184 protein-coding genes, 3 pseudogenes and 1 riboswitch (1 of these 188 cut by a window edge) are annotated in these 230,686 nt (G+C 70.7%); of the genes and pseudogenes, 106 read left to right on the forward strand and 81 right to left on the reverse strand.

The features are described from left to right. Positions 1-130 precede the first annotated feature (130 nt). From ACLJOK_RS06580 to ACLJOK_RS06620, 9 genes are all read left to right on the forward strand, one after another. Positions 131-1,321 carry an MFS transporter gene (locus ACLJOK_RS06580; RefSeq protein WP_410816848.1) on the forward strand — a complete coding sequence of 397 codons (1,191 nt, stop codon included), beginning with the start codon at positions 131-133 and terminating at the stop codon, positions 1,319-1,321. Between the two features lie 64 nt (positions 1,322-1,385). Next, positions 1,386-2,015: a VOC family protein gene (locus ACLJOK_RS06585; protein WP_410816849.1), complete on the forward strand. Its 630-nt coding sequence runs from the start codon at positions 1,386-1,388 to the stop codon at positions 2,013-2,015. A 317-nt stretch (positions 2,016-2,332) separates the two neighbouring features. After that, the gene (locus ACLJOK_RS06590; protein ID WP_410816851.1) at positions 2,333-3,157 is read left to right on the forward strand and encodes an AfsR/SARP family transcriptional regulator; all 825 of its coding nucleotides are present in this window, start codon (positions 2,333-2,335) and stop codon (positions 3,155-3,157) included. Positions 3,158-3,190: 33 nt separating this feature from the next. Continuing rightward, positions 3,191-6,508 (forward strand): type 2 lanthipeptide synthetase LanM family protein, encoded by a 3,318-nt coding sequence (locus ACLJOK_RS06595; protein ID WP_410816853.1) that lies wholly within the window; start codon positions 3,191-3,193, stop codon positions 6,506-6,508. Positions 6,509-6,581: 73 nt separating this feature from the next. Next, positions 6,582-6,833, forward strand: coding sequence for a mersacidin/lichenicidin family type 2 lantibiotic (locus ACLJOK_RS06600; protein ID WP_410816854.1), 252 nt, complete (start codon positions 6,582-6,584; stop codon positions 6,831-6,833). Positions 6,834-6,922: 89 nt separating this feature from the next. Beyond that, a complete protein-coding gene (locus ACLJOK_RS06605; RefSeq protein ID WP_091399738.1) occupies positions 6,923-7,201 on the forward strand; it encodes a mersacidin/lichenicidin family type 2 lantibiotic in 279 nt (92 codons plus the stop codon). A gap of 94 nt (positions 7,202-7,295) precedes the next feature. Further along, positions 7,296-10,622 (forward strand): type 2 lanthipeptide synthetase LanM family protein, encoded by a 3,327-nt coding sequence (locus ACLJOK_RS06610; protein WP_410816855.1) that lies wholly within the window; start codon positions 7,296-7,298, stop codon positions 10,620-10,622. Next, the gene (locus ACLJOK_RS06615; RefSeq protein ID WP_410816857.1) at positions 10,615-11,112 is read left to right on the forward strand and encodes a hypothetical protein; all 498 of its coding nucleotides are present in this window, start codon (positions 10,615-10,617) and stop codon (positions 11,110-11,112) included. The genes ACLJOK_RS06610 and ACLJOK_RS06615 overlap by 8 nt, the downstream gene beginning before the upstream one ends. Next, positions 11,109-13,283 (forward strand): peptidase domain-containing ABC transporter, encoded by a 2,175-nt coding sequence (locus ACLJOK_RS06620; protein ID WP_410816858.1) that lies wholly within the window; start codon positions 11,109-11,111, stop codon positions 13,281-13,283. The genes ACLJOK_RS06615 and ACLJOK_RS06620 overlap by 4 nt, the downstream gene beginning before the upstream one ends. 7 nt (positions 13,284-13,290) lie before the next feature. Here ACLJOK_RS06620 and ACLJOK_RS06625 read toward each other — a convergent pair whose 3' ends face one another. Together ACLJOK_RS06625 and ACLJOK_RS06630 are read right to left on the reverse strand one after the other, a co-directional pair. Then, positions 13,291-16,128, reverse strand: a complete 2,838-nt coding sequence (locus ACLJOK_RS06625; protein ID WP_410816859.1) for an AfsR/SARP family transcriptional regulator — start codon at positions 16,126-16,128, stop codon at positions 13,291-13,293. Positions 16,129-16,288: 160 nt separating this feature from the next. After that, the gene (locus ACLJOK_RS06630) at positions 16,289-16,897 is read right to left on the reverse strand and encodes a TetR/AcrR family transcriptional regulator (protein ID WP_410816861.1); all 609 of its coding nucleotides are present in this window, start codon (positions 16,895-16,897) and stop codon (positions 16,289-16,291) included. Positions 16,898-17,013: 116 nt separating this feature from the next. Here ACLJOK_RS06630 and ACLJOK_RS06635 point away from each other — a divergent pair, with 116 nt between their 5' ends. Then, positions 17,014-18,024 (forward strand): aldo/keto reductase, encoded by a 1,011-nt coding sequence (locus ACLJOK_RS06635; protein ID WP_410816862.1) that lies wholly within the window; start codon positions 17,014-17,016, stop codon positions 18,022-18,024. Positions 18,025-18,039: 15 nt separating this feature from the next. Here the strand turns inward: ACLJOK_RS06635 and ACLJOK_RS06640 are convergent, their stop codons facing one another. Both ACLJOK_RS06640 and ACLJOK_RS06645 read right to left on the reverse strand, forming a co-directional pair. Then, complete coding sequence (locus ACLJOK_RS06640; protein ID WP_410816864.1) at positions 18,040-18,867, reverse strand: GNAT family N-acetyltransferase; 828 nt, start codon at positions 18,865-18,867, stop codon at positions 18,040-18,042. Between the two features lie 7 nt (positions 18,868-18,874). Then, positions 18,875-20,446: a LuxR C-terminal-related transcriptional regulator gene (locus ACLJOK_RS06645; RefSeq protein WP_410816866.1), complete on the reverse strand. Its 1,572-nt coding sequence runs from the start codon at positions 20,444-20,446 to the stop codon at positions 18,875-18,877. A 197-nt stretch (positions 20,447-20,643) separates the two neighbouring features. Between ACLJOK_RS06645 and ACLJOK_RS06650 the strand changes: the two genes are divergently transcribed. Beyond that, a complete protein-coding gene (locus ACLJOK_RS06650) occupies positions 20,644-20,904 on the forward strand; it encodes a hypothetical protein (protein ID WP_410816868.1) in 261 nt (86 codons plus the stop codon). A gap of 13 nt (positions 20,905-20,917) precedes the next feature. Then, positions 20,918-22,051: an oxalate decarboxylase family bicupin gene (locus ACLJOK_RS06655; protein WP_410816870.1), complete on the forward strand. Its 1,134-nt coding sequence runs from the start codon at positions 20,918-20,920 to the stop codon at positions 22,049-22,051. A gap of 48 nt (positions 22,052-22,099) precedes the next feature. Here ACLJOK_RS06655 and ACLJOK_RS06660 read toward each other — a convergent pair whose 3' ends face one another. The 6 genes from ACLJOK_RS06660 to ACLJOK_RS06685 form a co-directional block, all read right to left on the reverse strand. After that, entirely contained in the window at positions 22,100-23,575 is a 1,476-nt protein-coding gene (locus ACLJOK_RS06660; RefSeq protein WP_410816872.1) for a PepSY-associated TM helix domain-containing protein, read from the reverse strand. A gap of 148 nt (positions 23,576-23,723) precedes the next feature. Beyond that, on the reverse strand, positions 23,724-25,847 hold the full coding sequence (locus ACLJOK_RS06665) for a cytochrome c oxidase assembly protein (protein WP_410816874.1): 2,124 nt from the start codon (positions 25,845-25,847) through the stop codon (positions 23,724-23,726). A 58-nt stretch (positions 25,848-25,905) separates the two neighbouring features. Next, positions 25,906-26,490 (reverse strand): copper resistance protein CopC, encoded by a 585-nt coding sequence (locus tag ACLJOK_RS06670; protein WP_410816876.1) that lies wholly within the window; start codon positions 26,488-26,490, stop codon positions 25,906-25,908. Further along, positions 26,487-27,701: a Dyp-type peroxidase gene (locus ACLJOK_RS06675; protein WP_410816878.1), complete on the reverse strand. Its 1,215-nt coding sequence runs from the start codon at positions 27,699-27,701 to the stop codon at positions 26,487-26,489. The genes ACLJOK_RS06670 and ACLJOK_RS06675 overlap by 4 nt, the downstream gene beginning before the upstream one ends. 23 nt (positions 27,702-27,724) lie before the next feature. Continuing rightward, positions 27,725-28,327, reverse strand: coding sequence for a copper chaperone PCu(A)C (locus ACLJOK_RS06680; RefSeq protein ID WP_410816880.1), 603 nt, complete (start codon positions 28,325-28,327; stop codon positions 27,725-27,727). 65 nt (positions 28,328-28,392) lie between these two features. Beyond that, entirely contained in the window at positions 28,393-30,486 is a 2,094-nt protein-coding gene (locus ACLJOK_RS06685) for a copper resistance protein CopC (protein ID WP_410816882.1), read from the reverse strand. Positions 30,487-30,617: 131 nt separating this feature from the next. After that, positions 30,618-30,832, forward strand: a riboswitch (cobalamin riboswitch). Between the two features lie 194 nt (positions 30,833-31,026). Here ACLJOK_RS06685 and ACLJOK_RS06690 point away from each other — a divergent pair. Together ACLJOK_RS06690 and ACLJOK_RS06695 are read left to right on the forward strand one after the other, a co-directional pair. Then, positions 31,027-31,473, forward strand: coding sequence for an acyl-CoA thioesterase (locus tag ACLJOK_RS06690; protein WP_238684380.1), 447 nt, complete (start codon positions 31,027-31,029; stop codon positions 31,471-31,473). 312 nt (positions 31,474-31,785) lie between these two features. Beyond that, entirely contained in the window at positions 31,786-32,184 is a 399-nt protein-coding gene (locus ACLJOK_RS06695) for an NUDIX domain-containing protein (RefSeq protein WP_410816884.1), read from the forward strand. A gap of 142 nt (positions 32,185-32,326) precedes the next feature. On the opposite strand, the pseudogene ACLJOK_RS06700 reads toward ACLJOK_RS06695, so the two are convergent. From ACLJOK_RS06700 to ACLJOK_RS06720, 5 genes and pseudogenes are all read right to left on the reverse strand, one after another. Further along, a pseudogene (locus ACLJOK_RS06700) lies at positions 32,327-33,055 on the reverse strand (IS701 family transposase); the annotation flags it as partial. Positions 33,056-33,207: 152 nt separating this feature from the next. Next, positions 33,208-34,707 (reverse strand): sialidase family protein, encoded by a 1,500-nt coding sequence (locus tag ACLJOK_RS06705; protein ID WP_410816886.1) that lies wholly within the window; start codon positions 34,705-34,707, stop codon positions 33,208-33,210. Beyond that, positions 34,704-35,408, reverse strand: coding sequence for a hypothetical protein (locus ACLJOK_RS06710; RefSeq protein ID WP_410819375.1), 705 nt, complete (start codon positions 35,406-35,408; stop codon positions 34,704-34,706). The genes ACLJOK_RS06705 and ACLJOK_RS06710 overlap by 4 nt, the downstream gene beginning before the upstream one ends. Before the next feature lie 351 nt (positions 35,409-35,759). Continuing rightward, positions 35,760-35,930: pseudogene (locus tag ACLJOK_RS06715) on the reverse strand (IS701 family transposase); the annotation flags it as partial. 72 nt (positions 35,931-36,002) lie between these two features. Then, positions 36,003-36,905, reverse strand: coding sequence for an IS5 family transposase (locus ACLJOK_RS06720; protein ID WP_410816888.1), 903 nt, complete (start codon positions 36,903-36,905; stop codon positions 36,003-36,005). Between the two features lie 307 nt (positions 36,906-37,212). Between ACLJOK_RS06720 and ACLJOK_RS06725 the strand changes: the two genes are divergently transcribed. Next, the gene (locus ACLJOK_RS06725) at positions 37,213-38,106 is read left to right on the forward strand and encodes a sigma-70 family RNA polymerase sigma factor (protein ID WP_410816890.1); all 894 of its coding nucleotides are present in this window, start codon (positions 37,213-37,215) and stop codon (positions 38,104-38,106) included. Positions 38,107-38,166: 60 nt separating this feature from the next. Here ACLJOK_RS06725 and ACLJOK_RS06730 read toward each other — a convergent pair whose 3' ends face one another. Then, positions 38,167-38,526, reverse strand: coding sequence for an ankyrin repeat domain-containing protein (locus ACLJOK_RS06730; RefSeq protein ID WP_410816892.1), 360 nt, complete (start codon positions 38,524-38,526; stop codon positions 38,167-38,169). 206 nt (positions 38,527-38,732) lie between these two features. On the opposite strand from ACLJOK_RS06730, the gene ACLJOK_RS06735 reads away from it, so the two are divergent. Further along, positions 38,733-39,632: an ABC transporter substrate-binding protein gene (locus ACLJOK_RS06735; protein ID WP_410816894.1), complete on the forward strand. Its 900-nt coding sequence runs from the start codon at positions 38,733-38,735 to the stop codon at positions 39,630-39,632. 78 nt (positions 39,633-39,710) lie between these two features. On the opposite strand, the gene ACLJOK_RS06740 is transcribed toward ACLJOK_RS06735, so the two are convergent. Beyond that, positions 39,711-40,049: a hypothetical protein gene (locus ACLJOK_RS06740; RefSeq protein WP_410816896.1), complete on the reverse strand. Its 339-nt coding sequence runs from the start codon at positions 40,047-40,049 to the stop codon at positions 39,711-39,713. 185 nt (positions 40,050-40,234) lie between these two features. On the opposite strand from ACLJOK_RS06740, the gene ACLJOK_RS06745 reads away from it, so the two are divergent. Then, a complete protein-coding gene (locus tag ACLJOK_RS06745) occupies positions 40,235-40,429 on the forward strand; it encodes a hypothetical protein (protein WP_410816897.1) in 195 nt (64 codons plus the stop codon). A gap of 163 nt (positions 40,430-40,592) precedes the next feature. Next, complete coding sequence (locus ACLJOK_RS06750) at positions 40,593-43,142, forward strand: tetratricopeptide repeat protein (RefSeq protein WP_410816899.1); 2,550 nt, start codon at positions 40,593-40,595, stop codon at positions 43,140-43,142. Positions 43,143-43,522: 380 nt separating this feature from the next. Here the strand turns inward: ACLJOK_RS06750 and ACLJOK_RS06755 are convergent. Next, positions 43,523-43,951 (reverse strand): annotated as a pseudogene (locus tag ACLJOK_RS06755) (DedA family protein); the annotation flags it as partial. A 115-nt stretch (positions 43,952-44,066) separates the two neighbouring features. Here ACLJOK_RS06755 and ACLJOK_RS06760 point away from each other — a divergent pair. Further along, entirely contained in the window at positions 44,067-44,576 is a 510-nt protein-coding gene (locus ACLJOK_RS06760; protein ID WP_410816901.1) for a signal peptidase II, read from the forward strand. Here the strand turns inward: ACLJOK_RS06760 and ACLJOK_RS06765 are convergent. The 4 genes from ACLJOK_RS06765 to ACLJOK_RS06780 are packed head-to-tail and all read right to left on the reverse strand — an operon-like array spanning position 44,565 to position 48,064. Beyond that, positions 44,565-45,167 carry a LutC/YkgG family protein gene (locus ACLJOK_RS06765; protein WP_410816902.1) on the reverse strand — a complete coding sequence of 201 codons (603 nt, stop codon included), beginning with the start codon at positions 45,165-45,167 and terminating at the stop codon, positions 44,565-44,567. The two genes, ACLJOK_RS06760 and ACLJOK_RS06765, sit on opposite strands and share 12 nt — an antisense overlap. After that, a complete protein-coding gene (locus ACLJOK_RS06770) occupies positions 45,164-46,609 on the reverse strand; it encodes a LutB/LldF family L-lactate oxidation iron-sulfur protein (protein WP_410816903.1) in 1,446 nt (481 codons plus the stop codon). Before ACLJOK_RS06770 ends, ACLJOK_RS06765 begins: the two co-directional genes overlap by 4 nt. Next, on the reverse strand, positions 46,606-47,316 hold the full coding sequence (locus tag ACLJOK_RS06775; protein WP_410816905.1) for a (Fe-S)-binding protein: 711 nt from the start codon (positions 47,314-47,316) through the stop codon (positions 46,606-46,608). The genes ACLJOK_RS06770 and ACLJOK_RS06775 overlap by 4 nt, the downstream gene beginning before the upstream one ends. A gap of 28 nt (positions 47,317-47,344) precedes the next feature. After that, complete coding sequence (locus tag ACLJOK_RS06780) at positions 47,345-48,064, reverse strand: GntR family transcriptional regulator (RefSeq protein ID WP_410816907.1); 720 nt, start codon at positions 48,062-48,064, stop codon at positions 47,345-47,347. Between the two features lie 124 nt (positions 48,065-48,188). Between ACLJOK_RS06780 and ACLJOK_RS06785 the strand changes: the two genes are divergently transcribed. From ACLJOK_RS06785 to ACLJOK_RS06835, 11 genes are all read left to right on the forward strand, one after another. After that, positions 48,189-49,238: a sugar ABC transporter substrate-binding protein gene (locus ACLJOK_RS06785; RefSeq protein WP_410816908.1), complete on the forward strand. Its 1,050-nt coding sequence runs from the start codon at positions 48,189-48,191 to the stop codon at positions 49,236-49,238. Further along, complete coding sequence (locus tag ACLJOK_RS06790) at positions 49,238-50,326, forward strand: mandelate racemase/muconate lactonizing enzyme family protein (protein ID WP_410816909.1); 1,089 nt, start codon at positions 49,238-49,240, stop codon at positions 50,324-50,326. The genes ACLJOK_RS06785 and ACLJOK_RS06790 overlap by 1 nt, the downstream gene beginning before the upstream one ends. Continuing rightward, positions 50,323-51,396: an ABC transporter permease gene (locus ACLJOK_RS06795; protein WP_410816910.1), complete on the forward strand. Its 1,074-nt coding sequence runs from the start codon at positions 50,323-50,325 to the stop codon at positions 51,394-51,396. The genes ACLJOK_RS06790 and ACLJOK_RS06795 overlap by 4 nt, the downstream gene beginning before the upstream one ends. A gap of 5 nt (positions 51,397-51,401) precedes the next feature. Continuing rightward, the gene (locus ACLJOK_RS06800; protein ID WP_410816911.1) at positions 51,402-52,343 is read left to right on the forward strand and encodes an ABC transporter permease; all 942 of its coding nucleotides are present in this window, start codon (positions 51,402-51,404) and stop codon (positions 52,341-52,343) included. Continuing rightward, positions 52,340-53,872, forward strand: a complete 1,533-nt coding sequence (locus ACLJOK_RS06805; RefSeq protein WP_410816913.1) for a sugar ABC transporter ATP-binding protein — start codon at positions 52,340-52,342, stop codon at positions 53,870-53,872. Before ACLJOK_RS06800 ends, ACLJOK_RS06805 begins: the two co-directional genes overlap by 4 nt. Next, positions 53,869-54,846: an aldo/keto reductase gene (locus ACLJOK_RS06810; RefSeq protein WP_410816914.1), complete on the forward strand. Its 978-nt coding sequence runs from the start codon at positions 53,869-53,871 to the stop codon at positions 54,844-54,846. Before ACLJOK_RS06805 ends, ACLJOK_RS06810 begins: the two co-directional genes overlap by 4 nt. Before the next feature lie 64 nt (positions 54,847-54,910). Then, positions 54,911-55,750 (forward strand): fumarylacetoacetate hydrolase family protein, encoded by an 840-nt coding sequence (locus tag ACLJOK_RS06815; RefSeq protein ID WP_410816915.1) that lies wholly within the window; start codon positions 54,911-54,913, stop codon positions 55,748-55,750. Further along, positions 55,750-57,054, forward strand: a complete 1,305-nt coding sequence (locus tag ACLJOK_RS06820; RefSeq protein WP_410816917.1) for an enolase C-terminal domain-like protein — start codon at positions 55,750-55,752, stop codon at positions 57,052-57,054. Before ACLJOK_RS06815 ends, ACLJOK_RS06820 begins: the two co-directional genes overlap by 1 nt. A 45-nt stretch (positions 57,055-57,099) precedes the next feature. Further along, the gene (locus ACLJOK_RS06825; RefSeq protein WP_410816918.1) at positions 57,100-57,888 is read left to right on the forward strand and encodes an SDR family NAD(P)-dependent oxidoreductase; all 789 of its coding nucleotides are present in this window, start codon (positions 57,100-57,102) and stop codon (positions 57,886-57,888) included. A gap of 12 nt (positions 57,889-57,900) precedes the next feature. After that, positions 57,901-58,812 (forward strand): hypothetical protein, encoded by a 912-nt coding sequence (locus ACLJOK_RS06830; protein WP_410816919.1) that lies wholly within the window; start codon positions 57,901-57,903, stop codon positions 58,810-58,812. A 177-nt stretch (positions 58,813-58,989) separates the two neighbouring features. Then, positions 58,990-60,321, forward strand: coding sequence for a carbohydrate-binding domain-containing protein (locus ACLJOK_RS06835; protein ID WP_410816920.1), 1,332 nt, complete (start codon positions 58,990-58,992; stop codon positions 60,319-60,321). 41 nt (positions 60,322-60,362) lie between these two features. Here the strand turns inward: ACLJOK_RS06835 and ACLJOK_RS06840 are convergent, their stop codons facing one another. Then, the gene (locus ACLJOK_RS06840) at positions 60,363-60,638 is read right to left on the reverse strand and encodes a DUF6959 family protein (protein WP_410816922.1); all 276 of its coding nucleotides are present in this window, start codon (positions 60,636-60,638) and stop codon (positions 60,363-60,365) included. Between the two features lie 112 nt (positions 60,639-60,750). Here ACLJOK_RS06840 and ACLJOK_RS06845 point away from each other — a divergent pair, with 112 nt between their 5' ends. Together ACLJOK_RS06845 and ACLJOK_RS06850 are read left to right on the forward strand one after the other, a co-directional pair. Beyond that, positions 60,751-61,749 carry an RNA polymerase subunit sigma-70 gene (locus ACLJOK_RS06845; RefSeq protein ID WP_410816924.1) on the forward strand — a complete coding sequence of 333 codons (999 nt, stop codon included), beginning with the start codon at positions 60,751-60,753 and terminating at the stop codon, positions 61,747-61,749. 5 nt (positions 61,750-61,754) lie between these two features. Beyond that, positions 61,755-62,495 carry a DUF6069 family protein gene (locus ACLJOK_RS06850; protein WP_410816925.1) on the forward strand — a complete coding sequence of 247 codons (741 nt, stop codon included), beginning with the start codon at positions 61,755-61,757 and terminating at the stop codon, positions 62,493-62,495. 76 nt (positions 62,496-62,571) lie between these two features. Here ACLJOK_RS06850 and ACLJOK_RS06855 read toward each other — a convergent pair whose 3' ends face one another. Both ACLJOK_RS06855 and ACLJOK_RS06860 read right to left on the reverse strand, forming a co-directional pair. After that, entirely contained in the window at positions 62,572-65,829 is a 3,258-nt protein-coding gene (locus tag ACLJOK_RS06855; RefSeq protein WP_410816926.1) for a glycoside hydrolase family 97 catalytic domain-containing protein, read from the reverse strand. A gap of 98 nt (positions 65,830-65,927) precedes the next feature. Further along, on the reverse strand, positions 65,928-66,716 hold the full coding sequence (locus tag ACLJOK_RS06860) for a FadR/GntR family transcriptional regulator (protein WP_410816928.1): 789 nt from the start codon (positions 66,714-66,716) through the stop codon (positions 65,928-65,930). Between the two features lie 135 nt (positions 66,717-66,851). Here ACLJOK_RS06860 and ACLJOK_RS06865 point away from each other — a divergent pair, with 135 nt between their 5' ends. From ACLJOK_RS06865 to ACLJOK_RS06920, 12 genes are all read left to right on the forward strand, one after another. After that, entirely contained in the window at positions 66,852-68,138 is a 1,287-nt protein-coding gene (locus ACLJOK_RS06865) for an ABC transporter substrate-binding protein (RefSeq protein ID WP_410816930.1), read from the forward strand. Positions 68,139-68,213: 75 nt separating this feature from the next. Beyond that, positions 68,214-69,167, forward strand: coding sequence for a carbohydrate ABC transporter permease (locus ACLJOK_RS06870; RefSeq protein WP_410816932.1), 954 nt, complete (start codon positions 68,214-68,216; stop codon positions 69,165-69,167). Beyond that, the gene (locus ACLJOK_RS06875; protein WP_238683956.1) at positions 69,164-69,979 is read left to right on the forward strand and encodes a carbohydrate ABC transporter permease; all 816 of its coding nucleotides are present in this window, start codon (positions 69,164-69,166) and stop codon (positions 69,977-69,979) included. Before ACLJOK_RS06870 ends, ACLJOK_RS06875 begins: the two co-directional genes overlap by 4 nt. A gap of 6 nt (positions 69,980-69,985) precedes the next feature. After that, the gene (gene dgoD / locus ACLJOK_RS06880; RefSeq protein WP_410816933.1) at positions 69,986-71,134 is read left to right on the forward strand and encodes a galactonate dehydratase; all 1,149 of its coding nucleotides are present in this window, start codon (positions 69,986-69,988) and stop codon (positions 71,132-71,134) included. Positions 71,135-71,165: 31 nt separating this feature from the next. Further along, a complete protein-coding gene (gene manD / locus ACLJOK_RS06885) occupies positions 71,166-72,395 on the forward strand; it encodes a D-mannonate dehydratase ManD (protein WP_410816934.1) in 1,230 nt (409 codons plus the stop codon). Further along, positions 72,385-72,975 (forward strand): gluconokinase, encoded by a 591-nt coding sequence (locus ACLJOK_RS06890; protein ID WP_410816936.1) that lies wholly within the window; start codon positions 72,385-72,387, stop codon positions 72,973-72,975. The genes manD and ACLJOK_RS06890 overlap by 11 nt, the downstream gene beginning before the upstream one ends. Before the next feature lie 56 nt (positions 72,976-73,031). Continuing rightward, the gene (locus ACLJOK_RS06895) at positions 73,032-74,738 is read left to right on the forward strand and encodes an ABC transporter transmembrane domain-containing protein (protein ID WP_410816937.1); all 1,707 of its coding nucleotides are present in this window, start codon (positions 73,032-73,034) and stop codon (positions 74,736-74,738) included. Beyond that, entirely contained in the window at positions 74,735-76,561 is a 1,827-nt protein-coding gene (locus ACLJOK_RS06900; protein WP_410816938.1) for an ABC transporter ATP-binding protein, read from the forward strand. The genes ACLJOK_RS06895 and ACLJOK_RS06900 overlap by 4 nt, the downstream gene beginning before the upstream one ends. 171 nt (positions 76,562-76,732) lie before the next feature. Next, positions 76,733-77,311 carry a sigma-70 family RNA polymerase sigma factor gene (locus ACLJOK_RS06905; protein WP_410816940.1) on the forward strand — a complete coding sequence of 193 codons (579 nt, stop codon included), beginning with the start codon at positions 76,733-76,735 and terminating at the stop codon, positions 77,309-77,311. A gap of 105 nt (positions 77,312-77,416) precedes the next feature. Continuing rightward, entirely contained in the window at positions 77,417-78,304 is an 888-nt protein-coding gene (locus tag ACLJOK_RS06910; RefSeq protein ID WP_410816942.1) for a peptidoglycan DD-metalloendopeptidase family protein, read from the forward strand. Positions 78,305-78,394: 90 nt separating this feature from the next. Then, complete coding sequence (locus ACLJOK_RS06915; protein ID WP_410816943.1) at positions 78,395-79,453, forward strand: threonine aldolase family protein; 1,059 nt, start codon at positions 78,395-78,397, stop codon at positions 79,451-79,453. 76 nt (positions 79,454-79,529) lie between these two features. Further along, the gene (locus tag ACLJOK_RS06920) at positions 79,530-79,991 is read left to right on the forward strand and encodes a hypothetical protein (RefSeq protein WP_410816944.1); all 462 of its coding nucleotides are present in this window, start codon (positions 79,530-79,532) and stop codon (positions 79,989-79,991) included. Positions 79,992-80,074: 83 nt separating this feature from the next. Here the strand turns inward: ACLJOK_RS06920 and ACLJOK_RS06925 are convergent, their stop codons facing one another. After that, positions 80,075-85,594 carry a carboxyl transferase domain-containing protein gene (locus ACLJOK_RS06925; protein ID WP_410816945.1) on the reverse strand — a complete coding sequence of 1,840 codons (5,520 nt, stop codon included), beginning with the start codon at positions 85,592-85,594 and terminating at the stop codon, positions 80,075-80,077. 359 nt (positions 85,595-85,953) lie between these two features. Here ACLJOK_RS06925 and ACLJOK_RS06930 point away from each other — a divergent pair, with 359 nt between their 5' ends. Together ACLJOK_RS06930 and ACLJOK_RS06935 are read left to right on the forward strand one after the other, a co-directional pair. Then, positions 85,954-87,210, forward strand: a complete 1,257-nt coding sequence (locus ACLJOK_RS06930) for a phosphodiester glycosidase family protein (protein ID WP_410816947.1) — start codon at positions 85,954-85,956, stop codon at positions 87,208-87,210. Between the two features lie 126 nt (positions 87,211-87,336). Continuing rightward, a complete protein-coding gene (locus tag ACLJOK_RS06935) occupies positions 87,337-88,434 on the forward strand; it encodes a winged helix DNA-binding domain-containing protein (protein WP_410816949.1) in 1,098 nt (365 codons plus the stop codon). A gap of 37 nt (positions 88,435-88,471) precedes the next feature. Here the strand turns inward: ACLJOK_RS06935 and ACLJOK_RS06940 are convergent, their stop codons facing one another. Continuing rightward, entirely contained in the window at positions 88,472-89,545 is a 1,074-nt protein-coding gene (locus tag ACLJOK_RS06940; protein ID WP_410816951.1) for a hypothetical protein, read from the reverse strand. A gap of 317 nt (positions 89,546-89,862) precedes the next feature. Between ACLJOK_RS06940 and ACLJOK_RS06945 the strand changes: the two genes are divergently transcribed. Then, positions 89,863-90,582 carry a cellulose binding domain-containing protein gene (locus ACLJOK_RS06945; protein WP_410816953.1) on the forward strand — a complete coding sequence of 240 codons (720 nt, stop codon included), beginning with the start codon at positions 89,863-89,865 and terminating at the stop codon, positions 90,580-90,582. A gap of 55 nt (positions 90,583-90,637) precedes the next feature. Here the strand turns inward: ACLJOK_RS06945 and ACLJOK_RS06950 are convergent, their stop codons facing one another. After that, positions 90,638-91,435, reverse strand: a complete 798-nt coding sequence (locus ACLJOK_RS06950; protein WP_410816955.1) for an SAM-dependent methyltransferase — start codon at positions 91,433-91,435, stop codon at positions 90,638-90,640. Between the two features lie 365 nt (positions 91,436-91,800). Between ACLJOK_RS06950 and ACLJOK_RS06955 the strand changes: the two genes are divergently transcribed. Together ACLJOK_RS06955 and ACLJOK_RS06960 are read left to right on the forward strand one after the other, a co-directional pair. After that, a complete protein-coding gene (locus ACLJOK_RS06955) occupies positions 91,801-92,658 on the forward strand; it encodes a DUF1684 domain-containing protein (RefSeq protein WP_410816957.1) in 858 nt (285 codons plus the stop codon). Between the two features lie 32 nt (positions 92,659-92,690). Then, positions 92,691-93,224, forward strand: coding sequence for a flavin reductase family protein (locus tag ACLJOK_RS06960; RefSeq protein WP_410816959.1), 534 nt, complete (start codon positions 92,691-92,693; stop codon positions 93,222-93,224). A 126-nt stretch (positions 93,225-93,350) separates the two neighbouring features. Here ACLJOK_RS06960 and ACLJOK_RS06965 read toward each other — a convergent pair whose 3' ends face one another. Continuing rightward, positions 93,351-93,851 carry a hypothetical protein gene (locus ACLJOK_RS06965; protein WP_410816961.1) on the reverse strand — a complete coding sequence of 167 codons (501 nt, stop codon included), beginning with the start codon at positions 93,849-93,851 and terminating at the stop codon, positions 93,351-93,353. Between the two features lie 453 nt (positions 93,852-94,304). On the opposite strand from ACLJOK_RS06965, the gene ACLJOK_RS06970 reads away from it, so the two are divergent. After that, on the forward strand, positions 94,305-94,466 hold the full coding sequence (locus ACLJOK_RS06970) for a hypothetical protein (protein WP_410816963.1): 162 nt from the start codon (positions 94,305-94,307) through the stop codon (positions 94,464-94,466). A gap of 24 nt (positions 94,467-94,490) precedes the next feature. On the opposite strand, the gene ACLJOK_RS06975 is transcribed toward ACLJOK_RS06970, so the two are convergent. From ACLJOK_RS06975 to ACLJOK_RS06990, 4 genes are all read right to left on the reverse strand, one after another. Beyond that, positions 94,491-95,609: a sulfite oxidase gene (locus ACLJOK_RS06975; protein ID WP_410816965.1), complete on the reverse strand. Its 1,119-nt coding sequence runs from the start codon at positions 95,607-95,609 to the stop codon at positions 94,491-94,493. A 111-nt stretch (positions 95,610-95,720) separates the two neighbouring features. Beyond that, complete coding sequence (locus ACLJOK_RS06980) at positions 95,721-96,377, reverse strand: response regulator (protein ID WP_091399607.1); 657 nt, start codon at positions 96,375-96,377, stop codon at positions 95,721-95,723. Beyond that, positions 96,374-97,669: a sensor histidine kinase gene (locus ACLJOK_RS06985; RefSeq protein ID WP_410816967.1), complete on the reverse strand. Its 1,296-nt coding sequence runs from the start codon at positions 97,667-97,669 to the stop codon at positions 96,374-96,376. Before ACLJOK_RS06985 ends, ACLJOK_RS06980 begins: the two co-directional genes overlap by 4 nt. Before the next feature lie 42 nt (positions 97,670-97,711). Further along, a complete protein-coding gene (locus ACLJOK_RS06990) occupies positions 97,712-99,673 on the reverse strand; it encodes a serine hydrolase domain-containing protein (protein ID WP_410816969.1) in 1,962 nt (653 codons plus the stop codon). A 350-nt stretch (positions 99,674-100,023) separates the two neighbouring features. Between ACLJOK_RS06990 and ACLJOK_RS06995 the strand changes: the two genes are divergently transcribed. Continuing rightward, the gene (locus ACLJOK_RS06995; RefSeq protein WP_410816970.1) at positions 100,024-102,105 is read left to right on the forward strand and encodes a PQQ-dependent sugar dehydrogenase; all 2,082 of its coding nucleotides are present in this window, start codon (positions 100,024-100,026) and stop codon (positions 102,103-102,105) included. A 69-nt stretch (positions 102,106-102,174) separates the two neighbouring features. Here the strand turns inward: ACLJOK_RS06995 and ACLJOK_RS07000 are convergent, their stop codons facing one another. The 7 genes from ACLJOK_RS07000 to ACLJOK_RS07030 all read right to left on the reverse strand — a co-directional run bounded on the left by ACLJOK_RS07000 (position 102,175) and on the right by ACLJOK_RS07030 (position 110,148). Next, positions 102,175-102,579 (reverse strand): hypothetical protein, encoded by a 405-nt coding sequence (locus tag ACLJOK_RS07000; RefSeq protein WP_410816971.1) that lies wholly within the window; start codon positions 102,577-102,579, stop codon positions 102,175-102,177. 118 nt (positions 102,580-102,697) lie between these two features. After that, positions 102,698-105,493: an AfsR/SARP family transcriptional regulator gene (locus ACLJOK_RS07005; RefSeq protein WP_410816973.1), complete on the reverse strand. Its 2,796-nt coding sequence runs from the start codon at positions 105,491-105,493 to the stop codon at positions 102,698-102,700. A gap of 241 nt (positions 105,494-105,734) precedes the next feature. Continuing rightward, on the reverse strand, positions 105,735-106,172 hold the full coding sequence (locus tag ACLJOK_RS07010; protein WP_410816974.1) for a hypothetical protein: 438 nt from the start codon (positions 106,170-106,172) through the stop codon (positions 105,735-105,737). 316 nt (positions 106,173-106,488) lie between these two features. Continuing rightward, a complete protein-coding gene (helR, locus tag ACLJOK_RS07015; RefSeq protein ID WP_410816975.1) occupies positions 106,489-108,624 on the reverse strand; it encodes an RNA polymerase recycling motor ATPase HelR in 2,136 nt (711 codons plus the stop codon). Between the two features lie 154 nt (positions 108,625-108,778). Further along, complete coding sequence (locus ACLJOK_RS07020; protein ID WP_410816976.1) at positions 108,779-109,159, reverse strand: YccF domain-containing protein; 381 nt, start codon at positions 109,157-109,159, stop codon at positions 108,779-108,781. Positions 109,160-109,207: 48 nt separating this feature from the next. Continuing rightward, a complete protein-coding gene (locus tag ACLJOK_RS07025) occupies positions 109,208-109,822 on the reverse strand; it encodes an STAS domain-containing protein (RefSeq protein WP_410816977.1) in 615 nt (204 codons plus the stop codon). Beyond that, positions 109,819-110,148, reverse strand: coding sequence for an STAS domain-containing protein (locus ACLJOK_RS07030; protein ID WP_410816979.1), 330 nt, complete (start codon positions 110,146-110,148; stop codon positions 109,819-109,821). Before ACLJOK_RS07030 ends, ACLJOK_RS07025 begins: the two co-directional genes overlap by 4 nt. Positions 110,149-110,298: 150 nt before the next feature. Here ACLJOK_RS07030 and ACLJOK_RS07035 point away from each other — a divergent pair, with 150 nt between their 5' ends. The 6 genes from ACLJOK_RS07035 to ACLJOK_RS07060 all read left to right on the forward strand — a co-directional run bounded on the left by ACLJOK_RS07035 (position 110,299) and on the right by ACLJOK_RS07060 (position 115,092). Continuing rightward, entirely contained in the window at positions 110,299-110,988 is a 690-nt protein-coding gene (locus ACLJOK_RS07035) for a response regulator transcription factor (RefSeq protein WP_410816981.1), read from the forward strand. Further along, the gene (locus tag ACLJOK_RS07040) at positions 110,985-112,340 is read left to right on the forward strand and encodes a sensor histidine kinase (protein WP_410816983.1); all 1,356 of its coding nucleotides are present in this window, start codon (positions 110,985-110,987) and stop codon (positions 112,338-112,340) included. Before ACLJOK_RS07035 ends, ACLJOK_RS07040 begins: the two co-directional genes overlap by 4 nt. Continuing rightward, positions 112,337-112,900, forward strand: a complete 564-nt coding sequence (locus ACLJOK_RS07045; RefSeq protein ID WP_410816984.1) for a GerMN domain-containing protein — start codon at positions 112,337-112,339, stop codon at positions 112,898-112,900. The genes ACLJOK_RS07040 and ACLJOK_RS07045 overlap by 4 nt, the downstream gene beginning before the upstream one ends. A 150-nt stretch (positions 112,901-113,050) precedes the next feature. Next, positions 113,051-113,818: a glycerophosphodiester phosphodiesterase family protein gene (locus ACLJOK_RS07050; RefSeq protein ID WP_410816985.1), complete on the forward strand. Its 768-nt coding sequence runs from the start codon at positions 113,051-113,053 to the stop codon at positions 113,816-113,818. 1 nt (position 113,819) lies between these two features. Beyond that, complete coding sequence (locus ACLJOK_RS07055; protein ID WP_410816987.1) at positions 113,820-114,368, forward strand: SLATT domain-containing protein; 549 nt, start codon at positions 113,820-113,822, stop codon at positions 114,366-114,368. A 127-nt stretch (positions 114,369-114,495) separates the two neighbouring features. Beyond that, positions 114,496-115,092: a hypothetical protein gene (locus tag ACLJOK_RS07060; RefSeq protein WP_410816988.1), complete on the forward strand. Its 597-nt coding sequence runs from the start codon at positions 114,496-114,498 to the stop codon at positions 115,090-115,092. A 48-nt stretch (positions 115,093-115,140) separates the two neighbouring features. On the opposite strand, the gene ACLJOK_RS07065 is transcribed toward ACLJOK_RS07060, so the two are convergent. From ACLJOK_RS07065 to ACLJOK_RS07095, 7 genes are all read right to left on the reverse strand, one after another. Continuing rightward, positions 115,141-117,057 (reverse strand): glycerophosphodiester phosphodiesterase family protein, encoded by a 1,917-nt coding sequence (locus ACLJOK_RS07065; RefSeq protein WP_410816989.1) that lies wholly within the window; start codon positions 117,055-117,057, stop codon positions 115,141-115,143. Between the two features lie 101 nt (positions 117,058-117,158). Beyond that, positions 117,159-117,896 (reverse strand): cellulose binding domain-containing protein, encoded by a 738-nt coding sequence (locus tag ACLJOK_RS07070; protein WP_410816990.1) that lies wholly within the window; start codon positions 117,894-117,896, stop codon positions 117,159-117,161. A 74-nt stretch (positions 117,897-117,970) separates the two neighbouring features. Further along, a complete protein-coding gene (locus tag ACLJOK_RS07075; protein WP_410816992.1) occupies positions 117,971-118,351 on the reverse strand; it encodes a DUF742 domain-containing protein in 381 nt (126 codons plus the stop codon). Then, positions 118,329-118,778: a roadblock/LC7 domain-containing protein gene (locus tag ACLJOK_RS07080; RefSeq protein ID WP_238676806.1), complete on the reverse strand. Its 450-nt coding sequence runs from the start codon at positions 118,776-118,778 to the stop codon at positions 118,329-118,331. Before ACLJOK_RS07080 ends, ACLJOK_RS07075 begins: the two co-directional genes overlap by 23 nt. Beyond that, positions 118,775-120,727, reverse strand: a complete 1,953-nt coding sequence (locus tag ACLJOK_RS07085) for a nitrate- and nitrite sensing domain-containing protein (RefSeq protein ID WP_410816994.1) — start codon at positions 120,725-120,727, stop codon at positions 118,775-118,777. Before ACLJOK_RS07085 ends, ACLJOK_RS07080 begins: the two co-directional genes overlap by 4 nt. Next, positions 120,724-123,285, reverse strand: coding sequence for a LuxR C-terminal-related transcriptional regulator (locus ACLJOK_RS07090; protein ID WP_410816996.1), 2,562 nt, complete (start codon positions 123,283-123,285; stop codon positions 120,724-120,726). The genes ACLJOK_RS07085 and ACLJOK_RS07090 overlap by 4 nt, the downstream gene beginning before the upstream one ends. Before the next feature lie 5 nt (positions 123,286-123,290). Beyond that, positions 123,291-124,550, reverse strand: coding sequence for an Hsp70 family protein (locus ACLJOK_RS07095; protein ID WP_410816998.1), 1,260 nt, complete (start codon positions 124,548-124,550; stop codon positions 123,291-123,293). Between the two features lie 301 nt (positions 124,551-124,851). Between ACLJOK_RS07095 and ACLJOK_RS07100 the strand changes: the two genes are divergently transcribed. From ACLJOK_RS07100 to ACLJOK_RS07130, 7 genes are all read left to right on the forward strand, one after another. After that, the gene (locus ACLJOK_RS07100) at positions 124,852-125,739 is read left to right on the forward strand and encodes an IniB N-terminal domain-containing protein (protein ID WP_410817000.1); all 888 of its coding nucleotides are present in this window, start codon (positions 124,852-124,854) and stop codon (positions 125,737-125,739) included. A 115-nt stretch (positions 125,740-125,854) separates the two neighbouring features. Continuing rightward, positions 125,855-127,705: a dynamin family protein gene (locus tag ACLJOK_RS07105; RefSeq protein ID WP_410817002.1), complete on the forward strand. Its 1,851-nt coding sequence runs from the start codon at positions 125,855-125,857 to the stop codon at positions 127,703-127,705. Next, positions 127,702-129,162, forward strand: a complete 1,461-nt coding sequence (locus ACLJOK_RS07110) for a hypothetical protein (protein ID WP_410817004.1) — start codon at positions 127,702-127,704, stop codon at positions 129,160-129,162. The genes ACLJOK_RS07105 and ACLJOK_RS07110 overlap by 4 nt, the downstream gene beginning before the upstream one ends. 137 nt (positions 129,163-129,299) lie before the next feature. Further along, positions 129,300-130,322 (forward strand): ABC transporter substrate-binding protein, encoded by a 1,023-nt coding sequence (locus ACLJOK_RS07115; RefSeq protein ID WP_410817006.1) that lies wholly within the window; start codon positions 129,300-129,302, stop codon positions 130,320-130,322. 31 nt (positions 130,323-130,353) lie between these two features. Next, entirely contained in the window at positions 130,354-131,361 is a 1,008-nt protein-coding gene (locus tag ACLJOK_RS07120) for a FecCD family ABC transporter permease (RefSeq protein WP_410817008.1), read from the forward strand. Between the two features lie 2 nt (positions 131,362-131,363). Then, positions 131,364-132,437 carry a FecCD family ABC transporter permease gene (locus tag ACLJOK_RS07125; protein WP_410817010.1) on the forward strand — a complete coding sequence of 358 codons (1,074 nt, stop codon included), beginning with the start codon at positions 131,364-131,366 and terminating at the stop codon, positions 132,435-132,437. Next, the gene (locus ACLJOK_RS07130) at positions 132,434-133,207 is read left to right on the forward strand and encodes an ABC transporter ATP-binding protein (protein ID WP_354944171.1); all 774 of its coding nucleotides are present in this window, start codon (positions 132,434-132,436) and stop codon (positions 133,205-133,207) included. Before ACLJOK_RS07125 ends, ACLJOK_RS07130 begins: the two co-directional genes overlap by 4 nt. Before the next feature lie 63 nt (positions 133,208-133,270). Here ACLJOK_RS07130 and ACLJOK_RS07135 read toward each other — a convergent pair whose 3' ends face one another. After that, positions 133,271-133,561 (reverse strand): DUF1540 domain-containing protein, encoded by a 291-nt coding sequence (locus tag ACLJOK_RS07135; RefSeq protein ID WP_410817012.1) that lies wholly within the window; start codon positions 133,559-133,561, stop codon positions 133,271-133,273. A 363-nt stretch (positions 133,562-133,924) separates the two neighbouring features. Between ACLJOK_RS07135 and ACLJOK_RS07140 the strand changes: the two genes are divergently transcribed. From ACLJOK_RS07140 to ACLJOK_RS07150, 3 genes are all read left to right on the forward strand, one after another. Next, positions 133,925-137,878 carry a ThuA domain-containing protein gene (locus tag ACLJOK_RS07140; protein ID WP_410817013.1) on the forward strand — a complete coding sequence of 1,318 codons (3,954 nt, stop codon included), beginning with the start codon at positions 133,925-133,927 and terminating at the stop codon, positions 137,876-137,878. A 105-nt stretch (positions 137,879-137,983) separates the two neighbouring features. Next, on the forward strand, positions 137,984-138,331 hold the full coding sequence (locus tag ACLJOK_RS07145; protein ID WP_410817014.1) for a PadR family transcriptional regulator: 348 nt from the start codon (positions 137,984-137,986) through the stop codon (positions 138,329-138,331). After that, entirely contained in the window at positions 138,328-139,404 is a 1,077-nt protein-coding gene (locus ACLJOK_RS07150) for a hypothetical protein (RefSeq protein ID WP_410817016.1), read from the forward strand. The genes ACLJOK_RS07145 and ACLJOK_RS07150 overlap by 4 nt, the downstream gene beginning before the upstream one ends. Positions 139,405-139,417: 13 nt before the next feature. On the opposite strand, the gene ACLJOK_RS07155 is transcribed toward ACLJOK_RS07150, so the two are convergent. Further along, the gene (locus ACLJOK_RS07155) at positions 139,418-139,774 is read right to left on the reverse strand and encodes a hypothetical protein (RefSeq protein ID WP_410817018.1); all 357 of its coding nucleotides are present in this window, start codon (positions 139,772-139,774) and stop codon (positions 139,418-139,420) included. Positions 139,775-139,829: 55 nt separating this feature from the next. Between ACLJOK_RS07155 and ACLJOK_RS07160 the strand changes: the two genes are divergently transcribed. Continuing rightward, on the forward strand, positions 139,830-140,282 hold the full coding sequence (locus ACLJOK_RS07160) for a MarR family winged helix-turn-helix transcriptional regulator (protein ID WP_410817019.1): 453 nt from the start codon (positions 139,830-139,832) through the stop codon (positions 140,280-140,282). A gap of 37 nt (positions 140,283-140,319) precedes the next feature. On the opposite strand, the gene ACLJOK_RS07165 is transcribed toward ACLJOK_RS07160, so the two are convergent. Together ACLJOK_RS07165 and ACLJOK_RS07170 are read right to left on the reverse strand one after the other, a co-directional pair. Continuing rightward, positions 140,320-140,787: a septum formation initiator gene (locus ACLJOK_RS07165; RefSeq protein WP_410817021.1), complete on the reverse strand. Its 468-nt coding sequence runs from the start codon at positions 140,785-140,787 to the stop codon at positions 140,320-140,322. 57 nt (positions 140,788-140,844) lie between these two features. Beyond that, positions 140,845-141,744: a helix-turn-helix transcriptional regulator gene (locus ACLJOK_RS07170; protein WP_410817022.1), complete on the reverse strand. Its 900-nt coding sequence runs from the start codon at positions 141,742-141,744 to the stop codon at positions 140,845-140,847. 104 nt (positions 141,745-141,848) lie between these two features. Between ACLJOK_RS07170 and ACLJOK_RS07175 the strand changes: the two genes are divergently transcribed. The 4 genes from ACLJOK_RS07175 to ACLJOK_RS07190 are packed head-to-tail and all read left to right on the forward strand — an operon-like array spanning position 141,849 to position 145,134. Next, positions 141,849-142,547, forward strand: coding sequence for an SDR family NAD(P)-dependent oxidoreductase (locus tag ACLJOK_RS07175; protein WP_410817023.1), 699 nt, complete (start codon positions 141,849-141,851; stop codon positions 142,545-142,547). Positions 142,548-142,572: 25 nt separating this feature from the next. Further along, a complete protein-coding gene (locus tag ACLJOK_RS07180) occupies positions 142,573-143,268 on the forward strand; it encodes a response regulator transcription factor (RefSeq protein ID WP_410817024.1) in 696 nt (231 codons plus the stop codon). After that, positions 143,265-144,551 (forward strand): ATP-binding protein, encoded by a 1,287-nt coding sequence (locus tag ACLJOK_RS07185; protein WP_410817026.1) that lies wholly within the window; start codon positions 143,265-143,267, stop codon positions 144,549-144,551. The genes ACLJOK_RS07180 and ACLJOK_RS07185 overlap by 4 nt, the downstream gene beginning before the upstream one ends. Before the next feature lie 28 nt (positions 144,552-144,579). Then, the gene (locus tag ACLJOK_RS07190) at positions 144,580-145,134 is read left to right on the forward strand and encodes a DUF5872 domain-containing protein (RefSeq protein WP_410817027.1); all 555 of its coding nucleotides are present in this window, start codon (positions 144,580-144,582) and stop codon (positions 145,132-145,134) included. A gap of 34 nt (positions 145,135-145,168) precedes the next feature. Here ACLJOK_RS07190 and ACLJOK_RS07195 read toward each other — a convergent pair whose 3' ends face one another. Beyond that, on the reverse strand, positions 145,169-146,047 hold the full coding sequence (locus tag ACLJOK_RS07195; protein ID WP_410817029.1) for a LysR substrate-binding domain-containing protein: 879 nt from the start codon (positions 146,045-146,047) through the stop codon (positions 145,169-145,171). Between the two features lie 70 nt (positions 146,048-146,117). Between ACLJOK_RS07195 and ACLJOK_RS07200 the strand changes: the two genes are divergently transcribed. Both ACLJOK_RS07200 and ACLJOK_RS07205 read left to right on the forward strand, forming a co-directional pair. After that, entirely contained in the window at positions 146,118-146,597 is a 480-nt protein-coding gene (locus ACLJOK_RS07200) for a GNAT family N-acetyltransferase (protein WP_410817030.1), read from the forward strand. A gap of 161 nt (positions 146,598-146,758) precedes the next feature. Further along, the gene (locus ACLJOK_RS07205; RefSeq protein WP_410817031.1) at positions 146,759-147,298 is read left to right on the forward strand and encodes a PepSY domain-containing protein; all 540 of its coding nucleotides are present in this window, start codon (positions 146,759-146,761) and stop codon (positions 147,296-147,298) included. 102 nt (positions 147,299-147,400) lie between these two features. On the opposite strand, the gene ACLJOK_RS07210 is transcribed toward ACLJOK_RS07205, so the two are convergent. The 4 genes from ACLJOK_RS07210 to ACLJOK_RS07225 all read right to left on the reverse strand — a co-directional run bounded on the left by ACLJOK_RS07210 (position 147,401) and on the right by ACLJOK_RS07225 (position 153,300). Next, a complete protein-coding gene (locus tag ACLJOK_RS07210) occupies positions 147,401-149,293 on the reverse strand; it encodes an ABC transporter ATP-binding protein (RefSeq protein ID WP_410817033.1) in 1,893 nt (630 codons plus the stop codon). A gap of 582 nt (positions 149,294-149,875) precedes the next feature. Beyond that, the gene (locus ACLJOK_RS07215; protein ID WP_410817035.1) at positions 149,876-151,126 is read right to left on the reverse strand and encodes a DUF222 domain-containing protein; all 1,251 of its coding nucleotides are present in this window, start codon (positions 151,124-151,126) and stop codon (positions 149,876-149,878) included. A 276-nt stretch (positions 151,127-151,402) separates the two neighbouring features. Then, positions 151,403-151,894 carry an HAD domain-containing protein gene (locus ACLJOK_RS07220; RefSeq protein ID WP_410817037.1) on the reverse strand — a complete coding sequence of 164 codons (492 nt, stop codon included), beginning with the start codon at positions 151,892-151,894 and terminating at the stop codon, positions 151,403-151,405. 197 nt (positions 151,895-152,091) lie between these two features. Then, positions 152,092-153,300, reverse strand: coding sequence for a chitosanase (locus ACLJOK_RS07225; protein WP_410817039.1), 1,209 nt, complete (start codon positions 153,298-153,300; stop codon positions 152,092-152,094). Between the two features lie 270 nt (positions 153,301-153,570). On the opposite strand from ACLJOK_RS07225, the gene ACLJOK_RS07230 reads away from it, so the two are divergent. The 3 genes from ACLJOK_RS07230 (at position 153,571) to ACLJOK_RS07240 (ending at position 155,636) form a co-directional block, all read left to right on the forward strand. Then, positions 153,571-154,170: an RNA polymerase sigma factor gene (locus ACLJOK_RS07230; protein ID WP_410817041.1), complete on the forward strand. Its 600-nt coding sequence runs from the start codon at positions 153,571-153,573 to the stop codon at positions 154,168-154,170. Continuing rightward, a complete protein-coding gene (locus ACLJOK_RS07235; protein WP_410817043.1) occupies positions 154,167-154,880 on the forward strand; it encodes a hypothetical protein in 714 nt (237 codons plus the stop codon). The genes ACLJOK_RS07230 and ACLJOK_RS07235 overlap by 4 nt, the downstream gene beginning before the upstream one ends. A gap of 132 nt (positions 154,881-155,012) precedes the next feature. Continuing rightward, the gene (locus ACLJOK_RS07240; protein ID WP_410817045.1) at positions 155,013-155,636 is read left to right on the forward strand and encodes a hypothetical protein; all 624 of its coding nucleotides are present in this window, start codon (positions 155,013-155,015) and stop codon (positions 155,634-155,636) included. A gap of 46 nt (positions 155,637-155,682) precedes the next feature. Here ACLJOK_RS07240 and ACLJOK_RS07245 read toward each other — a convergent pair whose 3' ends face one another. After that, positions 155,683-157,308 (reverse strand): glycoside hydrolase family 43 protein, encoded by a 1,626-nt coding sequence (locus ACLJOK_RS07245; protein ID WP_410817047.1) that lies wholly within the window; start codon positions 157,306-157,308, stop codon positions 155,683-155,685. A gap of 307 nt (positions 157,309-157,615) precedes the next feature. Here ACLJOK_RS07245 and ACLJOK_RS07250 point away from each other — a divergent pair, with 307 nt between their 5' ends. Then, positions 157,616-158,599 carry a LacI family DNA-binding transcriptional regulator gene (locus ACLJOK_RS07250; protein ID WP_410819280.1) on the forward strand — a complete coding sequence of 328 codons (984 nt, stop codon included), beginning with the start codon at positions 157,616-157,618 and terminating at the stop codon, positions 158,597-158,599. 6 nt (positions 158,600-158,605) lie between these two features. Here the strand turns inward: ACLJOK_RS07250 and ACLJOK_RS07255 are convergent, their stop codons facing one another. Both ACLJOK_RS07255 and ACLJOK_RS07260 read right to left on the reverse strand, forming a co-directional pair. Then, the gene (locus tag ACLJOK_RS07255; RefSeq protein ID WP_410817049.1) at positions 158,606-159,313 is read right to left on the reverse strand and encodes a vancomycin high temperature exclusion protein; all 708 of its coding nucleotides are present in this window, start codon (positions 159,311-159,313) and stop codon (positions 158,606-158,608) included. Between the two features lie 543 nt (positions 159,314-159,856). After that, complete coding sequence (locus tag ACLJOK_RS07260; RefSeq protein WP_410817051.1) at positions 159,857-161,191, reverse strand: PHB depolymerase family esterase; 1,335 nt, start codon at positions 161,189-161,191, stop codon at positions 159,857-159,859. Between the two features lie 418 nt (positions 161,192-161,609). Here ACLJOK_RS07260 and ACLJOK_RS07265 point away from each other — a divergent pair, with 418 nt between their 5' ends. After that, positions 161,610-161,765, forward strand: coding sequence for a hypothetical protein (locus tag ACLJOK_RS07265; protein WP_410817053.1), 156 nt, complete (start codon positions 161,610-161,612; stop codon positions 161,763-161,765). 224 nt (positions 161,766-161,989) lie between these two features. Beyond that, a complete protein-coding gene (locus ACLJOK_RS07270; protein WP_410817054.1) occupies positions 161,990-164,050 on the forward strand; it encodes a cellulose binding domain-containing protein in 2,061 nt (686 codons plus the stop codon). A gap of 45 nt (positions 164,051-164,095) precedes the next feature. Here the strand turns inward: ACLJOK_RS07270 and ACLJOK_RS07275 are convergent, their stop codons facing one another. The 5 genes from ACLJOK_RS07275 to ACLJOK_RS07295 form a co-directional block, all read right to left on the reverse strand. Next, on the reverse strand, positions 164,096-166,429 hold the full coding sequence (locus tag ACLJOK_RS07275; protein ID WP_410817055.1) for a VWD domain-containing protein: 2,334 nt from the start codon (positions 166,427-166,429) through the stop codon (positions 164,096-164,098). 17 nt (positions 166,430-166,446) lie between these two features. Next, positions 166,447-167,049 (reverse strand): hypothetical protein, encoded by a 603-nt coding sequence (locus tag ACLJOK_RS07280; RefSeq protein WP_410817057.1) that lies wholly within the window; start codon positions 167,047-167,049, stop codon positions 166,447-166,449. Between the two features lie 213 nt (positions 167,050-167,262). Then, positions 167,263-168,462 (reverse strand): hypothetical protein, encoded by a 1,200-nt coding sequence (locus ACLJOK_RS07285; protein WP_410817059.1) that lies wholly within the window; start codon positions 168,460-168,462, stop codon positions 167,263-167,265. Between the two features lie 9 nt (positions 168,463-168,471). Continuing rightward, the gene (locus tag ACLJOK_RS07290) at positions 168,472-168,768 is read right to left on the reverse strand and encodes a WXG100 family type VII secretion target (protein ID WP_410817060.1); all 297 of its coding nucleotides are present in this window, start codon (positions 168,766-168,768) and stop codon (positions 168,472-168,474) included. Continuing rightward, on the reverse strand, positions 168,761-169,072 hold the full coding sequence (locus ACLJOK_RS07295) for a hypothetical protein (RefSeq protein WP_410817061.1): 312 nt from the start codon (positions 169,070-169,072) through the stop codon (positions 168,761-168,763). The genes ACLJOK_RS07290 and ACLJOK_RS07295 overlap by 8 nt, the downstream gene beginning before the upstream one ends. 170 nt (positions 169,073-169,242) lie before the next feature. Here ACLJOK_RS07295 and ACLJOK_RS07300 point away from each other — a divergent pair, with 170 nt between their 5' ends. The 6 genes from ACLJOK_RS07300 to ACLJOK_RS07325 all read left to right on the forward strand — a co-directional run bounded on the left by ACLJOK_RS07300 (position 169,243) and on the right by ACLJOK_RS07325 (position 178,959). Beyond that, the gene (locus ACLJOK_RS07300; RefSeq protein ID WP_410817063.1) at positions 169,243-171,768 is read left to right on the forward strand and encodes a WD40 repeat domain-containing serine/threonine protein kinase; all 2,526 of its coding nucleotides are present in this window, start codon (positions 169,243-169,245) and stop codon (positions 171,766-171,768) included. Between the two features lie 19 nt (positions 171,769-171,787). Beyond that, positions 171,788-176,089 carry an FtsK/SpoIIIE domain-containing protein gene (locus ACLJOK_RS07305; RefSeq protein WP_410817065.1) on the forward strand — a complete coding sequence of 1,434 codons (4,302 nt, stop codon included), beginning with the start codon at positions 171,788-171,790 and terminating at the stop codon, positions 176,087-176,089. A 75-nt stretch (positions 176,090-176,164) separates the two neighbouring features. Then, positions 176,165-176,845, forward strand: coding sequence for an NAD(P)-dependent oxidoreductase (locus tag ACLJOK_RS07310; RefSeq protein ID WP_410817066.1), 681 nt, complete (start codon positions 176,165-176,167; stop codon positions 176,843-176,845). A gap of 4 nt (positions 176,846-176,849) precedes the next feature. Further along, positions 176,850-177,755, forward strand: coding sequence for a sigma-70 family RNA polymerase sigma factor (locus ACLJOK_RS07315; RefSeq protein ID WP_410817068.1), 906 nt, complete (start codon positions 176,850-176,852; stop codon positions 177,753-177,755). Positions 177,756-177,976: 221 nt separating this feature from the next. After that, a complete protein-coding gene (locus ACLJOK_RS07320; protein WP_410817069.1) occupies positions 177,977-178,777 on the forward strand; it encodes a helix-turn-helix domain-containing protein in 801 nt (266 codons plus the stop codon). Continuing rightward, on the forward strand, positions 178,768-178,959 hold the full coding sequence (locus ACLJOK_RS07325) for a DUF397 domain-containing protein (protein ID WP_410817071.1): 192 nt from the start codon (positions 178,768-178,770) through the stop codon (positions 178,957-178,959). Before ACLJOK_RS07320 ends, ACLJOK_RS07325 begins: the two co-directional genes overlap by 10 nt. 84 nt (positions 178,960-179,043) lie before the next feature. Here the strand turns inward: ACLJOK_RS07325 and ACLJOK_RS07330 are convergent, their stop codons facing one another. Further along, on the reverse strand, positions 179,044-181,836 hold the full coding sequence (locus tag ACLJOK_RS07330; protein WP_410817072.1) for a M14 family zinc carboxypeptidase: 2,793 nt from the start codon (positions 181,834-181,836) through the stop codon (positions 179,044-179,046). A gap of 181 nt (positions 181,837-182,017) precedes the next feature. On the opposite strand from ACLJOK_RS07330, the gene ACLJOK_RS07335 reads away from it, so the two are divergent. Together ACLJOK_RS07335 and ACLJOK_RS07340 are read left to right on the forward strand one after the other, a co-directional pair. Next, entirely contained in the window at positions 182,018-182,434 is a 417-nt protein-coding gene (locus ACLJOK_RS07335; RefSeq protein WP_410817073.1) for an effector-associated constant component EACC1, read from the forward strand. Beyond that, positions 182,431-184,338 carry a caspase domain-containing protein gene (locus ACLJOK_RS07340; protein WP_410817075.1) on the forward strand — a complete coding sequence of 636 codons (1,908 nt, stop codon included), beginning with the start codon at positions 182,431-182,433 and terminating at the stop codon, positions 184,336-184,338. Before ACLJOK_RS07335 ends, ACLJOK_RS07340 begins: the two co-directional genes overlap by 4 nt. A gap of 65 nt (positions 184,339-184,403) precedes the next feature. On the opposite strand, the gene ACLJOK_RS07345 is transcribed toward ACLJOK_RS07340, so the two are convergent. Continuing rightward, positions 184,404-185,747 (reverse strand): glycoside hydrolase family 18 protein, encoded by a 1,344-nt coding sequence (locus ACLJOK_RS07345; RefSeq protein ID WP_410817076.1) that lies wholly within the window; start codon positions 185,745-185,747, stop codon positions 184,404-184,406. A 146-nt stretch (positions 185,748-185,893) separates the two neighbouring features. On the opposite strand from ACLJOK_RS07345, the gene ACLJOK_RS07350 reads away from it, so the two are divergent. Then, positions 185,894-186,778 (forward strand): bile acid:sodium symporter family protein, encoded by an 885-nt coding sequence (locus tag ACLJOK_RS07350; RefSeq protein WP_410817077.1) that lies wholly within the window; start codon positions 185,894-185,896, stop codon positions 186,776-186,778. Positions 186,779-186,869: 91 nt separating this feature from the next. Here ACLJOK_RS07350 and ACLJOK_RS07355 read toward each other — a convergent pair whose 3' ends face one another. Continuing rightward, positions 186,870-187,289, reverse strand: coding sequence for a PPOX class F420-dependent oxidoreductase (locus ACLJOK_RS07355; RefSeq protein ID WP_238676847.1), 420 nt, complete (start codon positions 187,287-187,289; stop codon positions 186,870-186,872). A 217-nt stretch (positions 187,290-187,506) separates the two neighbouring features. Between ACLJOK_RS07355 and ACLJOK_RS07360 the strand changes: the two genes are divergently transcribed. Together ACLJOK_RS07360 and ACLJOK_RS07365 are read left to right on the forward strand one after the other, a co-directional pair. Next, a complete protein-coding gene (locus ACLJOK_RS07360) occupies positions 187,507-189,471 on the forward strand; it encodes a beta-propeller domain-containing protein (protein ID WP_410817079.1) in 1,965 nt (654 codons plus the stop codon). A gap of 100 nt (positions 189,472-189,571) precedes the next feature. Then, positions 189,572-190,465 (forward strand): NAD-dependent epimerase/dehydratase family protein, encoded by an 894-nt coding sequence (locus tag ACLJOK_RS07365; protein ID WP_410817081.1) that lies wholly within the window; start codon positions 189,572-189,574, stop codon positions 190,463-190,465. 1 nt (position 190,466) lies between these two features. Here ACLJOK_RS07365 and ACLJOK_RS07370 read toward each other — a convergent pair whose 3' ends face one another. After that, positions 190,467-191,564, reverse strand: a complete 1,098-nt coding sequence (locus ACLJOK_RS07370; RefSeq protein WP_410817082.1) for a glycoside hydrolase family protein — start codon at positions 191,562-191,564, stop codon at positions 190,467-190,469. 345 nt (positions 191,565-191,909) lie between these two features. Here ACLJOK_RS07370 and ACLJOK_RS07375 point away from each other — a divergent pair, with 345 nt between their 5' ends. Beyond that, the gene (locus ACLJOK_RS07375; protein ID WP_410817083.1) at positions 191,910-195,506 is read left to right on the forward strand and encodes a family 78 glycoside hydrolase catalytic domain; all 3,597 of its coding nucleotides are present in this window, start codon (positions 191,910-191,912) and stop codon (positions 195,504-195,506) included. Between the two features lie 52 nt (positions 195,507-195,558). On the opposite strand, the gene ACLJOK_RS07380 is transcribed toward ACLJOK_RS07375, so the two are convergent. Further along, positions 195,559-196,590 carry a LacI family DNA-binding transcriptional regulator gene (locus ACLJOK_RS07380; RefSeq protein ID WP_410817085.1) on the reverse strand — a complete coding sequence of 344 codons (1,032 nt, stop codon included), beginning with the start codon at positions 196,588-196,590 and terminating at the stop codon, positions 195,559-195,561. 195 nt (positions 196,591-196,785) lie between these two features. Between ACLJOK_RS07380 and ACLJOK_RS07385 the strand changes: the two genes are divergently transcribed. The 7 genes from ACLJOK_RS07385 to ACLJOK_RS07415 all read left to right on the forward strand — a co-directional run bounded on the left by ACLJOK_RS07385 (position 196,786) and on the right by ACLJOK_RS07415 (position 206,290). Continuing rightward, positions 196,786-198,309, forward strand: a complete 1,524-nt coding sequence (locus ACLJOK_RS07385; protein ID WP_410817086.1) for a sugar ABC transporter ATP-binding protein — start codon at positions 196,786-196,788, stop codon at positions 198,307-198,309. Further along, the gene (locus ACLJOK_RS07390; RefSeq protein ID WP_410817088.1) at positions 198,306-199,367 is read left to right on the forward strand and encodes an ABC transporter permease; all 1,062 of its coding nucleotides are present in this window, start codon (positions 198,306-198,308) and stop codon (positions 199,365-199,367) included. Before ACLJOK_RS07385 ends, ACLJOK_RS07390 begins: the two co-directional genes overlap by 4 nt. Next, positions 199,357-200,412, forward strand: a complete 1,056-nt coding sequence (locus tag ACLJOK_RS07395; protein WP_410817090.1) for an ABC transporter permease — start codon at positions 199,357-199,359, stop codon at positions 200,410-200,412. The genes ACLJOK_RS07390 and ACLJOK_RS07395 overlap by 11 nt, the downstream gene beginning before the upstream one ends. Before the next feature lie 37 nt (positions 200,413-200,449). Further along, positions 200,450-201,535, forward strand: coding sequence for a rhamnose ABC transporter substrate-binding protein (gene rhaS, locus ACLJOK_RS07400; RefSeq protein WP_410817092.1), 1,086 nt, complete (start codon positions 200,450-200,452; stop codon positions 201,533-201,535). Positions 201,536-201,599: 64 nt separating this feature from the next. After that, the gene (gene rhaI, locus ACLJOK_RS07405; RefSeq protein WP_410817094.1) at positions 201,600-202,781 is read left to right on the forward strand and encodes an L-rhamnose isomerase; all 1,182 of its coding nucleotides are present in this window, start codon (positions 201,600-201,602) and stop codon (positions 202,779-202,781) included. A gap of 39 nt (positions 202,782-202,820) precedes the next feature. After that, positions 202,821-204,854, forward strand: coding sequence for a bifunctional aldolase/short-chain dehydrogenase (locus ACLJOK_RS07410; protein ID WP_410819282.1), 2,034 nt, complete (start codon positions 202,821-202,823; stop codon positions 204,852-204,854). Continuing rightward, positions 204,854-206,290, forward strand: a complete 1,437-nt coding sequence (locus ACLJOK_RS07415; RefSeq protein WP_410817096.1) for a rhamnulokinase — start codon at positions 204,854-204,856, stop codon at positions 206,288-206,290. The genes ACLJOK_RS07410 and ACLJOK_RS07415 overlap by 1 nt, the downstream gene beginning before the upstream one ends. Before the next feature lie 20 nt (positions 206,291-206,310). Here the strand turns inward: ACLJOK_RS07415 and ACLJOK_RS07420 are convergent, their stop codons facing one another. The 5 genes from ACLJOK_RS07420 to ACLJOK_RS07440 are packed head-to-tail and all read right to left on the reverse strand — an operon-like array spanning position 206,311 to position 212,091. Continuing rightward, positions 206,311-207,153 (reverse strand): carbohydrate ABC transporter permease, encoded by an 843-nt coding sequence (locus ACLJOK_RS07420; RefSeq protein ID WP_410817098.1) that lies wholly within the window; start codon positions 207,151-207,153, stop codon positions 206,311-206,313. After that, positions 207,143-208,108 (reverse strand): carbohydrate ABC transporter permease, encoded by a 966-nt coding sequence (locus ACLJOK_RS07425; protein WP_410817100.1) that lies wholly within the window; start codon positions 208,106-208,108, stop codon positions 207,143-207,145. Before ACLJOK_RS07425 ends, ACLJOK_RS07420 begins: the two co-directional genes overlap by 11 nt. Before the next feature lie 10 nt (positions 208,109-208,118). After that, the gene (locus ACLJOK_RS07430; RefSeq protein WP_410817102.1) at positions 208,119-209,381 is read right to left on the reverse strand and encodes an ABC transporter substrate-binding protein; all 1,263 of its coding nucleotides are present in this window, start codon (positions 209,379-209,381) and stop codon (positions 208,119-208,121) included. 23 nt (positions 209,382-209,404) lie between these two features. Next, the gene (locus ACLJOK_RS07435) at positions 209,405-211,030 is read right to left on the reverse strand and encodes an FAD-dependent oxidoreductase (protein ID WP_410819283.1); all 1,626 of its coding nucleotides are present in this window, start codon (positions 211,028-211,030) and stop codon (positions 209,405-209,407) included. A gap of 20 nt (positions 211,031-211,050) precedes the next feature. Beyond that, positions 211,051-212,091 (reverse strand): LacI family DNA-binding transcriptional regulator, encoded by a 1,041-nt coding sequence (locus ACLJOK_RS07440; RefSeq protein ID WP_410817104.1) that lies wholly within the window; start codon positions 212,089-212,091, stop codon positions 211,051-211,053. 320 nt (positions 212,092-212,411) lie between these two features. Between ACLJOK_RS07440 and ACLJOK_RS07445 the strand changes: the two genes are divergently transcribed. Beyond that, positions 212,412-213,440 carry a hypothetical protein gene (locus ACLJOK_RS07445; protein ID WP_410817105.1) on the forward strand — a complete coding sequence of 343 codons (1,029 nt, stop codon included), beginning with the start codon at positions 212,412-212,414 and terminating at the stop codon, positions 213,438-213,440. Positions 213,441-213,456: 16 nt separating this feature from the next. On the opposite strand, the gene ACLJOK_RS07450 is transcribed toward ACLJOK_RS07445, so the two are convergent. The 3 genes from ACLJOK_RS07450 to ACLJOK_RS07460 form a co-directional block, all read right to left on the reverse strand. After that, a complete protein-coding gene (locus ACLJOK_RS07450; RefSeq protein ID WP_410817106.1) occupies positions 213,457-213,900 on the reverse strand; it encodes a hypothetical protein in 444 nt (147 codons plus the stop codon). 235 nt (positions 213,901-214,135) lie between these two features. Beyond that, entirely contained in the window at positions 214,136-216,652 is a 2,517-nt protein-coding gene (locus ACLJOK_RS07455) for a right-handed parallel beta-helix repeat-containing protein (RefSeq protein ID WP_410817107.1), read from the reverse strand. A 110-nt stretch (positions 216,653-216,762) separates the two neighbouring features. Continuing rightward, positions 216,763-218,379 carry a family 16 glycoside hydrolase gene (locus ACLJOK_RS07460; RefSeq protein WP_410817108.1) on the reverse strand — a complete coding sequence of 539 codons (1,617 nt, stop codon included), beginning with the start codon at positions 218,377-218,379 and terminating at the stop codon, positions 216,763-216,765. A gap of 833 nt (positions 218,380-219,212) precedes the next feature. On the opposite strand from ACLJOK_RS07460, the gene ACLJOK_RS07465 reads away from it, so the two are divergent. Next, positions 219,213-221,195 carry a polysaccharide lyase family 1 protein gene (locus ACLJOK_RS07465; protein WP_410817110.1) on the forward strand — a complete coding sequence of 661 codons (1,983 nt, stop codon included), beginning with the start codon at positions 219,213-219,215 and terminating at the stop codon, positions 221,193-221,195. 69 nt (positions 221,196-221,264) lie between these two features. Here the strand turns inward: ACLJOK_RS07465 and ACLJOK_RS07470 are convergent, their stop codons facing one another. Then, positions 221,265-222,218, reverse strand: coding sequence for an AraC family transcriptional regulator (locus ACLJOK_RS07470; RefSeq protein WP_410817111.1), 954 nt, complete (start codon positions 222,216-222,218; stop codon positions 221,265-221,267). A gap of 224 nt (positions 222,219-222,442) precedes the next feature. Here ACLJOK_RS07470 and ACLJOK_RS07475 point away from each other — a divergent pair, with 224 nt between their 5' ends. The 4 genes from ACLJOK_RS07475 to ACLJOK_RS07490 all read left to right on the forward strand — a co-directional run bounded on the left by ACLJOK_RS07475 (position 222,443) and on the right by ACLJOK_RS07490 (position 227,402). Continuing rightward, positions 222,443-223,984, forward strand: coding sequence for a flavin-containing monooxygenase (locus ACLJOK_RS07475; RefSeq protein ID WP_410817112.1), 1,542 nt, complete (start codon positions 222,443-222,445; stop codon positions 223,982-223,984). A gap of 115 nt (positions 223,985-224,099) precedes the next feature. Further along, positions 224,100-225,299, forward strand: a complete 1,200-nt coding sequence (locus ACLJOK_RS07480) for a low temperature requirement protein A (protein WP_410817114.1) — start codon at positions 224,100-224,102, stop codon at positions 225,297-225,299. 159 nt (positions 225,300-225,458) lie between these two features. Beyond that, positions 225,459-226,355: an acetyltransferase gene (locus ACLJOK_RS07485; RefSeq protein WP_410817116.1), complete on the forward strand. Its 897-nt coding sequence runs from the start codon at positions 225,459-225,461 to the stop codon at positions 226,353-226,355. Between the two features lie 75 nt (positions 226,356-226,430). After that, complete coding sequence (locus ACLJOK_RS07490) at positions 226,431-227,402, forward strand: alpha/beta fold hydrolase (protein ID WP_410817117.1); 972 nt, start codon at positions 226,431-226,433, stop codon at positions 227,400-227,402. Between the two features lie 31 nt (positions 227,403-227,433). On the opposite strand, the gene ACLJOK_RS07495 is transcribed toward ACLJOK_RS07490, so the two are convergent. Next, on the reverse strand, positions 227,434-228,813 hold the full coding sequence (locus ACLJOK_RS07495) for a serine hydrolase domain-containing protein (RefSeq protein WP_410817118.1): 1,380 nt from the start codon (positions 228,811-228,813) through the stop codon (positions 227,434-227,436). A gap of 124 nt (positions 228,814-228,937) precedes the next feature. Continuing rightward, complete coding sequence (locus tag ACLJOK_RS07500) at positions 228,938-229,612, reverse strand: TetR/AcrR family transcriptional regulator C-terminal domain-containing protein (RefSeq protein ID WP_410817120.1); 675 nt, start codon at positions 229,610-229,612, stop codon at positions 228,938-228,940. Positions 229,613-229,734: 122 nt separating this feature from the next. Between ACLJOK_RS07500 and ACLJOK_RS07505 the strand changes: the two genes are divergently transcribed. Further along, positions 229,735-230,253, forward strand: a complete 519-nt coding sequence (locus ACLJOK_RS07505; protein WP_410817121.1) for a hypothetical protein — start codon at positions 229,735-229,737, stop codon at positions 230,251-230,253. Positions 230,254-230,365: 112 nt separating this feature from the next. On the opposite strand, the gene ACLJOK_RS07510 is transcribed toward ACLJOK_RS07505, so the two are convergent. Beyond that, positions 230,366-230,686, reverse strand: the end of a protein-coding gene (locus ACLJOK_RS07510; protein ID WP_410817122.1) for an aldo/keto reductase. It continues 381 nt past the right edge of the window; 321 of the gene's 702 nt are visible here — the last part of the coding sequence; its start codon lies off the right edge, out of view; its stop codon occupies positions 230,366-230,368.

Raw genomic sequence — 230,686 nt, forward strand, 5'->3', positions numbered from 1 at the left:
CGAGCCTCCCGGTCAGGACTCCGAGAGCTGAGCTGGCATGTGCCGGCGCCAACCGGGTACGCCGCCGTGGCCCCGGGGGCCGGCGGAACGCCCAGGCTGACCGCTATTCACGCAGCCGAGGAGCACCGACATGCCTATCGCGGGGCGGGCCCGACTCACACCGACGGTCTCCCTGGTGCTGCTGGCGTCGATCCTGGTGTCGTTCCTGGCCGCGTCGGCGGCCCCGACCCCGCTCTACGGTGTGTACCAGGAACGCTGGCACTTCTCGCCGGTCACCACCACTGTCGTGTTCGCCGTCTACGCCCTCGCGGTGCTGGCGTCGCTGCTCACGTTCGGCAGGCTGTCCGACCACGTCGGTCGGCGGCCGGTGCTGGCCGTCGCGATCGCGGTGCAGATGCTCGCTCTGGTCGTCTTCATCTTCGCCAACGGTGTTGCGGCCCTGCTGGTCGCCCGCCTCGTGCAGGGGCTGGCAGCCGGCGCCGCCACCGGCGCCGTGGGCGCCGCCATGCTCGACATCGACCGGGCCCGGGGCACGCTCGCCAACTCGATCGCCCCCGGCATCGGAACCGGCAGCGGCGCCCTGCTCTCGGCGCTGCTCATCCAGTTCCTACCCGCCCCGACGCGACTGGTGTACGTCGTGCTGCTCGCGATCCTGCTGATCCAGGCCGTCGGGGTCGCGCTGATGCCGGAGACGGTCACCCCGATGGCCGGGGCCCGACGCAGCCTGCGGCCGGACATCACGCTGCCCCGCTCGGTGCGCCAACCGGTCCTGGTCGTCGTCCCGGTGCTCTTCGCGGTCTGGGCGCTGGCCGGGTTCTTCGGCGCGCTCGGCCCGGCACTGATCCGCAGCCTCATGAACACGTCGATCGTGATCGGCGGTCTGGTCCTCTTCGTCTTCGCCGTCTTCGGGTCGATCGCCGTGCTGGTACAGCGCAACACCGCAGCGCGAACCGTGATCCTGACCGGGATCGTCGCTCTCATCCTGGGCATGATCGTCACGTTGGTGGCGGTCATGGCGCAGTCCATCCCGGTCTTCTTCGTCGGCCTCGCGCTCGGGGGCGTCGGCTTCGGCAGCGGCTTCCAGGGCAGCCTCAAGACGGTCATGCCGCTGGTCGAGGCGCACCAACGCGCCAGCGTGCTGTCAGTGCTCTACGTCGTCTGTTACGTCGGCTTCGGTCTCCCCACGGTGATCGCCGGCTTCCTCGTGGTCTACGCCGGCGGCCTGCCGAGGACCGCCGACGAGTACTCCGTCGCCGTCATCCTCCTCGCCCTGGTCGCCCTGTTGGGAGTGCGCCGGGCCACCAGGACGGCGTCGGGCTGATGCCGGAAGCCGGCGCCGAGCACTGACGCAAGCAGTAGCGTGGTGATCAGGAAGGGGGGCGGTGATGAGCCCGAAGGTGGCCCAGGGCGACGCGAGCGCGACGTCGCGCATCGAAAGCCTGGACGTCAAGCTTGAGGTGATCGTCATCCCGGTGTCGGATGTCGACCGGGCGAAGGCGTTCTACGAACGGCTCGGGTGGCGGCTCGACCAGACCCCGCCCGGCATCGTCCAGTTGACGCCGCACGGCTCCGCGTGTTCCGTCCAGTTCGGCCCCGGGCTCACGTCGGCGGCACCCGGCTCGGCCATGGCGTACCTGATCGTGTCCGACATCGAGGCGGCCCACGACACCCTCGTCGCCGCCGGTGTCGAGGTCGGCGACGTCTTCCACGTCAGCCCGGACGGCCCGGTCGACGGGCCGGATCCGCAACGGCGCAGCTACTTCTCGCGCGCCACGCTGCGCGACCCGGACGGCAACACCTGGCTGATGCAGGAGATCACCACCAGGCTTCCCGGACGCATCGAGGGTGGCCTCACGTCGTTCGGCTCCACGAGCGATCTGGCGAGCGCGCTTCGGCGCGCGGCCGCCGCGCACGGTGAGCACGAGAAACGTACGGGCGAGCATGACGACAACTGGCCCGACTGGTACGCGGCGTACATGGTCAGCGAGCAGTCGGGGGCCAAGCCGCCCGAGTGACAGGCGCCGACGCGTAGGACCTACTGATCGACGTGCTGCCGGTGAGTCACCTGATGACTCACCGGCAGCACCTTTTCCGTTTCCGTTTCCGAGAGCGCGTGGCTGACCGCTGCGCGCTGTTCGTACGGGCGATGTACGCGAGTTGTACGCCGAGCGCCCTACCATCCCCAAACGCGATGATCTTCGATCCAAGCGGCACCGCCGGATTCAGAGCTGACTCGGGTGGCGTGCCGTGCCTCGTCGCCTGTGCGCGGTTCCCCGGCCGCCGGTAGGGAGGAGACCTCGATGACGAGTCCTGGTGCGGGCGGTGCGAGGCCGTGACGCGGGTACGGTTCCTCGCCCTCGGCCCGCTGCACGCCGAGGTCGGCAGAGAGTTGCTCGATCTCGGACCCGTCCGGCAACAGGCGGTCTTCGCAATCCTGCTGTTCAACGCGGACCGCGTGGTCACACCGGCGTCGATCCTCCAGGGAGTCTGGGGCGGCCAGACCCCGGCGACCGGCACGAAGCTGATTCCGCCGTACATCTACCGGCTGCGACGCACGCTCCAGGCGGCGTGCGTCGGCCACGACGGCCCCGCGATCGACAGCTCCCGGATCGGCTACCGGCTGCGTCTCGGCACGGCCCGCACCGACGTCGCGGACTTCGACGAGGCGGTTGAGCGGGCGGCTGCCGCCGAGACGGCCGGCGACCTCGCCGGGGCCGCGGCGCTACTGGCCGAGGCCGAGCAGAGCTGGGCGGGCGAACCGTTGGCGGGCCTGACCGGTCCGTACGCGGAGAGCCGTCGGCAACACCTGCTCGAACGCCGCATCGTCTGCCTGGAACACCGGCTGGAACTGCACCTGCGGCTGGGCGACTGTCACCGGGCGATCCCCGCGCTCATCGCGTTGCAGACGGAGTACCCCCTGCGGGAACGGCTGGCGATCATGTTGATGACCGCCCTGTACCGGACCGGCAGGCAGGGCGAGGCGATGGACGTGTTCGGCGCTTTCCGTGCCCGCCTGGCGACCGAGTTGGGCGTCGAGCCGACCCGGGCGCTGCTCGCCGCGTACACCTCGATGTTGCGCGGCGACCTGGGCCCGCCTTCGGTGCCGGGCCGTTTTCCCGAAGGACCCGCCCGGGCACGGGCGGCCACCACCACGTGATGCGCGGCGACGCCGCGCGGTGAGGCGGAACAGATGGACGACGGCCTTGCCCCGGTTGAGCCGGGGGACGCCGGATGGTTTCTGGGTCACTCCCTGCGGGAGCGGCTGACCGGCGCGGTGCCGACCGGCCCCGTCGACGAGGATCTCGGCCGGATCCGGTTGAAGATGTGGCTGGACGAGCCGGTCCACACGAGGCGGCCCGACCTGACCGCGTGGCGGCTGGCCCAGCACGGGCTCGACGAGGCCGGTCTGATCCGGGTCCTGGGCGAGCAGCCCGAGACCGTCCGGACCCGGTTCGACAGGGCACCGGATTACGCCCGTCGGCTGGTCGAGGCCGCGCGGCGACATCCGGCTGCCGCGGCGGTGCCCGGCCACGGCGCGGCGGGACACGATGATGCCGCGGGATTCGCTGTGCTCGTCGCGCCACTGATCGCCGCCGCGCGGCAACGGTTGGGCGCGCGGGTGACGGCGTTGGTCGACGGCCACCCGCGCCTGTCCGCCGAGGCGCTGACCACGCGGTTGGGCCCGGGGCCGGTCGACACCGTCAACATGCTGGTGGCCCGGACGATGGCGCTGGAGCTCAACGTGCTGCGGATCCGGGGCGAGCTGTCCGGAAGCAACCCGCACGAGCGCTTCCACGACTTCCTCCACAGGTTGGAGCAGCCGCAGCACGCGCTGCGCCTGCTCCGCGAATATCCGGTGCTGGCCCGGGATCTGGTGCGGGTCGTCGACAACTGGGAGGCCAGCCGGCTGGAGTTCGCCGAGCGCGTCGTCGCCGACTACGCGGAGCTGGCCGACCGGTGCGGCGGGCCGGACTCGCTCGGGGACCTGGCCGAGGTGAGCTTCGGGGCGGGCGACAACCATCGGGGCGGTCGCTCGGTGGCGGTGGCCCGCTTCGCGACCGGCGCGCGGGTGATGTACAAGCCCCGGCGTCTCCAGGTCGACGGCCACTTCCAACACCTGCTGGCCTGGCTGAACGAGCGCGGTGCGGAGCCCGTGCTGCGCACGTTCTGGGTCGTCGACCGCGAGGTGTACGGGTGGACGGAGTTCGTCGACAGTGGACCCTGCGCCGACCGGGACGCCCTCGGCCGGTTCCATCGGCGGCAGGGCGCGCTGCTGGCCCTGCTACAGGCCCTCGGCGCGACGGACTTCCATCTGGAGAACGTGATCGCCTCCGGTGAGCACCCGATGCTCATCGATCTGGAGGCGATGCTGCACAACTGGCAGTGGGAGCGGCCGGTCGGCGACCAGGCGGGCTACCTGCAGAGCGTCGGCGTCGAGTTGATGAGCAGGTCGGTCGTCACGGTGGGGCTGCTGCCGGCACCAGTGGTCTGGACCGAGGGCAACCAGGTCAACCAGTTCGACATGAGCGGGATGTCCGGGGCCGGCGGGCAGTTGACCGCCCGGCCGGTCACGGTCTGGGACGGGTTCGGCACCGACGAGATGCGCCTGGATCGGCGGCGGGTGCTGCTGCCCGGCTCGGGAAACCTGCCCACCCTGGGCGAGCAGCGCCTGGACGTGACGGAGTTCGCGCCCGAGATCGGCGACGGATACCGCACGCTCTACCGGATCCTGCTGCGACACCGGGACGAGTTGCTGGCGCCGTCCGGCCCGGTGGCCGCGTTCGCGCACGACGAGGTGCGGGTGGTCCTACGCGCCACCGAGTCGTACGTTCGGCTGCTCGCCGAGACGCAGCACCCGGACCTGCTGCGAGACGCGTTGGACCGGGACCGGTACTTCGAGAACCTGTGGACGGGACACGAGCACCGCGAGCACCGCGACGCCCTCATCGCCGCGGAGCTGGCCCAGATGCACGCCGGCGACGTGCCGATCTTCGTGACCACACCGTCGTCGACGGACCTCACCGGTGGCGACGGCACCGTGGTGCCGGGAGCACTGCTCCAGACCGGGCTGGACGCGGTCCGCGACCGACTGGTGGGCATGTCCGAGGACCACCTGGCCCAGCAGAGCTGGATCATCGAAGCTTCACTCACCGCGCTGATCATGGGCGACCCGTCGCGGTGGCGTCCACCGAACCGCCCGGGCGTGGTGGTGCTACCGCCGCCGGTCGTACCCGCGACTGTCGTGCCCTCGACTGTTGCGCCCTCGGCGGTCGCACCTGAGCGCTTCGTCGACGCGGCGCGCGTCATCGGGGATCGGTTGCTGGCGACCGCGCTCGCCGAGGACGACCGGATCTGCTGGCTGGGCCTGAGCCTGATCGCCGACAAGGTGTGGATGCTTGGCCCGAGCGCCATGGACCTCTACAACGGCATCAGCGGCATCGCCCTGTTCCTCGCCCGGCTGGCAGACGTCACCGGCTACGCAACCTACCGACAGGCCGCCGACCGCGCCGCCACGATGATGCTCCGCGAGGCGCGGAGCTGGCTCGCCGGCCCGGCCGGGACCGCGGGCGTCGGCGGCTTCGACCACCTGGGCGGCTCGGTGTACGCCCTGAGCCACCTCACCACAGTCCTGGACCGCGCCGACCTGGTCGACACCGCCGTGGGCCTGGCCGCGTCGATGGTCACGCACGCCACCGAGAGCCGCGAGTACGACATCATCAACGGCAGCGCCGGTGGGCTGCTGGCCCTGCTGTCGCTGCACCGGGTCACGGCGGACCCCAGTCTGCTCGACGGCGCCCGGACGCTGGCCCGGCACGTGCTCACCGGCGCGCAGCCGGTGGGCGACGGAGTCGGTTGGTGCGGCACCCTCTACGCCGAGGCGCCGCTGGCGGGGTTCTCCCACGGCGCTTCCGGTATCGCGACCGCCCTGGCCCGCTGGGACCGGTACTCCGGGACACGCGAGCATCGCGACACTGTGGACGCGGCGCTGCGCTACGAACGCACTGTGTACGACGAGGCGACAGGCAACTGGCGCGACCTCCGCCCGGACACGCCGCAGGGCGACTCCATGGTCGCCTGGTGCCACGGAGCGGCCGGCGTCGCGATGGCAAGGGCCGAACTGCTCGGCTATGCCACCGACGACGCGCTGTTGCGCGACGACCTGCGGCGTGCCCTGTCGGCGACGCTGAGGCCGGGCAACCTGCTGCACAACCACTCGATCTGCCATGGGGACCTCGGCAACGCCGAGGCGGCGCTGGCCGCCGCGCGAGCCCTCGGCGACGACGGGGCGGCCGAGCATGCTGCCGCCATCGCGGCGACCGCCGTCGTGGACATCGAGAACCGCGACTGGCGGTGCGGCGTGCCTCGCGGAGTGGAGACACCGGGACTGATGAGCGGCCTGGCCGGCATCGGCTACGCGCTCCTGCGCTGGGCCGACCCGGCGGGTGTGCCGTCGGTGCTGCTGCTGGAACCGCCGACCGACCATCGCGGTGCCATCGATCTGCCATAGCGCGGACCTACGGTTCCGCCCGTGGAGGCCCATCCAGGTATCGCACTTCACCACCTATAGATCGGAGTTTCAGATGGACTACATCAGGGCGTGGAAGGACCCGGTCTACCGGGCTTCGCTCAGCGACGAGGAGCGTGCCAGCCTGCCGGCGAACCCGGCCGGCTTCATCGAGCTGAACGACCAGGAGCTCGACGGGGCCGACGGCGGCACGTGGACCCCGACTCCCACGATCACCGTGGTCACCGGGGCCGCCGGCTGCTTCTCCTTCAACGGCACCTTCTGCAACGGCACCTGCGCGGCGTTCACCGTCGGCTGCTGCGGCTGATCGATTCACCTCGGCGAGAAGACGCGGCCCGTCCTCCACACCTGTGTTCTCTCGCCAGCGCATCCCGAATCCTTTGAGGAGAGCCCTTAATGAACATTGTGCAAGCCTGGAAGGACCCCGAGTACCGGGCGAGTCTTTCCGCCGAGCAGTTGGCCGCCCTGCCGGAGCACCCCTGCGGCGTGGTCGAGCTCGGTGACGACGTCCTCGCGCACATCGCCGGCGCACGCACCGAGGGCCTCTGGACCCTTGGCTGCTGCGGCGGCTTCACCGCCCGGGAGACCCCGTGCGGTTCCTGTGGCGCGACGTGCGGCGGAACCACCTGTGGCACCTGCCAGACGCAGTCGACCTGCGGACTGTGCACCGCCTGATCCACCCGCTCCACCGGCGGTGCCCGGACGCCTGAGGTGTCCGGGCACCGTCCCCCCGCGAGACCCGACCGCTGCGCGAGAGAGAGCACCCCCGATGACGCAGTCGCACCTGCCCGGTCACGACCCGGTGGACGTTTCGAACCCCTGCTGGTACCTGGCGTACTCCCTGCCGGAGAGGCTCGGCGGTGCGGCGCCGACCGGCTCTGTGGACGAGGACCGGGGGCGGCTCCGGCTCGATCGGTGGAAGAACGAGCCGGTCTTCGCCGGTGACACGGACCTGTTCGAGAGCTGGCTCGACGCCCTCGACCTCGACGAGCCCACGCTGACCCGGGTGCTCGGCGAGACGCCGGAGACGGTCCGCAGCAGGTTCGCCGACATCCCGGAGTACGTGCGCACCGTCGAGCGTGCCTGGCGCAACCACCGGCCGGGCGAAACCGCTGACACCGACCACCACGGGCACGACCATGACCACCACCACGAGCCGCACCCGCACGCCGCGTTCGTCGAGCTGGTGCGCCCGCTGGTGGACGACGGTGTGCGCCGGGTACGCGAGGCGGTGCACGCGGCCTGCGCGGAGACGCCGGGACCACACCTGGACCCCGACCTGCTCGCCGGCCAACTCTGCGAGCCGCCCTACGGGGCGATCAACCTGCTCGTCGGCCGGGTGCTCGTGCTGGAACTCAACGTCCTGCGGTTGCAGGGGCAGTTGGAGGGGGAGACTTCGCAGCAGCGCTTCCAGGACTTCGCCCGGCGGCTGCGCGACCCGAAGTACACGCTCGAGGTCCTGATGGAGTACCCGGTGCTGGCCCGGGACGCGACAATCCTCATCGACAACTGGGTGGACGCCCGGGTCGAGTTCGCCCAGCGCCTCACCGCGGACGCCACCGCACTGACCGCCCGGCTGGGCGACCCGGCGGAGCTGGGCAGTGTCACGGAGGTGTCGTTCGGCGCCGGTGACTCCCACCGCGGTGGCCGCTCGGTGGGGTTCGTCCGCTTCGCCAACGGCGCCCGCGCCGTCTACAAGCCCCGAGGACTGCAGGTCGAGCTGCACTTCCAGCAACTGCTGGACTGGCTCAACGCGCGCGGCGCGCAGCCGTCGCTGCGCACCATGTGGGTCCTCGACCGCGGTGACTACGGCTGGTCGGAGTTCGTCACCGCCGGGCCCTGCGCCGACCACGACGCGCTGCGCCGCTTCTACACCCGGCAGGGCAGCTATCTGGCGTTGCTGCACAGCCTCGCGGCCGTCGACTTCCACCTGGAGAACATCATCGCCGCCGGCGAGCACCCGATGCTTGTCGACCTGGAAGCCCTCTTCCACCCGCAGGGCGAGCAGACGGACCAGCAGATCGGCGTTTCGGCCGAGTCGTTCCGGACGATGCGGGAGTCGGTCCTGGAGGTCGGGCTCCTGCCCCGGCCCATCATCTACCAGGACGACGACGGCGTCGGCGGCGTCGACTTCAGCGGCCTGGCCGGCACCGCCGGGCAGCTCACGCCCACCCCGGTCGCCACCTGGGAGGAGTCCGGCACCGACGAGATGCGTCTGGTCCGCAAACGAATCGAGATGGGCGGCGGGCAGAACCTTCCCAGCCTGAGCGACGCGGCACACCACACCCTCGACTTCAGCGCCGACATCATGGCCGGGTTCGAGCAGACCTACCGGCTGCTGCACCGCCACCGCGACGAACTCCTGGCACCGGACGGCCCGGTGGCCGCGTTCGCCGGTGACGAGGTACGCGTGATCCTGCGCGCCACCCGCACCTACGGCAAGCTGCTCCAGGAGAGCCGCCACCCCGACCTGCTGCGCAACGCGCTGGACCGGGAGCGGTTCTTCAGCTTCCTCTGGTTGCAGGAGGAGTGGCCCGGCGCCGAGGCCCGGATCGCCACGGCCGAGCAGGCACAGCTGAGCCGCGGCGACATCCCCTTCTTCAGCACGACGCCCGCCTCGCACGACTTCGTCGCCGGAGACGGCTCGGTGGTCGCCGGGGTGCTGCCCACCAGCGGTCTGGAGCGGTCGCGGCAGCGCATCGGCGCCCTCTCCGAGACGCACCTGGCCCAGCAGACGTGGATCCTGCGCAGCTCGCTCGCGGCGCTGACGATGGGCGTGGAGAGTCAGGGGCAGTGGTCGGAGTACCAGGTCACCGCCGCCACCGTTCCCGCCGACGTGGACCGGTTCGTCGCCGCCGCGTGCGCTGCCGGCGACCGGCTGCTGCTGTCGGCCGACACCGGCGAGGACTCGATCGCCTGGCTCGGGCACACCCTGGTGGCCGACAAGATCTGGCAGCTGGGCCCGGTCGGGATCGACCTCTACAGCGGGCTGTCCGGAATCGCGCTGTTCCTCGGCTACCTCGGCGAGGTCAGCGGCGAGCAGCGCTTCCGCAACGCGGCCGAGGTCGCCGCCGGCGTGCTGGTACGTCAGATCGACCTGCTCGACGAGACGCCGACGGAGAGCCTGGAGAACTTCACAGTCGGCGCCTTCAACGAGCTGGGCGGGCCGCTGTACGCATTGAGTCACCTGGGCGCCCTGTGGCAGCGCGACGACCTGCTGGACGCCGCCGGACGCATCGTGCCCGTCCTGCTGCACCTCGCGCCGCAGGACGAGGCGTACGACGTGATCAGCGGCGCTGCCGGTGCGATCCTCGCGCTGCTGGCGCTGCACGCGGCACGGCCGTCGGAGCCGGTCCTCGACGCGGCCCGCACGTTCGCCCGGATCCTGGCCGACAAGGCCGAGCCGGCCGGCGACGGGATCGGCTGGGCGGGCGCGGTGAACCCGAGCCGGCCGCTTGCGGGCTTCTCACACGGTGGCTCCGGCATCGCGGTCGCCCTGGCCCGGCTGGACCGGGCCCTCGGCAACCGCGACCACCTGCCCCTGGTCGAGGGGGCGATGCGCTACGAACGCTCGGCCTTCGACCCGGAGCACATGTGCTGGCTCGACCTGCGCGACACCACGCCGGAGCGGTACTCCATGGTCGCCTGGTGCCACGGCGGGCCGGGCATCGCGCTCGCCCGCGCCGACCTGGCCGGCTACGTCGACGACCACGAACTGCTCGACCGCGACCTCTCCGACGCCAGCACCGGCATGCTGCGGTTCGGCCTGACCGGCGAGGTCATCACGGGCACCGGCAACCACAGCATCTGCCACGGCGACCTCGGCAACGTCGAGGCCCTGCTGGCCGCCGCACGAACGCGCGGGGACGAGGATGCCGCCCGGCAGGCCGAGCTGGTGGCCGCCAGCATCCTGGACTACATCGACCGGGACGGCTGGCTGTGCGGGGTTCCACTCGGCGCGGAGACTCCCGGCTTGATGAGCGGCATCGCCGGCATCGGCTACAACCTGCTGCGCCTGGCCCTGCCCGACCGGGTCCCGTCGGTCCTGCTGGTCGAACCTCCCGTTCCTGCGGTGGGCGGTGACCCGCGTGGCTGAGCAACAGGTCTGGCCGTACCGCCCGCAGGCGTTGGCGACCTACCGCGGTGGCGTGCACGACGGGCCCGCACGCAGTCCGATCCGGCCCTCCGGACGGCCGCTGGTCGCGCTCGCCGTGCTGCTGCTGATCGGCCTGGGCTTCGCGGCGGTCATGCGGGTGCCGCGCACTGTCGACGGCGCTGCGATCGGTGCCGACGGGTCGAATCTGGTCTCCATGTTCGCCGGACGCCTCGACCCCGAGCCGGCGCAGGGCACGGAGGTCACACTGGTCCAGGAGGGCGGACGGGCGACCCTGCGGGTTGTGCGGGCCGAGGTCGTCGTCGACGACGCCGCGGCTCGGCGCTGGAACATCCCAGCGGAGGTGGCCCGGCCGGTCACCATCGTCCTGCTCTCCGGCGAGACGAAGCAGACCTTCGGCCGGCTCAGTCTCGTGGTCGCCAACCCCACAGTGCTGGAGCTGGTGCCGGGCGTCGGGAGGGTCCTCCGATGACACTGAGCTGGCTGCGACAGCGCCGCCGGGTGCCGATCATGCTCCAGATGAGCGCCACCGAATGCGGCGCCGCGTGCCTGGCAATGGTCTTCAGCTCCTACCGGCGGTGGACCTCCGTCGCCGAGTGCCGCGAGCAGTTGGGCATCGGCCGCGACGGTGCCACGGCGTTGCAGATGACCCAACTCGCCCGCCGGACGGGCATGCGGGCCCGGGGTGTCAGCGTCGACCTCGACGGACTGCCGCAGCTGCGGCTGCCCGCGATCGTGCACTGGAACTTCCGGCACTATCTGGTGCTGGAGCGGTGGGACCGACGCGGCGCCGTCGTCGTCGACCCGGGGATGGGCCGGCGGCGGATGAGCCGCGAGGAGTTCGGCGAGGGATTCACCGGCATCGCCATCGAACTCAGCCCGGGCGAGGAGTTCGAGCGTCGCCCCAGCCCGGGACGGCTGGCCTCGCTGCGGTTCGCCCGCAGCATGCTGACCTTCTCCCGTCCGCTGCTCGGCCTGGTCCTGGTCGTCTCGCTGCTGCTCCAACTGGCGGTGCTGCTGCCGGCGTTGATCACCAAGTTCGCTGTCGACACGGTGATCGGAAAGGGGCAGGTCGAAGCCCTGACCGTCCTCGGCCTCGGCATGCTCCTGCTGCTGGCCACCCAGGGCGTGGGCACCTACGCTCGAGGTGTCGCTCTCAACGTGCTGCACGCCCGCATGGACGACACCATGATGCGGCGCTTCTTCGACCACCTGCTCGCCCTGCCGTACTCGTACTTCCAACTGCGCAGCAGCGGCGACCTGTTGATGCGGATGTCCAGCAACACAGTCATCCGCGACCTGGTCACCAGCCAGACCATGTCGCTCGTCCTCGACGGACTGTTCGTCGTCGTCTACATCGGCATGCTCCTGGCGTTCACACCGCTCTACGCGTGGCTGGTGCTGGGCCTGGGTCTGCTGCAACTCGGCGCGATCGTGGCGACGTACCGGGCCATGCGGGAACGCACGCATCGCGACATCGCCGCGCAGGCCGAGGAGCAGAACTACGCGGTCGAGGTGCTGGCCGGCGCCGAGACGGTGAAGGCGATGGGCGCCGAGCAGCAGGTCCTCAGCCGCTGGTCCGGGCTGTTCCAGACCCGGCAGTTCGCCTCGCTGCACCGCCGTCAGCTGGAGACCGGGTTGGAGGCGACGCTCGGGGTGTTCCGGATGGGCTCGCCGCTGCTCCTGCTGTGGGTCGGCGCGCACCAGGTCGTCGCCGGCGCGATGTCGCTGGGCACCATGCTGGCGCTCAACGCCCTCGCCGCGGCCGTGCTCACCCCGCTGATGGGCCTGGTCAACACGGCCCGCCAGCTACAGACCGTCGGCACCCACCTGGAACGGATCCGGGACGTGATGGACGAGGCCGCCGAGCAGGACCGGTCCACGTCCCAGCCACCGGGCCGCATCTCGGGGCAGGTGACGCTGAGCGGGGTCGGCATGCGCTACAGCGCCAACGCCGCCTGGGCCGTACGGGGAGTCGACCTCTCCATTCCGGCCGGCGCGAAGGTGGCGCTGGTCGGACGGACCGGTTCGGGTAAGACGACGCTCGCCAAGACGGTCATCGGGCTGTACGTGCCCAGTGAGGGCGAGGTCCGCTTCGACGGGCGTCTGCTCCAGGATCTCGACTTCCGCGAGCTGCGCCGCTGGTGTGGCATGGTCACCCAGGAACCCGCCCTGTTCGCCGGATCCGTCCGCGACAACATCTCCCTCGGGCACCCGACGGCGACCTACGACGAGGTCGTCCTCGCCGCCGAGCGCGCGCAGATTCACGACGAGATCATGGCGATGCCGATGGCGTACGAGACACGACTCACCGAGGGCGGCGGAGGGCTCTCCGGCGGCCAGCGGCAACGGCTGGCCCTCGCCCGCGCCCTCGTGCACAACCCGCCGCTGCTGCTGCTCGACGAGGCGACAAGCCACCTGGACGTGGTCACCGAGCGTCGGGTGGACGAGGTCCTCTCGGCGCTGTCGTGCACCAGGATCGTCATCGCGCACCGGTTGAGCACAGTGCTCAACGCGGACCTGATCGGAGTGATGGAGGAGGGTTCCCTGGTGGAGCAGGGCACACACGACGAGCTCATCGCGCACGGGCGCTACTACGAGGCGCTGATCCGCGACCAGCTCCAGACGGCTCGGCCGCTGTAGCCGGCTCTCACTCAGCCGGGGTCACCGGGCCGGAGTGGCCGGGCGCGACGCGTGCCAGCAGCTGTCGCACCACGTCGGCGGCGGGGTCGCCCAGGTCGTCGTAGATCCGGATGGCCCGCCGCCATGCCTCGGCAGCGGCCGGAGGGTCTGCCATCGCCTCGCGCGCCTCGCCGAGCCGGACGAGGGTGAGCCCTTCGTGATACCGGTTGGCCGACTCCTGGAAGCGTTGGACGGACTGTTCGTAACAGACAGCAGCCCTGGCCGGGTCACCGAGCCTGTGGTACGCGAAGCCCAGACTGTCCAACGTCGCGGCCTGCCCGACGCGATCGTCGATCGCCTCCTGTTGGGCCAGCGCCTCGGCGCAGTCGACGACGGCCTGGTGGTAGTCACCGGTCAGTGCGTGCAGGTAACCCTTGACGTTCAGCGCGCGCGCCTCGGCGTACCGGTTGCCGATGAGCTGCGAGACCCGCAGCGCCTCGGCGCTGTGCTTGAGCGCCTCGTCCAACCGGCCGTACTGGGTGCAGTGCTCGGTGTACTGACGCAGGATCAGCGCCAGGCTGTCCAGGTCCTCAAGCTGCTCGTACAGTTCGAGCGCCCGCTGTACGTGGTGCTCGGCCGCGTGCTGGTCGCCGAGTCGCATGAGCGCGCGGGCGAGCATCCGGCTGGCCTGCGCCTGCGCCCGGACGTCGCCGATCCGCTGCGCCGCCGCGAGCGCCGCCTGCTGGGCCGCGAGCTGCTCCTGGAACATGCCACGGGGCGCGAGGTACGCGGCCAGGGCCCAGGCGAGCTGGCAGGCGTACCGTTCGAAGCCGGTCTCCGCGGCCTGACGCAGCACCCGCAGCAGGACGGGGTGCTCGGCGTGGAACCAGGCCGCCGCGACGACCCGATCGGGCATCGGCACATGCACGTTCGTCGGCATCCGTGGTTCCAGCTCGATGGGCGCCCAGGTGGGTTGGAGCAACACCGCCCCAGGGTGCGCGCTGTGCAGGTAGTGATCGTACATCCGGCGCGCGGCGGCCTGTCGCTCCTCGGCCAGGTCGGAGGCCTGGGCCAGTTCGGCCGCGTACGACCGGAGCAGGTCGTGCAGGGCGTAGCGCTCGGGTAGGTGCTCGGTCAGCAGGTGCAGCCGGGTCAGCTCTTTCAGCAGCGGGGTGACGGCCGCCCGGGGGCGGCCGAGCAGCGCGGCGGCGGCGTCTCCGGTCAGGTCGGGGCCCGGGTGCAGGCCCAGCAGGCGCAGCAGGCGGGCCGCCTCGGTGCTCAGCGCCCGGTACGACCAGGAGAAGATCCGGCGGACGTCCCCGTCGGCCAGCTGCTCCAACCGGGACTCGGACGGGCGTAGTTGGGCCGCGACGGCGTCGATGGGGAAGGTGGACCGGGCGGTCAGCCGGGCCGCCACGATGGACAGGGCGAGCGGGAGGCGACCTGTCGACTCGATCACCTCGCTGGTCGCCGCCGGCTCCGCGGCCACCCGGTCGTCGCCCAGCCGGCTGCGGAGCAGCCTCGTCGACTCGGCGGCCGTCAGCACCTCCAGCGTCAACGGTCGGGCGCCCTCGGCCACGGCGAGGCTGCTGAGCTGGTCGCGGCTTGTCACCAGGACCGCGCACTGGCCCACGCCGGGCAGCAGCGGCCGTACCTGGTCGGCGTCGCGTGAGTTGTCGAGGACGACGAGCATCCGACGCGAGGCCAGCAGGCTGCGGTACAGCCCGGCCCGAGCGCCGACGCTGCTGGGGATGCGACCGACCGGTACGCCGAGCGCCTCGAGGAAGTCGACCAGGGCGTCGGCGGGGGACACCGCGTCCGCGTCGTCGTAGCCTCGGAGGTTGACGTACAACTGGCCGTCGGGAAATCGGTCGGCGGCCCGGTGGGCCCAGTGCAGCGCGAGCGTTGTCTTGCCCACGCCGGCCATTCCGCTGATGGTGACGATGTCCACTGTGGTGGCCCGCTCGGGCCGGGCGCCGAGGGTCGCGTCGAGGAGGTCGAGTTCGGCGTTGCGGCCGACGAAACCGGGCAGGGCCAGTGGCAGTTGCTGAGGGCGGCCCGGTGTCGCGCCGGGCGACGCGTCGTCCGCCGGCCCGGTCGTCGCGGCCTGCTGGCCGAGGCGGTGGTGCAGGATGTCGTCGTGCAACCGGGTCAGCTCGGGGCCGGGGTCCATACCGGTCTCCTCGGCCAGGGTCCGTCTGGCCTGCTGAAACGCTGCCAGCGCCCCGGCGATGTCGCCGATCTGGTAGAGACCGGTCATGAGCTGGGCCCAGGCCCGTTGCCGCAGTGGGTGACGGTCGAGTAGCGCCCGCAGCCGGGGGATCACCTGGGCCGCCTCGCCGAGCGCGAGCCGCGCCGCGGCGTGGTCCTCCTCAGTCAGCAGCCGCCGCTCCGTGATCCGCGCGACCCGGCCGGTGAGGAGCCGGGGCAGCGGCAGCCCGGCGAAGGCCGGCCCCCGCCACATGCCGAGCGCGAGCGCCAGTTCCGGCTGCGCCGCCGCCGGGTCGCCGGCGGCCAGCGCTGCCCGTCCGCGCGTCGCCGCCGCGTCGAACCGGTCCACGTCCCGCTCGTCCGGCTCGACGCGAAGCAGGTAGCCGCCCGGTGTGGTGAGGATCCGGCGGCGCTCGTCCGCGGCGGAGTCGAATGCCTGGCGCAGCCCTCGCAGGTAGGTGCGCAGGTTCGCGGCGGCCGAGGCGGGGGGCTGATCGCCCCACACCATCGTCATCAGCTCGTTGGCGGAGATCGCCTCACCGGGGCGTAGCAGCAGGGCGGCCAGCAGCAGCTGCTGTTTCGTCGATCCGAGGGCGACCGGTCGGCCGTCCCGGGACACTGTCAGCGGCCCGAGCAGGTCGAAGTGGAGAGGCATCCTCACCTCAGCGGGCGGTGCCGGCCGGGCGAAACTGACGATCGTATGGGCATCGATCAATGACGTTAGCATCGATTGAACATGATCTTCATGTTTGGTCGGGTGGCTGCCGGCGGGGCCCGGTCGATCCGTGGCGTGGCACGGCCTGACCCCTGGTCGGTCAGCGCAGTCCGCGGATGAGGTTGTCGACGAGGGTGCGGGCGAAGTCCTCGGTGAGCGGCAGGTCGGCGATGAGAAGCCGGTGGTAGCAGGCGCCCCAGAGTTGGTCGACGACGGATTCGCTGTCGATGTCGGGGCGTAGCTGCCCCCGGGCCATGGCCCGGGTGAGGGTTTCGACGGCGAGGGCCCGACGGGGGCCGGAGTAGCGCTCGCGGTAGGCGGCGGCCAGTTCCGGGTCGGTCTGCGCCTGCCCGATGAGCTGGCTGATGACCCGCCCGGCACTGGTGTCCCGCACCAGGTGGACGAAGGCGACGAGCTGGTTGGTCAGGTCGGCGACGATGTCGGCGGTGTCGGCGAAGGCCAGGGTGGGCGCGACGACTGTGAAGTAGCCGTCCAGGGCGAGCGCGCCCTTGGAGGGCCACCACTTGTAGATGGTCATCCGGCTGGCCCCGGCGTGGGCGGCGACCTTCTCGATGGTGAAGCCGGCCATGCCCTCGGCCAGCAGGAGTTCACCGGCGGCCGTGAGGATCTCCGCGCGTACCTGATCGGCGGGCCGCCGGCCGCGACCACGGCGCACTGGCGTCTGGGCATCCGGCGTGAGCTCGGCCACTGGTCCTCCCGGTTATATGGACACGCTGTCTACTTGCTGGTTATATGGACACAGCGTACACAGCGGTGCCCGGACACCACGACGCACCGCGACGACGACCGAAGGAGACGAGGGACATGACAGGTCTACGACGGCGACGGTTGGGTGCCTCCGGGCCGGAGGTGTCGATCATCGGGCTCGGCGCGATGGGCATGTCCGACCTGTACGGGCCGGCTGACGAGGCGGAGAGCATCGCGACGCTGCACGCGGCGATCGACGCCGGTGTGAACCTGATCGACACCGCGGACTTCTACGGGTCGGGTCACAACGAGCTGCTGATCGGCCGGGTGCTGCGGGAGCGTCGCCGGGACGAGGTGGTGCTCAGCGTGAAGTTCGGCGCGCGCCGGACACCGGACGGCGGCTTCCAGGCGGCACCGTACGACGTGTCGGCGGCGGCGGTGAAGGACCGGCTGGCGTACTCGCTGCGGCGGTTGGGCACCGACCACATCGACATCTACCGGCCGTCGCGACTGAACCCGCAGGTCCCGATCGAGGAGACCGTGGGCGCGCTGCTCGAGATGCAGCAGGCCGGCTACATCCGGCACATCGGGCTCTCCGAGGTCGGCGCGGACAGCATCCGCCGGGCCGCGGCCGTGGCGCCGATCAGCGACGTCCAGATCGAGTACTCGCTGCTCTCCCGCGGCCCGGAGGCCACCATCCTGCCGGCGCTGCGGGAGCTGGGCATCGGCTTGACCGCCTATGGGGTGCTGTCCCGAGGGCTGCTCAGCGGCCACTGGTCGGCGGACCGTGCGCTGACCGGCACGGACTTCCGGGCGAACAGCCCACGGTTCCAGGGCGAGCACCTGGCCGCCAACCTGCGCCTGGTGGAGGCGCTCGGCCGGGTCGCGCAGCGGCTGGGCGCCACCACCAGCCAGGTGGCGATCGCCTGGGTGGCGGCGCAGGGCGAACAGATCGTGCCGTTGGTCGGTGCGCGGCGGCGCGACCGGCTGACCGAGTCGCTGGCCGCTGTCGACGTGGTGCTCGACCAGGACGCGTTGGACGAGATCGAGAGTGCCGTGCCGGCCGGCGCCGCCTCCGGCCAGCGGTACGCGACAGCGATGATGGCGCTGCTCGACAGCGAGAAGTGACAGCGGCGGGCGGGTTCAGGTAGCTGTTCGCCAGACCCAGTTGCGGCGTTCGTAGAGCGGCATCAGCCCGGCCCGCCGCAGGTTGTTCAGCGAGGGGTTCTGCTGACCGGGCGCGGGCTTGCCGGTCTCGGCGAACAGCCACCGGCATCCCGCCTCGGCGGCGGCTCGGGCGCGGGCGGCGATCAGCGCTGACTGCGCCCCGAGGCCGCGGTGGCCGGAGGCCGTCGCGGCGGCGTTGAGCGACGCGGCCTCGCCGTGCACGAACAGGTTGCCGCCCGCGACCAGTTCGCCGTCGTCCCAGGCCGCGTACGGTCGCCACGCCGGCTGGCCGACAGTCGCGGCCAGCATGTCGGTGAGCCCACCGGTCGGCATGCCGAACCCGGCGAGCAGCACGTCGGCCCAGCGCTGCGCCTCGGCGGCCGGCACCGGTGCGACGCGCAGACGGGTCTGCGCGCCGGTGACGTCCTCGGGTCGGGCGGCGAGCTTGATCCAGGTGCTTCCCGGCGCAAGCCCGCGCGCGGCGGCGTCCTCGTCGAAGCCAGCGGGCAGCACCGACGGAACGAGCTGAAGCACTGCCTGGTCGACGCCCTGCTCCCGGTAGAAGTCGAGGACGCGATCCAGGATCTGCACGGTGAACGGCTCGGTGGTGCCGAAGCCGAGGGCCTTGCTCCAGTACCCGCCGGAGGGATCGTTGCGCATGGCGAGGGCGACACCGCCGCCGACGCGGGTGGTAGCGATCCCGAGATCGGTGTACGTGGGCCCGGGCGCCTGCGACTCGTAGGAGTGCATGAATTCGCACTCCACGGCCTCGGCGAGCGCTGTCAGGTCGGCTGGCGTGGTCATCGGCTGATTATCGTCCGGTGCGTTCCCAGGCCCGCGCCAACTGCATCCGATTGTGAATGCCCAGCTTGTGGTATATGGAGCGGAGTTGGGTGTCCACGGTGTGAAAAGAGACGAAGAGGCTCCTGGCCGCCTCCTTCTTCGTGGCGCCGGAGGCGAGCATCTCGGCCACCCGCTCCTCGGCGGGGGTGAGCGCTTCGATGCCCTGGCTCGGCGGCTCGTCGATCGACGGCCGGCGGTGTGGGCGGGCGGCGAGGTCGGCGCAGCGCCGGTCCGCGATCGCCTGGTCGCCGGGGGCGCCGATCCGGGAGTAGAGGGCAGCCGCCTCGTGCGCGGCATCGCGCGCCTCCCCGGATCGCGCCCGGGGGTTGTTCGCTAGGTCGAGCAACGCGTCGGCCAGCGCCGGCCGGGCGGCGGTGGTGCGCAGCTGGTCCACCGCCGACCGGAGGGCATCCGGGTCGCCGTCGCGCAACCCTCGGCTCTGGTCGGCCAGCGCGTGCCACAGCGGCACCGGAGTACGGGTGGAGACCAGCTCGACCAGTTCGGTGACCCGGCGGGCGGCCCGGGTGTCGTCGGCCGCCACCGCCGCGCGTACCAGTCGGGGGCCGAAGTGCGGAACGGGCAGGAGTGACCGGACCGACCGGTGCAGGTCGGCGACGATCCTGGTGAGCAGGCCGGCCGGCGCACTGAGGGCCGGGTCGCGCACCGCCACACAGAACGCAAACGTCCACATCGTACGGTCGGGCCATCGGTCTTCGGCGAGGCAGGCGCGGAGGATGGCGCGGGCGTCGTCGTGTTCGCCACGGCGGTAGCGGACCTCGCCGATCACCGCGACCAACAGGGCACGGACCTCCCTGCTGAGGTCCGCCGAGCCGGAGCTGAGCGTCGTGACTGCCAGCGCGGCCGCCTCGGACAGCTCTCCCACCGCCACCATGCGCAGGCAGTCCAGCGCGGTCAGCCCGGTGAATGAGACATCGGGCGTCTGGCGGGTCGCGGCCCGCGCGTCCTGGTGCTGGCCCAGGCCGAGCTGCACGAGGATCCGTTCCGCCCGGATGGACGGGGCGTCGGCGCGTGCCGCCCAGGAGTCCGGCTCCAGGGCCGCCAGCACGGCCTGGGCGCCCGGCAGATCACCGTGCGCGAGCGAGCGGGCGGCCCGGCCGAGGGCGAGGTGGCGAGCGGACGCCGGGTCACCCGACGCGGCGTGGGCGGTGCCCGCACCGCGCAGCAGGGCATCGGTGTCCGGATGTCCCGTGCGGGCCGCGATCGTGGCCACCAGGGCGAGCAGGGTGCTACGGCTGCCGGCGTCCAGTCGGAGGTTCAGCGCCTCCCGGAGACCGGCGAGGGCGATCGTCGGCTGCTCCAGTGCCACGACCTGCGCCAAGCGACCGAGCAGGTGTGCACGGTGGCGTTCGCCGCTGGGACTCGTGGCGATCTCCGCGGCCAGGACGTGCAGCGCTTCCATCCCGCGTCCGGCCAGCCGGAGCTGGTCCGCCGTGGCGAACAGCCGGTGCCGTCGTTGCTCGGCGTCGGCGGCGATGTCGTCGGCCGGGAGCGTTCCGGCGTTGAAGGGTGATTCGGACAATGGCGTTCTCCCCGGTTGTTACCAGGCGCGTCGAAAGGCCGTCCTGCGACCGAGCCTAGCCATGCCGCCAGGCACGGGCGACCAGATCGACGAACCGGCGGGATTGCGCCGAATGGCCCCGCCGTCCGGGATTTGACCTGCGGTTATGGCGCGATCACGTGATGCGACGGGCGGCGTTCGGCGCCGATCATCGAATCATGGCCCAGCTCATTGAACTTCCCGGTCTGCATCGGCTCCGGGTCGTACTGCTGATGTTCGTCCTCTATGCCGGCACCGGGGCGGGCGGTCACGCTCCGGCGTGGACCCGTCTGGTGCTGATGGCGACCGCGACGGCGATTCCGGTGGCGATCGCGGTCCAGTACGGCTGGCCCGGAGTGCGTGCCCTGCTGGGGATCTCGTCCCGGCTCCGGCTGCGGGGCGGATCCGTCCCCGCGCCCGGTCCGATCCAATCCGAGTGAGGAGACAACGATCATGGCGAACAGTGATCCTCAGCCGCGGCGCGGCGACCAGGGCGCCCCGCCCTTCGCGGGCCGCAACGTCGAGCTCGAGCGGCAGAACCCGGACCTCCTGGTTCCACCGACGACCGACAGCCGGCTGGTTCCCAACCTCAAGTTCTCGTTCTCGCAGGCGCACACCCGGGTGGAGAAGGGCGGCTGGACCCGCGAGGTCACCAACCGAGACCTCCCGATCGCCAGTCAGTTGTCCGGCGTCCAGTTCGGTCTCGAGCCGGGCGCGTACCGGGAGATCCACTGGCACCAGCAGTCGGAGTGGGCGTACATGCTCAGCGGCAGCTGCCGGATCAGCGCCGTCGACCACGAGGGCCGCAACTTCATCGAGGACGTGAAGGCCGGCGATCTGTGGTTCTTTCCGCAGGGCGTGCCGCACAACATCCAGGCGTTGGAAAACGGCGCGCAGTTCCTGTTGGTCTTCGACGACGGCGCGTTCTCGGAGAACAACACGTTCCTGCTCAGCGACTTCTTCGCACACACCCCTCGACACGTCCTGGCCAAGAACTTCGGCTGGACGCCGGAACAGATGGAGAACCTGCCCGAGCGGGAGAAGTACATCTTCCAGGGCGACGTCCCACCACCCCTGCAACAGGACCGGGTGGTCAGCCCGACCGGCGACATCCCACGAAGCTTCAAGCACCGGATGCTCGCGCAGACCCCGCAGCGTTTCCGCGGCGGAACGGTCCGGATCACCGACTCGACCAACTTCGCCGCCTCCGTGACCACCGCCGCGGCCCTGGTGGAGGTCGAGCCGGGAGGGATGCGCGAGTTGCACTGGCATCCCACCACCGACGAGTGGCAGTACTACATCTCCGGCACCGGGCGGATGGGCGTCTTCGCCTCCCAGGCCGCAGCCCGGACGTTCGACTTCCAGGCCGGCGACGTGGGCTACGTCCCCTTCGCGTACGGCCACTACATCGAGAACACCGGCGACGAGCCACTGGTGTTCCTGGAGATGTTCCGTCATCCCCGGTTCGAGGACATCTCGGTGATGCAGTGGATGGCCAACACGCCCCACGAGGTCATCGCCGACACGATCAACGTGCAGAAGTCGATAGTCGACAGCCTGCCGAACACCAAACAGGTAGTGATCTGAGCGAGGCGTCCGGCCGTCCGTCGGAGGACGGACGGCCGGACCGTTGGATCAGCTCCCCGCAGGCGCCGGGGAGGTGGGAGCCGCGGCAGGTCGTCGGCGTCGAGACACCGCACCCACCACCACGTCGATGACGAGGAAGGCGAGCACTGTGAGCCCGAACAGGGGCAGCATCCAGCCGATCGCCACGGTCACCGGTACGCCGATCAGCAGCGCCCACAGTGGCAGGCCGCGTACGCCGCCGCGGGCCGGCGGGGTGCCGGCGATCGCCCGGCGGTCGGCGCGGGTGGGTCGGCGTTGCCACCACATGCGGTAGCCCCAGAAGATGACGCAGAGCAGGCCGAGGGCGAGCGCGGCGAGCAGGAGCTGGTTGACCAGGCCGAAGAGGATCCCCATGTGGGCCTGGATGCCGAGGCCGCTCAGTTTGGCCAGCAGGGGCCAGTCGGCGAAGTCGCTGCGGGCGGTGACAGTGTCCGAGGTCGGGTCGACGGCGATGCGGTCCTTCTTGACCGGCCAGGTGTTGTCGACCTGCGTGACGGTCCAGGCGGAGCCCGGCTCCGGCGCGGGGCTGATCTCGACCGGGCCGGAGAGGCCCGCGCCACGAGCGACAGCCAGGACCCGATCGAAGGCCGCCGACTCGACGACCCCGCCCGCCCCGGCGGCACCGTGCTCGTGGCCCCCGCCGGTCTCGGCGGGGGCTGGGGGACCGGTGGTGAGGCTGGTGGAGATCTCCGGAGTGCGGGCGCTCAGCGCGTCGAGGCCGGCGGCGAAGTTCGCGCCGGCGTAGCGGGACCAGGTCAGACCGGTGACCGAGAGGAACAGGAGTCCGACGGTGAGCCAGATGCCGGTGGTGGCGTGCCATCCTCGGGTACGGCGGACACCCTTACCGGTGGACAGGTCCGGCACGAGCAGGTGTCGGACGGCGGCCTTGGCGGCGCCGCGTCGACGCCACCAGAGGATGACCCCGCCGAGCGCCATCACCCACAGCCAGCTCGCGGCCAGCTCGGAGTAGTGCTCGCCCACAGTGCCCAGGTGCAGGTGGCGGTGCAGGTCGTCCAGCCAGGTGGTGGCCGGCGTGGACCCGAACCAGGTGGTGAGCTGCCCCTGGGACTCGCCGGTGTACGGGTTGATGTAGACGGTGTGCTGATTCTCGCCGAGCTCGGGCAGGGAGAACACCACAGTCGTGGTCCGGTCGCCGTCGCCGGGTTGCACTGTGGTGATGCTGCCGTCGGGGTGTGCGTTGCGCGCGGCCCCGATCTGCTCGGCCAGCGGGAGCTGACGGTCACCCACCTGGGCGACAGTCAGTTGGTCGCCGTAGAGGATGGTGTCGAGTTGCGGGGTGGTGGTGTAGGCCAGGCCGGTCAGTGCGGCGACCACCAGGAACGGGGCGACGAGGATGCCGGCGTAGAAGTGCAGCCGCAGCAGCAGCGCGCCGAACGGCGACGTGCGCCGGGCCGGCCGGCCCGGTTTCTCGGCGGTCGTGGAGGGTTCCGGCGTCGACGTGCCGGACAGTTCGGTGAGAGACATGGTGATCCGATCGGAAGAGTCGGGAAGCACGAAGGTGTTTCCCGAACTGGTCTGGTCGCCCGTTGAGGTGTCGCGTCGGCCCTGACTGGTAGTCGGGGGAGAGACGGCGGTGGTTCCCCGGGCAGTGGAAGATCGGGTCCTCGATGTCTCAGGGCTGGTCCGGCCGGGCCGTGCGGGGCAGGTCGCCGCCGGTCCGTCCGGCTGCGGCGAGAAACGCGTTGTAGCGGGCGAGGTCGTCCTCGGCGCCGGTGGCGTCGGCGCGGTCGGCGGCCCGGTCGAGGCGGCCCTGTTCACGCTGGTCGGCGCGCATCCACTGGCGGATCAGGACGATCATGACGACGACGGCGGGCAACTCGCCGAACGCCCAGGCGATGCCGGCGCCGAGCTTCTGATCGGACAGCAGCGACGACGCCCAGGCGGGATGCACGGCGAGGTACCAGTCGGGGGCGATGACCGTGGTCGTCTGCATGAGGACCAGGCCGAAGAAGCCGTGCGCCATCATCGACGCCAGGTGGATGATCACCAGCAGGGGATGGGGGAGGCGTCGGCGGCCCGGGTCGACACCGATGAGCACCCAGAACAGCAGACAGCCCGCAACCACGAAGTGGGTGAGCATCGCGAGGTGACCGAGGTGGGAGCGCATCAGCACGCCGAGCAGGTCGCTGAAGTACAGGCCGAACAGGCTGGCGCTGTAGATGCCCAGCGCGACGAGCGGATGGGTGAGCAGTTTCGTGAGCGGGCTGTGCACAGCGATCAGCAGCCACTCCCGGGCACCGCGTACCCCCGGATCGGTTGGTCGACGCAGGGTGCGCAGGGCGAGGGTGACCGGTGCGCCGCCGACCAGCAGGATCGGCACCAGCATCGACAACACCATGTGCTGGGCCATGTGCGCGCTGAACAGCACGTACGCGTAGCGGGCGACACCGAGGTTGGTGATCGCGGCGAGCAGCAGCAGCCCGCCCACCCAACTTGCCGTCCGTGCGACCGGCCAGCGGTGTCCGCCGACGTGCATCCGTCGCACGCCGGCCAGGTAACCGCCGATGCCGAGAACGCAGAGGGTCAGGAAGAACATGTCCGGTAGCGGCTGGCCGAGCAGGTTGCCCGCAGTGGGTGCGGTGGGCATCGGGAAGCCGAGCAGCTCGGTGATCGGGTCGGCGTCGGTGCCGGCTTCGGCGACCGGAGTGGGGCTGCGGGACAGCGCCACCGCCAGCCCCACGGTGGCGGCGAACACGATCAGTTCACCGGCGGCCAGGCGGCCGAACGCCCATCGCCTTCCGGCGCGCAACGCCGGCAGGGTGCGGGAGCGGTGTATCGCCCCGAGCGTGGCGAGGACCAGCAATGCGGCGAGCTTGCCGAGCACCAACCAGCCGTAGCGGGAGTGCCAGAGCTGGTCGACCGACCCGAGGCGGACGGTGGCGTTGGCCGCCCCGCTGACCGACACGGCGACGAAGCAGCCCAGGGCGAGGCGACTGTACCGAGCGGCGGCGTCGGCCAGCAGCCGACTGCGTCGTACCACCAGCAGGGCGATGAGGGCGCCGATCCACACCGCGGCGGCGAGGATGTGCAGGGCCAGGCTGGTGACGGCGATCTGGTGGTTACCGGCCCCGGCGGAGTGCCCGGTGAAGGCCGGAGGAAGTACCGCCACCAGGGCCAGGACCGCGACTGTCGCGGCGAGCCCACGGGACACCCCGAATCTGGCCAGCAGTGCCACGGTCAGGGCCAGTGCGGCCTGCAGTGTGAGCGACTGGCCTTGCGAGATGGTGGTGGCGAAACTGACGACGGTCGCGGGCCCGAGCGTCGCCAGTGGTTGGCCGAGCAGGTCCGAGGCGGTCAGCGCGATCAGGGCCAGCGCCGTCGCCGACCAACCGAGCGCGGCGACAGCTGCCCGCCGCAGCAGCAGGTAGCCGTGCGGCGAGACGCTGCGTCCGTCGCCGGGCAGCAGGAACGCGGCGGTCACCAGCATGCCGACGGTGACGGTGGCGAGACAGTCGGACAGCAGCCGGAACACGGGTAGCGCCGGGGTCGTGAGCGGTCCCGCGTCGGGGAGGCCCGGAATCGCGGCAGTGAGCGCACCCCCGACCCGCAGACCGAGCACCAACAGGGCGACCCCCGACGCGACGGCGACGACAGTGATCAACCAGCCGGATCCCGTGGAACCCATGTCTCGGGCGGCGGACGGGGCTGGACCGGTCGGGATTACCGGGGCAATGGCGACGGTGCGGGCACGGCTCGGATCGTCGGTGGCGAAGTGCTGTGGATCTGTGTCGGACACGTGTTGACCTTGCTTGGTGAGGTGATGGGGCGAGCCGACCGCACGGGGGCCTGTCGGATCAGCGCCGGGCCGCCCGCCGCCTGAGCAGCCCAGCCGCCACCAGGACGAGGAGGGCCAGCGCGGCACCCGCGACGAGGACACCGGCGCTCGGGCCGTCGCCGGACTCCACTGCCGCGGCGGCGGGCGCTGACGCGCTGACGTTGGCGACCGGCGCGGCGCTGGACGTCGGATCGGCCACAGTGAACGGATAGGACCCCTGCACCGGGTGCCCGTCGACGGAGACGACCCGGTAGGCGACCGTGTATGTCCCGTTCGGCAGGGTGTCGGTCACCTGGACCGTGCTCTTCGCTCCGGTGACCACCGGTGCGCCGGTGGGAAGCTTCCGCTTGGCGGCATCGGTGAGCACGATAGTGGTGAACGCGGGGTCGAGTCGCTGCATGAATTCGAGCGTGACCTCGGCCGGTGCGCTCGACAGCGTCGCGTCCCGAGCGGGCGTGGCCGTCTTGAGCGAGTTGTGCGCCCAGGCCGGGCTGGCCGGGATGAGGACCGCCACGAGGACGGCGAGCACCGCCGCGCCGAGCCGGACGGCAGTGGGCCGGGACGACGGTACGGTCATGACGAAACTCCGGGTCGGCGTGGTCATCCGAGCACCTGCTCGCCGATCCAACCGCCCGATGGACATCCGGGCGGGATGGCGAAGACGGCGGACCCGATCGGCGTGGTCCACTCGTTGAGCAGGTCCCGGTCGGCCAGCCGGCGCTGGATCGGCAGGTACTGCCGGGCGATGTCGGCCTGGTAGGACGTGAAGATCAAGCCGGTGTCGGCGTGACCCTCAGCTGTCGGCACCCCGTCGTAGTTGTAGGGCCGGCGCAGGATCTTCAGCCGGTCGTCGGTGACGTGGGCGCGGGTCATGTGCGAGAAGTCGGGGATGACGGTGAGGCCGTCCGGGTCGGTGGCGGCGAAGTCGGGCTCGTCGTGTTCGGCGGTGCCGGTGAGCGGGGCGCCGGTGTCGAGCCGTCGCCCGACGGCGAGTTCGCGGTCGGTCCGGCCGAGCAGGTCCCACGTCTCCATGTTCATGCTGATCCGCCGGAGCACCACTGTGGTGCTGTCGCGCAGCCACGCCGGGCCGTCCGGGACCCAGAGCGCGGTGTCCATGGGCGCGCCGGGTTTGGGGTTGGCGGTGCCGTCGAGCTGACCGAACAGGTTGCGCTGGGTGTGGCCGCCCGGCTCGACGCCGGGGCTGCGCCGGAAGCCCTGCTGGACCCACCGCACAGTGGCGAACGGTCGGCTGTCCTTGATCAGGACCCGCTGGGCGTGGGCGACGGAGATCGCGTCGTCCGCGCAGATCTGGAGCAGCAGATCGCCGCCGGACCAGGCCGGCTGGAGCCGGTCGATGCGGAACGACGGCAGGTCGGTGACCGATGTCGGCCGGCGGTCGTCGACGCCGGCCGCCCGGTAGAGGCCGGGCCCGAAGCCGAAGGTCACTGTCAACCGTGCCGGCAGCAGCCCGAGTTCGGCCTCGGTGTCGGCCAGCGCGGGTCGGCCCTGGGTGAGCCGGGCGGCGTCGTCGGTGAGCAACCGCAACATCCGACCCAGTGCGGCCCGGTCGACGCCGGCCCGCACTGTGAGCGCCACGAACGACGCGTGCGCCTGCGGTTCGGTGGCCACCCCGGCCTGCCGGGCGCCGTGGAACGGCTCGACCAGGCCGCCGACGGTCGCCACGGGCGTCGTGTCGGCGGCCGTCGCCGACGGTGGTCCGGTCCTTCCGACACGGGTGGCGGCGATCGCGGCACCGCCGGCCAGTGCTCCGCCGGCGGCCAGGGCTCCACCGGTGAGCAGGCCGCGCCTGCTCACCGGCCGGACCTGTGGTGTCTGCGTCACGATGCCGGGCTCATGCTCGTCCCCGGAGTGGGGCTCATGCCGGGCATGGGCTCGCCGTGCCCGGGGGCGTAGCTCTCCTGCGCGCCGGTGAACGGCTTGGCCACCGCGCGGAACTCCTGGGTCTTGCCGTCGGCGAAGGTCAGGGTGACTGTCAACTCGTCGCCGGCCTGAACAGGCTTGGTGAGGTTCATCAGCATGAGGTGGTCGCCCCCGGGCTCCAAGGCGTGCGTGCTCTTGGCCTTGATCACGATGCCGCCCTGCTTCTGCTGCATGACCATCTTGCCGTCCTTCATCGCCATCTCGTGCAGCTCCATCGGCGACAGGGAGGTCGTGGCACTCGTCACCGTGACATCGGTGTCGCCGTCGTTGACCAGCGTCCCGAAGGCCGCCGTCATGCCCTTGTCAGCCGCCTTCACCCACGGGTCACGAATGCCGAGCACACCAGCGTCCGGGTTGGCCGAGGCCGACGCGGACGGGCCCGCCTGCGCTGTCGACGGGGAGTCGGACGAGCCGCAGCCGGCGGCGCTCACCGTCAGGATCGCGGCGGCGAGGATGGCGGCCGACCGGCGGCGTGAAGCGTTCGGGCTGGTGGTGCGCATGTGTTCTTCCTCCGATGGTTGCTGCTGGGAGGTTGGTCGGCCGCAGCTGGGAGAAAGTTCCGGACTCAGGGCACGTTGATCGTGAACTCCCCGGTGTGCACAGTGCCGGCGACCTGGAAGTCGAAGAAGGCTCGGTACCGGCCTGAACTCGGCGCGGTCAGCCAGAACTTGACAGTCCCGTCGACCAGCTCCTGCTCAGGGTGGACGTGCACGTAGCCGAGGTCGCCCTCACGAACGACGACCAGGTGCCCGTACGCGCCCAGGTACCGCTCCAACTGCGCGGGCGTGGCCGTGTCGGCGCCGTTGACCTGGAAGTGGATCGGCGCCGTCACCCCCACCGTCGGGGTGCCGGTCATCGACACCGCGTACGGACCAGCCGTCGCCTGCGCCTGCGCTGGCGGCAGCGCGGTCGGGCTGTGCGCGCCGGGCACGATGTGGTCAACACCCAGCACGAGAGGCTGCTGCTTGCCGTCGGCCGCGGTGACGGAGAAGTCGGCGAAGACGCGGTAGCCGCCGGGTCGGGCCAGCGTCAGGGGGACGCTCCAGGTGCCGTCGGGCGCCATCGTCGGGTGCAGGTGCTGGTAGCCGGTCAGGTCGCGGCCCACCACGATCAGGTGCAACGGCTTGTCGTGTACGACCGCGAAGGTCGTTGCCGGCTGCCGGTCGGTCCCGACGATGCGGAACCGGTAGTCGGCGCGTACACCAGGGGGTTGGGACCGCTCCAGCGGTTGCAGGGTGTACCCACCGGCGCTGACCGTCGTCCCGGTCGCCAGCGTCGCGCCCGTCGCGTCGTCACCCCGATGCGTGTGCGGCCCCGTACCGGCCGGGTGTTGGTGCCCGTCGGTCGCGGAGCCCACCTGGCCCGAGTCGGGCGGTCCACCGGCCGACGGTCGTGCATTGCCGGTCGCCGGACTCTCGTCGGCGGTGCCGATACGGGCCAACCCGAACCCGGCCAGCAGGGCCAGCACCAGCCCGCCGACGAGCAGCGCCAGGTGGGTGTTGCTCAACCGGGACCCAGGCGTCGCGGCGGCGAGGTCCGTGTCGGGCCGTGGTCCGGGGTCGACCGTCAGCTCGCCGTCCGTGCTGGCGTGGGCCTCGGTCACCTGATCGGTCGACGTCGGATCGACAGTAACGCCCGTGCGGGCCGTGACGACCGTGTTGCCCTTGCGCGCCGCGGGCACGGTGGCGGGCCGCCGCTTGTCGCTCGCGGTACGCGCGACGACGCCGGTTGCCGCGCCGACCTTGCCCCCGACGGTCTTGCCAGCGCCGGCCTTGCCCCCGACGGTCTTGTCCCCGACGGTCTTGTCCCCGGCAGCCTTGCCGCCGACGGTCCTGCCAGTGCCGGCCCTGTTCGTGGTACGGGCGCCACCGCCGCGTCGACCGGAGCTCGCCGCCGAGGTACGGCCCCGGCCGGCGGGTGTGCCGGCAGATCGGCGACGCCAGACGACGAACCCGGCCACCGCCCCGACCGCCGCGACCGCCGCCGCCCAGCCGGCCCAGGCCAGTGCCCCGGGACCGCTCTCCTCGGTCGACCCGGTCGACGGTGCCGCCGCGGCCGGCGGGGTCGACGGATCGTCAGCTGTGGTCGGCACCGCCGAGGCCTGCCCGGAGTTGTGCTGCTCGGTGGCGGCCACCAACGCCGGGTCCGGTTGGGTCGACGGCGGGCTCCACCCCTTCGGCGCTGCCGTCACCGGCCCGTCGTAGCGGAAGGTCTGGGTGCCCCGCACGGTGTCGCCGTCCGAGGCGACCGACAGGTAGCTCACCGAGTACTGGCCCTTGGCGGGCAGGTGGGCGACGGACACCACCGCCGGGAACCCCGTCGTGTATTCCCGTGGCTCGAACTGCCCGTTGACCAGGAAGTACTCGCGCACCGGCTTGTCCAGCGGCTTCGGCTCCCCGTACGACCAGCCGTTGTCGACCCGGGTGCCGCCCGGGGCGGTGATCGTGAAGAACGCGTTGGCGGCGGCCTTCTCGGTGAAGAACAGCCGCACCTCGGTCAACGACTCGCGCACGGTTGCGCCGCTCGCCGGTGTGGACATGGCGAGGGTCCCGTGCGCTGCGGCGGGTTGGGCGGACGCGAGGAGGGCGACCGCCGAGGCGAGGAGGAACGCGAGGAGGCCCGAGAACACCCGCCCGCAAGTCTGGGGGAGACGACGCATCTGGATATCCTCACCCTCGCGAGACTTTTTTCAAGAGGTGACGATCTTCTTCCTCAGATGACAAAAGTTGACGATCAGGCCATCCGTCGCCGCGGCAGGACGCCCCGGGTGGACACATTCCCTGGCCAGCTATGCTCGCCGACGGCGCTGGTTCGCCCCGTCGTGACCGGCTGGGCGTCGTAAGAGGGAACCCGGTGAGAATCCGGGGCTGCCCCGCAGCGGTGAGTGGGAACGACCGCCGTCATCAGCACTGGGCCAGTGGCCTGGGAAGCGACGGCCAGTAGGGGACCGGCGCGACCGGTCAGGCCCGCGAGTCCGAAGACCTGCCGGCGCCGCGTACACAACCGTGTGCGCTGCCGTCGGCCTCGCGGGTGGGCTGAGCGGGTGACCTGCCGCGTCGTCTACGCGGTGGCGTCCTCGTCAGCGCGTGCCCGCAGTCCGGTGGTGTGGTTTCCCGAGGGACGGACTACCGCTGTGCACGACACCACCACCATCGCCGGCCGAGCACCGTCGGCGTCGCACCTGACCCTTTCGCAGATCATGGACCAGCACCACACCAACCTGATGGGTACGGTGCACGGCGGCCGGATCCTCAACCTCATCGACTCCGTCGCCGGTGTGGTCGCTGCCCGGCACTCCGACGGGCCGGCGGTGACCGCCGCCATCGACGAGACGGCGTTCCTCCGCGCGGTGCGGGTCGGCGACGTGGTGCACGTCGACGCCCGGATCACCTGGGCCGGCCGCAGCTCGATGGAGGTGGCCGTCAAGGTGACCGCCGACCGGTGGGACCGTGCGGTGCCACCCACCGACGTGGCCACCGCCCACCTGGTCATGGTCGCCATCGACGACGACGGCCAGCCTCGGACGGTGCCGCCGCTGCTACCGGAGACCGATGGGGACCGCCGACGGTACCGGGAGGCGGAGATCCGCCGGAAGCACCGACTGGCGCTGCGACGCGCGCTGCTCGACGGCGCCGAAGACGACTGACGCGGGTTGCAACACCGTCGGCGAATTGCGGTCTGTGGGTGGTTGCGCGGGCCATCCCGCCAGCCGGCGACCCGGGCAAGCCGAGCAGACCGCCGCCTGACCCGCCAACGTTCGACCGTGCGTCAAGGTGGTCTTGACGTTGCGGGCCGGGCGGCGGCCCGCTCCCCAGGATGGCGGGTCGACGGCAGATGGGATGGCGCAAGCGGTCTAAGGGCTGCCCGCCCGCATCCAGCCCATCGGCTCCCAGCGACGCGGTCGCTTCCCAATATCCTGCGGCCCGCACTACGACCCGAATCTGGGATTGTGTGCGTTGTGAATGAGCTCGTGGAGCGGGTCGATGATCAGGACCGGGTGCTGGGAGTGGTGGACCGAGGCGAGGCCGTCCGTCGCGGCTGGCTGCACCGCATCGCGACGACCATTTGCCGAGATCAGCAGGGCCGGGTTCTGGTGTATCGGCGCGCTGAGGGCCTGTCCAGATTCCCCGGCTACTACGAGGTGAGCTTCGGCGGGGCCGTGGATGTCGGTGAGTCGTATCAGGCGGCCGCTGCTCGGGAGTTGGCCGAGGAGCTGGGCGTCCACGTGGCGGTGCGCTTCATGTTCAAGTTCCTATGTCAAGGCGAGGTCGGCCCGTACTGGCTCGGCGTTCATGAGGCCGTCATCACCGGCGAGGTAGATCCTGACCCCAGGAGGTGGCCTGGCTCGGCTGGATGACAAAGGGCGAGCTGCGGCAAGCCGTTCAGCATCGGCGCTTCATCCCTGACGGGCAGGAAGCGTTCGGGCGCTATCTTGCCTCGCCGTAACACTTGAGCCAGGACGGCAGCCCAGGACCAAGGCTCCGCAGTCTCTAGTACTGCAACGGGTCGGCGCGGGCGGTGCCCATGTTGGTGGTGATCATGTCGTCGTTGCGGCGGGTCGCGACCACATAACCCACATCCCGCTGTTCCAACCAGACCCGCAGGGATTTCGACTGCCCGTAGGCCTCGTCCATCGTCACCCACCCGACCGGCACCCCGGCATCGAAGGCGCGGGCCAGCATCTTCCGGGCCATCTGGACCTTCGTGGCGAACTGCACCTCGTCCGGGATCCCCGCCGCTCGGCACCGGTCCCGGTCATCGGTCCACGACGCCGGAAGGTAGAGCTGCCGGTCGATCAGTGCGTGGCCTTTCGCGGAGCGGTAGGCCAGGAACGTCCCGACCTGGCAGTTCTCCGTCCGCCCGGCGGTGCCGGAGTACTGGCGCTGCACCCCGGCCGACCGGGTGCCCTTCTTCAGGAACCCGGTGTCGTCCACGATCAGCACTGCGGCCGGGTCGCCGAGGTGCTCGACCACGTAGTTCCGCACGTCGTCACGGACCGCGTCGATGTCCCAGTCCGCCCACCGCAACAACCTTTGCATCCCGTCCGGCGACACGTCCCCGGCCTGCTCCGCGAGGGTCCAGCCGTTCTTACGGCCCAGGCCGGAGACCAGCCCGCACAGGTACTGCCGCGCCCGCCGCCGCGGCTCCGAGCGGCGAAACCGAGGCCCGATCCGAGCATGCAACCGGTCCAACTCCCCATGCCACTGATCGACATCAACGTCGGTCACAGGCAGACCAACGAACGCGAGCCGAACTCGATTCGCCTACTGCCGTTGCAGTACTAGTGCCCTCGGCCAGCGGCCCGGGCCGGGCATCAACCGGTAGGGCCGGACCGGACCGGTTTCCGGTCCCGCCCGGCCCACGGCCAGCCACAACGCGGCTATCGGTTGGCGTCCCGGACCCGTACGGCGGCGACGCGCGGGGACGCCACCGGGTCGGGTTGGGAGAACGTGGCGACGAAGTCGTGTGGTCCGGCGCTGGTCAGGCCGGCGTAGTCGCCGAGGAAAAAGCCCGGGGGGCCGACTTCATTCAGGAAGGGGGCATGCCGCATGTCGAATGGCTCGTTGGTGAGTCTTACCTCGGTGTCGAACCCAACCCCGGTCGCGCAATCAAGCTTGGGTGTCGGGCGACAGGTCACCAGCCAACGATCGGTCCATAGCGCCCCGGCGGGGTCGTCGTGACGAAAATCGGAGTAGTCGACCGCGACGGTATGGTCGGCGGCGACTGCAACCGATGCGGTGAATGCCTGTTGGTTGCCGATCGGGACGTACGTCGGGCTGCGGTTGACCTTTACCGGCGTGGACCAGTGGCGCCCGCTGTCGTCCGACACGGACAGTGCGATTGCGTCCGCCTGCCCGCCGCTGAAGCGGGCGTCCTGCCAGACCAGGTAGATCCGCCCGCTGGCCGGATCGACCGCCGCGTCGATGAGCGCGGCGCTGCCGCTGGAGACCTGGTCCCCCGGCGACTGCGGATCGCTGACGCCGGCCGACCGCATCTCGGCTACCAGGTGGGGAGGTGACCAGGTGGCGCCACGGTCCTGCGACCGCATCACGGCAACGTGCCGGGTGGGCCGCTCGCCGGTGAGGTCGAACAGGGTGAAGGAGTCGACAAGGGTCCCGTTGGGGAGCACCACGATCTGGTGTCCGGTGGTCAGCCGGTTCTCCCCCGGCTCATAAATCTGCCGCGCCCGCCAGGTGCGTCCGGCATCACCGCTGGCGGCGAAGACCACCGCTCCGCGGAACGGCTCGCCATCCTGGTCGGGTTCCATGATCTTCGGTACGACCGTGTAGACGCGTGCAGGGTCCTCCGGATCAGCCGCGATCGCCCCACCGACGTACGTCCCGCCGTCCGGATCGCGCTCCGCCACCACGAGGGCCGGTTTACTCCAGGTAAGACCGCCGTCGAGGGATCGGGCCGTGATGAGTCCGCTGGGTGTGGTCTCGGGTGCGTCGAACACATGCGCCGACAGATGCAGCATGCCGGTTGGGCCGAATGACAGCCACACGTCATCGACGTAGTCGAAGGTCCCGCCCGTGCATCGGCTCGTCCCCGGAATCAGCACCCGCCGCCAACTGTGGCCGCCGTCGGCGCTCACCCCAGCGACCAGTCCTCTGAACCGGTCCTGTGTCCACACCGACACCAGCTGCTGACGTTTCAGGGGGTTGGCGGCGACGGTCGGTTCGAGCGCGCCGGCGGGTAGGAGATCGTCAAGAGCGGCCGAAGGGCAGGCGCCGAATGGGCTCGGCCCAGAGACCCACGCCGGACCCGTGGATGCCTCCGATGGCGCCACCGACGCGCCCGCTGCGCTGCTGCCTGGCGTGAGAGTCATGGTCACTAACAGGGCCGTGACGAGCAGGGCGGTAGGAGCTCGTCCGCTCATCGCGTGCTCGCCAGGTCGACCGGATCGGGTGCGAGTCGGCCGCGTCGTGCCAGCAGGACGCTGGCGGCGGCGAACCAGATGAAGCCGATGAACCTTCCGGCCGGGATGAAGACCGACGCCGCGGAGGCCAGCAGCGAGAAGATCGCGAGTACGCACAGCGTCGCGATGCCGATCCCCAGCCTTCCGAGCCAGCTCGGCAGCGCCCTGGTCTGCAGCATGGCGGCGGAGGCGGCGCCGACGAAGAGGCCGAGCGTCACGATGTGCAAGGGACCGCCGGTCATGAAGGCGAGGTCCATGGCGAACCGGAAGACCCGCAGATCCGATCCGCTGCCGGGACGAGACATGATCCATTGAACGGCCGCCGACGACAGCAGCAGCGCGGAGGCGACCGCACCGGAGGCATGCGCCAGCCCAGCGGCTCGGCCGATGTCGCCCCGCCGGCGCATCGTGACGGCGACGTACGCGGTGAACACCAGCAGCGCGACCGCTGCCAGCGCCTGGAAGAACGCGCCAACCGGTGCACTGGGTGAGCCGCTATTGAGGAACTGTTGGACATCGGCGTCGGACGAGTACGGCGTAACCAGCGGCTCGCCGGGTGAACTGATTAGCCCTGGGAGGAGCATCGCGGCGGCGAACGACAGGACGTACAGCAACCCACTCAGGGCGTGCAGCCGAGAGGCCACAAATGGTGTCTCACGCACGGCGGGGCCTCCCCGCCGGATAGACGACGATGGCTGTCGGGTGTGTTGCGCTCCTATGGTGATGCACGGAGCGAGCATGCCGCCGGAGTCATCCGTCCACGTCGCATCGGCGTCGTATCTCTGACTGCGCTCCACGGCGTATTGCCGTTGCGCGAGGGGGTACCACCCGGCCAAACGCTGGCGCTCGCCACCGCCGACGTGAACGCGGGACTCTAAGCCGGTTGTTCCGGTGAGGTTGGTGTTCTCAACTCGCGCGACTCCGCCCCGGCCTAGGGTAGGCCTGCCGGCCCGGGGCGCCCGGCCCGCGGCCGCGTCATAGCTCACAGGAGCGGAATTCATGTCACAGGATGTCCCGGCCTGCTCCGCGAGGGTCCAGCCGTTCTTACGGCCCAGGCCGGAGACCAGCCCGCACAGGTACTGCCGCGCCCGCCGCCGCGGCTCCGAGCGGCGAAACCGAGGCCCGATCCGGGCATGCAACTGGTCCAACTCCCCATGCCACTGATCGACATCAACGTCGGTCACAGGCAGACCAACGAACGCGAGCCGAACTCGATTCGCCTACTGCCGTTGCAGTACTAGGGCCTGTCCTGTCGATCATGGAAGCCAGATGATGGCGGCGATGAGGACGAGGCTTGCTCGGTAGAGGGATGCTCGTTTGGCGTAGCGGGTGGCGAGGTCGCGCCACTGTTTGAGCCTGTTGAAACAGCGTTCCACGACGTTGTGTTTGCGGTAGATCGCCTTGTCGAAGGTCGGTGGGCGTCCACCGGTGCTGCCCTTGGCGGCGCGGCGGGCGACCTGGTCGCTGCGTTCGGGGATGACGTGTCGGATGCCTCGCTGTCGCAGGGCTCGCCGGGTCGAGTCATGCGCGTAACCCTTGTCAGCAATCAACAAATCGGGTCGCTTTCGGGGCCGGCCCGGCCCGGGCTCGTTGACCCAGATCGCATCGAGCAACGCCAGGAGCTGTGGGTTGTCGCCAGCCTGACCAGGCGTGAGCAGGATCGACAACGGCCGGCCACGACCATCAACGGCCAGATGGATCTTCGTGCTCAACCCACCACGGGATCGTCCGATGGCCTCGCCATCCTGCGCACCAGGCGTCGCCGGACTTGTTGCGGAGCGCCCCTTTTTGCGGGCCCCAGCGGAATGCTGATGCGCCCGCACGATCGACGAGTCGATGCTAATCGTCCACTGCACCGGTGTGCCATCGTCATAGATTGGCGCCGCCGCGAGAATCCGATCCCACGTGCCATCCGCGGTCCACCGCCGCAGACGCTCATGACAGGTCTTCCACGGCCCGAAACGTTCCGGCAGGTCACGCCACGGCGCACCGTACGCAGCTTCCACAAGATCCCATTGATGATCTGGCGATGATCCCGCCCACCGCCACCGCCACCGCCCCCGCGCACCGCCAGGCTCCGGCAGCAGAGGCGTGATCACCGCCCACGCCTCATCAGTCAGCTCACCACGACGCACCACGGGCACATCGTCAACGATCAACCACTACATGATCGGCCGGACAAGCCCTAGGCGCGCGCCCGTCGCTCCGCTGGCGCTCCGACTCCGGTCAAGCAACACGCCCGGCGGCTGACGCGGAAGCGGGAAGCCCAAGGGGCCGCCGCAGAACGACAGGCCGGTGACGGGTGAGGTGGTGAGCGTTCACACCGAAGAGGTCGCTGGTTCGGTACCAGCATCGCTCACTCTCAGTTTGCGCAAGTTAGAGGCTGCTTTCCGGGTTCGGCGGTGTCACGTTCGCTGTGCCTGAGGGTTCATCTCTGTGAGCCTTGGCGATGGGATGGTGTGACCGATGGACGAGAATGACTGGTTGGCCGCGCGCTTCGAGCAGCACCGACCCCGGCTGCGGGCGGTGGCTTATCGAATGCTCGGCTCGCTGGCTGACGCGGACGACGCTGTTCAGGATGTCTGGCTACGGCTGAGCCGGTCCGACGCGGATCAGATCGACAACCTCGGCGGATGGTTGACCACTGTCGTCGCTCGGGAGTGCCTGCACATGTTGCGCTCTCGCCGACGCCGCCGGGAGGATCCGTTCGCCACTCACCTGCCCGACCTGGTTGTTATCCCGAACGGGGACCTCGACCCCGAGCAGGAGGCGTTGCTGGCCGACTCGGTGAGCTTGGCCCTGCTCGTCGTGCTCGACCAGCTCACTCCTGCTGAGCGGTTGGCGTTCGTGCTGCACGACATGTTCGACCTGCCCTTCGAGGAGATCGCCGGCATCGCGGGCCGCACCCCGGCCGCCGCTCGACAACTCGCCAGCCGGGCACGACGCCGGGTGCACGGTGCCGAGATCCCTTCACCCGATCCGGATCTAGCGCGCCAGCGGCAGGTCGTCCGTGCCTTCTACGCGGCTGCGTGGACCGGTGACTTCGACGCCCTCGTGCAGGCTCTCGACCCCGACGTCGTCCTGCGCACCGACTTTGGCACCGCCAGGCCGGCGACCGTCGTTCGCGGCGCGGCGGCCGTGGCCAAGCAGGCCCGCGCCCCACGCGGTGGCCAACTGCGCCCCGCCCTGGTCAACGGCGCGATCGGAACGTTGATCACCCGCGACGGGCAGCCGTTTTCTGTCATGGCATTCACTGTCGCGGGCGACAAGATCGTCAGGATCGACGTTGTCCGCGACCCCGACCGCGTCCACCGCCTCGCGTCCGCTCTCCTGAACCAGGCGGAGCGAACAATGGGGTGAATGCCGTGCCCCACTTCCACGAGCTGTGGGTCTGATGCCGCGTGACCGGGCGGCGCAGCATCAGGCCAGGGACTCGAGATATTTCTGGGTTTCCCGCTTCTTGAAGTACTGCGCCCAGCCCGCCGGCTGCGCGTTGAACCCAGGTTCGCGGGCGGTGTGGTCGGCACCGTGCTCGACCAGCAGGCGCGCGATCGACAGCTCACCCGCTGCCGCCGCATGGTGCAAGGCGGTGGCGCCGGCGGCGGTGACACCGTTGACGCCGAAGCCAAGATCGATGAGCAGTCGCACCGATGACCAGTTGCGCGCCTCGGCCATCCGCGTAACCAGGTCTGCATGCCGATCGCACAGCCCAGGGTCGGCGGACAGCATCGACCGCATCGTCGCTTCGTCGGCGGCCTCGGCGGCTTCTTCAAACTGCATTGTGTCCTCCTCGCGTGTGTGCACTCGTGCTTATGAACCCAGCCGACGAGCCGATGTGACAGGGCGAGGCACTCGAACGAAGCTAGACGCGAGGCTGTCGACAGCCACGGTGGCAGCACCACGCCGGATGAAAACGCCCGTCGGCGGCCGTGTACGGGCTGTCGGAAAGTGGACGTGGCTCGGTCGCGCCTGGTAGGCAGGCGGACGTGCGAATCGTCTCCCTGCTGCCGGCGGCCACGGACATCGTGGCCATGCTTGGCCTGACCGGGCAACTGGTCGGCCGTACCCACGAGTGTGACTGGCCGCCGGGGGCTCTGGCCGACATCCCGGCGGTGACCGCGACTTCCCTGCCGGAGACCTTGACGAGCCGGGAGATCTCGGCGGCGATCGCCGGTGACCCGCACCGAGGATCGTCGTTGTACCAGCTCGACGTCGCCATGCTGGAGGGGTTGAAGCCGGATCTGATCCTGACCCAGGATCTGTGCGACGTGTGTGCGGTCTCCTACGAGCGGGTCAACGACGCGGTTGGTCTGATCGATCTCGACACCAGTGTGATGTCCCTGGAGGCGAGGACCATCGATGGGATCCTGGACACTGTCGATGCCGTGGCCGCGCTGACCGGCACCGAAGGCAGGGCGGCGGAGATCCGAGCCGACGCCGAGCGTCGCCTCGCCGCGTTGCCGGGGCCGGTGCCTGGCGCGCCGACGGTGCTGTTCGTCGAGTGGCTTGACCCGTTGATGCCTGGCGGGCACTGGGTGCCGGAGCAGATCGCCTACGCGGGTGGGCGGTCTCTGCTGCTCGGGCCGGGCGCGCACAGCACCCCGCAGCTGTGGTCGGTGGTCGCGGACCTGGCTCCCGAGGTGGTGGTGTTCGGGCCGTGCGGGTTCACGCCCGAGCGAACCTTCGACGAGTTGTCCGTGGCGACCGGGCAACCCGGTTGGGCGGACCTGCCCGCGGTGCGTGACGGGCAGGTGTGGGTGGTCGACGGGCCTGCCTACTTCAACCGCCCCGGCCCGAGGGTCGTCGACGGCGCGGAGATCCTCGCCGCCATCCTCGGCGGCCGTCCGGACTCCCGCGCTCGGCGGGTGCCCCTCGACGTCGGCTGACGCTGCCGCGCCCGAGTGGCGGAGGCGGACCTCCGATGCCGATCGCCCGTTGCCCCGGCATTCGCACCGCACCGATGGTCAGGCGTGTGCCCTCGCTGCGCCGGCGAGGTCGACGATCCGGTCGCTCCAGCGGTCCAGCAGGGTCTGGTCGTGGGTGATGACCAGAACACCGGCCTGCTGGGTTCGCTGGTACTCGCGGATGACGGCGGCGACGTGCGCCTGGGTCGAGGCGTCGAGCATCGCGGTGGCCTCGTCGCAGAGCAGGTAGTCGGGGCGGTGGACGAGGGCCCGCGCGAGGCAGGCGCGTTGCAGTTGCCCGTCGGGGGTGGCCGGGGCCGAGCACCCGGCGAGGACGAGCATCCCCGCCGCTGCGATCGACGCCACGGGGCGTCGGAAGGTCGGACGCATCCGGGTCACAGAGGGCTCCTGTGGTGTGGGGAGGATCGTTTGTCGGGTGGGCGCGGCGCCGCAACCGTTGATCATCACGGTGGCGCAGTTGCCAGTCTTTGGCAATTGCCACACGCCTGCATCAGGCAGTTGATCAACGACTGATCACGTCGCGGCCGGGCACCGAACATCCGCGCCGACCTGCCCGTTTCCGCGTGTCCGGCACCGTGGACGCGATTCCCGCCACCGCGATCCCGGAGCGCTTCGTGTCCCTGCACCGACGTCGGCGACGAAGCGCGGTGACCGTCCTCCCGCTGGCGGCGCTGGCCGTTACCGCACCCGTCCTGGCCCCGCCGGCACCGGCGGCGGCGCCGTTCCGGTCGCTGCGTCTCTCGGCTCAGCTCTGGTGACCGCGGCCGGGGCGCTGCTGGTGTCGCGGCGACTACGGCGACGGTGGGCCGAGGCGTGAGCGCCCTCTGCCGCGTCCCGTCGCGACCGGTGGCGGGGCCCGTGCGGCGCTGGGGTCCTTGCGCGAGGCCGAACCGCAGGCCGCCCCCCGGCTACCATCCACGCGTGATACGGGGTCGTCGATGGAAGCGGTGGATCTTCCTCGTCAGCGGTGCGGTCGTCCTGCTGATGGGCGGGTACTGGCTCTTCACCACAACCCGGGCGCAGGCCAACGGGCAGGCGGGGTGGACCGGTGGGTTCATCGCGGTAGCCGGGTTGGCGTTCGGGATGGCCCAGGTTGTTCTCGGCGCCGTGGCGCTGCGCCGACAGCAGCCGGCTCGCGGTGTAGCGCAGACCTTGGTGGCACCTCTGGACACACCGGGGATGATTTCGCTGACCGCGCCGGAGCCCGCCGCACACACGCGGGGCCGTGACGAACTGGTCGACGAACTCGCCGGGCTCGTCCGCCGGTGGCACCGGCCGGCGGCACGGGTACAGGTGTTGCACGGCATGGGCGGTGCCGGCAAGAGCACGGTAGCTCAGCTGGCGGCCCGGCGAGTCGCCGATCGCAAGGCAAAAGTCTGGTGGGTCTCGGCGGCGAACACCACCGCCCTACAAACCGGAATGCGGCAGCTCGTCGCCGATCTCGGCGCCTCCGATCACGACATTCAGCGGGCCTGGTCCGGGCTGACCGGCGCCCCGGATCTGCTATGGAGGTTGCTGTCCGGCGTTCCCGGACGCTGGCTGTTAGTCATCGACAACGCCGACGACACCCGGTTGCTGGGACTGGACGGCGAGTCGGTCACGGCCGCGCGGGGGTGGGTCCGGCCGGTACCGAACCGTCGGGGCCTTCTACTGGTCACGACTCGCGACGGTGACCCCGAGTCGTGGAACACCTCCTGGTGCCGAATGCACCAGGTCACGATGCTGTCCGCCTCCGACGGTGCGGCCGTGCTGCTCGGACATGCCGGGAACCACGCGGGCGGGGTACGGGAAGCCGTCGCACTGTCGCAGCGTCTCGGCGGCCTGCCGCTGGCTCTCGGCCTGGCCGGCCGAGCCCTGGCCGACGCACAGCTGTTGCGGCTACCCGGCATCGCGACCACCTTCGCGGCCTATCAGGCCGCGATCGACGCACTCGGCGAGTCCACCGTCGCCGAGGCCGTCAGCCGGACCTTGGAATTGTCGCTCGACCTGCTCGACAGTCGCGGCCTGCCTGAAGCCCGGTCGCTGCTGTGGCTCCTCGCAACCTTCGCCGACGCGCCGATTTCGACCGGGCTGCTGGGCTCACCGTTGAATCCCCGCGAAACGCAGGAGTTACTGCGCGCCCTGGCCACACTTGGCCTGATCACCGTCGAGCATGGCGAACCGGACGCGGCGAGCCTGCGCGTACATCCGCTCATCCGCGCCGCCGCTGATCCGATGGCCCAGTTGAGCCTGGCGGTCACACTGCTGGCCGGATTCGCCGACGGCGACCCGGACGACTCCGGGCAGTGGCCACGATGGCAGGCCGTTGCCCCGCATGCCTTCCACCTGCTGACCCAGGCGGCCCACACCACCGACACCGACCTGATCATCCGTGCCGCTTGCATCGCCGAGAACGCCGCCCGTCACCTCAACGCCACCGGGCTGTACGCCGTAGCCCTCGACCACTTCAGCGCCCTGCGGTCGATCCGAGAACGTGAGCAGGGCGCACACCATCCCGACACCCTCACCACCCGGTACCGCCTGGCATACACAATCGGATTCGCCGGCGATCCGGCGGCCGCCCGCGATCAGTTCGCCGCACTACTGTCCGCCCAGGAACGGGCGCTGGGCGCCGACCATCTGGACACCCTTGACACCCGTAACCAGTTGGCCCGCTGGACCGGGGAGACTGGCGACATCGTGGCGGCCCGTGATCAGTACGCGGCACTGCTGCCCGTCCAGGAGCGCATCCTCGGCCCAGAACATCGGGCCACCCTGGCGTCGCGGCAGGGGCTCGCCCAATGGACTGGCCGGGCCGGCGACGCAGCCGCTGCCCGTGATCAGTTCGCCGCGCTGCTACCGGTCCGGGAACGGGTACTGGGCGACGAGCACCCGGACACGCTGGCCACCCGGCATCGGCTGGCCCAGTGGACCGGCTGGTCAGGCGACGCCAGGGCCGCCCGCGACCTGCTCATCGCCGTGACCGACAGCTGCCGCCGGGTGCTCGGTGCGGAGCACCCGGATTGCCTGTACGCCCAGCATGACCTGGCGCGCTGGATCGGATACGCGGGCGATGCCGCCACTGCTCGCGACCAGTTCGCCGCGCTGCTGCCCATCCGTGAGCACGTTCTCGGCCCGGAACATCCCGAAACCCTTGCCACCCGCCATGGCCTTGCCTTCTGGATCGGCGCCGCGGGCGACGCCGCCGCCGCAAGAGATCTGTTCGCCGCACTCGTCCCCGTCCGCGAACGCGTCCAAGGCCCGGAACACCCGGACACTCTGGGCAGCCAGCATGAACTTGCCTCTTGGACGGGGAAAGCGGGCGACGCAGAAGGCTCCCGGGCCCAATTCGCCGCGCTGCTACCGGTTCGCGAACGGGTGCTGGGCACCGACCATCCCGACACCACCGACACCCGTCGCAAACTAGTCGGCCCTCCAGACGTGACCACCAGGCCCACCCCCCGGCGGTTCCAGCTCAGGCGAGGGGATTGAGGGTCATTGGTCAGGGCCGCCAGAGCGGCAGCAACCTCCTGAGGGCTCGCGCGGACATACGTAATAATGGTGCCGACATCGCTACCGCTGTCCTCGCCGCGCTTGCCACCGGCCTGGGGCTCGCCGTCGGCGCCGGCTTCGTCGCCGTGCGCGGCTACCTTGGACCGCCGGACGAGCGGCGCCGCGCCTGATCGCATCGCCCCGGCCCGTCGGCGTCGGAGCGCGATCACCACCAAGATGAGGACGACCAGGACCACCAGGATGACCGTGCCGGTGTTGCCGATCACCGTCTCGATCCGTTCCACCGAGGCGCCGGCAAGAGCGCCAGCGAACACGTACAACGCCGACCACATGTAGGCCCCGGCCAGGGACGCGGGAAGGAAGTGCGGGTAGGCCACCTTCGCCATTCCGGCGGTGACCGGGGTGAGGGTACGGACGATGGGCAGCAGCCGGGTCAGGAAGACCGCCCAGGCGCCGTAGCGTTGTAGGGCTTCCAAGGCGCGGTCCCAGTTCGCGGCGCCGACCCGGCGGCCCGGATAGGTGTCGCGCAGGCGTTGGCCGTACCGGCGGCCGAGGAAATAGCCGATGTGGTCGCCGGCGGAGTTCGCCAGGCCCACGACCAGGAACAGCGAGACGAGGGCGACCGGGTTGTCCATAGCGGCGGCGAGCACCAGGACGACAGTCTCCCCGGGGATGACGATGCCGACGCCCAGCCCCGACTCGGCGATGCCGAACGCGGCAGCGGCCAGAAGCACCACCGGCGTCGGAAGGTCGGACAACGTGTCCAGGATGCCGGTGATCCAAGACATCGGCGACCTCCAGGTTGGTTGGTCCGACAGGACACCGTCACGTCACGTGATCGAGTCTACGGTCATGGGTAGTTAGGGCAGCGTCGACAGAAACAGGGGAGAGTAGGGTTCCGGGATGTTCCGCGCCGTCGTGTTGATCGCTGCTGTGGTGCTCGCCGCGGATCAGCTCACGAAGTACTGGGCCGAATCCGCGCTGTCCGGCGGGCAGACCATCACCGTTCTCGGTGACCTGCTGCAACTGCGACTCGTGTACAACCCGGGTGCTGCCTTCTCGATCGGCTCCGCGTACACCTGGATCTTCGCGGTGTTCGCGGCCGCAGCGGTCGTCGGGGTGACGGTCGTGGCGTGGCGGGTCACGTCACGCGCCTGGGCGGTGGCGTTGGGCCTGGTGCTCGGCGGCGCGGCGACGCACCTGCTGGACCGCCTCTTCCGCGAGCCGGGGTTCGCCCGGGGGCACGTGGTGGACTTCATCGACTACGCCGGGTTCTTCGTCGGCAACGTCGCCGACATCGCTCTGGTGGTCGGCGTGGGCATCGTCATGCTGCTCAACGTGCGCGGCGTTCCGCTGCATGCGACGGCGGGCGAGACCCGCAGCGACGAGCAGGTGTCGTCGTCAGGCTCCTGAGTCGATCAAGACGACCTCCAGCCGGCGCGGGCCGTGCACTCCCTCGACGCGGTTGAGCTCGATGTCGCTGGTCGCGGACGGGCCGGAGATCCAGGTCAGCGGGGCGCGCGGGTCCAGTCGGGTCAGCGCCTCCGGCAGCAGACCGACGACCTGGTCGGTGCGGACGACGCAGATGTGTCGGTCGGGCACCAGGGTGAGTGCGCGTCGCCCCTGCGCCGGGCCCGAGTCCAGGATGATGGTGCCGGTGTCGGCGACCACGACGGCGCAGCCGGTCAGCACCGCGTCCAGGTCGTCGAGCGCGGCCGGTGACAGCGGGGGCGCGTCGCGGTGCAGCTCTCCGGCGTAGCCGGCCAGCCAGTCGGCGGGCACGTCGGTGGGGACGGCGAGCCGGTCGACCTCGCTGAGCAGCCGGGGCAGGGCGTCGATGCCATGGTGGACGACCGCCTTGTAGTCCTCCAGGCGATCGACGACGGTGGCGATCAGGTCGGGGCGGTCGTCGACCCGGCGGTACCCGCGGGGCACCTCCACCGGCGGCGGGCTGTCGGCCAGGGCCGTCCGGAGCCGCGCCAGGATCTCGTCACGTGCGCTCACTGCTGTCCCCACCATTCCCGGAAGGTCTGCGGCGCGGGCAGCGGCAGGTCTCGCGACCGGGTCCACGCCGACGCGGGCCAGGGCAGTCGCCGCAGCGTGCGAGCGCCGGTGCGCCGCTCACGGTACGCCCCGAGCGGCCCCGCGCCGGCCCGGGCCAGGCGCAGGGCGGCGGCCCAGCGTCGGGGGCTGCGCATCACCCAGGACAGGACGCGCATGGTGGCCCGTTCGGCCGGCGGGTGCGGTGCCTGCTGGCGGAGATGGACCAGGATCTCCGGGATGTTGATCTTCACGGGGCACACGTCGTAGCAGGCGCCGCAGAGGGTCGACGCGTACGGCAGCGAGGCGTTGTCGGCCACGCCGGTCAGCTGCGGCGACAGGATCGCCCCGATCGGCCCCGGGTACACCGAGCCGTACGCGTGCCCGCCGGCCCGCTCGTACACCGGGCAGACGTTGAGGCACGCGGAGCAGCGGATGCAGGACAGCGCCGGCCGCCCGACCGGGTCGGCGAGCACCGCGGACCGACCATTGTCGACGAGCACGACGTGCACGTCCTGCGGGCCGTCGCCGGGGGTGACGCCGGTCCACATTGAGGTGTACGGGTTCATCCGCTCACCGGTCGAGGATCGCGGCAGCAGTTGCAGGAAGACCTCCAGGTCGGTGAAGGTCGGCAGCAGCTTCTCGACGCCGACGACGCTGATCAGCGTCTCGGGGAGGGTGAGGCACATGCGGCCGTTGCCCTCGGACTCCACCACCACGAGTGTGCCGGTGTCGGCGACGGCGAAGTTGGCGCCGGAGACCGCGACCCGGGCCGAGAGGAAACGCCGTCGCAGGTGGGCGCGGGCCGCCTCGGCCAGCGCGGCCGGTTCATCGCTCAGGTCGGCCGGCGCGTCGGCCATGCGACGCTGGAAGATCTCCCGGATCTGGGCCCGGTTGTAGTGGATGGCCGGCACCAGGATGTGCGAGGGGGTGTCGTCGCCGAGCTGCACGATCAGTTCCGCGAGGTCGGTCTCGTACGCGGCGATCCCGGCGGCCTCCAGCGCCTCGTTGAGCTCGATCTCCTGGGTCGCCATCGACTTGACCTTCACGACCTCGTCGGCCCCGGTAGCCTGGGTCAACGCGACCACGATCCGGCACGCCTCGGCCGCGTCGCGGGCCCAGTGCACTGTGGCGCCGGCAGCGGTGGCGGATGCCTCGAACTGCTCCAGCAGCTCTGGCAAGCGACGTTGGACGTCCGCCTTGATCGCCGCGCCGGCGTCCCGCAGGGCCTCCCAGTCGGGTACCTCGTCGACGACCCGGGCTCGTTTGGCGCGGATGGTGCGGGTGGCCCGGTGCAGGTTGGCCCGCAGTTGCGTGTCGGCGACGGCCGGCTTGGCGGCGGTGGGAAACGGCAGCGGCGTGCGGATCCGCCCGCTCCCGGTGGCGGGTGCGACCGGTCGGCTCATGAGGTGGCTCCCGTCTCGGCGAGAATCTCGGCGTAGTGCACGGACCGTACGCCCGAGCGGTGGCGGTCCAGGCCGCCGCCGATGTGCGCCAGGCAGGAGTTGTCGGCCGCGGCGAGCACCCGCGCGCCGGTCTCGCGGACCCGGGCGCACTTGTCGGTGAGCATCGCTGTGGAGACGTCCGGGTTCTTCAGGGCGAACGTGCCGCCGAAACCACAGCACTCCTCGGCGTCGACCAGCTCGACCAGCTCGATCCCGCGCACCTGGCGCAGCAGTGTCAGCGGCCGGTCACCGAGGCGCAGCATGCGCAGGCCGTGGCAGGTGGGGTGGTAGGTGACAATCTCGGAGAACTCGGCGCCGACGTCGGTGACGCCGAGGACGTCGACGAGCAGCTCGGACAGCTCGTACGTGCGGGCGGCCACCGAGGTGGCGGGCGGGTGCAGGCGCGGGTACTGGTCGCGGATCATCGCCGTGCACGACCCGGACGGCGCGACGATGGCGTCGTAGGAGTCGAAGACGTCGACGTAGTTGCGCACCATCGGCATGGCCTCGGCCCGGTAACCCGTGTTCGCGTGCATCTGCCCGCAACAGGTCTGGTCGGCGGGAAAGTCGACGGTGTGGCCGAGTCGCCGCAGGATGCGGGTGACAGCGATGCCGGTGGCCGGGAACGCGAGGTCGTTGACGCAGGTGATGAAGAGGGCGATCCGCATGGCGGCTCCTCGGATCTGTGGGGGTGGGTCACGCCGAGTCGCGCGGTGTTCCGGGGGTGGGGAGCTGGTCGAAGGCGGGCAGGTGGCGCTCCCGGGCGGCGCTGAGGTGGGCGCGCATCGCCTCGGTGGCGGCTGCCGCGTCACCGGCGACGATGGCGGCGGCGATGCGCTGGTGCTCGGTGTTGGTGTCCGGCGCGCCGGCGACCGGGAAGTACAGCCGGTGCAGGTGCAGGTGTGAGTGCAGCCGCGTGATGGTGTCCCGCAGCAGGGGGCTGCCGGAGACCTCGGCGATCAGGTCGTGGAACTTCGCGTCCAGCGCGGTGAAGGCGGCGTGTCGGCGATAGCCGTCGCCGGCCTCCACGTCGATGCTCGCCGCCGCCTCGACGCTGATCCGTTGGCGGGCTTCGGCGGAGGCGTGCGTGGCGGCCCGTCCGGCGGTGGCGCCCTCCAGCAGTTGGCGGACGTCGAACAGGTCGTCGAACTCGGCGCGGCTCAGCAGCGGCGTGGTGGTGTAGCCGGAGAGCGGGCGTTTACGGACCAGGCCGTCGGCCTCCAGCCGGGCGAGGGCCTCGCGAACCGGGGTGGGGGAGACATCCAGCTCCCTGGCGAGCGCGTCGATGTTGACCCGTTCGCCGGGCGGAAGGATGTGGTCCATGACCAGCGTCTTTATCGACTCGTAGACGTCCTCGGTGAGGGTGAGTCGACGGGCGGGACGGAGTCGACCCTCGCGAGGTTCCTGCTGGGCCATCTCGTCTCCTCAGCAACCCCTTGACTGTGCCGGTGTGAGCGAGTACACACTAGCAAAGCAACATCCTATAGGAAATAGGTTCCCCCGCCACCGTCTCGCCACCACCACCCCCGAGGAGACGAACATGTCGCGCAGAATGCTGTCCCGAATCGGCTCCGGCCTCACCGTCGTGGCCCTCGCCACGACCACTGTGGCCTGCACGAAGAAGAGCGACAACACCGACGCCGAAGCCGGTGGCCGGGAACCGGCGCAGGTAAAGGTCGCGCTCGTGCCCGGCGGCTCGCACCCGTACTTCCAGCCCTGGAAGGACGCCGGGGCGAAGGCCAAGACCGAGCTCGCGCTCGGCGACGTCACCTTCAACGAGACCGCCGGCTGGGACCAGACCAAGCAGAACGACGTGCTCAAGTCCCTCGCCGCGCAGGGTTACAACGCCTTCGGCGTCTTCGGCGTCTCGCCGGACAACATCAACTCCACCTTCGAGGACCTCAAGCGGCAGGGCTTCCCCGTCGGCTCGCTGGCCTCCTGCCCGGCCGGGGCCAACAAGGCCGACTTCTGCCTCTCCACCGACGTGGAGGTCGCCGCGTACAAGGGCGCCAAGGCCGCCATCGACGCGATCGGGGGTCAGGGCAACCTGGTGCACCTGACCGGAAACAAGGTCGACTCCAACACCCAGCGCCGGATCGCGGGGGTGGAGAAGGCGGTCGCCGAGACCGGTGGCAAGGTGACCCTGATCCAGAGCGTCACCGACATCGACAAGGACCTACAGAGCGCGCAGCGGGCCGTGGCCGACCTCCTCGCCGCGAAGGGCCGCCAGATCCAGGCGATCGTGAACACCGCCTACAACCCGGCGGTCGCCTCGGCCGAGGGCGTCCGCCAGTCGAAGCTGCCCATCAAGGTCGTCGCCATCGACGACGACCCGACGGTCCTCGACGGGCTGCGCGGCGGCTCGGTGGCCGCCACCATCCTGCAGAACCCGGTCGGTCAGGCCCAGGTCGGCTCGTACGCCCTGATGAAGCTCAGCGGCGGCTGCACCATGGCCGAAGCCGGAGTGACCGTCGACTCGGGCTCGTTCGTGGTGACCACTGACAACCTGGACGGCTACGAGGCCGACCGGACCGCCACCACCGAGGCACTGCGGAAGAAGTTCGACGGCGACCTGCTCAAGTGCAGCTGATGTCGACAATCACCAAGGCCGAGGCGTACCTCGTCGACATTCCCGTCGAGACCGTCCGCACCGACGCGGTACAGGCGTTCCTCAAGCAGGAGACGCTCTTCGTCGAGGTGCGCACGGCCGACGGCGGGCACGGCACGGGGTACGCGTACACGATCGGGACCGGCGGCACCGCGGTGCTCGCGCTGCTGCGCGACTACCTGCTGCCGCACCTCGTCGGCCGCGACGCCGCCCGGGTGGAGGCGGTCTGGCGTGACCTGCACGCCGCCACCCGCGCCACAGCTGTCGGGGCCATCACCTCGTTGGCGCTCGCCGCGATCGACACCGCGCTGTGGGACCTGCGGGCCCGCGCCGCCGGCCTGCCGCTGTGGGTCCTCGCCGGAGGCGCCAAGGACCGCATCCCGCTCTACGACACCGAGGGTGGCTGGCTGCACCTCACCGAGGACGAGCTGGTCGCCGGCGCGAAGGCGTCCCAGGCGGCCGGCTGGCCCGGCGTCAAGCTGAAGGTCGGCAAGCCCAACCCGGCCGAGGACGCCGCCCGCATCGGCGCGGTCCGGGCGGCCCTCGGCGACCACGTCGACGTGATGGTCGACGCCAACCAGTCGCTGACCGCCGCCGAGGCGATCCGCCGGGCCCGGCTGCTCGAACCGCACCAGCTCGCCTGGTTCGAGGAGCCGCTGCCCGCCGACGACATCGCCGGGCACGAGCTGCTGGCCCGCGCGACAAGCATCCCGGTCGCGGTGGGGGAGTCGATGTACTCGATCGGCCAGTTCGCCGAGTACCTCCGCCGGCAGGCAGCCGGCGTCGTCCAGGTCGACGTCGCACGCATCGGCGGCATCACCCCGTGGCTCAAGGTCGCGCACCTGGCCGAGGCCTGCAACGTGGTGGTCTGCCCGCACTTCCTGATGGAACTGCACGTGAGCCTCTGCGCGGCCGTGCCGAACAGCCGCTACGTCGAGCACATCCCGCAACTGCGCGCGATCACCCGGACCGAGATCGCGATCGTCGACGGCCACGCGCTCGCCCCCGGCGAGCCGGGCCTCGGCATCGACTGGGACCGCGACGCGATCGAGGACAGGAGGGTGGCGTGAAGACGGAAACAGCGCCGGAGGCGCCGGCGGTTCCTCCGGCCGCGGACCCCAGGCCGCCGGCCAGGGCCCTGCCGGTCTGGGCGAACCCCCGGCTCGGCCTGCTCATCGTCATCGCCGCGCTGGTCGTCCTCTTCTCGTCGCTCACCCCCGCGTTCCTCGACCCCCGCCTCACCCTGGCACCGCTACAGGCCGACATCAGCGTGTACGTGGTGGTCGGTCTCGCCCAGCTCGCCGTGCTCTCGCTCGGGCACATGAACATGGCAGTGGGCCGGATGGCCGCGCTGTCCACCTTCGCGATGGGCCTGGCCTACGACCGGCTCGGCGTCCCGCTGCTGGTCGGGCTGCTCGTGGGTCTCGCCGTCGGGGCGGGCATCGGCGCGCTCGCCGGCCTGCTCATCGCCAAGACCGGCGTGAACTCCTTCGTGGTCACCCTCGCGCTCGACTTCGGGCTGCTGGGTCTCGTCACGATCCTCTACACCTGGGCGACCGGCGGGGTGTCGTTCGCGGTGCAACCGAGTGGGCTGTCCGCCCTGCGCTTCGACACCTTCGCCGACTACTGCATGGGCGAGGTCTGCGGCCCCCGAATCCCTCTGGTAGTGCCGATCGCGGTCGCCGCGGCGCTCGGTGTCGGCCTGCTGTTCCGGCACGCCCGGCTGGGCCGGGAGATCCTTATGACCGGCTCCAACACTGTCGCCGCCGAGCTGTCCGGCATCCCCACCCGTCGCCGGGTCGTCGCCGCGCACGCGTTGAGCGGGCTGCTCGCCGCACTGGCCGGGTTCCTGCTCGCCGCCAACAACGGCGCCTTCTCCGCCAACATCGGTGAGTCGTTCCTGCTGCCGTCGTTCCTGGCCCCGGTGCTCGGTGGGACGCTGCTCGCCGGTGGTGCGGTCAGCGTCCTCGGCACCGCGCTCGGCGCGACCCTCACCCAGGTCATCTACAAGGGCCTCAACCTGCTCCAGTTCTCCCTGGAGGAGCTGAAGCTCTACATCGGACTCGTGTTGCTCGCGGCGCTGTCGCTGGACCGGCTACGGGCTGTGCTCGCCGAGCGAAGGGCGGTGTCGCCATCATGAGGAGCGTGATCCGGACCAACGAGTTCACCCTCGCGGTGATCGCGGCGCTCGGGTTCGCGGCGCTAGCGGTCGCCACCGACTTCAACCTGCTCACCGCCGGCACCCTGGACGCCTTCCTGCGCTTCCTCGCCCTGCCGATCGTGATCGGCCTGGCCCAGATGGTGGTGCTCGCCGTCGGTCAGATGAACCTCTCGGTGGGCGTGCTCACCGGGTTCTGCGCTGTGGCCTCCGGCTGGCTGATGATCGACGCCGGGCTGCCCGCCCCGGTCGCGGTGCTCGCCGCGCTGGCCCTGGGCGCCGTCGTCGGGCTGGTCAACGGCCTGTTGGTGATCTTCACCCGGATCAACGGGTTCATCGTCACCCTCGCCACCATGACGATCCTCGAGGGGCTGCGGTACGGGGTGAACGGCACCGGCACCTACCAGGGCTACTCGCCCGGCCTGCGCGAGTTCGGCCAGGCGTCAGTGGCCGGCGTACCAGTGGTCTTCCTGCTGGCGGTCGCGATCGCCGCCGGGGTGGCCCTCTTCTTCCGGCGCACAGTGCCCGGACGGCACCTGCTCGCCTCCGGCGGCAACCCGTTCGCCGCCCGGCTGTCGGGCATCTCCAACGACCGGGCGCTGGTGCTGGCCCACACCCTGTCGGGGCTGCTGGCCGGCTTCGCCGCGGTGATCGTGGTGGCCGCCTTCGGCTCGGTGAACGCCTCGATCGGCGACGACCTGCTGCTGCCCAGCTTCGCCGCGCCGATTATCGGCGGGGTGGCCCTGGCCGGCGGCATGGTCAGCGTGACCGGCACGGTGCTCGCCGCCTTCCTGGTACGGCTGGTCGACGTGAGCCAGTCGCAGTTCGACATCAACCGACGGTGGGTGGACCTCATCATCGGCGCTGTCGTCCTCGGCGCGGTGCTGCTCGGTCAGTTCCGCGACAAGCTCTCCGGAGGTCCACGATGAGCGTCGTGCTGTCCGCGGAGAAACTGGTCAAGACCTTCCCCGGGGTACGCGCCCTGGACGAGGCGACGCTGAGCCTGACCGCCGGCAGCGTGCACGCTCTGCTCGGCGAGAACGGCGCCGGCAAGAGCACCCTGATCAAGATCCTGACCGGGGTGTACCGGCCGGACGGTGGGCTCCTGCGGCTGCCCGGGCCGGACGGCGAGCTGCGCACAGTGCAGCTCGGCAACCCGCAGGACGCCCAGCGGGCCGGCATCGGTGTCGTGCACCAGGAGCGGAACCTGATCCCGGCGTTCAGCGTCGCCGAGAACATCTGCCTGCAACACCTGCCCCGCCGCGCCGGCCTGCTCGACCGGGCGGCGCTGCGTACCGAGGCCCGCCGTTGCCTCGACCTGCTCGACCTCGACCTGGACCCCGACCTGCCGGTGTCGCGGCTGTCGGTGGCCCAACTGCAACTGGTGGAGATCGCCAAGGCGCTGTCGGCGGACTCGACGGTGCTGCTGCTCGACGAACCGACAGCGTCGCTGACGAACGACGAGGCCGACCGGCTCTACGGCATCGTGCGTCGGCTGTCCGAGCGGGGTCACGCCACAGTGCTGGTCAGCCACAAACTGGAGGAGGTCTTCGCGGTCGCCGACACTGTGACAGTGCTGCGCGACGGGCGCAGCGTCGCCGAGGCGGAACCCCTCGCCGACCACAGTCGCGAGGAGATCGTCGACCTGATGGTCGGCCGGGCGTACCAGCAGGTGCACCTCGCCGCCCGGACCGTCGCGGCGGACGTCGAACCGGCGCTGGCCCTCGACCACGTCGCCACCACCGCCGGCCACCACGACGTCAGCCTCGCCGTCCGCCCCGGCGAGATCGTCGGCCTGTACGGGCTGGTCGGCGCGGGCCGCAGTGAGCTGGCCAAGGCGCTGCTCGGCCTCGACCGGATCACCGCCGGTGAGGTGCGGGTGCACGGGCGTCCGGCCCGGATCCGGGACGTGGGCGACGCGCTGCACCGGTACCGGATCGGCTACGTCACCGAGAACCGCAAGGAGGAGGGCCTCTTCCTCGACCAGACCGTCGCCCGCAACACGGCGGTGACGGTGTGGCGCAAGCTGGCCCGGCTCGGGCTGGTCCGGGCCCGGGCGGAGCGGTCCCTGGTCGACGAGTACGCCGAACGGCTGGGCATCCGACTCGCCTCGCCCGACCAGCACGCCGGTCAGCTCTCCGGCGGCAACCAGCAGAAGGTCAGCCTGGCCAAGTGGCTGGCGGCCGACTGCGACGTGCTCATCATCGACGAGCCCACCGTCGGCATCGACGTGCGCACCAAGGCGGCCTTCCACGAGTTGATCGCCGGGCTGGCCGCGCGGGGAATGGCGATCCTGCTGATCTCGTCGGATCTGCCGGAGATGGTCACCCTCGCCGACCGGATCGCTGTGATGCGGGAGTTCGCCATTGTTGGTGAACTGGACAACGATCACGACTACGACCGGATGAGTCAGTCGGTGATCCGGTTCATCCATGACGGGCAGGGGGTCGTCGCGTGAAGGCCACCGAACTGGTGACCCTGGGGCGTACCGACGTGGTGGTGACCCGGCTCGGGCTGGGGCTCGCCCCGATCGGTGGGATGTTCGACGCCGTCGGCGACGACGTCGCCCACGCCACCGTCGAGGCGGCCTGGGATCTCGGGCTCCGATACTTCGACACCGCCCCGCTCTACGGCTGCGGCCTCTCTGAGCGGCGCGCCGGGGCGGTCCTCGTCGGCAAGCCGCGCGACGCGTTCACCCTCTCCACCAAAGTGGGTCGGCTGCTTGTCCCCGATGGTGGTGACCGGCAGGAGTTCTGGGCCGAGCCGACCAACCTCGCGCCGCAGTTCGACTTCTCCGCCGCCGGGGTACGCAGGTCCCACGCGGAGAGCCTGGTCCGGTTGGGGCTGGACCGGATCGACATCGCGTACATCCACGACCCGGACGACCACCTCGCCGCGGCGGTCGCCGGTGCGTACCCGGCGTTGGCGCAGCTGCGGGAGGCCGGCGAGATCGGCGCGGTCAGCGCCGGAATGAACCAGGCCCCGGCGCTGGTCGAGCTGGCCCACGCCGGCGACTTCGACTGCTTCATGCTCGCCGGCCGGTACACGCTGCTCGACCAGTCCGGCCTCGACGAGCTGCTGCCGCTGTGCCAGGCGAAGGGGATCGCGATCATCGCCGCCGGGGTCTACAACTCGGGCCTGCTGGCCGACCCGACACCGGGCGCCCACTACGACTACGCCCCGGCCGACCAGGGGCTGCTCGACCGGGCCACAGCGATCCGGTCGGTGTGCGAGCGGCACGGTGTACCGCTGCGGGCCGCGGCGATCCAGTTTCCGCTCGGGCACCCGGCGGTCGCGAGCGTGGTGGTCGGCGCCCGGGACCCGGAGCAGATCGCCGACAACGTGGCGATGTTCGAGTGGGACGTGCCCGGCGCGCTGTGGGCCGACCTCAAGGCCGACGGGCTGCTGCCGAGCGAGGTGCCGACGCCGTGATCATCGACGCGAGCAGCCGTCGGGCTTGCACCGCAATTCGTACCTATGCACTGGAGGTTGGTTCGTGAGATTCATGCGCGTCGGGCCCGTGGGGCGGGAACGTCCCGTGCTGTACGTCGATGGGCGGCATTTCGACCTCTCGTCGCTCACCACCGACATCGACGGCGAGTTCCTCGCCGGCGACGGCGTCCGGCGGGTCCGCGAGGCCACCGACCTGCCCGAGATCGACGTGACCGGTCAGCGGGTCGGCGCGCCGATCGCCCGGCCCGGGGTGGTGCTCTGCGTGGGGCAGAACTACGCCGCGCACGCCGCCGAGTCGGGCGCCGCGCCACCGACCGACCCGATCATCTTCTACAAGGCGCCCAACACCGTCGTCGGCCCGCACGACGAGGTCCTGATCCCGCGCGGATCGGCGAAGACCGACTGGGAGGTGGAGCTGGCGGTGGTGATCGGTCGACCGGCCCGCTACCTCGCCTCACCGGCCGACGCCCTCGGGCACATCGCCGGCTACGTGTTGTCCAACGACGTCTCCGAGCGGGACTTCCAGCTCGCGGTCTCCGGCGGCCAGTGGTCGAAGGGCAAGTCCTGCGAGACGTTCCAACCGCTCGGCCCGTGGCTGGTCACCGCCGACGAGATCGCCGACCCGCAGGCGCTGCGGTTGCGTTCCTGGGTCAACGGCGAGCCCCGCCAGGACTCGAGCACCAAGGACATGATCTTCGACGTGGCGTATCTGGTCTGGCACCTGTCCCAGTACACCGTCCTGGACCCGGGCGACGTCATCAACACCGGCACCCCGCAGGGGGTGGCGCTCTCCGGCCGGTTCCCGTACCTGGCCGTCGGCGACGTGATGGAGGTCGAGATCGACGGCCTCGGCCGGCAGCGCAACACGCTCCGGGACGCCTGATGGCGGTGATCACCTCGGTCGACACGTACGACGTCCGGTTCCCGACCTCACGGGACCTCGACGGCTCCGACGCGATGAACCCCGACCCCGACTACTCGGCCGCGTACCTGGTGCTGAGCACCGACGACGGCCCGGACGGGCACGGATTCACCTTCACCATCGGGCGGGGAAACGACGTCTGCCGGGCGGCCATCGACGCGCTGGTGCCGTACGTGGTCGGCCTCGACCCGGACACCGTGGACCTCGGCGCGTTCGCCCGCTCGCTCACCCAGGACTCGCAGCTGCGCTGGCTCGGCCCGGAGAAGGGCGTGATGCACCTGGCCGCCGCAGCGGTGATCAACGCGATGTGGGACCTGGTCGCCAAGAGAGCGGGCAAGCCGGTCTGGCGCTACCTGGCCGACCTCAGCCCCGAGCAGATCGTCGACCTGGTCGACTGGCGCTACCTCACCGACGCCCTCACCCCCGACGAGGCGCTGGAGATCCTGCGTGCCGCCGAGCCGAGCCGGGCCGACCGGATCGCCCGGCTGACCGAGCGGGGCTACCCCGCGTACACCACGTCACCCGGCTGGCTCGGCTACCCCGACGACAAGGTGGTCCGGCTGGCCCGGCAGGCCGTGGCCGACGGGTTCACCCAGATCAAGTTGAAGGTGGGCCAGGACGCGGCCGACGACGTGCGCCGCCTGAAGATCGCCCGCGAGGCGGTCGGCCCGCAGATCCGGATCGCGCTCGACGCCAACCAGCGCTGGGACGTCGCCGAGGCGGTCGACCGGATGCGGGAGCTGGCGCCGTACGACCCGTGGTGGATCGAGGAGCCGACCAGCCCCGACGACGTACTCGCCCACGCGGCGATCCGGTCCGCCCTGGCCACCTGCGCACCCGACGGCGGGCCGATCCGGGTCGCCACCGGCGAGCACGTCGCGAACCGGGTCGTGTTCAAACAGCTGCTCCAGGCCGACGCCGTCGACGTCGTGCAGATCGACGCCTGCCGGGTGGGGGGCGTGAACGAGAACGTCGCCATCCTGCTGCTGGCCATGAAGTACGGGGTGCCGGTCTGCCCGCACGCCGGGGGAGTGGGCCTGTGCGAGCTGGTGCAGCACCTGTCGATGTTCGACTTCGTGGCCGTGTCCGGCTCGATGCGCGACCGGGTCGTCGAGTACGTCGACCACCTGCACGAGCACTTCCTCGATCCGGTGGTGATCAAGGACGGGCACTACGTGGCGCCCAGCGCTCCCGGGTTCTCCGCCGCGATGCGTCCGGAGAGCCTCGCCACGTACGCGTACCCCGACGGGCCGGCATGGGTCTGACGGCGGTGCGTCACCTCAGCGGACCACTCGGAAGGGGAGAGCAGCATGCGGTGTGACGGTCTCGTGGCGGTGGTGACCGGAGGTGGATCGGGGATCGGCCTTGCCTGTGTGCGGGCGTTCGCCGCCGCCGGTGCTCGGGTGGGTGTCCTGGACCTGGAGCTGTCCGGGCTGCCCGAGGACCCCGGCGTACTCGGCGTCCGGGCGGACGTGGCCGACCGGTCCTCCCTCAACGCGGCCGTCGCCTCGGTCGCGGAGGCGTTCGGCGGCATCGACATCCTGGTGAACAACGCCGGCATCTCGGCCGTCGGCACCGTGGAGGACGACGACGACGAGCAGTGGAGCCGGGTACTCGACGTCAACGTCTCCGGCGTGGCCCGAACCAGCGCCGTCGCCCTGCCGTACCTGCGCCGGTCGTCGTCTGCGGCGATCGTCAACATCTCCTCGATCGCGGCGACCGTCGGCCTGCCCCGACGCGCCCTGTACTCGGCGTCGAAGGGCGCCGTGCACGCCCTCACCCTCGCCATGGCCGCCGACCTGGTGACGGAGGGCGTCCGGGTCAACTGCGTCGCTCCCGGCACCGTCGACACGCCCTGGGTGGCCCGCCTGCTCGCCGGCGCGGCCGACCCGACGGCCGAGAAGCGGCAGTTGGCGTCCCGGCAGCCGACCGGCCGCCTGGTGACCGCTGACGAGGTGGCCGCCGCCGTCGTCTACCTCGCGTCGCCCGCGACCGCGTCGGTGACCGGTTCGTCGCTGCCGGTGGACGGTGGCATGTCCGGCCTGCGCCTACCGGCCCCGGTCCCGCCCGCGGCCGGTACTGCCGAACCGGGCGCGTGACATGATTGCGCCATGGGGAAACAGCAGGACGTCGGCGAGGCCGACAGTCACAGCGGGTCCGGCACCACCGCCCACCGTCCGATCGGTGGCAGCGCTGACGCTCGGCTCGCGCTCGCTCAGGACCCCACAACGCCACAAATGACCCTTATCGACCTGGCCTCCGACCCGTCGGTCCCGGTCCGCAAGGCGGTCGCCGCTCGGGCCGACGCACCCGCGCAGGCCCTTCGACCGCTCACCCGCGACCATGATCGTCAGGTCCGGGAGGCAGTGGCGAGGAACCCCTCCACCTCGACCGCCAACCTCATGCGCCTCGTGAAGGACGCCGACCGGTGGGTCCGCTGGGCGGTCGCCGGCAACCCGGCCTGTGACGAGTCGATCCGCCAGGTCATGTCGGAGACCTCGGACAAGGAGCTTCGCGGTCTGCTCGCGGAGAGTCGTGTGCTGGAGCCGGAGCTGGCCGCCAAGCTGATCGACGACGTGTCACCCGAGGTACGGGAACGGCTCGCCACGCACACCCACGACCCCGACGTGATCAACGCCCTGCTGGCCGATCGCACCGCACGCGTACGCAAGGGGGTTGCCCGCAACCCGCGGACCACCGCCGAGCAGCGCAGCGCGCTCGCCGCGGACCCGGTGGTCGACGTCCGTGCCGCGCTGGTGCGGTCCGTCGAGCTGGACGAGGCGGATCTGGCCCTCCTGGTCGACGACCGCGCGGTGCAGGTCCGACTGGCGATGGCGACGTCCGAGTTCGTTCCGCCGCACATCCGGCAGGCGCTCGCCCGCGATGCCGACGAGATGGTGGCCAGCGCGGCACGGGACTACCGCCCCGGCGCCGGCAACGCCTCCGCCGTGCGGGCACCCCGCATCGCGCACCGGCCCTCCGCCGCCGGCGCGAATCGATCGGGTGGCGGCACCAACCGGTAGGACCGCGCCGCGTCCCGGGCCGTGCAGAACGGAACGTACAGCTCGGGTACTCAGGATGGTCTCGAAGCATTCACATGCGTCGTCCCGATCCTCTCTACGCTGCGAATGCCCAGCTTGTGGGCAGATGTCGGCAAGGGAGGATCAGCAGTGTGCATCAGGAGATCCAGGTCCAGGTTCGTGGCGACGGCCGCGGCGCTGATGGTCGCCATGGCTGGCGGAACACTCACCGGGGGTACGGCGAGCGCCGCCGAGCCCTCCCAGTTCACAGTCGTGGACGGGGCGATCCGTACGGCGACCGGCACCCCAGTGCCCCCCTCCGGCACACACGCCTCGCTCTGGGGCAACTCCAGCTACGCCACCACCAGCATCAGCGGCTCCGGGCGTGTGCTGATCGGAGCCATCGGGGACAACTGCCAGGGCTGGCCGACCGTCCGGGTGACGGTCGACGGTGTCGCCGTCGGCCAGACCACCATCGTCAGCGCGACCAGCTACGGCACGTACCCGGTCGGCGCGGCGGTCGGCGGCGGGCAGCACACCGTGCGGATCCAGCTCATCAACGACTTCCGGGCCGACCCCTGCGACCGCAACGTCCACATCGCGTACGCGCGGATGGAAACCGCGAGCGCCACCGACACGAAGTTCAGCTTCGCCGTCCTGCCGGACACCCAGCAGGAGGTGCTCAACAGCTCGGACACCCGGTTCCGTAACCGCACCAACTGGCTGGTGCAGAACCGCTCCGCGCTCGACCTGCGCTACGTGACGCACTCTGGTGACGTGGTCAACTGGGACACCCCCGACCACTCCCAGTACGTCATCGCCCGCGACGCGATGCGTCCGATCGAGACCGCTGGCCTTCCATACTCGCTGGCGATCGGCAACCACGACACCCAGGCGACCGGCGAGGGTGGTTCCGCCCGGGACCCCGCCCACACCCGGGAACTCGTCCGCGACACCACAGTTTTCAACAGGTACTTCACCGCCGGCCAGTACGGCGCGGTGAAGGGCCAGTTCGAGACCGGCAAGGTGGACAACTCGTACTCCACCTTCGAGGCCGGCGGGGTCCAGTGGATGGTGCTCACACTGGAACTCTGGCCCCGGGTCGAGGCCGTGAACTGGGCCAGGAGCGTCGTCGCCGCTCACCCCCGGCACAACGTCATCGTCGTCACCCACGACTACATCGACGGCAGCGGCAACATCGAGCAGAGCGCCTCGTACGGCGCGACCAGCCCGCAGTACCTCTTCGACAACCTGATCAAGCAGTACGCCAACATCCGGTTCGTCTTCTCCGGTCACACGGGCATCGCCGCCAACCGGATCGACACCGGAGTCAACGGCAACAAGATCTACACGTTCCTCCAGACGTTCCACTCCAACACCACAAACCCGGTACGCCTGGTCGAGGTCGACACCGCCGCCAACTCGCTGCGGACCTGGATCTACGCCCCGTACAACAACCAGTCGTTCACCGAGTACGACAGGTCCTTCACCGGGCTCGGCGTGGTCCGCTGACGCTGAGTCATCACGCTCGTCGGGGCGTGGTGGCTGTCGGATCAGTACGGCCGTCGGATCCCTCGCTCCGAAAGCGTGGCTTCGTAGAAGCTGAGCAAGCCCTCCACCTCTCGGACGGCGTGGTCCAAGTCGTCGAGAGCGCCGCGGTGGTGGTGGTCGCGGTCCTGACGCAGTAGGCGGGCCGCGTCCGCCAGCTGCGTCAACAGGGCAGCGAACGTGTCGCCCTGCACGTGGATACCGGGAAACGCCCTGCCTGGCAGCTGCACGACGGCACAGTTCGTACCACGGGACAGCACCTGCGCCTGCTCCTCGCTCATCTGAGCATGATCCCAGCACCACTCAACAACTCGAGCAGGCCCGAGTGATGAGTTGTCGCGTCCGCGCCCGTCATACCTAGGACAGGACATGACGAGGCGGAAGGATGACGTGATGAGTGCGGACACGCGGCTGGAGGAGCTGGGCGTGAGCGGTCTGGGCGAGGTCGACGAGCCGGCGTTCTCGGGGCTGGCGCAGCGGCACCGGCGGGAACTGCACGTGCACTGCTATCGGATGCTCGGGTCGTTCGAGGACGCCGAGGACACCGTGCAGGAGACGTTCCTGCGTGCCTGGCGGCGGCGGGAGACGTTCGAGGGACGGTCGACGTTCCGGGCCTGGCTGTACCGGATCGCCACCAACGCCTGCCTGGACCTGCTCGCCAAGCGCCGTCCGGAGCCGGCGACCGGCGGCGAGGTGCTGTGGTTGCAGCCCTACCCGGACCGGCTGCTCGACGAGCTGCCGGCGGGCGACGCGGACGAGCCGGAGACCGTCGCCGTCGCGCGGGAGACGATCGAGCTGGCGTACCTGGTCGCGGTCCAGCACCTCGCGCCGCGTCCGCGGGCCGTGCTGATCCTGCGGGACGTGCTCGGCTGGCCGGCGAAGGACGTCGCGGAGCTGCTCGGAGACTCGGTCAACTCGGTCAACAGTGCCCTCCAGCGGGCGCGCGCCGGCATGCGGGAACACCTGCCCGCCGAGCGGCAGGACTGGACCGGCGGCGAGGAGGACGCGGGGACGCGCGAGCTGGTGCGCCGCTTCACCGACGCCAGCGTGGCCACGAACGTCGACGTGCTCGCCGCCATGCTGCGGGACGACGTCCGCTGCTCGATGCCGCCCACGCCGGGCCTGTACGTCGGCCGCGACGCGGTGGTGAACAACTGGGTCGAGGATGGCTTCGATGGCATGACCGGCCTGCGCGCGGTCCCCACCTCGGTGAACCGCCAACCCGCTGTCGCCTTCTACCACTGGCGGAAGCAGGAGGGCGCCTACCTGCCGCTGACGATCGACGTCCTGCGGATCACCGGCGGCGCGATCACCGAGATCATCACCTTCCACGACGACCAGTTCCCGCGACTCGGGCTGCCGGAGCGCCTGCCGGCGGACGGCACGGAGTAGTCCCGGTGCGGACGCTCACGCTACCCGGTGGCGCGCGTGCCGCGGTGGTCGCGGCGGAGTGGCACGACGCGTTCGGCGTCGTCACCAGTGGGCGGGTGCAGCTGGAGCTGCGTGACGGCGAGCCCGGGCCGGTCCTCGGGCGCGACGCCGGGTTCTGGCTGCGCGGCACCGGCGTCCGCGCGCTGCGCAACCCCGGCCGTCGCACGGCGAAGGTGCGTGTCTTCACGCCCGGTGCCGTCACACGCCAGTCGACACATCCTGTACGCCAGCTCCCAGACGACGGAGACGACATGAACAGCACACAGGACACCGAGATCGTGGCCGGCCCGGCGTCGGGCCGACCCAGCCGCACCCACCGACTGCGCAGGCTCGCCGGCACCGGCTTGATCGCCACGCTCGCGGCGATGGTGACAACCGCACTCGCCGCCGCTTTGGCCCGGGCCGCCGGAGTCGACTTCGAGATCCCCGATGGTGGCGAGACGATTCCGGTGTCCGGGATCGCAGTGGTGACCGGCTTCTTCTCGGTCGTGGGCGTCGTCATCGCCGTGGCTCTGCTCCGGTGGAATGCCCGGCCTGCCGACCGGTTCGTGTGGACGGCAGTGGCGCTGACCGCGCTCTCGCTGGTCCCGCCCCTCATCTCCGGGGCGAACGCGGCCACCATCACCGCCCTCCTCGGGCTGCACCTCGTCGCCGCGGCCGTGATGATCCCCGTCCTGGCACGGAGCCTCCGCACCCGGACCGACTGACGACACTTCGGGCTGGCGGTTGCGCCCACCGAAACGACAGGAGGGCCGGCCCGACGGGCCGGCCCTCCTGAGCAAATTACGACAGGGTGACGACACCCAGGTCTGGTTCGAGGGTGATGGCGTCGACGTTGACGTTGCCGTTGTCGGTCGGACCGAACACGAGGTCGACCGAGTCGCCCCGGGCGATCGGGAGCTTGACGGTCTGCTCCGACCAGGTCGGCCAGGTCGGAAGGCTCGGCATCCGGACCTGCACCGATGCCGTTCCGCTGCGCAGGGTCATCGTCTGGGTGACGCCCATGGCGTTGCCGTACCGCAGCCGGACCAGGTAGTCACCGTCGCCGGAGACCGGGGCAGGGAACCGTACCCCGCTGTTCTGGGTCTTGAGGCAGGCCACGAAGCCGCTGCCGGTGTAACCAGCGTGGTTGGTTCGCAGGCAGGCCTCACCGAGCAGTTGCGCGGCCTCCGCCTGGAGGGTGCTCGGCCCGGCGGTGAGCGCGGCCGTGGAGGCGAGCAGCGTCGCCGCCACCTCCGGGGTGATCTGCCCGGCCGGAGCGGCGGTCACGAGGGCACCGAACCGGTCGAGAGCGTTCCGCATCGAGGCGGTGTCGTTCGCCGAGGCGGACCGGGTCGCGGTGGCGATCTCGCCCAGCAGCCGCCTGGACAGCGCGGGGTCGATGCTTCGCAGGTCCGCGGCCAGTCGAACGTTCCTGGCGATGGAGAGCATCCCGCGCGGAGGCCCAAGTCGAACACTGAGCAGATCGTCGATCGCGGTGCGCGCCGTCAGTGTCACCTCCGTCAGCGGCTGACGATAGAGATCCAGGCGCAGGTTCTGCAGCGCGCGCAGTCGCCCGGTCACGTCGCCGCTGCTCAGGTCGGCCTCGGCCTGGGCCACCCGCTGCTGCAACGTGTTGAGCGCTGCCGGAGTCACGTCGCCGCACCTGTGCAGCTGTTGGAGGAGCCGCTGCATGGAACGGGTCTGCGGCACCCGGACCTGCTTGCCGTGCTCGCCGGTCGGCGTGCCGACGGCAACCTTGAAGTCCTGGTCGGGGACCTGGGTCGCCGGCAGAGTCAGCTCGACTGTGGTGCTCGCACCTCCGGCGACGCGAACGGTCCGGGTGTCGCCGACAGCGCGACCGTCCACGAACAGCTGAGCGGGGAGGGCCGCCACGGTGCTTCCGGTGTTGGTGAGTGGCGCGGTCACGGTCAGCCGTTGGGTGGTCTCGTCCAACGTCGCCTCGGCGGCACCGACCTTCGCACGCGGAGCGGCGTACCAGTCGATGTCGCGCAGGTCCTCGTCGGAGGCGGGTCGGATCCGAACGGCCTGGCCACCGCCGGCGACCAGCGACATGCCGAGCTCCGTCGACTGTCGCACGAGGACCTTGCGGATCTCGACGAGCAGAGGGTTGCCGCGCCAGGTCGTCTCGGCGGCGTCGGCGTAGATCTCCGCCACGTACGAGCCGCGGGACAGGAACGACAGCGGCATCGCGAGGGTCCGGTCGTTCTCGTCGGTGATGGCACCGACGTACCAGGTGTCGCCGTGCCGTCGGGCCGTCGTGGTGTAGTCGCCGATGACGCTGTCGAGCACCCGGCTCTCGTCCCAGGTGGTGGGCAGATCCTTCAGGTACGCGAAGCCGGGGTGCGCGGCGTAGTTCTCCGGGGTGTCCGCGAGCATCTGCAGCGGGCTGTAGAAGATCGTGGAGAGTGCCAGCTGGGCGGTGGAGGTGGTCTGGACGCGGGTGCCGAGCTTGGCCGGGTCCCAGGTCACGTTCAGCACGCCGGGGGTGTAGTCGGCCGGGCCGCCCATGAATCGGGTGAACGGCAGGATGGTGGCCTGCGCCGGTGGGTTGCCGTTCGCGCCCTTGTAGTTCTGCTGCTCCATGCCGGCGACGCCTTCGCCGCTCATCATGTTGGGGTAGGTGCGGGCCAGCCCGGTCGGCTTGATCGACTCGTGGGCGTTGATCGTGATGTGGTGCCGGGCCGCGGCGTCGATCACCCGCTGGTAGTGGCGGACCGCCTCCTGGTCGAAGTGGCTGCGGTTGACCCCGCCCAGCAGGAACTTGGTGGCGTAACCGGTCTTGATCGCGTGGATGCCGAGCGCCTCGTACCGGGAGAAGATCTCCTCAAGGTGCTGGTCGTAGTAGTCCACATCGCCGCGGGTCTCGTTGTGCGCGATGTACCCGACGCCGTTCTGCTTGGCGTAGTCGAGCACGGCGGGCAGGTCGAAGTCGGGCTGCGGGGTGAGGAAGTCCTGGTTCGCCCAGTTGCCACCGGCGTTCGTGTTCCAGCCCTCGGCCAGCACGAACTTGGCGCCGGCCTGCTTGGCCAGGTCGATGTACTGCTTGAGGCGAGCCGTGGTGGCGCCGTGGGTCGGGCCGTACGTCCAGGTTGTTTGCCGGCGCTGTAGCTCCCACCACACGCCGACGTAGCTGGCCGGATTGATCCACGACATGTCGTCGGCGCAGATCGCGCACGCGTCGTTGAGGTTTTCGATGAGGTGGGACTCGGCCAGGTCGCCGGGTCGTTCGCCGATGGTCAGGGTGCGCCACGGGGTGGAGAAGTCCCCGCGCAGCTTCGCCTTCGTGCCGTCGGGCAGGCTGATCAGGTCGCTGGAGAACCGTCCCGGCTGACCCGGCACCGCCTTCAGCGTCATGCTCGGGTAGTCGGTGAGATCCGCCTCGTGCACCACCAGGTACGTCTTCCCGGACGCCACGGTGATGGGGGTCTGCGCCGTCGGCACCGTCGACAGGGGCTGGTCGCGGTAGTGCTGCTCGTCGGCGTTCCAGTCCTTGCCGGCGGCGATGGACCAGCTTCGCGCCGCCGGGTCCAGTGTGAACTCGGTGCGCTCGGCGGTCACCGTGTAGTCGTCAAGCCCTGGCTGGGCCGGGATGTGGTAGCGGATGCCGACGCCGTCGTCGAAGACCCGTACGACGACGTCCAGGCGGAAGCCAGTGCCCGCCTGCACGGCGTGGAGCGTGAGTTCACGAGCGTGGTTGCGGACGGTGCCGTCAGTGCCCCAGAGCGGCTGCCACGTCTCGTCGATGGTGCGGCGTTGCACGGAGACGACGCTCATCGCCTCGGTGAGGCTGGGGCGTCCGGCGAGGTCGAGGCCGAGACCGGAGGCGCCGACGACAGTCTTCCCACGGTTGGTCACGCTGTACGCGAGCCGTCCACCGTCATCGCTGACGGCGACGCCCAACGTCCCGTTGGGAGAGCGGACGGTCTGCCCGCCGTTCAGCGCGGCGACCACCGGCTCGGCGGCGCGCGCAGGTGCCCCGAGCAGCCCTGATGAGATCGCGAGCGCCGCTGTCACCAGCAGGCCCAGTCTCCGTATCAAGCCTCGACCAGCTTTGTGCACGTCTGTCCCCATCCATGCCCGCGGCCGTGATCCGGCCGCACACCTGGGGACCCTAGATCCGAATGGTCGTGCTCCGGTCATCGGGTCGCCGTCGGACCGCCATCCGCGCTTCGGGCGGGCGGGCCGGTCTGCTCCCACAGCGACTTCATCTCGTCGAAGGCCTGCTCCATCAGCTGCACCATGGCCTGCCGGGCACGCTCACCGTCGCGCCGCTGGATCGCCTGGGCGACGTCGGCGTGCATCTGGAGGGCCTGCTCATGCGGGTGGTGCGGCATGAGGTGGTGCTTGTGCCGGCCGGTGAGCACCTCCGCGACCAGCTCCTGGAGCCGGACGAACATCTCGTTTCCGGAGGCGAGCAGGACGCGCCGGTGAAACTCGATGTCGAGGTGCAGGAAGCGCTCCTCGTCGCCGGCCTCGCCGGCCGCCCACATCTTCGCCGCCAGCCCGACGAGGTCGCTCGCCTCGTCGCGACCGATCCGGCTGGCGGCCAGGAAGGCCGCGTGCGGCTCGACGGCGGTGCGCAGCTCGGTGATCGAGCGGAGCTGGGCCATCCGGCCGGCCGAGGCGAGACGCCAGCGGATCACCTGCGGGTCGAAGACGTTCCAGGCGGTCGCCGGTCGGATCATCACACCTACCCGTCGGCGCGCCTCGATGAATCCGATCGAGGCCAGCACCCGCAGCACCTCGCGGACGACCGAGCGGGACACCGCGTACCGGTCGACAAGCTCGTCGATGTTGAGGACCGATCCGGGCGCCAGCTCTCCGCCGCAGATGGCGGTGCCGAGGTTTTCGAGGACGCGCGCGTGCAGCCCGGACTCGGCGGGGAGGGCCGGTGCGGCGGCAACCTCTGGTGAGGACGGTTCCACTCAAAGATCATATCATTTGCATCTACCTCTTGAGGTAATCAGCTTTTTCGGCCTAGCATCCGTTTGTTAAGCGGATGTAACACCGAGGTAGCGGCTCCCTCGGGGGTGGCGGCCACGACAGAAGGAGAGACAAGCGTGCGACGTCGATCGATAATCGGCACTTCTCTGGCTGTGGTCGCCGCCATGGGCCTGACCGCGTGCGGCGGCGACGGCGGCGGCGAGGGCTCGAAGACAGTCCGCGTGACACTGGTCAACCACGTGTGGACCGAGAACATCAAGAAGGTCCTGCCGGAGTTCGAGAAGCAGTCCGGCCTGACGGTGGAGGTCACCCAGCTCGGTGAGGACCAGCTCTCCGACCAGTACAACGTCAAGCTGAACGCCGGGTCCGACGACCTCGACGTGATGATGTACCGGCCCCTGCAGGAGGGGAAGCTGTTCGGCAAGAACAAGTATCTCGCCGACCTCAGCGAGAAGGTCAAGTCCGACAGTGCCTTCGAGTTCGGTGACTTCCAGGCCGGGCCGGTGCAGGCGACGACCTATGAGGACAAGGTCGTCGGGCTGCCGATCATCACCGAGCAGGAGGTCCTCTACTACCGCAAGGACCTGCTGACGAAGTCCGGTTTCACAGCGCCGCCCAAGACCCTCGACGAGCTCAAGGCGCAGGCCGCGAAGATCGAGGCCGACAACCCGGGCGTCGCCGGCTTCGTCGCCCGTACCGGCAAGGCCGCCGCCGTCACGCAGTTCTCCAGCTTCCTCTTCAGCTTCGGTGGCGACTTCGTGGACGCCAGCGGAAAGGCCACTGTCAACACCGAGCAGGCCAAGCAGGCGTACGCCTACTACGGCGGGCTGCTCAGGGACCACGGCCCGGAGAACATCAGCACCGACATGAGCTGGTCCGAGGCGATGGCGATCTTCACGCAGGGCAAGGCCGCCTTCTACACCGAGGCCAACTCGCTCTACAAGAACGCCACCGACCCGACCAAGTCCAAGGTCGTCGACTCCGTCGGCTTCGCCGCCTTCCCGGCCGGCCCGGCCGGGTCGAAGCCGTACAACATCCCGTCCTGGGCGCTCGGCGTGAACGACAGCTCGGAGAACAAGGACAACGCCTGGAAGTTCATCCAGTGGGCCGCCGGCAAGGAGCAGGCGCTGGCGCAGCAGACGGCAGGCGTGCCCGGTGCCCGCGCCTCGGTCTGGGCGAACCCGGCGGGGACCGCCTCCTACCCGAAGGACCTTGCCGAGGCCAACACGGTCAGCACCGCCAACGGGGTCGGGCACGACCGTCCGCTGGTGGTCAAGGTGGCCCAGGCGCGGGAGATCGTCGGCCAACCGATCGTCGACACGATCACCGGCAAGGACGCCGCCAGCTCGGCGGACACGGCGAACGCGGCGTTCCAGAAGTTCCTCGACGACGAGGCGAAGTAACCCACGCGCTGGGCGGCGGGGCCGACCGGCTCCGCCGCCTCGCCGGGACCTGACCCCTCCAACCCGGAGATCTCAATGTCAGCCGTTCTCACCCCCCGTACCGATTCGCCCGAGGCCCCCGCGGCGCCCCTGGACACGACGTCGGCCTTGTCGCGTTGGGCCAACGAACACCGCAAGTGGCTCTTCGCGGCACCCGCCATGGCGTTCGTCGCCGTGCTGATCATCTTTCCGGTGGCGTGGACCGGGTACCTGAGCCTGACCGACGCCGAGGGTTCGGTACGCGCCGAGTCCGAGTTCATCGGCTTCCAGAACTACCTCGACGTGCTCACCGACACCGACCGGTTCTGGCCGGCGGTCTGGCGTACGGTCCTCTTCACCGGCGTCGTGCTGTTCTTCGAGGTCGTCCTCGGCATGGCGATCGCCCTGCTGCTGTGGCGGCCCTTCCGCGGTGAGAAGTGGGTCCGCGTCGCGATCCTCCTGCCGCTGGTGGCCACCCCGGTGGCGGTCGGCATGATGTGGCGGCTGATCTTCGACCCCAACATCGGGATGGCGAACCAACTGCTCGGCTGGATCGGCGTCGGCCCCCAGCCCTGGCTGGCCGGGCAGCACTCGGCCCTGCCGACGACGATGTTCATCGACATCTGGCAGTGGACCCCGATGGTCGTGCTGATCCTGCTCGCCGGGCTCACCTCGCTCTCCGACGAGCCCCAGGAGGCGGCCCGGATCGACGGCGCCAGCAGCTGGCAGCGGTTCCGGCACGTGACCCTCCCGCTGCTGATGCCCACGGTGATCGTCGCCATCCTGCTGCGCGGCATCGACGCGTTGAAGACGTTCGACATCCTCTACGCCACAAAGGGGCGCGGCGGCGGGTCCTTCCACGAGGTCGAGACCCTCAACGTGTACGCGTACGGCCTCAGCTTCGACTACAACGACTACGGCGTCTCGTCGACAGTCCTCATCATCTTCTTTTTGATCATCATCGGGGTGATGTGGGCCCTCACCTATCGCAAGAAGGGGCTGGGCCGATGAAGCCGAGCAAGCCGTACCGGGTGTTCCGCAACTCGGCTCTGGTCGTCGTGGTGTTCGCGCTGATGGCGCCGCTGCTCTGGATGATCGCCGCGTCGTTCAAGACCAACGTGGACATCTACGACACCGCCAAGGCGTTCGTCTTCTCGCCCAGCCTGAAGAATTACGAGACGGTTCTCCAGCAGGCCAACTATCTCGAGTTCATCGGCAACAGCCTCTGGGTGGCGTTCGCGGCCACCACGCTCTCGCTCCTGCTCGGGGTGCCCGCCGCGTACTCGATGAGCCGGTTCAGCATGAAGAAGTCAGCGCTCGTCGTGCTCATGGCCCGGGTGATCCCCGGCGTCTCGCTCCTGGTGCCCTGGTACTACGTCTTCTCGAACCTGAAGATGGTCGGCGGCTTCACAGTGCTGATCCTGAGTCACATGTTCGTGTCGCTGCCGCTGATCGTCTACATCATGATGGGTTACTTCGACGGCCTGCCGACCGAGTTGGAAGAGGCCGCGCTGGTCGACGGGCTGACCCACATCGGCGCGTTCCGGCGGATCACCCTGCCGCTGTCGGTGCCCGGCGTCGCGACCGCCGGCATCCTCTCCTTCATCTTCTCCTGGAACAACTTCATGTTCGCCCTGGTGCTCTCCGGCTCCGACACCAAGACGCTCCCCGTCGCGATCTTCGACTTCGTCGGTTACGCCAGCATCGACTGGGGCGGCCTGATGGCAGCGGCGACAGTGGTCACCCTGCCGATCATGCTGATCGCCCTGTTCGTGCAGAAGTACGTCGTCTCCGGCCTCACCGCCGGTGCCACGAAGGGCTGACCGGGCATGACGACGATCGCAACTGTGGAGACCTTCCTGGTCGCGCCCCGCTGGCTGTTCGTCCGGATCGAGACGGAGTCCGGCATCGTCGGCTGGGGCGAGGCGACCTGCGAGGGTCGGTCCGAGACCGTGCGCACTGCCGTCCACCAGCTCAGCGAGCTGCTCACGGGTCGGGACGCGCTGCGCATCGAGGACCACTGGCAGGTGCTGACCAAGGGGTCCTTCTACCGGGGCGGCCCGATCCTGGCCAGCGCGGTGTCCGGTCTGGACCAGGCGCTCTGGGACATCGCCGGCAAGCACTACGGCGCCCCCGTGCACCAACTCCTCGGCGGGCCGGTCCGGGACCGGATCCGGGTCTACGGCTGGGTCGGTGGTGACGAGCCCGCCGAGATCCGCGACCAGATCAGTGCCCGGATCGAGGCGGGCCTGACCGCTGTGAAGATGAACGCGTCCGGGCGGATGGGCGCGCTCGCCTCGGTCGCCGACCTCGACGCGGTCGTGCAACGGGTCGCCGCCGCCCGCGAGGTCCTCGGCGACGACCGCGACGTCGCTGTCGACTTCCACGGTCGGTTCACCCTCGCCAACGTCCGGCGGGTCGCCCCGCTGCTGGAGCCGTACCGGCCGTTCTTCCTGGAAGAGCCGGTGGTGCCGGAGAACTCGCACCTGATCGGTGAAATCGTCCGCTGCACCACCACGCCCATCTCGACGGGGGAGCGGCTCTACAGCCGGCAGGAGTTCCTGCCCGTGTTGCAGGCCGGCATCGCCGTGGCCCAGCCGGACCTCGCGCACGCCGGCGGCATCACCGAGGTTCGCAAGATCGCCACGTTGGCCGAGGTGTACGACGTGCAGCTCGCCCCGCACTGCCCGCTCGGACCGATCGCCCTCGCCGCCTGCCTCCAGGTCGGCTTCGCCACACCCAACTTCCTGATCCAGGAGCAGAGCATCGGCATCCACTACAACCAGGGTGCCGAGGTGCTCGACTACTGCCTCGACCAGACCCCGCTGACCTTCGTCGACGGGTACGTGCAGCGGTTGACCGCGCCCGGCCTCGGCATCGAGATCGATGAACACGCAGTGCGGACCGCGGACAAGCGCGGGCACGCCTGGCGCAGCCCGACCTGGCGGCACCCCGACGGCTCCTACGCGGAGTGGTGAGACCCCGACCGGCAAGAACGAAAGGCACCCCGTGAAGATCGTCGCAGCAGACATCATCGTGACCAGCCCCGACCGGAACTTCGTCACCCTCAAGATCACAACTGATGAGGGCATCACCGGTCTGGGCGACGCCACGCTCAACGGCCGCGAGCTCTCCGTCGCCTCGTACCTGCGCGACCACGTCGCCCCACTGCTGATGGGACGGGACCCGCACCGGATCGAGGACACCTGGCAGTTCCTGTACCGGTCGGCGTACTGGCGGCGCGGCCCGGTCACCATGGCGGCCATCGCCGCTGTGGACGTCGCGCTGTGGGACGTCAAGGCCAAGGCCGCCGGCATGCCGCTGTACCAACTGCTGGGCGGAGCGTCGCGCACCGGCATCATGGCGTACGGGCACGCGTCGGGGCGCGACATCCCCGAGCTGTTCGACTCGATCCGCCGCCACCTCGACGAGGGCTTCCGGTCGATCCGGGTGCAGACCGCGGTGCCCGGAATCAACGCGGTCTACGGCGTGGCCGCGCAGCCCAGCGCCACCGGCCAGCGCTACGACTACGAGCCCGCGCAGCGCACCCCGTTGCCCGCCGAGGAGGACTGGGACACCCGCGCGTACCTGCGCCACCTACCGTCGGTCTTCGAGGCGGTGCGCGGCGAGTTCGGCCCGGAGTTGCCGCTGCTGCACGACGGTCACCACCGGATGACCCCGATCCAGGCCGCCAAGCTCGGCAAGGCCCTCGAACCGTACGACCTGTTCTGGCTGGAGGACTGCACCCCGGCCGAGAACCAGGAGGCGCTGCGGCTGGTCCGCCAGCACACCACCACCCCGCTGGCCATCGGTGAGGTCTTCAACACGGTCTGGGACTACCAGACCCTGATCCGGGAGCAGCTGATCGACTACGTCCGGTCCGCTGTCACCCACACCGGCGGCATCACCGCGATGCGCAAGCTGCTCGACTTCGCCGCCCAGTACCAGATCAAGTCCGGCATCCACGGCCCCACCGACATCTCCCCGGTGGGCATGGCCGCGGCGCTGCACCTGGACCTGGCCATCCACAACTTCGGGATCCAGGAGTACATGAAGCACACCCCGCTGGCCAACGAGGTGTTCCGGCAGTCGTTCACCTTCACCGACGGCTACCTGCACCCGGGTGACCAACCGGGGCTCGGGGTGGAGCTCGACGAGGAGGCGGCGGCCCGGTTCCCGTACGAGCCGGCGTACCTGCCGTTCAACCGGCTCAAGGACGGCACGGTCCATGACTGGTGAGCGGCGCGGTGCCCGGCCCACCCGGCACGTCGTGGTGATGGGCGTCTCCGGGGCCGGCAAGACCACAGTGGCCCGCGGGATCGGCGCGGCGACCGGGCTGACGTTCGCCGAGGCGGACGAGTTCCACTCCCCGCAGAACGTGGCGCGGATGCGCTCCGGCGTACCGCTGGACGACACCACCCGGTGGCCCTGGCTGCGGGACATCGCCCTGTGGATCGCCGATCGCGGCGCGGAGGGCCGCTCGACGGTGCTGGCCTGCTCGGCGTTGAAGCGGTCGTACCGGGACGTGCTTCGCCAGGGCCCGCTCCGTGTGGACTTCGTGCACCTGGACGGCCCGGCGGAGGTCATCCGAGCCCGACTGGCCCGGCGCGAGGGGCACTACATGCCGGCCACTCTGCTGGAGTCGCAGCTCGCCACGCTGGAACCGGCCGAGCCGGACGAGTCGGTGCTCGTACTCGATGTCTCGATGCCCCCGGAAGCCCTGGTCGCGGCGGCCGTCAAGGGTCTCGGTCTGCCCGCTTCGGTACCGGTGGGGGAGCACCGGGACCGCGCGTCCAACCCCACTTCGGAGGCATGTTAGGTTAGCCTGCCCTAATCATCAGTGGAGTCCTTCGCCGTGCCCTCATCGATCCGAGCATGACAGTCGCCGAGACCACCGGTGGTGTGGTGCTCCGTCGCGCGCTGCGTCGACAGCGATCCCGGGTGGCCGCCGGCATCGCGCTGCTCTGCACCCACCAGGCCACCGAAGCCCTCGTCCCGGTGGCCATCGGCGTGGTCATCGACCGTGCGGTGGCCACCGGGGACGTCCGCGCCCTGCTGCTCTCGCTGGCCGGTCTGGCCGCCCTGTTCACAGTGCTCGCCTTCGCCTACCGGGCCGGCGCGCGACTGGCGTTCGCCGCCGTCGAACACGAGGCGCACGCCACCCGGGTCGAGATCGTCCGCAGCGCCCTCGACCCGCGTGGACGCCGGTCGGGCATGCGCGACGGCGAACTGCTGTCCGTGACGGCCTCCGACGCCGAGCTGTCCGCGCTCGTCGTGCGGGTCGCGGGACTCACCGCCGCGGCGCTCACCGCCATCGTGGTCGCGGCCGTCGCGCTGCTCGTCGTCGACGTTCCCCTCGGCCTCGGGGTGCTCATCGGCGTACCCCTGCTGGTCGTCGCCCTCCAGCGGATGGCGCCGCTGCTCACCCGGCGCAGCACGTCGCAGCAGGAGGCGCTCGCCGCCACGACCGCCCTCGCCGTCGACCTCGTCTCCGGCCTGCGCGTGCTGCGCGGCATCGGCGCACAGGACCACGCCGCCCGCCGGTACGCGGGAGCCAGCCGCCACGCGCTCGACGTCACCCTGCGCGCCGCCACCACCAAGGGTCTGCACCTCGGGCTCACCACCACTGTCAACGGTCTCTTCCTCGCCACGGTCGCCGGATTCGCCGGTTGGCTCGCGCTGCAGGGCCGGCTCACCATCGGCGAGCTCGTCGCCGTGGTCGGGCTGGCCCAGTTCATCGCCGAGCCGGTGCAGACGCTCGGGTACTGCGTCCAGTTGTTCGCCATGGCCCGAGCCTCCGCGGGGCGGGTCGCCCGGGTCCTCGGCGCCGCCCCGGTCGTCCAGCCCGGTGACGCCGGCCCGCCCGCCCCGAGCCCGTCCCGGCTCGCCCTCGACGGGGTCTCGTACGCGGGCCTCGACGACGTCAGCCTGCGCGTCCGCGCCGGTGAGATCCTGGGCGTGCTCGCCTACGACCCGAGCGAGGCCGAGGCGCTGGTCGCGCTGCTGGCCGGCCGGGTGCCCCGCGGGGACCACCGGGGGACGCTCCGCGTCGACGGCGTGCCCGCCGACGAACTGCACATCGACGCCGCGCGCGCCGTGGTCCTGGTCGAGCAGCATGACGTGGCGCTGTTCGAGGGGACGCTGCGCGCCAACCTCAGCGCCGGCGCCTCCGTCGACGACGAGGTGCTGCGTGCCGCCGTGCGGGCTGCCGCCGCCGAGGACGTGCTCGCCGCGCACCCGCACGGGTTCGACCGCCTGCTCACCGAACGCGGGGCAAACCTCTCCGGTGGGCAGCGGCAGCGGATCGGGCTCGCGAGGGCGCTCGTCGCCGACCCGCCGGTGCTGGTGCTGCACAACCCCACCACGGCGGTCGACGCGGTGACCGAAGGGTTGCTCGCCACGAGACTGGCCGAGGCTCGCGGGGTGGGACCCCGCGGCACGCTGCTGATCACCACCAGCCCGGCGCTGCTGCGGATCACCGACCGGGTCGCGGTGATCGACCGGGGACGGGTCGTCGCCGAGGGTCCGCACGAGCGGTTGCTCGCCGGCGACGCCCGCTACCGGGAGGAAACCCTGCGATGACGTCCGAGCCGATCACCCGGCACCTGCTGCCGACGGCCACCGGCCGGCAGACCTGGGCCGCCCTCCGTACCGAGCTGGCCCTCCTGCCGGGGCTCAGCGCCGTCGCCGGCACGTTGCTCGTCGTCGCCGCCGCGACCGGGCTGGTCGCCCCCTGGGTGCTCGGTCGCCTCGTCGACGACGTGATCGCCGGGACCGACACACCTCGGGTGGTGGCCTGGGCCGGCGTGATCGCGGGCGCCGCCGTGCTCGCGGGACTCCTCACCGCGGCCGGAGCGGCGGTCGCCGCGCGCCTCGGCGAGACCGTGCTGGCCCGACTCCGGGAGCGGGTCCTCGACCGCGCCCTGCACCTGCCGTCGGCCACCCTGGAGCGGGCCGGGACCGGGGACCTGGTGGCCCGTGCCGGCGACGACGTGGCAGTGGTGACGAACGTGATCGCCACCAGTGGCCCGGCCTTCCTCGGCGCCCTGCTGTCCGTCGTGCTGACCGCGGCGGGGCTCTTCGTCCTCGACTGGCGGCTCGGCATCGCCGGGTTGGTCGCGGCCCCGGCGTACGCGGTGGCGCTGCGCTGGTACCTCAAGCGGTCGGTGCCGTACTACGCCCGCGAGCGGGTGGCGACGGGCGAGCGCGCGCAGGCGACGGCCGAGGCGCTGCGGGGCGCCGCCACAGTGCGCGCCTACCGGATGGAGGACGCCCACGTCGCGCGGATCGCGGAGCGCTCCGGCGTCGCCCGTGACCTGTCGCTGGAGATCTTCGGCCTCTACACCCGCTTCGGGCTGCGCATCAACCGCTCGGAGTTCGTGGGGCTCGCCGCCGTGCTGCTCGCCGGGTTCCTGCTGGTACGCGGCGACCTGGCCACCGTCGGCGCCGCCACCACGGCCGCGCTCTACTTCCACCGCCTCTTCAACCCCATCGGCCTGCTGCTGTTCGAGTCGGACTCGGTGTTGCAGGCCGGGGCCAGCCTGGCCCGACTCGTCGGGGTCACCACCCTGCCGGACACCGCGGCCCCCGACGGCACCGAGCCCGCCCGCCACGATCGGGGCGTACCGGCGGCACTGGAGGTGACCGTCGGGCAGCACCGCTACGACGACGGGCCGGTGGTGCTGCGGGACGTCGCCCTGCGTCTCGCCCCCGGGGAGCGCGTCGCCCTGGTCGGTGCGAGCGGCGCGGGCAAGAGCACCCTCGCCGGCATCATCGCCGGCATCATCGCGCCCACCGACGGTGCGGTGACCCTGCGCGGCGTGCCGCTGGCCCAGCTCGGCGAGCACCGCCTCCGTCGGGAGATCGCTCTGATCAGCCAGGAGGTGCACGTCTTCGCCGGGCCGCTCGCGGACGACCTGCGTCTCGCCGACCCGGACGCCACCGACGCCGAGATCGCCACCGCCCTCGACCTCGTCGGCGCCAGCGAGTGGGTGCGGACCCTGCCGGAGGGCCTCGCCACCGCGGTGGGGGAGGGTGGGCGGCAGCTCACCTCGGCCCAGGCCCAGCAGCTCGCGCTGGCCCGCCTCATCCTCGCCGATCCGGCCGTCGCGGTCCTCGACGAGGCCACCGCCGAGGCGGGCAGCGCGGGCGCGCGCGACCTCGACCGCGCCGCCGTGGCGGCCACCGAGGGGCGTACCACGTTGATCGTCGCCCACCGACTCAGCCAGGCGGCCACCGCGGACCGCATCGTCGTCCTCGACCAGGGGCGCGTCGCCGAGCACGGTACGCACGCCGAGTTGCTCAGGACCGGGGGCGGGTACAGCCAGCTGTGGCGCTCGTGGAGCATGCCCGACCCCGTGGTCCCGAGGGAACGCGAGAGCGCGGACCAGCCCGTCCCAAGCTGAGCGGCCCTCGGTTCCCGTCACCTCGGACAGCCGCGAGATCAGTCGAACGTGGGAACGCCGGGAACTTTTCCGGACCGGCCGGCGACCACCAGAGTGCGCGGCCGACCGGCGGCGTTCCGACGGCGGCATCTCGGCATGAAGGAGCGCCCGTGGCACACAGGACGGTGGTCTGTGCGGAACGGCGTCGCTGACGACGACCAGGTCACCCGGTGGGCGCGGGAGGCGGGCCAGGGTGACCGGCAGGCCGCCACGGCGTTCATCCGGGCACTACAGGACCAGGTCTGGCGGTTCCTGTCGCACCTGGCCGGGCCGGGGGAGGCGGACGACCTGACCCAGGAGACGTTCCTGCGGGCGATTCGCAACCTGCCCGGCTTCGCCGGCCGCTCGTCGGCGCGTACCTGGGTGTTCACCATCGCCCGGCGCGTCGCCGTGGATCACGTCCGGACGGCGGTGGCCCGGCCGAGGATGGCTGCGGTGCCGGACTGGCAGGCCGCGGCCGAGGCCGCCGGTGCGATCACCGCCGGTGCCGACGAGGGCGTGACCCTGCACCAGTTGATCGCCGGACTGACCCGGGACCGCCGTGAGGCGTTCGTCGCCACCCAGGTGCTCGGCCTGTCCTACGCCGAGGCGGCGGACGTCTGCCAGTGCCCCGTCGGCACGATCCGTTCCCGGGTCGCCCGGGCGCGCGAGGATCTCGTCGCCGCCTGGCAGGCCGACACCGACCCGAGCCACAAGCGACGAACCGGCTGAGGGTGGTTCCACCATCACCGTGCGGCGTTCCGACATTGATCAAAGCAACTTCGGAGGGCTACCCTCGGTGGTCCATGGTCCTCTGCGTCCGTACGGAGACTGGTGATGAAACACGACCATCTGCCTGCCTGCTGCGGCGACGAGGGGGAGCAGCCGCGGACGGGGTTGAGCCGCCGCAGGCTGTTGCGCGGCACCGTGTCGGCCAGTGGCGCCCTCGCCGTCGGCGCTGTCATCGGTTTGCCGGGGATCGCCCGTGCCGCGCCCGCCATCTACAACCCGTTCGCTGGCTACCCGATCACCGGAAGCTGGCAGGACCACCTCAACCGCGGCTCGTTGGGCGGCATCGACTTCGCGATGGGCGTCGGGACGAACCTGCCGGCCTGCGGTGCCGGCACGATCCAGAACATCCCGAACAACGGTACGGGCGGCCACACGGTGACGATCCAGCACGCGGACGGCTACCGCAGCCAGTACCTGCACCTGTCGCAGTTCCTGCTGGCCAACGGCACAGCCGTCGGTGCCGGCGCGATCGTGGGCCGCTCGGGTGGCGCGGCTGGCGCCCCCGGTTCCGGTAGCTCGACGGGGCCCCACGTGCACTGGCACATGATCAACCCCAGCGGTGTACGCATCAACCCGCTGACTTACGTCAACCAGAACCCGGGTGGCGGTGGCCTGCCGAAGACGTCCACCGAGCAGGACGGCATCCCCGGCACCATCTTCTACCAACGCATGCAGAACTGGCTGCGGATCACCTCCGGCTACACCGGCCCGATCGACGGCGCGCCCGGTGTGCGGACCTATGCCGCGTTGCAACAGGCCATGCGCGGCTACGGCTACACCGGCCCGCTCGACGGCGTGCCGGGAGCGAACACGTGGATGGCGGTCCAGCGCCTCGCCTCGGGGTGGGGCTACACCGGCCCGATCGACGGGGTGATGGGGCCGAACTCGTGGCGGGGTTTCGCCCGGTTCCTCAACCAGGACCGGTGGAACTGACGGTTCACCTGTGGGCGTAGCCTGTCCGGTAGGCCTGGCCGGACACCCCGCCGCCGCAGGCTCGGCCCAGCCGGATTGGATGCTCCCGCGATGGTCGTGCGACGTTCCCTCTTCCTGCACTCGGACCTGCGCCGTCGGCCGCACGGCATGCTGCGGTCGATGCTGGCCCAGGTCGATCCCGACACGCCACCGCATGGGCCGGACGGGTCGGTGGCTGTGCTGGAGCGGCGCATGGCATCCCTGCTCGGCAAGGACGAAGCGCTGTTCTTCCCGTCCGGAACGATGACACAGCAGGTCGCCCTGCGGGTGCACGCCGACCGACGTGGCCGCCCGGCTTTCGCCGCCCATCCGCAGAGCCATCTGGAGGTCTGGGAGCACCGGGGGTACAGCGTCGTGCACGGCCTGCGCTGCCATCCGGCCGGCGACCGGCACCGCTTGATGACCCTGGCCGATCTGTCGACCGTCGCCGAGCCGCTCGCGGCGGTCGTCTGGGAGTTGCCCCAACGTGACATCGGCGGCCTGTTGCCGGAGTGGGACGACCTCGCTGCGCAGACCGCGGCAATGCGCCGTCGAGGTGCCGCCACCCATCTCGACGGGGCGCGCCTGTGGGAGGCCCAGACGTACTACCAGCGGCCGTTCGCCGAGATCGTCGCGCTGTTCGACACCGCGTACGTCTCGTTCTACAAGGGGCTACAGGGCACCGGAGGTGCCGTGCTCGCCGGGGAGGCCGATTTCCTCGCCGAGGCCCGGGTGTGGCGCCGACGGCTCGGCGGCGACGTGTACGACGCGTGGCCGCTGGCGCTCACCGCACTGCACGGCCTGGACACCCTGCTGCCCCGGCTGCCGGCACACCGCGAGCACGCGGTGGCGATCGCGGCGGCCATCAACGCCGACGGGGTCGCCCGTGCCTTCCCGGACCCACCACAGACGCCCCTGTTCCACGTCCACCTTCCCGTCGGCCCGGACGCCGCGATGCGGGCCGCCGACGCGTTGCTCGCCGCCGACGGGGTGGAGTTGTTCGGCCGGGTCCGGTCCGCGCCGGATCCGGACCGGTGCTCGTTCGAAGTCAGCGTCGGTGAGAACGCCATGGACCTCGCCCCGGACGAGGTCGTCACGTTCATCCGCGAGCTGCTGCGACACGCCACCTGACCCGAGGGCGGCGGGCGGCATCCCTGCTCGGTCAACGGGATGGACGGGGCGTACCGGGCTTCCTAAGATCACGCCGGTGAACACCGAACCGCTTTACGTCGCCGGCGTAGCTGGCCCGATCGTCGTCGCCACCAAGGCACTCTTCGGACACCCTGCCGTCACCGTCGGCGGCGTGCCGGCCCCCAGGAAGGGCAGACGCTACGCGTTGCCGGCGGTGGACGGTGGTGTCGTCCAAGCCACGGTCCGCAACGTTCTCGCCGACCCTTACCCGACCGTGGAGGTCAACGGTGTCAAGCACCGGACCGGGCCCTCCATGCCGATCTTCCTGCGCATCCTGGCTATGCTGCCGATCCTGCTGTTGACCGTCGGCGGTCTCCTGGGCGCGCTGGTCGGGGCGTTGGGCGTCTGGGCGAACCTGACAGTTGCCCGCACCCGGATGACAACCGCCGTCAAGGCGCTCGCCATGGTCGGTATCGGTCTCGGCACCGTCGTCGTCTGGCTCGCCGTCGCCGTCGCGCTGAACGTGGCGCTCAGCTAGACCGCCAAGCACCTCACCCTCATACGGTCAGCACCACCGGTCGACGACCGGTGGTGCTGACGTGGTGTGGCGTACGGGCCGCGCTAGCCCAGGCGGGCCTCGATGGTCTCGATGATGCGCGGACGCAGCTCGGCGGCGCGGATGACGGCGTCCACCGAGCCGACCTCGACGGCGCGGTGGATGTTGTGCACCCGGTCGAACTCCGCGGCCACCTCGCTGAGTTTTTCCGCGCGCACCGACGAGCGCAGCTCGTCGAGCTCCGCTGTCAACGCGGCGCGTTCGGTGCCAGCCGAGGCGGCGGTGCGGGCCTCGAGGTCCCGCACCCGCGGGTCGGCCGCGGTACGGGCGGTGACGTCGGCGGAGAACACCACAGCGGCGGCGGGTGCGCCACCGAGCACCGAGGCGAACGACCCCTCCAGCGCCAGCACCGTCATGTTCGGGTTCAGCGCCTTCGAGAACACCACGAACGCACCGCCGTGGTAGCGCGAGATCACGCAGAAGACGATGGGCCCCCGGAAGTTCACGATCGCCCGGCCAATCTCGGCGCCGTACTCCAGTTGCAGCTTGCGCATCGACTCCGGTGAGCCGTCGAAGCCGGACAGGTTCGCCAGCACGACGAGCGGCCGGTTACCGCTGGCCGCGTTGATCGCCCGCGCGGCCTTCTTCGACGAGCGGGGGAACAGCGTGCCCGCCGTGTAGGTGTCCGGACCGTCGGTGGGCGGGAAGCCGTGCCGTGGCACCGACCGGGACTCGATGCCGAGCAGGCAGACCGGGATGCCACCGAGGTGGACGTCCTGCACGACAGCGGTGTCCGCGTCCGCCATGCCGGCCCAGCGCTCCAGCACCGGATGGTCCTGGTCGGAGAGGGCCCGCATCACAGTGCGGATGTCGAACGGCTTCTTGCGGTCCGGGTTGGACTCGACGGAGAAGATCTCCCCGACGGTGGCGAAGGCGCTGCCCGCCACGTCGTGCGGGAAGGCGGAGATGTCACGGTCGGCGGGGTCGGTGGTGACCGCCCGCCGGGGCGCGTCCTCGCCGGGCGCGACGTACGTGTGGTCGTAGTGCGCCATCACCACGTCCCGTGCGGCCGTCAGGTTCGGCGCCCAGTACTGCGCCTGCCCGTTCGGCCCCATCACCCGGTCGTAGCCGCCGATGCCGAAGTTGTCCTCAGCCGACACGCCGCCGGAGAAGTCGAGCGACTGCTTGCCGGTGAGCACCATCGCCGAGTCGGGCGTCATCACCAGGATGCCCTTGGTGTGCATGAGCATCGTCGCCTCGGCGTTCCAGTACGGCTGCGCGCCGACGTTGATGCCCGCGACCACGATGTTGATCTCACCGCCGGCCTGGGTGAACTCGACGATCCGCTTGAGCGCCGCGGCGACCCAGTCCATGTTCTCCGTACCGGAGGTCATCGAGATCCGGGCCCCGGCGGACAGCGCCCACCACTCCAGCGGCACCTGCATCCGCTCGGCCAGGTCAAGTGCGGCGATCACGCGCCGGCACTCCGGCTCCGACAGGGCGCCCAGCGACTTGGTCGGGTCGCCGAGCAGCACCACCCGGGTGACACCCTGGGGGTAGCGCTCGGTCGGCGTCGTGACCACTCCGGCGACGATGGCGGCGCTGTTTCGCCCCTTCGGCCGGTCCACCGGTACTAGCGACGGAGCGCAGTCGGAGCCGGTTTCGGGCGGAGACGAGCACCGTCCATCCTGCACGGCGTGGTCGTCGTCGAGGTCGTGCTCGACGAAGTCGCCGAGCCGGCCGGTCAGCTCGTACGGGTACACGGTGTTGCGGCTGCTGGCCCGCAGCACCTTGAGCCGGTACTCGTCGAGCGGCTCGATCGGCTCGACCGGCGGCTCTCCGACGGCCAGCTCGGCGCCGCCCGCGGCGTCGAACGAGATCCGTACGGCGATCTTGGTCAGCTCGCCGGTCCGGCGGTCGCGCTGGCGCGCGATGAACAGGATCTCCTCCAGGCCGGCGCCCGCTGTCGTCGGGCGGACCCGCCCGGCGATCATCTCCATCTCCTCGCGGGTCAGCTCGCTCGGCGGCCACACGTAGACCACGATGCGGTTGGTGTTGAAGCGCGTCTTCGACGGCCGCCGCGACTGGGCGCGGCGGATCGAGTCGAGGCAGGCGGCGATGGCGTCCTCGGTCGTCGGCAGCGCGACCAGGCGGCCGTCCTGCTCGCGAAGCTCGGTGAGGTCACGCACCTGCGCGAACGCGACGAGGCGCTCGTCGGCCCGGTTCTCCCGGGCCACGCACTGGAAGAGGTAGACCTCCTCGTCCGACGACGGCAGCCGGGTCAGGTCGAACTTGTGCAGCCGCTCCAGCTGCATCCGCTGCGCGATGTACGGGTGCAGCCCACGGATCAGCCGGTCCTCGGTCAACTGGGTGCCCGACGGGCGGAAGGTGAAATGGTGGTGCATCACCGCACCGCCGCGACCCGCGACGGTGGTGGTGACCCGACGGACCTGGGGCGGCAGCGGGTGCGCGGCGATGACCTCGGCCAGCGCGGCCGCCATCGCGTCGAAGTCCTCCGGCTGGTTCTCCCAGCCGAGGTAGATGTCGGCGTCCACGGCGTCCTCGCCGGTGGCCAGCTCGGCCAGCCCCCGCAGGGCGCTGCCCAGCGCGTCGAAGCTGACCGCGGCGGAGACCACGCTCGAGTCGGCGCGCTCGGCGACCACGAACGTGCAGTCCGCGACCTCGCGGGTACGCACGCTGGTGAGCGACCGGTTGCCGTAGTAGCGCCGGGTCAGCACCTCCAACATGACCGCGTTGTCGAGGTGGTCGCGGACGAGTCGCTGGCCGAGCAGCCGAACCAGCGGCTCGGTGCTGCGTACCATCTCGGCGACGCGCTCGGCGCGGTCCGGCGCGTCCGGGTGCGCGTCGAGGTGCCGCAGGTGCCCACGGACCTCGGCGTAGACGCGGGCGCGGTTGCGGCGCAGCAGCGGCTGTGCGAACCAGGCGAACACCACGCCGCGGGCGAGGTCCGCGACCACGGGGAAGCGGACCTGCGTCGCGGCGATCAGCCGCTCCAGCGCGAGGCCGGCCGGCTCGCGCAGCGTCTCGTCCGGCGGGGTCTCCCGCAGCCAGGCGCGCAGCAGCGCCGCGATGACCTGCGCGTCCGCGGAGGCGCGCTGCTGGGCGAGGAAGATCCGGAAGACGGCGGCTTCGAGGGCGGGGGTGCGGTCCAGGTCGGTGACGCCGTAGCGGCCGAGTGCCTTGCCGAGCCTGGTCTGGAAGGCGTCCGGCAGCCCGGCCCGTTCGACGTCGAGGCTTTGCAGGTAGGTGTGGAAGTACTCCCGGGCGCTGTGCACGTGCGCGGCGCCGCCGTCCTCGCCCGTCGGCCGGTTGCGGCTCAGTTCGGCGAGATCGGCGAACACCTCGATGAGGTCGAGTTCGGCGGCCAGGGGCCGCTGACCGGCCTCGGTGGCCGCGCGCCGCGCCGTGAGGTAGCCGTCGAGCACCCGTCGGTCGTCGTGCGGGTCGACGTCGAAGCCGAGCAGCAGACCCCGCAGGTCCTCCTGACCGCGCCTGGTGCGCTCGTCCGCCGGGATGTCCGCGGTGGCGCTGGGCAGGTCCAGTTCGACGGTCTCGGCGCTCGGGTCGTCAGTGGTCTCCTCGGCGTCGTCCGCGAGCGGCTCCAGGCGCAGCAGCGGCGCGCCCGCCTCCACCTGGCTGCCCACCGAGACGGCGCACTCCTTGAGCCGCGCCTTGAACGGCGCCCGCAGCACCGTCTCCATCTTCATCGCTTCCAGCACCAGCACCGGAGCGCCCGCCTCGACCTCCGCGCCGACCTCCAGGGGCGTGGCGACGACCAACGCGGGCATCGGGGAGCGCAGGACGCCACCCTCGTCCCGGCTGACCCGGTGCGTCACGCCGTCCACCTCGACCAGGTGGGTCGGCCCGTACGTGCCGGTGAGCAGGCGGTAGCGGATGCCGTTGACGACGATCTGACCGGTGTGCCGGTCGAAGCGGTCGAGCTCGACGTCCGCGGTACGCACGACGGGGCCGGTCTCGATGCCGACCCGGAACCGGTGCGCGCCGACCCGCGCCACCCGGGTGCGGTAATCGATGCCACGCAGCTTGAGGTCCAACGGTCGGCCGCTGGCGTGCTGCACCTGCGGGCGCCCGCCGGCCGCCGTCGACAGCAGCCGCTGCCGCTCGACGCGCTCCTCCTCCTCGTACGCCTCGATGGCGGCGGCGGCCAGGGCGACAGCGGAGTGGCGGTGGGTGACGAGGCGGCCCTCGCCGCGGACGCGGTCGATCCAGCCGGTGTCCGCGCTGGCGTCGATCACCTCGGGCTGGTCGAGCAGGTCGAGCACGAAGCTCTTGTTCGTCGCCCCACCCTCGATGATCACCGTGGTGTTCGCCATCGCCCGGCGCAGCTTGCCGAGCGCCTCGTCGCGGTCGCGGCCGTACGCGATGATCTTCGCGATCATCGAGTCGAAGTCGGCCGGGATGGTGTCACCCTCGCTGACGCCGGTGTCCACCCGGATGCCGGGGCCGCTGGGCAGGTCCAGCCGGGCGATGCGGCCGGGCGACGGGGCGAAGTCGCGGTCGGGGTCCTCGGCGTTGAGCCGCGCCTCGATGGCGTGCCCGCGCTCGGCCGGCGGCGCGCCTTCGAGCCGCCCGCCGGCGGCAACGTGCAGCTGCGCCTTGACCAGGTCGAACCCGGTGGTCAGCTCGGTGATCGGGTGCTCGACCTGGAGGCGGGTGTTGACCTCGAGGAACGCGAACAACCGGTCCCCGGGGTGGTAGAGGAACTCGACTGTCGCGGCGCCTCGGTAACCGACAGCCACGGCCAGCCGCTCGGCCGACGTCTTCAGCTCGGCGGCCTGCGCCGGGTCGAGCACCGGCGACGCCGACTCCTCGATGACCTTCTGGTTGCGCCGCTGCACCGAGCAGTCGCGGACGCCGAGCGCCCACGCGGTGCCCTGTCCGTCGGCGATCACCTGGACCTCCACGTGCCGAGCCCCGGTGACCAGGCGCTCCAGGAACACGATGCCGCTGCCGAACGCCCGTGCCGCCTCCTGGCTGGTGCGCTCGTACGCGTCGACCAGCTCGGCCTCGTTTCTGATCACGCGGATGCCGCGACCGCCGCCGCCGGCGGTCGCCTTCAGCATCAGCGGGTAGCCGACCTCGGCCGCCGAGGCACGTGCCGCGTCCAGGGTTTCGACGGCACCGCGGCTCCACGGCGCGACCGGCACGCCGACCTTCTCGGCGATCAGCTTCGAGCCGATCTTGTCGCCGAGTTGGCGCATGGCGTCCGGGCTCGGCCCGACGAAGGTGACGCCGATCTTCTCGCACAGCTCGGCGAACGCCGGATCCTCGGCGACGAAGCCCCAGCCGACCCACGCGGCGTCGGCCCCGGTCTCGGTCAGGGCGCGCTCCAGCACCGCCAGGTTGAGGTACGGGCGGGCGGACGCCGGGCCGAGATCGTAGGCGATGTCTGCTTCGCGGACGAATGTGGCGTTGCGGTCGACATCGGTGTAGAGAGCCACGGTTTCGAGCTGGATGCCGGTCTCCGCGGCCAGCTCGCGGACCGCGTGGATGAGCCGCATGGCGGCTTCACCACGGTTGACGATGGCGACACGGTTGAACACCCGAAAGACCCCTTAGCTAGACCTCGACCTGCGTACCGGAAGACGACGGCCTCCCAGCAGTGATCACCTTTCCGCGTGGCGGCGGCCAGCGCTATGGCGCAACCACCGAACCCACCGTCCCTCAGTTGTAGGAAGTGCACAAAACTTTTTGGCACCCCGGGGACCGCGCCGACCTCCACCGACCCGATCCGGCCGCTCCGGCAGTTGATCAAGGGGGCGCGGGCGGTTCACGTCCGCAGCCACCCGTGTTCACCCCCGGGTGATCGGCTGACCAGGAAGATCATCGCCGGTCCGGTCAACCGCCGGCCCGGCTCGACCATCCCGGCCCAGGCCAGGAACGCACCAGGAAAGGAGCGGCAATGAGGTCACCGCACCTCGTACGCCCACGTCTGGCGCTGCTGCTCGCGGCGGGGCTGACCGCGCTCGTCACGCCGGCCGGCATCGCCCACGCCGCGACCGCCACGGTACCCGCGACGGACACCCCGATCACCATCACCTCGACCGAGCAGCTCGCCCCGGGCGTCACGTACGGCTCGTTCGAGGTGACCACGCCCCGGGGCGTCACCGTCGGTTACCTGCTCACCGCCGACCTGAAGAAGAACAAGGTCTCCCTCGACCTGCTGCACCCCGACGCGGTGGCGCAGCGCACTGTCGTCTCGGCGATGACGAACGAGCAGGGTGCCGTAGCCGGCGTCAACGGCGACTTCTTCAACAACAGTGAGACGCACGCCGGGGTCACCCCGACCTACTCGTCGTCCGGTCCGGAGATCGCCGACGGCGAGGAGTTGAAGTTCGCGGTGCCCACCGCGCAGCGTTTCGGCCCCGGCCTGGCCCCCGGCACCTCGACTCGCGACGTGTTCGGCGTGGGCGTGAACGGCAAGGCACGCGTCGACACCCTGAGCCTGGACGGCGAGGTGCGCAGCAGGAAGGGCACTATCGCGCTGGGCGGCCTCAACCAGTACGCGCTCCCGGTCGACGGCGTCGGCCTGTTCACCGCCGACTGGGGGACCGCCTCCCGGGTCCGGTCCACCTGTGGCACCGACACGAGCCGCAGCGACCCGTGCAGCACCCACACCTACGAGGTGACCGTAAGCGACGGTGTGGTGACAGCGGTCGGCGCGACGCCCGGTGCGGGCGCGATCCCGTCCGACACCCAGGTGCTGGTCGGCCGGGAGGGCGGCGCGGACGCGCTCGACGACCTCGTCGTCGGTGACCGGGTGCAGGTGCGCGAGAAGCTCGTCTCCGCCGGCAAGCCGAAGCTGACCTTCGCGGTCGGTGGCGCCCCGATCCTGCGCGACGGCGCGCCGTTGACCGGTCTGGACACCAAGACCGCCGCGGTACGCAGCGCGGCCGGTGTCAGCCCCGACGGCCGGACCGTCTACCTGGTCGCCCTGGCCGGCCGTGCCCCGGCCAGCGCCGGGTTCACGATCGCCGAGCTGGCCGACCTGATGCGCTCGCTCGGCGCGGACGCCGCCGTGAGCCTCGACGGCGGCGGTTCGAGCACGGTCGCCGTCCGCGAGCCGGGCCAGGCCGCGGCCACCGCCCGCAACAGCCCATCCGACGGTACGGAGCGTTTGGTCGCCAACGGCATCGGCATCTTCGTGGGCAAGCACTGATCGGTCCACCTGCGCGAATTCGCCCCGCCCGGTGCCGCCGGACGGGGCGAATTCGCGTACCCGAGACGGTCGGGCACGCCGACTGTCGGCCCCGGGTCAGATAATCACGCCGACCGAAGGGACCCGATGACCGTTCTCGACACCCGGGCGCTCAACCGCGCGACACTCGCCCGGCAGTTGCTGCTCGACCGCGCCGACCTGCCGGCGCTCGACGCCGTCGCCCACCTCGGTGGCCTGCAGGCCCAGGAGCCGCAGGAGCCGTTCATCGGGCTGTGGTCGCGGCTGCGCGCGTTCGACCCGACGGTGTTCTCGACCCTGCTGACCCAGCGACACGTGGTGCGTACCCACCTCATGCGCCGCACCGTCCACCTGCTCGTCGCCGACGACGTCGTGGCCTGGCGCCCCCGTCACGACGCCATGCTGCGCCAGCGCGTGCTCGGGGTCTACCGCGGCGAGCTCGACGGGGTGGACCTCGACGATCTCGCCGCTGCCGCGCGGGCTGTGGTGTCCGACGGTGAGCCCCGCTCGATGCCCGAGATCGGGCGGGCGCTCGGCGAGCGGTGGCCGACGGCGGGGGTGCAGGCGCTGGGCGAAATGGCGATCGCGCTGCTCCCGATGACACAGCTACCGCCGCGCGGGGTGTGGCGGGCGAAGGGGGGCGTGCGCTACGTCCTGCTCTCCGCGTGGCTCGACCGGGAGATCGCGCCGCCGACCGCGGCGGGTGATGATCCGGTCGGCCAGCAGCTCGTACGCCGCTATCTGGCCGCGTTCGGCCCGGCGGCCACGGCCGACCTGCGGGCCTGGTGCGGCCTCGCCGGGCTGCCGGCCGCGGTGACCGCCCTGCGCGACGAGTTGGTGACCTTCCGAGACGAGCGTGGCCGGAAGCTGGTCGACCTCCCCGACGCGCCACGCCCCGATCCGGAGACACCCGCCCCGGTGCGGTTCCTGCCGGCGTTCGACAACGCGATCCTCGGCTATGACGACCGCAGCCGGATCATCGACGACGCCCACCGTGGCCTGTCGGTGGCCGGTGAGCGGGTGGTGCTCGTCGACGGCCGGGTCGCGGCGACCTGGAGCGTCGAGTCGGGCACGGTGACCGTCAACCCACTGCGCGGCTTCTCCCGGGCTGACCGGGCCGCCGTGACCGAGCAGGGGCAGGCCCTGGCGTCCTTCCTCTCCGACAACGAGAGCGACCGGGTGCGGGTGGGTTCGTCTCCCCGGTGACGGACCAGGACGGTCCGACCCCGGGGAGACGCAGAGATCAGTCGACGGTCGGCGGAGCCGTCCTCGCCGCCTCGGCGAGCGCCGCCGCCGCGCCGGCGTACGGGTTGTAGCTGTAGGTGCGGGCCAGGCCGGCCGGCACTGTGAAGTACGCGGCCGACAGTTTCGCCGGGTCGCTGGCGATCTCGCCCCGCGCGGGGGTGTCGTTGCCGTCGTCCCAGCCCCAGGGCGCGTTGGCCGAGTTGGTCGAACAGCTCCAGGTGCCGACGCCGCAGTCACCGGACGTGTCACCGGCGAACGTGCCCAGGCTGGCGAAGAGGCTCGTGTTGGACCGCTGCGCCCACAGGCCGCCGGAGGCGAAGATGTCGATCAGTTGATACCGCACGTCGCGGTCGTTGCTGCTGCTCGGCGTCTCGGCGACTGTCGACGGGTAGTAGACCAGGCCGTCGCCGTTGATGTCGTACTGCGGGTGTGCCTTGAGGCCGTGGCCCTGCGCCTCCTGGGCCGTCACCGGGTGCTGGAACGTGTCGTGCGGTGACGCCTGGAACCGCAGGGTGCCGTCGATGCTCTCCCCGCCGCTGGTCCAGGTGCTGCCTATCGGTGTGTAGGAAAAGAAGTCACTGTGCGCGACCGTGACGGCCGAGCGGAGAACACCGTACGTGGAGCCGTCGCGCTCGATCGCGAACAGCGCGCCCTCACCGTCGTTCTCGTGTTCGGTCTCGAAGAACGGGTGGTCGGTCCAGTCGCGGGGGTGGAAGAAGAAGTACGTGATGTACCAGTGGGTGCTCGTCTCCACGACGGAGTAGTAGACGTGTGCGGCGAGTGTGGTGCCTGCCTGGCCAGCCCGGTCCCAGTTGTCGCGTCCGTCCAGGTCGCCGTCGAAGTCGACACGGGTGAGGTAGTCCGACTGACCGCTCAGGGCGTGGCTGCCGGTGGCGTCGACGTCCTGGTAGTGGATGGGTGCCCAGCGGAGGGCCAGCTCGGCCCGGCTGACGGCGGCGTCGGCGGGGGTTGGCGCGGCCAGCGCGGCGGCCACCAGCATTGCCGCCGTGCCGGCCGCGATCAGTGCCCGCACTCCCCGGCGTCGCCGGGTCGTGGTGCTTGCGTCGATCATGCTGTTGCTCCCGTGTCCGAGTGAATAGACCGTCATGGATCATTCTCGGTGCGAGCGCCCGGCGGGTGTCCCTGCGGCGACGAAGAGGCGGACGATGTTCGACGGAATCGGGATCGGGTTGTATCGATTCCTCTCGACTGCCATGCTGTGGTTCGGTCGTGCTCGGGGAGCCAGCGCGCACCAGCTTTCCTCCGGTCCACGGGGCGCACGCGGTGACCAGGTCGCCCGTGCCGGGCAGCCCTCGTCGTCGACCGGAACCCGAGCGCGGCACCGGCTATCACCTCAGCCATCGGTGCCCGGCAACTACGGAGGTACCGATGCTTCGCATGTTCCTCGCCGTCACCACCATGGCGTTGGCCACCTGGACCGGGACGACGACCACCGCCGCCGAAGCGACGCCCACGCCAACGCCGTCGCCGACCCTCACCTGCCCGCCGGCTCTGCCGATCACCGCGAGCGTCGCCAGCGTCACCACCACGAGCGTGACCATCTCGTACTCGATCTTCTTCCGGCCGCCCTGCGGCTACGACCCGCCGATGACCATCACCCTCTTTGCCAGCCGCGAGGACGCCCAGCAGTGGCGGACGCCGGTGGCCGAGGCCGTCTCCGGGCCGGAGCGCAGCGGCACTGTGACAATCGGTGGTCTCACGCCTGACACGGAATACTGGTACCGGTTCAGCGACCCCGACGGCAAGCGCGACCCATACATGATCTGGCCGGCCCGCACCGCCTCGCTGACCTCGTGCCGCGCGACGGCCACGATCGATGCCCGCTGGGGCAGCGGCTTCGTCGCGACGGTCACGGTTCGCAACACCGGAACGCTGCCGCTGGACCGGTGGCGCGTCTCCTGGCGGTGGTCCGGTGACGAGCGGGTCCAGGCGGCCTGGGGTGGAGTGGCCGAGACGGCCGGCGCGGACGTCACCGTCACCAACGCCTCCTACAACGGGACGCTGGCGCTGGACGGGACGACGACGTTCGGTCTGCTCGTGACGACCAGCGCGGTGCCCGACGGCCTGACCCTGGGGTGCGCGCGGTGAACGACGTCCGCCCCGCTCCGGCGCGATGGCGGGGGCGGGGCGGACGTCGTGTCGGTCAGGGCTTGCGGGCCACCGCGCCGTAGGCGTCGATCCCGACGGCGTCGGGCTCCTCCGGTCGCCACAGCGGGATCGGCACCAGGCCCGGCTCCACCATCGCCAGCCCGTCGAAGCAGCTCTCGAGCTCCTCCGGGCTGCGCAGGATGTACGGAACTCCGCCGCTCTGCGCCAGCCGGTCGGCACCCGAGACCACCGCCGGGCTGGTGTTGGTGCCGTCCCAGAACACCAGGTGGGAGCCGGACGGCACGGCGTCCATCGTGCGTCCGACGATCGAGCGCACCACGTCCAGGTCGGGCTCGTAGCCCATCACGCCCATGTACATCACGGCGATCGGCTGGTCGAAGTCGAGCGTCTGCGCCGCCTCGGCGAGGATCTTCTCCGGGTCGTGGTAGTCGGCCGGGACGTAGGTGGTGACACCCTCCGACGTCGTGCTGGCCAGCAGTGCCCGCGCGTGCACCAGCACCATCGGGTCGTTGTCCACGTAGACGATCCGCGAGTCGGGCGCGACGCCCTGAGCGACCGCGTGCGTGTTCTGCATGGTGGGCAGGCCGGTGCCGATGTCCAGGAACTGCCGGATGCCCGCCTCGGCCGCGAGGTAGCGCACGGCCCGCACCAGGAACACGCGCGACTGCTGCGCCATCAGGACGATCTCCGGGTAGACCTCGGCGACGGCGTCGCCGGCCGCCCGGTCGGACTGGAAGTTGTCCTTGCCGCCCATCCAGTAGTTCCAGATCCGTGCCGCGTGCGGCACGTCGGGCTGAAGCTTCGCGGCGAGTTCGGGGTCCGGGCCGGCCATGCCTGGCTCCTATCGAGGGGTCGTCAGCTGGAGGTCACCACAGCGGTACGCCCGGGATCGTACTCCGGCAATGTCCACTCTCGACGCAGGGTCGGTGGTCGGGCGGCGCTTCACCCGACCCGGGGGCTTGAAATCCTACCTCGGTGGTAGGAAAATGGACCCCATGCCCCCCGTTCGGATGTTCACCTCCCGCCGGGTCGTCGACCTGATGCGGGTCGCCGCGCAGCTCTGTCCGGGCGCGCCCACCCCTGCCTGAACGGGGCTTTCCAGCCCTCGCCTGCCCGTGTTCGCCGCTGGCCCCGCCGCGTGCGACCGGTATCCCGGCACCCCGCCAGCGCGGAGGTGCACCCCGTCGAGGAGAACCTGTGACGATCAACGACGCCCCAACACCCGCCGCCGCGGACCCCCGGCTCCAGTTCGACGAGGAGTGGCGGCAGTGGCACCGACGCCACGAGGAGGCTCGGGCCGACCCGCACGGCTTCCTCGCCGTGACAGGTCTGCACTGGCTCACCTCGGCGCCGCAGCGATTTCCTGACGTCCCGGGGGAGTGGCACACCGGGGAGGGCGGTCCGGTGGTGGCTCTCGACGCTGACGAGGTGCTCGTCGTCGACGACCGGCCGATTCGAGGCCGGCACGAGTTCGGGCCGATCGCCGAGCGCGGCGGCGTCACAGTCGGCATCGACGGTGGGGTGCTGGAGGTGGCCCGCCGGGGTGGGCACGACATCCTCCGCCCCCGGCGCCCGGATCACCCATTCCGCGTCGCCTACCGGGGCACCCCCACCTATCCGCCCAGCCACCGATGGGTCCTGAGCGGCCGCTTCGTGCCGTTCGACACCCCTCGGCCGACCACTGTCGGCGCGGCCGTGAAGGGGCTCAAGCACGTTTACGACGCCCCCGGTCAGATCGAGTTCGCCGTCGACGGGGTGCCGCTGGCCCTGACCGCGTTCAACGGGCATGCGCCCGGAAGCCTGTTGGTGCTGTTCACCGACACCACCTCCGGCGTCACCACCTATCCGGCCAACCGGTCCCTGGCGGTCGGCGCCCCCGACGAGCAGGGCCGGGTCGCCGTCGACTTCAACCGGGCCACCAACCTGCCGTGCGCGTACACCGACTTCGCGACCTGCCCGTTGCCCCCGGCGGAGAACCGGCTGCCGATCGCCGTCGAGGCCGGCGAGAAGACCCCGTACGAGCGGCGGGCGGACACTCCCGCCGACCGTTCGTAGGCCCAGCGGACCAGACCCTCGGGAGGATCGCCATGACCCAGTCCACCGACGCCCCGATCGACGCCGACAGCGACACGCTGCGGACGTTGCTGCGCCACCAGGCCAGCACCGTCACTGTGGTCACCGCTCCCGGATCGCCGGCGGTCGGCTTCACCGCCACCTCGTTCACCTCGGTGTCGCTGGCGCCGCCGATCGTCTCGTTCTGTCTGAATCTCGGGTCGTCGAGCTGGCCCGCTGTCGCCCGTGCCCGCCACGTGGCCGTGCACCTGCTCGCCCACCACCAACAGGAGTTGGCCCGGACCTTCGCGACCAGCGGCGTCGACCGGTTCGCGACACCCACCCGCTGGCGGGCCGGCCCGGAGGGGGTGCCGATCCTCGACGACACCCTGGCCTGGCTCCTCTGCCGGGTCGTCGACCGGGTGACAGTCGGCGACCACGCCGTGGTGCTGGCCGAGCCGGAGGTGCTCCGGCACGCCGACGTCGGTTCGCCCCTGCTTTACCACCGGGGGCGCTACGCCGGGCTGGCCGGCGATCAGCCCGCGGTGTCCCGCCGTCCCGCCGCCTGACCGGTGGGGTCACTCGCCCGAGCCGCGATCAGAGACACCACAACGTCTGGCCGCGCGAGAGGGGCGTGACGCAGCAGGGAACGGCGTGCGCGGTCCGAGCAACCGAAGCGCGCACGCCGATCGGGTCTACGTGAGCCAGGTGTTTCGTCGCACGAGTGGGATCGCTGCCCACCGGATACCGAACCCCAGCGTGGTTCCGGCACCGAGCAGGGCCAGGACGGCCATGACTGCGGCGTAGACGAGGTGATCGTCCATGAACGGGTTGCTGTCCGGCGGCAGGACGGCGGTCCACATCATGACGGTCAGCAGTCCGCCCGCGGCCGCGGCGATACGCATGCCGATGCCGAGGAGTAGCGCTACGCCGATGCCGAGTAGGGCTGCCATGAACAGCACGTCGACAGCGACGTTGCCGGCGATCGAGTGGTAGAAGCCGGCGAACGGGCCGGCTGCGGCCTTGCCGAGGAACCCGGCAGTGGGGCTGCCACCGTCCAGCCAGGAATTGGCGGCGGCAGTGCCCCGCCCCAAGCCGAACAGTTTGTCGAGGAATGCCCAGAGGAAGACCCAACCCAGCGCCAGGCGGATGCCGGCGAGGAGGTACCGCGTCGCGGTGGCCGTGCGCCCGGTCACCGAGAAGGCGTTGTCCCGTACGACGCTGGGCCCGGGTTGGTGCCTTGCGCCGTGTCTCGGCCGTTCTGCGGTGATCGACGGAGGGGATTCGTGGTCTTGGGCGATGTTGACCATCGCACTCACATACCTTCAGGTGTTCATGACGCATGTTCCGCGGCGCGTCCAGCGCGTCAACGGATCGTTCGGAGATCGGCTCCTGCCTACTCAGGGCGGCAACCGTGCTCCCGGATGAGCTTCGACGCCCTGTGCGGACACATCTGCCTGAGCAGGATCTGTGTCTGGCGGGTAGGTCGGCGGCGGCGACGGGCTCATCGGCCACCGGGGGCCCGGGCGACGCCTCTCACCGTACGCGGATTTCGTAGGGCCCGCAGAACTGCGAAAGCGTCCGGGACGGGTGGGGCGCCACCACCGCTGCAGTGGACCGACGACGATCGCGAGCTGGTCGCCGACCGGGTGGACACCCAGTTCGTCGGATCGCCGGGGACGGTGGCCGAGCGGCTGCGCACCCTGCGGGACGTCACCGCCACCGACGAGCTGCTCGTCACCACCATCACCCACGACCACACCGATCGCGTCAGCTCCTACGAGCTGCTCGCCAAGGAGTGGAACGGCTGACCCCGGCTGGAACGGCGGTGGCGGTCAGTAGACCGTCACCGGGTGCTGGACGACACCGTCGAACAGGTAGCCGAGAGCATTGGTGCGGGCCTGGTCCGGCTGGCTCGCCCCGGTGACGTCGGTGGCCCGAGCCCGCACTGTGAACCGGCCGGGCCGTGGCGGACGCCAGAGCGTCGTCCAGCGCTGCCAGACGCCGCCCTCGTCGTCGGGGTGGAGGTCGGCGGGTTGCCAGGTCGCCCCGTCGTCGGTGCTGATGTCGACAGCGCGGATCGGGCCGTTGCCGGACCACGACCGGCCGGCGATCATCAGCTGCTCGCCGCTCGGGACGCGGACGTCCCACGGCAGCTCGAAGGCGCTCTTGACCACCGGGGTGGTCACTAGTCGGCCGTCGACCGGATGGCCGGGCCCGAACATCCGGTAGAACCGGGTGTTCCACGCTGAGGAGAGGGGTGTCGCGGAGACCTCGATCGGGCCGACCCACTTGATGGAGGCGACGCCGATCCAGCCCGGCACCACCACCCGCACCGGGAAACCGTGGTCGACCGGCAGCGTCTCCCCGTTCATCTCGTACGCCAGCAGCACGTCGTCGAGGGCCTTGGCGATCGGGATCGGGCGGCGCACCCGGCCGAGATTCACCCCGCCGGTCACGAAGTCCGGGTCCAGACCTTCGGGCTGCACGTCCACCGCGTCGTCGGTCAGGCCGGCGTGACGCAGGACTGTCGACAGCCGTACGCCGCGCCAGCGCGCCACCCCCACCCCGCCGAGACCCCACGGCACCCCCGGCGTCGGGTGGGTCTGCTGGGAGGCGAAGAAGCGCCGGCCGTTGCCCGCGCACTCCAGCAGAACCGCGGTCTCCTCGGCGGGCATGGCCCGCAGGTCGCCGTAGTCGAACTCGACCGCGTCGTCCCGGCTCGGCGCGCCCCGCAGGCCGGTGCCGAACAGGCGCAGACGCCAGGTGTCCACGTCCAGCAGCGGACTGCGGGTGTGGTTGCGCACGAAGAACCGGTCGGTGGGGACGGCGAAGCCCTGCGAGGCCATGGCCTCCCACCGCATCTCGGCGTTACCGTCGCGGAGGGTGAGCAGTCGAGGGGACAGCGGCTTGGCGATCGTCGCGTCGGCGCGTGACGGGAGGGAAAGTGTCATTCGGATCCTCCCTGCGGACAGTCTGTTGGCAAGTCCTATTGAATCAATAGGACTTGCGGCCTGACCAGTCAGGCTCCGACCTCGGAGCGTCGCGAGGTCTGTTCGGGGTTCTTACCGGTGGACCACGCCGTTCTGGTACGCCCAGACGACGGTCTGTAGCCGATCCCGTGCGCCGATCTTCGCCATCGCGCGCCCGAGGTGCGACTTGACAGTGCTGGTCTCGATGAAGAGCTGCTCGGCGATCTCGACGTTCGACAGGCCCTGCGCGAGCAGCTCCACGATCTCGGTCTCCCGCGCGGTCAGTTGGTGCGCCGCCGCCGCGTCCGAGCGGGGAGCGGGCGTACGCCTGGCGAACTCCGAGATCACCCGACGGGTGACGGCCTGGTCGACGAGCCCGTATCCGCTCGCGAGGCGACGGATCGCCTCAATCAGCTCCTCGGGCTCACAGTCCTTGAGGATGAACCCGCTGGCGCCGGACTCCAACGCGCCGAAGACGTACTCGTCGAGGTCGAAGGTCGTCACGACCAGCACCGCCGGTGGCGTCCCGGTCGCCTCGGCGACGATCTGCCGGGTCGCGGTGAGCCCGTCGCCGTGCGGCATCCGGACGTCCATGCAGATGACGTCCGGTTGCAGCCGGCGGGCCAGTTCGACGGCGGCGGACCCGTTCGACGCCTCCGCCACGACCTCGATCTCGCCGGCCTGCTCCAGGATGACGCGGAAGCCGGCGCGGACCACTGCCTGATCGTCGACGAGCATCACTCTGATCATGCTGGGGCCTCTTCCTTCGGCCGGGATGCTGCGGGACCGTTCGTCGGGAGGGTCGCGGCGACCGACCAGCCACCGGCTGCGGTCGGGCCGGCGGTGAACGTCGCCCCGATCAGCTGGGCGCGCTCGCGCATGCCCACCAGGCCGACGCCGCCGGTCCGTGCCGCCGGTACGCGTCGCGGCGCGACGGGTTCGTTCACCACCTCCAGCGACACCGAGCGGGGCTCGAAGCGGAGCACCACCCGCGCCGCAGCGCCCGGGGCGTGCTGGCGGGCGTTGCTGAGCGACTCCTGCGCGATCCGGTAGAGCGCGACGTCGGCGATCGGCGGCACCTCGCGCTCCTCGCCCTCCCGGACGAAATCCACCGGGCCGGCGAGCTTGCCCGCGGTGCGGACGAGGTCGTCGAGCATGCCCAGCCCCGGCACCGGGGCGCCGCCGTCGCCGCCCTCGTGCCCCGGCCTGCCGCGCAGCACACCGACGACCAGCCGGAGATTGTCCAGGGTCTCCTTGCCCTGGCTGCGGATCCAGGCCACACCGGCCTTCGCGGCCGCCGGGTCCCGGTCGATCAGCCGCTCGACCGCCGCCGCCTGCACGACCATGCCGGAGAGGTGGTGCGCCGCCACGTCGTGCAGCTCCCGGGCCATCCGGGAGCGCTCCGCGCCGATGGCCGCCTGGACCTTCGTGCGTTGCTCCCGGATCGCCTCGTCCGCCCGCACGCGGACCAACTCGACGTAGCGCCGGTAGGTGGCCACGTAGCCGCCGACGAAGGTCGCGCCGGCGTAGGTCAGGGCGCTCGCCGAGACGTACGCGATGGCCGTCAGCAGATCCGGGGTCACCACGACGGCCGCCCCGATCGACTCCGCCACCACGACCGCGCCGACGGCCAGCAGCGCACGGCGAACCGGCAGCAAGGACCCGACGGTGTACGCCACGACGAACGGTGCGAGGCCACGGATGGTCGCCTCGGGCAGGGAGAAGCCGATGATGGGCAGTTGGAGGCCGACGACGAGTGCGAGGCAGAGCAGTGGCCGGACCCGACGCAGGCACAGCAGCATCGCCTGCGCGCAGCAGATGGCGACGAGCAGCCAGGCCCGCGCCCTGTCGAACGACACCCCGTCCTCCGGTGCCACGAACCAGAACAGCGCGGTGAGCAGTACGAACGTCAGGACGGTCAGCACCGCGGCCAGCAGGCAGTCCCGTGGGAACACCCCGGTCACCCCGAGCCGGGTGAGCCGTTCGTCGAGCCACTTCGTCAGTCGCGGTGTGCCGGGTTCGGTGTCGGCGTGGTCCCTCATGCGGTGCGCGTCCTTGCTCCGGGTCGTCCCGGGTCGGGCGGGTCAGTAGGAGATGCTAGGCGCGAGCAGGTGGAACTCCACGGCGAACCAGCCCGCGCCGGCGAGAGCGAACAGGATCAGGCCACTGCCGGTGATCCGCCGCCAGCCGACGTGGCGTCGCACGTCGTCGACGAGCCGGACCGCGGCGGGCAGCACACCGAGCAGTCCGACCAGTTGCAGCACCTGAATGGTGCGCAGGCCGGCAAAGGGAACGTCCTGGAGGCCCATGATGCTGCTGATGCTCAGCACCCACCCGGCGAACGCGAGCAGTGTGCCGGCGACGGCGAGGCGGCTCAGGATCCGCGCGGTGCGCCCCGCCCGCTCCCGGGGAGCGCGGCCGAGCCGACGGCGGACGATCGCGCCGACCGGCCAGGAGAGAACGGTGAGCAGCAGCACGACTGTCGACAGGGCCAGCACCGGAACGGCCACAGTGGAGGCGCGGGCGGGCTCGACGGGCAGCAACGCGAACGCGGAGTCGAAACTGATCGCCTCGACCCGGTCGTCGGTCGCCCGCATGGCGATCGTGCGTTGCCCGCCGACCTCGCGCCAGACCCAGGGCTTCACCTCCTGGTAGAGGGCGGGGGAGTCGGACAACGGGCCCGGTTCCACCAGCAACCGGTCGCCGTCGGCGACGCTGACAGTGGTCCGACCGACCAGGCCGATCAGCGTCAGGAAGTTGCTCTGTATCGCTCGCGAGGACTCGTACGTGCCGGCGGCCAGCGCAGCGTGCTTGGCGGTGGTCGCCGGGTCCACGCCGGTGGTCGGCTGGTCGTCGCGGGCGGGGAAGTAGCGGTCGGCGAAGCCGTTCACGACCGACTCGCGAAGCTCGTGGCTGTCGAGGGCGCCGGAGCCGTTGCTGTTGAGGGACAGGAAGATGCCGGCCCGGTCGTCGGGATAGATCTGAAGGTGGGAGTGGAAATACTTGGTGTCGCCGCCGTGGCCGAGGATCCGGTGGCCGTTGCGGTCCTCGGTGAAGAATCCGAGGGTCATCCGGGGCCCGTCGGCCAGCGTGCCAAGCGACGTCGCGTCGAGTGCCGGCCGCTGCATCAGCTCGCGGGTCGGTTGGTCCAGCAGGGGCGCGAAGCCCGCCGGCTCGCCGAGCTGGGCGAGCATGAATCGCGCCATGTCCGTCGCCGGGGCGCTGAGCGCGCCGGGCGGGGGCGTGCCGACGATCTCGAACGGCGCGGCGGGCGCGGTAGAGGTGTCGTACCCGTTGGACATCCGGTCGCGCAGCGCCGCCGGGAGGGGCTGCTCGAAGGTCGACGACGGCATGCCCGCGCGGTCCAGGATGTTGCGTTGGACGTACTCCTCGAAGCGCGTCCCGCTGACGCGTTCGACGATGTAGCCGGCGAGCGCGTTGCTGTAGTTGGAGTACGCGGGGACGGTGCCGGGCTCGTAGATCTGCTCCGGTGGGTCGGTCATCAGCGCCTTGCGCAGGTTGAGGTCGCTGCCGTCGGTGCCGATGAGGCCGGCGATCCGCTCCTCGAAGCCGGCGGTGTGCGTCAGCAGGTGCCGCAGCGTGACGGCCTGCTCGTAGCGGAGCGGCAGCTCGAAGTCGAGGTACGTCTTGACGTCGGCGTCGAGGTCGAGGTTGCCGCTCTGCACGAGTTGCAGCACAGCGGTGGCGGTGACGAGCTTCGACACCGATCCCATCCGGAACAGATGCCGGTCCGGGTCGACCGGTACGGCCCCGTTACCGCCGGCGCCGGTGTCGGCGTACCCGTACCCCCGGGTTGTGATGATCTTGCCGTCGTCCACGACGGCGACAGTGACTCCCGCGATGTCGGTGCGGTCGAGCGCGGCCGGCAGCAGGCCGTCGAGCCAGGCGTTGACGTCGGCGCCGGTCAGGGCGGAACCTGCCCCGCTCGCGGGTGCCGCCGGAGCGTCGATGGGCGGTGCGGGGTTGCGCTGCGGCGCGCCGCAGCCGGCGGTGCTCACGGCGAGGACGACAGCGGTCGCCAGCACCGCGCCGATTCGGACGAGAGGCTGGTGTCGCCGGGATGGAAGAAGAAAGAGTGGGCGCATTGTCTGCCAGTGCCTTCCCAGGCGAACGGGTGTCCGGAGCAGGTCCGTACGGCGTCACCCGACGCCCTGGAACAAGCCTGTCCGAGGAATCGCGCTGATCCATCTGGCGCAGGACGGCACTGCGCCTACGACCTGAGGAGGAGAGGCGTCTGCACCGTTCGCCCCCCGATCGAGGGACATCGTTTGACTTGTGCGACCAATGCATCTTTGATGGTCGATGTGCATGTTCGGCGTGGTCGGGCGCTTCGTCGTCTGGGTGGGCCGGTCGATGCCCTGAGCCTGGAGGACGGATGCGAGTCATCGCGCGGAGAAACCCACTACGCCCACGACGACGGCTGTTGCCGGCGGCGATGGTGGCGGTGACGCTGCTGAGCCTGGCCGTCGGTGTGCCGGCGGCCGCCGCGGCGCCGTCGACGGTCGTCGGCGTGGCCAGCGGTCGTTGCCTGGACGTGGTCGGCAACGTCAGAACCGCAGGCGCCGGCATCAACATCTACGACTGCAACGGCCAGGCCAACCAGGCGTGGACCTTGACTTCAACTGGTGAGCTGCGGGTCTACGACGACACGATGTGCCTGGACGTCGTCGGCCAGGACACCACCGCACCGGCCACGCTGCAGATCAACGGCTGCACCGGCGGCGCCAACCAACGCTGGCGGATCACCACCTCCGGGACCATCGTCGGGGACCAGTCCGGCCTGTGCCTGGACGTGTCCGGCGCGGGCACCGCCAACAGCACCACAGTCGGTCTCTGGACCTGCAACGGGCAGTCCAACCAGCGGTGGACGACGTCCCTCGGCAGCGCCGACAGCCAGCCGCCGACGGCGCCGGGCAGCCCACGGGTCAGCGGCCTGACCTGCAACTCGGTGACGTTCGCGTGGAACGCCTCGACGGACAACGTCGCTGTGGCCTTCTACGACATCTACCACGATGGCCAGCTGATGAAGTCGGTGAGTGGCACGACGCTCTCCACCAACCTCACAGTGGTGGCCGGGGCGACCTGGGGCCTGTACGTCAACGCCCGCGACGCCGCCGGCAACGTGTCGCAGGCGAGCGCCACCGTCTCGATCACTCCGCCGCCCTGTCAGGCCGACAGCCAGCCGCCGACGGCGCCGCAACAGCTCACCGGCACCGCGTCGGGCACCACTGTGACGCTGCGCTGGACCGCTTCGACCGACAACATCGGGGTGCGGGCGTACGACATCTACCGGGCCGGCGCGAAGGTGGGCACTGTCACCGGCGCGCCGCCGGCGACCACGTTCACTGACAGCGGTCTGGCGGCGAACACCTCCTACCAGTACTACGTGGTGGCTCGGGACGCGCAGGACAACGCCTCGTCGCGCAGCGGCACCGCGACGGTGACCACCGGCGCCGCGTGCGCCAACCCGGTGTGCGGGGTACGGCAGGTCACCACCGACACGGACATCCCGTGGGGTCTGGTGACGTTGCCGGACGGCAGCGTCCTCTACAACCGCCGCGACGCGCACGACATCATCCAGCTCAACCCGACCACCGGGGCCAAGACCAACCTGGGCACTGTGCCGAACGTGCAGAGCACCGACGGTGAGGGTGGCCTGTTGGGGCTCGCCATCTCGGCCAACTACTCCAGCGACCGCTGGCTGTACATCATGCACACCTCGCCGAGCGACAACCGCATCGTCCGGATCAGGCTGGAGAACGGGCGACTCAACACCGCCAGCGAGCAGATCCTGCTCAGCGGCATCCGGCGTAACAAGTACCACGACGGTGGTCGCCTGCGGTTCGGCCCGGACGGCAAGCTGTACGCCAGCACCGGCGACGCCCAGAACGGCAACTACGCTCAGGACCGGTCGAGCCTCGAGGGCAAGATCCTGCGACTCAACCCGGACGGCACCGTCCCGTCGGACAACCCGTTCGGCAACTACGTGTGGAGCTATGGCCACCGCAACCCGCAGGGGCTGGCGTTCGACTCGCAGGGCCGGCTGTGGGAGCAGGAGTTCGGCAACTCGGTCATGGACGAGACCAACCTGATCACCAAGGGCGGAAACTACGGCTGGCCGGCGTGCGAGGGCACCAGTGGCACCTGCGGTACGGCCGGTTTCATCGCGCCGGCGCGCACCTATCCGACTGCCGAAGGGTCCTGCTCCGGCATCACGATCGTGCGCGACGCGCTCTACGTGGCCTGCGCCCGAGGCGCTCGAATGTACCGCGCGGTGATCAGCGGCAGCAGCCTGACGAACGTGCAGACGTACTTCAGTGGCACCTACGGTCGGTTGCGGACGGTGGAGCCGGCTCCCGACGGGGGGCTGTGGCTGACCACCACCACCGTCGGTGACAAGGACAGCACCCCGAACAACAGCAACGAGAGGATTCTGCACGTCACGCTCGGCAACTAGTACCGATGTCTCCGCAGGGCCACCCCGTGCTGGCCCTGCGGAGACAGTTCGTGCTCGCGTGGCCTTAGATCACCAGAACTGGTTTGGGCTGGTCGCGGTGTACATGTACGAGCCGCCGGCGTTGTAGAAGGCCACCCGCGTGTACGCGTAACCGCTGGAGCAGGGTTTGTACATACCGATCTGGGGGGAGTGGTTGGGGACGATGCCCCACCAGTAGGGGTTGGTGAACGTCGCGCTGTTGCCGCACCACGCGACGATCTGGATGTTGGCTGTCCGCTCGCCGGCTGGGGTGGAGTTGAGATAGAAGTCGCCGATCAGCGGATTCGTTGTGCCTCCGCGGACGCTGATGCAGACGTACGGGTTCGAGTACGACCCGTGGTTACGGCATCCGCCGCCCGAGTCCGCCGACGCGGGTGCGGACGGCGCGAGCGCCGCCGCAGCCAGTACCAGTACGATTGCTCCGATCCGTGCCATGCTCCTGAGCATTGACCCTCCCTCTGGGTCCACCCGGCCCGTCGATCCTTGCCGGCTCTACCGAGAGACTGACGCGGCCATCTGACCAAACCCTTACCAGGCCACTGTGGCCGGTGGCTCAGGCCGGACCGGTCTGCGCGTGGTGGCCGGACCGCGCGAGGGCGGCGGCCGGATAGTCGGCGTCGCCGCTGCCGATGTCGGTCATCAACGCGAGGGACTCCCGCCAGCTGTCGACCGCCTCCTCGGTGGCCCCGAGGCCGTCGAGGCCGATGCCGAGCCAGTAGAGCCCGCGAGCGGTGCTGAGATGATCGCCGAGCTGTCGCAGGGACACCGCCGCCCGGGCGTGCCGAACCGTGGACTCGTACCGCGCGAGGTTCGCGTTCTGGTGCGCGAGGTGCACCTCAAGCGGGGGAATCTGCTGCCGGATGTCGTGGTCGACGGCGATCCGCAGGGCCTCTTCGAGGAGGGCGAGCGACTCGTGCGCCCGACCCTGTTCGGTATAGAGCCAGCCGAGATTGCTGAGGCAGACGCACAGGATGAAGACGTCGTCCAACTGTCGGGCGCCGGCCAGCGCGAGGCGCAGGTGCTTCTCGGACTCGTTCCAGTCGCCCTTCTGCCCGTAGGCGTTGCCGATGTTCATCCGGCTGACGACCTCGTCGCGGGGCGAACTCTGCTCCAGGTTGACCTGCGCGGCCCTCTCCATCCACCGAATGGCCTGGTCGAAGCTCCGCCCCAGCGCGTAGGCGACACCGAGCCCGTTCGCCATCAGCCGCTCACCGTCCGGCCGGTCGTCGAGGCGCGCCGCGACCACCCCCAGCTCGTGGGTCTCCCGCAGTGTCGTCAGGGCGTGGGTTCGGACCAGGAAGCTGTACTGGCAGTCGGCGAGCTGCCACGTCTCTCGCGCCAGCCCGAGGTCGTCGCAGATCCTGACCAACGCCACCAGGTTGCCGCCCTCCAACTGGAACCACGCGCTGGCGGCACCCATCGAGTCGAAGGTGGGCGCCAGCGCGAGTGGATGGGCGATGCGCATGGGCACAGACGTACGGAGGCGCTGGAACACACCCTGAGCGGCCACACCCTGCTGGACATACGCGTCGGCGAGCCGCCCCACCGCCAGGAGGCGATCGCGATCGGAATCCTCCCGCTCGGCCCGCTCGGCCCCGTAGATCCGGAGCAGGTCGTGCATCTGGTAGCGGCCCGTGCCGTCGTCGTCGAGGAGGTGCCGGTCCACCAGTTCGTCGATGTGCTTCTGGATCTGGCTCTCGGCCTGACCCGCGAGGACCGCCACGGCCGAGGCCGGCAACGCCGTGTTCGGCACGAGGCCCAACAGCCGGAACACGCGCGCCGAGGCGGCCGGCAGTGCGCGGTAGGACACCGCGAAGACGCCGCGTACCGCGCTGTCGCCCTCGACGGCCAGCCCGGACAGCCGCTCTCGGGCGTCCGCCAGCTCCAGCAGTAGATCCGGTACGGTCAGACGTTCGTCCACGACGATCCGTGCGGCGGCGACGCGCAGGGCCAATGGCAGGTTTCCGCAGAGCGCCGCCAGTCGGAGGATCTCGTCCCGGCTCGCCGCCGCACGATCCGCGCCGATCATCGTCGCGACGAGCCGGTATGCCTCGTCGTCGGACAGCAGACCCAGCCTCAGGCTCTGTGCCCCCTCGTGGGCCACCAGCCCGTCGAGGCGATTGCGGCTGGTGACGACCGTCAGGCAGTACGGCGACGCCGGGAGCAGCGGACGCACCTGCTCGGAGGAGACGGCGTTGTCGAGCAGGACCAGCACCCGCCGGTCCGCGAGCGTCGACCGGTACAGGGCCGCTGCCTCGTCGACGTCGAGGGGTATCCGCTCCGGTGGCACGCTCAGCGCCCGCAACAGCTGACCGAGTGCGTCGATCGGACGGGTCGGCGAATCGGTTCCGTGGCCACGCAGGTTGACGAACACCTGGCCGTCTGGGTAACGCGAGGCAACCCGATGCGCCCAGTGCACGGCCAACGCCGTCTTGCCGAGCCCGCCGATTCCACCGATCGTGCAGATCGGCGCGACACCGGAGGACGCATCGCCGTCGTTGACGGCGTTGTCGAGGGCCACGAGATCCGCGTCGCGGCCGATGAACCCGGGGACGTCGCGCGGAAGGTGCCGCGGCGCGGCCGAGGTGTTGTCGGCACCGCCGGGTGTCGGAAGCGCGAGATCCGGGTCGTCGGCGAGGATCCGTTGGTGCAGGCGCTGGAGATCCTGGCCGGGCTCGACACCGAACTCCTCGACAAGCGTCCGGCGCGCGTCCCGGTAGACGCCCAGCGCTTCGGTGCGCCGGCCCGCCCGACTCAGCGCCACCATGAACAGCTCGATCCCGTGTTCCCTGGTGGGGAACTCCCGCACCAGGTCGGCCAGCAGCCCCACCACCCGGACATGCTCGCCGGCCGCCAGTTCAGCCTCCACCCGCCGCTCGAACGCAGCCAACCGCCGCTCCTCGAGACCACGCCCGAGCCGCTGACGCAGTGCCTCGTCGGCCACGCCGGCCAACAGCGGACCACGCCACAGATCGAGGGCCGCAGCCAGCGCCTGAGCACGGATCGCCGGATCGGCGATCGTGCGGGTGCGGGCCACCGCTGCCGTGAATCGGTGCAGGTCGACCGTCGCGGGGTCCACGTCGATCAGGTAGCCCGCGCCGCGCGTGACGATGCGAATGCCGTACGGGGCGAGCCTCCGCCGCAGCCGGGCCACGTAGGTGTGCAGGGTGGCGCGCCGATCCGCGGCGTCGACGTCACTCCAGAGCAACTCGATCAGACGCTCCGTCAGCAGCACCCGGCCGGGCTCCAGCAACAGCAACCCCAGCAGGCAGCGCTCCTGCCGTCGACCCAGCTCAACCGGGCTGCCCCGGTGGCTGGCCGCGACATCCCCGAGCACCTGGAACTCCACAGGGCGCAGCGTAGCGGGTATCGATCGCCCTCAACGGCAGCGCGAAACCCGCCCTGGTGGGGCGCGGGTCAGACCGGGTGCTTGCTCAGACTCTGGAAGCTCAGTGTCCGCTGGGTCGGAATCTCGGCATCCCCGAACTCCGTCGTCCAGGGTCGGGACAGCGTGGCCGGCGCCCGCCACCGGGCCACCCGCGACCCCGCACCGGCCGCCCGGCCTCGGGCCGCCTCGCCGAGAACCCCGGTCAGGTGTAGGTCGGCCAGTGCGGGTCGTCCCAGCGGGCTGGGCCGGTGACGCCCAGCAGCCTGATCCGGTGCAGCAGCTCCGGGTCGGTGTCGGCCATCCGCAGCCGGGCAGGGGCGTGCTGGAGCAGCCATGCGGTGAGTTCCGCGCGGAGGATCTCTTTGTCGTCGTCCGTCAACTCCCAGGTGTTCCACGGCAGTTCGTCGCAGAGCAGGTCGTAGTCCCACTCTTCGAGAGCCTCGGCAAGCCGTTGACTCGCCACCGGACTGTTCTCGGTCGCCCAGGTGGCGAGCCAACTGTCGAGCGCGCCGGAGGCCTCCACGAGCATGGCCAGCACCGCGTACGCCGGCACCTCGGCGTCGTGGTCGGTGAGCGTGACGACCCACCAGGCGTCCAGGAACTCGCGGGCGCAGCATGACGGCGGGAAAGTCCCAGTCACCGGCCCAGTACGTACGGCGCAGCAGATCCGAGTCCAGCTCGACGTCCGGGGTCTTGAGCAGGGCAAGTTCCTTGGCGCTGCCCCAGTGGCACTCGCAGTTGCCGTCGTCGGGGTGGGCGACCATGCCAGGGAAGGTCGTGGCGAGATGGGCCAGGGCGGCGTCGAGTCGACGCCGGGCGGGCGTGGGTTGCGTCATGTGGATGCGCCTTCGGGGACTCCGGCGGCGCACGGCTGCCGAAGAGCGCGACGCTACCGGTTGAGGCGGCGGCACGCCACCGCCCCGGACGTCGCCGAAGCCCCGCCGGGCTCAGCGCCCTCAGCAGCTGGTCAGGAGCACGAGTTGCTGGGTGGCCCGGGTCATCGCGACGTAGCGGTCGACGGCCCCTTCGATGCCGGTGCCGAACGTTTCCGGGTCGACGAGGACGACCAGGTCGAACTCCAGCCCCTTGGCCTGCTCCGGGTTGAGTGACCGGACGCGGGCGGTGGGCGGGAACGTCGGGTCGCCGATCACGCACGCGATCCCGTCGGCGTGCGCGGCGAGCCAGGTGTCGAGGATCGAGCCCAGCTCGGCGACCGATCCGTGGACGACGGGGAGCCCGTTGCCGCGGATGGAGGTCGGCACGTTGGCGTCGGGGAGCGCGGCCCGGATGACCGGCTCGGCCTCCGCCATGACCTCCGCTGGCGTGCGGTAGTTGATGCTCAACGAGGCCACTGTGACCCGTTCGAGCCCGACCCGCTTGAGGCGTTCCTGCCACGACTCGGTGAACCCGTGCCGGGCCTGGGCGCGGTCTCCCACAATGGTGAAGCTGCGCGACGGGCAGCGCGCCAGCAGCATCTGCCACTGGGCGTCGGTCAACTCCTGCGCCTCGTCGACGACGATGTGCGCGAACGGACCGGCCAGCAGGTCCGGGTCGGCGTCCGGCAGCGCGGACTCGTCGACCAGGACCTCGCGCAGGTCGGGTTGGCGCAGCATCGCCAGCAGGCCCTCGCCGTCGTCGTAGGTGTCGGCCGCGAGCAGCTCGTCGACGACCCGGGCCATGTGCTCGCGTTCGACAGCGGCAGCCGGGTCACGCCGGCGGGTGCGCCCCGAGCGTTCAGCGTCGCCGAGTCGCTGCCGCGCCGCGTCGAGCAGCGGCAGGTCGGACACGGTCCAGGCCCGGGGCTTGTCACGTTGCAGCGTGCGAACCTCCTCGGGGCTGAGCCACGGCGCGCACCTGCGCAGGTACGCGGGCACCGACCACAGGTCACCCACGAGGTCGGCCGCGTCGAGCAACGGCCACGCACTGTTGACAGTCGCCCGCAGCTCCCGGTTACGCAGCAGCGATTCGCGGAGCACGTCGTCCGGCTCCTCGCCGTCGTACCGGTCGATGAGGATGGTGAGCAGCTCCTCCCAGATCTCCTCGCGCGCCTCGTTGTGCGGCGCGCCCGGACCCGGCGCCCGGAACGCGTCGGCCCAGTCGTCGGCGCTCAGGCGGACGTCGGAGTCGCCGACCGGGACCGTCATCGGGGCGGTAGGGGGGTCCTCGTAGAACCGGACGGCCGCGTCGATCGCCCGGACCAGCTCGGCCGAGGACTTCAGGCGGGCCACGTCCGGGTCGGTGTCGACGGCTGCCGTGGCCCCCTCGGGGACGAGGTCGCGCAGGGTGCAGGTCTGCACGTCCTCCTCGCCGAGGCTGGGCAGGACGTCGCCGACGTAGGCCAGGTAGGGCTGGTGCGGCCCGACGAAGAGCACCCCGCCCCGGCGCTGACCGAGGCGCGGGTCGGAGTAGAGCAGGTACGCGGTGCGGTGCAGGGCGACGACGGTCTTCCCGGTGCCCGGACCGCCGTCGACCACGAGGGCGCCGGCCGACCCCGCCCGGATGATGGCGTCCTGGTCCGCCTGGATCGTGCTGAGCACGTCACGCATCCGGGCCGACCGGGCGCTGCCCAGACTGGCGATGAACGCGGACTGGTCGTCGAGCGCGACGGCGTGCCCCACGAACCCGTCGGCGGTGAACACCTCGTCCCAGTAGTCGCTGATCCGGCCGAGGGTCCAGCGGTACCGGCGGCGGCTCGCCAGGCCCATCGGGTTGGCGTGGGTCGCGCCGAAGAACGGCTCGGCGGCGGGTGAGCGCCAGTCGAGCAGCAGCCGTCGGCCCGTGCTGTCGGTGAGACCGCGACGTCCGACGTACACCGGCTCGGGGTTGTCCGCCTCGACCACGTGGCCGAGGCACAGGTCCAGCCCGTAGCGGCTCAGCGAGCGCAGGCGGGCGGTCAGCCGGCGGACCTCCTCGTCCCGGTCGACGGCCTGCCGGCCCTTGCCGCCGGGCGCCCGGCGAGCGGTGTCCAGACGCTCGGACAGCTCGGCGCTCAGCTGCGCGAGGCCCTGCTCCATGGCAGCGAAGTGCCGCTCGTCGTGGGCGATGAGCGCCGGGTCGGCCTTGGGGGCGAGGTGATCGGGAAGTTCGAACACGGAGGTAGGCAAGGAATCCAATTCATGACTTCCATTTCGGCAGAATTTGGCCTCGGCCGACGATTCTGCGTCATAAATGGGGTCTTGCCGCAAGCCCCCCAGTGCGGTATAAGTTAGAAGTGGCGGGAGACCGGGTGTCTCCCGTTTTCTGTGTTCAGGGCACGTCGACGACGTCGCGGCCGAGGGGCCAGAACGCGGCCGGAACGAGTTTGAAGTTGGCGATGCCGAACGGGATCCCGATGATCGTGACGCAGAGGGCGATGCCAGCGAGGATGTGGGAGAGCGCCAGCCACCATCCGGCCAGCACCACCCAGAGGATGTTCGCCAGGCCGGAGCCGACGCCCGCGCCCGGCTTGGGCACCACTGTGCGGCCGAAGGGCCACAGCGAGTAGACCGCGAGGCGCAGCGACGCGACGCCGAACGGGATGGTGATGACCAGGACGAAGCAGATCAGCGCGGCGATGCCGTACCCGACCGCCAGCACGAGGCCACCGCCGAAGACGAGCCACAGCACATTCAGTACGAAACGAATCATTACTCCAGCATGAAACATGCTCGCCACCCGGTCGGGTCGCCCGCGTCCTCAGCGGGGAACGGCCACCGCGTGGGCCTCGGGGAGGGTCCTCCCGCCGCCGTCGGAGAGCTGGGCGAGGGCGTCGCCGCGGCTGTCGAAGATCGGGAAAGCCCCGTCCAGGCGCATGGTGTGCAGGACGGTGCGGATGAATCGCGACGGCGCGGCGAGGCAGAGCGTGACACCGCGTTCGCGGGCGTCACGGTGGGCGCGGACGAGCAGACCGAGGCCGGTCGAGTCGATGATGTGCACCCGGCTCAGGTCGACCACGACGTGCCCGCCCACCTCGGCCACGTGCCGCAGCGCCGTGCGCAGGTTCTCGCCGGTGTCGAGGTCGATGTCACCGCTGGCGGCGATGACTGTCGTGCCGTCGAGGTGGTCGATGCCGAGGATGCCGCCGGGCCCGTGGTCGTCGCGCGACGCGTGGCCACCGGTCGAGGCGGGCAGGAGGCTGCAGTGCGGGCAGCGGTGCGGCCCGGTGGCGAAGGGGGAACCGCTCCAGCCGTGCTCGGCCACCAGGGTCCAGACGACCTCGGCGTCGGGGAGCACGCAGGCGGTGCCGCGGATGGTCTCGCCGCAGGTGTCGCAAATCAGGGTCATCAGATACTCGTCCGGGACGACGGTCATGCTGCTGGTCCTTCCTCGCTCACAATCGAGAGCACCTGATCCAGGCGGGTGATGTGCAGAATGCGCCGGACCCGGGGGTTCGGATTGCGGACGGTGAGGGCCGCGTCGGCGCGAGTCAGCCTCCGGTGTACGTCGAGCAGCAGGCCGATGGCGGCGGCGTCGAGGTGCTGGCAGTCGGACAGGTCGAGCACCACCTGTGCGGGGCGCAGTGCCAGCAGTCGGTCGAACACCCCGCCGACCTCCGGCAGACAGGCCAGATCGAGTTCGGTGATGCGAACCTCGACCAGTGGCAGCGTGTACCTGGCGGGCAGCACCGGCGTCGCCATCGCCGTACCCCTCTCCGTCGCCCCTCGCTCCTCTCCACCGTGCTCGGCGGGGTTGGCGGTCACTGCAAGGCTCTGTGACAGTTGTGTGACAAAACCGCCCGCTGGCGGGCACGGTTGGCCGGCCGGCGGTCCGCCGAGCATGATTCCGGCATGACCGCCGTACTGGTGATCGAGGACGACGACCGCATCCGGCTCGCGCTGCTGCTCGCACTCGAGGACGAGGGCTACGACGCCCTCGGCGCGGCCACGGCCGAGGAGGGCCTGCGCGCCCAACGCCACCACCCGGCCGACTACGTGCTCGTCGACCTGATGCTGCCCGGTCTCGACGGCTTCGAGTGCATCCGACAGCTGCGTCGTGACGACGACGTCCCGATCGTGGTGGTCAGCGCCCGCGACGGTACCGACGACATCGTGGCCGCCCTCGAAGCCGGGGCCGACGATTACGTGGTCAAACCCGTGGCCATCAGGGAGCTGACCGCCCGCCTGCGGGCTCTGCACCGACGCGCCCGGCCGGTGGGCACGACCTCGGCGCCGGAGCCCGTGCCGGCGGTCGCCTTCGGGGAGTTGGAGATCAGTCCGGAGGCGGGGGAGGTGCGCCGCGCCGGCCAACAGGTCACTGTCACCCGCACCGAGTTCCGGCTGCTCTGTGAGCTGGCCGAGCACGCCGGCCGGGTGCTGTCCCGTCAGCAGTTGCTGCAACGGGTCTGGGGGTACGACAGCGGCGACGAACGGCTCGTCGACGTGCACGTCGGCCGCCTGCGGCAGAAGATCGAGCCGGACCCGGCGAACCCTCGGCACCTGGTCACCCTGCGCGGCCTGGGCTACAAGCTGCAACGATGAGACGCCTCGGACTGCGCACCCGCGTGACCGCCGCGTTCGCCGTCGGCGCGCTCCTGCTCTCGGCGTCGATGGCCCTGATCTCCTACGAGTTGACCCGCCGGTCCCTGCTCGACGACCGGGAACGCATCGCCCTGCGGGCCGCCTACTTCGACGCCGCCGTGGTGCGCGCCGGCCTCGACACCGACACCCCGGACGTGGTGGAGGTGCTCCGATCGTTGGACACCGGCGGAAACCGTCGACCGGTGCTGCACCTCAACGGCGAGTGGTACGCCCGCGCCGCCGATCCCGGCACCACGGCCGCCATCCCCGACGAACTGCTCCGGGTCGTCTCCGCCGGGGAGCCAGCCGTGCAGCGTGTCCGCGTGGACGGGCAACCGGCCCTGGTGGTCGGGGTGCCGCTGTCCGCCTCCGCGACGTACTTCGAGGTCAACTCGCTGCGCGAGCTGGAGCAGACCTTCCGGGTGCTGGCCCTCGCGCTGACCAGCGTCGCGGTGCTGGTCGCCGGGTCTGGCGCCACCCTCGCCTGGTACGCCACCCGGCACGGGCTACGGCCGCTGACAGCGGTCGCCGACGCGGCCGAGAAGATCGCCGCCGGTGACTTCACCGCCCGGCTCGACCCGGCAACCGACCCTGATCTCACCCGCCTCTCCTCGTCGTTCAACCAGATGGTCGACCGCCTCGCCCGGCGCATCGAGCGGGACCGCCGGTTCGCCGCCGACGTCAGCCACGAACTGCGTTCCCCGTTGCAGACCCTCGCCGCGGCGGCCAGCGTCCTGGCCCGCCGTCGGGAACACCAGGACGAACGGACGGCCACCGCAGCCGGGCTCGTCGCCGACGAGATCGACCGTTTCCAACGGCTCGTCAACGACCTGATCGACCTGGCCCGCAGTGACCAGCCGGCCCACCGTGCCCCGGTGGACGTGGTGGAGCTGGCCCGGGAAACCTGCGACGCGTACGACCTGCCGAGCGCTCTCGTCCGCCTGGCACCGGACGTGCCCCCGACGTGGCAGGTCGAGCGGCGGCGGATCGCCCAGATCCTGGCGAACCTGCTCGACAACGCTGTCACCTACGGTGGTGGCCCGGTGGCTGTTCGCCTGGACCGGGCTGGGGACAGCGGCGTCATCGAGGTCGACGATGACGGTCCGGGCGTTCCCGTCGAGGACCGCGAGGCGATCTTCGACCGGTTCGTCCGGGGGCGAGCCGCCCACACCCGTGGCGCCGGTGACGGCACGGGTCTGGGGCTGGCGTTGGTCGCCCAGCACGCCGCCGCGCACGCGGGACAGGTGACGGTCGCCGACCGCCCGGGCGGGGGCGCCTGTTTCCGGGTCACCCTGCCGGAGAGCCTGTCGTGAGGCGCCGTCGTCTCGCCCCGTTGGCGCTCGCCGTGCTGCTGACCGGGTGCGGCATCCCCACCGACGACACCCCGCGCACGGTGCCGCCCCCACGAGGGCCGCTGAGCAGCGCCGCTCCCGCCGACACCACAGCACCGGCCGGCAGTGCCGCCGAGACGCTCTGCCTGGTCCGGGACAATCGCATCGTCCCCGTCATCCGGCGGGTCGACAGTCCACCCACCATCGCGGACCAACTGCGGCATCTGCTCGCCGGGCCCAGCGGCGCCGAACGGGACAGCGACCTGACGAGCGCGCTGCCGGGGGCGGTCAACGGTGCCCGCGCGACAGTGACCGGGACGCAGGCCCTCGTCGCGGTGGACGAACCCGCGGACGTTGGCGGTCGCAGCGACGAGGTCCTCGCCTTCGGGCAGATCGTCTGCACCCTCACCAGCCGCGAGGACGTCTCCACAGTGGCCTTCCTGCGCGACGGCAAGGCTCTCGGCGTGCCCCGGGCCGACGGCTCCCTGTCGAGCAGACCGCTCACCCGCGGCGACTACGCCCCCCTCATCAGCGAACGCTGAGCGCGCGCACCACCGGGAGCACGGAGATCGCGATATCGGCGACGACGCCCACCGTCGACGTGCGGCCGGCGGTTGTAAGGTACGCGAAAACCCTTCCACGGCGTGCTCCGGAGTGCGGTAACCCCGGTCCCGGAAGCTCAGGAGGATCGCGTGTCGTCCGACGACAGTTGGCTGCTCGACACCCCGATCGCGCACCGCGGGTTGACCGGCGACAATCGACCCGCCAACTCGCTGGCGGCGTTCGAAGCAGCCGCCGACGCCGGCTACGCCTGCGAGCTGGACGTGCAGCTCACCCGCTCCGGCGAGCTCGTCGTCGTCCACGACTACGATCTGACCGCGCTCACCGGTGCGGCGATCGCCACCGCGGAGCTGACCCCGGCCGATCGGCAGCGGCTCCGGTTGCAGGGCACCGACCAGCGGGTGCCCACGCTGTCGCAGGTGCTGGACCGGGTCGCCGGACGGGTGCCCCTGCTGATCGAGCTGAAACGGCCGACGCTCACCCTCAACTTCGATCTCGTCGACGAGGTGCTGCGACAGACCGCCGACTACCCGGGGCGGTACGCTGTCGAGTCCTTCGACCCGCTACTCGTGGCGGCGCTGCGGGTCGGGGTGCGAAGGCTGCCGCCGCACCGCCGGGTCCCGGTGGGGCGCATCTGCGGGCTGCTGCGCACCGCCGGGCCGCTGACCCGGATGGTGGGCCGCAGTATGGTCAGCAACCTGATCACTCGACCCGATTTTCTGGCCTACGAGGTGGACGCGTTTCCGTCCAATCTGACAGCGTGGTGGCGTCGCCGCGGTGTTCCGGTGATTGCCTGGCCGGTCGCTTCACCGGAGCGGGAGATGTTCGCCCGTCAATACTCCGACAACATCGTATTCTCGGGCTATAGACCGTCGCATGGCCAGCATCTAGCATCGTGACGTGTCTGTTGACCAAGGACAGAGCGGTTTGCTCGCCGAGTCGCAGAACGGGGCTCCCGGCGATCCCTTACAGGTCTATCGCGCGTTGGCGGAAGACAGCGTCAACAAGCTCAGGGACCATTACGACTGGCGGGCGAAATGGCACCGTCGACTGTTTCGTTCCACTGGCATCCTGGTCATCGTCGTCAGTGCGTCACTGCCACTGCTCGCCGGCTTCAGCTACCCGGGTAAGAACCTGGTAATCGCGGTCTCGGGTGTGGTCATCGCCACGGCCACCGCGCTCCGCACCTTTTATCAGTGGGATCAGATGTGGGCACTGCTGCGGCGTACCCATTTCGGGCTCATCGAGGCGAGTAACCAGTGGAAACTCGCGTTCGGCCGCGCCGAGGCGACCGCTGATCCGACCGAGCGGGAGCAGCGCGCCTACGCGGCGACGGAGGTGCTGCTGGCGAAGATCGAAGGCATCCGCAGTGCCGAGACGGAGAAGTTCTTCAGCTCGTTGGCTTTTCCGGAGGAATCCGCGCTGGCCGGCAAGCCACTCCGTCCCTGACCCGGTGGCACATCGGCGGTCGGGCGGGTCTCGGGGTTGCTCGGTGGAAGACCTGAGATGAAAGCCAGGGCGACCCGAGGGAAGCTCCCGGAGGTCCGCAGGCGCCGGCGGTCACATGCTGGCTGGCATGAAACGCGCTGCGCTCTACGTGATCGCCGGACCGGTCGGCATCGTGGCCTACGGCCTGGTCCGGCTGTGGGCAAGATCCGACGGGGTGTACGGCCCCGGGCTCGACTGGCAGGCCGCTCACCTGGTCGCCCTCGCCGGCATGGTGTGCTTCGTCCCGGGTGTGCTCGCGCTGGCCCGTCTACTGCCCCGCACTCCGTGGCGCACCGGGGTGGTGGCCGGCACGTTGGTCGGCCTCGCCGCGACGATGGTGCAGTTCGGCGCGGACATCGTCGAGGGGCTGCTGGCCGAGGACCGGGCGGAGATGTCGAGGCTCGGCGCGGAGTTCAAGGACATCCCCGGCGTGGAGGTGGCGTTCTACGACGTCGTACCCCAGCTCTTCTTCCTCGGCCTGCTCGTCCTCACGGGCATGCTCGCCGCCCGACGGCGGCTTCCGTGGTGGAGTGTGCCACTGCTCCTGGCCGGCATCGTCCTGCCGGTGGTCACCCTCGATCTGCTTCCCATCGGCGGCCTGTGCATGGCGCTGGCGTTGGCCCCGGCGCTGCCGTTGGTGCGACAACAGAGTGAGCGGGCCGAGCCGGCCGTCGTCCTCCACTGAGGACTCGGGGTGGCGCTGGCCTTCGGACCAGCGCCACCCTTCGAGCCGCTACTTTAGAGCGAGGGTGCGGGCGTCGGCGGCGATGACGCTGGCGACCTCCGCCGGCACCAGCTTGCCGGCCTGCCGGTCGGCATAGGTGGCCAGCTCGGCGTACTGGGCGTGGGCCAGCTTGGTGGTCATCGCGGTGACGGCGGCCGGGTCCGCGCCCGAGGTGAGGATCAGGTAGCCGAGGCCGGCCTGGCTCACCGTCACGGTGAAGGTGCTGGTCGCGGTGGCGGTGCCCTCCGGCCCGATGGCCTCGGCGGAAATGGTGTGCCGGCCGGCGGTCAGCTTGGCCAGGTCGAGCTTGCGCCCGGCGGCCGACTTCTTACCGTCCAGCGTGACGGTGACGGTGTCCGCGTTGGTCGCGGCGACCGCGATCACCGGCGACTGCGCCCGGTCCAGCCGAGCGCCACTGGCCGGCGAGGTGATCTGCACTGTCGGGTCGGCGGAGGCCCGCTGGACGAACGCCCAGTTCCAGCCGACCAGCTCCGCCGCGCGGTTGGTGATGATCGCGTCGGCGCCGATGCGCTCCAGCCGCTGCCACAGGCCGGCGGAGTCCATCGTCCAGGCCATCACGGCGACCCCGGCGGCGTGCAGCGGGGCGACGACCTCCGGCTTGGCCAACAGGGCGTTGCCGTCCGGGTTGTACGCGGTCAGGTGCAGCTCCTTCGCGATCGCCACCGGGTCGGCGTCCAGGGTGCTGCGGAGCAGGCCGAGCGGCAGCTCGGGGGCGATCTCGTAGGTGTACTTCAGGGCGTCGACCTCGAAGCTCTGGATGAAGACCCGGCCCATCATCTGCTCGTCCCGGATCACCTGGATGATCGTGGCGACCTCGTCGCGGGTGTGCTTGCCCTTGATCTCCACGAGCAGGTTGCCGCCCCGGGTCCGCAGGTCGGCGAGCTGCTCGGCGAGGGTGGGCACCCGCTCGCCGACGTACTGCGGGCCGAACCAGGAGCCGGCGTCGAGCGCCTTGATCTGCGCGGCGGTCAGGTCCCGGATGTTGCCGGTGCCGTCGGTGGTCCGGTCGACGGTGCCGTCGTGCAGGATGAACGGGATGCCGTCCTTGCTCGGCTGGACGTCGTTCTCGATCCAGTCGGCGCCGCCCTTACGGGCGATCTCCTGGGCGACGAGGGTGTTCTCCGGTGCGGCGGCGGACGCGCCACGGTGGGCGATCACGGTGAACGGGCTGCCCTCCGGGCGGAGGTAGCCGTTCGGCGCCAGCTCGGTGACGGTGACGTCGTCGTACGACACTGTCGCGCCGTTGACGAAGAGCCCCTGAACGCCGTCGGCGGAACGCTGGAGGCTGCTGGTCCGCATCGCCTCCCGCCCGTCGAAGATCCAGCGGGCCTGGTTGCCGTGCACCTCGACGGCGACGCGCACGTCCCGGCCGGTGCCGGCGGCGGACGGGGCGGAGGCGGTGTTCGTCACGACCCAGGCGTTGGCAGTGGTCCGCTGGGCGAACTCGAGCCCGTTGGCGGCGGTGGTGCCGCTACGCATGGTGGCGATCCACCAGGGGGTCGCGCCACTGGCGGGGACGTCGATGCCGAGCGAGGCCCAGCGGGTGGCGGCCGAGACCGACTCGAAGCGCATTGTCGCCTCGAGGCGGAAGTCGTTCAGGTGCCGACCGAAGGTGATCTTGTTGTTCTCGCTGGAGCTGGCGGAGGTTCCGTACAGTCGGCCGTTCTCGACCTTCCAGGTGCCGTCGACCGCGTGCCAACCGACGGGCAGTGACCCGGTCGAGAAGTTCTCCGAGACGACGACACTGCCCGGCTCGGCGGTGGCGGGCGACGAGGTCGCGACGGTGACCGCGACGGCAGCGCCGATGACGGCGAGGGCGGCGACGGCGGCGGCGGCCCGGGTACCCAGGGCGCCGAGGCGCGACCCGGCGCGGCGAGGCGACGTTGATGCGGGTAGGACAGTCATGGTCGCGACGGTACGAACCGCGCCCGAACTGATGATCAATCAAGCATGGCTGCCGCCGGAACGCCCGGTGTACCGCGCTCGATCGGTGCGTCCCGGATTGGTCAGCTCGACAGGCCGGAGCAGGCGACCCCGTCGATGGTGCACGCCTTGGGGGCGGAACCGGTCAACGATCCATTGACCCGGAACGTCACCCGGACCGAGGCGCTGCCGGGCACCTGACCGGTGTTCGGGTCCGGCACGAACGTCCAGACCGCACCGTCCCGGCTGGCCTGTGCTCCCTCGACACCGCTGATCCCCAGCGACTCCCGGGGCAGGGTGACGACCAGCGTCCACCCCGGCGCCGGGACCGGACCAGGATTACTGATCGTCACGGTCGCGCCGTAACTGAGCAGGGCGTTGTCCGTGATGGCGAAGGCTGCGCCCAGGGCCGCCGGGGTGGGTTCGGCACTCGCACCGGTCGGCGTGGGCCGGGTCGACGACGCGACGGCCGGTGGGACCGAGGAGGCCGACGCGGGCGGGGGAGCGGGCACCGCCGGGCTGGTGGCCGCCGGTCGCGCCTGCGCCCGCGGGGTAGCGGACGGCGACGCGCCCACCTGCTCGACCGACGGCGGCGGGTCGAGGGTCACCGGCGTCAGCTTCTCCGGCGTACGCAGCACCCCGACGACGGACATAGCCGTCGCGATCAGCACCCCGAGCGCCGCGACGACGGCCACCCAGGTGGCCCGCGAGACGTCCTCCCGACCGGTGAGCACCCGCCGTGCGGCAGTGACGAGGGCCACGACCCGATCCAGCAGGATGATCGCCACGGTACGGCGTGGCTGGGGTGGTGTTGCCGGCACTGCCAGTCTCTCCTTCGATTCGTCGCCGGGTGCGCGCCCACGACCCGTCCGGGTCGCGGGTGGCACTGCCCGGGTCACAGCCCGCGAAGCCCGACGAGTATCGCCTCGAGCAGATGCTCGGTCGGCAGCTCCGACAGCATCGGCGGGTCGTGCGTCTCGATCAGCCCGGCCGCGAGCAGGTCACCGAGCAGCACCCGGACGGTCCCCAGCGGAAGATCCAACTCGGCACCCACCTCGGCCACCGACACTGGATGGTGACACAGCTCGACGATCCGCGCCTGTTCAGGGAAGAGCGGTGTGGGGGGCGTGACCCCCCGCCGGGCGACGACCAGCGAGATCAGGTCGAACTTGCCGCGTGCGGGCGCGGTGCGCCCCCCGGTCATCGTGTAGGGCCGGGCGACCGGACCCGCGTCGTCGTCGTACCACGCCTCGTCAGTGGTGCCGCTGGTGTGCACCAGTGTCCCCGATCGTCACCGAGGAGGCCGGGCCCAACGTGATCGGCAGGTGCTGCTCGGCCTGCCCCACGAAGAGCGCCACCTCGTACGCCATGTCACCGACCTCGACGTCGTCACCGGCGATCCGCACGGTGAGGATGGTCCCGTTCGGGATGGTGGCGATGAACAGGAACGCTCGCGACATCTGCACCACGACCTGGCGCAGCCGACCCGCGTCGCAGGTCCGGGTGGCGGCCAGCCCCAACGCGATCAGTCCGGCGACCACGCCGGAAATCTGCTCGGCCAGCTTGTCCCCCACCCGCCGCGAGCCGCCGAGCGGCAGCCCGTCCGGTGAGAGCACCACGGCGAACTCCGCGCCGTGCACCCGGTCGACCAGATCGTTCAGGGCGTCGGTCAGACCGTCCTCGGCGACCACTGCAGACGTCATTGATGTCTCCTTGCTGTTCTCGCGACTGGCAACTCAACAGTGTCGAGGCTGGTCCTGCCGTGTTCCGGACCGGTCGGCCCGGGGTGGCGGACCCGCGTCGGCAGCGCGCCGTCGCCGTTGGGGTCGGGCAGTTCGGCGCCGGTGCGGGCCCGTGGGTACGGGGTGTCGGGTGGTGCGCTGGCCGGTGTGCGGCCGGTGTCGGTGACCGCGATCAGCCGGGAGGGGAGGAGCACGATGGCTGCCGTCCCACCCCGCCGGCTGGGGCGCAGCGAGACGTGGGCGCCGCAGCGGCCGGCCAGGACGGCGGCGGCGTACCAGCCGGCGAGGCCCGCGGGCGGGCCGTCCGGTGGCGGGTTGCCGAGCAGGTGGTTCGCCTCGGCCAGCGCGGCGGCGTCCAGGCCGGGCCCGTCGTCGACGACGAGGACGGCACACCCCTGCGGTCGCTGTTCGCCGCTGACCCGGACGGTGGTCTCCGCCCCGGAGAAGGCCAGGGCGTTCTCGATCAGCTCCGCCAGCAGGTGGATGACGTCCGTGACGGCCGGCCCCGCGAGCGACCACGGCCAGTGCGGCGCGATCAGGACCCGGTGGTAGTGCGGCACCTCGGCGACAGCGCCGCGCGCCACGTCGAGCAGTGGCACCGGGCGTCGCCAGCGGCGGGCGGGTGTCGCGCCGGCCAGGGTGATCAGTTTCTCCACGTTGCGTCGGACCCGGGTGGTGAGGTGGTCGAGTTGGAACAGCTCGCCGGTCTCCTCGGTGGACCGTTCCCGACGTTGCATCCCGTCCAGCAGGCTGAGTTGGTCGCGCAGCAGGACCTGGTTGCGTCGGGTCAACCCCAGGAACAGCTCCCGCTCGGCGTCACCCCCCGACGTCGCCGGTGCCTGCGCTGGGCTCGGCGTCTCCGGCGTCGGCGCCGGGAGGTCGGCGTTGGGCCTGGTCAGTTCGTCAGTGAGGCGTCGGACGGTGCTCGCCCAGCTCAGCAGGAGCACGAGCACGACGATGAGGCCGAGCCCCACCACTGCCCCGGTACGCGCGATGAGCACGGCGGCACCGGGGGTGGCGCGCTCGACGCTGCTGCGGGCGGTGTTCGTGACCAGTGTCTGCAGCGCGCCGAGGGCGGCATCCGCCGCGGCCCGCCAGCCCTGGATGGTGAGACCGGCCAGGGCGTTGGCGGTGCCGCCCTGGAGCAGCAGCCGGTCCTCCAGGGCGAGCAGGGCCGCGAACTCGGGGCCGGCCGCGAGGCGCTGATGCTCGCCCTGGCCGTCGGCCGGAAGGCCGGCCGCGGCCTCGGTGCGCGCGTATCGCTGGGTGCTGACAAGTTCGCTCAGCCGGCGCCGCTCGTCGGCACCGAGCCGTGCGCCGGTCAGGGCCGCGCTGACCACCGTGTCCTCCCGGGCGAGCAACTCCCGGGCGCGGGCCAGCGCGATCACCGCGCGGGTGTCGGCGGCCAACCCGCTCTCGTACGCGCCCCACTCCGGGCCGTACACCCGGAAGGCGACGTCGATGACCTCGTCGTACCCGCCAATCGCCGCGCCCTGGTCGAGCCGACCGCTGTCCACCTGGGATCGCCTCGTGCCCAGGCCGTCGAGCCGTCGGACCAGCTCACCGGCCCGGTCGCGGACGGTGCCGGCGCTGAGCAGCCGAGGGTCGCGGCCCTTCGTGAACTCGCGGATCTCGGCGGCGGCCCGGTCGGTGCCTTCGCGGGCCCCGACCAGCGAGGGCGTCGTCTGCCCCGCCCCGGCGATCGTCTCGGCGGTGATCCGACGCTCCGTCTGGAGGCTCAGAATCAGGCGGTCGATGGGCTGGCCCAGCGTGTCCGCCAGCGCCCGGACGCGCAGCAGGTCGACGGTGTCCTGGCTGGACACGTAGGCCGCGTACGACCAGAGCGTGATCAGCACGGCGGCCAGCACGGCCAGCCTGGCCCGGATCAGCCGAACATCGTTGCGGGTCATCGGCTCGCCCGCTGCGGCCACGGTTGCCCGGCGGTGTCGCTGGCCCGATCGGCGACGAGGGTGCGCAGCAGCGCCAGCAGCTCGGTGCGGTTGGCGCAGTTCAACCGGTTACGCATCCGTGCCACGTGGTGTTCGACGGTCTTGGCCGAGATGAAGAGCCGATCGCCGATCTCCCGGTAGGTCAATCCGGCCAGCACCAGCTCGGCGACCTCGTACTCGCGGTCGCTGAGCCCGTGCTGGGTGGGGCCGGCGGCCCGCGCCGTGCTCGCACCGGTCGTCGGAGTCTGCCCGCTCTGCCCACCGGAGGGCCGCCCCTGCAACGCTCGCGCGCACTCCAGCAGTGTGGTCATCGCCCGGCGATCCGCGGTGCGGATGGCGGCCTGCCCGGCGAGGCGGGCGCCGTCCCAGCACAACCCGGTGTCGTGCAGCCCTCGGGCGGCGGCCTCCACCCGGGTCGGGTCGACGACCCCCCGGAGCACCTCCACCCAGCTCTCCGCGGCGGCGGCGACCACTGCCGCGTACCGGCTGTGGCCGGCGGCGGCGAGCAACGCGGCGACGTGTTCGTCGGCGACCGTCGGCTCGCCGGTCAGGATTGCTGCGTGCAGCCCGCTCCAGTGCAACGGCACGCTCCACAGTGGTGGGTTGTCGAGGCGGTCGAGCAGCGCACGTCCCTGGTGCAGGTACGGCTCCAGCCGGGCCAGGTCACCCAGCCGCGCGCCCGCGATGGCCAGCTCACCCAGCGGCAGCAGTGTGAACAGGTCGACGGGGTGCCGCACCACTGCCTCCAGCGCCTGCCCCCAACCCCGCTTGAGCGCCCCGAGGTCACTGTTGCGCCGGCCGATGCCCATCCGGATCGCGGCGGCGAAGAGCTGGTCGCGTGACTCCAGCGGCCGCCCGTCGAGCGTGACAGTGGCGAGCCGCTCGCCGGCGGCGTGGATCTCGCCACGGACCATCAGGATCCAGGCCTGCAACAGCCGGTGGCGGCGGGCCATCAGCGGGCCGCCGACACCGGCGCCCAGGGCGCGGTGCAGCACCCGCTCGGCGATCTCCAGCTCACCGCAGTGCACCGCCGTCAACGCGGCGAGGGCCGCCGGGCTGTCCGGCAGCAACGCCGCTCGGCCATCCGGCTCCAGCAGCGCGGCGGCCTGCACGAGCGCGGAGAGCGCAGCGGTCGGCGGGCCGGTCACGCTCTCCCGTACACCGTTGGCCATCAGTCGGGCGGCGCTGGCGTGCAGGGTCGGCGGTTCGCCCGCCGGTTCGCCCGCCGGAGACTCGGTGCTGGCGGCCGGATCACCGGCGGCGAGCCCGCCGACGATGGCGAACGCCGCGGCCGAGGCGGTGCCCGACCACCGGAACAGCTCGACGCTGCGACCGACGTGACCACGGTGGGCCAGGGCGGTGGCGGCGACCACTGCCGCCTCGGAGCGCTCCGGGGGAGCGGCAGTGGCCAGGAGTCGGTCCGCCAGCCGAAGTGCGTCGTCGAGGTCACCGGCGAGCGCGGCGGCGAGCGCCTGCTGCGCGTTGGGTGGCCGCCCGGCCGCCGTGGCCGCCGCGAACAGCTCGGCGGCGAACGCCGGTTCGTCGGCCAACGCCTCGTCCGCCGCCGCGGCCAGGGTCGCGGCCGGGCAGTCGGCGAGCGCGCCGACCGCGAGCAGGGAGCGGACCAGCGGCAGCACCGCGCCACCCCGGGCGAGCTGCAACTCGGTGAGCCGCCGCCAGACCGCCGTCCGCTCGGTGGTGGGGCTGAGCGTCGCGACGGCCCGCCGGACGATCGGCGCGAGCCGGCCGTCCGCGCCGAGCAGCCCGGCCGCCCTGGTCGTGGCGATCAGTTCGTCCACCCCGGCCGGGTCCCGGCCCAGCAGCGCGCCGAGCATGCTCACCGGCAGCGCCCCGCCGACCGCGACGGCGAGCAGCAGTCGTCGTACCGCCGCGGGCTGGACGTCCAGGTCCGGCCCGAACTCGAGGATGACGGACCGGGGTGGGTCCACGACCCCGGTCCGGGTCTCCGCGCCGGCCAGGCCGCGGGCCAGCCGTTCCACGTCCCGGGGTACGCCCGCGGTCTGCGTGTGGACGAAGTCGACAAGGTCTGCGGGGCGGCCCAGCTCGGGTGTCGCGGCGAGATGGGCGGCGGTCTGCTCCCGGGTGAACGGCGTGAGCAGCACGGCCTGCCCGTCGCGTCGCAGGGCGTCGACCAGCTCACTGAACGCCGCCGACCGGGGCCACGGGCGGTGGGCGACCACCAACCGGTGTCGCCGGCCGGCGACCAGACGCAGCAGCGCTTCGGTCCGCGCGTCGTCGAGCAGGTGCGCGTCGTCGACCAGCACCACAGTGTCGGGGTCGACCGGCTCGTCCGGCTCCGGCGCGGCCGTGCGGACGGCGATCCCGGCGCGCTGGTGGATGCGCTCCAGCTCGGCGAGGAGCGCGGTCTTTCCGTGACCGGCCGGGCCGGCGATGCCGACGGCGAGGGGGCCGGTCGGGTCCTGCGCGACAGTGTCCAGTAGCGCCTGCAACCCCTTGTCCACTGTCAACCCTGGTGCGGCGAGGTCATTCATGATCATTGGGGTCATCCTTCGCGTCCTCGGGCGCGGGCCAGCGCCAGGCGGGACGGCTTCGGCAGTTCCAGTGGGAGGACCCGGACCGGGGGCCGCGGTGGCGGATCGCCCGGAACGGTGTGCTGGGGGCGGCGTGGTGCCGGGAGGGTGGCCCGCCCGGCGCCGCTGACCGGGGCCGGAACGCGGGCCGGCGGCGGCTGGCGAGGGCGTGGTGACACCACCTGACAGGCGGCCATCGCCGCCCCGGTGGCGGCGGTCAACTGTGCGTCCGGCTCCACCTCGACGGGCACCGGGAGGGCCGCGCCGATCAGCTCGGTCACGAGTGGGACCCGGGTGGAGCCGCCGGCCAGGAGGACGCCGTCGAGCTGCGCCGGAGTCAGGTCGGCACTACGCACGGCCCGGAGCAGGAGGTCGACGGTGGCCTGCACCGTCGGGCGGATCATGGCTTCGAACTGCGCCCGGGTCACCGGCACCCGCGTCGGGCCGCTCGGCAGGGTCAGCACCACGTCGGCCGTGAGGTCGACTGTCAGCACCCGCTTGACCCGGTCACACTCCGCGCGCAGCCCGCGCAGCGCGGCCTGGGCCCCGCGGCGTCCGGTCGCGGCCAACTCCCGGGCCAGCACGGTACGAGCATGCTCGGCCAGCGCTTCGTCGAAGTCGGCGCCACCGATCGAGTCGAGACCCTGCGGGGTGCCGAACGTCTCGTACGTGCCGCGCGGGGTGCGGCGCACCAGGGCCGCCTCGAAGCTGTTGCCCCCCAAGGCGTACACCACTGCCGTGCTGCCCGCGAACCCGCGAGCGGCGTGGCTCTCGGCGACGGTGACCGTGCGGGGCAGCAACGTCACGTGCCGTAGGCCGAGGTTCGACAGTGCCCGGTGCAGCACCTCCCGCCGATAGGGGCGCCACCCCGCCGGGTGGCTGAGCACTATCGCCTCGGCCGCCCCGCCCTCCAGGGCGTGGACACGCTCCACCACCCAGGCCGCCAGCTCGGCGGTCAGCGTCTGCGGCGCGCACGGCTCGCCGCCGAGCAGCACCGGCACGTCGTCGCCGATCCGGTGGACGAAGTCCCGGGTGGTGCGGCTGCCGTCGTCGGTCACGGGCTCGCCGACGCGCAGCGAACCGTCCTCGGCCAGGCAGAGCACCGACGGCATGAGGGGTGAGCCGGCGCTCAGCGGGACGGCCTCGGGACGGGTCCAGGTCGCCCCGCGTCGCCGTGCGACGGCGGCGGCGGTGTTGCTGCTTCCGATGTCTATCCCCAGGACGTACGGCATCGTCTCTGTCTCTCCCCGTGAGTCGGCCGGTCGGTGGCGATGGCGCCGGCTGCCCGACGACCCACCCCCGGCGAACCCCGCGGGCTCCTACGTTCGTACCAGAGATCAGTCCCTGGTCGGGACCCTAATCTCGCCGGGACGGTTTCCCCCTGTCCCCCTAACGTACGAGGTGGGGGAGCCCCTAGTTCAACCGGCCCGGATGCGGGTTCAGCCCCGATGCCCGGGGGCGGGTCCCGGCAATAGCGTCGTCACCGTCGACGTACGACACCCCGCCCATGCCACATCCGAGGAGAACCGGCACATGGACTCGCAGCAGACGCTCCACGACTTCGTGCTTGACCTACTGACGAACCCGGACGCGCGGTCGGCCTTCGACCTCGACCCCGAGGGTGCGTTGCGGGGCGCCGGGCTCACCGACATCACCGCTGCGGACGTGCAGGACGTCGTACCGCTGGTCGTCGACTACGCGCCGGGTGCGGGCCTCGCGCCGTTGGCCTCGCCGGTCGGGCAGTTCGGGCTGGACCCGCTTCTCACCGACACCACCGACGTGGTGGGGCAGTTGCAGAGCGTGGCGCAGCAGATCAGCGTCACCAGCTCGCCCAGTGGCGTTGACGTCAAGGCCGGCGTGCTCGGCGCCATCGCTGTCGACCCGTCGACTGCCGCCGCCGGGGTCACCGTGCTGCCGGGCATCGGTCTGGGTGTCGGCCCGTACGGCCTCGACACCGACCTGGCCGGTGTCTCCGACGTGGCGCACACCCTCGACGCCGACGTGGTGCAGCCGGTGGACGCGATCGCGGACCCGGTGCTCGGGGACGTCACCGGCGCCGTCGGCGACCCGAGCGGTCTGCTCGGCGTCACCGACTCGAACCTGATCGGCGGCGACCTGACCGGTGGTGTCCTCTCCGGCACCCACGGTCAGCTCGGCGGGGTCGTCAGCTCCCTCGGTGTCGACGACACCCTTGGCGGGCTGGGCCTCGGGCACGGCGACGGTGTCGTCGGCGGCGTGGTCCCGCCGCTCGACGTGCCGTCGACGGTGGGCGGCGTGACGCACCAGGTGGACAGCCTCCTCCCCGGTGTCACCGACACTGTCGGTGACGTGACCGGTGGGGTCACCGATGGTGTGCTCGGCGGCGACTCGCACGCCTCGTCCGATCACGGGCTGCTGGGTATCACCGGCGGTCTGCTCTGACCCGGATTTCCGGTCGGAGCGGAGGGCCGGATCGTCTCGGGCGATCCGGCCCTTCCCGGTTCCACATCCGGTCCCTCTTGATAATTAAGCCGAAATCCGCACACTTGGTGCGGTGATGGCCGGGATCTGGTTGGACGTGCTGGACGAGATCGCCCGCACGTGCACTGCACACGGTCGCGGTGACCTACTCCAGACGGTGCGGCAGAAGCGCGCGCAACTGCTGGACCCGACGCTGCGTGTCCTGGTCATCGGTGAGCCGAACCAGGGCAAGAGTCAGCTGATCAACGCGATCATCAACGCTCCGGCCTGCCCGGTCGGCGACGGTCGGACGACGGTCTTGCCGACAGTGGTGCAGCACGCCGAGGCGCCCACCGCGGCGGTGGCGCAGGCGCCGCCACCAGCCCCGGGGCATCCCACCGCCGTCGCGGTGACCGTCGAGCGGACCCCGGTGGCGCTCAACCAGGTCGCGGCGGGCGTGGCCGGCCTGGTCGGGCGTCGGCCGGGCGGCGGCCCGGCGTACGTCGAGATCGGACTGCCCCGTGCCCTGCTCGGTGCCGGGCTGGTGCTGGTGGACACTCCCGGCACCGACGAGGTCGCCGGCATCGGCGCCGCCGCATCGGTCGCCGCGCCCGCCCGTGCGGACACCGTGCTGCTGGTCTCCGACTCCACGCGGGAGTTGTCGGTCGCCGAGCTGAACATGCTGCTGCACATCATGCGTTCGCATCCGAACGTGGTGGTGGTGCAGAGCAAGACCGATCTGGTGGCGGACTGGCGTACTGTCGCCGAGCGCAACCGGCAGCACCTGGCCGAGGCGGGAATTCCGGCGACGCTGATCCCGGTCTCGGCGGCGCTGCGACTGCGCGCCGCCGCGGCCGATGACCGTGGGCTCAACGCCGAGTCGGGTTTCCCCGCGCTGATCGCCCGCCTGCAACGCGATCTGGCCGGCAAGGCCGACCACCTGGCCCGGGCGGCGGTGCAGACGGTGGCGCGGACGGTGGTGGAGCAGTTGGCCGCGCCGCTGCGCGCCGAGTTGGCGACCCAGGAGGAAGAGGAGCAGTCCGGGCCGATCTCCCGGCTGCACGCGGCGCAGCGCGAGGTCGACGAGCTGCGCCGGTGTTCCACCCGGTGGCAGAACACGCTGACCGACGAGATCACCGACCTGCTCGCCGACCTCGAGTACGACCTGCGCGATCGGACCCGACAGATCCTGCGCGCGGTGGACGAGGCGTTCGACACCGCCGATCCGTTGGTCGCCTGGGACACCTTCCAGGACTGGCTGGAACGGAGCCTGGTGGAGGCGGCGGAGGCGAACCACGAGTGGCTGATCCAGCGCTGTGACTGGATCGCCCGGCGGGTGGCCGCCAACTTCGACCGGTACGGCTACGACGTGCTGCCGCCCTGGTCGATGACGATGCCGGACGACATCGGCGAGCGACTGCCCGAGCTGCAACGGCCGACGATCGACCGGTTCACCACCAGCCAGAAGTTGTTCACCGGGATGAAGGGCTCGTACGGCGGCATGCTGATGTTCGGCCTGGCGACCACCCTGGCCGGCATGCCGATGATCAATCCGGTCTCGGTCGGCATCGGGGCGCTCTTCGGCGGCAAGAGCATCCGCGACGAGAGCAAGCAGTTGCTCCGCCGCCGCCAGGCGACGGTCAAGACGGCCATCCAGAGGCACGTCGACGACTTCTTCGTCAGGATCATCCGAGACTGCCGCGACGCCGCCCGGCAGGTCCAGCGGATGCTGCGGGACCACTTCACGGGGCTGACCGAGGAGCTCCAGGAGGCCATCGTGCAGTCGTTCCGCAGCGCGAAGCAGGAGGCCGACACCGATGCCTCAGTGCGCGAGCAGCGGCAGCGCGAGATCCGGTTGAAGATGAACCGGCTGGCGGCGGTGTACGAGCAGGCCCAGCAGTTGACCGGCGCCCGCTCCGCCCCGCTGCTGCTGGAGCCGCAGGCATGACGGTGGGGGTGCGCCTGGACGAGGCGGCGTGGGGGTTGCTGCACCAGGCTATCGAGCTGTACCAGGACAATCCCCGGGCCGTCACTGAGCTTCGGCAACAGGTGGCCCGGTTGGAGCAGCCGCTGCGGATCGCCATCGTCGGCCCGTGGCGGTCGGGCAAGTCGACGGTGCTCAACGCGTTGATGGGCGAGGAGGTCGCGCCGGTCGAGCGGGCGGACAGGGCCTTCACCTGGTACGAGGACGGCGCCGCGCCGCGCGCCACCGCCTACCCGGTCGGGCAGCCACCGCAGGAGCTGGCTGTGGTGAAGTCGGCGACCGGGCTGCGGGTGGATCTGGGCTGGGGTGCGGGGGAGGTGCGCGACATCGTGGTGCGGTGGCCGACGCGGGCGCTGCGGCAGATCACGCTGATCGACACCCCGGCGGTCACCGGCGGTGCCGAGCAGGGCCGGGCGCCGGTGTTGGAGCGGGTGCTGCGCGACTCGGACGCGGTGTTGTACCTGACCCGCGACGGTCGCGACAGCGATCTGCGGGTGCTGGAGTCCGCAAGGGACAGTGCCGTCGGGCAGTCCGCGCCGGTCAATGTGATCATGGTGCTGTCCCGCGCCGACGAGACTGGTGGCGGTCGGATCGACGGTCTGCTCACGGCCCGCCAGCTCGCGCGCCGGCACTACCGCGACCCGAGGGTGCACGCGCTCAGCGTCAACGTCGTGGCGTGCAGCGGCATGATCGGCCTGGCCGGCCGGATGCTCGGTGAGTCGGATTTCGCCGCGCTCGCGACAGTGGCCCAGGTGCCCCGGGCGGAGCTGGACGTCCACCTCATCTCCGCCGACCGCTTCCTCCGTGGCGAGCTGCCGGTACGGCTGGACACCGAGGTGCGCGCCGCGCTGCTGGGCCGGTTCGGGGTCTTCGGTGTCCGGCTGGCGGCCACGCTGGTGCGCAGCGGGTTCGACAGCCGGGTGAAGCTCTCCGCCGAGTTGATTCGGCGTAGCGGTCTCACCGAGCTGCGCGAGTCGGTGACGCGGTGTTTCATCGATCGCCGGGACGCGCTGAAGGCGCGCTCGGCGCTGGCCGCGGTGGAGGCGCTGCTGCGGGCCGAGCCCACCCGGGGCTCTGCCGAGCTGGTCGGCGCGGTGGAGCAGATCCTCGCCGGTGCGCACGAGTTCCGGGAGTTGCGCCTGCTGGTGGCGTTGCGGAACACCCGCCTGGGGTTCGACGCGGAGCTGGCCGCCGAGGCGCAGCGGTTGGTTGGCGGCGACGGGGTGGGCCTCGCGGCGCGGCTCGGTGTCGAGCATGAGGCCGACGTGCGGCAGCTCTGGGAGGTCGCCTCCGACGCGCAGTGGCGGTGGCGGGACCGGGCGGAGGACCCGCTGCTCCCGTTGGCGCAGCGGCGCGGTGCCCAGGTCGTCGTCCGCAGTTGCGAGGGGATGATCGCCGAGCTGGCCGCGGGCGGGCGCTGAGCGTCAGATCACCCGTTTCGCGGCCGTCTTTCGAGGTGGGGGCATCCGGCGTTGGCCAAAACCGGAAGCGTTGGTTAGCCTAACCTAACTTTTGGGCCGGATGGCTCGCTTCTCTTCGAAAGATCGGGAACTTCACCATGCACTCATGGCGTCCGGTCCTGGCCGTCGCGGCGCTGAGCGCCGTGCTCGGCGGGCTCACCGGTTGTGGCAGCGACACGGGCAACGGTGACACCGCCGCCGCTGCCACCGCCTCCGGCCCCTGGTCTTTCAACGACGGCTCGGGCACTGTCGTCAAGGCGGACAAGACGCCGACGCGGATCATCGCGCACGCCGGTGAGGCCGCGGCGCTCATGTCCTTCGGCATCAAGCCGGTCGGCGTCTACGCCGACGAGCCGGTCAAGACCGACCCCAACCTGAGGAACCTCGACCTCACCGGGATCGAGATCCTCGGCGAGGAGTGGGGCAAGATCGACGTGGAGAAGGCCGCCGCCCTGCGTCCCGACCTGATCGTCGGCGACTGGTGGCCGGCCGAGAAGGCGCACAGCGGCATGGAGGAGGGCGTCGACGAGAAGAGCAAGAAGCTCGCCGAGTTGGCCCCCATCGTCGGCGTCACGCAGGGCAAGTCGATTGTCGCGCTGGCCGAGGGGTACGAGGATCTCGCCGAGAGCCTCGGCGCCGACGTGGCCAGCCCGCAGATCGCGGCGAACAAGAAGCGCTTCGAGGACGCGGTGACAGCGTTCAAGGCGGCCACCTCGGCCAAGCCGGACCTGACAGTCGCTGCGATGTCGCCCTCGACCGAGAAGGTCTACGTCGCGAACCCCGAGTACGCGCCCGAGCTGCTGGACCTTCAGACCTGGGGCCTGAAGGTGATCAACCCGGCCAGCCCGGACCCGGCCTTCCCGTACTGGGAGAACCTCAGCTGGGAGAACGCCGACAAGTACCAGCCGGACCTGATCCTGTGGGATGGCCGATCCTTCACGCCCACCGCCAACGCCGAGTGGACCACGAAGCAGCCGACCTGGTCCAAGATCAAGGCGGCCAAGGTCGGTGCCACCGTCTCCTGGCCGGCGTTCTGGCTGCACACGTACGGGGACTTCGCGACCGAGCTGGACAAGCTGACCCAGGCGGTCAGGGCCGCTGATCCGAATGTCGGCAACTAACCAGATCGGGACGCGCACCTCGACGGGAGGCGTGCGGCGAGCCTCTGCCCTCGGGCCGGGGCTCGCCGTCCTCTGCGTGGTCCTCGCCCTCGTCGGCTTCCTGAGCGTGACCATGGGCTCGCGTTCGATCGGGCTCTCCGAGGTGCTGCACGCCCTGTTCAGCCTCGACAGCGACGGGCCGATCAGCAGCACCGTCACGCTGGAGATGCGCGTACCCCGCACTCTGCTCGGCATCCTGGTCGGCGCCGCGCTCGGGGTGGCCGGGGCGATCCTTCAGGGCGTCAGCCGCAACCCGCTGGCGGACGCGGGAATCCTGGGCATCAACTCCGGCGCCGCCGCGTTCGTGGTCTTCGCCATCACGGTGCTCGGGGTGCGCGGCGTCGGCGTCTACGTCTGGTTCGCCTTCGCCGGCGCGATCGCGGCGCTGGCCCTGGTGTACGCGATCGCCTCGCTCGGCCGGGAGGGCGCGACCCCGGTGAAGCTGGCCCTGGCGGGCGCGGCGGTCACCGCTGGCCTGACCTCGGTGACCAGCGGAATCGTGATGACGAACGTGGACGCCCTCAACGAGCTGCGGTTCTGGCAGGTGGGGTCGCTCGCCGGTCGGTACACCCCGATCCTGACCGGGGTCGCGCCGTTCCTGCTGATCGGCCTCGCCGCGTCGCTGGGCTTCGGTCGGGCCATCAACGGCCTCGCGCTCGGCGAGGACGTCGCGCGTGGCCTCGGCCAGAACGTGACCCGTACCCGCGCGGCCGCCTTCGCCGTTGTCGCGATCCTCGCCGGCGCCGCCACCGCGGCCTGTGGACCGATCGTCTTCGTCGGGCTCGTCGTACCGCACCTGGCGCGGTTCATCTGCGGCCCCGACTACCGCTGGATCCTGCCGTACTCGATGCTGCTGGCGCCCATCGTCCTGCTCCTCGCCGACGTGCTCGGCCGGGTGGCCGCCGCCCCCGACGAGGTTCAGGTCGGCGTGATCCTCGGGCTGATCGGCGCGCCCGCGTTCATCGCGATCGTGCGCTACGGCCGGCTGTCGGAGGTGTGAGCATGGTGACGACAACGACAACGAGCGACCGCCGCTCTGCTCCGTCCGGTACGGCAGCGGCGCTGCGCGCCAACCGTAGGCGTCGAGCCGGCCGGTCCGTCGTGGTGATCTGCGCCCTGACCGCGACGGTCATCGCCCTGTTCGTGCTCACCATGATGGTGGGCAGCTTCCGCATCGGCGCCGCCGAGGTCATCGCCTCGGTCCTGCACCTGTCCGACAATCCCAGCGTCGACTTCGTCGTCCGTGGCCTGCGGCTGCCGACCGCTGCCGCCGCCCTGACCGTCGGGCTCGCCCTCGGCGCGTCCGGCACGATCTTCCAACAGTTGCTGCGCAACCCCCTCGCGTCCCCGGACTTCGTGGGGATCACCTCGGGGGCAGGGCTGGCTGCCGTCACCGGGATCGTGCTCCTGCAGGCCGGTGGGCTCGTCGTCAGCGGTCTCGCCCTCGGTGGCGCCGTCGCCGCCGCCCTGGCGATGTACCTGCTGGCCTGGCGCGACGGCGTCAGCGGCTACCGCTTCATCCTCATCGGCATCGGGGTGGCGGTCTTCTTCGAGGGCCTGATCGGCTACGTGCTCAGCCGGGCGCAGCTCTTCGAGGCCCGCCAGGCCGTGCACTGGCTGATCGGGTCGGTCGGGCAGGCCAGCACCACGGAGCTGTGGGTGCTCACCGCCGCCCTGGTCGTCCTGCTGCCGGCCGCCACGTTGCTGCAACGGCCACTGAGCGCCCTCGCGCTCGGTGACGACGCCGCCCGGATGCTGGGTGTCCGGGCGGAGCTCAGCCGGGCCGGGCTGCTCGGCACCGCCGTCGTGCTGGTGGCCCTGGCGGTGTCGGTGGCGGGCCCGATCGCCTTCGTCGCCCTGGTGGCCGGGCCGATCGCCCACCGACTCCTCGGCCCAGCGGCCCAGGGCGTCCTGCCCGCCGCCCTGGTCGGTGCCGCGCTGCTGCTCACCGCCGACCTCGTCGCCGTGCACCTGCTGCCCACCCCGTTGCCCACCGGCGTGGTGACTGGTGCGGTCGGTGCGCCCTACCTGCTGTGGCTGCTGGCCACCACCAACCGACAAGGAGCGGGTGGATGACCCGACTACGCGCCGAGGGCCTCACCCTCGGCTACGACGACCGGACCATCGTCGACCACCTCGACGTCGCCGTGCTCGACGGCAAGGTCACCGCGATCGTCGGCGCCAACGCCTGCGGCAAGTCCACTCTGCTCCGCGGCCTGGCCCGACTGCTGGCACCGCGCGACGGCGCCGTCTTTCTCGACGACAAGCCCCTCGCCGACCTGCGCAACGTCGACGTGGCAAAGGTGCTCGGGCTGCTCCCGCAGACTCCCGTCGCGCCCGACGGCATCACCGTCGCCGACCTCGTCGCCCGTGGTCGCTACCCCCACCAGGGGTGGTTTCGACGGTGGAGCAACGACGATCACGACGCCGTCGCACGGGCCCTCGACGCCACCGGCACCGCGGATCTGATCGACCGTCCGATCCGGGAGTTGTCCGGCGGCCAACGCCAGCGGGTCTGGGTCGCCATGGCCCTGGCCCAGGACACCGACCTGCTGCTGCTCGACGAACCCACCACCTACCTGGACATCAACCACCAGGTCGAGTTGCTGCGGCTGCTGCGGAAACTGAACGCGGAGTCCGGCAAGACCATCGTCATCGTCATGCACGATCTCAACCTCGCCTGCCGTTACTGCGACCACCTCATCGCGATGTCCGGCGGTGCGATCGTCGCCGAGGGAGCGCCGGTCGACGTGGTCACCGGCGACCTCGTCGAGCAGGTGTTCGGTCTCAGCTGCCTCGTCGTACCCGACCCGATCGCCGGCACGCCGATGGTCGTCCCCGCGTAGCCGGCCTCGAACGCGGACGAGGGACGGCCGTGGTGGCCGTCCCTCGTTTGCGTCGCGCCGGGATCAGCGCGGATCGTACGTCTGACAGTCCGCGATGTCCTGACCCGGACCCACCCGGATGGACGGTGCGTGGCACTCCAGCTCGGCGTTGTGCTGGCAGTCGTCCCGCTTGCAGGCGCCGACCTGGGCGATGACGCGGTCCAGCCCGCCCTTCGCCGAGGTGTCGATGAACGTGGCGCAGCTCGCGTTCTGTTGCCCGATGGTGATGGCGAACGCGTGGCAGCCGTCGTGGTTGTAGCCACAGTCGGTGACAGTGCACTCGTGTACCCGCGGCATCTCCAGCATGTCGGTCATGGCGATCTCGCTTCCGTCGGTGGTGCCGGGTCACCGTCATACCCGGCCTCGACGGGACAACTCCCTATCAGCCGTCTCTTTTGGGGATGTTTTGCATAGGCCAGCCTTGCCTAACCGACGGGTCGGTACGCAGAGGCGATCGTCGCGCACCGGATGCTCGCTGCGGTTGGTGGCCCGAAAACCGTTATTCGATCTCACTTAGCTCGGTCGACCCTGACCTGCGGAGATAACGCTCTCACGGATGCTGGGAGAGTGCTTGACGCGCCCGTGATCCGGACGCAACGATGCATTTACATGTCTCGTCCCACCACCGCCAGGCGTGATCGGCGCACGCCGTCCCTCGCACCGCGAAAGGACCCCACTGTGCGCAGATCCCTGAGATCGTGGCTCGGCCTCGCGCTGAGCGCGATCCTCGTGGCGGGCGGCATCGTCGCCTCGCCACCCACGGCCAGCGCCGCACCGTTCACCGTCCTGGTCTTCAGCAAGACCGCCGGGTTCCGGCACGGGTCCATCACCCCGGGCATCGCCGCGATCCAGCAGCTCGGCGCGGCAAACGGCTTCACCGTCGAGGCCACCGAGGATGCCGCGCAGTTCACCGACGCCAACCTGGACCGGTTCGCCGCGGTGATCTGGCTCTCCACCACCGGCGACGTGCTCAACGCCGCCCAGCAGGCCGCGTTCGAGCGCTACATCACCGGCGGCGGGGGGTACGTGGGCGTGCACTCCGCCTCCGACACCGAGTACGACTGGCCCTGGTACGGGGGACTGGTCGGGGCGTACTTCGCCTCGCACCCGGCCGAGCAGAACGTCACAGTGAAGGTCGCCGACCAGGTGCACCCGTCCACCGCGACGCTGCCACAGCGGTGGAGCCGGTTCGACGAGTTGTACAACTACCGCACCAACCCCCGCGGCAACGCGCACGTGCTGGCCACCCTGGACGAGACCACCTACACCGGGGGAAGCATGGGCGCCGACCACCCGATCTCCTGGTGCCAGAACTACTCCGGCGGCCGAGCCTGGTACACCGGCCTGGGGCACACCGACGCGTCGTACACCGAGGCGAACTTCCGTCAGCACCTGCTCGGCGGCATCCGGACGGCCGCCGGCGCTGTCGACGCCGACTGTGGCCCCACCGTCACCAGCAACTTCCAGCAGGTGGAGCTGGCCAAGGGAGCGGCCGAGACCGGTGAGCCGATGAGCCTCACCGTCCTGCCCGACCGGGGCGTGCTGCACACCTCCCGCAACGGCGTGATCCGGCACACCGACGCCGCCGGCAACACCAAGATCGCCGCCACCCTGCCGGTCTACACAGGCGACGAGGAGGGTCTGCAGGGCATCAAGGCCGACCCGAACTTCGCCACCAACCGCTGGGTGTACGCGTACTTCGCCCCACCACTGAGCACCCCCGGCGGCGGTGCGCCCGCCGAGGGCACGCCGGCCCAATTCGCCGTCTGGGAGGGCGTCAACCGGCTGGCCCGCTTCACAGTGAACGCTGACAACACCATCAACCTGGCCAGCGAGACGTTGATCCTCAACGTGCCGACCAGCCGGGGCATGTGCTGCCACGTCGGCGGTGACATGGACTTCGACGCTGCCGGCAACCTCTACCTGTCCACCGGTGACGACACCAACCCGTTCGACTCGGCCGGCTTCACCCCGATCGACGAGCGGGCCGGGCGTAACCCGGCCTTCGACGCGCAGCGCACCTCGGCGAACAGCAACGACCTGCGCGGCAAGGTCCTCCGGATCAAGCCGAGCGCGGCCGGCGGTTACACCATCCCGGCCGGCAACATGTTCGCCCCGGGCACCGCGCGGACCCGCCCGGAGGTCTACGCGATGGGGTTCCGCAACCCGTTCCGGATGAGCGTGGACAAGGCCACCGGCATCGTCTACCTCGGTGACTACGGCCCCGACGCGGGCACCGCCGACCCGAACCGGGGGCCGGCGGGCAACGTCGAGTTCGCCCGGATCGACCGGCCCGGCTTCTACGGCTGGCCGTACTGCACCGCCCGCAACGACGCCTACAACGACTACACCTTCCCGTCCGGGCCGTCCGGAGCGAAGTTCAACTGCGCGGGTGGGCCGGTGAACAACTCGCCCAACAACACCGGCATCACCCAGCTGCCACCGGCCGTCTCGGCGTGGCTGCCGTACGGCGGCTCCGGCTCGCCGCCGGAGTTCACCGGCGGTGGCCTGTCGCCGATGGGCGGGCCGGTCTACCGGTACGACCCGAACAACACCTCGCCCGTGGCGTTCCCCGAGTACTACGACGGGACCTACTTCGCCGGTGAGTTCGGTCGCCGCTGGATCAAGAACATCAAGCTCGACGCGTCCGGCCAACCACTGAAGATCAACCCGTTCCCGTGGACCGGCACCCAGGTCATGGACATGGAGTTCGGCCCGGACGGCGCGCTCTACGTGCTCGACTACGGCACCGGCTGGTTCAACGGCGACGCCAACTCGGCGCTCTACCGCATCGAGTACGCCCGCGAGGGCAGAGCACCCGTCGCGAAGGTGTCCGCCACCCCGACCAGTGGCACCGCGCCGCTGACAGTGGCCTTCTCCTCGGCCGGCACCCTCGACCCGGACGGCGACCCGTTCACCTACGCCTGGGACTTCGACAACAACGGCACCACCGACTCGACAGCGGCGAACCCGAGCTTCACGTACACCACCAACGGGACCCGCAGCCCGACGCTGACGGTTCGGGACACCACTGGCAAGACGGCCACCGCGAGCGTGGTCGTCACGGTCGGCAACAGCGCCCCGGTGGTCACCGTCAACACCCCGTTGAACGGGCAGACCTTCAATTTCGGGGACGCGGTGCCGTTCTCCGTCACCGTCACCGACGCCCAGGACGGCGCGATCAACTGCGCCCGGGTCACTGTGAACTACGTCCTCGGCCACGACTCGCACGGCCACCAGCTCGGCAGCGTGCAGGGCTGCACCGGGGTCATCCAGACCTCGGCCGACGGCGAGCACGACACGGCGGCGAACATCTTCGGCATCATCGACGCCGAGTACACCGACCTGGGTGGAGGCGGCCAGCCGGCGCTGACCACGCACACCCAGGCGGTGCTGCAACCTCGGGTACGCCAGGCCGAGCACTTCGGTGACTCGTCCGGCGTCCAGATCGTCGCCGGGGCGGCCGGCCACGGCGGCGCGGCGGTCGGCTACATCGACAACAACGACTGGATCTCGTTCCGTCCCTACAACCTGACCGGCGTCCAGTCGTTCAGCGCCCGGGTCGGCGCACCGGCCGGCGGCGGCGGCACTGTGGAGTTGTGGGTCGACTCACCCACCGGGCAGCTGGTCGGTTCGGCCACCGTCGTGCCCACCGGCGGGTACGCCAACTTCGCCACTGTCACCGGTGGGGTCACCGCCCCGACCGGCACTCGGACCCTGTTCCTGGTCTTCAAGGGCACCGGCCCGTACTTCGACATCGACGAGTTCACCCTCTCCACCAGCCCCGGCGGCCCCGGGCCGGACCCGGATCCGGACCCGGATCCGGACCCGGATCCCGAGCCGGGCGCCAACCTGGCCCGGGGCAAGCCGGCGCGTGCGTCCAGCTTCGAGGGCGGGTTCGGCGCGGCCAACGCGTTCGACGGCGTGGCCGGTACCCGCTGGGGCAGCGCCTTCGGCGACCCACAGTGGATCGACGTGGACCTCGGTGCCACGTACGCCATCAACCGGGTCAAGCTGACCTGGGAGGCGGCGTACGGCAGCGGGTACCAGATCCAGACCTCACCGGACGGTGTCAACTTCACCACGATCCGTACGGTGACCGGTGGCGACGGCGGGGTGGACGACCTGACCGGGCTCAGCGGGTCCGGCCGGTACATCCGACTGCTCGGCACCACCCGGGGGACCGCTTGGGGCTATTCGCTGTTCGAGTTCGAGGTGTACGGCGGCACCGGAAGCCCGACCGGCGGCAACCTGTTGCTGAACAAACCCACGTCGACGTCCAGCAACGAGGGGACCGACGTGTCCGGCGCCCAGGCCGTCGACGGCAGCCTCACCACCCGCTGGTCGAGCACGTTCGCCGACCCGCAGTGGATCCGGGTGGACCTCGGCAGCGCCACCGCGATCGGCCGGGTCAAACTGAGCTGGGAGGCGGCGTACAGCAGCGCGTACCAGATCCAGACCTCGAATGACGGCACCACCTGGACCACAGTGAAGACGGTGACCGGGGCTGACGGCGGCGTGGACGAGCACACCGCGCTCGGCGCCAACGGCCGCTACCTGCGGATCTACGGCACCGCCCGGGGCACCGGATATGGCCACTCGCTCTGGGAGTTGGAGGCGTACTCCAGCTGAACCACCACCGATGACGTGGCCGGCACGGATCAGCGTGCCGGCCACGTCCGTCGCTGTGCTCCTGCCGTCCTTGCATATACCGGCTGCCGGTATATGCTTCCTGGCATGGCTGAGGCTCCACTGCGGGAACCGACGTTCCTGGTGCTCACCGCGCTGGCGGAGGCGCCCATGCATGGGTACGCCGTCATCGAGGACGTTCTGCGCATCTCCGACGGCCGGGTGCGCCTGCGCGCCGGCACCCTCTACGCCGTCCTCGATCGACTCCGCGCCGACGGTCTCATCGAGGTCGAGCGCGAAGAGGTGGTGCAGTCCCGGCTGCGCCGCTACTACCGCCTCACCGCCCTGGGCGCACGGCGGCTCACCGAAGAGGCGTCCCGCCTGCGACACAACGCGGACGCCGCTCGGGTGCGGCTGCGCCGCGGCGGCCTACTGACCGACGGGGGTGCGGCGTGAGCAGCGTCGATCTGGAACGCCGCTACCGACGGCTACTGGCCGTCTATCCATGGGAACACCGTCGGGTGTACGAGGACGAGATGCTGGCCGTGCTCCTCGCCGGCGCGCGGCCGGGCCAGCGGCGACCCGGCGCTGCTGACGTACGGAATCTGGTCGGCGCCGGCTTGCGGGCGCGGCTGCGGGTGGGCGCACGGGGGTTCACCGAGCCGAGCTGGGCGGACGCGGCGACGGTGACCGGCCTGCTGGTCGCTGCCGTCCTACTGGCCCTCGCCAGCAGGGCGCTGCTCGACCAGCTCGTCCGCGCGCCGAGCCTGCCACAGGGGTTTTCGCCGAGCGGCCCAGATCTTGTCGACTGGCTGCGGGTCGCCGGCTGGGCGGGCGTCTGCGCGGCGGTGCTGCTCGGGTGGCGTTGGCTCGCCGCCGGCCTGGCCTGGGCCGGCGTGCTCGGCTGGGGTGCGTTCGTCGCCCCGCAGACGGGTGACAACCCGACGTACGTGGTGGACACGTTGCCGCAGTTCGCCCTCGCCGTGGTGGCTGCCGCCGCGCTCACAGTGCCGGCGCCGCGTCGCCGGGCGATCGCGCTGCTGGGCGTGCGCCGGCTGCTGGCGCTGGTGCTCGCGCCGGCCGCAATGGTCGCGCTGTTGGTGACGAACCGGGTGACCAGCCCCACGTTCGACTTCGTCGGTGAGGTGTCCTATCAGGTCTTCTACGACCTGGAGGCAAGCACTGGGCTGGTCCTCTGGCTCTACGTCGCGGGCCTGGCGGCCGCCGTGTCGGCAATGGTGATCGCGGTTGCCACGCTCACTCCGGAGGTACGCCGACGGGTCGTCGTCATGCTCCTGCCCGTGGCGGCCCTCGACCTGCTGATCGACAGCGCCCTCGCCGGTTGGGCAACCTCGACCATGAACATGGGACACGCCATCCCTCTGGTGCCAACGCAGTGGGCGATGCTGGTGCTGGTCGCGCCGGTGACCTTCTTGGCCGGGGCGTTGCTCGTGCGACGTCGAGAGGAGACCCTGCGCATGGTCGCCCTCGGCCGGAACGCAGACCGCGAGCAGCCAATGGGTCAGTGAAGGGGCAGACTGCTCACCCGACAGTGGGTCTCCCACGATCGTCCGGGAACACCGCTCGGCTGAGATAGTGCCGGGACTGCCGGTCGAAGCGCCCGAGCAGATCACGGGCAGCGGGCGGGACGACCGAGGTTGACGGATCGCCGCCGGTGAAGGCCGCCACCGCGGCGAAGTCGGTGAATGTCATGGCGGTGAGAAACTCGCTGCCCTTGGCGGGATCCAGCTCCTGCGGGGAACGACGCAGAACCCGAAGCTCCTGTAGCCCGTTCACGCCCCGGGCGAGGATCGCGGGGGCGATGTCCTGCGTCAACAACCGTTCGTAGGCGTCAGCGAGAGCGGGCTCCGTCCACCCGCTCCACAATCGAAGAATCATGACAGCATGCTGTCATCCTGGTATTAGGCTGTCAATCTGCGGTAACGTGCTGCCGATGACGGAACGGAAGCAGGGCCGGGTCGACGCCTATCGGCTGCTGATGGCAGACGTGTACGAGCTGGCCGGCGAGTCTCGGCGCTCAAGTGAGGAGCTCGCCCGAGAAGAAGGACAAACTGCCGCCCGGTGGCACGTGATGAGCGTGCTCTCCGACGGCTCCCGCACCGTCGCGAGCGCGGCGCGCAGACTCGGCCTCGCGCGGCAGAGCGTGCAGCGAGTGGTCGACGACCTGGCCCGAGCCGGGATGGTGGAGTTGCACGACAATCCCGATCACCGCCGCGCGCCACTCGTGACACTCACGGAAGCGGGTCTCGTCACGCTCACCGGTCTACTGGAACGCTCGGACACTGACCGTCGGGACGCCGTGGACCGAGCCGGTCTCAGCATTGGCGACCTTGAGAATGCTCGCGCGACACTCCGGAGGTTGGTGGACGCCCTACGGAGCCGGTGAACCCACCGCGACATCCACCGCACGTGCTCCCGGGTCGTCAGTCGTCGGCGACGGCCACCGGCTCCGAGCCGATGCAGCGCACCTTCAACTCGTACTCCCGGGCCGCCCCCTGGAACGTGACCTCGACGTCGTCGTCCGGGCCCCGGTCCACGTCGCGGACCCGGTAACCCTGCGCGGGCGCCCACGAGACGAGGCGTACCCCGCCGACGCCGCACTCGGCGACGGCCGTGCCGCCGTCCGTGGCGAACCCCCGGCGGGCCCCGGAGCTGGCGCTCGGCGCGGCCGAGGCGGGGCCCGTGCTGCCCGGCGCGGCCGAGGCGGTGCTCGTGGTGGGCGCCGGCTCCGGTGCGGCGAGCGCCCGCTCGATCTCGGCCTCGCTGCGCACCCCGCCCGGGGTGCCGGTGAGGCTCTCGCCCACCAACCGGATCGCCCCCAGGCCGATCACGGTGGCGATGGCAGCGGTGGCCACCCACCCGGTGGCGACGAGGATTGAACGACGGCCCATCGCCTGACTATCCCCGATCCATTGTTGTCGCCGGCACATCCGGACCCTAAGGCACGGTTAACGCCTGCCCGGGTGGCGGGCATTGTCGTCGAGGTCCGCACGCGCCGCCGGGTCGTGGACGCCTGCCACCGTGGCGAGGCGGATCTTGGTCTCGTCGTCGGTGCCCGGGGCCGCAGTGAGGATTACGATCTTCAGTTCGGCGTCGCCGTCGGTCAGGACATCGCAATCGACCCTGACGTTACCGACCGCCGGGTGTTCGACAATCTTGCAGTCTTCCCGGTGAGCTGTGACAGTCCCGGCCGCCCACAGGTCGGCGAACTGCTCGTTGCCCTCGGCGAGATCACGGATGAGCTTCGCCAGGCGGCGATCACGGGGAAACCGACCGGTGGCCCGCCGCAGGTCGGAGACGACGGCGGCGCTCGTGGCATCGGCGTCCAAGGAGATCACGGGCCAGCGTGACATCCCCGGCCCGTCGGAGTTCACTGGGAAGGTGTCGCGGGCGAAGTTGCGACGAACCGGCGGGGACGCCGACGGGTCGCCCAGCAGCGCCGCCCAACTCTGGTTCCACCAGATCGCTTGCCAGTCCGCGGCAAACACGGCGACGGCAGCGTCACCGAGGCGCCCCACCACCCGCTGCACGCCCGGCGGCATGTGATCAGAGATCTCGTCGTCCGTCGGCGGGGCCAGGTTGGCCAGCCGGAAGAGATGGTCGCGCTCGGCGGACGTCAGCTGTAGGGCGCGAGCGAGCGCGGAGGTCACCTGCGCCGACGGTGTGGTGGCCCGCCCCTGTTCCAGCCGCACGACGTAGTCGACCGACACACCGGCCAGCTCGGCCAGCTCCTCCCGTCGCAGCCCGGCGGCTCGGCGCCCATGGCCGGCGGGCAGCCCGGTGGCGGCCGGCGACAGGCGGTCACGCCAGGCGCGGATCGTCGCGCCCAGTCCCGCAGCCTGTGTCATCACGCCTCGATTGTTTCCCAGACCACCAGGAGGAGGGTGGTATTGCTTGTCCTACCGTCGCGACGTCTCTGGTACATGCCTGGGCGGCGACAAACGATGGGTGCATGACGATCACCTTCATCACCGGAGCCAACAAGGGGCTCGGTCGCGAGACCGCCCGCCGCCTCATCGAGCTGGGTCACACCGTCGTCGTCGGGGCTCGCGACCCGGAGCTGGGCGCCGTGGCGGCGGACACACTCGGAGCCCGGTTCGTGCAGATCGACGTCACCGACGACGACTCGGTCGCCGCGGCGGCCGCCGCGGTCGAGAAGCACGAGGGCCGCATCGACTTGCTGATCAACAACGCGGGCATCCACGGCCCGTTCGGGGACCCGAGCGAACTGACCAGCGGCGACCTGCTCGCCGTTCTCGATGTCAATCTCCTCGGCGTGGTGCGGACGACGACCGCGTTTCTGCCGCTGCTGCGTCGGTCACCCGACCCAGTGATCATCAACGTGAGTAGTGCGATGGGCTCACTGGCCGCCACCCATGACCGTTCGCGAGCCGAATCGGGTGTCATCGCCCCCGTCTACACGTCCTCCAAGGCGGCGCTCACCATGCTGACCACCCAGTACGCCAAGGCGCTGACGGACGTCCGGATCAACGCCGCCGACCCCGGATACACCGCGACGGACCTCAACGGAAACAGCGGTCCGCAGACCGTCACCGAGGGCACCGACGCCATCGTCGCCCTCGCGACGGAAGGTCCGGGACACGGCTCGGGCCGCTTCGTCGACCGCCACGGCGAGATCGCGTGGTCGTAGGCGGTGAGCCGCTAGCCTGCCAGGTGTGCCGCGTCTACTGCTCATCGAGGACGACCTGACGATCCGTACCCCGCTGATCCGGGCCCTGCGCGAACGCGGCCACGCGGTGGCGGCGGCCTCGACCGCGATGGCCGGGCTCCGCGACGCGCTGGAGGACCGACCCGACCTCGTCGTGCTCGACCTGGGCCTGCCCGACCTGGACGGCCGCGAGCTGCTGCGGATGCTGCGCGCGGTCAGCTCGGTGCCGGTCATCGTGGCCACGGCGCGCGACGACGAAACCGAGATCGTCCGGGTGCTCGACGCGGGCGCCGACGACTACGTGGTCAAACCGTTCACAGCGGCGCAGCTCGACGCCCGCGTCCGGGCGGTGCTGCGGCGGGGCCCCGCCGGCGCCGACGGGCAGGACCCCGCGCTCGTCGTCGGCGGGCTCCGCGTCGACCCCCGGGCCAGGCAGGTGACAGTGGACGGGGTCGCTGTCGAGCTGACGCCCCGCGAGTTCGATCTGCTGCACCACCTCGCCGGCCGACCCGGCCAGGTCGTCACCAAACGTGAGCTGCTCACGGAGGTCTGGCAGATCCCGTACGGCGGTGCCGACAAGACAGTCGACGTGCACCTGTCCTGGTTGCGTCGCAAGTTGGGGGAGAACGCCCAACAGCCCCGCTACCTGCACACAGTGCGGGGTGTCGGGGTGCGTCTCGAAGCCCCGGCGGCGCAGTCGTGAGGGCGCGTCTCGCGCTGCTTGTCGCCGCGGTCAGCGTCCTCACCCTCATCGCGTTCCTGGTGCCGTTGGCGTTGCTGGTCCGCACCGTCGCCGAGGACCGGGCCACCGTTCGGGCCACCGCCGACGCGCAGAGCCTGGTGCCGGTGGTCGGCACCGCCGACGCGGCGACCATCCGGCTCACCGTCGAGCAACTCGCCGCGGAGTCCGGTCGACCGGTGAGCGTCTTCCTGCCGGACGGCACGGTGCTCGGCGCCCAGACACCGCGTACGCCCGCGGTGGCCCTTGCCGCGCGCGGACAGAGCCTCACCGGCGAGTCGGCGGCCGGCCGGGAGGTGGTCATCGCCGTGCAGGGTCGGTCGGACGGCACCGGGGTGATCCGGATCGCGGTGCCGCAGCACGAGCTGACCGCCGGGGTCACCCGGGCCTGGCTGGTGCTGGCGCTGCTCGGCGTGATCCTCGTGCTGATCGGTCTGCTGGTCGCCGACCGGCTGGCGCGCACCCTGGTCCGGCCGATCAACGACCTCTCGGCCGTCTCGCACCGGCTGGCCAACGCCGAGCTGGACGCCCGGGTCACGCCGGCCGGCCCGCCCGAGCTGCGCGAGGTGGCCGGCGCGCTCAACCATCTCGCCACCCGGATCCAGGTGCTCCTGGTGCAGGAGCGCGAACAGGTCGCCGACCTGTCCCACCAGCTGCGTACGCCGCTGACCGCGTTGCGGCTGGAGGCGGAGTCGTTGCGTGACCCGGACGACGCCGCCCGGATCACCGCCGCCGCCGACGGGCTCGAACGCGCGGTGACCGGGTTGATCCGGCAGGCGCGGTGGCGGCACGCACCGGCGCAGCCGGCCTCCTCGGACGCGGCGGCGATCGTCGCCGACCGGGTCGCGTTCTGGTCGGTGCTGGCCGAGGACACCGGCCGGGTCGTCACCCTCGACCTGACGCCCGGCCCTCTTCCCGTCGGTGTGGCCGTCGACAACCTGACGGCGGCCGTGGACGCCCTGCTCGGCAACGTCTTCGCGCACACCCCCGACGGGACGCCGTTCGCCGTCCGGCTTGCTCGGGAGGCCGGCGAGGTGGTCCTCACGGTTGCCGACGAGGGGCCGGGAATGCCCGCCGGGGCGATCCGGCGGGGTGCCAGCGCGGCCGGGTCCACCGGCCTCGGCCTGGACATCGCCCGGCGTGCCGCGCAGGCCGCCGGCGGTCGACTGGAGTTGCGGGCCGGCCCGCGAGGCGGTGCGCAGGTGCTGCTCCGGCTCGGGCCTCCGACCTCGCCGCAGGACGCATAGCCGCTGCGGTGCCGGGTAGCTGCCAGTCATGGCGCGGTATACGAAACCCGAGCTCAGAGAGCAGATCAAGGAAGAGATCAAGGCTTCCGACAAGGGCGGCCGGCCCGGGCAGTGGTCGGCGCGCAAGTCACAGCTGGTCACTCAGGAGTACAAGAAGCGCGGTGGCGGATTCCTGGGCGAAAAGGACGAGCGGCAGAAGTCTCTCCAGCGCTGGGGCAACGAGAAATGGCAGACGAAGGAGGGCGACACCCGTGCGCGCAAGGGCGCCACGACGAGTCGTTACCTGCCCAAGAAGGCCTGGGAGGAGATGTCGGAGAGCCAGAAACGCGCTACCGACACGAAGAAGCGCGAAGCGTCCCGATCCGGCAAGCAGTACGTCGCCAACACCGGGCCGGCCAAACGGGCGCGGCGGGACGCCACCACTGCCGGACAGATGACGGAGATGTCGGTCGCGGAGGCGGCCAAGCTGGTCCGCGGCCTCGACACGCGACAGCTCAAGACCGCCCTGCGTAACGAGCGTGCCAGCAAGGACCGCAAGACGCTGGTCCAGCGGCTGGAAGCGGAGCTCAACCGGCGCGGCTGACAGTGCCGGCACGGCTGGTGCCGCGCCGAGCGCGTCAGGGCGCAACCTGCTGCCCGAAGCCCGTCGAGGTGATCCGGTCGTCATCTCGGCGGCGCAGGATCCGCACCTCGCTGGTGGCCCCGGTGTCGGTCAACGGCAGCACTCCCACCGGAGCGGGCACCACTGCGGCGATGCTCGCCGGCGCGATCGTCACTCCGAGGCCGGCCGCGACCAGGTGCGCCACGGTGGCCCAACTGCTGGCGTGCTGGACGATGCGCGGCGTATAGCCGGCTTCCAGGCACGGCCGGAGATTGCGCTGGTAGGCCAGTTCGCCGGCCACCCGTGGAATGAAGACGAACGGGTCGTCTCGTAGCACTGCGGCGCTGATCGCGGGGTCTCCCGCGTGGGGGTGATCGGTCGGCAGAACGGCGACGAAGGACTCGGTGGCAAAAGTGGTGCCGACCAGGTCGTCGTGGTCGTCCGCGTCCCGAACCACGCTGAGATCGACCTCGCCGTTCAACAGCCGCTCGACGATGCGCGCCGTGTACGCCTCATGCAGGCGTAGGTGGACCGCCGGATAGCGCTCGCGGAACCGCCGGATCGGCCCAGCCAGCCCGAGGTGGATAGCCGAACTGACGAAACCGATGTCGAAGCGCCCCTGCTCCCCGCGCCCGATGCGGCCCGCCTCGTGCACGTCGTCGGCCACAGCGGCCAGCACCCGCCGGCACCGGTCCAGATACGCCTCACCTGCGGGCGTCAGTGCCACCGATCGGGAGGTCCGAACGAACAGCGGCGTACCGATCATCGCCTCGAGCTGGCGGATCTGCTGCGACAGCGGCGGCTGGGCCATCCGCAGCCGCACCGCGGCCCGGCCGAAGTGCAACTCCTCAGCGACCGCGACGAAGTAGCGCAGGTGGCGCAACTCGGGTTCCATACAGCAAGGATATGAATGAACCCGAACAAGATATTGGACGTACGAATAGCGGCGGCCGGAGAATCCCACCATGAACCCGAGCACGCTGACCGTCACCTCCATGACGACCGCCGAGGAGGCCGAGGCCTTCCGGACGCTGAACGAAGAATGGATCTCCCATTTCTTCACCATCGAGGAGTCCGACCGCAAGACGCTCGACGACCCGTTCGGGGCCATCGTCGACCCGGGCGGCGACGTGCTGATCGTCCGTGACGGCCCGGAGATCGTTGGCTGTGTCGCCCTGGTTCGCAGCTCGGACGACGTCTTCGAACTGTCGAAGATGGCGCTGACTCCGGCGGTGCGGGGCAAGGGCCTCGGTCGCCAGCTCATCGAGGCGGCGATCGAGCGCGCTCGCGGGCTCGGCGCGGGCACCCTGTTCCTGGGCAGCAGCACCAAGCTTCCGAACGCTGTGCACCTCTACGAAACCACCGGTTTCCAGCACGTCAGTCCGGACCAGGTCCCACTTCCGCCGTACGCCCGCGCCAACGTCTTCATGCGGATGGCGCTCTGACCGGTTCAGGCCGACGCGCAGACCGGTTCAGGCCGACGCGCAGTCCCGAAGGGGCGGCGCAGGATCGTCGGCTTAACCCGCCCTTAGCGTTCGGACAGCGCGGCGCTATCCCGATGTGGCCGATCCTCGGAGTCGACAACCGAGGAAAGGTGGACACCACGATGAAGCGCACCAATCTGCTTCTGGCGTCGGTCGGCGGGTCGGCGGTGCTGGCGGTGGCCGGGGTCGCGCTCGGCGTCAACGCCGCGAACGACTCGCGGACCGGCGGCACGGCTCTCGCCGCGGCAACCGTCGCGCCGGCGGCCACCGACGCGCCGGTGATCACCGGTTCGCCGTCGGCCGGCACCCCGTCGGGTACGCCGTCGAGCGGCACGCCGTCCGGTACGCCGTCGGCCGGCAGCGCGCCTGCGGGCAGCGCCGTCGACGAGAAGAGCGCCGGTGAGATCGCGCTCGCCAAGGCCGGTGGCGGTCAGATCGTCGAGGTCGAAGCCGAGCAGGAGAACGGCCGGCCGGTGTGGAGCGTCGAGGTCGTCGCGGGCGACACCGAGCACGAGGTGGACGTCGACCGGGACAACGGTTCGGTGGTCAAGGCCGAGCAGGAGCCGGTCGACGACGACGACGCTGACGATGACGACGACAACGACGACAACGACGACAACGACGACAACGACGACGACAAGGACGACAACGACAACGACTGACCGTCGCCGCCCACCCCTGGTGATTCCATTCGGGGTGGGCGGCGGCGCGTTGCGACGCGGTGGTCGGACTGTCCTTCGCGGGCGGATCCACCACCGCGTGCGTCATATGGCGACGCGTTGCTCCTGGACCGTCGGCTGGTCCTGGGCGAACTGGGTGCGGTACAACTCGTGGTAGCGGCCGCCAGCCGCGAGCAGGTCACTGTGTCGCCCGCGCTCGACGATGCGTCCCGCCTCCACGACGAGGATCTGGTCGGCCGCCCGGATGGTGGAGAGCCGGTGCGCGATGACCACGCTCGTCCGGCCGGTCAACGCCTCGGCGAGGGCGTCCTGGACCGCCGCCTCCGAGGTGGAGTCGAGATGCGCTGTGGCTTCGTCGAGGATGACCACACGCGGACGAGCCAGCAGCAGTCGCGCGATGGTGAGCCGTTGCCGTTCCCCGCCGGACAGGCGGTATCCGCGCTCGCCGACGACGGTGTCCAGCCCATCGGGCAGTGAGCGGATCAGGTCCTCGAGGCGGGCCCGCCGGAGCACATCCCACATCTCGTCCTCGGTCGCGTCCGGCTGGGCGAACGCCAGGTTGGCGCGGATGCTCTCGTGGAAAAGGTGCCCGTCCTGGGTCACCACGCCCAACGCCGTCCGGATCGACTCGGCCGACAGCTCACGTACGTCGACGTCGGCCAGCTTCACCGCGCCGTCCTCGACGTCGTACAGGCGAGGCACAAGCTGCGCGATCGTCGACTTGCCCGCCCCGGAGGAGCCGACGAGCGCCACCATTTGCCCCGCTTCGGCGCGGAACGACACCCCGTGCAGCACCTCCTCACCGCCGCGCGTATCGAGCTTCGCCACGTCCTCGAGGGACGCGAGCGACACCTTGTCCGCTGAGGGGTAGCCGAACCGGACCCCGTCGAACTCGACAGCGACCGGCCCCTCCGGAAGGGGCCGGGCGTCGGACCTGTCGAGGATCAGCGGCTTGAGGTCGAGGACCTCGAACACCCGCTCGAAGCTCACCAGCGCGCTCATCACCTCGACCCGAGCACTGGCCAGCGAGGTCAACGGTGCGTAGAGCCGCGAAAGGAGCAACGCGAGGGCGACCACCGTCCCGGCGTCGAGGCTGCCCCGTAGGGCGTAGAGACCTCCGAGCCCGTAGACCAGGGCCAACGCCAGCGAGCCAACGACGGTGAGCGCGGTGATGAAGACCCACTGGAGCATCGCGGCGCGGACGCCGATGTCCCGGACCCGACGAGCCCGGGCCGCGAACTCGGCGGACTCCTCGGCCGGCCGCCCGTACAGCTTGACCAGCGTGGCACCGGGTGCGGAGAAGCGTTCCGTCATCCGGGTACTCATGGCGGCGTTGTGCTCGGCCGCTTCACGCTGCAACTGGGCGAGCCTCGAACCCATCCGGCGGGCCGGGAGAACGAAGATCGGCAGCAGGACAAGCGCCAGCAGCGTGATCTGCCAGGAGAAGGTGAGCATCACGGCCAGCGTCAGCATCAGCGTGACGGCGTTGCCGACCACACTCGACAGGGTGTCGCTGAAGGCCCGCTGCGCGCCGATCACGTCGTTGTTGAGGCGGCTGACCAGCGCACCCGTGCGGGTCCGCGTGAAGAACGCCACCGGCATGCGCTGAACGTGGTCGAAGACGGCTGTCCGCAGTTGGACGATCAGCCCCTCACCGATGCTGGCGGAGAGGAATCGCGTCACCAGACCCAGCCCGGCCTCGGCGAGGGCGATCACGGCGATCAGCACGGCCAACCGGATCACCACGCTGCTGTCGGCGCCGTCGACGATCGCGTCGACCACCCGACCGGCGAGAACGGGCGCCGCCACAGTGAGAACCGCCGTCACCACACTCAACAACAGGAACCTGATGATCAAAGCGCGGTGTGGCCGTGCGAACTGCGCGATCCGCTTCAGGGTGGCGCGTGACAGCGGCCGCTCATCCTGCGCGTTCATCGCGTGGTGCAGGGACATCCACGCGGTAACTTCCATGCTCATTCCGTACCTCCGATACCGGAGGCTATGACCTCATCTGAGCTTGAGGTCAAGTCGCCACGCGAGTCTGTGGCTACGGGTTGTTCACAGTGGTCGTAGCCCAGGACCGCATAGGTGCCGTCGACGACAGCCGGTTCCGCGCTCAACGACGACGAGCTCGCGCCCGTGAAGCACTGGCGCGTGAGGTTGTTCCACAAGCCGTCGCGGCTCGCTGCGGGTCGTCTTGGGCCGTCGCGGGTGGCGCAGGCGGCTGAACGCGTTGCGGGTCGTGGTGGGCTGTCGAAGGCGATCGTGAGCTGTTGCGAGTCGGCGGGACGCTGCTGGCCGACGACGGCGTCACCTGGCTCGCCGGCCGACGCGGCGGTGCAACCCGGCGCAGGCCGTCGTGAGCTGCTGCGGGTCAGTGCGAGCCGCTGCGAGCTGCTCTCTTCACGACCCCGCCGGCACGCGCCCGGGACGTGCCGCTCGGCGCTTCGGCCTTCGCGGCGGGCGCCTGACCAACCAGCCTCCTAGGATGCCTTAGGCGGTGTGCGGTGTGCGACGGTCGCGATCCGACAAGGGGTGATCGTTCTCGGCTGCCTGCCCCTATGTTCGTCGGTGGTAATGGTTGCGGCGGGGGAGTTGTTCGGGGTCGAGCCAGGCGGGTGGGACGAATTCGGGCTGGCCGTCGTGGCCGAGATGGATGGTCCAGTCGCTGTGGTGCAGGTGTCGGTGGTGGTGGCCGCAGAGCAGGACGGCGTTGTCGAGGTTGGTTGGGCCTCCGTCGGCCCAGTGGTGGATGTGGTGGGCGTGGCACCAGCGGGGTGGTCGGTCGCAGCCGGGGAAGGCGCAGCCGCGGTCGCGGAGTACGAGGGCGCGTCGTAGCGGCCCGGTGATGAGGCGGCGTTGTCGACCGACGTCGAGTGGTTGGCCGGTGCCGCTGAGGACGGCGGGCAGGATGGTGGCGTCGCAGGCGAGTCGGCGCACCGTGTCCGGGGTGAGCTGTAGGCCGATGTCGAGCGTGCCGGCACCGAGTTGCCGGGTTAGTCCGTCGTAGCTGGTGGTGACGACGATCTGCGCGGGGTCGCCACCGCTGTCGGGTAGCTCGCCGGTGTGGAGGGCGAGGCGGCACACCTCGGCGAGGGCGTCGTGGCGGCGTTGCCCGGGGGAGCGGGTGTCGTCGGGGTCGGAGGGTGCGGTCAGTGGGTCGATGGCGGCGCGGAGCAGGCCGGCGGTTTCGGTGTCGAGGGTGCCGGTGAGTCGGAGGCGGCCGTCGGTCTGTTCGGACAGGGTGAGGTGTCGGTCGTGGGTGGCGCGGCGTGCGTCGGCGTCGAGGGCGGCGTGGGCGGCGGCGTCGGCGATCTCGGGGGCGACGTGGTCGAGGATGCGGGTGCCGAGTTTGCGTAGGTGGGTGGGGTCGAACTGTGCGGCCCAGTCGGTGAGCACACCAACGGCCTTCTCGGCGGCCTCGGTGCCGGCGGTGGCCTGCACGCTGGTGGCGGTGTCGGCGATGACTCGGGTCTGGTCGAGGGTGATGTGCCCGTCGGCTAGGGCTTGTCGGATGCCGGGGTTTCCGGTGTCGAGGGCGGTGGCGAGGTCGATCAAACGCCGGGCGGCGGGGACGGTGAGTCGCAGTCGTTCGCGCAGCCACGCGGCGGTGTTGGAGGCTCCGTGGGTGCGGGCGGTGCCGCGGCCGTCGATCTCGCGGATGAGGGCGAGGGTGACGGCGGCGAGGCGTTGCTGAAGGCGGTGCGCGGCGTCGAGCGCGGCGATCGGGTCATGTTCCGGGAGCGGCCATGCGGGGGCGTCGACGCAGGCGGCGCCCGCGTCGTCTGCCTGCGCCAACTCCTCGACCATGCCCCGAGATTAGAACAGGTGTACGACAATGTCAGTCACCATGATCGATTCGACCGGCTGGTCGCCGAAGGGCTCATCGGTGCCGGATTTTCCCAGATGGGGGCGGTGGTAGGCGTGCTTGGCGGTGCCGGGAGTGGGTATCGACAGCGCCTGGCATCAGGGACGGCTGCGTGTCGGCGAGGTTGCCGGTCGCCCGGTATGAACGAGAGCTGGGCGCGTCGGTAGGGATGCGCGAGCTGGGCGCGTCGCCAGGGATAGCGAGGGCCGGGCGCGTCGCTAGGGACTAGCCAACGGGCGTCGAAGAGCCTTGGCCCACGTCATGACCTGATCTATGGAGTTGCGGGTGAGGCCACTCGTCGGCTCGACGGTGATCAACAGGGTGGGGCTGCTGCGTGCTGCGGCCCAGCTGTACGCCTGCGGCGTGTGGAGGTCGTCGATCCAAGCCGCGGGCCGTCGCTGGGCGTAGGCGGCGATGACCGGAATCTTGTCGCTGGGGTGGAACGGTGCGGGTGGCATGGTGATCACGGGCAGGGGAGCGATGCCCAGAAGCGGAGCGAGGAGTTGGTTGGCTTCGTCGTTCCAGCTCGTGGCCCAGGCGATGTCCAGGACGGCGCCCGCCTCGGTGATCCAGGCGCCGTGGGCGGGATTGACACGGACGGGCTCTTCGCCGGGGAACAGGTGGTGCTCGGTGTAACCGGCGGGCGGTCGAGGTGTCCCGTAGGGGTTGAGGACACCGTCGATGTCGAGCAGGAGCAGAGGCCGGTTCACCCGGAGGATCCTGCCGTGAACGGTCCGCCGGTGGTGACCGCGACACAGGTCAGCGGTCAAGGCGCGCCTGCCAGGACCGGCCGGGCAAGCACCAGGCGGCCGCGCAGCCGCGGGCAGACAGCAGGCGGCCGGGGCGCAGGGGCCGGGCGGCGGGGTCGTCGGCGAACGAACGACGACCCCGCCACCATTCCAACCGCTCAGCCGATGCGGAACTGGTCGCCGTAGACGGCGAACACCAGTGGCGTGTTCAGGTTGAAGTTGCCGTTGTTGAGGAACACCCGCTGGGCGGTGTCGACGCGGGAGGTGTCCGAGTGGGCCTCCTCCTTCTTCATCTCGATGACCCGCTCGTCGAGGAACGCGTTGAGCCAGGTCCGCTCGTCGCCGCCCTGGGCTGGCGGCTTGGCCCGGTTCAGGGCGCGGCTGCGGATCTGGCGCATCCCCTCGTACCCGTGCATGACCGCCGCGTCGTAGTAGGCGAACTGACCGAGCGCCCGGACCTGGTCGTTCTTGCCGTCGCGTACCGATGGGTTGAAGTAGACCCTGTCGCGTTCGGCCTCCTGGGCGGCCTGGAACACCGAGTCGGTGGCCGCGGTCCGCCAGTCGCGGGGGAAGTTGGGGTCGAGCCCGGCGTGCGACGGGGTGCCGTTGACGTTGCGCAGCGCCGGCAGGTAGCCGGCGAGTACGTTGCCCGGCTTGGTGCGGGTGTACGCCTCGACCAGTTCGAGCATGTCGCCGGTGCCGGAGCAGAAGCCGATGATGCCGGCGGTGTAACCCCGACCGTCGCCGATGTCCTCGATGTAGGAGAACTGCGCGCGCCAGTCGAGCGAGGAGTTTTCCGCGGCCGAGACGAGCTGCATGGCGACGTTCTTCTTCGCCGGGTCGTCGAGGTTGGTGCCGGTCGGGGTGGTGGGCGTGGGGGTGGGGGTGCCGCCGCCCGGCAGGGTCCACCGCTGGTTCGTGGTGCCGCCGCAGGTCCAGATCTGCAGCCGGGCGCCGTTCGCGGTGCTCCGGTCGGTGACGTCGAGGCACTTGCCGGAGCCGGAGTTGACGAGCGCGCCGTTGCTGGCGGTCCACTTCTGCGCGCCGGAGTTGTTGCAGTCGTACAGCTGGACCTTGGCGCCGTTGGCGGTCGACGCTGCGGTGACGTCGAGGCATTTGCCGAGCGCCCGGATCGAGTTGTCGGTGTTGCCGACGGTCCACGTCTGGGCCGCGCTGCCGTTGCAGTCGTAGAGCTGGACGGCCGTGCCGTTGGCCGAGCTGGCGCCGGCCACGTCGATGCATTTACCGCCGAGGCCGGTGATCGGGCCGGCGGTCGCGGCGCTCGCCGACGGCAGGCCGTAGCCGACGGCGGCGACGCCGACCAGCAGGGTGCCCACGACGTAGGCGGCTGTTCTCTTGTGAACCATTGTGTTCCTCGGGGAAGGGGCGGCGTGCCGCCGGCCGGTCGGTTCGCGGTGCCCGCCGGGGCCGGAGTGCCGCGCCGGGCCAAGCATCAGGAAACTGTATTAACAGATACCAGTACGTCGATTCCTCGTCAATCGACGACCGCGAGGCGTGACGGCACCTGTTCATCCCGTCGTTGGCGGGACGTACCCGCCGGTGGCTATCGTCGGGCCGTAACTGATCTACGGGCCGGTCCATCGGAACCAGCACCGTCCGAGGGACAGAAGATGGTCATGGAGTCGAGTCTGCGCGCTCGGGTGCGAGCCGGTGACCCCGGCGCGTTCGCCGAGCTGTTCGACACGTACGCGCGCTCGGTGTACAACCACGCGTTCCGGCTGACCGCCGACTGGGCCACGGCCGAGGACGTCATGGCCGCCACCTACCTCCAGGCCTGGCGTTCCCGGCAGCGGGTCACCGAGGAGGGCGGTTCGCTACGTCCCTGGTTGCTCGGCATCGCCACCAACGAGGCCCGCAACCACACCCGCAGCAACCGCCGCTACCGCAGGGTGGCCGCGGCGCTGCTCGCCTCCGACTTCACACTGCCCGACCACGCCGACGAGGTCGCCGGCCGACTCGACGACAGCCGACGCATCGCCGCCGCGATCGACGCGCTGGCCCGGTTGCGCCGGCCCGAGCGTGAGGTGCTGACCCTCTGCCTGTGGGAGGGCCTCGACTACGAGTCCGCGGCGGAGGCGCTGGGTGTTCCGGTCGGCACGGTGCGCTCCCGGCTGTCGCGGGCCCGCGCCCGGCTCCGCACCCTCGTCGACGCCCCACCGCGCGCCGCACGGCCGCCGGTCGTGGACGCCTCGCTCGTGCGGGAGGGCAGCCAGTGAGCGCGCCGGACCCGACCGAGTGGGCGAAGATCGCGCCTCACCCCGGTGATCACGACCTGCCGGCGGGCCGGCACGAGCTGCACCGCAGCCGCCTGCTGACGGCGATCGCGCAGCAGCCACGTACCCGAGGAATGGCCTTCGGGCCGCGGCGGCCCGCGCTCGCGGCGGCCGCATTGGTACTGGTCGCGGCGGGGATCGGCGGAGGGTTCGCGGCCCGGTCCGGCGACGCGCCCCCGGCCGCGCTCCCGTCACCCGAGGTGAGCCGCTCGGCCGCGCGGCAGGCGCCGCCGGGCACGGCCGCCAAGAATCGTGGGTACGGCACTGTGCGCCACCTCACCGACACGGCCGACCTGGTGGTCCGCGGCGAGGTGGCGTCGGTGGCGGACGGGCGGGCGGTCTACCGGGTAGCCGAGGTGCTCTACCGCGGCCCGGGTGCTCCGGTGCCCACCGAGATCATGGTGGCCGCGGAGCCAGCCGGTTCGGCCGGCCGGCCGACCGTCCTCTACCTGGGCATGGCTGACCCGGGTGCGCGCGTCTACCGCCCGCTCGGCGGCGAATACGGGATCTTCGACCTCGCCGGGGAGACGGCGACCAGCCGGTCACCGGCGATGTCGGTGACCGGTCTGCGCACCGAGGACGCCACCGGGGCGGGTCGCGCGTTCGTCACCACGTTGGCCGAGCTTCGTCAGCTTGCCCGCGAGCGGCGCTGAGCCGAGCCGGAAGCTGAGCCCCGGAGAGAAAGAATGGAACTCGGTGCCCGGGCCGCACAGATAGAAGGCGTAAGCAGTGCCGCGTTCCGGGCGAGACGGCCCGGGACGGCACCGAGACGCGAGGAGCGTTCCATGGCAGTCGACCTTCGCCGTACCCGGCCGCTGGTGGCCACGGCCGCCGCCGTGCTGGCCGCCGCGGCCCTGTCCGCCTGCGGCAGCGGCGGCGGCGCCGACCCGGCCGCCGCGCCCGCCCCGAGTAGCGCGGCCCCGAGCAGCGCGGCCACGCCGACCGACGTCGCGCCCCCGCCGATCAAGGGCAAGCTGCGCGGGTACGGCACCGTGCGGCAGCTCAGCGACGCCGCGGACCTGGTCGTACGTGGTGAGGTCGAGGCGGCCGGATTCCGGGTCGACGAGGTGCTGCGCGCGGCCACCGGATCGACAGTGCGGGCCGGGGCGCGGATCACGCTCGCCCCGCTGCCCGCCGGTGTGCCGGACATGGCGCACATGTCGAAGCTCGAAACGGGCCAGGTCGTGGTGCTCTACCTCGCCCAGGACCCGACGGCCCCGACGTTCCGGACGCTCAGCGGCGACTTCGGTGTGTTCGACCTGAACGGGGCCGGCGCGGAAGCCGTCGCCACGACCCGCTCGCAGACCATGGCCGTCAGCGGCCTGAACGCCGAGGACCCGGCCGCGTCCGGCCACGGCTTCCGCACCACCCTCGGCCAGCTGCGGGCCGTCGCCGCCCAGGCCAGGTAGGACGAGTGGGAACGCGGACGGCGCCCGCCGAGTGCCGTCCGCGTGGTCACTGCTCCCGGTAGGTGGCCAGGTCGAAGTCGGCGTGCACGCCGTCGCCGCCCAGGTCCTGCACCCACAGGCCGAGGAACGCCCCGGTGAAGCCCCACGCCGCCGGCTCACCGTCGATGATCAGCGCGGCGTGCTCGTCGGACAGGATGGTCGCGTCCAGCTCGACAGGTAGCCGCTGCCAACCGGCGCCGAGGTCGTAGTCGAAGCGCACCGCCGGCCCGTCGAAGACGGCCCGCAGGCCGACCCGTGTGACGCCGTCGGCATCGACTGTCAGATCGGGGTACGCGGTGCGCCGCCCGTTGTCGGAGCTGAGCAGCTCCAGCACCGTCCGGCCGTCGTCGGACCGGGTCAGGTAGAGGTGGTGCCAGTTGAGGGTGTTGTAGTAGGCGGTGATCCCGGCGAGCTGACGGTGGTCGGCCGGTTCGAACTCCACAATGGTCTCCAGCGAGCACTCCATCGCGCCGACGCGTCGCCCGACCAGGCTGGGTGCCTGGCGACCGACCGGCGACTGCCCGCCGTGGACCCGCAGGTACGACGGGCGGGTGTGCAGGTCGACCCAGTCCGGGGACGCCGGCCGACGCAGCGTCGACCAGCACCGGCCCAGCTCGGGGGCGTCGAAGTGGTCCGTCTCGGGCTCCGCCGGCCAGGGGTGCGCGGGCAGGTCGGGTGCGACGACGTCGTCCGCGGGCACCCCTCCGGCGATCCGCGGCCAGCCGCCCGACGGCCACTCGACCCGCTGGATCGCGGTCTCCCGACCCAGGACGCAGTTGCCCAGCGGGGAGTACGGGCGGCCAACCAGGTGGGCCAGGTACCACTCGCCGCTCTGCGTGTGGACCAGGCTGCCGTGGCCCGCCTTCTGCAACCGCAGGTCGGGCCGCCCGAAGGAGGTGAGCAGCGGGCCTTCCGGTTCCACCTCGTACGGCCCGAACAGCTCCCGGGACCGCGCCACTGTGACCTGGTGCTCCCAGCTGGTGCCGCCCTCGGCAGTGATCAGCCAGTACCAGCCGTCGTGGCGGTACAGGTGCGGACCCTCGGTGACCCCGACCGGTGAGCCGGTGAACAGGATGCGGGGGCTGCCGACCAGGCGGCGTGCGGCCCGGTCGTACTCCTGGATCTCGATGCCGCCGAAGCGGTCGCGGCCGGGTCGCCAGTCCGCGCTCATGCCCAGCAGCCACGTGGTGCCGTCGTCGTCGTGGAACAGCGACGCGTCGAACCCGCGCCCGTGCAGTTTCACCGGATCGGACCAGGGGCCGGTGATGGACTCGGCGGTGACCAGGAAGTTCTGCGGATCCCAGTAGCCGCTGGCGAAGCTGGCCACGTCGCTGTAGACGAGGTGGAACCGACCGTCGTGGTACGTCAGGTCGGGCGCCCACACACCGTTGGAGTCGCCGCATCCGCGCAGATCGAGCAGGCGCCGGTCGGTGATGATCCCACCCAGGCTGCGCCAGTTCACCAGATCGCGCGAGTGGTGCACGAGCACGCCCGGATACCACTCGAAGGTCGAGGTGGCCAGGTAGTAGTCGTCGCCGACGCGCAGGATCGACGGGTCCGGGTGGAACCCGGCAAGGACGGGATTGCGGATCGACCGGGTAGCGGTCGCCACAGTAGCAATGTCGGTCGACACGAGCACTCCTCTGGGCGGGCTGACGGCAACTTCCGGAAACTCGCGGTCCCCGGCCATTGAAGGTTCTGCCTACGCTAGCCGGTCCTTTCGCAATAGGACAGAGGTCTTGACCGTCGCGACAACAGCTCGTAGCGTGCCGGCCATCGATCGGTATTACCGGCGAAGTATTGAAAGTTTCGGAGATCCGAAGACCCCCGCCCGCCGGCTCAGCCGGATGACGACGCACCACCGCGAGCAGACCTGAAGTTTCCAGCAGGACGCAGGGGGGACCGTGGGCACGGAGAACGGCCGAAACGTCACCATCGCCATGATCGCGCGGTTGGCCGGAGTCTCCGTGCCCACCGTCTCCCGGGTCATCAACGGCCGCTCCGACGTCGCCCCCGACACCAGGGAACGCGTCGAGGCGCTCCTCAACAGGCATGGCTACCGCCGTCGGTCACCGACCCGGCGCACGGACGCCGCCCTCATCGACCTGGTCTTCAACGACCTGGACAGTCCGTGGGCAGTGGAGATCATCCGTGGGGTGGAGGACGTCGGCCAGACCAGCGGTGTCGGCACCGTCGTGTCGGCCATCCACTGGCGCATCTCCTCGGCCAAGCAGTGGCTCGACAACATGCGGACGCGCTCCACCGAGGGAATCATCTTCGTGACCTCGATGGTGAACCCGCCGTTGCAGGCCGAGCTGCGCCGGCTCCACCTGCCGGTCGTCATCATCGACCCGGCCGGGGTCGACCCGCAGGAGTCACCCACCATCGGCGCCACCAACTGGGCGGGCAGCCTCAGCGCCAACCAGTACCTGATCAGCCTCGGCCACCGGCGCATCGGCTTCATCGCCGGCCCGCCGCATCTGATGTGCAGTCGGGCCCGGATGGACGGCTACCGGGCCGCCCTCGGCGCCGCCGGGATCCCCATCGACGACGCCCTGATCCGCCCCGGCAACTTCTACCACGAGGCCGGCTTCACAGCGGGTGCGCAGCTGCTGGCCCTGCCCGACCCACCCACCGCCATCTGCGCCTCCAGCGACCAGATGGCCCTCGGCGTCTACGAGGCGGTCCGCAAACGGGGCCTGCGGGTGCCCGACGACGTCAGCGTGGTCGGCTTCGACGACCTACCGGAGGTGCGATGGTGCTCGCCACCGCTGACCACCGTCCGGCAACCCCTGGCCGAGATGGGCATGCTGGCCGCGCGGACCGTGCTGCGCCTCGCCGGCGGTGAGCGGACCGAGAGCCCCCGTGTCGAACTCGCCACCGAGCTGATCGTCCGCGACAGCGCCGCACCGCCACGCTCGTGACCTCCCTCAGCCGACGCGCAACGCATCGTCGACGCCCGTCTCCCGGCGGCCGAGGTGCGCCGGGTCCCGACCGGAGAGCAGATCCAGCGCGGCCTTCAGGCAGGCGCCGTTCTCCCGGGACGAACTGAACCACCACGTCTGCGCGTACCGCTTCGCGCTGTCGTCTCCCACGCCGTTGGCGTCGATGCCGAGGCGCCGGCACAGCGCCACGGCGCGCGGAAGGTGGAAGGACTGGGTCACCACAGTGGCTCGCCGTACCCCGAAGATCCGCTCAGCCCGCGCACACGAGTCGTACGTGTCGAAGCCGGCGTAGTCCGGCACCACCTTGTGCGCTGGTACACCCCGATCCACCAGCCAGCTCCGCATCGCGGCGGGCTCGTTGTAGTCGGCGTTCATGTTGTCGCCCGACACGAGGATCGCCCGGACCTTGCCGACCTCGAACAGTCGCCGCGCGATCTCCAACCGGGCCGCGAGGACGGGTGAGGGTGTGCCGTCGGCGTTCACCTTGGTGCCCAGCACCAGGGCGACCGGCGCGTCCGGCACCTCGGCCTCGCCGTAGAGGTGGCCCTCGGCGGTGTCGCGGATCCACGTCACGCTTGCCACAGTGCCGCCGGTCAGCGCCACAGTTCCCACCGCGAGCGCGAGGACCGTACGGCGAACCAACCGCCGGTGCTCCCCGTACCACCGCCTGGCCGCGCCGAATCGTCCCCGCATGCCGCAAGGCTATTCGGTCCGCGCTCACGACTGTCGTCGGCACACACGCGAAGCATCCCGAGCAGCGAACGAAGATTGTTGTCTATGGACAATCGCTCACTGTTAGCGCTAACGTGACGGACAGTCGTCGATACTCGAATGACCTCGGGCCGCTGTGACGGAGCTGTCGCCACTGCCCGGGGCGTGCTGGACGACGATCGTGGCGTGGGGCGGGTGGCACGTGGCCGGCGCGAGACGGCCCGAGACCACCACCGGGCGACCCGCACGCCACGGGGCCGAGGCATGAACGGCCACCGGAATTCCAGGGCACCGCAGCAGCCGGGACAGTCGTGCGTCGACAACCGGTCCGCTCACCTGCCCAACGCACGTCGCTGAGCAGGAGCCCGCACCTGGGCCGCCCTGATGGCGACCGTCGGCCCCAGCCCTGGCCGCCGGGTCGCGTCCCGCTGTTCGGAGTCCGGGCCCGAGCAGCGGGACGCCACCCGGTCCAAGCCGGGGCGCCCGTCATCCTCGGCGGCGACATCGCCGCCGCCGGTCATGGCGTCAGCTTCGGGTCCACCGCTGGCTGTTCGTGCCGTTGCAGCTCGACAGGACCGCAGGGGTGCCGTTGGCGGTTCCGGCGGCGTTGGGCGTCAGGCACAGGCCGGACTGCACGCCGGTGACCGTGCCATCGGTGTTGACGTTCCACTGCTGGTTGGTGCCGCCGTTGCAGTCCCAGATGATCACCCGGGTTCCCGACGAGGTCCCGGCGCCCTCGGCGTCCAGGCATTTCGTGCCGTACACCTGGAGCTGTTTCGTGGCTGTCGACGTCCACTGTTGGTTGGTGCCGCCGTTGCAGTCCCACAGCGCCAACTGGGTGCCGTTGGTCTGCGACCGGGACGGGACGTCGAGGCAGCGGTTGGCGCCGGTGTTGCGCAGCGGCGCCGACGTGCCGCCGGGCGGCGGTGTGGTGGGACTCGTGGTGTCGAAGCCGAGGAACCGGATGGCCTGCGCGGCGTCGAACGGGATGGAGTGGCCGTACCCCTGGAAGCTGATCGCCTCGACGGGCGCCGTGCCGCCGGTGCCCCCGTACCGGGTACGGGTGGCGCTGGTCTGCGGAGAGTCCGTGAAGCTGGGGGTCTGCGACACGCCCTGCACGTTGGTCCATTGCTTGATCTGCTCGCCGAAGTTGACGTAGCTCAGCGTGGTGTCCGTGGTGCCGTGCCAGATCTGGAACCGGGGACGCTTGCCGGAATAGCCGGGGTAGGCGTTGCGGACCAGGTCACCCCACTGCTGCCCGGTCCTGACGATCCGTCCGCCGGAGCACTCGCTGTTCCACTCCGCGCCGTTGGTGGTGGCGAAGCACCCGAACGGGACGCCGGAGGAGCTGAACCCGGCGTGGAACAGGTCCGGGTAGAGGCCGACCATGACGTTGGTCATCATGGCGCCGGAGGAGAACCCACCCACGCCGATCCGGCTGGCATCGACCGGGTAGCGGCTCCGGACATGGTCGACCATGGACTTGAGACCGACCGGGTCGCTGCCGCCGTCACGCCGCAGGGCCTGCGGTGACGAGACGTCCCAACACTTGCTGCTCCGGGTCACCGACGGGTAGATCACGATGAAGCCGTAGCGGTCGGCGAGGGTGCTCAGCCCGAAGCCGCTGTGCACCGCCGGACCACTGCCGGTGCAGTAGTGCAGGGCGAGGAGCAGGGCCGGCTGGGCCGCGACCCGATCCGGCACGTACAGGTGCATCTGGAGGTTCGTCGGGTTGGTACCGAAGTTGGTCACCTGGGTGAGCGTCGCGGCCGACGCCGGGGTGGCGGCCGTGACCACGGCCGTCATCGTCGCCAGGGCCGTCGCCAGCGCGGCGGCCAACAGTGCGATCCTTGATCTCATCGGCGGTTCCTCTTGTCGTGAGTCGGGGACCCGGCGGCAGCCCGGCGCGGGCGGTCGACGACGGCACCCGGGCGGTCCCGAGGCGCGCAGCGTCCGCCGCGCGTCACCGGCGGCTGCTGACAAATCCTGATGCGACGTCCACCTGCCCAGGGACGTCCTGACCACCGAGGTCAGACCAGCGAGAGGGCTTCCCGGTGAGCCACTGACGCTGATCGCCTCGCATCGACTGTGAGCGATAACATCCCGTTCGTCAAGCGGTAACGTATGACGTCTGTCGATCTCATGTCGAGCGTTTATGCCTTCCGCTCGGTGGAGAGTGGGTGCCACAATGAGGGCGGCGCTCAAGCGGTCACCGCTGGGCCCGGGGGAGGGCCTTCCGCAGGAAGCGGACGGTGGGCACGAACCCGGAGGCCGTCTCATGACCCATCTGTCGGACGCTACTGCCATCTCCGGCGTGGTCGATCTGCTCGTCGGCGTGCTGCAACTGGCCGCCGCGGTCGTCACTCTGCTGGCTGCCGTCAGTGTCCGTGGGCGCCGTTCAGGGCGCGGCGAGCGCGGCGAAGACGACGCCTGACGCACCTTGAGATTGTCGAACCGACAGTGCCATTGTGGTACGTCGATGAAGAGCCGCGCGCGGGGCTGACGTCCGTCCACTGGGCAGCCGGGATCCAGATGTGATCTCCGGGGGACGGTGACATGAGCGATGGACCAATCAGAGTCTGCCGTCCCCGAGATCGCCCGTCACCGGGTCGCACAGTGACCGGTCGGGCGGCTCATCTGCGCGAAGGAACCCCGCCCATGCGTGAACCGAAGACCCGAGCGGCCCTCCTGGCGGGCCTGCTGCTCGCCGCGAGCGCGCTCGCGGGCGTCAACCCACCAACCGCCAGTGCGGCGGTCGACCCGGTCACCGTGACCGTCAACACCCGTGCGGGTCTGGCGACAGTGCCGGACACCGCCCTCGGCGTCAACCACGCCATCTGGGACTCGAACCTCGGCACCGCCGAGACGTCGGACCTGCTCAAAGATGCCGGCGTGCAGATGATGCGCTACCCCGGCGGCTCGTACGCCGACATCTACCACTGGAAGGACCACACAGCCCCCGGCGGTTACGTCGCGCCGGGGACCGACTTCGACACCTTCATGGCGGCGGTCCGGCGAGTCGGCGCGCAGCCGATGATCATCGCGAACTACGGCACCGGCACGCCCGCCGAGGCCGCCGACTGGGTGCGGTACGCCAACGTGACAAAGGGCTACGCCGCGCGGTACTGGACCGTCGGTAACGAGAACTACGGCAACGGCCACTACGGGTCCGCGTGGGAGGCCGACGACCACCCGGACAAGAGCGCGACACAGTACGCGAGGCTGGTCGTCGAGTACGCCGACGCGATGAAGGCGGTCGATCCGAGCATCAAGGTCGGGGCGGTGCTGACCATGCCGGGCAACTGGCCGGACGGGATCACCGCCGGCAGCGATCCGGGCCCGTGGAACCAGACAGTGCTCTCCATCGCCGGCCCGAAGATCGACTTCGTGGACGTGCACTGGTACCCGGGCGGCACCGCCGCCGAGTCGCTGGCCCGCGTCAATCACCTCCCCGACGCCACCTACCTGCTGCGGCAGCAGCTCGCTCGATACGCCGGCCCGAACGCCGACCGCATCGGCATCAGCTTCACCGAACTGAACGTCGACGCCGGCCGGAACACCCAACCGGCGGCGCTCTTCCTTGCCGACGTCTACAGCGGTCTGCTGGAGAACGGCGTCTTCACCGCCCACTGGTGGAACGTGCACAACGGCATGGGCACCGTGACGCAGGTGGCCGGCCAGACCGACTACGGCGACTTCGGGATGCTCTCCAGCGGGGCCTGCACCGAGGACGGCTCGGTCTGCCAACCGCCGCTGAACACACCGTTCGCGCCGTACCACGGGCTGAGCATGATGAAGCTCTTCGCGAAGACCGGCGACCAGTTCGTTCGCGCCGGCACCGACGAGCCCCTGGTCACCGCCCACGCCGTCCGCCGGAGCAACGGTGACCTCGCCGTGCTGCTGGTCAACAAGGACCCGGACAACGACCACCCGGTCACCATCGACTACGCCGGGTTCACCCCGTCGGCCGTCGCGCCGACGGTCTCCACCCTCACCAACGGCGCCACCGGCATCGCCACCAGCCAGTCCGGCTCGGCGACCAGTCGGACGTTGCCGGCGTACTCGTTGACCACGCTCGTGCTGCGCCCGGCCGGCGCGACAGCCGGACGGCCGGCCGCACCCGGCCAGCCGACCGCGAGCGGTGTCACCGACCGCGCCGCGACGATCACCTGGCCGGCGGCCACCCCGGGCGGAAGCCCGATCGCCAAGTACGAGGTGCACCGGCAGCACGGCGCGGTCAGCGAGCAGCTCGGCGAGACGACGACCACCTCGTTCACTGTCGACAACCTCGTGCCGGGCAGCAGGTACACAGTCAACGTGCTGGCCCGCGACACCGCCGGACGGGTCTCCTGGGCCTCACCGCCGCTCACCTTCGCCACCGGCAGCCCTGCCGCCAGTACGTGCACCGTCCGCTTCAGCGCCAACAACGACTGGGGCAACGGTTACATCGGTGGCGTCGACATCATCAACAACGGGTCCAGCCCGATCAACGGCTGGACGCTCACCTGGACCTGGCCCACCGGCTGGCAGCAGGTGAGCAGTGGTTGGAGCGCCACCTGGGAGCAGGTCGGCACCGCGGTGCGGGTCACGCCCACCGCCGACAACCGGCAGATCGCCGCCGGCGGCACCGTGAGCGCCGGCTTCGTCGGCGCGTACGGCGGGCCGAACGTGCTGCCCACGGCGTTCACCCTCAACGGCACCGTCTGCGCCACCGGCTGACGCCACGGCCGGCTGGCCCGATCGTCGGGTCAGCCGGCCGCCCGGTCAACCGACCTGGCGGACGCTGACCGTCGCCGACCCGGTCTCGTCCGCCCAGGGGTCGAGCACCAGGGCGTACGTGCCGCCCGTGGGCAGCGGGCCCACCTCGAACCGCCCGGCACCACCGATGACGCAGCCACTGCCCACCGCCTCGCCGCCCGGGCCGGTGACGATCAGAATCGCGCACCGGTCGGGAAGGCTGGCGGCGCTCACCTCGACGGTGAGGCGCTTACCGCTGTCGACGGGGAACCGCAGACGGCTCACCGCACCGGGCCGGCTGACCGACAGGGTGATCGCCCGTCCATCCGCGACGCTGTCCCGCTGCTCGTCGGTGGCGTCGCGCAACCGTACGTTGGCCGAGCCGGCGTCGGTGGAAGTCCCGTCGACCTCCAGCACGTACCGGCCCGTGGCCGGCAGGACGAACCCGTCGACGTGGCCCTGGCCGCCGATCACGCAGCCGCTGGCCACCTGTTCACCGGCCGGGTCGCGCAGGCGCAGCAGGTTGCACCGGTCCGGCACCGTGGCGTCGGTGACCTGGAGGAAGACCTTCTGACCGGCGCGCCCGTCGAAGGCCAGGCGGCTGACCGCGCCCGGTTGGGCGAGCGTCGCCCGGACCGCGGGCCCGTCCAGCGTGAGCGTCTTCTCCTCGTCGGTCACCGTGACGACCCGTACCGTCGCCCGACCGAGGTCGGCATCCCACGGGTCGAGCACCACCTGATGGTCGCCGGTGGCGGTCAACGTGGTCGTGTCGATGAAGCCGACACCGGAGATGACGCAGCCGGTCGCCAACTGACGGCCCTGCGGGTCGAGCAGCAGCAACACGCCGCAGCGATCCGGCACTGTGGCGGCGGGCACCTCCACGAAGATCTTCTGACCGGCCCGGCCCGGTACCTTCATCGCGGCCGTTGCGCCGGCCCGGGTCACCGCCAGGTCGACGTCACCGGCAGCGGGTACGTCGCGCTGCGCGCGGGCGGCGTCCTCGGCGAACGCCACCTGCCCGGTGAGGCCGACGTCGAGCACACAGTCGGCGAAGATCTGCGGATCGGTGACACCGGCTCGTCGGCAGACGAGTTCGGCGGTGGCCCGGTTGGGCAGGTCCCCGACGGTGAGCAGCCGGTCCGGGAAGCGCCGGTCGGTGAACGTGCCGGTGTTCTGCCCCGGCTCGTAGTCGAACAGCGACCGCAGCGCCTCGACGCGCCAACTGTCGGCGAAGCCGGGGTACAGCGCCTCGAACGTGGGCGGCTGCGCCACCCGCTTCCCGCCACGCAGGGTCAGGTCGTCGCCGCGGTCACCGTCATGGTCGCCGAGCAGACCCTCCAACGACCCGGCCCGGGCGGTGGGCGCGCCGACGCTGACGCTCAACCCCCACACCCCGATCGGCTGCGCGGTCACTCGGGCGCCGTCCGGCCACTCCACGCTCACCGTGCCGTCTCCCCAGGTGGTGACGGTGCCACCGCGCGGCAACTTCACCCCGTCGGGCGCGGACACCGGCGCGGCGCCGTTCACCCGGACCACCGGCCCGTCGGGTGTGACGTACACGCCGACCCGGTCACCGGCCACCCTCACCGCGACGGCGGAGTTGACGGCCACCACCGAGCTGGCCGGAAACATCGTCTGTCGTACCTGGACCTCGAAGTCGTCGGCCGTCGAGCGGGTCAGCACGAACTCGCCGGCGGCCTGGAAGTCGTACCGCAGACCGTCGTACGTGAGCAGGTGCGGGTCGCCGTTGCTGTTGGCGCACCGGTAGCCCTTGCCGATCACCGAGATCGAACAACCACCACCACCGGGTGGTCGGGGCTTGGGCTGGTCGCAGTCCTTGCCGTTGGACGGCAGCTTCATCCCGCTGTACGTCGTGCGCAGCGGCACCCCCACGGCCTTGCGGTACGCGTTCTCCGCCAGCACCGCGTGCACCTCGCTGGGATCCACGTTGCTGGCGAACTGGCCGCCCTGGGTGCAGAACTGGCCCCGGTCGGTGTCGTTGGCCTCGTCGAGGGCGTGGTTCATCTCGTGGATCAAGGTGGCGCACTGGTCCTCGGTGAAGCCGGCCCCCTCCTCCGGCAGCGCCCGGCCGTCGTTTTCCGGCACCCAGTTGATCTGCACATCACTGCCCGGGACGTACGTCGTGGTGCTGCTCTCCGAGCCGAAGATGGGTCTGCGCACCTTGATCTGTTTGCCGGAGCGTTCCAGCTCGTCGAGCACGGCGCCGTTGCCCGAGCTGCGGATCTGTCCGACGCATCCCGCGTACTCCGTCTGCAGGTCGCTGTTGACGCTGACCACGGCGGACGCCGCCTGTGGGGCGAGCAGCACCAGGACGCCCGCCAGCACGACACCCAGTCGCATTCGGCTCCGCAACCCGGTCACCCGCCCTTCACCTCGAACTCGACAGCGCCCTGCTCGGACGTCGCGGCGCAGGCATCCGCCGGCACGCCGCGCAGCGGCGCTCGCAGGTAGCCCAGCACCAGCCGGTACGCCCCCGGTTGGTCGACGGGCCACCAGGTGACGGCGGCGCCGCCCCGCCCGTCAGATGCGGAGGTCATCAGCGCCGGGCCGACCGGGCTCTGGGGGTCGCTGCCCAACACCAGCTCCAGCGACCCGCGCGGAGGCACCCGCACCAGGTTCTCGACCAGGTACGCGGTGAAGTCCCGGTAGTAGGCGGCGCCGCCGACCGCTGGTGCCACCGCCGTGCCGTCGCGGGTCAACGACATGACCGTCACCGCCCCGTCCGGCACCCGACTGAGTTGGCACTCGGCGTTGCGGTTGTTGACCAGCTTCAGCCGCAGGGTGATCTGCTCGCCCACCCGGTACGACGGCTGTGCGGCGCTGACGGTCAGGCCGACCGTCGCCGTGCCGCCGCTCGGGGCCGGTGACGGACGCGACCGTCTGCACCCGACAGTGGTGGCCATCAGCAGCAGGGCGAGACCGCCCGCGAGCGCCGCCGTCCCTGCGCGGGGTACGCCCATGGGCCGCGAGCCTCCTCCGGGTGCCGACGGTCGGCACAGATCCCGGCCAGCCTGCGCCGCGGGGTGCCGGGAGCGCTGTCGTGATCCGGCCCGGTGGATGTCCGCTAGCCGACCCGAGGGGCCGCACCGGCTACAGCGGCGTCGCCCGCAGACCCGAGTGAGATCGTTGGGACTGGCGAGCCGCCGAGGACGATGCAGGCGCGGGGGCTGACCTCAATCCACCACCTCTATTCGGATCGGCGTTCCATCGGGCAGTTTCATGATTTTCTGCCAGATCTGCTTGCCGATATCCACGTTCGTAAGGCCGTGCAGAAGCTTTAGATTGCTGACGTCGTCGGCGCCGCCGAGTTGCAGCTCCCAGACATGGTCGGGATGCTGCAGGCTCAGCCGAGCACTGAGTCTGTTCGCCATCTCCTTGTCGTGAGGCCAGTACTTGTCGAAGATCATCTGCCGAATGCGCGCCTTGTAGTCATCCGTGATCTTCTTGTCCCGGGCGACCGGGTTCGCCTGCTTGAACAGCTTGCCCTCGTCGCTGAGCTTCTTCAGCGCGTTCATCTTGCGGTCGAACTGGGCGCGTGCGTGGAACGGCTCACGCTGCACCGTGATAGTGACCTCGGACAGGTCGTTGTTACGCACCACCGGCTTGGCAGGGGGCTTCTTCGCGGACGGCGTGACGGCAGGCTTCTCTACCGCCCCTTGGACGCGCGCGCCAACCCGCGGCTTGCCCGCACTGCCGCGTCGCGTCGCGCTCCTCGGCGCCCTGCTACGCGTCGGGGCCGGTTCAGTACGCCCGGAGCCCGGCGCTCCCAGCCGCATGCCCGCAGCCTGAACGGCCCTGACGCAGAGGGCGGCGGCAACTTCATACTCATACTTCGCCTGCAGAGCGGAAGCCCGAGCCTTCCGGCGTTCCTCCGCGCAGAGGCGCGCGTTTCGAGCGATAGCGAGAGCCTGCGAGCGGACCGGTTCGCGCAGCGGTGCCGCATAAGACTCGTCCAGTCCATGCCAGACGCCCGGACCGTAGGTGCGCATGCCGGTCAAACCGCAGAACCGCTGAAGCAGGCCCCGGTACTGGCTCTCAGCCGTCATTCCGATTCGGAGTGCACTACGGGACCGCGCCTGCAGCCGAGTCAGCTCCTTGGCGAACGCCGACAGGGCCGCGGCGCAGTCCACGTAGGCGTCGGCCAGGACCTTCGCCTCGCCGGGTAGGCGCCCGAGCTCGCGATCGATCTTCGCGGCGTAGTCGCCCCGCAGCCTCATGGCGCCGCTGTTCGCCGCGACGGACCGGAGCCCTGCCGCGTGCCCGTTGATCTCCTGCGCGCGGCGCTGCGAGGAGGTCGCCATCGCCTGGATCGAGGCCGGGGTGCCAGGGGTCGGATCGCCGTCGTAGATATCGATGGCGTGCCAGTCGTCCATGTCCGGTGATCAGCCGTTGATGCCCCCGGCCAACCTGGCGTCCAAATCTTGGTGCTCGCGTACGACGCCCACCAGGAACGACGACATGCCCTCCAGGCCACCGATCATGTTCTGCGCACCGGTGGTCCACTGCTGGTAGGAGTCCTGGAAACGACCCGAGGCCAGTTGGGTGCGGAATTCGCTGTTGACCAGTTGGTCGATCATCGCCTTCAGGGCGTTCAACTTCTGGGTCATCTCCTCCTGCCCGGCGGTCAGGGTCCGGGCCGCCGACTGGAGGCCCTCATAGCCGACGCTGACGTCACTCATCGCTCTTCCCCTTCGATGGTTGGTTACTCGCTAGTTGATCGCCCAGCGAACTGTCGAGCTGTGCGTGGCTCACCACCACGTCGTCGAGCAGGGACGCTGCGGCACCCACGGAGGCTGCCAGGCCACCCTGGTGTCGGGCCGCGGCCTCGGTGAATCCGTGCAGAGCCTGGTCGACATTCTCAGAGCCGGTCGTGGAAGACGACCCGGTCTGCCGCCGCGACGCCTCCAACTCGGACGTCAGGCTTCTCAGAGCCGCAGCGGCGGCAAGTACCGCGTCCCGATCGAAGCCGAAGCCGGTCGCCATCCCCGTGACCCCCTGAAACCGTGCCAACATCGATCGGGACCAGCCCCGCTGCCCGGTCGGGCGGAAGAACCCGACAGGATGATCAGATCTAATGTGGACGGACATCGGCCCGGTACCGGTCGGAGTATCGTACGCACCGACTGTAGTGGTCGATGGCAAGGAGCGCGAGAGTGCCAGATCCCCAGGCGGAGCAGCGGCTCGTTGCGGGGCGTTACCGGTTGGGGGGCCTTCTCGGTCGCGGCGGCATGGGAGTCGTCTGGCGGGCGACCGACGAGCTGATCGGACGCACCGTCGCGGTCAAGGAGATCCGCGCCCCGATCGGGCTCCCCACCGATGAGCGCCGGCTGTTCGGTGAGCGGGCGCTGCGGGAAGCGCGCACCGCTGGGAGGATCAACCATCCGGCGGTCGTCGCGATCCATGACCTCGTGCCGGCGACCGGCGACGACGAGGCCGTCTACATCGTGACGGAGCTGGTGGACGCTCCCACGCTGGCGGACCTCCTGGATCGGGAGGGAGCGCTGCCACCGGCCCGGGTGATGGCGATCGGCATCCGGATGCTGGACGCACTGAGGGCCGCGCATGCGGTCGGGGTGGTGCATCGCGACGTCAAGCCCGGCAACATCATGGTGCTCCCCGGCGACGAGGTGAAGCTCGTCGACTTCGGGATCGCGCAGGCGGCCGGGGACGCCCGCCTGACCCGGCACGGGATGATGGGCTCGACCGGGTATCTCGCGCCGGAGTTGTTCCACGGCAGCGATCCCACGCCCGCCGCCGATCTGTGGTCGGCCGGGGTGACCCTCGCCCAGGCCGTGAGCGGCGAGCTTCCGTTCGAGCGGGCCTCGACCGCGGCCACTCTGCACGCCGTTCTGTACGGCGACATTCCGACCGTCGACTGCGAGGAACCGTTGTCCACGGTGGTCGCCGGCCTGCTGACCCGCGATGTGGCGCAACGGCTCACCGTCGAGCAGGCTCGTGACCTCCTCGACGTTCCGGTCGCCGCGCGCGCCACCGGTGGACGGGACGACTCCACTCCTGTCGTGTCGGGAGGGCTCGATCGGCCGGCCCCGCCCGGCGGCAGCCCCGCGCCGGAGGGCGAGGCCTGGGAGCGGCATTCCACGACCGTGCAGCCGGCCGGGCCTGCTCCACCCCGCCAACGATCGAGCGCGGCCGGGTCGGGGACGTCGTCGACGGCCGTGAGCTTCCCGGTCGTGGTGCCGGAGAAGGCCCGCAGGGTCAACGTCGCCGCTCGGGTGGTCCTCGTCGGCCTCGTGCTCTGGGCGACAATCCTCCTCACCAACGTGGTGACGACTACCGATACACCCCTGTGGACACTGATTCCCATCCTCGTCGTGGCGGGGGTGGCGGCCGGGTTGGTCGTGCTCAGGGTCGTCGACAGGCCGCACGGGCCGCTACGCGTGGACCCCCGGTCGGTGCGGATGGTCGACGCTCGCGGGGAGACTCATGACCTGCTCTGGGAGCACGTCACCAGCGTCACGGTCGGGCCCGGTGACAGTTCGTCAACCGTCCGCTCCAGGCTCGGCATCGAGCTGACGGGACGCGTACCCGAGGCCACGCTGAGTCGCGCGAGGGCTGTCGGGTTTCTACGAGAGCAGAGCGACAGCGCCCCGGTCTGGATCATCGGCGACCTGAACCTCAGCCCCGCGCACACGGTGCGCACACTGCGCCCCGTCGTCCCGAGTCACGTCCGGATCGTGGGTCCGGCCGGCGAGATCGCGGGCTGGCCTCCGCGGGCCTTCCGGCCCCTCGGCCGTCGTCTGCCGCTGGTGATGCTCTGTTTCGCGCTGCTGGCGGCTCTCGTTCTGAGCGGTCACCTCTACACGTACCGCCAGCAGGCGGCGATGGTGGCGCTCGGGGACGACCGGGTCAGCGCGGTGGCGTTCAGCCCGGACGGCACGATGCTCGCCAGCGCGGACGCCGCGACGTTCAGCATCACGTTCTGGAACGTCGCCGACCACAGGGCCGTCGCCGTCATCCCCGGGCACACCATGAAGATCAACGCACTCACGTTCAGCCCCGACGGACAGACGCTCGCCAGCGGCGGCGAGGACGGTGTCGTCAAGCTCTGGAACGTCGCCACTCGGCAGAACGCCTCCACGCTCGCCTTCGGCGAGACCCAACGGGTCTCCGACGTGCTGTTCACCCCCCAGGGGGCCGGCATCGCGGCCGTCGGCTCCGGCGACGCGAAGGTATGGCCGTCATTGCTCGCCGACAAGCGCGTCGACCTCCCCGATGAAGACAGGTACGTGGAGTCGGCCCGCTTCAGCCAGGATGGCCGGGTGCTGGTGACCCTCGACCGCAAGGGATCAGTGCGGGCCTGGGAGACCGCCAGTGGCCGCAGCGCGGCCCGCATCGACGGACCCATTGCGCCGTGGTCCGAGGTATCCGTCGACGGGGAGGTGCTGATTCACGCCTCGGGGTCGGGCCAGATCCTGGCCACCCTGGCGACTGACGCGGGGCGCCCCAGTGCCACGGCATTCGGGCCGGGCGATCTTTTCGTCACCGCCCGCTGGGACGAGATCCGCGTCTGGCGTACCACTACCGGTCGAACCGTTCACGTCTACAAGGCGGGGTTCTTTCCCACCGACGAGTGGGACTCGGACCTGGTGGCACTGGGGTCACGCGGTGCTGTCGCGGCCGGTGGAGACGAGGGGCTGTGGTTGTGGACGTACGGCTGAGGCAGTTGAGGTGCCAGCGGTGATTGTGCGGATCACCGTGCGGGATGTCGGCACCGGAGTCGCGCATGACGTCGAGGTGACCGCCGCGCCCGCCGCCAGTGTGCGGTCTCTGCTGGCGGCTCTGCCCGGACCCGTGGCGGCCCGCCGCTGCTTCGTCGGGGCCGTCCCGTTGGATCCGGCCGCGAGCCTGGCCGACAGCCCTCTGCTGAATGGCTCGGTGATCAGCGTGGGTGGGCCTGGGCCCGTCGGACGCCTCGTCACGGACGGTGCGGTGGGCGTGCTGGAGGTGATCGACGGCCCCGATGTCGGCCTGGCCGTCGCCCTGCGACCCGGGACCCACTCGGTGGCTCGCAGTGCCTCGGCCGCGCTGCCGCTGCGGGACGCGGACGTCTCCCGCAGCCCGCACGCCCTGCTGGAGGTGTCCGCCGATGGCAGCGTCACGGTCACCGATGGCGGGTCGAGCAACGGCACGTGGGTGGACGGCGCCCGGCTCACCGGCGCGTCCGCGGTGCCGTCGAGCAGCGTGCTCCAGATCGGCGGGAACGATCTGCGGTGGACACCCCTGCCCGCCGGCGCACGACGACTCGTCCGCGCCCCGGATGGTCGGGTCGACTTCGACCGTGCGTTCGCCCGCGCCCCGGTGATCCCCACCATCGAGGTGACAATGCCGGTGCGACCGATGGTCACACGGGGTCCCTTGGCGGCCGGTTTCCTCCTGGGCGGCGCCGGGTCGGTGGGGGCTGCCCTGTTCACCCAGACGCCGATCCTGCTGCTCGGCGCGGCGGTCTCGCTCGCGGGCTTCCTCCTCAACCACTCCGCGCAGGAGAAGCAGGACAGGGAACGCGAGGCAGAGTTCACCAGGGCGAGGAAGATCGTCGAATCGGCGATCGCCGCCCAGGTGAAGGCCGAACGACGGGTGCGGCACGCGCTGGCCCCGAGCCCTGCCGCAATCGTCGACGTGGCCAGTGGCGTGCGACCCGGTCTGTGGACGCGTCGGGCGGGCGGCCCGTACGCGCTGGCGTTGCGAGTCGGTGTCGCCGACGAACCGGCATCGGTGACGGTACGCGGCGAGCCCTGGCCGGGCTTCCGTCCGCCGAAACTGTCGGCTGTCCCGATCACCGTGGACCTGGGCGCCGTCGGTGTGCTCGGTGTGACCGGCGCCGACGGGCCGGTCCACGACGTCCTGTGCTGGTTGCTGATGCAACTGGCCACGCTTCGCGGCCCCGACGATCTGCGGATCGTGCTGCTCAGCGGCGATGAGGCGGGAAGTCTGGCCTGGGCGCGCTGGTTACCGCACCTCGACGCGGGCGGCACCGCGCCCTTTCCGTGCTGGATCGGCAACACCACCGCCACCCGCGCCGACCGCGTACGGGAGTTGCGGACCCTCGTGGCGACACGGCGTGCCGACCGCGGCGCGCAGCAGTTCGAGGACGTGGTCGTCGTCCTCGACGGCGCGTTGGCGCTGCGGGACCTGCCCGGCATGGACGAGGTGTTGCGGGACGGGCCCTCGGTCGGGGTCTACCTCATCTGCGCCGACCGGCACAGCATGAACGAGTGCCGGGGTCTGATCGAGACGTCGGGAGAGTCGGCGCGGCTGACCCGCAGCCCGGACGGCCAGGCGCTGACGGTGCGGGTCGACCGGGTGGACGGGGCAATCGTCGAGCGGCTGGCCCGGGCGTTGGCGCCGATGCGCGACCGGGCGACACTCGGTGCGGCTCAGAACGCCATCCCGGGGGCGGTGCGGCTGCTGGATCTCCTCGGTCTCGGGACGCCCGCCGCCGCCGACGTGCTGGCGCTGTGGGAGCGGGGTCGGGGCCCACGTACCCGTGTGGTGCTCGGTGCGGACGCGACGGGGCCGGTGTACGTCGACCTCGCCGGTCAGGGCCCGCACGCCATGCTGGGTGGCGCGACGGGCGCCGGTAAGAGCGTGTTGCTGCAGACTCTGGTCACCTCGTTGCTGCTGGCGAATCGGCCGGACGAGCTCAACCTGGTGCTCGTCGACTTCAAGGGCGGCAGCGCCTTCCTGCCCTTCGAACGCTGCCCGCACGTGGTGTCCCTCATCCGCTCCACCGGTGAGACTCCCGCCGACGTGTTCGACGACGCGGCGGCGGCCCGGGTGCTCGCCTCCATCCGGGCGGAGGTGAGCCGGCGGGAGTCCCTGCTGGCACGCCATGACGGGGAGATCGACCGGTACTGGCAGAAGCGCCTGGCCGGGGCCGACCTGCCACCGCTGTCGCGGCTGGTGTTGATCTTCGACGAGTTCGGGCGGGTGCTGGATGCCTCGCCCGACTTCGTCAAGGAGTTGGTCAACGTCGCCGCGAAGGGGCGGTCGCTGGGCATGCACCTCGTCCTGGCCACCCAGTCGTTGCAGGGCAAGCTCTCGCCGGAGCTGAAGAACAACGTGTCCCTGCGGGTCAGTCTTCGACAGAACGAGCCTGCGGACAGCACCGAGGTGCTCGGGACACCGGACGCCGCCACCATTCCCGGTGCGCTGCGTGGTCGCGGCATGATCCTCTGTACCACAGCGGAGACCAGGATCCCGCAACCGTTCCAGTCCGGCTATCTCGGCGACCCGCCGGCGGGCGGGGCCGCTCCAGTCACTGCCCGGGCCTTGAATCGGACGGACCTGGGCGCCCCCCGACCCGCCGCTGCCGGGCCGACCGGCGGTGTGGGGCCGAGCGACCTGGTGCTCACCATCGCCGCGATCGAGGATGCTGCCGGTCGGTCCGGCCTGCCGGAGCCCTTTCGGCCGATCCTGCCCCCGCTGCCGGCGACGCTGACGATGGACGAGCTCCCGTCGCTGTGGACGGCCGTCGCGCCGGTGAACGCCGTACCGTTCGGGCTCGCCGACGAGCCCGCCCGCCAGGCGCAACCAGCGGACTTCCTCGACCTCGCCGGAGTCGACCGACTCCTCGTCGCCGGTGGCCCGCAGTCCGGGCGGACGACCTTCGCCCGCACCCTGATCACCGGGCTGGCCGCTCGCTTCCGGCCCGATGAGGCACACGTGTACGTCGTCGAGCGGCACCCGGCGGGCCTGGCCGAGTACGAGGCGTTGCCGCACTGCGGCGGGGTCTTCTCCCCAGCGGAGCCGGACCGGATCCGTCGTCTCGTCACCTGGCTCGACGAGGAGATCCAGCGCCGGACCGCGACCAGACCCCCGCCCGAAGAAGCGCTGCCGCACATCGTGGTCGTCGTGGACGGTTGGGAGCATTTCGAGGACCACGGTGACCCCGCCTTCATCGAGACGTCCCTGGTCGCCACCCTGCGTGGGGTCATCACCGCGGGCGCCCCGCTCGGGGTGCACGTCGTGCCGCTCGGCGGTCAGGACATGCTCACCCACCGGCTGCCGACCCTCTACAACCGGCGGCTGCTCCTGCCGTTCCCCAAGGAGGAGACCCGGCGGATGCAGTTGCAGACCGGCATGGCCAGCCCGCCCGTCCTCCCCGGACGGGCCATCGACGCCGGCAGCGGCCGGCACGTGCAGGTGTGCCTACCGACGCGATCTGGGAACGCCGACGCCGTCGAGCCGCACGACACACCCGCGCACCGGCTGCCCCGGCAGTTCCCAGTCCTGCCCACGCACATCGACCTGGCCACACTCGGGTCGAGCCCCGACACCGCGAGAGCGGACGAGGCGCCGACCGGCTGGATACCGCTGGGCGTCGGCGGCCCGGACAGCACCACAGTGGGCATCGACCTGTTCCACGCCGACTCCCACCTGTTGCTGATCTCCGGTGCTGGTGGCACGGGCCGTACCACTGCGGCGGCCACTGTGGTGCACGCGCTGCGGCGGCGGGGGATCGGCGTGCTCGCCGTCGCCCCGCTCCAGTCCCCATTGCCGAAGATGCTCCCCGACGACGCCGGGCTTCGGGTGCTCACCGGTGTCACGTTCAATGACAGCGACCTGCGCGAGGCCGTCGCGGCGTTCGGCGACGAGCCGTACGCGGTGGTCGTCGACGACCTCGACCGGATCACCGTGCTCCCCAGCGAACAGGGCTTCGCGAGCAGCCCCACATTGCTTGACGACATCAGCAGCCCCGCGGCTCGCGGGCGTCGGGCTCTGGTCGTCACCGCGGACGCCGCCCCCCTGCTGACCGGGTTTCCCAGCCCGCTCACTCGCCTGGTCAACGCGATCGTGATGGCGGGGACACGTCTCGTGCTGGTCCCGGGCAACCGGTCGGCGGCGGTGGCCCACAACATCACTCTCGAACCCGACCAGTACCTCAGCGGTCCGCCCGGTCGGGGCTACCTCGCAGCCGGCCGTACACCGGTGCTGGTGCAGGTGGCAGCGCGATACTCACCCGCACGTCCATCGCCGTGACCTGCGGTTTGTCACAAACGAACAGCGTGGATCGACGTTCCCTTCGACAGGCCACCTCGGAGGGGAGCACACCAGATGCGTATCGTCGTTCTAGGCGCGAACGGAGGCACGGGTCGTCGCCTGGTACAGCAGGCGTTGGATGCCGGCCATGAGGTGCGGGCGGTGACCCGGCAGCCGCAGTCGTTCCCGATCAGCGGCCCCGGCCTGGAGGTCGTGGCTGCCGATGTCACAGTGGACGTTCCGGTGTCCGGGGCCGAAGTGGTGCTGTCGACGCTCGGCGTGCCGTTCACCCGGCAACCGGTGCTGCTCTACAGCCGCAGCACCGCGACGGTCCTGGCCGCGATGCGCCGCCAGAGTGTGCGGAGGCTCGTGGTGGTCAGTTCCAGCGCCACCGAGCCGCATCACCACGCCGAGGGTGGTTTCCTCCTCAACCGCGTCATCCAGCCGTTGGTCACCGCCACCATCGGCAAGACCACCTACGACGACATGCGCGCCATGGAGGCAGTGGTGCGCGACAGCAACCTCGACTGGACGATCGTGCGCCCGTCGGGGCTCTTCGACAGCGACAACGTCACCCGCTACCGGCTCTCCGAGAATCGCTCCGACGGTGTCTTCACCAGCCGAGCGGACCTGGCGGCCTGCCTGTTGGCCCAGGCCACCGACAGGGCCTGGGTCGAGCGGACAGTGGCTGTCACTACCGCGGAGGGCGCTCCGACACTCTGGGCGATGCTGCGGCGGGAAGCGTTCGGGAGATAACGAGATGGACGACCAACAGTGGTTCGCGGAGCAGTTCGCACAGCACCGCCCGCGTCTACGTTCCGTCGCCTACCGGCTGCTGGGGTCACCGACCGAGGTCGACGACGCGCTGCAGGAGGCGTGGTTGCGCACCACGCGCGCCGACCCGGCCACGATCACCAATCCCGTGGCGTGGTTGACCACGCTCGTCGGGCGGGTGTGCATCGACATGCTGCGGGCCCGGCAGGCGCGCCGCGAGTTCTTCGGCGCGACCTGGGAGCCGCTGGTCAGCGAGTACGGTGATCCGGAGGCAGCCAGCCTGCACACCGACGCGGTCGGCATCGCGTTGCTTGTGGTGCTGGACAGCCTCGAGCCTGGCGAGCGGCTCGCGGTGGTGTTGCACGACATGTTCGGTATGCCGTTCGAGCAGGTGGCGGCCGTCGTGGGGCGTACACCAGCGGCCACGAGGCAACTGGCCAGCCGCGCCCGGCGACGACTGCGCGAGCACGCCTCGCAACCCGGGGCAGGCCTGCCCGCCCAGCGACGTGTCGTCGACGCGTTTCTGGCCGCCGCCCGCGCCGGTGACTTCGACGCTCTGCTGGCTCTGCTGGACCCAGACGTGGTGTTCCGTGCCGACCACGGGCGCCGAGCGCGGCTCGCACCCGCTGTGCTCACCGGCGCCCACGCCGTGGCCGCCCGCGCCGCCGACGCGGGGCCACGATTCGCGCGCCTCTGCGCTCCCGCTCTGGTCAACGGGCTCGCTGGCGTCGTCGCCCGCGACCGGAGCGGCAGGCTCGTCGCGGTGGTCGGCGTCGCCATTCGCGGCGATCGCATCGCTGCCATCGACCTGATCCTCGACCCGGACAAGCTCCCGTCGGGACCGATGGTCGGGAGTGCGCCGCATCACCAGATCTTGGACAGTTTCCGTTAAGCGAGAACGGAAACTGTCCAAGATCTACGTCGAAGGGCGGCCAACGGTCCGGTACGGGCTCGTCTGCCGGGGTCTTGGGGCCACACAGGCCGCGTCGTTGGTGACACTCTGCTCAGAGGGCCTTACGCTCGGGAGGCGCTTTGCTCGATCGGGTCTAGCTGACGAACGTTGCGCGCCGTCAGCGGCGTGAGTAGTCGATCTTCCGGGTTGGGGAGCTTTGCATGGCCGACTTACCGCACCCGCTCGCCGCGTTCATCGTGGCCGAGATTCGTCGCGCCCGAGGGGTCGCCGGGATGACTCAGGACGCCTTCGGCCGGGGTGCCGGCTTCAGCGCCTCGCACGTCAGTGCCGTGGAGAGCGAGACGCGGGCGCTGACGTTGGACTTCATCAAGGGCGCCGACCGGGCGTTCAAGAACGGCGGCCTGTTCGAGCGCATGGTGGGCAAGCTCGGTGCCCCATCCTGGTTTCTGCCGTGGTTGGACGCCGAGCGCACGGCGACGCAGCTCAGGTGCTTCCAGCCGAGCCTCGTTCCGGGCCTGCTTCAGACGGAGAGCTACGGCCGCGCCGTCATCCGCTGCAACGACACGCTGAGCGACGACGAGGTCGAGAAGCGGCTCGCCCACCGAATGGACCGGCAGGAGACCCTCACGAAAACGAACGCCCCGCACTTCGTCGCCGTCATCGCCGAGGCGGTGCTCCGCCGCGCCCGCGCGGACTTCCGCGACATCATGGCGGGGCAGATCAAGGAGTTGACCACCCTCGCGGAGCGCCCGAACATCAGCATTCACCTGTTGCCGGACGAGGTCAGCATGCACGTCGGCCTGACCGGGCCGTTCAGCCTGGCCCGGCTGCCCGACCACAAGTGGGTGGCCGAGATGGAGAACCAACTCGGCGGCGTCGTCATCGACCGCGACGACGATGTGGATACCCTCGTGTCGAGGTGGGAGATGGTTCGCAGCGAGGCGCTACCCCGCCGGCAGTCACTGGATCTGATGAAGGAAGTGGTGACGTCATGGACCTGATCGACGCTACGTGGCGCAAGTCCACCCGCAGCGGCTCCGGCGGCGGCAACTGCGTCGAGGTCGCCGACAACCTGCCCGGCATCGTCGGTGTGCGGGACTCGAAGGACCCCGAAGGGCCGTCGCTGGTCTTCGGGCCGGTGGCCTGGCGGGCGTTCGTCACCGAGGTCGCCCAGCGGTCGTAACCGAGCCCCGAACGCGACCGAAGCGCCCGCCCCCAGCCGAGGGGACGGGCGCTTCGCTGTCCGGGGTCCGGGGTCCGGGGTCCGTCAGCCGACCACGGACCGCAGTGGCACCTTGGCGGCGTTCAGCGCGCGTACCAGATCCCTCGCGAACGGGTGTTCGTCCACCTGGAGCCCTTGCGGGTTCGGGATCACGACGTACGCCGAGCCGTTTTTCTCGGACGTCTGCGCGTTGGTGGTGAAGCGTTCGACGATCGCCCGGGTGCGGGATAGGTCGCCGGCCGCCACCTGAATGGTTATCGGCCGCCACCCGCCGCCCAGGTCCGGCGACACCGGCGCGGCCGCGGCGCTGGCGCGCGCCGCGTCGACGCCGGCCGGGCGCCGTGCGTCCGGCGTGGCCGTCGCCGGGTAGAGCAGCGCGTTGGCGACCAGGTGCAGACCATTCTCGTTGTACGCGCGGAAGAGCGGGTTGAACGCGAACAGCACCGCCCGACCGGCGCCGGTCGGCTCGTCGACGACGGCCGCGGTGCCCTTCAGTGTCTCCGCCCCGACGGTGTAACCGTTGGCCCAGAAGGTGTCACCCGTCGGGTAGGTGAGCACGTTAGTCCCGGTGGTGCTCGGGGTGAGGATCGGGTCGCTGTTGTTGAACTCGAAGTCCTCCGCCGGGCGACCCAGCGCCACCGGGCTGTCCTGGTCGACGTCGACGCGCAGGTGCGAGCCGATCACCAGGTAGTCCGCCGGCTTGGTCTTCTCAGTGGTCGAGGTGAGCCCTGCAGCGCGGGCGACCCGGGTGCCCTCGTTGCGCAACCCGAGGTAGGTGTGGCCCTGGCCGATCCAGTCGCGCAGGTTGGCCTGCCCGGCGGCGGTCAGGCCGCCGGTGGCGCTGCTGCCGTCCGGCACCAGCAGCACGGTACGCCCGGTGAACGCCTCGGTGTTGTCGTTGATGTCGGCCGTGGTGACCGGCTTCAGGTCGAGCCCCCACCGCTTGCCGAGCACGTAACGGGCCTCGCCGTGCGAGCCGGAGGTGGTGGAGATGCCGGTGCCCTGGAACAACCCCACGTCGGGCAGGTCGAGGCGGGTGCCGGCGGGCCGACCGCCCGGGGTGAGGGTGACCCCGAGGGACTGGGCCAGCCCGTCCACGGTCCGGCTCACAGTGGCCGCCGGGATGGCGACCCTGCTGGTCGTGAGGTCGCGGACCAGGGGTACGCCACGGCCGAGCAGGCTGAAGGTGAACTCCGCGGCGGCGGCCGAGTCGAGCGGGTACGTGTACGAGCCCCAGGGCCACGCCACACCGGTGCGACCCCCGGAGATCTTGCGGACCAGTTCGGCCCTCGGCCGGACGGTGTCTCCGGTGTAGATGGTGTTGATGCCCATCAGCAGCGGGTTGCTCCAGGACGACACGTCGTAGAAGTACGGGAACGGCACGTACGGGTCCTCGCCCATGATGGCCTGGATCCAGTGCTTCTGCGGCTGGTCCATCGGGATCCAGTACGCGCCCTTGGGCACTGTCACGTTTGTGGCGCTGCGCCCGCCGAAGACCCGCGCGGTGGGCACCCGGGTCGCCTTCTGCACCTCGTACACCTCGACATCCATCCGGCGCAGCCGCTCGACGAGTTGCCGGACGTCGGCGAGCTGCCGGTCGGGCAGCAGGAAGTACGAGCGGATGGTGAGGTCCGGCACCGGGAACTGGACCTCGTTGGTGGGCTGCACCACCTCGTTGGGCTCCAGCGTGCCCGCCCTGCCCTGGGCGAGCGCGTCGGTCCAGATGTCGAAGTAGCCGTCCAGCACCTCGCGCTTGTTCGCGGCGGCCCAGCCGAGCGTCGACCACTGGGTGTGGAACTGCTGCTGGACCCGGTCGGCCACTGCCGACGCGCTGCCCTTCTCGTACGTCATGCCGGCAGCGCCGAAGCCGGTGGTCGGCACCGTGTCGCCGTAGCCCATGAAGAACATGTCGTACGTGTCGTAGTTGAAGTAGCACTCGGTGAAGGCGGTGTCGTCGCAGGCGCCGTTGAAGCCGAAGCCGGCCTTGTTGGCCTCGCCGATGCGGTTGATCCAGTCCACCGCCTCACCGGCGATCTCGTGGTGGATCGGGTCGGCGTTGGGTGGGAAGAAGTACTGCCGGCCGCCCATCTCGTGCGCGTCGATGAAGACCTGCGGCGGGTAGCGGCGCAGCAGTTCGAGCTTGCCGTCGGTCTCCTGCTGGGTGCGGGCGAACCAGTCCCGGTTCAAGTCGAAGCCGAACTCGTTCTGCCGGCGGGTCGCGTCGCGGCCGTCCGGGTTCTGGGTGGGGACGATGATGGTGACCAGGTTGTCGTTGCGCTGGGCGACCGCGCAGGACAGGCCCGCCGCCAACTCGTACAGCGTCTTGAGCGCCGCGTCGGCGCCGCTCTTCTCGCCGCCGTGCACGTTCGCGGTGACCCAGACGATGGCCGGGCTGTCCTTCGCCGTCCGGGCGGCCGTTCGTGCGCTGGTCCGGCGCGGGTCGCGCAGGTCCCGGACGTCGTCGGCGATCTCGCGTAGCGCGGCGGGCCGCACGTGGCGTTCGTTGGACACCACCGCGTACGGCAACGGCTGGCCGAGCACACTTGTGGTCATCACGCCGGTGACGACCCGGTTGGAGGCGCGATCGACGGCCCCGAGGTAGGTCCGGACCTCGTCGTTGGTGACGACCCGCTCCTGCCCCACGCCGAGCGGGAAGCCGAGCACGTTCTCCGGAGTGGGCACCGTGCCCAACCGGGCGGTCGGGTCGTCGCTGCACCGGGAGGGCGGGGCAGCGCTCGCGGCCGGTGTGCCGCCGAGCAGGGGAGTCATGCCGAGCAGGAGCGCGATCGTGGCGGCACGTGCCAGCCGCCTGGCGGGGACCATCCGGAACGGACGCATCGATGGGGCCATGAGTCGTGTTTCCCCTCTCGGGAACAACCTCGCAGTGGCCGGAGCCTATGAACCGGCCGTCATGACGGTCAAGGTCTGATCGGCTTCGGTGGCTTTCCGGGCTGCCCGAAGGTGATGCCGGCTGGCAGGATGAAGGGGTGGGGTCACCCTTCGCCGGAAGGAGAAGACGTTGCCCGCGTCTCAGGAGACGATCACGCTCTCGGTCCATCCGGATCTTCCCTCTGCCGATGCCCGGCGTTCCCTGGCCTCCTGGCTGCGCGCCGAGGATCGGCTCCGCGGGAAGGTGACCGCCGCCCCCGCCGCCGGCTCGACGGTGCCGCCCGACGAGATGTCCACTGGTGCAACGGACGTGTTGTTGGTGGCCGTCGGCAGTGGTGGCGCCGTCATGGTGCTGGTGCAGGCCATTGCCGGCTGGTTGACCCACCGCCGCGAGGACGTGACGGTGAAGCTGACCCTTCCCGGCGGATCGTCGGCCGAGTTGGATGTCCGCCGGGCCCGTGACATGGACCAGGTCACCGCGCTCATCGAGGCTGCCGTACGCGCTCTGGCCGATCACGAACCGTCTGTCGAGACGAACGACCGGTGAGCCGCCCCGACCCGACCAGGTCGACCGCGCTGCTGATCGGCACCGCCACGCACACCCAGCAGACACTGGAGGATCTGCCGGCCGTGCGGGCGAACGTCACCGAGCTGGCCCGACTGGTCACCACCGGGCCGGTCGACCTGGTCGCCGCGGAACGCTGCACCCAACTCCTCGACCTTCCGCACCCCGGGGAGGCGGGGGTGACGATCGCCGAGCGCTGCGGCGAGGCCGAGGACCTGCTCCTGGTCTACTACGCGGGCCACGGGCTCCTCGACGACAACGGCGAGCTGTTTCTCGCCCTCCCGGGCACGAACCCCCGACCGGACTGGCTCAAGTACACGGCGATCCCGTTCAGCTGGATCCGCGACGCGATGCGGGACAGCCCCGCACGAACCCGGGTGCTGGTCCTCGACTGCTGCTTCGCGGGGCGGGCGCTCAACAACATGTCCGCCGCCGACGTGGAGAACGGGCTGGCCGACCGCAGTGAGATCCAGGGGACGTTCACCCTCACCGCGACCTCCGACAACGTCGCCGCCATCGCCCCGGTCGGTGCTGAGCACACGGCGTTCACCGGCGAACTGCTGAACCTGCTACGCAACGGCCCACCGGCGCGCGACGGTCACCCCGAGGGGGAGGACCTCACCCTGAGTGCCGCGTACCGGCACCTGGCCGTGACCCTGCCCAGCCAGGGTCTGCCCCGTCCGCGTCAGCGCAACACCGACCTCGCGGCCGACCTGGTGTTACGTCCGGAGCCTGGCGTCGCACCTCCACCGGTGGACCAGCCGTCGGTCGAGACACCCGCCGCCAACCTGCCCGCACTGACCGCGACCCGGCCAGTGCTCGACACACTTCGTCGACCGCAGAGGCTGTTCCACCCACTGCACCGGGAACTCCTACGGGTGCAACGGAGACGGCTCGCGGTGTCCGTCGGCATCGCCGCCCTCTACACAGTGATCTTGTTGGCGCGGCTCGTCGTTCCCGAGATGACGTCGAGCGGGGGCGGGTGGCCAGGTGCGGGGGTGTTCCTCACGATCCTCGACATCTGCGCCGTGGCCGTCGGTACCGCCCTGGCACTCACCGCCGCTGGCGACGCGCGACAAGGGTTTCCGGGGGACGCAAGGATCAAGTGGGGACTGGCCATCGTCATCTGGGGTGTTGTCGCCGTACTCCTGTTGGTGACGGTGGCCATGCGAGTTCTGGTGCCGCTTCTCGGTGACTACTCGCACCTCGTCGTTCCCTTCGGCGCCTGCGTGATAGCACTCGGCCTGTGGTCGATCGCGGGCCAGAAATCGAGAGACGAACATGGCGTGCTGCGGATGTGGTGGCGCACCCCGTTCGTGGTCGCCGTCGTCTTCGGTGCGATGACCGCGTTGTACGCCACCCCGGACCCGATGCTGGGGGAGACCCGGTTCATCAGGTTGCTCAAGACCCACGCCCTCGGCGAGCTGTGGACGCTTGCCGGCTTCCTCACGATCGGCTTCCTGCTCGTCGTCCAGTTCCAGGACGTCCTGACCGGCCATCTGGCGCTCTCGAAGAGACCGCTCGTCGTCTCGCTCTCCAAGCAGGGCATCGGCATTCAGACCAGAGCTCACAACAGGTTCATCGCCTGGCACCACCTGGACCGGATCTTCGTCGCCGGCAACGTCCTCGTCATCGCCTTCAAACGGGACTATCCCGAGGTGGAGAAGCCGCGCGAGTTCACCTACTCCGCGGAGCTGGGCGGCTTTCCAGTTGCCGACCTCCGGCACTTCCCCCACACCCGGGCGGAGATCCTGCACGCGCTGTCGCACTTCGCAGGTGCCACGCTGCACGGGGTCACCCCGCCCGGCCCGGACGAGGATCGGCTACCCACGCGACCGGACGGAGGCCTGGCCCTGCGGTACAGCGATCGTTGGAGCACCCAGTGACGTGACGGCGGGCCGCCGTCGACCGAACGATCGGTCGGCGGCGGGCCGGGTCGAAGGGAGTACGGCTACCAGGTGGTCAGGCCGAGGCCGATCGTCTTGGTCAGCGTGGCGTTGTCGTCGTCGCCGTCGAGCGACCAGATCATGGCGCCGGCCAGACCGGCCCGTCGGATGTAGAGGGTCTTCTGCAACACGACCGCCGGGTCGTCGTACGTCCACAACGTCGTACCGTCGAACAACCAGGCGTGCCCGGCGCGCAGGTCGCGGTGCACTGTGTAGCCGTTGGCGGCCAGGGTCTTGAGCTGCTTGTAGTCCTCGTACCCGGCCTCGAAGGTTGCCGGCGCGGGCCCGGTGGCCGGCTGGAACAGGCCGTTGCCGCCGCCGGTGATGCCGGTCCAACCGCGACCGTAGTAGGGGATGCCGAGCACGAGCTTGTCCCGCGGCGCGCCACGGGCGATCCACCCGTCGATGGCCACCTCGACGGAGAAGTCCGGGTTGTCCGGGGCGCCCGCCGGGACGCGCAGCGCCGACTGCTGGTTGGCCCGTGCGTCCCAGCCGCCGTGGAAGTCGTACCCCTGCACGGTGGCGAAGTCCAGGTACTTGAAGATCTTGCGGCCCTCGTAGCCGGCGTCCATGGTGGCCGGGCTGGCCGGCAGGAACGCGGTCAGCGGGTGGTGCTCCCGGGTCGTGCGCCCGTACGCGTCGAGCTGCCGGCGGAACTCGGCGAGCAGCTTGGTGAAGTTCTCCCGGTCCTCCGGGCGGATGACGTTGCCGGGCTCACCCTCCCAGTTGGGCCACTCCCAGTCGAGGTCGATGCCGTCGAAGACCCCGGCGGCGGCACCTGGGCCGCCGGCGGCACCGTCCCCGCCGGGCAGGTTGCCCTTGAGGTAGAGGTCGATGCAGGACGTGACGAACGCCTTGCGGGAGGCGTCGGTGCGGGCGGCGTTCGAGAAGTACGTCGACCAGCTCCAGCCGCCGAGCGAGATCAGCACCTGCAGTTTGGGGTGCTTGGCCTTGAGCTTGGCGAGCTGGCCGAAGTTGCCGTTGAGCGCCTGGCCCGGTGCGTCAGCGACGCCGTCGACGCTCTCCTCGGCCGGTACGGGGCGCTGGTAGTCGGCCCAGGCGTCGCCCTCACCCGGCCCACCGTCCACATAGCAGCGGCCGTCCTCACTGACGTTGCCGAAGGCGTAGTTGAGGTGGGTGAGGCGGCTCGCCGCCCCGGAGGTTTCGAGCTTCTTGACCGGGAAGGCCCGGCCGTAGATGCCCCACTGGGTGAAGTAGCCGACCCGGTGGTAACCGGTGCGACGCTGGTGGTTGTCACCGGCGCTGGCGGCGGCGGGCGGAGCGGCGGTGACCAGCAGGGTCGCCAGGGCGACGACGGCGGTGAGACGGCGGTGGCGGAATGGTCGCATCGGCACACTCCCACGAGACATCAAGCAGAATTAGTAAAGAGACTTATCTGATTGATGAAGTTAAGCCGATCACCCTCCGGGGTCAAGAGCCGTCCAGCCAGATGGAGGATTGTGACGGCGTTACCCGGTGGTAACGATGTTGTGCCATGGACTCCGCCCTGACTCTGATCGGCCTGCCCATCGCCCTCGGCATCATCATGCTCGGTCTCGGTCTCGGACTGACCATCGCGGACTTCCGCCGGGTGGCCCAGCATCCACGCGCCGCCGTCATCGCCCTGGTGTGCCAGGTGCTGGTGCTGCCGGCGCTCTGCTTCTGCCTCGTCCTCGCGTTCGACCTGGCGCCCGAGCTGGCCGTCGGCATGATGCTGCTGGCCGCCTCACCTGGCGGCACCACGGCCAACCTCTACAGCCACCTGTTCGGCGGACATGTCGCGCTGAACATCACCCTGACCGCCATCAACTCGGTGCTCGCCGTGTTCACCCTGCCGATCCTGGTCAACCTGTCGGCGGCGTACTTCCTGCCCGAGGGCAGGAGCATCGGCCTGCAGTTCGACAAGGTGCTCCAGGTCTTCGCCATCGTGCTCGTCCCGGTCGCGATCGGCATGCTCATCCGGGCGCGGATGCCGCACCTGGCCGAGCGGCTGAACCGCCCGGTCCGGATCCTCTCCGTCGTCGTTCTCGTCGCGGTGATCGCCGGCGCGGTGCTCGGCGAGCGGGAGAACATCGCCGACTACTTCGTCTCGGTCGGCTTGGCCGTGCTCGCCTTCAACCTGCTCAGCCTCGCCATCGGGTACGGGGCGCCGCGCCTCGCCGGTGTCGACCGGAGCGCCGCGACGGCCGCCGGGTTCGAGATCGGCATCCACAACAGCACCCTGGCCATCACGATCGCGCTCAGCCCGGCGCTGCTCAACAGCACCCAGATGGCGATCCCGGGCGCCGTCTACGGCATCGTCATGTTCTTCACCGCAGCGGCCTTCGGCTACCTGGTGACCCGCGTCGGCGCCCGGTCCTCCACCGCCCTGACGCCCTGACAGCTGACGCCCTGACGGCTGACGCCCTGACGGCTGACGCCCTTGTCGTCCTGACGGCAGCCGTCAGGACGACAAGGGCGGGCGGCAGCGGTCAGCCGACCTGGTTGTTGTCCTTCTGCGCGCCCCAACCGTGCCAGCGGTCGATCTCGATCAGGGCGCTGACCCGGGCACGCTCCCGGCGCGGGTACGCGTTGCCCGTGTAGTGCTTCGACAGCCGGTCGATGTCCGCGAGGCCCTCGTCGGCGCGCAGCTCGGCGACGTGCCCGATGATGCTGACGTGGGTGTACCAGCCAGCCTCGTCGAGCACTGTGAGGGACACCCGGGGGTCGTTGCGGACGTGCTCCAGCCGGCGGCGGCTCTCGTCCATGTTCACCAGGATCCGGCCGTCCTCCCACAGGTACCAGGTGGCGGCGGACACCGGCTGGCCACCGTTGCGAAGGGTGGTCATGACGGCGGGGTTCGGCTTCTGGAGCATGGCGACCGCGGCCTCGGGAAGCGGTGGCTTGGACATGAAGTCTCCTCTTCGCGTCAGGGGGTTACCCCTGCACGTTACGCACCCGCTGGTCCGCTCCGGTCCGAATGGGGCGCACGCTCGAACCCCTGTCGATTACTCGGCTCGAGGTTCGCATTCGGGGAACCCAGCCCAGGGCAGCCACGTCGTAGGGGGCATGACGCGTAGCAGCGCCCACGTAACCCAGCCAACGGCCGCCAACGGCGCCCCCCGAGTCATGACTCCAGCTCGCGCCATGGGCCTGGCCCTGGTCGCAGGGCTGGCGCTGGTCACCGGCTGTACAGCGGAGCCGGCCCCCGCGCCGCCACCTGACCGGGGAGTGCCGGCCGGCGGGTTCCGGCTCGTCGCGTTCGACTCCTGCCCGGAGGCGCTGCGGCAGCTGAAGACGGCTGCCAGCGCGTACGTCGGGCCCTGGGGGTTCGGGTTGAACGGGGACGCGCGCGCCTCTCACATCCTCGAACGCGCTGCGGCGCCCGCCGCGGCGGGGGCTGCGGATGCGGCGTCCAAGGCCGCCGCCCCCGGCTACTCGGGCACCAACAGCCACGAGGCCGGGGCCGATGAACCGGACCTGGTCAAGACCGACGGCAGGCGGATCGTCACAGTGCAGCACGGCACGCTGTACGTGGTCGACCCGGCCACCCGCCAGCTGACCGGAGAGCTGGAACTGGCACCGGGCGCCGATCAGTTCGGCGGGGCCGAGGACGCCCTGCTGCTGCACGGTGACCGGGCGCTGGTGCTGCGCCGCGACGGGTGGGCCGGAAGGTTCAAACCGGACGTCTCCGAGGGAGGCGGGCGGGTCGTGGACGCTCCGACGCCGGATGGCATCGTCGGCCCTAAGCTGACCATGGTCGACCTGTCCGGCCAGCCGAAAATCATCGGCGAATACCGAATCGACGGCAATCTGGTGGACGCCCGCCAGGTCGGCACAACGGTCCGGGTCGTGGTCCGCTCCGAGCCCCGGTTGAACTTCCCGCATCGGGAACGGGCCACCGATGAGCAGCGCACCACCGCCAACCGCGAGATCATCGACAACGCCACCGCCGACGACTGGCTGCCCCGGTACGAGGTCACCTCCGGCGGGCGAACCAGCGCCGGACGGGTCGGCTGCGAACGGGTGAGCCGGCCGGCCGTCTACTCCGGCACGTCGCTGGTGACCGTGCTCAGCTTCGACCTCGGTGCAGCCGCGCTCGGTGCTGGCGACCCGGTCACCGTGATCGCCGACGGCGACACCGTCTACAGCAACGGACCCCGGCTGTACGTCGCCAACGATCAGCGCTGGCGGGTGCTGCCGAGTCTGACCGCGCGGAACATCGCACCGGATCCCAGGGACGAGACCACCGAGATCTACCAGTTCGACATCACTGGCACCGGTGCCCCGCGATACGTCGCCGCCGCGTCCGTACCGGGCTGGCTCGTCAACCAGTACGCCATGTCCGAGTGGGACGGGCATCTGAGAGTGGCCACCACCAGTGGCCGTACATGGGGCGACAGGCCGAACTCGACGTCCAGCGTGTATGTCCTGCGTGCCGACGGCACGGCGCTGACCCAGGTCGGGAAGGTCACCGGGCTGGGCAAGGGCGAACGGATATACGCGGTACGGTTCGTCGGTGGCACCGGGTACGTCGTCACCTTCCGGCAGACCGACCCGCTCTACACAGTCGATCTGCGTGATCCGGGGGTGCCGAAGGTGACCGGCGAACTGAAGATCAACGGGTATTCGGCGTACCTGCATCCGGCCGGCGAAGGACGGCTGCTCGGTGTTGGGCAGGAGGCGTCCGGCCAGGGCCGTCTCCAGGGCACCCAGCTCTCGCTCTTCGACGTCTCCTCCCCGGCCAAGCCGACCCGGGTCGCCCAGTATCACGTCAAGCAGGGTCACTCCGAGGCGGAGTTCGACCCGCACGCGTTCCTCTACTGGCCGGCGGAACGCCTGGTCGTGGTCCCACTGACCGCTTACGGCACGGGCCGGCCGAGCAACGTGGCTGTGGCCTTGCGAGCCGGCGACGGCGGGTTCACCGAGGTCGGCACGGTCGACCACACGCCGGACACGGGAGGTCCCGAGGGTTTGACGCCGATCCGCCGGTCACTGGTGGTCGACGGAGTGCTCTGGACCGTCTCCGCCGGTGGCCTCAAGGCGACCAGCCTCTCCACGATGAAGACCCTCGGCTGGCTGCCTACGGCGTGAACGGCGTGGTGGTGTCCGGCGTGGGGTAGTGCCGCTGTTCGGAGGGGGTCGGTCCGCACCCGCGTCCGGGGCGTCGCGCCTCACCGGAGAAGATGTCAGCATGAGCGATTCCGTACTGCCCGGGCGTGTCGTCGTCACCGGTGCCACCGGCAAGCTCGGCCGTGCCGTGGTCGCGCACCTGCGCGCCGTGGGCGTCGACGTGCTGGCTGTGGACCGCGCCGGTGGCCGCGACCCACGCGACGTGAACGGCGAGTTCCTGCTGGTCGACCTGACCGACTACGGGCAGGTGGTGGAGGCGTTCACCGGGGGCGCCGACGAGCACGCGGGCGGCGTCGACGCGGTCGTGCACCTCGCCGCGATCCCGGCCCCCGGGCTGATGTCGAACGCGACGACCTTCGCGAACAACTCGGCCGCAACGTACAACGTGTTCGCCGCGGCCCGGGCGGCCGGCATCAAGCGGGTCGTGTGGGCGTCGAGCGAGACGGTGCTCGGGCTGCCGTTCGACACCCCACCGCCGTACGCGCCGGTCGACGAGGAGTACGCGCCGCGGCCCGAGTCGACGTACTCGTTGAACAAGGCCCTGGAGGAGGAGATGGCCCGGCACTTCTGCCGGTGGGACCCGGAGCTGGTCATGGTGGGGCTGCGCTTCTCCAACGTGATGGACGTCGAGGACTACGCGCCGTTCCCCTCGTTCGACGCCGACCCGCAGCTGCGCCGGTGGAACCTGTGGGGCTACATCGACGCCCGGGACGGGGCCCAGGCGGTCGAGCGCGCGCTCGCGCACGACCAGCCCGGTGCCGACGTCTTCGTCATCGCCAACGCCGACACCGTCATGACCAGGTCCAGCGCCAGCCTGATGGCCGAGGTCTACCCGGGCGTCGAAATCCGTAAGGAGCTGGGTGAGCACGAGACGCTGCTCAGCATCGACAAGGCCCGCCGGGTGCTGGGGTACGAGCCGCAGCACTCCTGGCGGAACCACGTCGACCCGAGGTAGATCAGCGTGCCGCCTGGTAGGCGCGGCCGACGGCGGTCGCCGTGCTGCCGGTGCGGAACAGGCCGGTCTGGTCCTTGTCGGTGGCGGGCAGGCCGAACCACGCGTACCGCTGTAGCCAGGACAGCCCACCCAGCATGCGGGTCGCCGCGGTGAGGAACGCGGCCTGCTGTGCCTGGGTGGGAAAGCGGACGCCGTTGGAGAAGTCGATCAGGGCGAACTCGGTGAGCCAGACCGGCAGCTTGTACCGGTCGTGCACGGCCTGGAGGTACGACCTGAGCTGGTTGACCGCGCTGGCGGTGGTGAAGTCGCCGCCATACCAGTGCAGGGCGATGAAGTCGACGCGGTAGCCGCGCTGCTTCGCCCCGGCCATGAACCGGTCGAGCCATTCGCCTGGCCGGTCGCCACCCCAGGCCACCGCCGGGCTGCCCAGCGGAAGGCCGGTGGCCTGCAACTGCGGCCACAGCTCCAACGCCTGTTCGACGGTCATCTCCGCCTGACCCTTCAGGTCCGGCTCGTTGAACCCGAGCAGGTAGCGGCCGTTCTTCTCGGCCTGTTGCAGGTTGCTGGCGGTGACGCTCTTCGCCCCCCAGATCATCGGGACGAACTCGGCGCCCTTCGGGCTGGTGACACCCGAGTGGGCCACGTCCCAGGTGTAGTACCAACTCGCCCCGGAGTTCGCCAGCGCCTGGCTGACGCCGTCGAACTTCCACACCCCGACGCCCTTGCGCTTCGAGGTCGCCACCGGGGCCGCCGGAGCGACCGGACGCCCGGTTGTCGGCTTCGCCGTCGGCGTCGGCGTCGCCCCCGTCGGGCTCGTGGTGGCGGCGGGCGTGGTCGCGCTGGGCGCGCCGGGCTGTGGGCTCGCGGGCGGCGGCGCGTCGAGCGCCTGTGTCGCCGCCGGGGCGGGCGTCGGCCCGGTCGGCTGCACCACGACGATCACACCCGTCACCAGTACGGCGACCACGGCGGCCACGAGAAGCGGCCACAGCAGCCGCCTCGCGCCGATCGGGAGGCGGCCGAGCAGACCGCGGCGGGGTTCCGCGTGGGCGCCCCGGGTAACCCCTGGTGTGACGGCTCCATCCGGACCGGATCCGCGCATCGTCTCGACTCCTTCATGTGGTCGTACCGCTACCTGTCGTGGGGGCTGGCGGAAGATCCGCTACAGCCTCCCCTCAGGAGACTCACCGGTCGCACCGGGATAACAGTTTTCACCGCTGGTGTCGGTCGTCGATCACCAGACGTCCAACGGGATCGGATTCATCGCCGTCAACGTCTTCACTTGACCATGACGAGCGCGTAACCTACCTGAAACGATTCATTAACCCGGAGGCCGACCCCTGCCGCCACACCGTGCAGAGAAGGATGAGGGCCAGGAATGATGCGCACGTCGCGGCGTCACGCCGCACTTTCCGCACTTCTCGTGCTGCTGACTGGCCTGACGCCGATGGCGGCACCGCACTCGGCGACCGCCGCGCCGGCCGCCGCAGCGTTGACGGCGACCGACCTGACCGCCGAACGGGCCACCGCGCCGATTGGCCTGGACGTGGCGCGACCCCGCCTCGGCTGGCGGATCGACGCCACCACCCGGGGCGTGGTCCAGGAGTCCTACCAGGTGCGTGTCGCCACCAGCACGGACCGCCTCGGCGCCCCCGACGTCTGGGACAGCGGCCGGGTCCGGTCGCGGCAGAGCACTCTCGTCCCGTACGCCGGCCCGGCCCTGCGGCCACGGACCCGCTACGCCTGGCAGGTCCAGGTCTGGGACACCGCCGGCAACGCCTCCGGGTGGAGCACGCCGACGTTCTGGGAGACCGGCGTGCAGGGTGGCGCTGGTTGGCAGGCCGACTGGATCGGGTTGCCGTCGCCCACCGAATCCTGGACCGACTACACGGTGCAGACGACGGTCCGGTTGGAGCGCGACGCGGCCGGGATCTTCCTGCGCGCCCGCGGCGCGGGCAACGCGTACATGTGGCAGTTCTCCATCACCGGCGGCAGCGCCAAGCTGCGCCCGCACGCCCGGGTCAACGGCGCCTGGACAGTGCTCAAGGAGGTGCCGCTCGGCGCTGTCGTACCGGCCGACAAGCTGACCACGCCGCACACAGTGCGCATCACGGCGGCTGGGAACACCATCACCACCTGGGTCGACGGCACCCAAGTCGACGTCACCACCAGCACCGCCCACCAGACCGGCTCGGTCGGCCTGCGGACCAACGGGCTGGAGTCCGGCGTCTTCTCCGCCTTCTCCGTGACCAGCGGAGGTCAGACACTCTTCGCGGCTCCGCTCACCGACGGGGTGAACCCGTTCGGGGCCGGCACTGCCACATCGGCCGGCCTGCGGGTCGGCGGCGACACCGAGGCCATGCTCGTCGCGCTCGACGCGAACCCGTTGCTGCGGCGGAGCTTCCGGGTCGACGGTACTGTCGCCCGCGCCCGGATCTACGCCACCGCGCTCGGTGTCTACCAGCTCTCCCTCAACGGCCAGCGGGTCGGCGACCACGAGCTGGCACCCGGCTGGACCGACTACCACAAACGGGTGCAGTACCAGACGTACGACGTGACCGGCCAGCTCCGCCCCGGTGACAACGCCCTCGGCGCCCTGCTCGGCGACGGTTGGTACGCGGGCAGCATCGCCTGGTTCGGCACCGACAACTACGGCTCCCGGCCGCACCTGAGTGCGCAACTGCGCATCGACTACACCGACGGTCGCAGCGCGACGGTCAACACCGACGGATCGTGGCGCGCCACGCCCGGGCCGTTCCTGCAGAGCGACCTGATCCACGGTGAGACCTACGACGCGCGGCGGTTGCCGGCCGGCTGGGACCAGCCCGGCTTCAACGACGCCGGCTGGAAACCCGCCACCGTCGACGACGTCGACGCCACCGACAAGATCGTCGCCCAGGTCGACCCGCCGGTACGGGTCACGCAGGAGTTGCCGGCCCGGGTGCTGACCCAGCCCACCCCCGGCACCTGGATCTTCGACCTCGGCCAGAACATGGTGGGCAAGGTGCGGCTGAGGGTCAACGGCCCAGCCGGTTCCACGGTCCGCATCCGGCACGCCGAGGTGCTCAACCCGAACGGCACCGCGTACACCGCCAACCTGCGGACGGCCCGAGCCACCGACCTCTACACCCTGCGCGGTGGAGGCGCCGAGGTCTACGAGCCCACCTTCACCTTCCACGGCTTCCGCTACGTCGAGCTGACCGGCTATCCGGGCACCCCCGACCTGTCCTCGGTCACGGGCCTGGTGATGCACACCGACGGGGAGCTGACCAGCGAGTTCCAGACCTCCAACGCCATGGTGAACCGGCTACACAGCAACATCACCTGGGGGCAGCGCGGCAACTTCCTGTCCATCCCGACCGACACCCCGGCCCGCGACGAGCGACTCGGCTGGACCGGCGACATCAACGTCTTCGCCAACACCGCCACGTTCAACATGGACAGCCTGACGTTCCTCAGCAAGTGGTTGCAGGACCTGCGCGACGCGCAGTCGGCCAACGGCGCGTACCCCGACGTCGCGCCCCGCGCCTGCTGTGGGGATGGCGCGACGGGCTGGGCGGACGCCGGGATCACAGTGCCGTACGCGCTGTGGCAGCGCTACGGCGACACCCGGGTGATCGAGGAGCACTACGCGTCGATGGTGCGGTACGCGTCCTGGCTGGAGAGCACCAGCTCGGGCAACCTGCGGACCAACGCCGGCCCGTACCTCGACTGGCTCAACCTCGACGACCCGACGCCGGCCGGGGTGGTCGGCACCGCCTACTACGCGTACAGCATCCGGCTGCTGGGGGAGCTGGCCGCGGCCATCGGGCGCAACGCCGACGCGACCCGCTACGCCGCGCTGTCCACTGCCATCACCCAGTCGTTCGTCAACACCTACGTAGCGGCCGACGGAACCGTGCAGGGCGACAGCCAGACCGGATACGTGCTCGCCATCGGCATGGGCCTGCTGACCGACCCGCTGCGGGCCCGGGCCGCCGACCGGCTGGTCGCCAACGTGCAACGGCACGACTGGCACCTCTCCACCGGCTTCCTCGGCACACCGGACCTGCTGCCGGCGCTGAGTGACACCGGGCATCTCGACGTCGCCTACCGGCTGTTGCTCAACGACACCTACCCGTCGTGGGGCTACGAGATCGGCAAGGGCGCGACCACGATCTGGGAGCGCTGGGACTCCATCAAACCCGACGGCAGCTTCGGCGACGTGGGGATGAACTCCTTCAACCACTACGCGTACGGCGCTGTGGGCGACTGGATGTACCGGACCGTCGCCGGCATCCAGCCCGACGCCGGCAACCCCGGGTACGCGCACGTCACGTTCGCCCCCCAGCCGGGCGGCAACCTCACCTCGGCCAAGGCGTCGTACCGCTCGGCGTACGGCACGATCGGCAGCGACTGGGACCTCGACGCGCGCGGCGACATGCGGCTGCGCCTCACCCTGCCGGCGAACACCACGGCGACGGTGCGCTTCCCGGCACCCGCACGCGAGGCGGTCACCGAGGGCGGCCGGCCCGCGGAGCAGGCCGACGGGGTGCGGTTCGTCAGGATGGACGGCGCGGTCGCCGTGTACGAAATCGGATCCGGTTCCTACTCCTTCGCTGTCGTCCCACCGACGGACGCCTACGACCACGTCGACCTCGGTGTCGCGGCGTCCGAGCAGGCGCACCGCCTCACCGCCTCCACCTACTCGGGCACCAGCACCGAGGCCGGGCTGACCCGCCGCTACACCGATGTGACCCGCCCCGGCGGTTGGTTCGAGTTCGATCTCGCGGTCCGGCCCGGTGAACCGTTCGCGCTGCGCTCGGTCGAGACGTACGACGGGCTTCAGCTCAAGGACTACCAGGTGGTCGTGGACGGGGTGGTGGCGCACACGCGCTCGTGGCAGCGCACGGCGGGCGGGCCCGGCACGGTTAGCTACCAGTTCGTCGTCAACCTGCCGGACGCGACCCGGGACGGTGTCGTGCGGGTGCGGTACCAGGACACCGGCACCGGCTACGACCCGTCGATCGCCGACGTCTGGGCGATGCCCGGCCCGGCGGCCTGACCCGCCCGGGGCGACCCGAGCCGGCCGGCTCGTGGGTTCGTGGGTTCGTGGATCAGCGTCGGGTGCGTCGGGGCTGGTCGCTGGATCGGCGGACGACCAGCTCGGGCTGGAACACCACGTGCCGGTGCCGGTGCGTGTCGCCGGAATCGGCCTCCTCCAGCAGCAGCTCCGCCGCGGTGCGTCCGAGCTGGTCGCGGGGCTGGCGTACCGACGACAGCGGCACCGCCGCCGCGTCGGCGAACTCGATGTCGTCGTAGCCGACGATGGCCACGTCGGCCGGCACCCGCAGCCCACGCGCGGTCAGTTCCTGGAGTACGCCGAGAGCGAGCAGGTCGTTGGCGCAGAACACGGCGGTGGGGCGCTGCCGGGCCGGTAGGGCCAGCAGCTCCTCGGCGGCACGTCGGCCGGCGGCGACGGTCAGGCTGCTGGTGACCGCCACCCGGAGTTCGGCGGTGCCGCCGCGTTCCTTCAGCGCTGCGGCGGCTCCGGCGTGCCGGTCGGCGACCTGGGCGATGGAGACCGGTCCACCGAGGTAGGCGATGCGCTGATGGCCCTGGTCCAGCAGGTGGTCCATGGCGAGTCGGCCACCGAGGACGTCGTCGACCGCAACCGAGCAGCGGTTCGCTCGGCCCGTGCCCCGGTCCACCAGCACCACCGGGATGCCCCGGTCGATGAGCTTGTCCAGGTTGGGCTGGGGGCCGTGACCGACCGGGGTGATGAGGACGCCCCGGACCCGCTGCTCCTCCAGCAACTCCAGGTGGCGGCGCTCCCGGGCGCTGTCCTCGCCGCTGTTGCAGACGACGAGCATGGCGCCGGCTGCCTCGATCACCTGCTCGGCGCCCCGCACGACGTCGGTGAAGAAGGGGTTGGCCACGTCCAGCACCACGATGGCGACGGTGCGACTGTGCCCGGCACGGAGTTGACGCGCGGAGTCGTTGCGGACGTAACCGAGGGTGTTGATGGCGTCGAGCACCCGCTGGCGGGTGGCGGGGGCGACAGTGTCGGGCCGGTTGAGCACGTTGCTCACGGTGCCGAGGGAGACGCCCGCGTGCCGGGCGACCTCCTTGATGTTCGCCGTGCCCATGACTCCCTCAATGCCTGGTGCGGTGGTCGCGGCCCGAGCTGACCGGGTTCGCCGGCAGTCTATAGCGGCTAAAACGTTTCATCTATTCGACGTGGTGTGGCAACGGGGGAGAAATGACAGTGAAACTCTTGACGCTCTCGAAGGCCGGCCCATACGGTCCATGTCGATGCGTGAAACGATTCAGGAGGAGGTCGGATGACCGCCGAAGCACCGGACACGGACCGTGGTCCGCTGCTGGTACTCGACGGCGTGACGAAGTCCTTCGGGGCCGTCGCCGCGCTGCGCGGGGTGCGCCTGGCGCTGCACTCCGGCGAGGCGCACGCCCTGGTCGGCGAGAACGGCGCCGGCAAGTCCACACTGGTGAAGATCCTGGCCGGGGCACACGATCCGGACTCCGGCGAGATGACCCTCGACGGGCAGCCGCTGCGCCTTCGTGGCCCCGGTGACGCCCGGGCCGCCGGCATCGCCGTCATCTACCAGGAACCGACGCTCTTCCCGGACCTGTCGGTGGCGGAGAACATCTTCATGGGCCGGCAACCGCTTCGCCGTCTGCGCCGCATCGACACCGCGACGATGAACCGCGACGCGGCGACACTCTTCCAACGGCTGGGCGTCCGGATCGACCCGACCCGCCCCGCTCGCGGGCTCTCGATCGCCGACCAGCAACTCGTCGAGATCGCCAAGGCGATCTCCTTCGACGCCCGGGTCCTGGTCATGGACGAGCCCACGGCCGCACTGTCCGGTGTGGAGGTCGAACGCCTGTTCGCGGTCACCCGGTCACTCTGCGAGCGCGGGGCCGCGGTGCTGTTCATCTCGCACCGGTTCGACGAGGTCTTCGACCTGTGCCACCGCATCACAGTGCTCCGGGACGGCGCCTGGGTCTCCAGCGACCCCGCCGCGGACCTCACCGTCGACGAGGTGGTGCGGCGCATGGTCGGTCGGGACGTCTCCTCGCTCTACCCGAAGCAGGACGCCGAACTGCGCGACACCCTCCTCGAAGTCCGGGGGCTGACCCGGGCCGGAGTCTTCGCCGACGTGTCGTTCTCGGTCCGGGGTGGGGAGATCGTCGCCCTCGCCGGGCTGGTCGGGGCCGGGCGCAGCGAGGTCGTCCGCGCGATCTTCGGCGTCGACAGGTACGACACGGGTGAGGTGCTGGTGGCCGGCCGGGCTGTCCCGGCCGGGAACCCGGGCCGGGCAATCACCGCCGGCATGGCGCTGGTCCCCGAGGACCGTCGACAGCAGGGCCTGGTGATGGAGTTGTCGGTGGAGCGCAACGCCACCCTGGCCCGCCGCCGGGCGCTGAGCCGGATGGGCCTCCTGTTCGGGAGCGCCGAGCGCTCCGAGGCCCACCGCTGGACACGGCGGCTACAGGTGAAGGGCGCCCGGCTCGGGGCGCCCGTGGCGACCCTCTCCGGAGGCAACCAGCAGAAGGTAGTGCTCGCCAAGTGGCTGGCCACTGAACCACGGGTCCTGATCATCGACGAACCCACCCGTGGCATCGACGTCGGGACCAAGGCCGAGGTGCACCGTCTGCTCTCCGAGTTGGCCGGCGAAGGGCTGGCCATCCTGATGATCAGCAGTGAACTGCCCGAGGTGCTCGGCATGGCCGACCGGGTTCTCGTCATGCACGAGGGGCGACTGGTCCGCGAGCTGCCCCGGGCCGAGGCGGACGAGACCTCCATCATGTTCGCCGCCACCGGTCAGGGAGCGACCGCATGAGCCGCACCGGCGCTGTCGCGCCCGACCAGACCACCGAGCACGCCCCGACCGACCCCGGCCGGAAGCGCCGGGGCCTCACCGAGCGGCTGCTGGCCGTACGCGAGCTGAGCCTGCTGATCGCGCTCGGCCTGCTGGTCCTGGTCACGACCCTGCGCAACGACCGATTCCTGAGCGGCCAGGGCGTCAAGGATCTCCTGCTGGGCTGCGCGATCCTGGTGATCCTGGCGGTCGGTCAGACCCTTGTCATCGTCACTCGCAACGTCGACCTCTCCGTCGGCTCGATCCTGGGCTTGGTCGCCTTCGCCACCGGCACGTTGTTCGTCTCCGCCCCCGGCACCCCGTGGCCGGTGGCGCTCGTCCTCGGCGTCGCGTTGGGCGCGCTGTGCGGGGTTGTCAACGGCGGCCTGATCGCGGTGGCCCGCGTGCCCGCCCTGGTCATCACCCTCGGCACCCTCTACGTCTTCCGGGGCGTCGACTACTACTGGGCGTCCGGGCGGCAGATCAACGCCGCCGACATGCCACAGTCGTTCCTGCGGCTGGGCAACCAGACGGTGTTCGGCGTACCAGTGCTCTTCCTCGTCGCGCTGGTCGTCGTGGCCGCCGTCGGCTTCTACCTGCGCTCCTACCGCAGCGGCCGGGAGCTGTACGCGATCGGCTCCGAACCGGCCGCCGCCCGGCTCTCCGGCATCCCGGTGGGGCGGCGGGTGTTCACCGTCTTCGTGGCCAGTGGAGCACTCGCGGGGCTCGCCGGCGTGCTGTACGCGGCCCGGTTCGGCACCCTCGACGCGGCCGCCGGTACCGGCCTGGAACTCCAGGTCGTCGCCGCCGCCGTGGTCGGCGGGGTGGCGATCTTCGGTGGCAGCGGCAGTGCCTACGGCGCGGCGCTCGGCGCCGTGCTGCTGACCACGATCGGCAGCTCGCTCGCCGTTCTGCGCATCGACCCGTTCTGGCAGCAGGCCGTGGTCGGCGCACTCATCCTCGCCGCCATCGGGCTGGACCGGCTCCTGGCCCTGCGGGTGGCGGCCCGGCTCCGAGGGAGAAGCGCCCATGGCGCATGACAGCCTGTACGCGGCATCGCCCACCGCCGAGGCCGAGCCCGGCGCGGGCCGCATCGCCAGCCTGCGCGGGCTGCTCGGTTCCTGGGACGCGGTGATCGTCGTCGCTCTCGTGGTGGTCGTCCTGCTCGCCGGCCTGACCGTGGAGAACTTCGCGACCGGTCGCAACGCCCAGTTCCTGCTGCTCGATCTGGTGCCGCTGGCGCTCATCGCGCTACCGATGACCCTGATCGTGATCACTGGCGAGATCGACCTCTCCGTCGCCAGCATGGTGGGCCTGTGCAGCACCCTGATGGGCCAGCTCTGGCTCTCCAGCGGCCTGTCGCTGGAGTTGATCTGCGTCCTCGTGGTGCTGCTCGGCGCCGTGCTCGGCGCGGTGAACGGCCTCTTCGTCACCGGCTTCGGCCTGCCGTCGCTGGCGGTCACCATCGGCACGCTCGCCCTCTACCGCGGGCTGTCCTTCGTGGTGCTCGGCGACCAGGCCGTCGCCGACTTCCCAGCCGACTGGACAGCCGCCGTCGTGCGCAACATCCCCGGCACCTCCGTTCCGGTAGTGGTCGTGCCACTGCTGCTGCTCGCTGTGGTCTTCGCGGTCGTGCTGCACGCCACACCGGCCGGCCGGGCGCTCTACGCCATGGGCAACAACGACCAGGTCGCCACGTTCACCGGCGTCTCGGTCGCCCGGACGAAGTTCTGGCTCTTCGTGGTCTCGGGTGCCGTCTGCGGGCTGGTCGGCATCTTCTGGACCCTGCGCTACGCCAGCGCCCGCGGCGACAACGCCACCGGCCTGGAGCTGACGGTGGTGACCGCTGTCCTGCTCGGCGGTGTGTCGATCTTCGGCGGCCGGGGTGCGCTGCTCGGTGTGCTGGCCGGCGTCCTGCTCCTCGGCGTCCTGCGCAACGCGCTGCAACTCGCCGACGTCGACGCCAACGCGCTGACGATCGTCACCGGCACCCTGCTCGTCGCATCCGTCGTACTGCCCAACGCCGTCGCGGACGTCCGCGCCCGGCTGCACCGTCGACGACAACGGCAGCCCGCCGCGTCGTGACGTCCCCCGCGCACCAACCACCCCCGGAAGGATGACGATGTCCGCGTACCGCAGAGGGCTCCGCGTCGGGGCCACCAGCCTCACTCTCGCCGCACTGCTGTTGAGCGCCACGGCCTGTGGCGGCACCACCCGGGACGACACCGACAACGACGCCGGCGCCGGCAACCAGGCGAGCGGCGCCGCCAATCCCAACGCCGCTCTCCGCGAAGGTCTCAAGATCGCCTTTCTGCCGAAGCAGCTCAACAACCCGTACTTCACGGTCTCGGACAACGGCGGCAAGGACGCGGTCACCGAGATCAAGGGTGAGTTCAAGGAGGTCGGCCCCTCCGAGGCCAGCGCCTCGTCCCAGGTCAGCTACATCAACACCCTGTCTCAGCAGGGCATGGACGTGATCGTCACCTCGGCCAACGACCCGAACGCTATCTGCGGGGCGCTGAACCAGGCGAAGGCGGCCGGCGCGAAGATCGTCACCTTCGACTCGGACACCAAACCGGAGTGCCGCCAGGTCTTCGTCAACCAGGTCACCGCCGAGGGCATCGCGGAGAACCAGGTCAAACTTATCTCGGAGCAGATCGGCGGTGCCGGCGAGATCGCGATCCTCTCCGCCACCGCCAACGCGACCAACCAGAACGCCTGGATCGCATTGATGAAGACCGAGCTGGCGAAGCCCGAGTACAGCAAGATCAAGCTGGTCACCGTGGCGTACGGCAACGACGACGATCAGAAGTCCTTCCAGGAGACCCAGGGTCTGTTGCAGTCGTACCCGAACCTCAAGGGCATCATCTCGCCCACCACGGTCGGTGTCGCCGCCGCCGCCCGCTACCTCAGCGGGTCGCAGTACAAGGGCAAGGTCAAGCTGACCGGCCTGGGCACGCCGAACCAGATGCGCCAGTACGTCAAGGACGGCACCGTCGACGCGTTCGCCCTGTGGAGTCCGGCCGACCTCGGCTACCTCGCCGCGTACGCCGGTGCGGCCCTGGCCTCCGGTCAGATCACCGGCGCCGAGGGCGACAAGTTCAAGGCCGGCAAGCTCGGCGAGTTCACCGTCGCGAAGGACGGGGTGGTCATCCTCGGCCCGCCCACAGTGTTCGACAAGAACAACATCGACCAGTTCCAGTTCTGAGCGCCCTTCCGGTCGGTGCCGGCGCACGCCGTGCACCGACCGGAAAGCCGACGGGAGAGACACCATGACGCTGCCCGACACGCAGACCCTCGAACGGGTCAAGCAGGCTCTGCGGTCCCAGCGGATCGAAACGCCATCCTGGGCGTACGCCAACTCCGGAACCCGGTTCAAGGTCTTCCCGCAGGAGGGGGTGCCGCGTAACCCGTACGAGAAGGTCGCCGATGCGGCGGTCGTACACCAGCTCACCGGCATCGCACCCACTGTGGCGCTGCACATTCCGTGGGACCGGGTCGACGACTACGCCGAGCTGGCCGCGTACGCGGGGGAGCGCGGTGTCGCCCTGGGCGCGATAAACGCCAACGTGTTCCAGGACAACGACTACAAGCTGGGCAGCGTCACCAACCCGGATCCGGGGGTACGCCGCAAGGCCATCGACCACCTGCTCGATTGTGTGGACATCATGGACCGCACCGGCTCCCGCGACCTGAAGCTCTGGTTCTCCGACGGCACCAACTACCCGGGCCAGGACGACATCCGTGCCCGGCAGGACCGGCTCGCTGTGGCCCTGCGCGAGACCTACGACCGGCTCGGCGACGACCAGCGGCTGCTGCTGGAGTACAAGCTCTTCGAGCCGGCGTTCTACAGCACCGACGTGCCGGACTGGGGCACCGCGTACGCGCACTGCCTGGAGCTGGGTCCGAAGGCGCAGGTGGTCATCGACACCGGCCACCACGCCCCGGGTACGAACATCGAGTTCATCGTGGCGTTCCTGCTGCGCGTCGGGAAGCTCGGCGCGTTCGACTTCAACTCGCGCTTCTACGCCGACGACGATCTGATGGTCGGCTCGGCGGACCCGTTCCAGCTGTTCCGGATCATGTACGAGATCGTCCGTGGCGACGCACTGGCACCGGAGGCCGGCATCGCGTTCATGCTCGACCAGTGCCACAACATCGAGGCGAAGATCCCCGCCATCATCCGCTCGGTGCTCAACGTGCAGGAGGCCACGGCGAAGGCGCTGCTCGTCGACGCTGGCGCACTGGCCGCCGCACAGCGCGGCGGTGACGTGCTCGCCGCCAACGCCGTGCTGATGGACGCGTACAACACCGACGTCCGGCCGCTGCTCGCCGACCTGCGCGCGGAGTCGGGCCTGGATCCCGACCCGATGGCCGCGTACGCCCGCTCCGGCTACTTCGACAGGATCCGCGCCGAACGCGCCGACGGCCAGCAGGCCGGCTGGGGCGCCTGACCGGCATACACAGACATGCAGACTGGGGACGTGAGGACGATGCAATCCGAGGTTCAGGCGCTGATCGCGCGCAGCAACCGGCTCGGCGCAGACCCGACCACGACGAACTACGCCGGGGGCAACACCTCTGCCAAGGGCGCGGCCACCGACCCGGTCACCGGTGCTCCGGTCGAGCTGCTCTGGGTCAAGGGCTCCGGTGGTGATCTCGGCACGCTCACTCCGTCCGGGTTGGCCGCGCTGCGGCTGGACCGACTCCGCGCCCTCGTCGACGTCTACCCCGGCGTGGAGAGGGAGGACGAGATGGTGGCCGCTTTCGACTACTGCCTGCACGGCCCGGGTGGCGCCGCGCCGTCCATCGACACCGCCATGCACGGCCTCGTCGACGCCGCGCACGTCGACCACCTGCACCCCGACGCCGGGCTCGCGATCGCCGCCGCCGCGGACGGGCCGGAGCTGACCAAGGAGATCTTCGGCGACCGGGTGCTGTGGGTCCCCTGGCGGCGGCCCGGCTTCCAACTCGGCCTCGACATCGCCGCGGTGGCGCGGGCCAACCCGCGCGCCGTCGGTGTGATCCTCGGCGGCCACGGCATCACGGCCTGGGGCGCGACCAGCGACGAGTGCGAGCGCAACTCGCTGGAGATGGTCCGGGACGCGCAGGCCTTCCTCGACCAGCGGGGTCGGGCCGAACCGCTCGGCCCGGTCATCGCCGGCTACGAGCCGCTGCCACCTGACGAACGTCGGCGGCGGGCGGCGGCGCTGTTCCCGGTGCTGCGGGGTCTGGCGTCCACCGACAGGTCGCAGGTGGGCAACTTCAACGACAGTGACGTGGTGCTCGACTTCGTCGCGCGGGAGAAGCACGGCGCGCTCGCGGCCCTCGGCACCTCCTGCCCGGACCACTTCCTGCGGACCAAGGTCCGTCCGATGGTGCTCGACCTGCCGCCCACAGCCCCGATCGAGGCCGTGCTCGCCCGCCTCGCCGAGCTGCACACCGCCTACCGTGACGACTACCGCGCCTACTACGACCGGTACGCCGGTCCTGACAGCCCCGCGATGCGTGGCGCCGACCCGGCGATTGTGCTGGTGCCGGGCGTGGGCATGTTCAGTTTCGGTGCCACCAAGCAGACCGCCCGGGTCGCCGGCGAGTTCTACGTCAACGCCATCAACGTGATGCGCGGCGCGGAGTCCGTGTCGCGCTACACGCCGATCGACGAGCCCGAGAAGTTCCGGATCGAGTACTGGGCACTGGAGGAGGCGAAGCTTCGGCGGATGCCGAAGCCGAAGGCTCTCGCCACGCGGGTCGCGTTCGTCACCGGCGGTGGCTCCGGCATCGGCCGGGCCATCGCCCACCGGCTCGCCGCGGAGGGCGCGTGTGTCGTGGTCGCCGACCGCGACGCCGAGGCGGCCGGCGCCGTCGCCACGGAGATCGGCGGCACCGACGTGGCGGTCGCCGTCACGGTAGACGTCAGCGACGGTACTGCCGTCGCGGATGCCCTGCGCGACGCGGTGCTCGCCTTCGGTGGGGTGGACCTGATCGTGAACAATGCCGGGCTCTCGCTGTCCAGGTCGCTGCTGGAGACGACCGAGGCGGACTGGGACGTCCAGCACGACGTGATGGCCAAGGGTTCCTTCCTCGTCTCGCGGGAGGCCGCGCGGGTGCTGCTCGCGCAGGGGATGGGCGGGGACATCGTCTACATCTCCAGCAAGAACTCGCTGTTCGCCGGCCCGAACAACGTGGCGTACGGCGCGGCCAAGGCCGACCAGGCGCACCAGGTCCGCCTGCTCGCCGCCGAACTCGGCGGCCACGGCATCCGGGTCAACGGAGTCAACCCGGACGGGGTGGTCCGTGGTTCCGGCATCTTCACCGGGGGCTGGGGTGCGCAGCGGGCCGCCGTCTACGGCGTGCCGGAGGAGAAGCTGGGCGAGTTCTACGCCCAGCGCACGCTGCTCAAGCGCGAGGTGCTGCCCGAGCACGTCGCCAACGCCGTCTTCGTGCTCACCGGCGGCGAGCTGTCGCACACCACCGGGCTGCACATCCCGGTGGACGCCGGGGTCGCAGCGGCCTTCCTCCGCTGATGACCGCCGTGCGACTGGCCGCCGTGGACGTGGGCGCGTCCAACGGTCGGGTCATGCTCGCGCGTGTCGGGCAGGAGACGCTGGAGCTGGCCGAGGCGCACCGGTTCCGCAACGCTCCGGTGCGGGTGGCGGGCACCCTGCACTGGGACGTCCTGGCGCTCTACCGGGGTGTCCTGGAGGGACTGCGCTCCGCCGGTCCGGTCGCCGGTCTCGGCATCGACACCTGGGCGGTGGACTACGGGTTGCTCGACGCCAACGGCGCTCTGCTCGGCAACCCGGTGCATTACCGCGACAGGCGTACCGAGGGCGTGGCCGACCGGGTGGCGGAGCAGCTCGGCCCGGCGCGGCTGTATGCCACGACCGGGCTGCAACACCTGCCGTTCAACACCCTCTACCAGCTCGTCGCCGCCGCCGGGACGCCTCAGCTGGAGGCCGCGCACCGGCTGCTGCTGATCCCGGACCTCATCGCGTACTGGCTCACCGGTGTGATCGGCGCCGAGGTCACCAACGCCTCCACCACCCAGCTGTACGACCTGCGTCGCCGCGCCTGGGCCACGGACCTGATGGCCGACGCGGGGATCCGCGGCGAGCTGTTCCCGCCGCTGCGCGAGCCGGGCACCCGGATCGGCCCCGTGCTGCCCACGCTCGATCTGCCCGGAACTCCCGAGGTGGTGGCGGTGGGATCGCACGACACGGCCTCGGCCGTGGTGGGAGTGCCGGCCGTGGGTGAGCACTTCGCCTATATCTCCTGCGGCACCTGGTCGCTGGTCGGCGTCGAGCTGGACGCCCCGGTGCTCACCGAGGCGAGCCGGCGCGCCAACTTCACAAACGAATCCGGCGTCGACGGCACCTTCCGCTACCTCCGTAACGTGATGGGCCTCTGGCCACTTCAGGAGTCGGTGCGTACGTGGGGCATCACGGACCTGCCCACCCTGCTCCGTAAGGCGGCCGACGAGCCGGCCTTCCGGTCTGTGGTGGATCCGGACGATCCCACCTTCCTGCCCCCCGGCGACCTGCCCGCCCGCATCGCCGAGGCCTGTCGGCGTAACGGCGAGCCGGTGCCGGAGCACCCGGCGGCGACTGTCCGGTGCATCCTGGACAGCCTCGCGTTGGCGCACCGGCGCGCCGTCCAGCAAGCGCAGCAGCTCTCCGGTCGGCACGTCGACGCGGTGCACGTCGTCGGTGGCGGCGCCCGCAACGACCTGCTCTGTCAGCTCACCGCCGACGCCTGCGGCCTTCCGGTGCTCGCCGGGCCGGTCGAGGCCACCGCCCTGGGCAACGCCCTGGTGCAGGCCCGAGCCCTCGGCGCTATCGGCGGTGGCCTGGGCGAGCTGCGGTCCGTGCTGCGCGCCACGCAACAGATCGTGCGGTTCGAGCCACGCGCCGACGCGGTGGCGTGGCGGGCCGCCGCCCGACGTCTCGGCTGGGAGGACTGAGCACGCTCCTGGCCGACAGGTCAGCCCTTCAGACCGGTGTGGGCGAGCCCTTCGATGAACTGCCGCTGCGCGATGACGAACACGACCAGGACGGGCAGCGCCGTCATCGAGGCCGCCGAGAGTTGGACGTCCCACATCGGGCCGCCGTACGCGTCGACGAACTGGGTCAGCGCCTGCGGCAGTGTGAACTTCTCCGGGGTGGACAGGAACACGATCGGCTCCAGGTACAGGTTCCAGCTGTGCAGGAAGGTAAAGATCGCCACCGCGCCGAGGGCCGGACGGGCCAGCGGCAGCGCGATCCGCCAGAAGGTCGCCAGCCGGCCCAGCCCGTCCACCCGTGCGGCCTCCTCCAACTCGCCGGGCAGGGTGATGAAGAACTGCCGCATGATGAAGGTGGCCAGCACACTCGGCGCGCCGAGCGTCGGCACCAGGATCAGCGGCCAGTGGGTGTCGATCAGCCCGACCGAGTTGAACATCTGAAACAGCGGCACGATGGTCACCTCGCTCGGGATCAGCAGGCCCACCAGCACCACCAGGAAGAGCGCGTGCTGACCACGGAACCGGATCCGGGCGAACGCGTAGCCGGCCAGCGACGAGACAGCGAGGGTGCCGACGGTTACCACCGCGGCGATGTACGCGCTGTTGAGGTACTGCTGGGCGAACGGTTGCAGCTCGAACACCCGCCGGTACGCCGAGAAGCTCAGCTCGGTGGGGACCAACGACGGGGGGAACGCGAAGATGTCGCTGACCGGCTTGAACGACGAGGTGACCATCCACCAGGTCGGGAAGACGAACGGGACCGCCAGCAGGCAGATCAGCCCATAGATCGCCACCCGGGCCCGCAAGGGCAGCCTATTGTTCATGGAAGACCCACTTCCTGCGCATCCGCCACTGCACGATGGTCAGCGTCAGCACGATCAGAAACAGCAGCACCGACAGCGTCGAGCCGTACCCGAACTGGTGGAACTGGAAGGCCTGCTGGTAGAGGTAGTAGACGAGCACTGTGGTCGAGGTGCCCGGCCCGCCCTGGGTGAGTACGGCGATCTGGGCGAAGACCTGTAGTGCGCCGACCACGGTGATGATCGAGGTCAGCAGGATGGTCGGGCTGATCAGCGGCACGGTGATCCGGCGGAACTGGGTCCACCGGCTCGCCCCCTCGACCCGGGCCGCCTCGTAAAGTTCGGCGGGCACGCCCTGCAACGCGGCGAGGAACAGCACCATGTTGAGGCCGACGTTCTTGACCACCTGGACGACGATCACCGACAGCAGCGCGGTCCATTCGCCGCGCAGCCAGTTCGGGCCGTCCAGGCCGACCGCGCCGGCCACCCCGTTGATGCCGCCGTTGTCTTGGAGCAGGAAGCCCCAGACGATCGTCCAGGCGACCAGCGAGACCACCACCGGCGAGAAGAACAGCGTCCGGAAAACCACTGTGCCGCGCAGCCGCTGGTTGAGCAGGACGGCGAGCAGCAGGGCCAGGGCGAGGTTGAACACGACCAGGCCGACGGAGAAGAACAGCGTGCTCCGGAGCACGCCCGGCAGCTTCGGGTCGTCCACCAGCTCGCGGTAGTTGTCAGTGCCCACGAAGTCGAAGGTGTCCGCGAGCACGTTCCACTCGTGCAGGCTGTACCAGACCACCAGGCCGAGCGGCAGCAGCACGAACAGGGCCGTACCCACCAGTTGTGGGGTCACGAAGAGCAGGCCGGCCAGCTGGTCACGTCGACGACTGGTCCACCATCCGCGTCGCGGCGACGCTGCCGTGCCGCCCGGGGCGGGCCGGGGCTCAGCCCGACCCGCCACGTTGTCCGTCAGGACCGGCATCGCTGATCCCCTACTTCGCCAACAGCGGGTTGATCGCCGAGCAGACCCCGTCGAGCACGCCCCGCACGTCCGCGTCGGCCTTCCACATCGGGTCGAGCGCCGACCGCACGGCCTGGCTCAGCTCGGCCTGTCCGGTGTGGTTGGGCTTCACCACCCCGTTGGCGATCCCGTCGATCACCACGCTCTGCAACTGCTCCGGCTTGAGCAGGGGATTGGTCTTGGCCAGCGTCGCCGCGGTGAGCAGCGGGGTACGCGGCGGCGGGAAGAACTGCGCCAGCTTGGCGGAGTTGGCGGGATTGGTGAGGAAGGCCAGGAAGTCCGTGGCGACGTCGGCGTGCTTGCCCTTCTTCAACACACCCATGCCGCCCTGGCCGATCACCGAGTAGCCGCCCTTCGGGCCGGCCGGCAGCGGTACCAGGTCCCAGCCGAACTTCTGCTTCTCCAGCAGCGAGGCCCGGGAGATCTGCGTGATCGTCATGCCGGCTTCGCCGGCGAAGAAGTCGGCTGCGGTACCCGGGCCGGGCAGCGCCTTCGCGGTGAAGATCGCCTGGTGCAGGAAGGTCATCGCGTCGACCATCTCGGTGGCGTTGAAGCCGCAGGTCTTCCCGTCCGGGCTCCACGCCTGGGCGCCCCAGCCGGTCCAGATGGTGGAGAGGTTGTCCCAGCCCTTGTAGTCGAAGTCCCGCACCACCAGGCCCGCCTTGCCCGTCCGGGCGGACACCGCCGAAGCGGTGGTCACGGCGTTCTCCCAGGTCCAGGCGTTGGCGGCGATCAGCTCGGCCGGGCTCTTCGCGCCGGCGGCCTTGACCAGGTCGGTGTTGACGAAGATGCCGAACGGTGAGGTGGAGAACGGGTAGCCGTAGAGCTTGCCGTCGGCCTGCCACAGCTTCGTCGCGGCCGGCGCCAGCTCGTCGAAGGCGTACCCGTCGGTCTTGCGCAGGGTCTCGTCCAGCGGCAGCAGCGCGCCCGAGGAGACGAAGTCGGGAGCCGCGTTCTCCAGGACCCAGGCCAGGTCGGGCGGGTTTCCGCCGGCGATCTGGGTGGTCAACGTGGTGGTGTAGCTCTCGAACGGGATCGGGTCGAAGGTGATCTTTGCGACGTTGGGGTGGCTGCTCTGGTACTCCGCCGCGATCTCGTTGAACAGCTTCAGGTGTGCCTCGTTCGCCGACCAGGTGGTCATCCGCAGCGAGACCGGGCCGTCGGAGCCGGCGCTGTCGCCGCCGCCGCACGCGCTCAGGCCGAGCATCGCGGCGAGCGCGACGACGGCCGTCAACCGTTCCTCATCAGGGTTCTCCCTCAGTAGCCGGCGATGTCGGGCCAGCGCAGCTCGACGCCCTCGTCGGCGAGGCGGTTCTGGAATTCGGCCAGCAGGCCGGGGGTGTAACGCACCGCGCGGGGAGTGACCCGGCGGGCCAGGCAGAAGTCCGCGAGCAGACCGGCGACCTCGCCGATGTTCCACTCCACGGGGTGCAGGCGGTACGAACCGTTGGTGATGTGGGTGGTGCCGATGTTCTTCCCGGCGGGCAGCAGGTTCTCCACCCGCCGGGGGATCAGGGCGCCGAGTGGGATCTCGAAGGGACACGAGGCCACGTCGACGTAGTTGTCCCCGCCGGTGGACGGGTGCAGGTCGATGCGGTACATGCCGACGCCGACCGCGTCCGGGTAGCTGGCCGCGCCCTTGTCTCCGCGCACCGCCAGGGAGAGGTCCTGCTCGACGACCGTGTACTCGGCGCGGATGCGCCGCGCCTCACGGATGTACGGGGCCTGGGCCAGACCGCTGTGCGCGACGTCGCCGCCGGTGCTGATGCCCCCGGTGCCGGTGACGTCACCGCGCAGCCGCAGCCCGGGGAAGCCGGTCCCGCCGTCGGCGCGGGGCGCTTCGGTCTGAAGCCAGTAGAGCACCGACAGGGAGAGCTCCCGGGCCGCCGCGATCTGGTGGGCGGGGTCGGGCACGTCGATCAGTGGGTGCTCGAAGTAGTCGATCATCGGCCAGTTGACCAGGCATATGTCGCTGTCGTAGCTGCCCGGGACGAAGCTGCGCCGAGCGGCGATCCGGCGGAACGTCCACAGGTTGCCGTCGCCCGGACTCAGCCGCTGGTCGGCCATCACCAGCCACGGGTCGTCGTCCGGATTGGGGGTGAAGCTGCGCTCGGAGATCTCCAACGTGCGCGGGTTGGGTGAGCGGAAGGAGAGCATTCGGTCGCCCCAGAACGGCGGCTGGTACGCCCGCCAGAAGTCGTACCGGGCCGGCCGGTCGATGGTGTGGTCGCCGTCGACGTGGTCGACCGCGAAGCAGACCGAGAACGCCTGCATGTTCTTCGGCTGCGCCTCGTCCGGCGCGCTCGGCTCCCCGGTCTCGCCCCGCGACTCGAAGCCGGTGACGTACTCGGTGCCGGTCAACGGCAGCAGTTCGCCGGTCTCGGTGGCGTCCAGCACGTACGGCGCGGCCACGTGCACCAGTTCCCCGCTGTCCCGGTGCGCCAGGGTCACCCCGGTCACCCGGTCACCGTCGGTGTCGGCCCCCACCGGCAGGTACGGCTGGAGCAGCCGCAGCCGGCCGGCCCCCCGGTACGGCGCGAGCATCGCCTCCAGCACCGCGACCGCGACCCGTGGCTCGTGGCAGAGCCGGCTCACGTGCCCGGCTCCCGGATTGAGCGCGGTTGCCTGGCGGGCCCGGTCGGTGAGCGGGTAGTAGGCGCGGTAGTAGTCCCGGATGCCGTCGCGCAGCTTGCGGTAGCTGGCGGTGACGCCGAACTGCTCGACCCAGGAGTGTTCGTCGGGCGGAACGGCCTGGCTGGTGAGTTGACCACCGAGCCAGTCGTACTCCTCGCTGAGCACCACCGAACGGCCGACGCGCAGCGCGGCGAGGGCCGCGGCGACGCCACCGAGTCCACCGCCGACGATCAGAACTTCGGCCTGCATCTCTGGCAAGAGCTGTCCTTTCACGGGGTCACCTTCGGCGGCGCGAGGGTGGCGCCGTCGACGGGCTGGCAGGGCACCAGCCGCTGCGGCACGGTTTCCGGGTCCGCCTCCAGCAGCCCGGTCAACACCTCGACGGACTGCCACCCCATCTCGCGGCGGGGGATGCGGAAGCCGGTGAAGTCGATGTCGGTGCTGGCCGGTCGGGTCGGGTCGCCGAGCGCCAGGATGGACAGGTCACCCGGGATGTCCAGGCCCCGTTCGCGGGCCAGCTGGGCGATGGCCACGCCGTCGGCGTACTCCTCGACCACCGCCGCCGTGACGCCCGCCGCGAGCAGGGCGTCGAGCAGTTCGGCGGGGGAGCGGTCGGTGGTCGGCAGGTGCCGTGGTGTGCGTCCGGCCTGTTCGAGCGCGGCCCGGAAGCCGCGCATCCGGTCGGCGTGCGACTCGGGGCCGGCGCCCTGGCCCAGGTAGGCCAGCGCGGTGTGACCCGCGGCCAGTGCGCGGCGCACCACGGCGGCGGTGGCGGTCGGGTAGTCGGCGCCGACGTACGGCACCGGCCCGCCCGCGTCGTCGCGGCGTCCCACCGAGACGAACGGTTGGTCCTCGGTGACCAGCCGGGTCAGCTCGTCGCGGTCCAGCGATCGGCCGAGCAGGACGCAGCCGTCGGCCAGGCGGAGCCGGTTGTCGTCGTGGAAGATCCGCCGCCGGCCACCCGCCACCGGCGCGCTGGTGAGCAGCAGCAGGTCACAGCCGAGCCGTTCGGCGCACTCCTCGATGCCGACCAGGAACGGGTGGTAGAAGTCGCCGGTGCCGGTCGGAAAGACCGGCTCGTAGGTGAACACACCGAGGATGCGGTTGTGCCGCGCGGCGAGCCGGCGGGCGACCGGGTCGGCGACGTATCCGGTGGTGCGGATGGCGTGCAGGACCCGTTCCCGGGTTTCCGGGGCGATCCTGACGTTGCCGTCGTCGCGGCCGTTGAGCACCAGCGAGACGGTCGCCTGGCTGACGCCGGTCATCCGGGCGATGTCGTGCTGGGTGACTCGCCTGCGCGAACCAGTCACGTTCCGTGTCCAATCGTTACCGAGGTAATACGCATTAGCGTCGGTGAGGTGAAATGGTGCGGCGCGCCCGGCGTTGCCGTCAAGACCTTCGGGCGAAGAAGTTCTACCGATGAAAGCCGCTCGATAATTCGTATTAGCACCTTGACGGTCGACTGAGGACCCGGCCAGACTCGTCGATGACGACCCCGGGCCACCGGCCGGGCAGCCACCTCACCGACAGTGACACCGGCTGCGCTCTCGTCCGTGCCTCCCGGGTCGCCGCCGCGCCACCACCCACGCTCCGCGATCGACGAGCGTCCCCTCACGATCGGAGACACCAGATGGCACACGCGTACCCGAATCCGCCCTCCGGCCGACCCACCGAGCTGAGCCGGCGTGGGCTGTTGCGCGGCGCGGCGCTGCTCGGCGCCGCCTCCGCGGCCGGCGGGGTCGGCCCCCTGCTCCAGGGCACACCGGCGCTGGCCGGGCCGGCCGGTTTCCCCAGCTACCGGTATGTCCGCGACGCGTTCGACCGCCCACTGGCCTACAACCCCACCGGCGAAACGATCTTTCCCTGCGTGCGCGGGGTCTACGACAAGATCACCGGTGCCAAGGGGCGCTACTACCTCTACTACGCCCCGCACGACTCGCCCGGCGGGATCTGCCTCGCCTACGCCGACCGGCTGGAAGGCCCCTACACCGAGCACCCCGGCAACCCCATCGTCGACCGGGCGCTACCTACCACGACGGTCAGCCACGTCTCATCACCACACGTCGTCTGGAACGCCTCCAGCAGGGAGTTCTTCCTCTACTTCCACGGGGAGAACACCACCACCCGAGTGGCCCGGTCCCGAGACGGCATCACCTTCAGCGACGAGACGCCGATCCTGAGCACCAGGCTCGTACCGAACACCACCGAGACGTCGTACGCCCGGGTTTTCGAGCACCGCGTGACCGGGCTGGCCAACAAGTACGTGATGCTCTACATGGGAGCGCACACGATCCGCCCCGGCACCCGCAAGATCTTCTGGGGCTGGTCGCCAAACGGCTGGGACCAGTGGCAGTTCGCGCCGGAGCCGCTGATCTCACCGGCCGGCGACGGCCTGAGCGACATCTCGGCCCCACACCTGCTCACCCGCAACGGCACCGCGTACGTCGTCTACCACGGCGGTGACGGGAGGATGCATCTCACCGAGGTCGGCAACGCCTTCGACCGGGAGGTGCATCTCGGGGTGTTCCACAGCCCGATCGCCTCGGACAACGGTCGGGTCGCGTCGCCGAGCTTCGGCACCGACGGCGGCGTGGGCTACATGATCTACGAAGCGGGCCCGCGTCTGGGTGCCCGAATCTGCGTGGCTCGCGCGGTCTGAGGTGACTTCGTACGCGTCAGCCAGCTGACGGTCTCGCGGGCTGCACGTCCACCATGGTGAGACCGGCGAGGTAGTTCTTGACCAGAAGCCGGGGACGTGCGGCTAGGAGAAGGATGGCTTGCGAAAAAATATTGAGGTCCGCATTCGCGCCGGCCACGATGATGACGACGATCACGCCGATCACCCACATGCCAAAGGCGAGCACGACGAGGGCGGGCGTGGCCCAGCGTCGGTTGAGCAGTGCGGTCGCGGTGGCGAGGACCATCAGCAGGCAACTGAGGGTACCTACTGAGCCGGTCACGAACGTCGAGCCGCTGGCCAGACCGCGGCCCGGCTCGTCGAGGGCGAAGTAGAGCAGGAGCGCGCACAGGGCGCCGATGCAGAGATAGAAGAAAAGGCCGAGGGCGACGCCGTTGCGGGCCGTCCGCGCATTGGGCGGGTGGCGGTTGAGGCGAATCATCAGGAGCCGACCATGCGCGCGAGGCATCGCGTGCCGTCGGTGTGCGTGGCTGTTGCGGCACCCCACGCGACCCGGGCCCCGATCATCGCCCAGCGCGTGCTGTCGAGAGCGTTGCTCACCTTCGGCACGCGGACACCGTACCGCCAGAGGGTCAGCCTCAGGGGCCCGCTCAGCGGAGGGCGGGGCGGCGGCCTGGTGGCCGCCGCCCCGCCGATTGGTTTGGTTGGTTGGGTTGTCAGACCGTGATGCGTCCGGCGCCGGCACCTGCGGTGACGCTCGCCTTCACACCGCTGGCGGCGTCAAGCTGGTAGGAGTAGGGGATGGCCGCGACGTCGCCAGAGCTCTCCGGTACACCGGAGTTGACGAAGACGTTGTCGCGCTGGACGAGGTCACCCGGGTCCGATTCGGCGTAGCCGACAGCGGTCGGCCGGGTCACGTTCTCGAAGTAGTTGCCCTCGACGAGCACGCCGGCGCCCATGGTGGACGCGACGCCGTAGTCAGCGCCGAAGTAGTAGTTGTTGAACACGTGCACCGGGTCGCCGAACCGGACCCGGGGGTGCCGCTCCTTGCTGCCGTCGAACCAGTTGTGGTGGTAGGTCACCCGAAGGTGCCCGATGTCGGCCGTGAAGCCGTCGTCGTGGCCGAGCAGCATGCTCTTTGTGTGGTTGGTGACCCGGTTCCACGAGACGGTGACGAAGTCGGACTCCCGCTTGATGTCCAACGCGCCGTCGTAGCCGCCGTCGAAGGTGTTGTGGTCGATCCAGACGTTGCGCGAGTTCTGCACGTTGACCGCGTCGTCGTCCCAGCCCCGGAAGGTGAGGTTACGGATGATGACGTTGCTGGCGCTGCTGACGTTCAGGCCGTTGTCCAGCGTGGCGTTGCCCACGCCGAGCACTGTCTTGTTGGAGCGGACGTCGTTCATCTTGTCCGGCATGGTGAGCGAACCCTGCACCCGGATGATCAGTGGTGATGCCGATTCCAGGGCGTCGGCGAGCGCCGGGCCGTCGGAGACGGTGACCGTCTGACCACCCGCGCCGCCGGTGGTGCCGCCGTTCTGGGTGGCCCAGCCGACCAGGCCGGTCTGCGGCGGGGTGGTCGGGGGAGGCGTGGTCGGGGGAGGCGTCGTCGGGGGCGGGCTGGTCGGCCCGCCCGGCAGGCCGACCTTGCCAACCCCGGCCTGCGCGGTCACGACGGCCTTGATGTCGCAGGCGGTGGTGATGGTGTACGCGTACGGCGGGTTGGTCACGCTGCCGCCGGTCTCACCCGTGCCGGAGTTGATGAGGCAGTTGTTGCGGGCGACGAGCCGACCGGGGCCGGAGTCGGCCTCGGCCAGGTGGTACGGGTCGTCGACGTTCTCGAAGTAGTTGCCCTCCACGATCACGCCGGAGTTTTCCGTCGCGGCGATCCCGTAGTCACCGGTGTTGAGGTAGTAGTTGCTGTAGACGTGCACCTGGTCGCCGAAGCGGACCCGGGGGTTGCGCTGACGGGTCTCGTCGAAGAAGTTGTGGTGGTAGGAGACCTTCAGCCGCCCGGTGTCCTGCGCGGCGTTGCCGTCGTCGTGCCCGAGCAGCATGTTCTTGTTGGTGCCGTCGGCGTGGTTGTAGGACACCGTCACGTACGACGAGCCGCGCTTGATGTCGAGGCCGCCGTCCGAGCCGGTGGTCCAGGTGTTGTGGTCGATCCAGATGTGGTGGGAGAACATCTGCACGTTCATCGCGTCGTCGGCCCAGTTGCGGAAGTTGAGATTCCGCAGGATGACGTTGTGCACGGCGTTCGCGGGTGGGCTGGTGACCGCGTTGTCGATCGGCAGGCCGATGTTGAGGCCGCCGCCGGTGAAGCCCGAGTTGGCGCCGAGCCCGACGATTGTCTTGTCCGAGGTGACCTCGTGCATCGGGCCGGGCAGTGCGATCAGCCCGCTGACCTGGATGATCTTCGAACCGGCCGAGGCGGCCTCGGCAATGAACTGCGCCGCGGTGGTCACCGTGACGGTCGGGCCGCCGGCCCCGCCGGTGGTGCCGTTCTGACCCCAGGCGTCGACCGAGGCCCAGCCGTCCGCCACGTTCGTGCCCGGGTCACCGGGCGGTTCCGGCGTCGGGTCGGTCGGGTCTGGCCCGGGGGTGGCGCTGGTGACCTGCACGTTGTCGAAGTTCGCGCTGGCGTTGAAGGTGGCGACACCGATCCGGCCGCTGGCGAACTGGCTGTCGGTGGCCTCGGTCAGCAGCGTGCCGTTGACGTAGCCCTTCAGCGAGCTGCCGGCGACGTCGATCCGCAGCGTGTACGCGGTGCCGACGGTCACAGTGGTCGCGGCGCTGTCCAGCGTGGTGCTGGAGCCGCCGCTGAGCCGCTTGAGCTCGACGGTGTTGTTGCTGCGCAGGGCCAGGTAGTAGTAGCTGGTGCTGCTCTGCGCCCGGGCCAGCAACGCGACGAAGCGGTTGGAGCCGTTGAACGCGGTCGGCTTGACGGTGGCCTGGACCGAGTAGTCTGTCCAGCTCGCCGTACCGGCCAACGACCGGGCGTCGCTGCTGGTGCCGGACTGTCGGTAGACCCGGGAGCCGTCGGTGGCGACCGTCCAGCTGCCCCCGGACGCGGTCCATCCGGTGGCGTTGCCGTCCTCGAAGTCGTCGGTGAAGAGGGTGTCGGCGTAGGCGCCGGTGGCGCCCATGCCGAGGGCGAGGGTGACCGCGGCGAGCGCTGCCCCGATCGTGAGCAGGAGACCTCGGCGATGCTTTCGCCAGGTTTCGGTGGTGTGCACGGAACCTCCTTGGTGGTGGTGGTAACAAATCGATGAGCATCGATTTATGAGAGTGGCGTGGTCCCTTGTCGACGGGGACCGGTGCCGTGGCCCGGCCCCCGTCGCCGCTGCTAGAAGCCGAGCTTGCCGGTTCCGGAGCCGGCCGAGACGACCGACTTGATCGTGTTCGGATCGGTGACCGTGTACGGGTAGTAGGCGCTCGGCTCCTGCACCGAGCCACCCGCGTCACCCGGCTCGCTGGTGCCGGCGAGCACGTTGTTCCGGGCGATCAGCCGACCCTTGGACCCGGCGTAGCTGATCGACCACGGCACCTCGACGTCCTCGAAGTAGTTGCCCTCGACCACGCAGCCCGAGTTGAGCTGGCAGGCGACCCCGACGTCGGTGTTGTAGACGAAGTAGTTGTTGAAGACGTGCACCGGCTCGCCGAAACGGACCCGCGGGTTGCGCTGCGGGGTCCGGTCGAACCAGTTGTGGTGGTAGGTCACCTTCAGATAGTTGGTGTCCTGGGCGGCGTTGCTGTCGTCGTGTCCGAGCAGCATGTTCTTCGTGTGGTGGTGGGTGTGGTTCCAGGAGACGGTGACGTAGCTGGCGCCACGCTTGATGTCGATCAGCCCGTCATAGCCGTACGCCAGGTCGTTATGGTCGATCCAGATGTGGTGCGAGAACATCTGCACGTTTATCGCGTCGTCCACTGTGTTGCGGAAATTGAGATTGCGGACGATCACGTTGTGCACCGCGTTGGCGGGAGGGCTGGTCGCGGTGCTCACCGGCAGGCCGATGTTCAGGCCCCCGCCGGTGATGCCCGAGCTGGCGCCCACGCCGACGATCGTCTTGTCCGAGGTCACGTCGTGCATCGGGCCGGGTAGCGCGATCACGCCGCTGACCCGGATGTTCAACGCGCCGGCGGTGCCGATCGCGGCGAGGAACTCGGCGGCGGTGTCGACGGTGACTGTCGGACCGCCCGCGCCGCCGGTGGTGCCGTTCTGGCCGAGCGCGTTGACCGACGCGAAGCCGATCGGCGGTGCGCCCGGGTCCAGTGGCGGCTCGGTGGGTGGCAGTGTCGGCTCGCCGGGCGGCTCCCCGGGCGCTCCGGTCTCGGTGTCCACCCGGACGTCGTCGAAGGACGCGCTGGCATACGACGTGGCGAGCCCGGCGCGGCCGGCGGCGAAGGCACTGTCGGTCGCCTCGACCACCAGCACGCCGTTGACGTAGCCCCGCAGTGTGGTGCCCACGGCCTCCAGGCGCAGCGTGGCCCAGCTGCCGGTGGTCACGCCGCCGGTGGCCGAGTCGAGCGCCACCGGGTCTCCACCGGCACGCCGGAGCAGTTGCACGCCGCCGCTGGCGGTCACCGCCAGCGCGTAGTAACTGCTGCTGTTCTGTGCCCGGGCGATCACCCCGACGTGCCGGTTCGTGCCGCCGAACCCGGTGGGTCTGACCCGCGCCTGGACGCCGTAGTCCGCCCAGCCGGCGGCGGAGGTCAACGCTCGGGCGTCGCTGCTGGTGCCGGACTGCCGAAAGACCAGTGAACCGTCGGTCACCACCGACCAACTGCCCCCCGACCGCGACCAGCCGGTCGAGTTGCCGTCGGAGAAGTCGTCGCTGAGCAGCGTGTCGGCGAAGGCGGGCGGGGTGGCGACGAGCACCGCTGTGGCGGCAAGCGCTCCGGCGGCGAGCGCCGCCGCGATCAGCCGGGGCCTCGGCCGGCCCCGAGGTTTCGGTGATGTCATCGTGGACCTCCCTGGTGGTGGTGGCGGTCTCAGATTTTCGATTCCGTAACGGATACGAAACGAGCCATACACGAACGGTAGGGAGACGCACTGGCGAGAGTCAACAAATTGAATGTGCAGGTATGTTGCAGCCTATTTGGGCAACACTTATCGCCCGGCCGCTGGCGGTCGAGTCGGCAGGCATTCGGTCCGGTTTTCACCGAACGATCGTGCCCGTTCTGTGCGGCAGTCGGATGCTGTTGTGCGGCTGCCGTCGTTCAGTTGTCGATTCCCGATGCGCTCTTTTGGAGGTCGGTCGAGCTGTCGGTGACGCAGGTCCGGTCGTCGGTCCCGGCGGGTGTCGGCGCGGCGCGTTGCCACCCGGTGGGCGGGTGGCCGGGGTGGGCGAGACGGCCTCGATCAACGGGCCGGGCTGGCACCCGTACGCACCTCCCGAGCCTGCAAAGGTTTGCAGCGAAGTAAGCACGGAACCGCGACCAACGTCAATGCTCTGTGGCGAACCTGCGGCATTTATCCCCGTTGACGGGGGAGGGGACCGTCACGCTGACCTTCGGCGGCTGCTAGATCAGCAACGTAGACCATGATCAATGCGACAACCGTTTGCAGAAAATCAAGATCTGTTGATTGACATGAATTAATCGCCGCGCCTAGCATGGGTGCCGGAAAGCGCTTTCCGCCCCCGCACCCCACCGCCACGGATCGCCGGCCGATCCGGCGCTGGCCCGTGCCTGGCGACGCCGACGTCCAGGCGTCGCCGACCGGTCCGAGCACGCCGCCGCGGCCCGTCGGACCACGCCCGGTCCGCGTTCCGTCCCGCGAAAGGCAGCAGCCAGATGCTCTCCACGCCCGCTCGCCGCATCCCGCCGCGCTGGTGGTCACCCGCCATCGTCGGCCTCGTCGCCGTCCTACTCACCCCACCCGGGCTGGCCCAGGCCGCCCGCACCGCAGCCTCGGCGGACCCGGCAACCAGAGCCGTCGCCGGCCCCGCCGACGGCTTTGCCAGCGTCGCCGCGCTCGGCCAGACCGGCACCACCGGCGGAGCCGGCGGACCCACAGTCACCGCCACCACCGCCGCCCAGTTCCTGGACTACATCGCCCGGCCGGGGCCCCACGTCATCCAGGTCGCCGGCACCATCAATCTGCCCGCAGGCAGCAACGACGGAATGCACAACGTCGCCTCGGACAAGACCATCATCGGGCTCGGCGCCACCGCCACGCTCTCCGGCGGCGGGTTGAACATCGGTGTCCCCGTCGACGACGACGTCACCGCACCGCCGGCGAACGCCGTACACAATATCATCATTCGCAACCTGCACCTGACCGGCGCGAGCGACGACCTGATCAACGTGCAGATGTTCTCCCACCACATCTGGATCGACCACAACGAGTTCTCTAATGGTGATGACGGTGCGGTTGACATCAAACGGGGCTCCGATTTCGTGACCGTCTCCTGGAATCACTTCCGCGATCACGACAAGACGTTGTTGCTGGGTCATGACGAGGACGCCGGCCCGCAGGACATCGGCCGGCTGCGGGTCACCTATCACCACAATTTCTTCGACCGTTCCGACCAGCGCAACCCCCGCGTACGGTTCTCCGCGTTGGCGCATGTCTACAACAACTACTACTACGACAACAGCTACGGCGTCGCGTCCACCTACGACGCCGCCGTGCTCATGGAGAACAACTACTTTTATTCAGTGAACAACCCCGGCCGGGTGGACTTCAGCGGCGATCTGGGCCGGATCGTGGCCCGGGGAAACATCCTCGTCGCCTGCAACCATCCGATCGAGACCCGGGGGACCGTTCCCGATCCACGTGACTACTACCCCTACCAGCTCACCCCCGCCGCCGACGTCCCGACCACAGTTCCGGCCGGCGCCGGGGTGGGCAAGCTGTCGTCGACACTCGCCGCTGCCTCGCCGAGCGCGGTGCCGGCCGGACAACCGGGCGGGTTCGCCAGCGTCGTGGCGCTCGGTCAGAACGGTACGACCGGCGGCGCCGGAGGCCCGGTGGTCACCGCGACCAACGCGGCGGACTTCCTCGACCACATCGACACCATCGGCCCGATGGTCATCCAGGTCAGCGGCGTGATCCGGATCAGCAGTAAGCAGGGGGTGCGGCCGCACAAGACGATCATCGGCGTCGGGAACGCCGAGATCACTGGGGGTGGGCTGGACTTCTACCGGTCGTACAACGTGATCGTCCGCAACATCAACTTCACTGACGCCGAGGACGACGCGATAAACGTCGGCCAGAACTCCCACCACATCTGGATCGACCACAACCGCTTCGCCGGCGCGATCGACGGCTCGGTCGACATCGTGCGGGGCGCCGACTACGTGACGGTTTCCTGGAACCACTTCGACCACGCCGACAAGAGCATGCTCATCGGGCATTCCGACGGCTCGGCGTCCACCGACGTCGGGCACCTCAAGGTGAGCATCCACCACAACTTCTTCGACCACAGCCGCCAACGCCATCCCCGGGTCCGGTTCGGCGAGCCGGTGCACGTCTACAACAACTACTTCCTCGGCAACACCCTCTACGGCGTGGCGTCGACGGAGAACGCCGGCGTCCTGGTCGAGGGCAACTACTTCCGGGACGTCCCGTACCCGCTGCACTCCGCGAGCGGGTACGCCGACAGTGGCCCCGGCCGTGCCGTGCAGCGCGGCAACGTCTTCGTCAACTCCGGCCAGCCCGAGACCGCCGGCACAGTCGTCGAACCGGGTACCTACTACCCGTACCAACTGGACCCGGCGGCAAACGTTCCGGCGCTGGTCGTCGCGGGTGCCGGGGTCGGCCGGCTGACCTGACGCCCCGCAGGTCGTACCGTCCGCTGGTGCCAGCACGCGGCCCGGACGGTACGACGCGGGACGGCCCGGTCAGCGTCGCAGTGTCGCGGACGGTGACTCCCCGAATCGCGTCCGGTACTCGGTCGCGAACCGACCGAGGTGCACGAAGCCGTGTTGCAGGGCGACCGTCGTCACGGACATCCCCGGCGGGGCCGAGCGGAGCGTGCGGTGCGCCGCGTCGAGCCGGCAGGCCCGCAGGTACGCGGTCGGGGTGGTCTGCAACTCACGGCGGAAACAGTCCTGAAGTGTCCGCACGCTCACCCGTAGCGCCTCAGCGACGTCACCGACGGTCAGTGCCTCTTCATGGTGTTCGGAGATCAGGGCGCAGGCCCGGCGGACGAGACGCCCGGGGTGGGCGTGCTGGCCCGGCTCGGCCAGCAGGTGGGAGTGGCTGTGCTGATGGGCCAGCAACAGCTTGCCGATGAGCCCCTGTTCGAAACGGGCGGCTACCTGTGGGTGGTCGAACAGGGACGCGTCCGCCGGCTGAGACAACTCGTCGGCGAGGAACGCCACCCCGCGCGCCCACGCCTGCGCGGTCGGCGTGGTCATGAGCATGCCGACGTCGAGGCGGACCGGGTCGTCCACCGGGTGGCCCAGCAGACGGGCGAGTTCCCGGTCGACCGCGCGCCGGTCGGCGTAGAAGATCCGGTGGGGCGAGCCCTCGGACCACCGCATGTCCGAGGGGTCGTACGGGGACAGGACCGAGGCGACGTCGGGGGTCGAGGTCACGGTCTGACCGGCGTGCCGGACCATCGTGCTGCCGGCGCCGGGAATCTGGACGAGGTAGAAGCTCTCCAGCGCGGGCGGTTGAATGCGCACCGCCTGCCCGTAGTCCAGGTCGATGACACCCACCCCGCCCGCCCGGCGAGCCGCCATCCGCAGTTGCACGTTGTGCACACCCGGCTGTGGGGTGAGCCGGTGTGGACAGAAGACCCGACCCACCTCGGCGCGAGCCCGGTCGACGTCGTCCGTGCGGACCGTCACCGCATCCATCCGACACCTCCCGGGCGTCCCGTCGCGCTGACCGTAAGGCGTGACCGGGCCGGACCAGACCCGAAAGCCGTCGACCCGACAGGAAAAGAGTCCGGCCGCGTACCGCGGATAGCGCCCGCGTCGCGCGGATAGCGACCATCCCGGCCTGCTCGCTAGCGTGCGAGCACCGCGGGCGGTCAGCGCCGGCACAGTTCGCACGTCCTTCGGAGGAGATCATGAGGATTGCCGTCGTTGGTGCCGGATTCGCCGGTGTGAGCGCAGCGAAGGTGCTGCGGCAGAGCGGATTCGACGTCACAGTGTTCGAGCGCGCGCCCGACGTCGGTGGGGTGTGGAGTCGTACCCGGCGATACCCGGGCCTGCACACCCAGAACGACAAGGGCACCTACCACCTCTCCGACCTGCCGATGCCCGCGGACTACCCGCAGTGGCCGTCGGGTGAGCAGGTCCAGCGGTACCTGGAGAGCTACGTGGAGAAGTTCGGGCTGGCCAGCGCGCTGCGCCTGTCCACGGAGGTCGCATCCGCCGAGCTCGTCAACGACGAGACCGGGTGGCTGGTCACCTCGCGGCCGGCGGGCGCCCAGGACCCGCTGACGGTCGAACGGTACGACCACCTGATCGTCGCCAACGGCATCTTCTCCGACCCGTTCGTCCCGTCCTTCGACGGGCACGCGAGCTACGCCGCCGCCGGAGGGCGCGTGCTGGCGACGGGGGAGTTCCACGACATCGAGGCGGCCCGAGGTAAGAACGTCCTCGTGGTCGGGTACGGCAAGTCGTCCTGCGACGTGGCGGTCCCGGTGAGCGAGGTCGCCGCCCAGACCCACGTGGTGGCGCGCGAGCTGCTCTGGAAGATGCCCCGCAAGCTCGGTGGAGCGCTCAACTACAAGTACCTGCTGCTCACCCGGATGGGTGAGGCGCTCTTCCGCTACCTGCACCTGAAGGGCTTCGAGCGGTTCCTGCACGGCCCGGGGAACGGTCTGCGCCAGCGCATGGTCGACAGTGTCGGCTCGGTCGCGACCCGGCAGTTCAACCTACGCGAGTTGGGTCTCGTGCCCAACGGCAGCTTCGAGGACATCGCCCGCAGCACGGTCAGCCTCGCCACCGAGGGCTTCTTCGAGCGGGTCACCGACGGCCGTATCGCCGTGCACCGGGAACAGGTGATCACCGAGTTGCTGGTCGACGGCGGCCGGCCCGCCGCCCGCCTGGCCGACGGCACGGTGCTCCCCGCCGACCTGGTGATCTGTGGCACCGGCTTCCGCCAGCACGTGCCGTTCTTCGACGACGCGTTGCACGCCCGGCTCCAGGACGACGCCGGTAACTTCATGCTCTACCGGCAGATCCTGCCGATCGGCGTGCCGCGGCTGACGTTCGCCGGCTACAACTCGTCGTTCTTCAGCCCGCTCAGCGCGGAGATGGCGGCGGTCTGGACGGCCGCGTACCTGCGGGGTGGGATCACCTTGCCGACCGAGGTCCGGATGCGTGACGAGGTGCGCGCCCGGCTGTTCTGGATGACGAAGCGCACCAACGGACGGCACGCTCGCGGCACGAACATCATTCCGTTCTCGATGCACAACGTCGACGAGGTGCTCGACGAGTTGGGGCTCAACGTCGGCCCGCTGACCCGGGCCCGGCAGTGGCTGTTCCCCGTCGACCCGGGCTCGTACCGCAGGGTGACGGCACAGATGATCCGCCGTACCGCCGACCCGGTATCGGCCATCAGCGACGGGGACCCGATGAAGATGGATAAAATACGCAGATAGGGATCAAGCGGGGCCGGTCGGCGAGGGAGGCTCGGGGACGATGGCAGCGGAACAGGGTCACCACAGCGGTGTACCCGTGCCGGCGGCCCTGGCCGGCTGAGCTGTCTCGCCGTCCGTGCTGACGCGCACCGAGTTCCTTCGTGGGCTCGGGGACAGTAGGAGCCCCCGCTCGGCGACCGTCCTGGAACTGCTCTTCGACATCGTCTACGTCTTCGCGCTGGCCCGCCTCGCCGGGCGGGTCGCGGACGACCTGACCATCGTCCGGCACACGCTGCTGTCCGAGGCCGGCCAGACCGTCCTGTTCTTCACGGCGATGTGGATGATCTGGTCGCTCAACGCCCTGCTGGCGAGCACCTACGACCCTCGGCGCCCCGATCTGCAGGCCGTCCTGCTGGCGACGATGTTCGGCACGCTGGTACTGGCGGTAACTCTGCCCCAGGCCTTCGGCCAACGCGGCGTCGTCTTCGCCTGCACCTACGTCGTCATCCAGGTGGGCCGACCGCTCTTCCTGGCGTTCGCCCTGCGGGGTCACGCGGGTCAGGCGTTCGCGCTCCGGGTGCTGACCTGGCACCTGGCGTCCAGCGTGCTCTGGATCAGTGGCGGCATCAGTGGTGGTCTCGGTCGGGGCGTCTTCTGGACCCTCGCTCTCGCCATCGAGCTGATCGGCGCCGCCACCACCTACCCCCTGCCCCGCATGGGCAAGTGGCAGCTCACCAGCCTGGGGGTCACCGTCTCGCAGGAGCACCTCGCCGAGCGGTACAACCAGTTCTTCATGATCGCCCTCGCCGAGGTGGTGCTCGAAGCCGGGGCGGCGGTCAGCTTCCCGGGCTTCTCGACCGAGGGAACCATCGTCCTCGTCGCCTCGTTCGTGGCGGTCGTCTCGTTCTGGCGGATCTACTTCTACCACGTCAGGTCCGGCCACGCCTCGACCCCGAGCGGGGAGGGGATCCGACTGTCGCGGTTTGCGAGCTACAGCCTGCTACTGATCGTCGGTGGCATCATCTGCACCGCCGTCGGCTTCGGGCAGGTCATAGAGGATCCGCACCCGCCGATCGACTGGGCTCTGGTGGCCATCATCTTCGGTGGCCCGGTGCTGTTCCTGATCGGGCGGAGCAGCCTGGAGCGGGAGGACCGGTCCGCGCCGCGGTGCCGGGCGCTGTATTTCGGCGTGGTGGCGCTGGTCGTGGCGGCCCCGGCGATGGTGCTGCTCCCGCCGGTCGCCGTGGCGGCCGTCGCGGCGGTACTCCTGGCCGGCATCACCGTGTACGACCAGCGAGCCCACAAGCGTGGGTCGCAGACCAACCCGACGCTGTGACGATCCATTGCGGGCCGGCGACCAGTCCGCGTATGGTCGTCGGGCACGCCGTCGAGCTGGAAGGAGGTCAGAACAATGTCCGATGTTCTGCGCCCCCTCCGCGCTCCGGCGTCCGCGCGGATCTGATCCGGGGCGCGCGCTTCCCGGAGGACCCAACCCATGACTCATCTGGTCATCCGTCCGCTCGTCGCGGGCGAGGAAAACCTGTTCGACTCCATGCCTGATCCGCTGCCCCAACTGCGCCAGGTCGCGTACGCCGACGGGATCGCCGGCGGCGGCTACCGACCCGAGAACACCTGGGTCGCGCTGCGCGCCGGCCGGTTGGTGGGCCGGGCCGCCTGGCTCCTTCCGCCGGGCGCCGTCGGTGCCCCGTGGTTGGACCGGTTCGATCTGGACGCCGAGCCGGAGGTGGGCGCCGAACTGCTGCGCGCCGCCCACGAGGCACTGGGCGGTCCCGGTCTGTACTACGCCGCGCTGCCGGCGCACTGGCGGCGTCGGCCCGAGGTGCTGGCCGTGGTGCGGGCGCCCATGGAGGCCGCCCGGCTCGCCGGGTTGGTCGAGCGGGGGGAGCGGCTCCGCTGCTCCTGGGCGGGCACCCCCCTGCCGGCGTCCTCCGGGCAGTACGACTTCCGCGCGCCCGTCGACGTGGCGGAGGTCAGGGCCCTGGTCGCCCAGGTCGCCGAGCCGGACGTGCTGACCGGCGTCGAGATCGCGCGGGTGGTCGGCGGCGTCGACCTCGCCACCGACCCACTGGCCTGGTTGGGCGAGAACACCGAGGAATGGCGTATCGCCCTGGCGGCCGGCAATCCGGTCGGGCTGGTCGGCACAGCCGGAGACGCCTGCTACCCCCTGCTCGCCTATCTCGGCCTCCTCGACGAGGCGGCCCGGCCCGAGCTGCTGGCCGAGGCGGTCCGGGTGCTGACCGCCGGCGGTGCCCGCGAGGTCATCGCCGATGTGGAATCCCACCGCGTGGCGGTGCTGGCGGAGCTGGAGCGGACCGGCTTCCGGCAGTTGCGCTCCCGGGTCGTCTTCGCCCCGTCGAACAGCCAGGAATAGCTGACCGGGTGCGCCCGGTCACCCGGGCGCACCCCCTCAGCCGACGCCGAGCGCGGCCCCTGTCAGCATCGGACCATGCCGGAGATCATCGCGCTTCTCGTCGGCGGGTTGGCGCTCGTCGGGGTGGCGGTCGCCGGGCTCTACCTCTGGCCGGTGGGCCGCCGTGGGCTACGGGTCGCGCCGGCCCGACCGCTCGACTTCGACACGGCCACCCGTGCCGCCGCGGCCACCATCGCCGCCGAGGCGGCCGATCCGGAGGTGCGACCGGAGTCGCACAGCCGCCTGCTGAGCCATGGCTCCCGTACCGGCCGGGCCGTGCTGCTGTTGCACGGGTACACCCTCGCGCCCGAGCAGTACGAAGGGCTGGCCGAGGAGTTCTTCGACAGTGGGTACAACGTCTGGGTTCCCCGGGCTCCCCAGCATGGGACCGTCGACCGGCGGGCCCACCACCGGGTCGAGGCCGGTGAGTTGACGGCGTACGCCGCGCAGGGATGGGCCGTCGCGGCGGCTCTGGGAGACGAGGTCGGCGTCGTGGGGATCTCCGGGGGCGCCGTGCTGGCCGCCTGGCTGGCCCAGGTGCCGGGCAACGTCGTACGCCATCTGCTGTTGCTGTCGCCGTTCTTCGGCCCGAATCCGCGACAGGCACCGGCCTACGCGGTGAAACCGCTCATCGTGCTCTACGGGCGTCGCGTCCTGCGGGACCGCGTCACGTCGCGCGGATACTCGCTCGCCGCCGTCACCCAGTACCTGACGATCGCCCGTACCCTGCCGAATCCGCCCCGGCGGGCCGGTCTGCGGACCGCAGCGGTCGCGATCAGCCCGATCGACGGCGTGGTGGACCTCAGGGCGGCGGTCGACGTGCCGCGCCGGATCGCCGACGCGAACGCGGTACCGCTGCGGGTGTGCACCCTGCCGGCGACCTTGGGCATCGAACACAACACCCTCAACCTCGCTGCCCTCGGCGCCGACGGCGACGAGTGGCGTCGGCGGTACGTCGCGCTCTACGAGGGGGAAGCGGCGTCGATCGGTCGATCGGCACAGCCCTGACCGTCCGGGCTAGGCCAGTATCTTGGACCGGTCACCGCGGGACACGCGCGAACATTCGGCCGGCGAGGTCGACCGCGACGATCACGCCGCTCTCGTCGCGGGTGAAGAAGCCGCGTTGCCCCTTCAAGCCTCCGGTGGTGACGATGTATTCGCCACCGTCACCCGGCAGGAGACCGAGGTCGGCCGGGGGAAGATCCGGGGGGAGTTCCGCGTCCGTGGCCGCGCGGATCGCCGATTTGATCCCGCATTCGATCGTCAGCGCGGCACCGTCCGTTGCGATGGTGAGCGTCATCAGGTCGTTCTCGTAGCTCCCGACGACATCCCTGGCCCGGGTGTCGTCGAAGGGCAGCGGCTCGGGATCCCGGTCGACGACGCCCAGGTAGTGCTCCAACGCCCACCGGACGGCAGCCCGGTTGAAGGCGAGGCCACCGTCCGGGCCCGCGTTGGAGAGCGTGACGATGGCGAAGTCACGGTCGGGGACGAGGAGGAGTTCGGCGAACTGGCCGTTGGCCGATCCGCCGTGCCCGACGGTGCGTACGCCGTCCACGTCGCGGAGGAACCAGCAGATGCCGAGGGCGTCGCCGAGTGTGCTGCCCCGCAGTTCGACCGTCGGCTCCGTCATCAGCCGCAGCAGCTCGGTGGGAAGCACCCGGGTGCCGTCCTGCGCGCGGCCGTCACCGAGGTGAAACCGGGCCCACCGGAGCTGGTCGGCCACCGAGGACGCGGCACCGCCGCCGGGGTTGTTGGCGCGGCTGTCCTTCCACTGTCGTGCGACGGACAGGGTTCCGTCCTCGCCGTGGTTGTGCCCCACCGCGAACCGCCGGGTCAGGACCTCGTTGGTCGTGAACGAGCTGTGTGACAGCCTCAGCGGCTCGAACAGGAGCGAAGCGATGGCCTGCTCGTAGGTGAGGCCCGTGACCTTTTCGATGATCCGCCCGGTGAGGCTGTATCCCACCTGGCTGTAGGAGGCTCGGGTACCCGGGGGTGCGATCAGGTCCGACTCGGCCATCTTCGCCACGTAAGCGGCCAGGGCGTCGTCGCCCTCTCCGGTCTCGACGTCCATTCTCCAATCCAGCCCCGCCGTGTGGTTGAGCAGCTGCGACACGGTGATCCCCGCCGCGGCTTGCTCGTCCGGGAGCAGGAACTCGGGGACGTACCGGCGCACTGGCGCGTCCAGGTCGACCCGCCCCTGTTCGACCAGGCGTACCAGCGCGGTCGCCGTGAAGGACTTGGTGACCGAACCCAACACGAACAGCGTGTCCCGGTCGACGGGCAGTGGGTTCTCGACGCTCGTCACGCCGTGGCAGGCGTACATTTCCTGGCCGTTCGCCCACACGCCGACCGCGACGCCAGGTACGCCGAATCTGGTGGCCGCCAGCTCGACGAACTCCGACAGCTTCTCCTGCGACATGTCCCGCCCCAATGTGATTTGAACTTAGTTCAAGTTGATGTTGGGGATGACACTAAGGCATGACTTGAACGGTGTGCAAGAGGGTTCGTGGATCCTTTTCCGGCATCGAGGTTCGGCCTGTGGCCTAGACGTCGATCTGCCGCTCCAGACCGTCAAGGAGTGCGTGGAGGCCGAACTCGAAGGAGTTGTCCGCTCCGGCGGCGTAGTCGGTCGCCGCCGGAGTTTCCAGGCGGGCACGCAGGCGCGGGTGACGCATGGCGATCTCCTGCGCCCTGGTCATCGCGTCCTGGAGATGTTCCTCCGCGGTGTTGTCCTCCCGGGTGAGTTTCCGGGTGAGTGATGCGGTCGCTGCGGCGCCGGCCGCGTTGCCGAGAACGTAGGTGAAGACGGCCGAGGCGGCCTGGTCGGCCTGGGCGGTGGTGAAGCCGGCCGCCTCGTAGACGGCGAGGCTGCGGTCGTCGTGCCGCGCCTTGCCCTCCCCGTAGAGGACGTGGGCGGCGAAGGCCTGCACCAGCCAGGGGTGGCGGGTGAACATCCCGTACAGGTCGGTGGCCATGGCGGTGGCCGCGGTGCGCCAGTCGACAGTGTCCAGGTCGGGCAGTGACAACTCGCTCCAGACCTGATCGGTGGCGAGCAGGACGAGGTTGTCCTTGTTCTTGACGTGCCAGTACACGGCCGTGGCCGCTGAGTCGAGGCGCTTGCCCAGGGCGCGCATGTTCAGGCCTTCGAGGCCCTCGGCGTCGAGGAGTTCGACGGCGGTGCGGACGATCTGGTCTCGGTTGAGGGTCTCGCGTGGCATGCCCTCACGGTACGCAGTTGCTTGCACAAAGTTCAACAGCTCACTTGCACAACGTTCAAGTGCTCGCTTAGAGTCGTCTCCAGGACCGCACTTGAACTAAGTGCAATACGAAGGAGAGTCCGATGAACACCCTCGCCGCCGTCATGCAGCTGCTCGTCGCCGCCGCCTTCGTCAGCATCCCCCTGGTTCGGCACCGCTTCGGCCCGGTCGCGAAGGCCGCCGCCGAGGCTGAGCTGCGTCGCCAGAACATTCGACCGGAGGTGCTCGCGGAGAACAAGCTCCGGTTCGATGCCAGCGGCCACGAAACCGCCGCCCCGGTGGCGGTCGCCGTGGTGATGACCGCCGTCGCAGCGCTCAACCTCGCGGGAGCCCACCCTGCCCAGCTGCTGACCTGGATCTTCTCCTCGTTTGTCGTGCTGATGAACGCGGTCATCGTCTACAGCAACCTCACCGCCGTGCAGTCGGTGGAGGCCGCCTTCCGCCGCAAGGGCGACTCGGAGTTGGCCCGCGTCCAGGTCGCGCCGTTCCTCCAGGCCGCCGAGAAAGCCTTCCCTGGCTGGGTGCGCGCGCAGACCTACCTGCGTAACACTGTGGTCTTCGGCGGTTCCGCCGTCGCCCTGATCGCCGTATCCCTCGCCTGACCAGGCCCCGCACGGCCAAGATCGCGCTCGATCCTGGATGGAGTGGTCTCCGCGTGCCTGCGCGGACCCCACTGTTTCCCTGATCGAGCGCGATCTTGCCCGGCGAAAGGTCCTACTTGCCGTTGAAAACCGGAGGGGCGTAGCCGGCCGGCTTGTCGCCGATGCCGAGGCCGGGGCTCACGACCCAGGACTGGGTACTGCGGGGTGAACATGGAGTAGAGCAGGGGGACTTCGGGGCGCTCGCCTCGTCGAGCCGGCGGCGGGCGTCGGCCGGGATCTCGAAGTCGAGTGCACCGAAGTTGCTGGCGAGCTGTTCGGGGCTGCTCGCCCCGATGACGACCGAACCGACGGCGGGCTGGGTGGCCACCCAGTTGATCGCCACCTGCGCCATGCTGCGCCCGAGATCGGCGGCCACGCTCTCCAGCGCCTCGAT

This window comes from Micromonospora sp. 050-3, from assembly GCF_046549335.1.
GTDB lineage: Bacteria > Actinomycetota > Actinomycetes > Mycobacteriales > Micromonosporaceae > Micromonospora > Micromonospora trifolii.

Coding starts and splice junctions, on each gene's coding strand:
- ACLJOK_RS06580 (WP_410816848.1), top strand. CDS start 131: ATGCCTATCGCGGGGCGGGCCCGACTCACACCGACGGTCTCCCTGGTG.
- ACLJOK_RS06585 (WP_410816849.1), top strand. CDS start 1,386: ATGAGCCCGAAGGTGGCCCAGGGCGACGCGAGCGCGACGTCGCGCATC.
- ACLJOK_RS06595 (WP_410816853.1), top strand. CDS start 3,191: ATGGACGACGGCCTTGCCCCGGTTGAGCCGGGGGACGCCGGATGGTTT.
- ACLJOK_RS06600 (WP_410816854.1), top strand. CDS start 6,582: ATGGACTACATCAGGGCGTGGAAGGACCCGGTCTACCGGGCTTCGCTC.
- ACLJOK_RS06605 (WP_091399738.1), top strand. CDS start 6,923: ATGAACATTGTGCAAGCCTGGAAGGACCCCGAGTACCGGGCGAGTCTT.
- ACLJOK_RS06610 (WP_410816855.1), top strand. CDS start 7,296: ATGACGCAGTCGCACCTGCCCGGTCACGACCCGGTGGACGTTTCGAAC.
- ACLJOK_RS06620 (WP_410816858.1), top strand. CDS start 11,109: ATGACACTGAGCTGGCTGCGACAGCGCCGCCGGGTGCCGATCATGCTC.
- ACLJOK_RS06625 (WP_410816859.1), bottom strand. CDS start 16,128: ATGCCTCTCCACTTCGACCTGCTCGGGCCGCTGACAGTGTCCCGGGAC.
- ACLJOK_RS06635 (WP_410816862.1), top strand. CDS start 17,014: ATGACAGGTCTACGACGGCGACGGTTGGGTGCCTCCGGGCCGGAGGTG.
- ACLJOK_RS06640 (WP_410816864.1), bottom strand. CDS start 18,867: ATGACCACGCCAGCCGACCTGACAGCGCTCGCCGAGGCCGTGGAGTGC.
- ACLJOK_RS06650 (WP_410816868.1), top strand. CDS start 20,644: ATGGCCCAGCTCATTGAACTTCCCGGTCTGCATCGGCTCCGGGTCGTA.
- ACLJOK_RS06655 (WP_410816870.1), top strand. CDS start 20,918: ATGGCGAACAGTGATCCTCAGCCGCGGCGCGGCGACCAGGGCGCCCCG.
- ACLJOK_RS06660 (WP_410816872.1), bottom strand. CDS start 23,575: ATGTCTCTCACCGAACTGTCCGGCACGTCGACGCCGGAACCCTCCACG.
- ACLJOK_RS06670 (WP_410816876.1), bottom strand. CDS start 26,490: ATGACCACGCCGACCCGGAGTTTCGTCATGACCGTACCGTCGTCCCGG.
- ACLJOK_RS06680 (WP_410816880.1), bottom strand. CDS start 28,327: ATGCGCACCACCAGCCCGAACGCTTCACGCCGCCGGTCGGCCGCCATC.
- ACLJOK_RS06685 (WP_410816882.1), bottom strand. CDS start 30,486: ATGCGTCGTCTCCCCCAGACTTGCGGGCGGGTGTTCTCGGGCCTCCTC.
- ACLJOK_RS06690 (WP_238684380.1), top strand. CDS start 31,027: ATGGACCAGCACCACACCAACCTGATGGGTACGGTGCACGGCGGCCGG.
- ACLJOK_RS06705 (WP_410816886.1), bottom strand. CDS start 34,707: ATGAGCGGACGAGCTCCTACCGCCCTGCTCGTCACGGCCCTGTTAGTG.
- ACLJOK_RS06725 (WP_410816890.1), top strand. CDS start 37,213: ATGGACGAGAATGACTGGTTGGCCGCGCGCTTCGAGCAGCACCGACCC.
- ACLJOK_RS06730 (WP_410816892.1), bottom strand. CDS start 38,526: ATGCAGTTTGAAGAAGCCGCCGAGGCCGCCGACGAAGCGACGATGCGG.
- ACLJOK_RS06760 (WP_410816901.1), top strand. CDS start 44,067: ATGTTCCGCGCCGTCGTGTTGATCGCTGCTGTGGTGCTCGCCGCGGAT.
- ACLJOK_RS06770 (WP_410816903.1), bottom strand. CDS start 46,609: ATGAGCCGACCGGTCGCACCCGCCACCGGGAGCGGGCGGATCCGCACG.
- ACLJOK_RS06775 (WP_410816905.1), bottom strand. CDS start 47,316: ATGCGGATCGCCCTCTTCATCACCTGCGTCAACGACCTCGCGTTCCCG.
- ACLJOK_RS06780 (WP_410816907.1), bottom strand. CDS start 48,064: ATGGCCCAGCAGGAACCTCGCGAGGGTCGACTCCGTCCCGCCCGTCGA.
- ACLJOK_RS06785 (WP_410816908.1), top strand. CDS start 48,189: ATGTCGCGCAGAATGCTGTCCCGAATCGGCTCCGGCCTCACCGTCGTG.
- ACLJOK_RS06790 (WP_410816909.1), top strand. CDS start 49,238: ATGTCGACAATCACCAAGGCCGAGGCGTACCTCGTCGACATTCCCGTC.
- ACLJOK_RS06805 (WP_410816913.1), top strand. CDS start 52,340: ATGAGCGTCGTGCTGTCCGCGGAGAAACTGGTCAAGACCTTCCCCGGG.
- ACLJOK_RS06820 (WP_410816917.1), top strand. CDS start 55,750: ATGGCGGTGATCACCTCGGTCGACACGTACGACGTCCGGTTCCCGACC.
- ACLJOK_RS06825 (WP_410816918.1), top strand. CDS start 57,100: ATGCGGTGTGACGGTCTCGTGGCGGTGGTGACCGGAGGTGGATCGGGG.
- ACLJOK_RS06830 (WP_410816919.1), top strand. CDS start 57,901: ATGGGGAAACAGCAGGACGTCGGCGAGGCCGACAGTCACAGCGGGTCC.
- ACLJOK_RS06840 (WP_410816922.1), bottom strand. CDS start 60,638: ATGAGCGAGGAGCAGGCGCAGGTGCTGTCCCGTGGTACGAACTGTGCC.
- ACLJOK_RS06845 (WP_410816924.1), top strand. CDS start 60,751: ATGAGTGCGGACACGCGGCTGGAGGAGCTGGGCGTGAGCGGTCTGGGC.
- ACLJOK_RS06870 (WP_410816932.1), top strand. CDS start 68,214: ATGTCAGCCGTTCTCACCCCCCGTACCGATTCGCCCGAGGCCCCCGCG.
- ACLJOK_RS06875 (WP_238683956.1), top strand. CDS start 69,164: ATGAAGCCGAGCAAGCCGTACCGGGTGTTCCGCAACTCGGCTCTGGTC.
- dgoD (WP_410816933.1), top strand. CDS start 69,986: ATGACGACGATCGCAACTGTGGAGACCTTCCTGGTCGCGCCCCGCTGG.
- ACLJOK_RS06890 (WP_410816936.1), top strand. CDS start 72,385: ATGACTGGTGAGCGGCGCGGTGCCCGGCCCACCCGGCACGTCGTGGTG.
- ACLJOK_RS06895 (WP_410816937.1), top strand. CDS start 73,032: ATGACAGTCGCCGAGACCACCGGTGGTGTGGTGCTCCGTCGCGCGCTG.
- ACLJOK_RS06900 (WP_410816938.1), top strand. CDS start 74,735: ATGACGTCCGAGCCGATCACCCGGCACCTGCTGCCGACGGCCACCGGC.
- ACLJOK_RS06910 (WP_410816942.1), top strand. CDS start 77,417: ATGAAACACGACCATCTGCCTGCCTGCTGCGGCGACGAGGGGGAGCAG.
- ACLJOK_RS06915 (WP_410816943.1), top strand. CDS start 78,395: ATGGTCGTGCGACGTTCCCTCTTCCTGCACTCGGACCTGCGCCGTCGG.
- ACLJOK_RS06930 (WP_410816947.1), top strand. CDS start 85,954: ATGAGGTCACCGCACCTCGTACGCCCACGTCTGGCGCTGCTGCTCGCG.
- ACLJOK_RS06935 (WP_410816949.1), top strand. CDS start 87,337: ATGACCGTTCTCGACACCCGGGCGCTCAACCGCGCGACACTCGCCCGG.
- ACLJOK_RS06940 (WP_410816951.1), bottom strand. CDS start 89,545: ATGATCGACGCAAGCACCACGACCCGGCGACGCCGGGGAGTGCGGGCA.
- ACLJOK_RS06945 (WP_410816953.1), top strand. CDS start 89,863: ATGCTTCGCATGTTCCTCGCCGTCACCACCATGGCGTTGGCCACCTGG.
- ACLJOK_RS06950 (WP_410816955.1), bottom strand. CDS start 91,435: ATGGCCGGCCCGGACCCCGAACTCGCCGCGAAGCTTCAGCCCGACGTG.
- ACLJOK_RS06960 (WP_410816959.1), top strand. CDS start 92,691: ATGACCCAGTCCACCGACGCCCCGATCGACGCCGACAGCGACACGCTG.
- ACLJOK_RS06975 (WP_410816965.1), bottom strand. CDS start 95,609: ATGACACTTTCCCTCCCGTCACGCGCCGACGCGACGATCGCCAAGCCG.
- ACLJOK_RS06980 (WP_091399607.1), bottom strand. CDS start 96,377: ATGATCAGAGTGATGCTCGTCGACGATCAGGCAGTGGTCCGCGCCGGC.
- ACLJOK_RS06985 (WP_410816967.1), bottom strand. CDS start 97,669: ATGAGGGACCACGCCGACACCGAACCCGGCACACCGCGACTGACGAAG.
- ACLJOK_RS06995 (WP_410816970.1), top strand. CDS start 100,024: ATGCGAGTCATCGCGCGGAGAAACCCACTACGCCCACGACGACGGCTG.
- ACLJOK_RS07000 (WP_410816971.1), bottom strand. CDS start 102,579: ATGGCACGGATCGGAGCAATCGTACTGGTACTGGCTGCGGCGGCGCTC.
- ACLJOK_RS07020 (WP_410816976.1), bottom strand. CDS start 109,159: ATGATTCGTTTCGTACTGAATGTGCTGTGGCTCGTCTTCGGCGGTGGC.
- ACLJOK_RS07025 (WP_410816977.1), bottom strand. CDS start 109,822: ATGACCGTCGTCCCGGACGAGTATCTGATGACCCTGATTTGCGACACC.
- ACLJOK_RS07030 (WP_410816979.1), bottom strand. CDS start 110,148: ATGGCGACGCCGGTGCTGCCCGCCAGGTACACGCTGCCACTGGTCGAG.
- ACLJOK_RS07035 (WP_410816981.1), top strand. CDS start 110,299: ATGACCGCCGTACTGGTGATCGAGGACGACGACCGCATCCGGCTCGCG.
- ACLJOK_RS07040 (WP_410816983.1), top strand. CDS start 110,985: ATGAGACGCCTCGGACTGCGCACCCGCGTGACCGCCGCGTTCGCCGTC.
- ACLJOK_RS07060 (WP_410816988.1), top strand. CDS start 114,496: ATGAAACGCGCTGCGCTCTACGTGATCGCCGGACCGGTCGGCATCGTG.
- ACLJOK_RS07065 (WP_410816989.1), bottom strand. CDS start 117,057: ATGACTGTCCTACCCGCATCAACGTCGCCTCGCCGCGCCGGGTCGCGC.
- ACLJOK_RS07080 (WP_238676806.1), bottom strand. CDS start 118,778: ATGACGTCTGCAGTGGTCGCCGAGGACGGTCTGACCGACGCCCTGAAC.
- ACLJOK_RS07085 (WP_410816994.1), bottom strand. CDS start 120,727: ATGACCCGCAACGATGTTCGGCTGATCCGGGCCAGGCTGGCCGTGCTG.
- ACLJOK_RS07090 (WP_410816996.1), bottom strand. CDS start 123,285: ATGATCATGAATGACCTCGCCGCACCAGGGTTGACAGTGGACAAGGGG.
- ACLJOK_RS07095 (WP_410816998.1), bottom strand. CDS start 124,550: ATGCCGTACGTCCTGGGGATAGACATCGGAAGCAGCAACACCGCCGCC.
- ACLJOK_RS07100 (WP_410817000.1), top strand. CDS start 124,852: ATGGACTCGCAGCAGACGCTCCACGACTTCGTGCTTGACCTACTGACG.
- ACLJOK_RS07105 (WP_410817002.1), top strand. CDS start 125,855: ATGGCCGGGATCTGGTTGGACGTGCTGGACGAGATCGCCCGCACGTGC.
- ACLJOK_RS07110 (WP_410817004.1), top strand. CDS start 127,702: ATGACGGTGGGGGTGCGCCTGGACGAGGCGGCGTGGGGGTTGCTGCAC.
- ACLJOK_RS07115 (WP_410817006.1), top strand. CDS start 129,300: ATGCACTCATGGCGTCCGGTCCTGGCCGTCGCGGCGCTGAGCGCCGTG.
- ACLJOK_RS07125 (WP_410817010.1), top strand. CDS start 131,364: ATGGTGACGACAACGACAACGAGCGACCGCCGCTCTGCTCCGTCCGGT.
- ACLJOK_RS07130 (WP_354944171.1), top strand. CDS start 132,434: ATGACCCGACTACGCGCCGAGGGCCTCACCCTCGGCTACGACGACCGG.
- ACLJOK_RS07135 (WP_410817012.1), bottom strand. CDS start 133,561: ATGACCGACATGCTGGAGATGCCGCGGGTACACGAGTGCACTGTCACC.
- ACLJOK_RS07145 (WP_410817014.1), top strand. CDS start 137,984: ATGGCTGAGGCTCCACTGCGGGAACCGACGTTCCTGGTGCTCACCGCG.
- ACLJOK_RS07155 (WP_410817018.1), bottom strand. CDS start 139,774: ATGATTCTTCGATTGTGGAGCGGGTGGACGGAGCCCGCTCTCGCTGAC.
- ACLJOK_RS07160 (WP_410817019.1), top strand. CDS start 139,830: ATGACGGAACGGAAGCAGGGCCGGGTCGACGCCTATCGGCTGCTGATG.
- ACLJOK_RS07165 (WP_410817021.1), bottom strand. CDS start 140,787: ATGGGCCGTCGTTCAATCCTCGTCGCCACCGGGTGGGTGGCCACCGCT.
- ACLJOK_RS07170 (WP_410817022.1), bottom strand. CDS start 141,744: ATGACACAGGCTGCGGGACTGGGCGCGACGATCCGCGCCTGGCGTGAC.
- ACLJOK_RS07175 (WP_410817023.1), top strand. CDS start 141,849: ATGACGATCACCTTCATCACCGGAGCCAACAAGGGGCTCGGTCGCGAG.
- ACLJOK_RS07190 (WP_410817027.1), top strand. CDS start 144,580: ATGGCGCGGTATACGAAACCCGAGCTCAGAGAGCAGATCAAGGAAGAG.
- ACLJOK_RS07195 (WP_410817029.1), bottom strand. CDS start 146,047: ATGGAACCCGAGTTGCGCCACCTGCGCTACTTCGTCGCGGTCGCTGAG.
- ACLJOK_RS07200 (WP_410817030.1), top strand. CDS start 146,118: ATGAACCCGAGCACGCTGACCGTCACCTCCATGACGACCGCCGAGGAG.
- ACLJOK_RS07205 (WP_410817031.1), top strand. CDS start 146,759: ATGAAGCGCACCAATCTGCTTCTGGCGTCGGTCGGCGGGTCGGCGGTG.
- ACLJOK_RS07210 (WP_410817033.1), bottom strand. CDS start 149,293: ATGAGCATGGAAGTTACCGCGTGGATGTCCCTGCACCACGCGATGAAC.
- ACLJOK_RS07215 (WP_410817035.1), bottom strand. CDS start 151,126: ATGGTCGAGGAGTTGGCGCAGGCAGACGACGCGGGCGCCGCCTGCGTC.
- ACLJOK_RS07225 (WP_410817039.1), bottom strand. CDS start 153,300: ATGGTTCACAAGAGAACAGCCGCCTACGTCGTGGGCACCCTGCTGGTC.
- ACLJOK_RS07230 (WP_410817041.1), top strand. CDS start 153,571: ATGGAGTCGAGTCTGCGCGCTCGGGTGCGAGCCGGTGACCCCGGCGCG.
- ACLJOK_RS07240 (WP_410817045.1), top strand. CDS start 155,013: ATGGCAGTCGACCTTCGCCGTACCCGGCCGCTGGTGGCCACGGCCGCC.
- ACLJOK_RS07250 (WP_410819280.1), top strand. CDS start 157,616: ATGATCGCGCGGTTGGCCGGAGTCTCCGTGCCCACCGTCTCCCGGGTC.
- ACLJOK_RS07255 (WP_410817049.1), bottom strand. CDS start 159,313: ATGCGGGGACGATTCGGCGCGGCCAGGCGGTGGTACGGGGAGCACCGG.
- ACLJOK_RS07260 (WP_410817051.1), bottom strand. CDS start 161,191: ATGAGATCAAGGATCGCACTGTTGGCCGCCGCGCTGGCGACGGCCCTG.
- ACLJOK_RS07265 (WP_410817053.1), top strand. CDS start 161,610: ATGACCCATCTGTCGGACGCTACTGCCATCTCCGGCGTGGTCGATCTG.
- ACLJOK_RS07270 (WP_410817054.1), top strand. CDS start 161,990: ATGCGTGAACCGAAGACCCGAGCGGCCCTCCTGGCGGGCCTGCTGCTC.
- ACLJOK_RS07275 (WP_410817055.1), bottom strand. CDS start 166,429: ATGCGACTGGGTGTCGTGCTGGCGGGCGTCCTGGTGCTGCTCGCCCCA.
- ACLJOK_RS07280 (WP_410817057.1), bottom strand. CDS start 167,049: ATGGGCGTACCCCGCGCAGGGACGGCGGCGCTCGCGGGCGGTCTCGCC.
- ACLJOK_RS07285 (WP_410817059.1), bottom strand. CDS start 168,462: ATGGACGACTGGCACGCCATCGATATCTACGACGGCGATCCGACCCCT.
- ACLJOK_RS07290 (WP_410817060.1), bottom strand. CDS start 168,768: ATGAGTGACGTCAGCGTCGGCTATGAGGGCCTCCAGTCGGCGGCCCGG.
- ACLJOK_RS07295 (WP_410817061.1), bottom strand. CDS start 169,072: ATGGCGACCGGCTTCGGCTTCGATCGGGACGCGGTACTTGCCGCCGCT.
- ACLJOK_RS07310 (WP_410817066.1), top strand. CDS start 176,165: ATGCGTATCGTCGTTCTAGGCGCGAACGGAGGCACGGGTCGTCGCCTG.
- ACLJOK_RS07315 (WP_410817068.1), top strand. CDS start 176,850: ATGGACGACCAACAGTGGTTCGCGGAGCAGTTCGCACAGCACCGCCCG.
- ACLJOK_RS07320 (WP_410817069.1), top strand. CDS start 177,977: ATGGCCGACTTACCGCACCCGCTCGCCGCGTTCATCGTGGCCGAGATT.
- ACLJOK_RS07325 (WP_410817071.1), top strand. CDS start 178,768: ATGGACCTGATCGACGCTACGTGGCGCAAGTCCACCCGCAGCGGCTCC.
- ACLJOK_RS07330 (WP_410817072.1), bottom strand. CDS start 181,836: ATGCGTCCGTTCCGGATGGTCCCCGCCAGGCGGCTGGCACGTGCCGCC.
- ACLJOK_RS07345 (WP_410817076.1), bottom strand. CDS start 185,747: ATGCGACCATTCCGCCACCGCCGTCTCACCGCCGTCGTCGCCCTGGCG.
- ACLJOK_RS07350 (WP_410817077.1), top strand. CDS start 185,894: ATGGACTCCGCCCTGACTCTGATCGGCCTGCCCATCGCCCTCGGCATC.
- ACLJOK_RS07355 (WP_238676847.1), bottom strand. CDS start 187,289: ATGTCCAAGCCACCGCTTCCCGAGGCCGCGGTCGCCATGCTCCAGAAG.
- ACLJOK_RS07360 (WP_410817079.1), top strand. CDS start 187,507: ATGACTCCAGCTCGCGCCATGGGCCTGGCCCTGGTCGCAGGGCTGGCG.
- ACLJOK_RS07365 (WP_410817081.1), top strand. CDS start 189,572: ATGAGCGATTCCGTACTGCCCGGGCGTGTCGTCGTCACCGGTGCCACC.
- ACLJOK_RS07370 (WP_410817082.1), bottom strand. CDS start 191,564: ATGCGCGGATCCGGTCCGGATGGAGCCGTCACACCAGGGGTTACCCGG.
- ACLJOK_RS07375 (WP_410817083.1), top strand. CDS start 191,910: ATGGCGGCACCGCACTCGGCGACCGCCGCGCCGGCCGCCGCAGCGTTG.
- ACLJOK_RS07380 (WP_410817085.1), bottom strand. CDS start 196,590: ATGGGCACGGCGAACATCAAGGAGGTCGCCCGGCACGCGGGCGTCTCC.
- ACLJOK_RS07385 (WP_410817086.1), top strand. CDS start 196,786: ATGACCGCCGAAGCACCGGACACGGACCGTGGTCCGCTGCTGGTACTC.
- ACLJOK_RS07390 (WP_410817088.1), top strand. CDS start 198,306: ATGAGCCGCACCGGCGCTGTCGCGCCCGACCAGACCACCGAGCACGCC.
- ACLJOK_RS07395 (WP_410817090.1), top strand. CDS start 199,357: ATGGCGCATGACAGCCTGTACGCGGCATCGCCCACCGCCGAGGCCGAG.
- rhaS (WP_410817092.1), top strand. CDS start 200,450: ATGTCCGCGTACCGCAGAGGGCTCCGCGTCGGGGCCACCAGCCTCACT.
- rhaI (WP_410817094.1), top strand. CDS start 201,600: ATGACGCTGCCCGACACGCAGACCCTCGAACGGGTCAAGCAGGCTCTG.
- ACLJOK_RS07410 (WP_410819282.1), top strand. CDS start 202,821: ATGCAATCCGAGGTTCAGGCGCTGATCGCGCGCAGCAACCGGCTCGGC.
- ACLJOK_RS07415 (WP_410817096.1), top strand. CDS start 204,854: ATGACCGCCGTGCGACTGGCCGCCGTGGACGTGGGCGCGTCCAACGGT.
- ACLJOK_RS07420 (WP_410817098.1), bottom strand. CDS start 207,153: ATGAACAATAGGCTGCCCTTGCGGGCCCGGGTGGCGATCTATGGGCTG.
- ACLJOK_RS07425 (WP_410817100.1), bottom strand. CDS start 208,108: ATGCCGGTCCTGACGGACAACGTGGCGGGTCGGGCTGAGCCCCGGCCC.
- ACLJOK_RS07435 (WP_410819283.1), bottom strand. CDS start 211,030: ATGCAGGCCGAAGTTCTGATCGTCGGCGGTGGACTCGGTGGCGTCGCC.
- ACLJOK_RS07445 (WP_410817105.1), top strand. CDS start 212,412: ATGGCACACGCGTACCCGAATCCGCCCTCCGGCCGACCCACCGAGCTG.
- ACLJOK_RS07450 (WP_410817106.1), bottom strand. CDS start 213,900: ATGATTCGCCTCAACCGCCACCCGCCCAATGCGCGGACGGCCCGCAAC.
- ACLJOK_RS07460 (WP_410817108.1), bottom strand. CDS start 218,379: ATGACATCACCGAAACCTCGGGGCCGGCCGAGGCCCCGGCTGATCGCG.
- ACLJOK_RS07465 (WP_410817110.1), top strand. CDS start 219,213: ATGCTCTCCACGCCCGCTCGCCGCATCCCGCCGCGCTGGTGGTCACCC.
- ACLJOK_RS07475 (WP_410817112.1), top strand. CDS start 222,443: ATGAGGATTGCCGTCGTTGGTGCCGGATTCGCCGGTGTGAGCGCAGCG.
- ACLJOK_RS07485 (WP_410817116.1), top strand. CDS start 225,459: ATGACTCATCTGGTCATCCGTCCGCTCGTCGCGGGCGAGGAAAACCTG.
- ACLJOK_RS07490 (WP_410817117.1), top strand. CDS start 226,431: ATGCCGGAGATCATCGCGCTTCTCGTCGGCGGGTTGGCGCTCGTCGGG.
- ACLJOK_RS07495 (WP_410817118.1), bottom strand. CDS start 228,813: ATGTCGCAGGAGAAGCTGTCGGAGTTCGTCGAGCTGGCGGCCACCAGA.
- ACLJOK_RS07500 (WP_410817120.1), bottom strand. CDS start 229,612: ATGCCACGCGAGACCCTCAACCGAGACCAGATCGTCCGCACCGCCGTC.
- ACLJOK_RS07505 (WP_410817121.1), top strand. CDS start 229,735: ATGAACACCCTCGCCGCCGTCATGCAGCTGCTCGTCGCCGCCGCCTTC.